The following is a 226,852-nucleotide window of genomic DNA, read 5'->3' on the forward strand; positions in this document are numbered from 1 at the left end:
CTGCGTGAAATGGCAGGCGGCGCGCTCGCGGTCATCGAGGCGATGAACGCCGCTGCGGCCTGAGCATTCCCGGCGGCCATACAGGCTCGGCGTGGGCGCAACGGCTCTCGAGCGGGTGGTGAGACTCGCGCGTATGGGAACTGGTTTGATCAGCGAAGCGGCGCCCTGCGCCGCGCGGGTCAATCCTGCCCGACCGGCAGGATCAGGCGTTCGGGAATGACGGGCGGCGAGAGGCGCATGGCGGCGTAGTAGAGGACGCCCGGCACGATCAGGCCGAGAATCCACGAGATGTCCGTGCCGCCGAGTGCGTCGACGAAGGGGCCCGTATAGAAGCCCGTCGAGATGAACGGCATTTGCACCAGCACGCCGAGCACGTAGATGCTGATGGCTTTGGCGTTCCAGCGGCCGTAGCGGCCATCGGGGTTCGAGAGCGCCGGCACGTCGTAGCGCGAGCGCGTGAAGCAGTAGAAGTCCACCAGATTGATCGCGCTCCACGGCGTGAAAAACGCGAGCAGAAACAGGATGAACGCCGTGAATTCCTTGAGAAACGCGTGGCGCCCCGCGAGCGCGACGAGCGTCGAGATGCCCACCATGCCGATGATGTAGACGAAACGATGCCGTGTGGAGATCGCGCGCTTCGCGCGAAACGCGCTCACGATCGTCGCCATCGACATGAAGCTGCCATACGCGTTGAGCGTCGTGACGGTGAGCTTGCCGAACGCGATGCTGAAGTAGAGCATCGCGGCCACCGCGCCGCTCGCGCCCAGGCTCACGATATACGCCACTTCATGATGGGCGAACGCGTGGCCCGCGAGCGCGGCTGCAAACACGCCGAACACCATTGCCGCCTGCGCGCCGATCACCGAGCCGAGCCCGACGGCGAGGAATGTGCGCACGGGCGACGTCGAGCGCGGCAGATAGCGCGAATAGTCGGCGACGTAGGGGCCGAATGCGATCTGCCACGAAGCCGAAAGCGACATGGCAAGCAGGAAGCTCGCGATCGAAAAATGGCGATTGGCCAGCAGCGCGCCGATATCGTGGTGCGCAAAGAGTTGCGCGAACATGAACACGAACGCGAGCACGCCGATCACACTGGCAATGCGGCCGACGAAGTGAATCGAGCGGTAGCCGAGCAGCGTCAGCACGACGATCAGGGCTGCGAAGAGACAGATGCCCGCGGTATCGGAAACGTCGAGCAGTTGCGCCGTGGCCTGGCCGGCGAGCACCGTGCCGCTCGCGGAAAAGCCGACGTACATGATGCAGACGAGCACGATCGGAATCGCCGCGCCGTAGACGCCGAACTGCACGCGGCTGGAGATCATCTGCGGCAGGCCGAGCTGCGGGCCTTGTGCGCCGTGCAGCGCCATGACCGCGCCGCCTATGAGCTGCCCGATCAACAGCGCGACGAGCGACCAGAAGACGTCCCCGCCAAGCACGACGGCCAGTGCGCCGGTAATGATGGCGGTGACCTGCAGATTCGCGGAAAGCCAGAGCGTGAACTGGCTGAGCAGACTGCCGTGGCGCTCCGCGTCGGGGATGTAGTCGATCGAGCGTGTTTCCAGGATCTTGCGGCCATCGGTTTCGAGGTTGGCGACGGATTCAGGCATTGCCACGCATGGCTCCGAACATTGGGGTGAGTGCAGGACGCCCGCGAGCCGCGGACGATGGGAATGTTCGCATGATGTTGTATAGACAACTTAGGGGAAATTGGGGATAACCCTGTCGATGCGAGGCTTACAAAAGCCACTCGATAGGCAGGATCGAGAAGAACCAGACACTCAGGCGCTGGTTCCATGTGGTGTTCGGCTCGGTGTCGTAGCGGATGACCGTATCGTCGGAAAGGCGTGTCCAGTAGAGCTTGCCGTTCTCGTCGAGGTGCGCCTGCCAGGCGAGCTGCGGCACGCGCGTCCAGAACGCTTTTTCGATCTGGGTGGCGAGCACGGGACTGTCGATCACGAGCCCGAGTTCGGTGTTGAGGTTGGCCGAGCGCGGGTCGAAATTGACCGAGCCGACGAATACGCGCTCTGCATCCACGGCGAAGGTCTTGGCGTGCAGGCTCGACCCCGTGCTGCCGAACGGACCGCTGCCTGCGCCTTTGCCCGCAGCTTTGTCCGTACCTTTGCCCGCGCCCGCCGCACGCCGCAGTTCGAACAGCTCCACGCCGCCTTTGAGCAGCGCCACGCGGCGCCGCGCGTAGCCGGAGTGGACGGCGGAAACATCGGTGGCTTCGAGCGAGTTCGTCAGCACGCGCACGGTCACGCCCTGGGCGGCGAGCTGGGTGAAGTATTGCGTGCCCACCTCGCCCGGCACGAAGTACGGCGAAACCAGATCGAGTTCGCGGTGCGGATCGCCGACGATCTGGTGGAGCTGACTGAGGATGAGTGTCTCCTTGGGCGCCTTGCCTAGCGCTTTCGCAGGGTCGTCGCTGACCAGTTGCGTTCTGGCCCATTCCAGCGGCAGCGTGCCGTCCAGCAGGCGGCGCACGTCGGTGGTCTTGCGCAGCGCTTCGATGTATTCCTGCGCGGCCGGATCGGTGCGCGCGGCGAGCGCCGCGTGATCGAGCGTGGCGAGTGCATCGGGCGCCACGTACGGCAGGATTTGCGAGGCGGGGAATGACGAAGCGCTGGCCCAGTAGCGGTCGAAGTCGTTTGCAACGTCGGTGGCGGCGGGGCCGATAGCGAGCACGTCGAGGTCGGCGAACACGACGCCGTCGGTCGCGCCGAAATATTCGTCGCCGATGTTGCGGCCGCCAAGAATGGTTGCCACGCCGTCGGCCGTGAGCGACTTGTTGTGCATACGCCGGTTCAGCCGCGAGAAGTCGGTGAGAAAGCCGATGGCTTTGGGTTTGCGCGTGACGAACGGATTGAAGAGCCGAACCTCGATGTTGGGATGCCCGTTGAGCGCCGCGAGCGTGGGATCCAGCGAGGAGGGGATGCCGTTGTCGTCGAGCAGCAGGCGCACGCGCACGCCGCGGTCGGCGGCTTCGCGAAGTTCTTCGAGCAACAGCGTGCCGGTGAGATCGTTGCGCCAGATGTAATACTGGACATCCAGCGTACGCTGGGCGCTGCGCACGAGCGCCACGCGCGAGGCGAAGGCGTCGAGCGGGTTCGCGAGCGGATCGATGCCGGTGAAGTCGGGATGGGTGGCGAGTTCGGCCGCTACGGCTTTGCCAAGTTGAGTCGATCGCGCTTCGGCTGACGTGAGCGCCGTCGTTTGTGTGCGCTCGCCGAGCGGGGGTAACTGCTGACACGCGGCAAGACCTGTCGCAAGCGCGATCGCGCATAGCGGCAACGCCATGGCGCACCGTTTTTGCAAGCCGTTTGCCGCCAGCGCAATGAGCGATCTTTGCATGGAGCGTTCGCTTTTCCGTGTCGATCCCGCTTCGAGGCGCGAAGCGCGCGGCTTCGCGGGTGAGCGTGCAACGACGTCAGCTTACGCGATTGGCGTGGCAGGCACGCGTTGCGTTACCGACGCAGCATGTCTGCAATCGTTTGTGTGAGCAACGTCTGCTTATGCGCCTTCCGGTGAATCATGCCCACCGTGCGGATGAATGGCCGCCCGGGGAGCGGCATGAGCCGCAGATTCGGATCGCTCTGCCATTTGCCGCCTCGCAGAACCGGCAACACACTCACGCCCACGTCGTTGCGCACCAGCGAGACGATCGTTTCGATTGAGTTCAGCTCCAGGTATTCGAGCGGTTCGATGCCTAGCTCGCGCAGTGCGTGGTCGATCACGACGCCCGTCGGCACGCGCCGGTCGAAACGCAGAAAGCCACGCTCGCGCAGGATGCGGCGCGCATCGTCGCCGGTCGTCGCCCGGCTCGTTACGAGCATGAGGGGCTCCTCGTAGAGCGGCGCCCACGCGAGCGACTCGTGAAGCGAACCATCTGCACTGCCAACCACGACGGCGAGATCCACGTCGCCGTCTTCCACCATGCGCGCGAGCTCGTTCGAGCGCGCCGAGGTGAGGCGCACTTCGAGTTCCGGATGGCCTGTTTTCAGATGCGCGACGGCCAGCGAAAGCGCGCCGATCACCGATACCACCGCGCCGATGATGATCGAGCCGCGCATCGTGTCGCCCGCGCTGGCGGGCAGCTCGTCGATCAGCGCGAGAATGTGCTCGACCTTCGCGCAGATCTCGCGGCCTTCGCGCGTGAGCGCGACCTGGCGCGCGCGGCGGTCGAAGATCTGCCGCCCGAGCGCCTCTTCGAGTCCGCGCATCTGCAGGCTCACGGCCGCCTGAGTGAGCGCGGTTTTTTCCGCCGCGGTGGCGAACGACCCGCTGCGCGCGACGGCCTGCAAGGTGCGCAGCATGCGTAGGGTTAGCATGTAAATAAAACTTAAGTGTCGAGAATAAAATATTAATATTTTTTTGCCTGATCCTTCAAGATAATCGATAGATCGGCCTGAGCCGTGCGCGCCGCAACTGAGTGCGGCGATGCGCGTGCCGCTGCTTTCGTTCATTACCGGAATCCGGACCTCCATGACGCGCTTCAACTGGCAAAACCCCTATCCGACGCCGCGCCTGCCGGTGTTCGCCCGCAACATCGTTTCGACGTCGCATCCGCTTGCCGCGCAGGCCGGACTGCGCATGCTCTGGAAAGGCGGGAATGCCGTCGACGCCGCAATTGCCGCCGCAGCCGCCATCACCCTGGTCGAGCCGGTATCGAACGGTCTGGGCAGCGACTGTTTCGCGCTCGTGTGGGACGGCGCGAAGCTGCACGGCCTGAACGCGTCAGGCAATGCGCCGGCGGCCTGGAGCGTCGATTATTTCCGCCGCAAATACGGCGAGGAAAATGGTCTCGCGAAGCAGCCCAAACGCGGCTGGGACACGGTGACCGTGCCGGGCGTGATCGCGGGCTGGGAAGCGCTGCATGCGAAGTTCGGCAAACTGCCGTTCGCGGACTTGATGGAGCCGGCCATCGAGATCGCCGAGCGCGGCCACGCAGTGGCGACTATCGTCACCCGCAAATGGCAGGCGGCGATTCCCGAATTGCACAATCAGCCGGGCTTTGCCGAGACTTTCATGCCGCACGGCCGCGCGCCCGAAGTGAGCGAGCGCGTGTGTTTCCCCGGCCATGCCGCCACGTTGCGGCGCCTCGCGGAACACGGTCCGCGCGACTACTACGAAGGCGAACTCGCCGGGCGCATCGCCGCGTTTGCGCGCGAAGGCGACGCGGCGCTCACGCTGGACGACCTGCGCAACTATCGCCCGGAATGGGTCGAGCCGATCGGCAAGAACTATCGCGGCTACACGGTCCACGAGATTCCGCCGAACGGGCAGGGCATCGCCGCGCTGATCGCGCTCGGCATTCTCGAGCAGTTCGACATGGGCTCGCTCGCGCTCGACAGCCTCGAATCGCAGCATCTGCAGATCGAGGCCATGAAGCTCGCATTCGCCGACGTGTATCGTTATGTTGCCGATCCGCGTTCGATGGAAGTCACGCCCGAGCAGATGCTCGACGACGGCTACCTGAAAGCGCGCGCGAAGCTGATCGACCCGAAGCGCGCCACGCAGTTCGACTTCGGCATGCCGCGCTCGGGCGGCACGATCTATCTCTCGGCGGTGGACGAGCGCGGCATGATGGTGAGCTTCATCCAGTCGAATTACATGGGCTTCGGTTCGGGCGTGGTCGTACCGGGCACGGGCATCGCGCTGCAGAACCGCGGCTGCGGGTTTTCGATGGACCCGGCCTCGCCGAACGTCGTGGAGGGCGGCAAGCGCCCGTTCCACACCATCATTCCGGCGTTCCTCACGCAGCAGGTGGATGGCCGCCAGGAAGCGGTGATGAGCTTCGGCGTGATGGGCGGCGACATGCAGCCGCAAGGGCATTTGCAGTCGGTCGTGCGCATGCTCGACTACGGCCAGCAGCCGCAGGCCGCGTGCGATGCGCCGCGCTGGAAGGTCAACCGCGACTTCACGCTCGACATCGAATCGACGTTCGATCCGCAGACGGCGCGCGCGCTGCAAGGGCTTGGCCACGAGATCAAGGGCATCGACGATCCGTACATGGACTTCGGCTCGGGCCAGTTCATCTGGAAGCTCGATCGCAACGATCCGGAGCGCGGTTATGTGGCCGCGAGCGACACGCGCCGCGACGGGCTCGCAGCGGGTTTCTAGGCGGCGAGCGGCGTTTGCCGCGAGCGGGAATGCCTCGCTCGCGGTATACAGCGAACCATGAGTAGACCAAATAAAAAGGAGGAGGCTGACATGGAGAGCGGTTCATCGGTTTCGGGAGCGCCGCTCAGCCGCGGCATGGTGCGCCGCATCGTTTTCTCCTCGTCGATCGGCAATGCGCTGGAATGGTTCGACTTTCTCGTGTACGGCTACTTCGCGCCGATCATCGCGAAACAGTTCTTTCCCGTGCACGACGAATGGCTCTCCACGCTGCTGGCCGTCGGTACCTTCGGCATTTCGTTTCTCATGCGTCCGCTCGGCGCGATCGTGCTGGGCATCTACGGCGACCGCAAGGGGCGCAAGGCCGCGCTCACACTCGCCATTGCGCTCATGATGGCGGGCACGTTCGCCATGGCGGTCATGCCGCCGTACGCTTCGATCGGCATCGCCGCGCCGTTCCTGATCCTGCTCGCGCGGCTCGTGCAGGGCTTCGCGGTGGGCGGCGAATTCGGCAGCGCGACGGCGTTCATGGTCGAGCACAGCCCCGCGAAGCGCGGCTACTACGCGAGTTGGCAGTTCGCGAGCCAGGGCGCGGCCGCGATTCTCGCGGCGGCGTTCGGCGGCGTGCTGGCGGGGTGGCTGCCGCCCGACCAACTGCACGCGTGGGGCTGGCGCGTGCCGTTCTTTTTCGGCCTTGTGCTCGGGCCCGTGGGCTGGTACATCCGCTCGCATCTGGATGAGACGCCCGAATTCGTCGCCACCCAGCAAGCGAATAGCGAACAGGATGCGCGCGCAACGAATGAGCCGGGACTCGGGCGCCAATGGGTGAACCTGCTGCTCGCGGTGGGCATCGTTGCGCAGTCCACCGTCGGCGTGTATATCCTCCAGCTCTACATGCCGATGTACGCAGTGAAGCAGCTCCACATGGCGGCGGCAACCTCGTTCGGCGTGGTCGTGCTCAACGGCGGTCTGCAGTTCGCACTTTCGCCTGTGATGGGCGCGCTCTCGGACCGCATCGGGCGCATTCGCATCATGCTGACCACGTCGATCCTGCTTGCTTCGCTTACCTATCCGATGTTCGCGCTGTTGCAGCGTCACCCTACGCTCGGCTGGCTGCTCGTGCTCCAGGGCGCGGCGGGTATCTTCAAGGCAGCCTATTCGGGCCCGATGCCAGCGCTGATGTCGGAGATCTTTCCCGTGCGCGTGCGCTCGGCGGGGCTTTCGATCGCGTATAGCCTTGGCGTGACGCTTTTTGGCGGCTTCGCGCCGACGATTGCCGAGGTGCTGATTCACGTGACGGGCGATACGCTCGCGCCTGCGTATTACGTCTCGCTCGCCGCCGTGATCTCGGGTGTTTCGCTCGCGATCGTCGGTTGGCGCACGCTGCGTCAGGCTGCGATGCGCGCCACGCTTGCGAGCTGACAGTCCGAAGTCCGAACTGACCCGATTGTCGTTGCGCCCGTAGAAAAGCCCTGTAAAACAGGGCGTGAATGCAGGCGCGGTGTCGTTGCACGACTTCTTCGTGACTACGCGTGGGCCGCGCTGAAGCGTCGCCGAAGTGGTGATATAGTCGCCCCCTTACCGCCGTCCGGCGGGGCGATCATTACGTTTTGTCAGGTTTCGGGAGAGTATATGGCAGTCGAATATCGTGGCTTTCGGGTCACTGTCGATGCGAAAGCAGACGCGACGGACACGCAATGGCTGTGCCGCGCGGTTCTGGAGGGTGTTGACGCACAAGTGGAAACGGCCAGGCTGCCTTCCGTGGAGCTTGCGATCCCCAAGCTGAAGATCGATGTGCTGATGGCGCTGAGCGCGATCGAGCAGTCGGCCAAGCAAGCCGTCGACGAGTATTGGCACGCCAGGCAGCCGGAAATGGCCTGATGCTTCAGGCGCTGGCAACCCCGATGCGGTTGCCGCGCTTCGCGCTCAACGCGCAGTCACCACATTGCGCGGCGTCCACCAACGCCGCTTCGTTCACGGGTCCCCCACGCGCCGTGTTGATCGGCAAGAGCCACCGTTTCATGCGCGCGCATGCCGTGGCGTCGATCCGATCCCGCGTTTGCACGGTCAGCGGACAGTGCAGCGTGATGATGTCGCTTTCTTCCAGCAGGGTTTCGAGCGGGACGTCGCCCGCTTGCGCGTCTTGCGCGCAGCGAGTGCCCGGCTCGCTTGCCCGATCCGCCAACTGCGTTGCCGACGGGGAAATTCGCAGCCTTTCCATTTGCTCAAGCCAGATTGAGCAAGCATCGATTATCAAAGGGGTCGGTCCGGTTCATCATGTCTCCCATAGTCAGTCGCAGACAGTCAGGAGACACAGCCATGCCACGACCCCTCGAAGGAATCCGCGTTCTGGAGCTCGGGCAGCTCATCGCGGGTCCGTTTGCTGGCCGCATGCTCGCCGAATTCGGCGCGAGCGTCATCAAGGTGGAGCCGCCCGGCGTGGGCGATCCGCTGCGCAAGTGGCGCCTGCTGCACGACGGCACGTCGGTCTGGTGGGCCGCCCAGTCGCGTAACAAGGAATCCATCACGCTCGATCTGCGCACGCCCGAAGGGCAGGACGTGATTCGCCGCCTCGTTTCGGAAACCGACGTGCTGATCGAAAATTTCCGCCCTGGCACGCTCGAAGGCTGGGGCCTCGGCTGGGACGAACTCAGCGCGATCCATCCCGGCCTCATCATGTTGCGCGTGTCGGGCTACGGGCAGTCGGGCCCGTATCGCGACCGGCCCGGTTTCGGCGTGGTCGCCGAAGCGATGGGCGGCCTGCGCCACCTGAGCGGCGAGCCCGAGCGCACGCCGGTGCGCGTGGGCATCTCGATCGGCGATTCGCTCTCCGCGCTGCACGGCGTGATCGGCATCCTGCTGGCGCTGCGGCACCGCGAGCAACAGGGCGGCAAAGGGCAGGTCGTGGACGTCGCGCTCTACGAGTCCGTGTTCAACATGATGGAAAGCCTGCTGCCCGAGTATTCGGTGTTCGGCGCCGTGCGTCAGCCGGCGGGCAGCAGCCTGCCCGGCATCGCGCCGAGCAACGCCTACCGGTGCAGCGACGGCAAGTACGCGCTGATCGCGGGCAACGGCGACAGCATCTATCGCCGTCTGATGGACCTGATCGGCCGTCCGGACCTGGGCAGCGATCCGGCGCTCGCGCAGAACGACGGACGCGTCGCGCAGGTCGGTCGCATCGACGCCGCCATCGGCGAATGGACCGCGCGGCACACGCTCGACCAGGTGCTCGCGGCGCTCAACGAAGCGCGCATTCCGGCGGGCCGCATCTACGACGTCGCGGACATCGCGGCCGATCCGCATTACCACGCCCGCGGAATGATCGTGGACGACACCTTGCCCGACGGCACGGCGGTGCAGGTGCCCGGCGTGGTGCCCAAACTGTGCGGCACTCCCGGCACGATCGAGCGCAGCGCGCCAAAACTGGGCGAGCATACCGACACGGTGCTGGAATCGATAGGCGTGGACGCCGCAACGCGCGAAGCATGGCGCGCGCGCGGCGTGATCTGAACGGAGAGCGGCAAGATGACGACAGGAAATCAGGACAACTTCAAGGGCAAGGTGCTGTATCTCAACGAAGTCGCGACGCGCGACGGCTTCCAGAACGAAGCCGCCTTCATCGACACCGACGACAAGATCGCGCTGATCAACCGCCTGAGCGCCTGCGGCTACGCGAAGATCGAAGTCACCTCGTTCACGTCGCCCAAGGCGATTCCCGCATTGCGCGACGCCGAGGCGGTGATGCACGGCATCGAGCGCGTGCCGGGCGTCGTCTATACGGTGCTCGTGCCGAACGTGCGCGGCGCACAGCGCGCGCTGTCATGCAACGTGGACGAAGTGAATCTCGTGATGTCGGCAAGCGAGACCCACAATCGCAGCAACCTGCGCATGACGCGCGAGCAGTCGTTCGCGCAGTTGCGCGACGTGATCGAAGCCGTGCGCGGCAAGGGCGTGGCGATCAATGTTTCGCTCTCCACAGCAATGGGCTGCCCGATGGAAGGCGACGTGCCCCCGGAGGACGTGCTCGGCTGGATGCGGCGCTTCGCCGAACTGGGCGTGCAGGGCGTCACGCTTTGCGATACGGCCGGCATGGCGCATCCCGCGCAGGTGCGCGCGTTGTGCGAAAGCGCTGCACAGGCGTTCGGCACACTCGAATTGACGCTGCACTTCCACAATACGCGCGGCATGGCGCTCGCCAATACGCTTGCGGCGCTCGATGCGGGCATCGTGCGCTTCGACGCCTCGCTCGGTGGCCTCGGCGGCTGTCCGTACGCACCGGGCGCGAGCGGCAACGTTTGCACCGAAGAGCTCGTGCACATGCTCGAACTCGACGGCTACGACACCGGCGTCAATCTCGCTGCCGTGCTCGACGCCGCCGCGCTGCTGCCCGGCCTGATCGGCCATGACGTGCCCAGCCAGATTCTCAAGGCCGGTCGCCGCCTCGACCTGCATCCGGTGCCGGAACGGGCGCAAGGCATGCCGGTATGACGCGCGTACTCGTGACAAGGAGCGAAGCATGGCGTTGATCGACCACCTCGACCATCTGGTGCTGACCTGCGTGGACCCCGAGGCCACGAAGTATTTCTATACGGAAGTGTTGCAGATGCAACTGGAGACCTTCGGCTCGGGTCGGCTCGCGTTTCGCTTCGGCAACCAGAAGATCAATCTGCATGTGCGTGGCGCGGAATTCGAGCCCAAGGCGCATGTCCCGGTGCCGGGCGCGCTCGATTTGTGCTTCATCGCCGCGGTACCGCTCGATGCGGTCATTGCGCATCTGGCCGGGAAGAACTGGCCGATCGTCGAAGGTCCGGTCGAGCGCACGGGCGCGACGCAGAAGATTCGCTCCGTCTATGTGCGCGACCCCGATCTGAATCTCATCGAAATCTCCGAGCTGATCCAGCCCGGTTGATGCCGCTTGCCTGTTTTCGCCGTTGAGCCGGGGGGGCGCCGGTCCGGCGGCGAACACACCGGCCCGCGTGGCCGGCGCGCGGACGTGCATCGCTGCACGTCCGCCTCCACCTTCCCACATCGGCACTTCCTCCCAGGCCCGCGATGCAGGACAATCGTCTTTCGCGCCGGCTTTGCCCCATTCATCATGGTCAATCCACTTCACTTCGATCTGCAGTCGCTGCGGGTCTTTCTGCTCGTCGCGGAACACGGCAGCCTCACCAAGGCCGCCGAGCACGGGCAGCTCACGCTTTCGGCCGTCAGCAAGCGCATAGCCGAACTCGAAAGCGTGACCGACTGTGCCTTGTTCATCCGCCGCGCGCGCGGCGTGGATCTCACGCCCGCGGGGCATGCGTTGCTGGAGCACGCCACGCGCGTCGTCGATCAGGTGAATCGCATGGCCACCGAAATGAGCGACTACGCCGCCGGTGTGCGCGGGCACGTGCGCATGTGGGCGAATACGTCGGCGATCGTGCAATTTCTGCCCGTCGATCTCGCCTGCTTCCTGAATGAGCACCCGGGCATCAAGGTCAGTCTCGAAGAGCGGCTGAGCCACGAAATCGTCGAGGCGCTCGGCGCGGGCAAGGCCGACCTCGGCGTGTTTGCCGACAACGTGCCGGCGCCCGGCATCGAGCGGCGCCTCTATCGCCGCGACGAACTCGTGCTGCTCGTGCCGCGCAGTCACCGCTTTGCGCAACTCGACGTGATCCGCTTCGCCGATACGCTCGACGAAGACTACGTGGGCCTGAGCGATGGCAGCTCGCTGCTCACGCGCATGACGGATGCAGCATTTGCCATTGAGCGATCGCTGAAGCTGCGCATCCAGGCCTCGAACTTCGACGGTGTGTTTCGCATGATCGAAGCGGGGCTGGGTATCGGCGTGCTGCCGCGCGACGCGGTGAGCGACGAGCGCGGCAAAGCCGGCGTCGTCAAGGTGAAGCTGGCGGACACGTGGGCCACGCGCACGCTTTGGATCGGGATGAAGGCGGATAGCGCGCCAAGCTCGGACATCGTGAGCCTGTTCGACTACATGTCGGCGCGCGCGGCGCAATGAAAACCGGGGCGGCCCTGCGTGACGCGGCGGCCGCCCCGATGATCCAGGGATGCTCGAGGCATCGGCCGGTCAGACCGGATTAATCTCATCCTGGCTGCGCCGCGTGGTGAGCGGGCCGAGCGCACGCAGGGTCACCGCGACGATGGCCAGCGCGGCGGAGATCACGCCGAACATGGCGAGCGGGCCGTGCTGCGTGAGCACCGGCAACAGGATGAACGGCAGGGCGCTGCTCATGATACGCGAGAGCGAATAGGTGCTGCCGATCGCTGTCGAGCGCACACTGGCCGGGAAAATTTCGGCCTGGTACACGTGGTAGGCGTTGCTGAACACATTCGACGCACAGGTCGTCAGCACGCCGAAGCAAACGATCAGCGCAGCCTGTCCCGAGTAGGCGAAGCCAAGGCCAAAAATCGCAATGGAGATGAGCGACGCGATCACGAGCGTTCGCCGCTCGATCCAGTTGAGCAGCGGCACGGAGAGCAGCGAGCCGATCGGGTAGCCGAGAAACGATAGGGCGACGAACAGCGTGCTGCCTGTCACATCGATGCCGCGGCTCTTCACGACGACGCCCGCAAGCGTGCCGAAGCCGTAATAGCCGAAGGCCTGGAACAGGTGAAACACGACGAGCATGACATAGCGCCTGTCATAGGGCGCGCGCCGCAGCACGGCAATGCGCTCGGAGAGGCGCAGCGGATGCTGGCGCACTTGCGGCTCGGCAAAACGCTTCGGCATCTGCGCGCCGGCGCTTTGCGCGAAGCGGCCCAAGGTGGCATAGGCCTCGTCCGAGCGGCCTTGCGCCAGCAGCCAGCGCGGGCTTTCCGGCAGGCGGTGCTGCACGGCCAGCACGAACAGGGCGCCGAGGCTGCCGATGGCGAGAATGATGCGCCATCCCGCGATGCCGCCAGGATGGATCGGATTGAGCCAGACCGCGAGGAAACCCACCAGCGGCACCGCGACATACGAGGTGGTATAGGCCCACGCAGCGAGCCGGCCGCGTTTTTCCTTCGGCAGGATTTCGGAGAGGAAGCTGTCGGCCACGGGGTAGATTGCGCCTACGCCCACGCCCGTCAGAAAGCGGCAGACCACGAGCATGGTGGCGTTCACGGAAAAGGCAGCGAGCAGCGAAAAAGCGCTGTACCACATGAGCGTGAACAGGAAGGCGCGCCGACGGCCGATGCGGTCGGCGAGACTGCCGAGGAAGAGCGAGCCGAAAAACATGCCGACGAAGGCCGAGGCAAGAAGGAGCTTGAACGCGAGGCTGTGCGCATCGAGTCCGTATTCGTTCTGCAGCGCGGAGCCGATCGAACTGACGAGGAAGATCTCGTACATGTCGAAGAAGAGGCCAATGCCGATCACCCACACCACGAAGCGGTGCAGCGCGCCCACGGGCATGTCGTCCATGAAGCGGCTGAGCGTGACGCCTTGTGGGCTTTGAAACGGGGCTTGCGCGGCGAGCGGGCGGCGTGGCGCTTCGCCCGGCGCGCTGCCGCCCAGGTCGAGGGGATGGCTGTTCATGCTGTCTCCAGTATTTTCGATGCCGCGTCATGAGCCGCGGCCGGGGCGCAACTCCGTACGAACGGTACGGAGCAGGCGTGATGGCAAGTGTGGGAGATTTTCGCGCGCGCGAAAATTGAGGAAGGGTGAAGCGTGCTTTCCCGCGGGGAAAGGGTGGGGCGGGGTGGCGTGCCCGTCATGTCCCGGCGCGCTGGTTGCCCTATTTTGATTGCCCCTCGTCCACGCGCCGTATGCGGGCGGGCGTTGGACAAACCTCAAGATGCGCAGCCAAGACGACAAAGTGGGCAATCGACCGACGACAGAGATTCTTTCGCGTTGTGATGCACATATTTTTTTGTCTTTTAGCGAACGCTAAACTCTTCTCGAAAAACTCCCCTCCACAAACTCGCGTAGTTGCGTGGTGTCCGGTCCTCGCATAGGCCGCCGTCGTCAGCACCGAGGCGTGTCCCAGCAGCGCCTGCGCCACCGGCAGGGGCACGCGATTGTCGACCACTAGCGTACGCGCGTAGCCGTGGCGCAGCCAGTGCGTGGAGGCGGCCTCGAGCGCCGCGCGCATCCCTGTCTCCTGGAACGGCAGCCGCGCCGCAGCCAATGCAAACACCGCCGGCACCTCGTCGTAGAGGCCGCTCGCACCCAGCGCGCGGCCGGGTGCGCCGTGGATGAGCGGCAGGGTGTTCGCCGGGCAGCGGGTCGCCGGGTAACCCGCGCGCGCACCGGTACCGGGCAGCGATGCGCCGCCACACAGCCTCACGCTGGCATTGTGCACACGCAAGCGGCCGATCCGGCAGGGTTTTCAAGGTGCGTTCTGGACGGCGGGGCATGGGCGGATCTTGTCAGAAGGTGATGCTGGCCGGCGGGAACCCCAAGTCAGAAGGGCGCGTTCATCCTGGCACTGACTCAATCGCGCACACCGCAACTGTCACAAAAATGCCACAATTCCGCTCTTGGCTAACGTCCGCTTCTAACGCGGGCAGCGAATGGGGGCAGAAAGATGATCGGAAATCTCGAACTTCTGTCGCGCTTGCTGATGGCGGCGCTGCTCGGCAGCGTGATCGGCTTCGAGCGTGAGCGGCTGAACTGGGCGGCAGGCCTGCGCACGCATATGCTCGTCTGCGTCGGGGCCGCGCTGATGATGCTGGTGTCGGCATTTGGGTTTGCCGACGTGCTAGGCGAGAGGAACGTGGTGCTCGATCCGTCCCGGGTCGCCGCCCAGGTAGTTTCCGGTATTGGCTTCCTCGGCGCGGGGTCGATACTGCTTCGTGGCGAAGTGGTGCGCGGGTTGACGACGGCAGCGAGCCTCTGGTCGGTCGCGGGTATCGGCCTGGCGGTGGGTGGTGGCATGTACACGGCCGCCATTGGTGCGACGGTCATTATCATGATTATCCTGGTCGGTGTGAAACCGCTGGAGCGGCGCTTCATTTCCGTGCGCCAGCAGCACACCGTACAACTGCTGGTCGAGCGCGGCAGTGTCTCGCTGGACACCGTCCATCAGGCGCTGGGCACGGGCAGTGTTCGCGTCAAGCAGTTCATTGTCCAGCAGTCGGAGGATGACGCCGATCTCGACGATGTGCAGATTGCTCTGTCGCGGGTGAACGCGGGCGAGTTCTCGACGATATGCGCGCGCCTCGAAGCCATGTCGGGCGTGCGCGAATGTCGACGCGAGAAATGAGGCGGGGCGGCATCCATGACCCGAAGCTACGCCTATGAAAGCTTCGCAACAGAGGCTGACGCGCTCATAGGCGGGTATAGCGCCGCGTGCAAACTCGTCGACGATCTGTTCCGCCCTGAGCGGCACCTCCTGTCTGGCTGCGAACGCGGCTTATTTCGATTTCGGTGGCCGTCCGGTCTTGACCGGTTCGACCGCCTTGACGGCCGCAAGAAGACGTTTCGTCGGCCCGGATGCCAGCAGGAGCAGCCCTGCACGGACGAGTTCGCTCTTCTTCACGGCCAGACCAGCATCGAGGCACCGCTGTTTGAGTGCCGCGAGCTGTTCGTAGTCCTCCCTGGGCATCGTGAAGGTGTCGCGCACGACCTTTTCCTGTTTGACATGGTCTCTACGGTGCCGGACAGCGCGCGTGGATTGCGCTTCGACTGGCATTACCTTCGCGGTCTGTGGCTTGGCCGCCACATGGCGGGATTGCGCAGTCTGGAGCGACTCCCCGCCGGTCACTGCCTTGTTGGCACCATCGTCCGGGGATACGTGCGTTCGCTTGCTGCTTCTGCTCCTGGTAGCCTTTGGCTTCATGATTTTTTCGGGTTTGACAAACCGTACAAACAGTTTATCGTCTTTCTGGCAAGAGGGAGTTTTCTATGCCGGATAAACACATTTCCAGCCAGTACGATGCCGACCTGGAACGCCTGTCGTCGAGATTTTTCGAGATGGGCGGGCTGGTTGAGTCCCAATTGGCCGATGCGATGGACGCGCTCAGCCGCTTCGACACGAATCTGGTCGAGAAGGTGTTTGATGAGGAGCACCGGCTCAATGCGATGGAGGTCGAGATCGATGCCGAGTGCAGCAACATCATTGCGCGGCGCCAGCCCATTGCATCCGATCTGCGTCGACTGTTGGCCTTCTCCAAGGGGACCAGCAATCTCGAGCGCGCAGGCGATGAAGCGCGCAAGATCGCAAAGCGCACGCGCAGAATCGCGAATGACGCTACGGGCAGGAGCATGAATATCGCGGAAATCCGGTCATCTGGCCAGATGGCGGGCACCATCTTCCACGATGCGCTCGCTGCATTCGCGCGGCTTGACACGGTCGAGGCAGCCCGGATCCTGCGTGAGGATGAGGCGATCGATGAGCAGTACCGCGCATTCGTGCGCAAACTGCCAGCATTCATGGCGGAGAATCCCCGCATCATCTCTTGCGCGCTCGACTACGTGTCCATCGCGTCGGCCATCGAACGGATCGGTGATCATGCGAAGAACCTGGCAGAACTTGTCATCTATGTGGTCAAGGGCAAGGATGTCCGTCACATTTCGCGCGACCGACTTGAGCGCGAGGCACTGGATAATTGAGAGCTATATCGGTGGCGTGGAGTCCCGCAAGCGGTCGCGCCGCCGAATCTTTCCGTGTTTCCTATCGGCGCCCCAATGAAGAAAAGGCGCCTGATTCCTGCATCGACCTTACCAGAACGTCTGCGCTTTGCGGGGGCGGCCGCGAGCTGTTGGTCAACGCATACACCCAGTTTTCGGCCAGCGGCACGATTGGCCGCATCTGCACCTTTCCTGCAGACGAACCGGCTTGCGCCGTGAAGCCGTCGACAACCGCAATACCCACGTTCGCCTCGACCAGCGCGCGCGCCAGTGCGTAAGTCTTCACCGATGCCTTGATTTCGGGTTCGACGCCATTGAGCCACCCCATTACCGTGGCACCCAGTGGCGAGGCGGTATCGAGCGCAATGAACGGCTGGCCCGCGAGATCGGCGGGTACGGCGGGGCGGTCGAGCACGCTCTTTGGCCACCAGTCCGGTGGGGCGATGACATACAGGTCGAAATTGCAGACGGGCGTTGTCACGAGATTGGGCTGAGAGATTGCCTGCATCGTGAAACCAATATCTATCTCGCCGATCAGCAGCCAGTAGATCATCTCGCGTGTAAGCGACGAGACCAGCATGCACTGCGCGTCCGGGAACGCGCGGCCCCACGCCGCCAGCGCGTGGGGCACCAGATGATGGGCAAGCGAAGACGTCGCAGCGATCCGCAACGGCGCTTCCTTGCCCGCCGACAGGTTTGCCACGACCCGGTGAACGCGCGCCAGCTGATCGTCGAGCGGCTGCAACTCTTCCTGCAAACGCAGCGCCTCAGGCGTCGGCACCAGTTTGCCTTTCGACCGGACGAACAGCGCGAACCCGAGCGTGCGCTCCGCGTGCTGGAGCATCTTGCTGACCGCCGGCTGCGAGATGTTCAGCACCTTGGCCGCTCCTACCGCGCTGCCCGTCTTCATGATGGCAGAGAATACTTCGATGTGTCGAAGGCGCATGCGGGCTCCTTTCCGTTTGCGAAAAGTATATAGCCTGTGGTTATAGCCCATCGATTTTGTCTCATTCGACGATCCGTCCATCGCGCTTCTATAGTCGTTTCCGACCCACATACAGTTGCACCAGGAGACGCACATGGAAGCACAAGCGATCAGTCCCGCATACACGCGGATGCAGAAAATGGTTTGTCTCGCCGCCTTGTTCCTCGCGTGGGCAATCGGCTATTCCGACCGGATCGTGATGAGCACCGCGATTATCCCGATCAGCCGGGAATTCGCACTCGACGCCGCTCGAGCCGGTCTGCTGCTCAGCGTGTTCTACGTCAGCTACGCCGTGATGCAACTGCTCGGCGGATGGCTGTCAGACCGCTACGGCTCGCGTGTCGTTGTCGTCATGTGTGTCGCGTTATGGTCGCTTTTCACAGGGCTGACGGGATTGGCCTGGTCGTTCGGATCGCTGCTGGTGATCCGTTTCATGTTCGGCGTCGGCGAGGGATTTTTTTCGCCGGCCAGTTCGGTGACGGTCGCTGAGACGTTTCCGAAGCCGGAGCGTGCGCGCGCCAAATCGTTTCTCATTTCGACCGTGTTCCTTGGCAATGCCGCAGGCTCCGCGGGCGTCGCATTCGCCGTCGTGTATCTCGGCTGGCGCAGTGCGTTCCATATTCTCTCGGTCGTCGGTCTGGCCGTCGCCATGATGCTGTGGCTCGCGCTCAGGAACGGCGTGGCCGGCCAACGCGGCAGGATGGCGGCGCGTCCGAAGCACCAGCTGCGTGAACTCATCCGGCGTCCCGACGCACTGAAGCTGACTTTCATCTGGTTCGGCACCAGCATCGTCTATATCGGGATGATTTCGTGGATGCCGTCCTATCTGCTGAAGGCTTATCGCATCGATCTGCTGCATGTCGGTATTGCATCGACGATTCCGTATCTGATCGCGTTTCTCGGCACGAACGTCGTGGGCTGGCTGCTCGACCGTCACGGCAAGGGGCGCGAAAAGCGCTTCATGATGGCTGGCGCGCTCGGCTCGGCGGTGTTTCTCGCGCTGATGATCTCGACGACGTCGATCACGCTGCTGGTGGTGTATTGGACGCTCTGCCTGCTGTCGTTCAACTTCGTCTATGCCACGGTGTTCTCGATCCCGCTCAAGTATTTTCCGGAGCATCTGATCGGCAGCGCAACCGGCCTGATGAATTTCGGCGGCCAGATTGCCGGCTCGCTCGCGCCCTCGGTAATGGGTGCGTTGATTGTCGAGTTCCACGGCAGCTATCTCGTCGCGCTGTCGTTCCTTGTGTCGAGCGCGCTGCTTGCTTTCCTCGTTGCCATCACGTGGCGCGCGCAACCGCATTTTCCCGCCTGAGCCAGCCATGCAGATCAATGCCGAACTTGACCTTATCGTCCACGGCGGCATGCTGATCGACGGGTCGCGTGCGCCGCGCGTGCGCACCGACATCGGTATCAGAAGCGGACGAATCGCCGTCATCGGCAACCTCGCGGATTGCGAGGCCACCGCACGACTCGATGCAAGCGGGAAGATCGTCGCGCCAGGCTTCATCGATTCGCATGCTCACGACGACCAGGCGGTGCTTGCGCAGCCGGACATGACGGCCAAGATCTCGCAAGGCGTGACGACCGTCGTCACCGGAAACTGCGGAATCAGCATCGCACCGTTTCGCGACGCTACTCCGCTGCCCGCGCCGCTCAATCTGCTCGATGCCGGCGACAGCGAGCGCTACGCGACGTTCGGCGGTTATCTCGCCGCGCTGCGCAGCGCGCCGTCTGCGGTGAACGTTGCACCGATGGTCGGCCATTCGACGTTGCGTGTGCTGACGATGGATACGCTCGATCGCCCCGCACGCGCCTTCGAAATCGCCGCGATGCGCGAATTGCTCGAGGAAGCGCTGGCGGCGGGTGCAATAGGCATATCGACCGGCACGTACTACCCGCCCGCGGCTCACGCACCAACCCAGGAAATCATTGACGTCTGCCGTCCGCTCACGGGCACCGGTGCGGTCTATGCCACGCATATGCGTGACGAAGCGGACAGGTCGATGGAATCGCTCGAAGAGAGCTTCCTGATCGGGCGCGAACTCGGCTGCCCGGTCATCATTTCGCATCACAAACTGTTGCGCGCGTCGAACCACGGCAAGTCGGCCGTGACGCTGCCGCGTATCCGCAAGGCGATGCGCTGCCAGTGCGTGGCGCTCGACTGCTATCCGTACAACGCCAGTTCCACGATGCTGCACCTCGACCCCGCGCGGCTGTGCGAACGCATTGTGATCAGTTCCAGCGAGCCGCATCCGGAACAGACCGGCCGGGAACTCGGCGAGATCGCTGCCGGCTGGTGCGTCACCAGGGAAGAAGCGGCAGCGCGGCTCCAACCCGCGAACGCGATCTATTTCGGCATGGACGAGGGCGACGTGCGCGCGATCCTCGCCTTCGATGAAACGATGATCGGCTCGGACGGCCTGCCCGTCGGTGCGCGGCCGCATCCACGTCTGTGGGGCACATTCCCGCGCGTTCTCGGGCACTACAGCCGCGATCTGCGTCTGTTCGATCTCGAGACGGCGGTATGGAAGATGACGGGTCTGACCGCGAGGAATTTTGGGCTCAGCGGGCGCGGCACGCTGGCGGTGGGCAACCATGCCGATGTCGTCGTGTTCGATCCCGAGACGATCCGCGACATCGCGAGTTACGAAAGACCGATCCAGCCGGCCGAGGGTATCGAGGCCGTGATCGTGAACGGCGTGCTGACATGGCGCGCCGGCCGGCATGCGGGCGCGCGCGCGGGGCAGGTCGTCACGCGCAGGATGTCCGCTTCATGAAAGTCCTCGTGATAGGCGCAGGCGTCATCGGGCTGTCGACCGCCTACTACCTGCACACCGATGGCCACGACGTCACCGTCGTCGACAGCAACAGCGGCGCCGGCACGATGGCGAGCTACGCCAACGGCGGGCAGCTTTCTTACAGCTACGTTGCGCCGCTCGCCGGACCCGGCGTGCTCGGCAAATTACCCGCGTGGCTGTTGCGCGCCGACTCGCCTGTGCGCTTCAGGCCGTCGCTGGACCCGGACCAATGGCGCTGGTGTCTGAACTTCTTGCGCGCATGCAGCCAACGGCAAAGCGACCTGACGACGCGCCGTCTGCTGAGCCTGGCGATGTTCAGCCGCGCACTGATGCATGAGTTCGTTGCCTGCGAACCGGACATCGCCTTCGACTACGCGAATAGCGGCAAACTGGTGCTTCATCGCGACCCTGCTTCATTCGACAAGGCATGCCGACTGCTCGACTATCAGCGAACACTGGGTTGTGAGCAGCAGGCCATGACCGCCGATGAGTGCATAAACGCAGAACCGGCCCTTGCGCATATGGGCAGGCGCCTGGCGGGCGGCATCTATACGGCAAGTGAGGACAGCGGCGACTGCTATCGCTTCTGCGTCGGTCTTGAGCGGCGCTTGCGGCGTGCAGGTGTGCGATTGCGCTTCACCACCCGCATCAGCGACCTTCGCGAGGATGGCAGGGGGCGGATCGGCGCTTTCGCCGGACGGGAGATGCTGGACGCCGAGCAAATCGTGGTGGCGGCGGGAACGGCCAGCGCTGCGCTGCTGCGGCCGCTGCGCATCCGGCTGCCGCTCTATCCGCTGAAGGGTTACAGCCTGACCGTGAACGTCAAAAGCCAGGCCGCGGCGCCATCGATCAGCGTGACCGATTTCCAGCGCAAGATCGTGTATGCCCGTCTCGGCAACCGGTTGAGAATCGCCGGTATGGCCGATCTGGATGGACAACGCGCAACGATCGATCCGTCGCGCGTGGCCGCGTTGAGAGCGGAAGCGCAGGCGGCGTTTCCCGACGCCGGTCACTACGCATCGGCTGAACCGTGGGCCGGACTGCGGCCCGCAACACCGGCGGGCACGCCAATACTCGGGCGCACGCGATATCGAAACCTGTGGCTGAACGTCGGTCATGGCGCGTTGGGCTTTACGCTGGCGCTCGGCAGCGGTAAAGGGATGGCCGACAGAATCTCTGGCCGGGAGCGCAAGCCTGATGTGGACGAGTTTTTGCTGTGAACGCATGATTTTTAGGTTTCAGGGGCGAATGAAGCACCGGGCGGAATGGTGAATACCGCGATCCAGTCGAACTGAAGCTCGGCGCGTTCAAGGCCGAGTTCAAGAGCCAGATGGAGCTCTATCTGCGCTGGTTGGCCAGCCATGAGCAGGAGCCGGACGAGCAACCGCCAATCGGAATCATCCTTTGCGCCGGAAAGAAGCAGGAGCAGATCGAATTGCTGGAGCTGGGAAAAAGCGGCATCCATGTCGCGGAGCATCTGACCGTGCTGCCGCCGCGTGAGACGCTCGAGGCCAAACTGCAGCAATCCATCGAAGCGGCGCGAGGGAGGTTACACGATGAGCGGGACAAGGAGTCAATCCAATGAGCAGCAGGGGCGCACATCAACGTACACACCAGCGTAGTGGCGAGATGTCAGCTGCTGGATGACATCGGCTGCGACGACAGGCGTGGAGACCGTCATGGCAATGGCAGCGAATAACGGCTATGCGCCGATTCTGAATCTGCTCAATCAAGCACGCCAAACTCAATCCGCTGGCTTCACGATATCTTCGTGCGTTGCACGAGGTCTGCAGCGAAAACACAGATGCCGCGACCACGAGTATGATCGAGGACTGGATCGATCAGGCCGGGCAACGTGTATGGTTCCTGCTCGAAACAATACGCTGAGCCTCGCTCGCGCTGTCGCGGCGATGCAGGCATTATCGTTGTGTCGGTGCACTGTCAAACGATGGTCAACCAGATCGGAGCTTGACACGCTGAGATGCCCTGATCCCGACTGACGCCCCTCATCGCCTTCGGCATGCACGGCCCGCGACGACCATGAGCAAACCGTGGAATCTCGATGACATCCCGCCCCAAACGGGCCGGCGTGTTGTCATCACTGGTGCAAACAGTGGCATTGGCTATCAGACAGCCGCAGTCCTGGCTCGACGCGGCGCCGAGGTTGTGCTCGCGTGCCGCGATGAGCGGCGCGGCGCTGAAGCGCTCGCTCGCCTGTGCAGAGAGGTGCCAGGAGCCCAGGCGGAGCTTGCGCGGCTCGATCTCGCCAGCCTCGCATGCGTGCGCGCGTTTGCGGACCGCGAGATCGCGTCATGTAAGCCGATAGATCTGCTCGTCAACAATGCGGGCGTGATGGCGCCGCCTCGACGGCTAGAAACCGCAGACGGCCTGGAACTGCAATTCGGCACTAACGTGCTTGGGCATTTCGTGCTGACCAGGTTGCTCCTTCCGGCGCTCGAAATGGCGGCAGGCAACTCGAGGGAGCGGCCGCGCGTGGTGACAATTGCCTCGATCGCCCACAAGCAGGGCCAGCTCGACTTCGACGACCTGCAGGCAACGCGAAGCTACCGACCTATGGCCGCCTACAGGCAGTCGAAGCTCGCCAACCTCATGTTCGCGTTAGAACTCAACCGGCGTCTTCGCGCTGGCGGATCACGCGTCATGTCGGTTGCCGCCCATCCCGGCGTTGCGAACACGAATCTGTTTCGCAGCGGCTGCCATTCCTCCGTTGGCCACGCGGCGCGCGCCGTGCTCGGCGCTTTTATCGGCGCCTTCCTGAACAGCGACGTCGCCGGTGCGTTGCCGATGCTCTATGCCGCGACGGCGCCCGACGTAGTCGACGGTGGCTACTATGGCCCGCTCGGCCTCTTCGAGGCACGGGGCGAACGGGTGGGGCCGGCAAAGATCGCTGCTCAGGCGAAAGACGAAGACGATGCACGGCGACTCTGGCAGGTGTGCGAGACGTTGGCTGCTGCCTTGATGGCCGCATAGGACCATCTCGTCAATTCTCGCGGCGCATCGAGCGAACGATTCGGGCAAACGACGGCCCCGATCTTGTATCGCCGGCGAAACCAGCTTGCACCTGATATTGGGCGCGGTATAGCCAGTGTTGAGAATTTAATTCGGTTAGCTAATCGAATACACGCGGTCGTTTCAGATTGCGCCGTTAGTCGGTGGTGCGTTCGGGCGAAAGATGACGAATTTGTAACCTGCCCGACATATTTCGGTTGGTAGCGAAGTCGCAGAATGCCTTAGGCGTTCGCGACCGATGGGTGTCGCACGGACCCCCAAAAGGGCGGCACGGCGGACATCCGAACCGTTTATTCACCGAGTAAGGATTAGCATCATGAAATCGTTCTTTAAAGTCGCTTTAATCTCGGGTGTACTGAGCATTCCGGTCTTTGCCTTTGGGCAAACGCCATCTGCGCAAGCGGACGGCGCTCCCACTGCGCGCGGAGAGGTACGTGCCGATCTCGTTCGCCTCCAGCAGGCGGGCTATCGTCCACTCCGGAATCAGTACCCTGCGGACATTCAGGCAGCGGAGGCGAAAGTCCCGGTATCGAATGACTCAGGCGGCGTCGCCACTGGCACGAGCGTGAGCGGCGCACCTGATGAAGCGAGTGTTGGTTCGACGGCGGAGCAAATGCTTTACCGCCATCATTGAGGAGAATGGCCGCGAGTCGGCGCGTCTTGCGCCGGGCACCCCGTGAAATAGGCCGCACGATTACGCAGCGACTTCGGACTTCAGCAGATCTTCGATTCGTATGGGAAGGTCGCGCACGCGAACACCCGTCGCGTGATACACGGCATTCGTGATTGCCGGCGCAACGCCGGCCATGCCGATTTCGCCGATCCCGCGCGCGCCGAGCGGATTCAGTGCATAGTCCGGGTGGTCGAGGAATGTCACGTCGATCGTCGGCGCATCGGCATGGGTCGTCATCATGTAGTCGGCGAGATTCCGGTTCAGCGGAGCACCGGAGCGCGTGTCGTACAGCGTTTCTTCGAAAAGCGTCATGCCCACGCCCATCACGACGGCGCCTTCAATCTGGTTCAAGCCGGTGCGCCCGTTGATAATCGTGCCGCCGTCGATCACGCTCAGTACCTTGCTGACGCGCAGGCGAGCGGTGTCGGGTTGCCACGTCACCTCGACGAAGTGCGCGCAATACGAGTGGATCGACACCTTCGAGGCGTCGGCGTCGTCCTGGCTCGGGCCGGAGCGGCCTTTGCCCACCACCACGTTGATCCCGGCCGGCCCGAGAATGCGCTCAAATGGTACGCCCGCACCCGGCGAGGTGCCTTTGCGATAGACCATTGTGCGAGCGAATTCGAGCGTGTCTGCCGACTGGCCCATGAACGGCGAGCCATCTGTGCCAGACGCTGTGGCGAGCACCTGTTTTACTGCCGCTTGCGCGGCCTGCAACGTAGCCGGCACGAGCGACGCGGTCGCCATCGAGCCGCCCGAAATCGGTCCAGGCGGCAGTCGCGTATCGCCGATCGCCACCGAGATTTTTTCGAGCGCGATGCCCGTTACGCTGGAGACCATCTGCGCGAGGACCGTATAGGTGCCGGTGCCGATATCCTGAGTAGCCGTTGCCACGCGCGCCGTTCCGTCGGCATGGAGTTCGACGACTACGTCCGCGGCAAGACGTCGTGCAGCCCAGGAGCCGGCGGCGACGCCCCAGCCGACCACAAGTCCACCGCGCCGCATCGAGCCGGTGGCGGGCGTGCGCGACGACCAGCCGAATTTTTCCGCGCCAGTCGTCAGGCATTCCTTCAAATGCCGCGAGGAGAACGGCACATTCAGACTTTCGTCGATGGCTGGCTCATTAATCAGACGCAATTTCACCGGATCGATGTTGAGCTTGATGGCCAGCTCGTCCACGGCTGATTCGATCGCGAAGAGGCCCGGTACGGCACCGGGTCCCCGCATCGACGTGCTCGGAGCGATATCTCGGCGCGCATAGGCCGCCGTCACGCGCAGGTTCGGCGAGCTGTAGAGATAGCCCGTGGTTTCGCCGCAATTCTCCTTTCGTGTCTCGCGACGCGCCGTTTGATAAACGTAGTCCTGCTGAATCGACGTGAAGCGTCCCTCCGGTGTCGCCGACAACCGCATGCGCTGCTGCGTGCTGGTGCGATGGCCCACATTGTGGAACATCATCTCGCGCGTCACCACCAGCTTGACCGGCCGCAGCAGATTGCGCGCTGCCGCACCGGCTAGCAGCGAGTGCGACCAGGGAAACAGCTTGCCGCCAAATCCCGATCCAAGGTACTTCGTCATGACCCGCACACGATCTTCCGGCACTCCGAGCATTTGCGCCATCGTCGCACGCTGGTTTACGATCGACTGTGACGTTTCGTAGAACGTATAGTTCGTGCCGTCGAAGACGGCAAGCGTCGCATGCAGTTCGATCGGGTTGTGTGTCTCGATCGGCGTCGTGTAGGTTTGATCAAGCTTCAGCGCTTCGGGCGCCGCGGCGAAAGCGGCGTTCGCGTCGCCGCGTTGCGTGTCCACGGAAGGTGTGACTTCTGCGAGCATCAACGTGCGTACATCTGGTTGGCTGGACGCGTATTCGCCCTTCACCGCGCGCGCGGCCGCGGTTGCCTGCTCGAAGGTGTCCGCGACGACGACGGCGATGTACTGCCCGAAATAGTAGATGGTGTTGTCTTCGAACGGCGGACGCTTTTCATCGATGCGCGCATCCGAGCCGATACCGACGCGATAGAATTTCCCGATGTTCTCGTGCGTAAAGATGGATCTGACGCCGGGCATGTTGGCGGCGGCCGCGGTATCGACGCGCGTCATGTGCCCCTTGGCCACGGCGGCGCACACCGGCACCGCGTACAGCATGCCGGGCAGGTGGAAATCCGACGTATAGGTCGCTTGCCCGGTTACTTTGAGCGGACCGTCAATTCGTGAAAAATCGCCGCCGATCGCTGGCGGGGTAGTTCGTTTGGCAAATGGCATGTTTTCTCCGCGGGGCGGCCGTGTCAGGCAGTCTGAGTGGCAAGCTTGAGCGCGTGGCGTATGCAGCGTTGCACGAGTTCGACCTTGAAGGCGTTCTGGCTTTGGGGGCGTGCTCCCTGAACGGCCGCAGCGGCCGCGGCGCGAAACGCCTCATCGCTGGCGGCGCGGCCAAGCAAGGCGGCTTCCGCTTCATGCGTGCGCCATGGCCGCACGCCGACACCGCCCAGCGCGATCCTGATGCGCTCGATCCTCCCTGATGCTACCAATGCCACTACCGCTGCCGACGCTAGCGCGAACTCGTACGAGGCACGGTCACGCAGTTTCAGATACACCCCACGATTGCCAGGCGCAGACGCCGGGAGCGTCACGTGAGTAATCAGTTCACCGGGGTTCAGGACAGTTTCGCGCTGCGGCGTCTTTCCCGGCAGCAGGTAAAAGTCGTCGATCGCGAAGCTCCGCTTCCCTTCGCTGCCTTGCGTGTGGATGGTGGCCTCGAGCGCCGTCATCGCCACGCTCATGTCGGACGGATTCGACGCGATGCAATGATCGCTCGTGCCAAGAATCGCCAGATTACGGTTATAGCCGCCGATTGCGGAGCACCCGGTGCCAGGCTCACGCTTGTTGCACGACGTCGTGGCGTCGCGGAAGTAGATGCAGCGCGTGCGCTGGAGCAGGTTTCCGCCGGTCGTCGCCATGTTGCGCAACTGCGCCGACGCACCTGAAAGCAGCGCCTCTGAAAGGACAGGGTAGTGCGTCTTGATGAGCGGATGATTCGCGAGATCGGAATTGCGCACCATTGCGCCAATCGCGACCCCGCCGCCGGCGTGGGATTCGACCTTGTCGAGCGGCAGCCTATGGATGTCGAGCACCTGCGCCGGGTGCTCCACGCCGAGCTTCATCAAGTCGATCAGTGTGGTGCCACCGGCAAGAAACCGCACGGACGTGTCGCCTTGTTGCCCAGCGGATTGTGCTTGCGAGAGTTTCAATGCCTGCTCGACGCTGTCGGCACGTTTGAGTTGAAAGCTTTCCATATCTGCGCTCAGCTCAAGCGTTGCCGCGAACGTGCTGGATCGCGGCGATGATGTTCGAATACGCGCCGCATCTGCAGATATTGCCACTCATGGCTTCTTTCACGTCATCGTCGCCGTGGCCGTAAGGCTCGTTGAGCAGCGCGACGGCCGACATGATTTGCCCTGACGTGCAATAGCCGCATTGAAATCCGTCATGCTCGACGAACGCGGCCTGAATGGGGTGCAGACGGCCTGGAGCACCTATTCCTTCGATGGTCGTGATTGCCTCGCCTTCATGGGTGGCGGCAAGGCTCAGGCACGAATTCACCCGCTTGCCTTCGACGTGCACCGTGCAGGCCCCGCACTGGCCGTGGTCACACCCCTTCTTGGTGCCGGTCAGACGCAGATGGTCGCGCACACAGTCGAGCAGTGTCGTGCGCGGATCGATGTTCAGATTGTACGCAGTACCGTTGACGTTGAGCCGCACTTGCACAGTGGCGCCTGAGGCGGCGTCGTCCGCTGCGGGTGCTTCATTCTTGTTCGGCGCGCCGGTATCCGCGAGCGCGGCGGTATGCAGTTGTCCGGTACCGATTGCGACACCCGCCGCTCCCACGCGCGCCAGAAAGGAACGGCGCGTAACGGGCGTCAGGGCCAACGCCGAATTCTCTTCACCCGCTTTCTCTTTTGGGGCTTCGTTGTTCATGAATCAAATTCTCCGCGAAACAAGGATTGAAATGGACGAACACCATCGCCCTTGTTCTTGCGGATGGTATAGAGGCGGGTTGGCGAAAACGTGGCCGATAACTGACGCGCGAATGGCGAGAGGATGGCAATTTTCTTTTTTGACGCGCATTCGGGAGCGGGCAGACGGCGTCAACCGGCGTACGCGTCGGGAAGAACTGATCGGCGGCGCTCGGTCTCGCTGCGTCGGAAGCAGAATGAGGCCATCATGGCTTCGCTATTTTTTCACGTACTTCGTGTACATTTCCGGGCGGAAAGCAGGTACCCGAACAGTGCCTTCTGGTGCATGGATGCAGAAGCTGAAATAATCGCCTGGGGGCTCGTACTGCCGTAACGACGGCCAGCGCCGATGCGAAAAGAGCGCACCGCTGGCATACTCTCAAATCTCATCGGGGCGCTGCTGCGCTTGCGCAGACACCGCGATGCACACAGCAAGGACCCAGACCATGTCTTATTCTGCTTTGACCAAGGGAGCCGTCGCCGTCGTCACGGGTGGCGCGGCGGGCATAGGCCTCGCGGCGGCAAGGCGGTTTGCTGCACTCGGACTTCGCGTTTGCATTGCGGACCGCGGCGCCGATCGAATTGCGCGTGCCGTGGAAGAAGTCGCCGGGCTGAGCGCGCACGGCGCGCAGGACGTGTTTGGACTCGAGACGGACGTGAGTCTCCTCGACGACGTGCGCCGTCTTCACGCGGCCGTTACCGAACGATTCGGTGGCACTGACGTGCTGATGAATAACGCCGGCATTCAACCGGGCAGTGGCATGTTCGGTCCCGCCGAAGTCTGGACCCGCGTGCTGGGCGTCAACCTGTGGGGCGCCATTCACGGCACGCAGGTTTTTGTGCCCGACATGATCAAGCGCGGCCGGCCTGGGCTCGTCATCAATACCGGGTCGAAGCAAGGCATCACGACGCCGCCCGGCGACCCGGCGTACAACGTCTCGAAGGCCGGGCTGAAGGCTTTCACCGAAGCGTTGCAGCACGAACTCCGCAATACCCCCGGGTGCGGGATCAGTGCGCATTTGCTCATTCCTGGCTTCGTGTTTACCGAACTGACGCGCAACGGCCGAACCGAAAAACCTGCCGCGGCGTGGACACCCGAGCAAACGGTCGACTTCCTGCTTGAGCGCCTCGAAGCCGGCGACTTCTATATTTTGTGTCCGGACAACGATGTGCCGCGCTCGCTCGACGAGCGCCGCATGCTGTGGGCCGTCGGGGATATCGTCGAAAACCGGCCAGCTTTGTCGCGCTGGCATCCGGACTATGCTGCGGCGTTCGAAGCCTTTGTCAAACAGCCGCGCTAAGGGCGCGCTCAATACCACGAGGCGAAGCGCGCTATGTGGCAACCCAGTGAAACCTATCCGGACCCCGCGGTCGAGGTGCTCGATCCGCATTTCAGAAAGTACCGAATCACGAACGCCGCGGTCGAGCGACTCGCCACTGGTACGCGTTGGGGCGAAGGGCCCGTATGGTTCGGCGACGGGCGCTACCTGTTGTGGAGCGATATTCCCAATAACCGCATCCTGCGATGGGACGATGAAACTGGCGCTGTGTCGGTATTTCGCAAGCCCTCCGGATACGCCAATGGCAATACACGTGATCGCCAGGGGCGGCTCGTCACGTGCGAACATGGTGAGCGGCGGGTAACGCGCACCGAATACGATGGGTCGATAACGGTGCTCGCCGACCGCTTCGAAGGCAAGCGGCTGAATTCGCCCAACGACTTGGTGGTCAAGAGCGATGACAGCATCTGGTTCACCGACCCGGACTTCGGCATCACGACGAACTACGAAGGCAGGAAGGCGGAGCGCGAATTGCCGACGCATGTCTATCGCCTCGATGCGGCCACCGGGCGCTGCGAGATTGTCGCCGACGACATCGTCAATCCCAACGGATTATGTTTCTCGCCTGACGAACAACGGCTCTATATCGTCGAATCGGGTTCGAAGCCGCGGCGCATCCGTGTCTACGAGGTCGTCGACGGGAAGCATTTGAGAAACGGTCGGGTCTTCGTCGATGCGGGCGAGAACGGTGCGCCAGACGGCTTTCGTTGCGATGTCGATGGCAATCTTTGGGCAGGCTGGGGCACCGGAGCCGGGCTCAATGGGGTCATGATATTTGCGCCCGACGGCGGCGCCATCGGCCGTATTGCCCTTCCCGAACGATGCGCCAATCTCTGCTTCGGCGGGGCGGCGCATAACCGTCTGTTCATGGCGGCGGGACAATCGCTCTACGCGCTATATGTCGATGCAGCGCCGGCGGTCGTGCGCTAGCTGCCGGTCCCGATGCGTGTCGATTATTCGTAAATCCGAAAAGATTCGTAGTACGAACCGGGACAGGGAGGCTGAGAGTCTCCCGCAGATCGGGCATGGCACGGTTCGCGCCGCTTGCCTGTCAATAGCCCAGGTGCCTGTCGAAGAACCGGGTGATTTCAGCGAACGCCGCTCTTGCCTCCGGCACACGGTCATCCATTTGATATTGAGCGTGTGACATTCCGTCAAAAACCTCGAGTTGCGCTTCGACCCCGGACTGCTGGAGCTTCTGGTGCACGCGGACGGTGTTGCTGAGCAGCAGGTCGCGAGTCCCGGTCGTCAGAATGGCTGGCGGAAATCCACGCATGTCGCCATATACGGGGGAGAGGAGCGGGTCCTTCAGGTCATGGCCGTGCGCGTAGACGTCCGCCGCGGCCTGGCAGAATCCGTTGCGCGACACCAGCACGTTGTCCACTTTCTCATTCGTGTAGAACGAATCGCCAACCTTCGTGAGGTCCGACATCGGCGTGCCCGGGGCTATTGCGCCAGGCACCGGGAGCCCGTCGTGTTTTAACCGCAGCATCAGTTCGAGCACCAGCGCACCACCAGCCGATGTTCCGAAAACGCCCACGTTCTTCGAGTCGTGTGTGCTCAATACCGATTTGTAGACCGTTTCGACGTCGTCGAGCGCCGCCGGAAAATACGCCTCGGGCGGCATGCGGTAGTCCACCGAAATCACGCGGTAATGTCCGAGGCCGGCCATGATCATGGCTTCGGTCGTACCGGATTCTCCAGGGTACAACTCATAACACCCGCCATGAATGTGGATGAGCACCTTGTCGCGATGTTCGGGCGGGATGTCGTCGGGCGTCACGATATATGCCCGCACGCCGCCGATCGTCGTCGGCTGCACCGTCACGCCGAGGCGCTCCTGCATGGCCGGGATGTTTTTCAGGACCGCGGCAGCCTGGATATTCGCGGCTTTTCTCCACTCATCGCCTGTCGTCCACTGGGCGTTCCAGTTGGGGTTGTCGGGCGCTGCAATGAGTTTTTGCAGCTCGGGGCTGACATCGCCCGGCACCGGCACGGTTTTCGCAGGGACTTGCCGCGGTGTGAGCGCAACGCCGTCGGCGTGCGCGACGCCCGCAGCACTCGCAAACGCGGCGCACGCCAGCAAAAGAAATTTCGTGAGCTTCATTCTGAATTGGCTTGAAGTTTGAAAACCCGATTGAACTGCGTCTCTGCGTCTCTGCGGCGAAGCGGAGATGCGGCGGGGCGCGGAGCCGGCACCTGGGCTGAGTGCCCAGGCTCCGGCGATTCTTGACCGGCTATCGCTAGCGAGGCAAGGACAGGGGCGATCGTGACGACGATGACGTCATGGGAGTGTGCCCGCCGGTGGGGCCAGGGCGGTCTGGGCAAGGGCGTCGGCCGACCATCCACCACCGACAGCATGGATCAACTGCACGTTCGCGCTCAACTGTCGGGTTTGAATATCGAGCAGGGCGCGCTGCGCGTCGAGTGCCATGGTCTGTGCCGTCACCACGTCGAGATAACCGATGGCGCCGTGCCGATATTGCGTCAGCGCCAGGTCCACCGCATGCTGCGCGGCCTGCGCCGCGTCGCGTTGCTGGCCCAACGCCGTGCCGAGATCCGACAGCAGAGACAGGTTGTCTTCGACCTGCTGGAAGGCGGACAAGACGATACCTCGATAGATCGCGCCCGATGCGTCCATTGCGGCCTTTGCGGCATCGAGTTGCCCGCGTCGCAAGCCGCCGTCGAACACGTATTGGACAAGCTGCGGACCCACCGTCCAGAAGAGATTAGGTGCACTGAAGAGGCCCGCATAGGCGGCGCTTTGCAGACCCGCCTGCGCACTCAGCGTAATCGATGGGAAGTACGCGGCGCGCGCGACGCCGATTTTCTCGTTCGCCTCAGCCACGCGGCGCTCCGCTGCGGCGATGTCCGGCCGCCTCTGCAACAGCGCGGAAGGCACGCCGACCGGGATCGAGGGCAACGAAAGCGACGCGGTTTCTTCAGGCAGTGTGAACCCGGACGCCGACGCCCCGACCAGTACCGCAATGGCGTGCTCGAGCAGCGCGCGTTGCGCCAGGTTTTGCGACAGCATCGATCGCGTAGATGACAACTGTGCCTGCGCTCGCGATACGTCGAGACCCGGGACGATCCCGCCGCCATGGAGCGTTTGGGTCAGTTGGAGCGCCTTCGCATAAGCGACCACCGTTTCTTGCAGGAGTTGGGTCTGTTGATCGAGGCCACGCAGCTTGACGTAGCTGTCGGCAAGTTCGACTTCGAGGCTCAGTTGCACAGACGCGAGATCGTCCTTCGTTGCCTGTGCCTCGTCCTTGCCCGCTTTTACCGAGTCGCGCACGCGGCCCCACAGGTCGAGGTCATAGTCGACCTCGCCGCCAAGTGTCACCGAGTTGTAGTAGTCCGGCCCGCCGACGCGTAGTGGCCGCGTGGCCGATTGCCGGTTACGTTGTGGAATCGCGACCGCTGTGACACTAGGGAAAAGACCGGAGCTGACCTGCTCGACGAACGCCTGAGCTTGCTGATAGTGCGCGAACGCAACGCGCAGATCCGTGTTGTTCGCGATGAGCCGCACCTCGAGGTCGTCAAGCTGCGTGTCGCCGTACATCTTCCACCAGCCGTCGCGGCTCAACCGGTCGGAGGGCTTCGCGTCGACCCACGGGCCCATCGTCCGGTATTGCGAAGCGACTGGCGAGGGCGGCACCTTGTAGTCCGGCGCGAGCGAGCAGCCGCCAATGAGCGCCGCACCGGCGAACAAGGCAGGCAACGCCCACGGCAAGCGCCGCGCACGCGGCTGGATTGCAGTCTTAGCCATGGACGCTTACCTTGTTACCGCCGGTCGCGACTTCGACGGGGTCGCCATTGGCGAGCCCATCGGGCGGCATATCGATCACACGGTCGTTCGGCTTGAGACCCGAACCGATCTCGACGGCGTCGCCCAGGTCGCGTGCAATCGTTACGTCCTTGAACCGCACGTGGCCGCCTCGGTCGAGCGTGGCAACGCGCAGCCCGTGGCTGTCGAACACCAGTGCACTGGCTGGCACACGCAGTGCGTTCGCTTCGACGGGCAACCTGAACTGCAGGCTCGCGAACCCGCCAGGCAGCAGCTTGCCTTCGCTGTTGTCGACGAGCAGTTGCACAAGCGTCGAGCCCGAATTCGCGTTGACCGCATCGGCCGATGCAATCACCTTCGCAGTGAATTGCTGGTCCGGGTAGGCAGGCACGGTCAGCGTGGCGGTCGTCCCCTCATGGATCAACGGCACGTAGTTCTGCGGCACCTGCACATACACACGCAACTGCTTCACATCGGACACGGCGAAAAGTTCCTGTCCCGCGCCTGCGCTGCCCGCGTTGATCAGTGCGCCGACATCGGTCTCACGCGCGGTGACGACGCCATCGAACGGCGCAACGATGCGGGCGAAGCCCTTCATCGCAACAAGGCGGTCGACGTTGGCCTGCGCCGCGGCGACGATCGCTTTCTTGGCGGCGTAGTCGCCCGTGCGCTGGTCGACGTCCTGCTGGGCGACCGCGTCCGTGCCAAGCATCGCCTGCCAGCGTTTCGCCGTCGTCTGCGCCAGTGCCGCATTGGCCTTGGCAGTGTCGAGATCGGCCCTGGCCTGCGCGAGTTGCTGGTCAAGCTCCGGCGTTTCGATCTCGGCAAGCGCTTGACCGGCCTTGACGTGCGCGCCGATATCGACATTCCACGCCTTTAGATAGCCGCTTACGCGCGCGAAGATCGGCGCGCGCGAATAAGCCTGCAGTTCGGAAGGCAACGTGAGCACGGGGCCGCTTCCCTCGCGTGCAGGCGCGATCACGCTCACGGTCGGCACGGCCTGTGCATCGGTCCAGGCCTTCAGCTTGCGCGCATCCGTGGCGCGCAGCACAAGGCCCGATGCGACCGCGACCACGACAATCGCGACGCCTGCGAGGGTCGCAACCGCGAGCCGCCGCGGGGCTCGCGTGCGTGCGATGGCGGGCTCGGAAACGGACTGGCGGGCGGATTCAATCGGTTCAGACGACATGAGCGGTACCTTCCGAGGCAAACGAGTCGGGAGTAGCCGCGCGCCCGCGGCGCGCGTGGATAATGCAGAAAACGACGGGCACGAAAAAGAGCGACGCCGTCGTTGCGAAAAGCAGGCCGCCGATCACCGCGCGGCCGAGTGGCGCATTCTGTTCGCCGCCCTCTCCGAGCGCGAGCGCCATTGGCGCCATGCCAATGATCATTGACAGCGCGGTCATGAGCACCGGCCGAAAGCGCGTAAATCCAGCCTCGAGTGCGGCCCTCAGCGGGTCGCCGTGCTCGGCGAGCCGCTCGCGGCAAAAACTCACGACGAGAATCGAGTTCGCGGTCGCGACACCCATGCACATAATTGCGCCCGTCAACGCAGGCACCGATAGCGTGGTATGCGTGAGGAACAACATCCATACGATGCCGGCGAGCGCTGCCGGCAATGCGGACACGATTACGAACGGATCGGCCCACGACTGAAAGTTCACGACGATCAGCAGATAGATCAGCGCCACCGCACCCAACAGGCCGAACAGCATGCCGGTGAAAGCACTGTTCATTGTTTGCACCTGGCCGAGCAAAGCAACGGACGAGCCTTTCGGCAGGGACTTCGCATGACTTGCGACGACCTTCTGGATATCGGAAGCAACCGCACCGAGATCGCGGTCCTGCGTAGTCGCGAAGATTTCGACCATCGGCTGGATGTTGTACTGGCTCACGATCGAGTTGCTGCTCGTGCGGTCGAACGTGGCGAGGCCGCCGAGAATCTGTGGGCCACTCAACGTAGCGGTCGAAGACGTTATCGGCAGATTCTGCAACGACGACAGCGTATCGAGACTGTACTGGGGCGTCTGCATCACGATCGGGTACGAGACACCGTTTGCGTTATTGAGCCAGAACGTCGGCGCGACCTGGCTCGAACCCGCGAGATTCACGACCATGCTGTTCGTCACGTCCCGCTCGGTGATGCCGAGCAGTTGTGCGCGCGTGCGGTCGACATCGACGTTGAACGTCGGGCTGGCCCGCGACTGCTCGATGCGCGCGTCGACAACGCCAGGTACGCGGCGAATGTCGCGCAGCAGCAGGTTCGTGTAGTCGAAGTTGCCGGCGAGATTGTTGCCGCGCACTTGCAAGTCGATGGGAGCCGGCGACCCGAAATTCAGGATCTGGCTGATGATGTCCGCCGGGGGAAACGAGAACGTCACGCCGGGAAACTCGCGGGGTAGCTGTTCCCGCATTTCGCGCACATAGTCGGCGGTTGGTCCGTGTCCTTCGTTAAGCTCGATCTGGATGTCGCCGTCCTGGGAGCCGATGATGCCCGTGTTGTTGTACGCGGTGTTGATGCCGCTAACCGGCAAGCCAACGTTATCGACCACGGTGCCAAGTTCCGCGGGCGGCACGATCCGGCGCACGGCGCCTTCGACGCCGGCAATGATCTCCGATGTTTTCTCGACGCGCTCGCCGATGGGGGCTCGAACGTGCAGCAGGATCTGGCCTGCGTCCACGGCGGGAAAGAAGTTGCGGCCAAGCAATGGCACGAGTGCAAATGAGAGCAGCACGAAGCCGAGGAAACAGCCGACGAAGGTCCTGCGATTTGCAAGCGCCAGTTCCAGCAACCCGCGATAGCCCGAGCGCACGTTTTCAAAGCGCGCCTCGAAACCCTTCTGAAAGCACGCCAGCGGACCGGTTCGCCGGACGTCATGCTCACCGTGCGCTACGACGTGGGGGCGCAGCAGGAAGTTCGCCATGGTCGGGACCAGCGTGCGCGACAGGATGAACGAAGCCACCATCGCGAAGATCACTGCCTCCGCCATGGGTACAAAGAGAAAGCGCGCCACGCCGTTCAGGAAAAACATGGGGACGAACACAATGCAGATGCAAAGCAACGAGACAAATGCAGGCGTGACGATTTGCGCGGCGCCATCGAGAATCGCGGTCTCGACAGGCTTGCCGTGTTCGAGGTGCCAGTTGATGTTCTCGATCGTCACAGTCGCGTCGTCGACAAGAATGCCGACAGCGAGCGCCAGACCGCCTAATGTCATGATGTTCAGCGTTTCGCCGAGTGCCGAGAGCGCCGCGATGGAGCCGAGAATCGAAAGAGGAATCGATGTCGCGATGATGATCGTCGAACGCCAGCTGCCAAGGAATAGCAGGATCATCAGGCTGGTCAGCACCGCAGCGATCACCGCTTCGCGTGCCACGCCGCCGATTGCCGAGCGCACAAACAGCGACTGGTCGCCAATGGCGGCGACCTGAAGGTTGTCTGGCAATGCGGCACGCGCGTCCGCGAGATGCTGCCTGATTCCTGCGATGATCCCGAGCGTCGACACGGAGCCGTTCTTCAGGACCGTCATCAGCACGGAGCGGCGACCGTTCACGTGCACGATATTGGTCTGCGGCGGGCTGCCGTCGGTCACGTTGGCAACGTCGCGAATATAGACTGTCGTACCGTTCACAGCCTTCACCGGCAGGTCGCCGAGCTCGCGTATTGCAGCGGGTGCATCGTTGAGTTGCAGCGTGTACTCGTGATCTCCCATTTTTGCAGTGCCGACAGGTGTGATCAGGTTTTGCATCGCCAGCGCGTTGGCGACGTCCTGTGCGGAAAGGCCGCGAGCCTCCAGTTTCGCCGGATCGACGTCGATCTGGACCTGGCGCGTCTTGCCGCCGAACGGGTAGGGGATGGCCGCGCCCGCAACCGTGACGAGTTGCGGACGCAACTGGTTCAGTCCGAGGTCGCCGAGGTTTTGTTCGCTAAGCCCTTTTCCCGACAGCGCGAGTTGGATGATCGGCACCGTCGAAGCGTTGTAGTTCAGGATCAGCGGCGGCGTCGTGCCCGCCGGCAATTGCCGCAACTGGGTCTGTGCGACTGCGGTCACCTGCGCATTCGCGGTGGCGATGTTCACGCCGGGCTGAAAGAAGATCTTGATAATGCCGAATCCAGCTACCGATTCGGCTTCGATATGTTCGACGTCGTTGACGGTGGTCGTAATCGTCCGCTCGAAGGGTGACGTGATTCGGCCAGCCATCTGATCAGGTGGCAGCCCTGTGTATTGCCACACGACGCTGATGACGGGGATGCGGATGTCGGGAAAGATGTCGGTTGGCGTTTTCATCGCGGACAGCGGTCCGATGACGAAAATGATGATTGCCAGCACGACAAAGGTGTATGGACGCCGCAGCGCGATACGTACCAGGCCGAGCATGTGGATTTTCCTGCAAAGCACAGTGACTGGGAAAAGCGGGCGTCGTTCGTTCGAACTAGTCGCGGCAAACGTCGCACGTGGCTTCGATAGCGTTCGTCGACGCGCTGGGAGCGGCACGCCTTCCTTGCGGACCGCTGCATGATGCATTAGCTCATGGGAGCCGTCGGCGAAGACGCATTGTGGTGCGTGTGTCCTTCGTGACTTAAGCGCGTGCAAACGTACAAAGCCGGAATGTACACAAAGGATCAACTTCTTGCTGGCGACATATTCTAAGGATGACGCACTAAACCGGTGACAGTACAAGTGGATCGTGTGCAGTCAACGTGCTCGGCCTCTGTGTTTTTTATTGATAAAACAGTGGCTTACTGAAGCGGTAAAAGAGGGTGCGGACAACGGTCGCATTGCGCCTTCAATAGAGAGAGGGTTTTGTTACGAGTTATTAATGGCCTATCAGATCATCGAATCTGGCGTTCAGGAACAGTTACTCGTGGTTTATTTAGTTTCCTCGTGGAAACCGTGATTCTGTCGAGTGGCCTATGTTCGTTTCCGTGCGCGCCGGAATTACGGCTGGATTGGCAGAAATCGGCGTATTGCATCTGTTCCCCCGATACCCGTGGCGCGGCTGGATCATACGGCATGGGGCATTGGGGTGGATGCCGATGTTGTCTTTGACGCCGCGGTAATCCATTCACGCTTGAAGGTCATCGCTGGCGCTCACGCCTGTGCTCGCGATTTGTTTCCTCCCGGTAAGTATGGGTCCATCAAGTGCGTGCTGGTGCGTCCTGCAAGAAGCTGGAACAATCCGCTTGGCGGCGGAGAAGGACGTTATCACGTCGAGAGGCACATTCAATTGGAAGAAGCTGTGCGTGCCTGATTTAATTCGCGAACCCGGCTATATGATTGCAGGCTATGGCAAAGAAGAACCATAGAATTTTGCGCAATGTGCGCTCGGCCCAGGCGCAGCATTCGAAGGCGCGCCTGTTGCCGCTTCCCCCGGCGGCATCCAGTTCCACGGCATTGCGTGCTCACATTGCGCTGGATCTTCTGCGGCGCGGCAAGGGTAGTGCATCGTGCATTCGCTTGCTTGCCGATGTCATGTGTCTTGTCGCGTACATGGTCGAACTGGGCTATTGCATCACGACCCAGGAGCAGATCGACGATGCCGATGGCTCGGTAGCGCGTTCATTCGACTGGGCCGAGCGGACCGGAGAATGGTGCCTCGACGAACGCGGAGTGGCGGCTTTCGCACCGTTCGTGACGGCTTACGACAAGTTGCTGCAGTACGTTCCGGTTGGCGCGCTGGTTACGGCTTACGATGCACTGGATCGCATACGCGCGAGGGCAGCCGTGCTCAAGAATGCCGGTGCGGTTGCGGCGCGCGCGGTGACGTAGGAGCGCGCGCCCTAGCGGCCGCGCGCAACTTGCTTCGCAGCCGCGACGCTGTTGGTCGGCGTCTGCGGCAATAAGCCTGTCGTTTGCTCCGAGCGAAAGCGCGCGCGGTAGTCCGCAGGGTTGATCTGCAGGCGTCGCGCGAACGCACGCCGCAACGCATCGGTGCTCTCGAAGCCGCAGCGTTTCGCGATCTCGCGCAAGGACAAATCCGTCCCTTCCAGGTAGCGCCGTGCTGCGTCGATGCGTGCGTTGGCGAGAAACATCATGGGCGTGACGCCGCATTCCTTGCTGAATGTTCGAGCGAGATTGCGCGCGCTCATGTGCACGCGCTCGGCGAGCGAAGCGACCGTGTGGTCGATCTGCAGGTTGTCGAGAATGTATTGCTGTAGTGACGTGGTTTGCGAATGCGGCGCCGCCTGCGATTCCAGCAGCGGGCTGAACTGGGACTGACCACCGGCTCGCCGCAGGTACACGATGAGATACTTCGCGACATCCAGCGCCATCGCGCGTCCGTAGTCTTCCTCGATTAACGCGAGCGCGAGGTCGATCCCCGCTGTCACGCCTGCCGTCGTGTAGATGCCGCCGTCCTTCACGTAGATGTGATCGGGCTCGATGCGCGATTTCGGGAAGGTCGCGGCGAGCCTGGGCACGTCCATCCAATGCGTGGTGACCACGCGGTTGTCGAGCAGGCCCGCGGAGCCCAGAGCGAAAAGGCCGTTGCAAATGGCGCAGACGCGACGAGCGCGCCGGTAATGCGCGTGCAGCCATTCGCTGAGCGCCGGGTCGTCGAAGATCTCGAAGATCCCAAGGCCACCGGGCACGATCACGGTGTCGAAGTCAGGGCAGGCGTCGAAAATCGTGCGCTCCGGCACGATCGTCATGCCGCTCGACGACTGGATCGCACCGCGCGTCGTGCCGACAGTGAGGATCTCGTACTCGCATTCTCCCTGGCTCAGGACTCGGACCTCGGCGAATGCGTCGCGTGGCCCCGCGATATCGAGCAACTGGAATCCCGGGAACACCACCATGCCGACCTTGATGCGGTTCATTGCGCTTACTCGCAGACAGTGGAAGGAAGGCCGCCGGTCGGCTGCGGACCAGGCCGTACCAGGCGGCTTCGGCTCATGCCGGCGAGGCCCCTTTCTCGTAGTCTTTCAGTTTATATAGCATCGCCGAGGCGAGCCAGCCAATCGTAAAGATTGCGACGATCCCGTAGCCGAGCAACCCGAAATTGCTGTTGAGGGCATCGACGAAACGCCAGAACGGACCGGAGAGGGCGAGCATTTGCGCGGCGAGCCCTAATGCCTCGATGCCCCCGATCAGCGCGGCGACGAGCGTCGATAGCAGCGTGATCGTCAGGTTGTAGTACAACTTGCGCAAAGGCTTGATGAAGGCCCACCCGTACGCGCCGAGCATGAGGATGCCATCGGTCGTGTCGACGGTAAGCATGCCCGCTGCGAAAAGGCACGGAAAGGCAAGGATCGTCCAGATAGAGAAGCCGGCTGAAGCCTGTGATGCCGAGGTGCCAAGCAGCGCCACCTCAGTGGCGGTTTCGAAGCCCAGGCCGAAGAGAACACCGAGCGGAAGCATCAGCCAGCTCGAACGCACAAGCCCAAAGAGCGGGCGGAACATGCGCGCGATCAGATTGCCCGCAAGGGGGACAGCGTCGTCGTTGTGCGCGTCGCCGATCTCGCCGCGGCGCGCCTTGCGAAAGGCGCGCACGAGATCGATCAGCAGCACGACGTTGAGCGCTGCGATTGCGAGAAGGAAAACCGCGGACACGAGTGTGCCGATCGTCGCGCCGGTTTCGCGTAGCGTTTCGAAATGGTGCGCAAGCGACCGGGTTGCAAGCGCGACGACGAGCGCGCCCACCACGACCGTGAGCGAATGGCCGAGCGCGAAATAGAATCCGACTGTCACGGGCCGCTTGCCGTCGTTCATCAGCTTGCGGGTCACGTTATCGATCGCGGCGATATGGTCGGCGTCCATCGCGTGGCGCAGGCCGAAGCTGTACGCGAGAAACGCAGTGCCGAGCAGCATGGGCGACGTGCGCAGGACGATGAGCGCCCAGGTCCACGCGAGGATATTGACGAGCGCCAGTGTGGTGTACATGGCGACGATGCGCGAGCGGCTCGACGCGCGGGGATGCCGCGGTTCAGTGGCGAAGCTCATGGGTGTCTCCTTCGTGAGATTACAGGTCGATCAGTGCGGATCGGCTCACAGGGCGTGGCGCGAGCGCGCGCGCCAACTCCGCTGGGTCGAGCGTGCCGCTCGCCCCGATCACCTTCAGCAGCGCTTCGAAAAAGCGCTCGTAATAGTCCCAGCGCGGCTGGTGCGCGCATTCGAGTGCTTCCCAGCGGCCGATCGCTTCGATCAGGCACTGGCGAAAGTCCTCCCACTCGAAGCAGCCGGCCTTCGCCAGCGAAAGCGCAAGGCCAAATACGTCGCGCTCCCAGCGGTTCGTGAACAGCAGCTTGCCTTCGACGCGTGGCGGCGAGTCGGCGTGACCGAGCATCGATGCCGCGGCGTATTCCTCGAATCGAGTGAACATCGCCTGCTCCTACGCCTGCGGCGCGGCAACGAGTGCCACACCCATCATCGACTCGGGCGTGACGAGCGCGGCTAGCGCTTCCTCGCTCATGCCCTCCGTGTTCGCCGGGCGCTCGGGAACGACGAACCAGCGGATCTGCGCGCTGCTGTCCCATACCTTCACGGCCTTCGTTTCCGGCACCGCCACGCCGAATTCGCTCAGCACGGCGCGTGGCTCGCGCACGCCGCGCGCGCGAAACACCGGGTCCTTGTACCAGTAGGGCGGCAGGCCGAGCACCGGCCACGGGTAGCACGAGCACAGCGTGCAGATGATGAGGTTGTGCACATCGGCGCTGTTGGCCACGGCTGCCATGTGCTCGCCTTCCGCGCCCGTCATCCCGACGGGCAGATCGAGCTCGGCGATCGCAGCGGGCGTGTCTTCGAGCAGACGCGCCTTGTAGGCAGGATCGATCCATGCGCGCGCAACGATTTTGGCGCCGTTGAAGGGGCCTGCCACGGTTTCGAAATGGCGCAGCACCGTATCGACCGAATCGCTGCCGATAATGCCCTTTTCGATCAGCAGCGCTTCGAGTGCACGCACCTTCGCGGCGCTCGACGCCTCACGGTCGTCAGGAAAAGCAAAAATATCGCTCATGGTTCTCTCCTTTGTCAGTAGTGCGCGGAATCAGGCAACCGTTGCCACGTAGGCTTCAAACAGGTCCGCGTAAATCGTCGTGTTGGCCTCGCTCTTGCCTGCGCCCCAGATGTCCGCCGCCGCGAAGGCAACGCGATAGACCGGCATGGGCTCGCCGATGCCGTCGACGCCAGTCGAAACGAAATACGCATAGCTGCCCGGATAGGCGAGTTCGACCGTGCCCGTCTTGTTGCGCAGGTAACCCGGCAGCCGCGTGTGATCGACGGCTTCGGGGTCGGCCACGCGCACGCGCTGTCCAGCCTCGAAGCGTGCTGCCTGCTGGCTGGCGTGCCGGGGTGAATCGCCTTGCTGAAGGTAGGCGTCGATCTGCGCGTCGAGCGCCGTATTGGGCCGCTGGGGCAGCGGGGACTCAGGCTGGCTGCGGTAGAACGCGGTCTTCTCGGCCAACTCCTGCGCAGTGAGGTAGCCCGCGTCGATGAAAAACCGGGAAATGCCGCCAAGCCATTTCTCGTAGTAGCGGAACTTGAAGTATTCGAACGGTTGCATGCCCTCTGCGCCAGTGCGCAGCGATGCCCACGTCCAGTCGCTTCGGAGGGTCGTTGGCAGCGTCTTGATGGGATAGCCAGGCAGCGCGGTGTCGAGGTGTGCGCTCTCGGCCATCATGGCAGTGTGGATGCCGAAGATGCGCTGTTCCCACGGGTGGGCGAACACGCGCGTGTCCAGATTGACGGGGCCCAGGTTTTCGAGTCCGCCAAGGTGATGTTGGAGTTTCATTTGGAGTCCATATCGTTAAAAATGAATCGGGCCACTACAGGGTAAGGGAGACTCAGCTCATTGGCACAGGCGCGGCGCCTTCCGCAACTGCGGCGATACAGCCCACCAGGCCGGCGCGCAACGCCTGCACATCAAGGCCGCGGCCAATGACGACGAAACGGCTTTCGCGCAACGCGTCGCGCGCCCAGGCTTTGCCAAAGTGCGTATCCATCAGCATGTGGACACTGTGGAAATGCAGACGGCGCGTTTCGCCGTCGATGTTCAATACGCCCTTCATGCGCAGCAAGGACAAGCCTTGCGACTGCACAAGCTGGTTCGTCCAACGGTTGAAACGCAGCGGGTCGAGTGCGCCGGGAATCACGAAGCCAAAAGATTCGATACTCGTGTCGTGCTCGTGTTTATGCTCGCCGTCGTCGAGAATGTCCGGCTCGATAGTGAGCAGATGGTCGACTGAGAACGTCTTCGCGGAGAGGAGCACGGGAACGTCAATACGGGCATGCGTCGTCAACTCGTGCGTCGCGGCCGGATTGAGCTGACGCAGCGTTGCTTGCAGCGACTCAATCTGTGCAGGCGTGGCCGTATCGGCCTTGTTCACAACAATACGATCGGCAAAGACGATCTGCTCGCGCGCGATGTCATCGCGAAGCTGTGCTTGCGCATGACACGCGTCGACGACGACGACCACGGATTCCAGTTCGACACGTTCGCGCACGTCTGGGGCGGCGAGAAACGTCTGCAGGACGGGCGCCGGATCTGCGAGGCCCGAGGTTTCAACGATCAGCCGTTCCAGCCCGTCGCCGAAGCGGTCGAGGAGCGCGAGCACACTCGTCACGAGGTCAGCGCGCACGGTGCAGCACACGCAGCCGTTGCTGATCTCCACAATGGCTTCTTTCTCGGCGACGATCATCTCCCCGTCGATACCCACTTCGCCAAATTCGTTCACAACGATGCCGATTGGCATTGGCTGCGTGGCGTCGAGCACATGATTGACAAGAGTAGTCTTGCCGGCGCCGAGAAAGCCGGTGATCAAAGTCGTTGGGACCTTCTTGATCCGCATGGAAATCTCCGTGTCGGGTTGCTGATATATCAGGAAAATAGCGAAATTACCGTGGCCTGAGAGGCCCGCGTCCTGTTCGGTCGCGACGATGGCACGCTTCGCAGGTTTGGCTGGCCGGATCGAGCTGAAAGGTCTGAAACGGCCATGCCTACGTCGTTTCGATCGCAAGCCGCCATTCAGTTCGCACCCATCACCCGCCTCGTGGTGAGCGCGTCCCCGGCGATTTCCGACACATAGCCGAACACGGCGCCGGTCACGAGTGCGGCGGCCGCGACGAGCCCGGGGTTCGCGAGCCCTGGCGTCGTGATCGGGCGGCCTGAAGCGACGGTGGTGCCGACGGTCGATGCGAATCCCCAGACGATGGCGGGCAGCACGTCGAGCAACTTGATCTTCGACGCCTGCACCATCGCCGCGCTGCCAACGCCGACGCACACGGCAATGGCGAGCGCCGTCTGGCTCGTGCCGTTGATGGCGAGCAAGGTGAGGGAACTGATGACGAGGCCGACGAGGTTCGATGCGATGCTCTTGATGAAACCCGCCGAACCGCCGCCCAGCACGAAGAACGACGCCCACGCGATGAACGTGACCCAGACCGGCATGGGAAGCAAGGTGCCGGTCAACCAGGTGTCGACCACGGCGAGGAAGCCGATACTCAATGTGTATGCCTCGGATTGCTTCATTGCTCTCTCCTTGAACGAGTTGACGAAGGGCTCTTGATCGCTACGCGAACAACCTGTTAGCGATGTTTGGGCCGGCCCGAAGGCTCTGTCCGGATTCATGCCGCAATGGTCCGGTAGCGCCGTGAGGCGTGTCCGTCTATGTCGAGGTGGACTGCAGCGGACAACCGCCGCCGCATGCCGAAAGTGATCAACCGTCGAGAGATGAGAGCCGGGCCGCGCAGCCTTGGTGCACACGTTCACTTCTCCGGTGCGAAATGCATTGATATCGGCAGCGGGAGCCAGCGCTCGAAAACTTTGAAGCAGGCATCGAGGTGGCTTAGCTTCCGAAGAAAATGTTGCAATAGCTGGACGGGCCCACGCACGACGAGGACGTGCCGTTGTGCGAAGGCATAGGTAAGCCAGAGTCGGACATGCCGTTCATTGACGTGCCTCCCATCGCATCGTTTGCCAGAGACTGATGGTCCTGCGCTGCGATTTTGGCCTCGGCCGCCTGAATGTCCGCAGGATAGGTCGCATCATTGCCGATCGAAGGGTTGTAGCCGGCCGGCTCGACGCGGACGAGATCTGCGCGCACTTCGGCCCTCGTGAGGCCCTGCGCAGAAGCGGCGCAGGCAAACCCCCCAAACATCAGTGCAAGAACAGGAAGTGAAATTGCAACGCGTAGATTCATTTCGAATTCCTAAATCAAAAAATTACATTTTCTGGAAAGCGAAAGAGCGGGTTCCTCCATGCTTCTCATGCGAGCAAACAGTCGAGGGGAGCAATATTCCAGCACGAATTGATTTTGGTCTGGGGCGTTAGCGGATAGCCCGACAAAATTCCCGCCGCGACCGATCGTCAAGTGACGACTTTCGTTGGATAATAGTAAGAAAAACCAGCGAGAGAAGCATGAAAGGGAACATGAAAAGCACTGTGAAAGCCCAGCCGGCGGCCGAGTCGCGCCGCCGCGTTGCGCGAGGCAAAAGTGCTTCCGTAGAGGGGATGCCGGACAAGGAAGATGTGCAGGCGGAACGCGCACCCTCGGGCGATATTCACGCGAAGCACCCGAAGCAAAAGATCGTACGGCGGCTGCCGCGCACCGAGCGCCGGGCGCTCGTTCTTGCCAAGGCCGCCGACTACTTCGCCGAGCACGGGCTGGAGGCACAGACACGCGCTATCGCGGAGGTATGTGGCATCTCCCAGCGGTTGCTTTACAGCTTGTTTCCGAGCAAGGCGGCGCTGATCGAGGAAGTTTACAACCATGAAATTGCCGGCATATTCAAGGCAATCTGGTTCGTCAATCTCAAGGATCGAGACGTGCCTGTCGAGGCGCGATTGATTGCTTTCTACCGCGAATATTATGAGACGCTGCTCACGCGCCGATGGTTGCGGCTGTTCCTCTTCTCGTCGCTGGCGGGCCTGAGCATGGCGCCGACATACTCGAACGCAGTCATTTCCCACGCGCTCGAGATTGTCGTGACAGAGGCTGCTCATGAAGCAGGACGATCACTTCCGCCAACTTCCGACGGGCTCAAGGAGGTCGGCTGGATCCTGCACGGCGCCATTTCGCACCTTGCGATCCGTCGCCGCATCTATGGTCACGACGACGCAATGCCGGTGGAAGACGTTATTGCAATGACGGTGCGCGCATTTCTGGCGAGCGTTCCGGCACTTCTTCCGCCGCTTTCGCCTGCCTGACGCCTGAAACAAGAACGGCGCCGGTGATTCAGTGTCGTTCTTCCGCACGACCGGCTGCGGCACTAAACAAACTACCCGTCTCCTTCAGGGCGTGCGAGCGCGCGCCCTTTCGCGCTCAGGTCGCGGTCTTTGCGATCCTGACACGCGCGCAGTTGCGTGCCTCTTAAGTCGTCAGTTGACGACTTGGTGAATTCGGAATATTGTTCATTCGAAGCATCGATAAGGATTTATGCGGCAAATCCGCCTTCGTAACTGCATGAAAGGCTATAGGAAAGTTATCGTCACATGACGATTTGCTTTTCGAAAGGCGTATGTCGGTTCCGGCTAGTCGCTTGTGCCGATGATGAACATGCGCCTCGCGCAACCGGCGCACGTTATTGACCTTAACGCGCGTGAGGAACTCACGGGCATCGCGCGCTCCGCTGGCAAGCTGTCGATCGGCGCGCCGACTCGCCATCACGAACTGGCGACGAGCCTGCTAGTGCGAGACGGCTGTCCACTTCCTGCGCGAGCCGCGGGCACGATCGGTCACTTCGCGATCCGCCAGAGGGGCACGCTCGGCGGGAGCATGGCGAATGCGGATCCGGCGGCCCAGCTGCCGTTGATCGCACGTACCTTGTGGGTCAACGTCGTCAAGGGGTTTGCCGACGGGTTTGCCGACGCGGCATGAAGCGCTGCGCTGCGTGTAAAAGCAGTCAATTCGATTTAAGGATCAGTGAATCAATGGAACATTTTACTTACCACAACCCGACGAGAATCATTTTTGGCGAAGGCCAGATTGCTGCGCTCGACGCGGAAATCGCGCGCGACGCAATCGTGCTGATTACGAGTGGTGGCGGCAGCATCAAACGCAACGGCGTCCTCGAGGAAGTCGAAGCCGCACTCGGTGAGCGCGAGTACTTCGTATTCGAAGGTATCGAGCCGAACCCCACGTATGAAACGCTCATGAAAGCCGTCGCGCTCGCCCGCGAAAAGAAGGTCGATTTCCTGCTCGCGGTGGGCGGCGGCTCGGTTATCGACGGCACGAAGTTCATTGCCGCGGCGCTCAAGTTCGACGGCGAACCTTGGGACATCCTTACGAAGCAGGTACAGGTACGCGATGCGGTGCCGTTCGGCACTGTCTTGACGCTGCCGGCCACAGGCTCCGAAATGAACAACGGAGGCGTGATCAGCCATCGCGCGAAAGGGGACAAGCTGCCGTTTCGCAGCGAGGCGACCTATCCGCGCTTTTCGGTACTCGACCCGACGACGACCTTTTCGCTGCCGCCCAGGCAGATTGCGAACGGCGTGGTGGATGCGTTCGTCCACGTCGTCGAGCAATACCTTACCTATCCGGCTCATGCGAAGGTGCAGGATCGCTTTGCCGAAGGGCTGCTGCTCACGCTGACGGAGGTCGGCCCCGGGGCGATGGCGAATCCTCACGACTACGACGTGCGCGCCAATGTCATGTGGGCAGCCACGCTGGCACTGAACGGTCTGATCGGAGCCGGCGTACCGCAGGACTGGGCTACGCACATGCTGGGTCACGAAATCACGGCGCTGCACGGGCTCGACCACGCGCAAACGCTGGCGATCGTGCTGCCGGCCATGCTCGAGGTGCGCAGGGAGGAGAAACGGTACAAGCTGCTCCAGTACGCGGAGCGTGTCTGGAACATCAGGGACGGGAGTGAGGACGACCGCATCACCGCGGCGATTGACGCGACACGGGAGTTCTTTGAACGCATGACCGTCAAGACGCACTTGAGCGATTACCAGATTGACAGCAGTTCGGTCGAACCCCTGCTCGCCAAGCTGATGGAGCATGGCATGACGGCGCTGGGCGAGCACGGAGATATCACACCGGACGTAAGTCGACGGGTCTACCAGCTCGCAGTGTAAAGGTTCCACTCATTGTTTAACCGATTACTGGACTTGTCATGAGAATTGGATTTATTGGCCTTGGATTGATGGGTTCCGCGCTTGCGAAGAACCTCCTCGAATCCGGGCATGACGTGCGCGTATATAACAGGAGTCCCGAACGCGCCGAGCCATTGCGTCAAGCCGGCGCCATCCTCGCGGCCTCGCCTGCGCAAGCAGCTGACTCGGCGGATGTCGTGTTTTCCATGGTGGCCGACGATGCGGCGCTCACCGCCGTCACTCGCGGCGAGACAGGCATTGTCTCGGGAATGCCGGCTGGTGCCGTGCATGTCTCGATGAGCACGATCAGCGTGGCAGCAGCGCGCGAGCTTGCCGATTTTCATCGCGAGGCAGGTTTCGGGTTCGTCTCGGCTCCTGTTTTCGGCCGGCCAGATGCGGCTGCGGCGCGAATGCTTTTCATCATGGCGGCGGGCGCCGACGAGCATCTGAAGGTCGTGGTGCCATTGCTCGATCAGCTCGGCCAGTCGGTGGGGATTGTCGGCACCGACCCGTCTCACGCGAATCTGGTGAAGCTGATCGGCAACTTCATGCTGTCAGGCGTCATCGAAATGCTTGGGGAGGCGTGTGCGGTTGCGGGCAAGGCCGGCATCGAACCGTCGCACCTCGTTGGGTTGCTGACCACGACGATCTTCAATTCGCCAGCGTTCAGGATTTACGGGTCGTTGATCGCGAAACGGCAATTTCAGCCACCGGCTTTCGCGCTGCCACTTGGTCAGAAAGACAATCGTCTGATCATGGCTGCCGCGGAGGCACTCGGTGTCCCGATGCCCCTTGCCAACCTCGTTCACGATCGCTTCATCACCTTGCGCGCGCGGGGCTATGGAGCGGAGCATGACTGGGCTACGGTTGGACTCTGCGCGCAGCTCGATGCGGGGCTCGGCCGTTGACCCAGGACGGTTGACCGTACGAAGGCCGTTGGCGCCGAAAGAGTAGCGGCGGCGCTTGCTCAGCGTTCCGAGACGAACGGCTGCGAATTTTCAGAGGAAATTTTAAGTGATTGACCTGCGTAGTGATATCGTCACTCGTCCCAGCCCGGCCATGCTGGCTGCCATGAGTGCTGCCGATACCGGCGACGACGTGTGGGGCGACGACCCGACTGTCCTGCGCCTGCAAGCCGCCGTCGCCGAACGCGCCGGCAAGGAAAGCGGCCCTGTTCTTTCCGGGCGGTACGCAGGCCAATCTCGCCGCGTTGATGGCGCATTGCGAGCGAGCGCGGCGATGAGTACATCGTCGGCCAACTTGCCCATACATACAAGTACGAAGGCGGCGGTGCGGCAGTGTTGGGCAGCATTCAGCCGCTGCCGATCGAGAATGCCGCGGACGGCACGCTGCCCATCGAGAAGATGATCGCCGCGATCAAACCGATCGACAATCATTTCGCGCGCTGAAGACCTCGCGTGCTGCCGGCGGCACAGTCCGGCAAGCACGCGTGTGTTTGCATGTTCAGGCCCGTTGCGTTAAGTGAAACCACGCTTAAGGCTGCTTGTACAGCGTGGCGTCAACAACGCGCTGCGCCCCGGCCTTTTCGAGCGCTGCGATGGTCGACGCATTACCTTCTTGGACTGCGACCTGCAGCGCAGTTCTCCCGAGCGCGTCGACATGCTCGGGATTCGCTCCTCGGGCAATGAGTGGCGGCACCAGATCGGCCCGTCCGAACAGCGCCACAAATGAAAGCGCCGTTTCGCCGGCATTGTTCGTCTCGTCGATCGGGCAGCGCGTTTTCATCAGGCGTTCAGACAGCGCAGTATCGCCCTTGAAGATCACGCCCATCAGTGCGGTATTGCCGTGCTGGTCACCGATGCACGGATTCGCTCCGGCGTGCAGCAGATAGTCGAGCGCGGCACCTTGATGCCGATAGGCCGCGAGGATGAGCGCCGTATAGCCTTCGCGGGTCGTGGCGTCGATCGGATAGCCCGCCGCGACGAGCCCCTGCAGAATGTCGACGCGGCCTACGCGTGCCGCGTCGAACCAGTCATCGTCATAACGGCGCAGATCCTGCTGCGCCCCCGCATTGACGGCCAAAGTTGCAGGCAGCACGCTCGACGCACAACCAGCTGCCGCAGCCGCCACGCCAGCCAGTGCAGTTACGCAAAGTGCGCGCCAGAGGACGGGGCGCAATCGTTTCATCGTCTCGCTCCTGCGCAAGAGTTTGGAGAACACGGCAAGCCGCCCGGCGGCCAGATGGCCGCCAACGCCTGCTTATTAGTTATCCGGAAGTTTAGAGGAAAGCGTTTTCACGCGGGACAAATCGGCGTGCGTTGCGCCTGTGAGACGCGTGCCGTAATCAGCATCGGCCTTATAGAAGTACGAGAGCATTGTGTACTTGTTCGCGTCGTTGGTCACGTGATTGAGGTCGCCGGACAGCGCGGTCACGAGGTCCTGCTTGTCCTGCTCGGACAGGCTGCGGTAATACTCGCCCGCCTGGCGGAAATCGAGCGTCTTATGGATCGCCATTTGCTGAGTCGTGCCGGACAGGGGCGTCTGGACATATTTGTAGCGCGGATCCTGTGGGATTTCGCCCATAGTAGACGGCTCATAGTTCACCTCGCCCTTGCGGTCGCCGAAATTCATCATGCCGTCCTGGTTGTTGTTCACAACCTGCACGCGCGGCCGATTGATCGGCAAGCTATTGAAGTTCGGGCCGAGTCGGTACATCTGCGTGTCGGCATAGGCGAACATGCGGCCCTGCAGCATGCGGTCTTCAGACGGTTCGATGCCCGGCACCAGGCGCGAAGGCGCGAACGCTGACTCCTCGGTGCTCTCGAAGTAGTTATCCGGAACGCGGTTGAGCGTGAGCGTACCGATCTTGCGTTCAGGCACGCTGTCCCAAACCTTCGTATCATCGAGCGCGTCGTAGTCGAACTTGTTCAGATCCTGCGGATTCAGCACCTGGATATAGAGATCCCACTTCGGATCATCGCCTGCTCTCAATGCTTTGTAGAGATCGTCGGTCATGAGATTCCAGTCCGCGCCGATCGAGCCTGGGATATCCTGGGGACGAATGCCATGCACCCCTTGCTCACTCCTGAAGTGAAACTTCACGTAATGAACCTGACCCTGCGCGTTGACGAACTTGAACGCATGTACGCCAAAACCGTCCATATGGCGGTACGAGTCGGGCATGCCTTCATCCGTGTAGAGATGTGTGAGCATGTTGGTCGCTTCGGGCGTATGCGCGAAGAAGTCGAAGGCGAGATTGGCATCCTGGACACCTGTTACCGCGCTGGGTTTGTTCGCATGGACAAAGTCGGGAAACTTGATCGCGTCGCGGATAAAGAAGATCGGCCAGTTGATGCCCACGATGTCCCAGTTGCCCTGGGTCGTGTAGAACTTGATCGCGAAGCCGCGCGGATCGCGCGCCTGCTCAGGCGAGCCGCGATAGCCCATCACCGTAGAAAAACGGACAAAAACCGGAGTTTTCGAGCCAGGCTTGAACACTTGCGCCATCGTCAGGTCACTGATATCGGCGGTGCTCACGAAGTCGCCAAAAGCGCCGGTGCCGCGCGCGTGCACGACGCGCTCGGGAATGCGTTCGCGATCGAAACGCTGCAATTTTTCGATCAGCTGGGAGTCTTGCAGTAACGTCGGACCTTCCGGGCCCGCAGTTTGTGAATTCTGGTTGTCGCCGACCGGCGAACCATTGTCGCGCGTCATATCCGCGGCGTAAGGAGTCGACATCATCGCGGCACAAGTTGCTGCTATGAGGCCCTTTGCCATTCGCTTCGCTTTTACTGACATTTCGATTTCTCTCCGGCTTGAAAGATTGACTACTCAGAACGCAGGTCGATTAGACGAAAGCTGCTAATTCGAGTCCAATTGAAAATGGAAATGACGTCGATAGTTGTGCTTGCATCGAATGTGAAATGCACTCGAAAATGACATTGAAAATGACGAATTTGTAATCCACGAGACAGATTGCAGTCGGAAAGAGAATTGCAGAATGCGTTTGTTGCTGACTGTTCCTGGTACTACGTTTGTCGCCATTTTTTTGCGACCCAGGCGGTCGCGCCTGCAAGATCTCCGAGCGTCAATTATCATCAGAAGCCGTCACGCCGGATGTCGGAAATAGGGTTCTTATCATGCGCATACTGATCGTCGAAGATGAGCCAAAGATGGCGTCCTACCTTCGCAAGGGCTTGCTGGAAGCCAGCTTTCGCGTCGACATTGCGCTCGAAGGCAAAGAAGGGCTATTTCTCGCCTTGCACGAGGACTACGATGCAATCGTGCTGGATGTCATGCTGCCCGAACTCGACGGTCTTGAAGTCCTCAAACGCTTGCGCGAGCAAAAGCGCACGCCAGTGTTATTGCTGACGGCGCGCGATGCCGTTGAAGACAAGGTTTTCGGACTTGAGTCGGGTGCCGATGACTATCTGTCAAAGCCATTCGCGTATGCGGAGTTTCTGGCCCGAATCCGGGCGTTGCTGAGAAGGCCCGCGCAGTCGGTCGGAACTGTCCTGACGATCGGCGATATGGAAGTTGATCTCGTCAAGCGGAGAGTTCGTCGCGGCAGTGCGCGCATCGAGTTGACGGCGCAGGAGTTCTCGCTCTTGAAACTCTTCGCGGAGCGCAAAGGCGAGGTGCTCACGCGCACTTTCGTCACTTCGCAAGTATGGGACATGAATTTCGACAGCGACACAAACGTTGTTGACGTCGCCATCAAACGCTTGCGCGCGAAGATCGACAATCCGTTCGGGAATAAACTGTTGCATACGGTGAGAGGCATGGGGTACGTAATGGAATGGCGATCATGAGTGCCGAAACAAGGGCATATTCGCTGCTCCGGCGGCTAAGCTTCGCCTTCACTGCCGTCGCCATCGTTGTGCTTTCACTGGCAGGAGGGCTGCTTTACCACGCGCTGTCGCGTGATCTCAGGCAACGCGACGACAACGAGATTACGGTCAAGCTTCGCGAATTGCTCATCGAGGCGCACGAGTTCGGTTCGACCTCAGAAGTGGCACATATGAGTGGTCTCTTTCGTGACGAAATGCTTTCGCACCCCGCCATCACATTCGCGATCCTGGATGGTCACGGCGGCGTACTGGCCGATTCCGGCCGCCCTTCGCAGCGCCTGACGTCGCCAGGACCCGGCGCACCCGGGCAAGGCGAGCCCTGGTCGTGCAGTCCGCCATCCATAGGTGCCGCGCGCTGCGTGTACGGCGACAGCGTGCTGCCTTCAGGCGAGACGATTCGCGTGCTGCTTGTGCACGGAGCCTCGGAAAGAAACGACTTGCTTGGACAGTATCAAGGTGACGTTTGGGGCGTGCTGCAGGCGGGTTCCGTTTTAATGGGCCTACTAGGCTATCTGATAGCCAGGCGGGGATTGAGGCCGGTGAAGACAATAGGCCGTCGCATTTCGCGCATCGAGGCCCATAACCTTGGGGAGCGGCTCGACATAGGTGGCGGTCCCGTTGAACTGCGCGACATCGCGGTGCCGGTGAACCGCATGCTCGACAGGATCGAGCGTGCGTTTGCGCGTCTCTCGCAGTTCTCATCCGATCTCGCGCACGATATGCGAACGCCGCTCGCCAATATCATCAGCGCATCGCAGGTTACCTTGTCGCGCGAAAGAACGATTGAGGAATACGAAACACTTATCGACTCCAATATCGAAGAATGCGAACGGCTCCAGCGCATGATCGAGACGATGCTGTTCCTCGCGCGAGCCGAGCATGCGAAGGAACCGCTGAGACTCTCCGATCTCGACTGCGAAACCGAATTTGCGAGGCTCACCTCGTTTTTCGAGGGTGTTGCCGACAACAAGGGCGTCCGCTTCGTGGTGGAGGGCGCGCAAAGCGTGCGTGCCGATCCTACGATGTTTTTACGTGCGCTCAGCAATCTCGTATCGAACGCGCTTAATTACGCCGAACCGGGATCCGAAGTGGCGCTACGCACTTATCGGTCCGGCGACAGCATTGCAGTGGCCGTGACGAACGTAGGACCTGGCATTGCACCGGAACATATTGGCAAGATATTCGATCGCTTTTATCGCATTAACGCCGCGCGCAAGGGCTCTGCAAAGAACATGGGTCTCGGGCTCGCAATCGTGAAGTCAATCATGGAGCAGCATCGAGGGGCGGTCGATGTCGTAAGTCGCGGCGGAATTACAACATTTACGCTTCTTTTTCCTGTGCTATTGCACCACTAAAGCTATTGGAGCAATAGGCAGCCGCATGTCGAAAATGACATGTGACAGCCATCTCACAATCAGTCGCAGCTTTGCAAAATAGCCCCCGGACGATCAGGGAAACGGGGCGTTCGGCTCCGCGAGATCGTCGACGTCCAATCGTCCATCGGGGGCTTTCTCGTGAACACCGTTTACCGCACACGTCTTCAACTATCGCTCGGAGGCATCGCCGTCGTCGCGCTTGTCGGCGGTTTCCTCGCACTGCATGCGCGACCTTCGCCGGCAACCGTACAATCCACTCTTGCGGCTTCGGCAGCCGGTCAAACGCCTGTGTCCCCCACGAGCATCGATATGTCCGCGCAGGCGCTCGCAAACGTCCAGTTGCACTATGCGAAGGCCGAACTTCGGCCTGCGATGCATACGATCGCTGCAACTGGCGTGGTGGCATTCAACGCGAAGCGGCTTGCTCAACTGGGGTCGCCTTCAAAGGGCCGGGTCATCTCGATCGACGTTACCACTGGCGATCGCGTGCGCGCAGGTCAACGCCTCGCCACGCTCGACGACTTCGATCTCGGCGACGTGCGCAACCAGGTCGCGACTGCTTCCGCTGCTATGTCCGACGCGCGAACGAGCGCCGAGGCAGCGAATGCGGCTTTACAGCGCGGCGCAGAATTGCTCGCGACGGGGGGCATCGCGCAAAGCGAACTCGACCGCCGCCGCGTGGCTGCGGCCGATGCGCAGGCGGCGCTCGATGCGCGGCGAGCCGACTTGCAAAAGTGGCTCGGCATGCGGGATCGGTTGATGCCCATTGGCCTAACGGGCCAGCACGGCCGCGATGTTGCGCCGCTCGCCCGCTTGAGTCCGCACGATACCCTCGGCGCGCTTGTCGCGCCGTTCGACGGCGTCGTCAACAGCGTTAATGCAGCCGAAGGCGACATGGTGGAGGTATCGACGCCTGTCGTGACGATCGCTGATCTGTCGACGATGTGGGTGCAGGCGAACGTCCCGGAGCGCGACGCTTCCGAGGTGCGTCCCGGACAAGCCGCGGCCGTACGCATCGACGCATATCCGGGGCGCGTGTTCACCGCCCGCGTCATCGATGTGGCCACGCAGGCCGACCCGAATACGGGCACCGTCGCGGTCCGATGTGAGGTGCCGAACAGCGACGGCGCACTGCGCGCAAACCTGTTCGCGAGTGTCGATATCGATGTGCCGCTCGGCCGCGAGGCAGTGCTCGTGCCCGACTCTGCGCTCCAGGACGTAAACGGGCAGACGGCGGTGTTTACGCCATCGGGAAACGGCCGCTTCGCCTGGCATGCTGTTCATACCGGCTATGCCTCGCAAGGTATGACCGAGATAGTGAGCGGCCTGTCCGCCGGTGCGCCCGTCGTTGCCGAAGGCAGCTACTGGCTTAAGGCCGCTGTCATGACAAGCGCCATACCCAACGAATAGGCTCAGGAGCGCCGACATGATCATCAAGCTCATAGAGACGGCTCTGCGAAACCGCGCCGTCGTGTTGATACTCGTCGTTGTGCTGATCATCACCGGGCTCTTCAGCATGCAGCGTCTGCCTTTCGACGCCGAGCCGGACATCTCGCCGAATCAGGTGCTGGTCACGACGCAGGCGCCGGGCCTCGCGCCCGTCGACGTCGAGCGGTCGATCACGGCGCCCGTCGAACTGGCGCTGCAAGGTTTGACGGGCATGCAGAATCTGCGTTCTATCTCCCGCTATGGCCTCTCGGTCATTTACGTCCGCTTTGCCGATGGCACGAATATCTATCTAGACCGCAATCTCGTTTCCGAGCGGCTGCAGACAGTGCAACTTCCCCCCGGCACGAGTGCGCCGCAGTTGGGCCCGCTTTCGGACGGTCTGAGCGAGATCTACCAGTTCCAGGTGCGCGGGCACGGGCAGTCGCAGATGGCCTTGCGCACGCTGCTGGACTGGCAGATCGCACCGAAGCTGCGTCAGGTGCCGGGCGTGGTCGACGTGAACGTGAACGGCGGATTGCTCAAGACCTATGAAGTGCAAGTGGACGACGACGCGCTCACTCACTACGGTCTCTCGGTGAGCGACATCTTCAATGCCGTTCAGATGAACAATGGCGCCACGGGTGGCGCGACGATCGAGCATAACGGCGGTGCGTCGATCATCCGTGGCGAAGGGCTGCTGCGCAATACGACCGATATCGGCGATATCGTGCTGCGCACGGGGCAGGGCGGTGCACCGCTCTTGGTGCGTGATGTTGCCCGCGTAGCCGAGGCGCCCATGCCGCGGCTCGGCGCGGTGACGCGCGACGGCAAAGGCGAAGCCGTGGTCGGCGTCGTGCTGATGGGCCTCGGGCAAAACACGCGCGTGGTCGCAAAGCGTGTGGAACAAGCGATCAGGCAGATCAATTCCACGCTGCCGTCCGGTGTGGAAATCGCGCCGTACTACAACCGTGCCGACCTGATGAACCGCGTGTTGCACACCGTGGCCCACAACATGGTGGAAGGCGCCGTGCTCGTGATCGCCGTGCTGCTGTTGCTACTCGGCAATTTTCGGGCTGGCATCATTGTCGCGGCGGCGATTCCGCTTTCGATGCTGGCGGCCGTTATTGCCATGTATGGCGCGGGGATGTCGGGCAATCTCATGAGTCTTGGAGCGATCGACTTCGGCTTGCTCGTCGATGGCGCCGTCGTGATGATCGAAAATGTCGTTCGGCGCCGCGCTGCGGCACCTGCACAGTCAATGTTGCCGCTTGTGCGCGATGCGGCAAGAGAAGTGGCCCGGCCAATCACGTTCGCTATCCTGATCATTGCCGCAGTGTATCTGCCGATACTCAGCCTGCAAGGCGTCGAAGGGAAAATGTTTCGGCCAATGGCAATGACCGTGATCTTCGCGCTGGTTGCCTCGCTTGTCCTCACGCTGACGGTGATGCCGGTCCTCTCGACGCTGCTGTTGCGCGGAACGATCGCTGGGCACGAGAGCCGCATCGTGCAGTGGATCAGGCGCCGCTATGAACCGATCCTCGCGCGCACCACGCGGCAACCCGCAACGACGATGGGGCTCGCCGTCATGCTGTTCGTCGTGGCCGCTTTCATCGGCATGCGCCTGGGAGCGGAGTTCCTGCCGCGTCTCGAAGAAGGAGCGCTGACCGTCACGACGACCAGGCTGCCCGGGATTTCCGTTGCGTCCGCGGTTCAATCGCAGACCATGGTCGAGCGCACGCTGCTGCACTTTCCAGAAGTGCAGTCGGCTGTCACCCTGGGTGGCAGTTCGGAGATTCCGACCGATCCGATGGGGGTGGAGCAGAGTGATACCTTCATCATGCTCAAGCCGCGCGCAGAGTGGAAGACCGCGGCAACGCAGGATGGACTCGTCGAGCAGTACTCGGCCGCGCTCGAGCGAGCTGTACCCGGCTTGACGCTCGACTGGGCGCAACCGGTCCAGATGCGCATGGATGACATGCTCGCCGGCGTGCAGGCCGACGTCGCTGTCGTAATCCACGGCAATGACTTGCAGACCCTGCACGACACGGCCGGGCGCGTCGCAGCGGTCATCTCGCGCGTACCTGGCGCCGCCGATGTCGAAGCGGAGCAAACGATCGGTCAACCCTACCTGCGGGTTATCGTCGATCGCGACGCGGTGTCCCGATACGGGCTCAACGCAAGCCAGGTGCTCGATCTCGTGCAGTCGCTGGGCGGGCGCACGGTGGGCACAATCGTCGACGGCGACGGGCGGTTTGATATCCGGGTGCGCATGCGTTCGGACGATCGTGACGACATTGCCCGGATCGGGGCGCTGCGCGTGAGCGACGGCGCGGGCCGCGCGGTGCCGCTCGCGCAGGTCGCCGACATCCGCATGGAACCCGGCCCCTCGACGATCGAGCGCCAGCAGGGCCGGCGCGTGATTCTCGTGCAGGCCAATGTGCGCGGGCGCGATCTGGCGAGTTTCGTCGCCGCGGCGCGGCACGCCGTGCAGACACAGGTCAAGCTGGCGCCTGGCTACACGGTTACGTGGGGCGGCAGTTTCAAGAATCTGCAGGATGCCATGGCGCGTCTTTATATCGTCGTGCCGATCACGCTCGCGGTGATCTTCACATTGCTCTATCTCATGTTCGGCAGCGCAAGTCTTGCGGCGCTCATCTTCTGTAACGTGCCGTTCGCCGCGATTGGCGGCATCTTCGCGCTCTGGATACGGGGGCTGCCGTTCAGCATTTCCGCGGCGGTCGGCTTTATTGCGCTATGCGGCATCGCTGTGCTCAATGGGGTCGTGCTCGTGAGCTATATCGTCGAGAAGCGAGCCAGCGGGCTTTGTGCCATCGAGGCAGCAAGACAGGCGGCATCCAGCCGGCTGCGGCCCGTGCTGATGACGGCGACGGTGGCGAGCCTCGGCTTTTTGCCCATGGCCTTTTCGACGAGTTCCGGCGCCGAGGTGCAACGTCCGCTCGCAACGGTCGTGATCGGCGGACTGGTTTCTGCAACGCTGTTGACCCTTTTGGTTCTGCCTTCGGTGTATCCGTGGTTCGATCGCCGCAAGCGCGCGGCGCACGGCGAGCAGCCGCGCGAGACTGAAGCGGAATTCGCAAGTTAAAAAGCCGGTGCCAATGTGATCAATTTCAAACGTTCTTCCGCATACCTGGTGCCGTTGCTGCTCGTGGGCTGCGCGGTTGGCCCCGACTTTCATCAGCCTGCTCTCCAAAGCGGCGCCGGCTACATGCAAACGGCGCTGCCGCAGAAAACGGCAAGCGCTCCCGGTGCACTTGGAAGCGCGCAGCAATTGAACGTAGGCGAGGATATTCCGGGCCAGTGGTGGACGCTCTTTCAATCTGTTCAACTCAATGAACTGATCGACCACGCGTTCAAGGAGAGCCCCGACATTGCAGCCGCGCAGGCGGCACTCGCGGTCGCCCGCGAAAACATGCTTGCGCAGAGGGGTTCGTTATTCCCGAGCATTGGCGCCGACGCATCGGGCAGCCGCAATGCCACGCCGACAGGCAGCCTCGCGCCGGTCGCCGCGAACAATCAGCGCATCTACTCGCTCTATACTGGCGAGCTAACCGTGTCTTATTCGCTCGATGCGTTCGGGTTGAATCGACGCATGATCGAATCGGCATCGGCGCAAGCAGACAATCAGCGCTTTGAGTTCGAAGCCGCCAGACTTACGTTGAGCAGCAATGTCGTGCTGTCTGCGGTCAACGTGGCCTCATTGCGCGCCCAGATCGACGCGCAGGAGGAAACGATCAGGGCAAACACCACGCTTGGAGATATTCTCGAGCGTGAACGCGAGTTGGGCGAGGCCTCCGAGGCGGACTGGCTGCAGCAGCAAGCAGCGCTGGCCGCCGCGCGGGCTGCGCTGCCCCCCCTGCAAAAGCAGTTGGCGCTGCAACACGATGCGTTGAGCGCGCTGGTGGGCGGGTTCCCGAATGAACCGCTCGCCGACGACTTCGACCTTTCCTCGTTGCATTTGCCCGAAGACCTTCCCGTGAGCTTGCCCGCAAGCCTCGTCGAGCAACGGCCCGACGTGCTGGCGGCGGCCGCTGCGTTGCACGTAGCCAGTGCGCAGGTTGGCGTGGCGATCGCCAATCGGCTCCCGCAGATCTCTTTGACCGCCGCATTGGGTACGTCGCCCAGCGCGATCGCCAACGCATTCACGCCATATAACCAGTTCTTCAATGTGGTGGGCAAGGTTGCCCAGCCGCTTTTTCAGGGCGGCGCGCTGCTGCATCGACAGCGGGCAGCCGAAGCCTCACTCCAGCAGGCATCGGCGCAATACCGTTCGACGGTCATCAACGCATTCCAGAACGTTGCCGACGTACTCCACAGCGTACAGGCAGACGCACAGACGCTGCAGGCGGCCACAGCCGCCGAGTCGGCCGCTTCGCACAGTCTCGCGATCGCCCAGGAAGAGCAGCGTGCGGGCGAGGCGGCTTACCTCTCGGTGCTCGCCGCCGAGCAAACGTGGGAGGCGGCGCGAATTGCCTCGATCCATGCCCGTGCGGCGCGCCTGGCCGACACTGTGGCGTTGTTTCAGGCGGCGGGCGGCGGCTGGTGGAATCGCGCGGATCCTATGGTTGCCGCAGACGTGTCCGGCCATCGCAAATGACTTCTTCTGCCAGTAACAACCACTGCCATGAAACGACTCTTGCTCGCCCTGATGCTTTCAACCTCACTGAGTGCGTGCGCGAGCGAAGCGCAAGCGCTGAGTGCCCGCTCACACGAACATTCGTCGACGGGAGTTCTGGTCGATTACGCGGGAAAGCCCTGCAGGAATCAGAACTTCCATGTCAAGGCGCCGGTCTGCCTTTTCCCTCACTACGAGTGAGGAAATAGATGACTGAATCGTCATCAGAAGTTCAGATATCCGACAGGACGCTCACCTATGATGGATATACCGGACCGCATTTCGAGAACAGATTTCATGAGGTTTCCCAAGCGAATCGTGTCGTTCCTCTTAACTCCGTGCATCACCCTCGGAACAATGGGTCATGCGTTTGCGGATCAGAACAATCCGGCACCGAACTCGTTATCCACCGCGATGCAGCGCAGCCCCGAAGCGTTGCAGCAGCTTGTCGCGCCCATAGCGCTCTATCCCGATACGCTGGTCGCTCAGATCCTTGCAGGCGCAACTCATCTCGCGGAGGTGGTTTCGGCGAACCGCTGGATGCAAGCGCATCCGCAACTGAAAGGCGACGCGCTGGCTGCTCAGGTGGATCAGCAGTACTGGGATGCCAGCGTCAAGGCGCTCACCGAATTTCCGGCGGTTCTGAGCAACATGGATGAGAACGTGGTCTGGACGTCGTCGCTTGGCGACGCGTACCTGAGCCAGCCTCAGCAGGTGATGGCTGCCATACAGGCGTTGCGTCAGCGGGCGCTGGCGGCGGGCAACCTTCAGGCCAACGCACAGCAAACGGTCACGTCCGAAGGCGACCTGGTCAGCATCGCGCCGGCTGCACCGGACGTCGTGTACGTACCCGAATACGACCCAACGCTTGTCTATGGTGCGCCGGTGGCGGCATGGCCGGGCTGGTATCCGGACACGAGCCTCTACCTGGGTGGCCCGGGAATCGTTTTCGGCATCGGACTCGAAATGGGTTACTTCGGCGGCTACGGATGGGGCTGGCATCACTGGAGGCCGGACTGGCATCGCCGAGCGGTGACGTACAATCACTCCCCATATGTATGGCACGATCGCAGTCTCGCGGACGTCGAGCATGAGTTACATAGCCGCGACAGTTCCAATCGCCCCATGGATTCACTGGGTCAGCAGGGATCATTCGGGGAACACGGCGCATATGCCCAGCATGGTCCTTCCGGCGAGCATGGCGCGTTCTCCCAGCGCGAATCCTTCGGGATGCCAGACACGCATGTTAGTTCGGCGCCATTGCAGGTGGGCGTCCAACCCCACGCGAACCTGGGGGCTGGCCTCGGCCGCTTTGGGGGTGTCGGTCACGCAGGCTTCGGTCACGCGGGATTCGGTGCGGCGCGTTCGGACTTCAGCGCCATGGGTCATTTTGCGGGCGGGCATGTGAGCGCGGACATGCATGGTGGCCACGGCCGCGGATAGTGCCGTCGTGAACTACGCCATGGGATCGTTGCAGTCACGCCCGCGCGGGTAGTTCAACGCGCGCGGGCGGACGGCCCCGGCATCAAGGAGGACTACGATGCGAATCGTTGCCGCGCCTGCTCGAGTTCTTCCATATGCGTTTCGACCCAGTCCCAGATTCCGCAGATCTTTTCCAGAAGGCTCCCGCCAAGCGGAGTCAGGATGTAGTCGACGTGTGGCGGTATGACCGGGTGAACGTGGCGTGAAAGGAGGCCGGTACTCTCGAGTTGGCGCAACGTCTTTGTCAGCATTTTTGGGCTGATTCCGGGAATGCCGTCTCGTAGCTCCGAAAAGCGCATCGTGCCGCGCGTTCCCAACGCATCGATCACGAGAATGGTCCACTTGTCGGCAATTTGCTCGATCAGCGCACGCGCGAGATCGTCGGTTTTCTGCCGGGAATCGCTATTCGCGAGAGGCGTGTCGTGGCAATGTGTTTCCGTGGCGTATCGCAAAGCCTTCAACCCTTCATATGCATGGGTTCACTACGGCTGAACGACATGCTGGTACGAGGAATATCTGCATCATGCTGTTGCACCGGTAGTACGCGGCGTCGCGCTCTAGTCGCGAGGCACGATCTCAATCCAGTTCGCGCCGCTTCCTCCGCGAGTGCGCGAGTGCAGTGTCAGCGCGCCAGACTTCGCATCGATGCCATAAAGCGAGACTTGCGTGGACTTCTCTCCACATACAAGAAGAAAGCGCCCGGAAGGGTCGATGGAGAAGCCGCGAGGTTGCGCCTCCGTTTCGAAGTCGCCAGTTTGCTCTAGTGCGCCATTGGGCGTGACACGCAAAGCGAAGATGCGGTTGGTCGTGCGCTCCGAAATGTAGACGAATTGTCCGTCGGGCCGTACATGAATGTCGGCGGCCCAGATCAACGAAGTGAGTGTTGCAGGATCGGGTTGTGGGCAGGTAGCTGGAGGGCGGACAAAGCCGTCGAACATGCCTGCGAGCGCATCCGGTCGCGCAGATACGCTGTGCAGCATCAGCTTTCCGCTATCGCCAATGCGCCGGAACACGGCGACGGTTGCGCGAAATTCGCTCAGAACATAGAGCCAGTTACCGTCCGGAGAAAGACGCATATGACGCGGGCCGAAGCCTTGGTCGAGCGTTACTGTCTCGATCACGCCAAGCGGTTGTGCCGCGTTCCCGTCGATCGTGCAGCACAGGATTTCGTCGTTTGCCAGCGAGGTGACATAGGCGAAGCGATTATCGTCCGTCACGACCACCGAGTGTGCATTGCGCACGCCGCGTAGTGTTTGCACCGGCTTCGGATCGCCGCGATCGAGGCGTTCGACGCTATACACAACGACTTCATGGCTGCCGTATGCGGCGCCGAACAAGAAGCGGTCAGTGCGGTCGACCGCGAGCGCAACGAGGCTCGCATCGATCGCGACCCGATAGTCCGTCGTGAGACGGCCGGCGAGCGAGTCGAGCGTGCATTTCACGAGCGATGGCGCAGCGCCGCGCGTAGCCGCGAAAACGGTTTGTCGTCCGGCGCTTATCGCGAGCGGCATGACGTGAGCGCCGACCCGATGCCGTTCGCCAGCGCGCAAGGTAGGTGCTGAAGCACCGAACCCGTAGGTCGCAATGTCGGCGTCTTCCGAGTTCGAGACTAGTGCGATGCAGTTTTCCAGCATGTTCTTGACGCTCTATGTGTGGGTGTCCGCCTGCAGCCACCCGATAGCAGCCGATAGCGCGAATCCGCTATCAGTCGATTTCTTCTACCTGTCCAGCGAATTCCACGAGACAGCCGAAGCCGCCGTGGAAGAGCGCTTCGCGCTCATCTTCCTTCGCGCCTGTCGAGAAGATCTCGCTTGCATAGCGCTCTGCGTCGTCCTGAGGCTGGTAGCCAAGCAAGCGCGCGTTCGAGTTGTCCCAACGATTGCGCGCGTTGTTGGAGACGCCGTAGGCGACAACGAAGTGATAGTCCGGGTGGTCGATTGCGCGCTGCACGAGCTGGGCCGTATCGCGGTGGCTGATCCAGGTGTAGAGGTGGCGCGGCGCGGTGGGTTTGTCGTCCGGGCGGAACGACCCAATACGCAGGCAGGCGACCGAAAGCCCGTACTTGTCCGCATAGAGTCGTCCGACCGCCTCGCCGAAAACCTTCGAGACGCCGTACCGGCTGTCGGGGCGGGCCGTGACCTGATCGTCGATCATGCGGTCGCGACGGTGAAATCCCACGGCGTGATTCGAGCTTGCGAAAATGACGCGCTTCACGCCGGCAACGCGGGCCGCTTCGAAGACGTTGTAGCAGCCTTCGATGTTCATCCGGTGGATACGCTCCCACGTGTCTTCATCGGCGATACCGGCGAGGTGAACGACACAGTCGATGCCTTCCATCGCATGCGCGAGCTGAGCAGGGTCGGTAATGTCAACCTTCACGATTTCCTCGCCGGCTTGTGCGGGTGCTTGTGCGGCGATGTCGGCAAGCCTGATGAGCGAGTAGCGGTTCTTCAGTCCCTCTCGCAACGCGCGGCCGATGTGCCCGGCCGCACCCGTAATTAACACTCGCTTCATATCAACTCTCCTGACTCAATGGCGTTGCTGTGATTGCGTCGGTCTACTGCGCAACACGTACTTGAAGATTGGCTGCCGCGAGGCTTATTGCTTCTCTTTCGCGCCGACAGTAGCGCCGTTGCGGCGGTGATAGGCCTCGAGGTAAGCGTCACGAGCGGGGACCAGATGCTCGCGGCAAAGCTCGACTAGCCTGAGCTGGTCCCGGCCTGCGAGCGCTTCGAGCATTGCATGGTGCTCGCTGCGTGCCTTTTCGAGGTAGTGCGGAAAAAGCAGCGAAGCCGAACGAATGGGGTGCGTGCGTCGCTCGTACTCGCGTATCGCCTCGGTCAGCGCCTGGTTGTCGGAAAGCGCAAACAGGGCGTGGTGAAAATCCATATTCGCGCGGAACACGGCGCGGAGGTTACCGGCTTGTGCTGCCGTATCGTGCGTCTTCTGGATTTCGACGAGTTCGGCCAGTTGCTCAGGCGCGACCGGCAGCGCGATGCGTTGCGCCGCATTCGTCTCGAGTATTTCGCGAACCGAATACAGCTCCATCACTTCGCGCGGCGAGTACGACTTCACGAGCGCGCCCACGTTCTTGCGGCGTTCGATGAGACCGCGCTGCTCGAGTTCGGCGAGCACGAGGCGCGCAACGTGCCGCTTGAGCGCGAAGCGCTCGCACAATTCGTCTTCCACGAGCCGTTCGCGCGGATGCAGCACGCCAAGCACGATTTCCTCTTCGAGCGTGTCGGCGGCGCGCGCAACGTTCATGTCGATATCGCGGTCGCGCATGGCAGGCTGCGCTTGCGCAGGGGTTTTCTGGGGAGTAGAGACGCTTTTCATGTCGGCAGATTCGGTAACGGAACCCGGGTGAACTCGCAGGAGGCGAGCAGTATATCGGCAATTTCGCCCACGGATCCTCGCGTGCGGCGCGCCAGGTATGCGCGCCGCACCGCGCAATCGATGGTGGAGTCGCATTGCGTCATCAGCCCCGTGGCTTCGGTACTTTCGCCGTCATTTCCGCCGCCGCGAGGAAGTCGAAGTCGCAGCCCTGGTCCGCTTGCGTGATCGAGGTGAGGAACAGCTTGCGGTAGCCGCGCGCCGCCGGATCCTGCGTGCGGGGCGCCAGACTTTGCGCGCGCCGCGCGAGTTCCTCCTCGCTCACGAGCACATCTATCGAGCGATTCGCGACGCTCAGGCGGATCCGGTCGCCGCTCTGGACGAGTGCAAGCGGGCCGCCGATCGCGGACTCGGGGGTCACGTGCAGCACGATTGTGCCTGCCGCCGTACCGCTCATGCGGCCGTCCGACACACGCACGATATCCTTGACGCCGAGCTTCGCGAGCTTCTTCGGGATCGGAATGTAGCCCGCTTCCGGCATGCCCGGCGCGCCGATCGGACCGATGCCCTTGAGCACGAGCACGTCGTCAGCCTCGACATCGAGTTCGGGATCGTCGATGCGCCGGGCGAGGTCCTCGGCGTTCTCGAATACCACGGCGCGCGCCTCGTGCTCCATCAATGCAGGATTGGCCGCCGACTGCTTGATGATCGCGCCGCCGGGCGCCAGATTGCCGTACAGCACGGCAACGCCGCCTTGCGGATAGATCGGTTTGTCGAACGGACGCACCACCTCCTGGGCGAAGCTTGCAGGCGCCGCATCGAGTTCTTCGCCGAGCGTTCTGCCTGTGACCGTGAGGGTGTCCAGGTGCAGGAGCGGCCTGATCTCGCGCAGCACCGTGGTGAGACCGCCGGCCTTGTGCAGGTCCTCCATGTAGTGTTTGCCCGATGGCTTCAGATCGACGAGCACCGGCGTTTCGCGCGCCATGCGGTCAACTTCGCCGAGATCGATCTTCACGCCTAGCCGTCCGGCAATGGCCGTGAGATGGATGATGCCGTTGGTCGACCCGCCGATGGCGAGCAGCACGCGCAACGCGTTTTCGAAGGCATCTGGCGTGAGGATGCGCTCGGGTGTGAGCTGCTGCCCGATCATGGCGACCGCTGTCGCGCCCGTGTGCTCCGCGATGCGGATGCGATCCGCCGTGACGGCGGGCGCGCTTGCGCCGCCGGGCAGCATGATGCCAAGCGCCTCGGCGATGCAGGCCATCGTGCTCGCCGTGCCCATGACCGAGCAGGTGCCGACCGTCGGGACGAGCTGGTTGTTGACTTCGTCGATTTCGTGCGCGTCGATTTCCTCGCCGCGGAATCGCGCCCAGAACCGGCGGCAATCGGTGCAGGCGCCAACGCGCTCGCCGCGGTGGGAGCCGGTGAGCATCGCGCCCGTGACAAGCTGGATCGCCGGCACGCCGGCCGCCGCTGCGCCCATCAGTTGAGCCGGCACTGTCTTGTCGCAGCCGCCGATGAGCACGACCGCGTCCATGGGCTGCGCGCGGATCATCTCTTCAGTGTCCATCGACATCAGATTGCGCAAATACATGCTCGTCGGATGCGAGAAGCTCTCCGCGATCGAGATCGTCGGAAACTCGATGGGCAGGCCGCCCGCGAGCATCACGCCGCGCTTGACCGCCTCGATCAGTTGCGGAGCGTTGCCGTGGCAGGGGTTATAGCCGCTGCCCGTGTTCGCGATGCCGACGATAGGCCGCGACAGCGCGTCGTCGGTGTAGCCCGCCCCCTTGATGAACGCCTTGCGCAAGAACAGCGAGAAGCCTTCGTCACCGTAGTTGGTGAGCCCTTTTTTCAGTCCGGATTGTACGGGTTTTTTGTCCATAATGTCATCGATGAGATTATCAATAATCCTTGACGCCCATCTTATCTACTTTTATATTGGGCTGCAAGTCACCTGCCGGCGCACGGTGCCGGAGCCAGTTCGAAAGGGAATGATTCATGAAGAGAAGGCGTGTTGTGCTGTATCGGCCGGTGCCGGCGGACGTGCTCGAAAGTTTGCGTGCGCGCTTCGACGTGACCGCCTTCGATGAGGTAACCGAAACGAATCGGCCGCAGTTCGTTCAGGCACTGGGCTCGGCGCACGGCATCATGGGCAACACCCTGAAGATCACTGCCGCGCTGCTGGACGCGGCGCCCGAGCTGGAAGTGGCCTCGACGATTTCCGCGGGCTACGACGCATTCGACGTCGAAGCGCTCACGCGCCGGGGCGTCGTGCTCACGAACACGCCCGACGAGGTGACGGAAACCACGGCCGATCTCGTCTTCGCGCTGTTGCTTTCGAGCGCGCGCCGCGTGGTCGAACTCGCGAACTGGGCCCGCGCAGGCGAGTGGCGGGGCGGCGTGAGCGAGCATTACTTTGGCATGGACGTGCACGGACGCACGCTCGGCATCGTGGGGCTCGGCCGCATCGGCGCGGCGGTGGCCCGGCGGGCCGCGCAGGGCTTTGGCATGCGCATTCTCTACACGAAGCGGCGGCCTGACTTGCATGCGGAGTCGACCTGGGGAGCGCAACGCTGCGAACTCGACGCGCTGCTGGCGCAATCCGACTTCGTTTGCGCGATGGTGCCGCTGTCGAGCGAAACCCATCACCTGATCGGCGCGCGCGAGCTCGGACTAATGAAGCGCGACGCGATCCTGATCAACGCATCGCGAGGGCCGGTCGTCGACGAGGCTGCGCTCATCGTTGCGCTGGAGTCGGGGCAAATACGCGGCGCCGGGCTCGACGTGTTCGAGCGCGAGCCGCTCCCGCAAGATTCGCCGCTCTATGCGCTGCCGAACGTCGTTGCGCTCCCACATATCGGCTCCGCAACCCGGGCCACACGCGAAGCCATGGCGCGCCGCGCCGCGGAGAATCTGATCGCGGCGCTGGAGGGGCGCCACGTGTCGACGACCGTCAATCCGCAGGCCATGGAATTACGGCGCGCACGAGGTGTTTGTATGTGAGCGGCACCGCGTCGTGGCCATGCTCACGACCTCAGGCTGAAGCGTTGGTGGTGCAATCGATTTGAAATTGAATATACAGGTGTTTGAAAATCAATTAGTAAACCGAATTAAATGGAGACGAAGATGCACGGCAGGTATCGATATACCGTGGCGGGACTGTTGTTCGCCGCGGGCATGATCAACTACATGGACCGGGCGGCGCTAGGCGTGGTCGCGCCGATCATCAGCAAGGACCTGAGCCTGACGCCGTCGCAGCTTGGCGTGATCTTCAGCAGTTTCTTCTTCGGCTACTCGATCTTTTCGTTCGTCGGCGGCCATCTCGCGGACAGGTTTGGACCGACACGCGTGTTTACGTGGGCGATGGGAGCGTGGTCGCTGCTATGTGGCATGACCGTGGCTGCCACGGGTTTCGTCTCTCTGTTCATCCTGCGAGCGCTCTTCGGTTTTGGCGAGGGTCCGATGAATTCGACCACGAACCGCGCGATCACGAACTGGTTTCCGCGCGACGAGACCGCAACCATGATCGGCTTTACGTTCTCTGGGCAAACCTTCGGCAATGCGGTGGCGGGTCCGCTGGTCGGGCTCGTGGCGGTCGCCTTCGGCTGGCGCGTGTCGTTCGTGATCGTCGCGCTGCTGGGATTCCTGTGGATTGCCGTCTGGCGGTTGTTCGTCACCGACACGCCTGCGCAGAACCGGCGTGTGGGCGTGCAGGAGCGCGAACTCATCGAGCGCAGCCGCAACGCGGCGCATCCCGCCGAAGAGGGCGACGACGGCTTGACGCTGCGTGCCTACCTGGTTCGGCCGAGCACGCTCGCACTGGGTGTCGGTCTCTTCGCGGTGAACTACACGCTTTTCATCTTCATTTCGTGGCTACCGAGCTACTTCACGAACGCACTGCATCTCGACCTTACGCAGATGAGCTTGATGACGGCGATTCCCTGGGCATGCGGCGCAATCGGCTATTTCGGCGGGGGGCTCGCTGCGGACGTGCTGTTCCGGCGCATGGATAACAAGTTGCTGGCGCGAAAGATCGCGGCGGTCTTGCCGCTTGCGCTCTCCGGCCTCGCCATGCTGGCGGTGAGCTTCGTCAGTTCCACGGCGCCGGCCGTCGCATTGGTCGCGGCAGCGGTGCTGTTTCTTACGGCTTCGTCACAGGCAGTGTGGGCAGTGGTCCACGAGCTTGTTCCGAGCCGGCATCTCGGCGGCGTCAGTGGCTTCGTGCATCTGATGGCGAATATCTCAGGAATCATCGGTCCGACGGTCACAGGCCTCGCGGTCGAATATTTTGGCGGTTATAGCACCGGGTTCGCACTGGGCGCGACGATCGATCTGATTGGTGTGCTCGCCATGACGTTCGTGGTGCGTAGCCGCACCGGCGCGCGCTCGGCGGCCTCGGGCGCAATGACGTAACGAATGAACGAAGCGGCGGTTGAGCCGCGCATCTGATCAACACTGAAATGGCTGTCAGGCCGGGAGTGAAGGATGGATCTGGGTTTGCGTAACAAGACCGCGCTGCTGATGGGCGCAGGCGGTGGTTTGGGACAAGCGATTGCGGTATCGCTTGCGCGTGAGGGAGCGAACATCGTTCTCGCTGACGTTGACGAGGCCGCGCTGCAGCGCTCGGCACAGCGCGTAGAAGAAGCCGGTGCGCGCGCGTTGTCACTGCAATGGGATCTCGGCGACCTGGCTTCAATCGAGAAGCACGTCGCCACGATCGAGGCCCAATTCGCAGGGGTCGATGTACTCGTCAACAATACGGGCGGCCCGCCGCCGACGCCGGCGTCGGGGCAACCCGCCGACGCCTGGCAAAAATATTTCGGCTTGATGGTGCTCTCCGTGATCGCGATCACGGACAGAGTGCTTCCGGGAATGCGCGAGCGCAAGTGGGGCCGCGTCATTACGAGCGCGTCATCGGGCGTCATTGCGCCGATCCCGAATCTCGGCATGTCCAATGCATTGCGCATGTCGCTCGTCGGCTGGTCGAAGACGCTGGCGCGTGAGGTTGCACGTGATGGCGTAACCGCGAATGTCGTCGTGCCCGGGCGCGTGGCGACCGATCGCATTCGTTTCCTCGATGAATCGAAGGCTAAACGCGAAGGCCGGACGGTCGAGGCCGTTGCGGCCGAGAGCACATCGTCGATTCCTGCCGGGCGGTATGGCGAGCCGAAGGAGTATGCGGACGTCGTTACGTTTCTTGCGAGCGAACGCGCGTCGTACATGACCGGGGGCGTCGTGCGTGTAGACGGCGGCCTGATCGCGAGTATCTGATTCGCCGGACGACCAGTCTGGCAATTATCTTTGCATGAGAGACTTCCATGTCAGTTGATCAAGAAATTATCGATACCTTGTCGGGCGTCACGACGGCGACGCTGACCACGCTGCTGCTGAAGAAGGGCCTGCGCAACGTATGGATTCGGGGTGCGCGGCCAATCAGGGAAGGCCTGCCGCGAATCGTCGGGCGCGCATTCACGCTGCGCTTCGTACCTGCCCGGGAAGATCTCGCCACGCCGGAATCCTGGTCTTCGCCGCGCTCGACTCGTGCTGCCATTGAAGCAATGCCCGAGGGGTGCGTGGCCGTGGTGGATGCGATGGGCGTGACGGACGCCGGTATCTTCGGCGACATTCTCTGCGCTCGCATGCAAAAGCGGGGCGTTGCGGCGCTCGTGACGGATGGCGTCGTGCGCGACATCGGCGGCGTGCTCGGCACTCAACTGCCCGTCTGGAGCAGAGGTGCTGCCGCACCCCCGTCAGTCGCGGGTCTGACTTTCGCCAACTGGCAGGAGCCCGTTGGCTGCGGCGGCGTAGCGGTCTTCCCCAATGACCTGATCGTCGTCGATGCGGACGGGGCGGTGGTGATTCCTGCAGCGCTCGTCGACGAGATCGTCGCCGCTGCGCCCGAACAGGAACGGCTCGAAGCGTGGATCATGGAGCAAGTCGAGCAGGGCGCATCGTTGCCGGGACTCTATCCGCCCAACGAGGAAAACAAGGCGCGTTACGAGGCGGCTAAACGACGTCAGCAATAAACGATTGCGTTTTGGCAAGAGGTCCGCCGCACTTTGCATGCGGAGGCCCTTTCATTTCTCCCACGCGACGCAATGATTCAACCTGGTATCGAATGATCCCTGCTTCGAGGTATTGTGAATAAACCATCCGACAAGGTGATTGATGGTCCCGTAATTCGCCTGCATCCCGACGACAATGTGGTGATTGCCCGCACCGACGTTGCGATCGGAGCGAAGTTGGGGGTGACGCAACTGTTCTGCCGCAGTCAGGTGCCGGCCGGATACAAGATTGCTTCCTCGCCGATTGCTGCTGGAGAGCCGATCCGCAAGTACAACGTCGTCGTCGGCTTCGCGGCAACGGACATCGCCCCAGGCGCACTCGTGCACACCCATAACACGACGTTCCGCGAGTTCGAGCGCGACTATGCCCATGCGAGCGAATATCGGGCGCTGGAGCGGGTGCCGGCGGCGCAACGTGCGAGCTTCGAAGGGTACGTGCGCGCAAACGGCCAGGTCGGCACGCGCAACTTCATCGGCATTCTTTCTACCGTCAATTGTTCGGCAACGGTCGCGCACAAGATAGCGGCCTGGTTCACCGCGGAGCGACTAGCCGCCTACCCGAACATCGATGGCGTCGTCGCATTCACACACGGCTCAGGTTGCGGCATGGAAATGAGCGGCGAGCCCATGGCCTTGCTGCGGCGAACGATGGCCGGCTACGCGCGCCACGCCAATCTGGCGGCTGCGTTGATTGTGGGCCTCGGCTGCGAGCGCAACCAGCTTGCCGGGCTCATGGCTGACGAAGCGTTACAAGCGGACGAGCGATTGCACACGTTCGTCATGCAGGAAAGTGGCGGCACGCGCAAGACGATCGAGGCAGGCATCGAAGCGGTGCTGGCGCTGTTGCCTGAGGCGAACCGCGCGAAGCGTCAGACAGTGGGCGCAGAACATCTCAAGATCGGCTTGCAATGCGGTGGTTCAGACGGTTTTTCGTCGATCACGGCGAACCCGGCACTTGGTGCCGCAATGGACCTGCTGACGCGCCATGGGGGCACCGCGATTCTCTCGGAGACGCCGGAGATCTACGGCGTCGAGCATACGCTCACACGCCGTGCGGTCAGCCGCGAAATTGGTGAAAAGCTGATCGAGCGAGTCCGCTGGTGGAAAGAGGAGTACTCGGTCGGCCGCGATGTGCAGATCAACGGCAACGTGAGTCCAGGCAATCAGATGGGCGGCCTCGCAAACATCTTCGAGAAGTCGTTGGGATCGTCGATGAAGGGGGGGACAGGTCCCTTGATGGAAGTGTATCGTTATGCAGAGCCTGTGCTCGCGAAGGGCCTGGTCTTTATGGATACACCTGGATTCGATCCCGTTTCCGCGACAGGCCAGATCGCAGGTGGCGCGAATCTGATTGCGTTCACCACCGGTCGCGGATCGATGTTCGGCGCGAAGCCGGTGCCATCGCTCAAGCTCGCAACGAATACGCCAATGTACCAGCGGCTCACGGAAGATATGGACCTGAATTGTGGCGCCATACTCGACGGCGATGCCACGATCGAGTCCATGGGGCAGCTGATTTTCGACACACTGCTGCGTGTTGCTTCGGGCGAGCGCACGCGTAGCGAATTGCTGGGGCTCGGCGATCACGAATTCGTACCGTGGCAGATCGGCATCATGAGCTGACAAGCGCGGCGGCTGCAAGAGGGCGTTAGCATCCCGCCGCATACTCGATCATTCAGGAGTGTACTGTGACCAGGCTATTGGATGAAAGTGCGAAAGGCGTATATGTGCTTGCGGTGACGCCATTTACCGACGACGGCACGCTCGATCCGGCAAGCACGGATCGCATGGTGGACTTCTACCTCGAAGTGGGCGCGACTGGGCTCACGATTCTTGGCATTCTGGGGGAGGCGACGAAGCTCACGGCGCTCGAATCGCGCACATTCGTCAAGCGCGTATTGGAGAGGGTGGCAGGGCGGGTGCCCGTCGTGGTCGGTGCGTCGGCGCCGGGGTTTGCGCCCATGCGCGAATTAGCGTCAGACGTCATGGATATGGGCGCTTCCGGGGTCATGGTCGCGCCGGCGTCGACCTTGCGCACCGACGAGCAGATCGTCGCTTATTTCGACATGGTGACTGCAACGCTTGGCGAGAGCTGTCCGTGGGTCCTCCAGGACCATCCCACGTCGACGGGCGTGCAGATGTCCACCTCGGTGGTACTGCGAATCATGAAGAATTCGCCAACCTGCGTAATGCTGAAGCATGAGGACTCGCCTGGACTGGCCAAGCTGTCCGCCATCCGCGCGGCAAGCGAAAATGGCGATGTCAGACGGGTTTCGATATTGACCGGCAACGGAGGCGGATTATTCCTGCCGGAGGAGCTTTCACGCGGCGCCGACGGTGCGATGACGGGCTTCGCCTACCCCGAGATGATGATAGGTGTGTGCACGGCTCATGCGAGCGGCGACGTCGAGCGGGCACATGACATTTTCGACGCCTATCTGCCGCTTGCCCGCTATGAGCAGCAGTCGAACATCGGTCTTGCCGTGAGGAAGTATCTCATGGCGCGACGCGGCGTGATCGCATCACCGACATTGCGTAGACCCGGCCCCCGGCTGTCTTCCGCCGATGTCGCAGACGTTGAGCGCCTGGTGACGCGTCAAACGAGGAGGCTGCGGGAGTTGAACTGAGGGATGGCCGGCGCGATTCAGTCGCGCCGGCGTTTGTGGAAAGTCACTTGTTGACCAGCCTGGCGGGAATCAGCACCAGAATCAGTATTGCGGACAGCGCCAGCGAAGCCGCGACGACGAGCAGCCCTGACGTCAAGGTATGTGTAGCGGTCTTCAGCCATCCAATAATGGCTGGGCTGATGAACCCCGCGAGATTGCCCGTGCAGTTGATCAGTGCGATACCGGCTGCCGCTCCCATGCCGCCAAGGAATGAGGTGGGCAGAGCCCAGAACATCGGCAGCGCCGTGACCACTCCGCCCGCGGCAAGCGTGAGGCCGATCATCGACAGCAGCGCATGGTCGCCGTTGAACGCGCAGATCGCGAAGCCGAGTGCGGCGACAACGGCAGGTATGGCAACGTGAAGCCGCCGCTCGCGTGTGCGATCTGCGCTCCGGCCAGTCGCGATCATCGCGACCAGCGCTGCCGCGTACGGGACCATCGTCAGCAGGCCGATCGTGAGCGGATCGTGAATACCGGTGCCGCGAATGATCGTGGGCTGCCAGAAGCCGATCGCGTAAGAACCCATCACGATGCCAAAAAGAATCAGGCACAGCAGCCAGACGCGCAACGAGGTGAACACCGTCCGCACCGAACTGTGCGTGTGCGTCGAGGCGTCCGCATTGATCTCATCCTGGATCAAGCGCTTGTCCTCGGTGCCGAGCCAGTGCGCGTCGGCGACCCGGTCGTCGAGAAAGAGAAAGATCACAACGCCAAGCGCGATTGCGGGTAAGGCTTCGATGATGAAGAGCCATTGCCATCCGCCCATGCCCAGCGTACCGTGCATGGCGTACATGATGTAGCCGGAAAGCGGACCTCCAAACAATCCAGAGACCGGATTGCCAGCCATCAGCAGCGCGACCATCTTGCCCCGCCGGTGGGAGGGAAACCAGTAGGTCAGGTAAAGAACCATGCCGGGGAAGAAGCCCGCTTCCGCAATGCCGAGCATAAAGCGCATGACGTAAAACATCGTCGGCGTACGGACAAAAGCCGTGGCGATCGACAATGCACCCCACGTTACCATGATGCGCGCAATCCAGCGCCGGGCGCCCAGCCGGTGCATCAGCATGTTGCTCGGCACCTCGAAAAAGAAGTAACCGATGAAGAAAAGCCCGGCGCCGAGTCCATACGCTGCCTCGCTGAAGTGCAGCGCATTGACCATCTGCAGCTTTGCGAAACCCACGTTCACGCGGTCGAGATAGGCAATCACGTAGCCGACGAACAGCAGCGGCATGAATCGCCACGCGACGCGCCTGAAAAGCGAGTCGGCTTCGGTGGCACCGAACGCTTGATCAATCGGGGTGCGGACGAACATGGTGTCTCCTTGCCCGCCCCGTAGTTCGAGGTAGTGTACAAGTGATCCGCAAGGGTCACGCGGTGGCGGCGAGCGCAGTATCGCGTGACGCCTCTCATCGAGGAAGCGGTTGCTCGTTGCTATAGACAACAGTTATTTTTGCGTCTCGCCAGACGAAGGACCGGTTTGCCCTTTCCTCGTCTCGGCGCCACGCAGTTGTTCAACGGCCATTTCACGAAATACATGAACGAGCCGAACGCGAGCAGACGAACGGTTCCACAACAGCCCAACGACCCGCTTGGGGAATGGATATGGCAACGGCCATTTTTTCAGCGAAAGACCCGAAAACGGTGCCATGCGCCAATCGGGAACGAGCGTCACGCCAAGCCCTCGATCGGTCAGGACGGCGAGCGCGTCCAACCCGTCGAGTTCACAGCGCTGACGCGGCAAGATGCCGTGCTGCCGCAAATAGGCGTCGGCGAGCTGGCCTCCAACGACGTTCCGGTCGTAACGCAAAAATGGCTGCGTTCGCAGCGTATGGTGGACATCGGTGACCTGCATCGAGGCGGGCGTCAACAGCACTAGCGGTTCCTCACGGAACGTGTGCCATTCACAGTTTTTTGGAAGCTCGAAAAGCGGACGCACGAGGACTGCGGCGTCGAGATGGCCATTCACGACCTTGCGGTACAACTCCGTCGAAGTGCCGGGTTCCAGGTAGATGTCTATTTGCAGGTGACGAGTCAACAGGTTGGCGAGGACGTCAGGGATCAGACTCGTCATCATCGTGGGCGTACCGCCGAGGCGCAATTGGCCAGCCAGTGTCGCCGAATCGTTCAGGTCGGACTTCAGGTCGCGTATTTCATGAAGCACGGTGCGTGCGCGGCCAAGAATACGCTCGCCGGCTTCAGTCGTTCCGACGGTGCGCCCGGAGCGGCGCACGAGTTTCATCCCCAGTTCATTTTCGAGCATCTTGACGCGCTGGGCTACGGCGGCCGGCGTCAGGTCGAGCCGCCGCGCAGCTTCTGCGATCGATCCGAGTTCAACGACGTAGACAAAGCTCTGAAGATAGCGCGAGTCCATCAATAAAAAGTTTTATCTTGTGAAGAAGGTAAAGGATACTGTTTTTTATGGTCTGGGACCAGCACACTCGATTGCGTATAGCGGTGAATTGGACAACGCGTTCGCCTTTCAAAAAGGAAGTGCCGACATGCCACGAATCGAGTCGATTTCCATCTGCGCGGCCGTCGTTCCGCTGGACCGGGTGACATCGTTCGCTACACGCACCGTGTCGAAGCGCGAGTACGGTCTGGTCAAGGTCCGCTCGAGCGATGGTGTCGAAGGCATCGGGTTCTGCTATGTCGGCAGCGCAGCAGGCGAACTTCTACGCGTGGCGGTCGAGCAATTGCTCGCTCCCGTGCTGATCGGGCAGGACTCGTATGCCGTCGAAGGCTTGTGGCAGGCAATGTATCGGGAATCGCTCCTGCAAGGCCGATCGGGCACGGTCATGCGCGCAATCAGCATTCTGGACACTGCACTCTGGGATCTCAATGCTCGCACGCACGGCTTGCCGATTCACAAATACCTGGGCGCTGTGGAACTCGATACGGTTCCCGCCTATGCAAGCGGTGGCTATTACCTCGACGCCAAGACGCCGCAGATGCTCGGCGACGAAATGGCGAGTTATGTGGAGATGGGGTTCAGGGCGGTGAAGATGAAGGCTGGTCGCTTGTCGCCAGCCGAGGACGAAGCCCGTGTGCGTGCGGCACGCGAAGCGATCGGTCCGGACGTCGAACTTATGATTGATATCAACAACGGATGGCGTGATGTCACGGAGGCGCTTCAGTTCGTGCGCCGATTCGAACAATACGATCCGTACTTTATCGAGGAGCCATTCTCGCCCGACGACGTGGATAACCATGCGCGTCTCGCGAAGCAGACACGCGTGCCGATCGCAACGGGCGAGATCGGTTATGGCCGGTGGTATCACAAGGAATTGCTGGACAAAGAGGCAGCGGCGATTCTTCAGACCGACGCGCTGGTATGCGGAGGCATCTCGGAGTGGCGGCGCATTGCTGCGACCGCGGCCAGCTACGGTGTCGTCATGTGTCCGCATTGGTTTCATGACGTGCACGCGCCACTCGTTGCAGCAACGCCGACCGCGCGCTATGTTGAGTTCTTCTGGGACGATCAGGTGTTGAATTTCCGCCGCCTTATCGATCGCCAGTTGACGCAAAAGGGCGGCCGGATTGCACTGCATCAAGAACCTGGGTTGGGGTTCTCGTTCGATGACGATGCGGTGGCGAAATGTGGTAAGTGGACCGAAGTAAGATGAGATGCCGGGCGATTCACCTGGCGCGGGAAGTCGATGAGAATGAGGGGGGCGCGCATGCGGCGTGGTGAGGGCCGCCATGCGTAGCCACATGACAAGGCGGCGAGTCGGCCATTCCGTGAATCGCTGTTGGCTATGCTCGGGATCGGTCTCGTCAACATGCTCGTTGCCCTCGATCAGACCGTCGTCAGTACCGCGCTGCCCTCCAACGTCGCGGATCTCAAGGGCGCACAGTACTACGCCTGGATCGCAAGCATCTATTTGCTTGCATCGATCGTCTCTGTAGCTATCTTACAGGCGCTTCCGCGCTCTGCGAGCTCGCGCCGAACGTAGGGGCCTCGTATTCGCAGGGGCACTGCAGGGGATCGGCGGCGGCATGATGGTAGGCACGGCATTCGCGGCGATCCCCGATCTATTCCCCGATCCACGCGTTCGAATGCGCTGGCAGGTCGTAATGGCCGGCTCGCTGTTCTTGCGAGCCAGAGGTCGGTTACTACTGGGTCGCGGCCGCCAGGCGATGGCATGAAAACTATCGGGTTCGTCGAACAACACTGCAGAAAGGTGAGGACCTCGTTGTTGCTGGCAGGCGTATCCGACATACGTCATGGTTGAAAGGAGCCAGAATCGTGCCAGTGCAAACAAGTGAGGCGACCAGGACTGTGTGGTCTCGCAGCGAGGTAGAGAAGAGATGGGAGGAGCATGCCTGCAGTGATTTCAAATTACGAACGATGCTCGCGGTTGATGCGCAGCTGTGAGCATTGGCGCGTGGCGCATGCAGTCGGTGCAAGCTCAGATCTCATATTTTGTAAACCTTACCAATCATAAAAATTATTCGCGAGACCGCAGCTTCAGCACCAACGACATCCATCGTCGTAGATACGATCTGGCCAGAGCGCAATGCGAATACGGTCGGGGCGAACGGCGTTACTCAAATACCTCGTATTTACGTTCGCTGAGGATAACCGCAAGATGGCAGGCTGATTACAAATCCGTCATGTTTCCAGTGGCATCGCGATGCGGGTCCAATACGCAAAAAAGTGGACATCATCCCGAGAAGGCGTCTGCACACGGGCGTTGCCCTTTGAACGCGGCGATTGCGGCGGCGTCATAGTCAGGGTATATCGCGACGATTCGAAGTGCCTATTTGCGAGGGAGTCTGGTGCGCTCAATAATTTCCTCTCGTTGAAAATAGGTTGGCGCAAACCATGTCAAAGTCCTTCGCATTGCAATCTCTGCAAGCACGACAATCGCGTCGCAGGCAGCGTGAGATGTTCGCAGCGACACGCAATCAACCGCATGGCCGAAAAGCTGTCGCCTTCGACACGGCTCATTTCACCACCCGGGTTGCGTATGTGCTGGTATTGGCGATTGGCGCGCTCTTTCGTGTTACTCCGGCAATTGCCGATCCTGCAGCGGCCACTCCGCGTGATGGGCTGATCGCTACCTGTGCCGCTTGTCACGGCGCGAGGGGCGAAGGTTCCATGGCGGTTGCGGCGCCCCGGCTCGCCGGGCAGGATGCAGAATACCTGGCCCACGCACTGTTCATGTTCAAGGCAGGCACGCGCGCAAGTTCGATCATGCAACCGGTTGCGCGCACGCTTTCCGACGCGGACATGCAAGCCGTGGCCGGTTACTTCGCGGCCCAACATCCTCCCGTCGTTGCCCAGGAACAGCCGCAAGGCGATGAAGCACGTGCCGGCGCACAGCTTGCGCAGTTCGGCGATGGAACGGGTGTTGCGGCCTGCTTCAGTTGCCACGCAGCGGGGGGCAGGGGGAACGGTGCACGTTTTCCCAGTATTGCGGGGCAACCGGCCAGCTTCACGGTCGCGCGTCTCCACGAATTCCAGGCACGCGCAGCGCAGGGCGGCGCGAAGCCCGGGACGATGACAGCCGTGGCTGCGCACCTGTCCGAGGCACAAATCGTGGACGCTGCCGCGTACTTGTCGACCCTGCCACGTTAGCTAAAGTGTTGCTTCGAGTGTGGTTTGGGTGACGTACACATATTCGTAGTAATCTGGATGAGTAAACACCCGGAGATTCATCCTACGTCAGTGGTTCGTAGAAGCGAGTTCATTGGAACAGGGGCCGCGATCGGTTCCGCGGCCGTCGTGCGAAGGACGTGCAGCCTTATGCGATCGTTGTCGGCGTGCCTGCGCGCGTCCTGCGCCCGCGCTTCAATGCATCGCATGGTGGGACTGGCGCCATGATCGGATCGACGCGGCGCTAGCCGACTTTCGTAGCCTCACTGCAGAAGAGTTCGTCGAGAAGTACGAGCGGTGAGCCGGTTTGCCATACGGCGCACGTATGGGCGCCGGCCGCCCCCGACGTCATGCGTCATGGCTTCGTTTAGTACGCGGCAACTCCACGAATTATTGTCCGGTCTTCGACGGCGGTGCCGCCTGCTCGGGGCCGGGAGGTGCTGAATTCCGGGACGGCAATCAATGATGGAATATCGACAGCCTGGACGTAGCGGCATCAAGGTGTCTGCGCTGACGTTAGGCACAATGATGTTCGGCGAGTCCACCGACGACGTGACCGCGGCGCGCATTGTAGACAAAGCATTTGAGCAGGGCGTCAATTCGATAGATACCGCCGACGCTGTTCGCGCGGCGAATCCGGGCGTGTGGTGGGTCGCTGCATCGCCAGCCGCCGCGACCGATGGGTGCTTGCAACAAAGTTCGTCAATCCAATCGGCGACGGTGACGTCAATGGCAGGGGCGCTTCGCGCAAGCATGTCGTGCGGTCCGTCGAAGCCAGCCTGAAGCCCTTGAATACCGACTCTATCGACCTTCTCTATTTGCATGCGGAAGACCCGAAAACGCCGGTCGACGAGACTGTGCGTGCACTCAACGATCTCGTGGCCGCAGGCAAGCTCCGGTATTACGGCCTCTCGAATCATCGCGGCTGGAGGATCGCTGAGTTTGCACATACCGCATAGGCGCTCGGTCTCGAAGCGCCAGCCGCCAGCCAGCCGCTTTATAACATCGCGAATCGGCAGGCCGAAGCCGAACAACTGACTGCGGCTCACCGATATGGCCTCGGCGTGATCGCGTACAGCCCGCTTGCCCGCGGGGTGCTGACCGGCAAGTATGGTGCGGACGCCGAACCCGCACCCGAGAGCCGTGCTGGTCGAGGCGACGTCCGCCTTCACCAGACCGAAGACGTGGGCTGCCGCCTGCCTCGTCGGGATTGCGTACGCACGTAGCCTTGCGCTTCGTGCTCGATGCGGTCGAACGGCGGCGACATCGCGGCGGCACACAGGGGCGCAGACTTCGGTCGAGAAATCGCCGTCAGCGCCCCGCCGCAGATTCGATCGGGTTCCGCTGACGATGCACGATGAGCCACAGTGCGATTAGCACGGTCAGTGTCGTCAGAATCGCGAATAGCAAAGTGGCGTGCGCAATGCCGATTCGCTGTACGGCGAAACCTAGCCCGATAACCGGCAGGGAGATTGCGATATACAGCACCACGAAGAAGCTCGAGGTCACCTCCGCGCGCCGATTCGACGGACATTTCGCAGCCAGATCGCCGAGACTCGCTCTGAAGCTCACGCCTTGGCCGATGCCTGCGATCATCGTGCCGACGACAAGCGTCGTCAGCGATCGGTCCAGGACGCAGAATGCGATCGCGGTCAGTCCCACCGCGAGACCGATGCAGCCCGCTGTGAGGCGATGCTGCGCGGCGATGCGTGCCTGAATGATCTGCCCAATGGCCGAGCAGGCGAAAAGCAGGAAAACGAGTGCGCCGATCAGCACGCTGCTGTGATATCCGAGCAGCGCACTGATCAATTGCGGAACCACGGCAGCGAAGAAGCCGACCACGACGAATCCTGCAAAGCCGGCGAGCGCAGCGGGAATAAATGCGTCGCGCACTTCCACGGGCAATGAAATGCGCTGAAACCGCAGCTTCGTGCACGCAGCAGGGCGCGCAGTTTCGGGCGCGCGCCAGACGGCGATGAGCGCGAGAGACACCAATGCAAGATGGACGGCGTAAGGCACGATGGTCGGCTGCGGGAGCAGGGCGACGAGTATGCCGCTCAGCAATGGACCGAATCCAAGTCCCAGCATGTTCGAGGCGGTTGCTGCCAGCGTCGCCTGCGGCTGCCATGGGGGGGCGCGAGCTCGATCACGGCGACGGTGGCCGTGCTGGTGAATATGCCTGCGGAAAGCCCGGACAGCAAACGCCCCACCATCAAACCGGTTGCCCCGTGGCTGGTGACGAATGCGATGGCAGAAGCAGCGGAGGCACACAGTCCCGCAAACAACATCTTCCGGCGACCGAGTTGGTCAGACCAGTTGCCGACCGTGAGCAGTGCGCCCAGAACGCCAACGGCATAGCACGCGTAGATTACGGTAATCAACGTCGGTGTGAAGCCGTATTGTTGCTGGTAAAACCGATAAATGGGCGTGGGAAGTGTCGTGCCCATCATATTGATCATGAAAGCGACCGCGATTGAAATGAAAGCGGAAGCAGAATGACGGGTACTGAATGACCGTTTCATCAAAATTACCGACAAGTCAACAAGCATTTCAGGGAGATGGCCGGCGACGACGCGAGACTACGTTGCCGCGACACCGGAGCCATCATCATACAAGCCGCGAGAACGTGCTGCAGGCATGGCACGTGAGCGTTGAATTGCCTGTTCGCTCAACAATCTGCATGACGAAATGGTGCCTGAGACGGGAGCGCGATTTCATGACGGGGTGCCAGAAGGCCTCGTGTCGAGCCTCGAGGCTGTGCGAGCCGAGCGTTCGACGAGCACCACCACGATCGCGGAGATAAACATCAATGCTGCAACGAGCAGCATGGGCGCCTGATACGATCCCGTGGCGTCGCGCAGCCAGCTCGTTGCATAGGGCCCAGGGAATCCGGCAAGCGTGCCGATCGTATTGATGAGCCCGACTCCCACGGACGCCGCTTCGCCGCTCAGTTGCGCAAGCTCAGCGAATACGCCACATACCATCGGACGCACAACAGGACCACATCCAGTGGATAATGCAGCCGCTTCAGTACCTATCCAATGCCAGCGGGCCGCGCCTTGCGCGGCGTCTTCGTCTTTGCCATCGTGCTCGTCATGCGTTGCGGTCTGACAGATTCTACTTGACCACGTTAGCGCGACAGAGCCTACGAGAAAATCGTCAGGCAGTCGGCATGCGCGCGTCGATGAGCCCGGCAACTGCTACGATAACGCGCCGATCGAATCGCTCTGGGGTTCTTTGAAGAGCGAGCTGATCTACCATCGGCGATTCACTACACGCGAGCAGGCTAGACTCGCGATCAGCGAATACATCGAAATGTTTTACAACCGGCAGCGCACGCAGGCCCGTCTGGACTACCTGTCGCCTGCCGCATTTACACAGCGATTCTATCTGGATCGTACCGCAGCTTAACGCGTTTGCCTCCACCGATTCCGACCGACCTCAGTCAAGCGAAGTACCTGGACAATATCGTGGAACACGATCATCGTGCGATCAAACGTCGGACGCGGCCAACGATGGGCTTCAAGGATTTCCGATGCGCATACTGCCCGGCGGCATTGAGTTGATGCATACGATCGCTAAAGGGTTGGGGAAGTCATAATCGTCCCGAGACACAATACACACGTTTTCTGTTCGCCTCAGTATTCGATTTAGGTAATAAAGCATAAGTCTGCTAGTAGTCGCAATAAAGCATAAGGACGTTTTAGCGGTCAACATATGCCTTATTTACCCCCCCCACACGCACCGGAATCCCGCATAAACATACTGATAACGCGGCTGAAACCAGTTGCGGAACGTTGGCCGCAACATGCATTGGGCCGTGCGCGGCGAGCCGCCTTTCATTGCGTAGTGCTGACCGTCGAAGAAGTTGGCCGAATACCCTTCATAGAACGGGAACGCCTTGAAGCCCGGCAGCGGACCGAAGAGCGTGGAGGTCCATTCCCAGCCGTTGCCGTACAGGCCTTCCACGCCCCACGTGCTGGCGCTGTCTGGCGTGGCGTCGACGGCCACCGGGTTCCAGTCGCGGAAATCGAAGTTGTCGCTGCGGCCAGGCAGCGCGCCGTGCGCCGCGCGCTGCCATTGCGCCTCGCTTGGCAGCGCCATGCCGCGCCAGCGCGCAAAGGCGCTGGCTTCGGCGTGGCTCACATACACGGGCCATGCAAGCGGCAATGCGATGTCTTCGAACATCGTGCGCAGTGTCCACCCTTCGGGGCCGCGCGACCAGAATACGGGGTGCTCCACGTGCGCGCTTTCCCTCCAGGCCCAGTCCGCGTCGTTCCAGAGTTCGCGCTTCCTGTAGCCGCCGTCCTCGATAAATTCGAGAAACGCGCCGTTCGTCACCATATAGCGGTCGATCTCGAAGGCCGGCACGTCGACCTGCTGTTCTCCGAACTCGTTGTCCCAGCCGAACAGGCCACGCTCGGCGGTCATGCCGAGTTCCGCGCGGCCCGCGGGCACCTGCACGGTTCCTGCCTTGACCGTATGGAGCGGGTCGACGCGCGCGAGCGTTGCGGCGGGCGCCTGCTTTTGCCCGAACGGCATCTGATGGAGCATGTAGGCGAGCGTTTCGACATGCATGAGCCGATGTTCGATCGCGACGTTCAGCAACTGCCCTGGCGTGTCGTGATTCGAGGCATCGGGCGGCAGGTGGAGCGTCGAGAGCTGCGCGTCGATGCGGCTGCGTGCATCGCGTCCGTAGGCGAGCACTTCGGCGAGTTCTGGCCAGTCGGCGGGCACATCGGTCGGCAGGCCGCCATCGACAGGGTCGATGCCGAACGCAAACAGCTGGTCGAGGCGCGCATCGGTGGAGGGCAGGTCGAACAGGCGCTTGTCGAAGAGGTTACGGTCAAATGCTTCAAGATGACCGATATAGAACACGATGCGGTGCCGCTCGCGAATGGGCCGCTCGTACAGAAACTCGGGCTTGACGACGTGGAAGAGCGCGTCGCTGGCGCTGCGCGCCGCTTCGAGGCGCGCGGTGAGCGTGGGGGATTGCGGGAGAGGCATCTCGGCGATTCTCCTGGTGTGGGCGTAGTACGAAACTTTAACCCTGCGCAGGAGTTGTGCCAACGGAGTTGCCGTGCCAACGCGGCGCGGCGCGGCCACCCGGGGCCGGACGCCCGGCCGGGGTTTGCCGCGAATTACAGATGCCGCAGACCTTCGATGTCGATGATGCGGATCAGCTTGCCCTGTGCGTCGATCAGGCCGCGCTTTTGAAATCTCGACAGGGTGCGGCTCACCGTTTCGAGCGTCATGCCGAGATAGCTGCCCATGTCCTCACGCGTCATGCGCAGATTGAACTCCGCGTGCGAATAGCCGCGCTGGCCGTTGCGTTCGGAAACGTCCAGCAGGAACGAGGCGACGCGTTCGTCGGCGGAGAGCGAGCCGAGCACCATCATTTGGAACGATTCGCGGATCAGTTGCTCACTCATGAGGCGATGCAGCCGGTCTTGCATGGCGCCAGTTTCGCGGCACAAATACTTGAGGGCCGAGTAGGGAATGAGGCAGACCGAGCTGTCTTCGAGCGCCACGGCGCTGCAGGTGTGGAAGCCGGTGCTGATGCCGTCGAGGCCGAGCGGGTCGCCGGCCAGGCGCAGGCTGGTGACCTGCTCGCGGCCGTCGCGGTGCGCCATGGCCGTCTTGAGCGAGCCGGAGCGCGCGACGTAGAGGTTGTCGAATGCGTCGCCGACGCGGTACAGGGCTTCGCCGCGCCGCACACTGCGCGCGGAGCAGATCAAGGCTTCGAGCTTTGGCAGGTCGTCGAGCGAGAGCCCCCGTGGCATGCACAGGTGCCGCAGGGCGCAAGCCGAACAGCGCGTGGATGTGCGCGGCGCGTTCGGGGGCGTGCGATTGCTGCGACGCACAGTGGTATGAGAAGCAGCGGTATGGTTCAGCATGGACAATGCTCCTTTGATTTCTGTCCAGGCATTGTCTACCGGGGGCCAATCTCAAATTAGTGGCAAAGCGACGCGTATTTAAGATGAATTGCTTTGAGGCTCGTCAGAAGCCGCTCACGCGGCGTCTGACGGCGCGCAAGCGACTTTCCAATAACGAGAAAACTGCCTGTACTCAGCGCGACTACTGCCCGGCACTTCCGGCGGCCGACGGGATGAGGAGGACGGGCAGCGTGGACTGCCGCACGCAGCGTTCGGCCACGCTGCCGAGGATGAGGCGCTGGAAGCCCCGGCGGCCGTGCGTGCCCATCACGATCAGGTCCGCGCCTGCGGTCCTCGCTGCGTTGAGCACTAGCGTCGGCACGTCGTCGAGCGAGGAGGCTTCGCCCGTGAGCATGGCGCCTTGCACGCCACGCTCGCCCATCGCCTTGTTCATTTCTTCCCCGAGTTCGTTGCCCTGCGCGATCATCTGGTTGCGCAGGATCGACGGGTCGTAGCCCGGCGCGTCGAAATACATGGGCGTGTTCTCAATCACGTAATACGGCTGCAGCGTCGCGCCCATTGCCTTCGCCAGGTCGAGCGCGGCTTCGAAGGCGCGGCGCGACGTGGCGCTGCCGTCGACGGCGACAAGGATGCGTTGGTACATAAGACCTCCTCATTGAGTGGGATCGAGAATCGCGCGGCCCCGGGCGATGCGGGAACGAGGCGGCGCGGCGTGTCGTGACTGGCGAGAAGCTTAATGGATCGCAAGTGAACACGCAGCCGGACTGTATGAAATGTGGAAGGTACAGGAAGGAAGATCAAGTACGTTGCGTCGGTATATCGCAGCGCCGCCCGATTTTGTTTGCTATGTCGTTATGTTGCACGCGCAGCCGCATATCGCTATCGTTGCCTCTTTTTCGCTCCGCGCAGTCTGCCCTCCCGTGAAACCTTCCTCCGCTAACCTGCCGTTTCGCGACGCGCTGCTGGCCATGCTCGGCATCGGCCTCGTCAACATGCTCGTCGCACTCGATCAGACCGTCGTCAGCACCGCTTTACCCTCGATCGTCGCCGAACTGCACGGTTTCGCGTTCTACGCGTGGATCGCGAGCGCCTACCTGCTGGCCTCGGTCGTGACAGTGCCCGTGTTCGGCCGGCTCGGCGACTATTTTGGCCGCAAGCGCTTCGTGATCGCCGCAGTGATCGTGTTTACGGTGGCCTCCGTGCTGTGCGGGCTCGCGACCGACATGCGTTTTCTGGCAGCGGCGCGCGCGCTGCAGGGCGTTGGCGGCGGGATGATGGTGGGCACGGCCTTCGCCTCGATTCCCGATCTCTTTCCCGACCCGCGTGCGCGGGTGCGCTGGCAGGTCGTCATGGCGGCCGCCTACGGCATCGGCACGGCTGCGGGGCCTTCACTGGGCGGCTGGCTCAGCGAGCACTTTGGCTGGCGCTCGACCTTTCTCGTCAATCTGCCGGTCGGCGCGCTTGCGCTTTATTTTATCTGGGCGCATCTGCCGCGCTACCAGCCGGCGCGCACCGGCGAGGTGCGTATCGACTGGCCGGGCGCCGCGCTCGTCGCGCTGGTGCTGGGCGGTTTCCAGACGCTGATCGAGGCGGTGCCGGGGAGCGGCCTGACGACCGGCAACGCCGCGCTCGCGCTGGCGGTACTCGCCGGCGCGGCGGCACTGCTGGCCTGCGAGCGCCGCGCGACGCACCCGATCATCCCGCTCGACCTGTTTCGCGACCCGCAGATCGTCACGTTATTTACGCTCTCGACGCTTTCGGGCTTCGTGATGTTCTCGCTGATCTTTTTTGCGCCGCTCCTGCTGCAGGGCGGCTTCGGGCTGTCGCCCCAGGAGGCGGGGCTGCTCGCCACGCCGATCGCCGCCTGTATCGCGCTAGGCAGCCTGATCAACACGCGCATCGTGATCCGGCTGCGCAAGCCCACGACGATACTCACGGCCGGCTTCAGCCTGCTGGTCGCGGCTTGCGCCGGTCTTGCCTTCGCGTCCCGGCATACGGCGCATCTCTGGCTCGAACTGGCGATGTCGGCGGTGGGTATCGGGCTCGGCTTCATTCTGAACAACCTGAATATCTTCGGCCAGGAAATTGCCGGGCGGGAGCGCTTCGGCATCACGACCGCCTTGCTGCAATCCACGCGCATGGTGGGCGGCATGCTCGGCACCAGTGTCGTGGCGACCATCGTCAACCATCGCTATGCGGCCGGGGTGGGGGACGCGCTGGCGGTGATCGGCGCGCCGCTGCAGCAGCGCTGGCAACCCCAGCTCGCCGATCCGCGCGTGCTGATCGACCCGTCGCTGCGCGAGGGCCTCGTCGCGCAGATGAAGGCGGCGGGGCTCGATGGCGCGGCGCTGATCGATGCAGTGCGCCACGTACTGGTGGATGCGATTCATCTGGGCATCGGCCTGACGGGCTGCGCGGCGCTCGCGGCGGCGCTGTGCGTGGGGCGGATTTCCCACATCCGCTTCAGCCGCAGTGCCTCGGCGGCGCAGAAAAGCGCGCAGGCGCGCGCCCCCGAAGTCAAGGCCGACTAGGGCCGGCCGCGTTCGGGTGTAGGCGGCCGGCGCAGGTGTTTGGGCTGTATTTGTCTGACAAAAACACCGGTGCGCCTGGCTGAGCGGGAGAGGCCGCCACATCCAGCCGGCGCGTATCTGTGCCTGCGCGGCGTCACCTCAGGCGGCGTGGGCCATCGCCCCGAACAGCGCGTGGTGCGTTTGCTGGCTCATCGCGATTTCCAGCGCGACGGCATTCTCCACCCCGATGCGCATCGGCGCGCCAAGGCGCGTCAGTTCGATGCCCGTGCGGCGCAGCAGGCGTTCCATCGGCGTCGTGGTCACCGTCACATAGCTGTTGATGCCCGTGCGGTCGGCGAACGAGACGACCGCACGCATCGCGCTCATGGTCACGTCGGCGAAGCCGAATGCCTGGTCGTTGCCCGACTCGATGGCGAAGCGGCTCAGTTCCCAGATGTTGCGGGCGGTGGGCGCAGCCTTGCCCTGCAGCAGTTGCGGGAAGGTGTCGCGCAGCATGTTGGGGCCTTCGGTGGGCATCAGGCGCCAGCAGCCGCGCACCTGCCCTGCGCCGTCCTGGATCAGCATGTAATGGGGCCCGAGCGCATCGTAGCCGTCGATTTCCATCCCCGCGATGGTGGGAATGTCCCAGCCCAGGCGGTCGCGGAACACGCGCGCGCGCAGCCGGTACATTTCATTGATGTCCTCGTTGTCGAAGTCCTGTCTCAGTCCGATCCGTATCGCAGCTTGCATGACAACTCTCCCGATTTGTGTGGAAGCGCGGCAGTACGGTTCGAAAGCTATGCGTTATGAATATAAAAAAACACCTATCTAGATAGGTAGGTGCGCAGATAGGGCCTCACAAGCAGAATCACTTCCGCGGCAGTCACTCATCAGGCATATCTGACAGCGAGAGTCATCATGGAACTTATGGGCAATCAATGGCACTCGGGTGCGAATACCACGTCGTCCCCGGGGGATCTGTCCTCGGTCGTCGACCGCGTCCTGATCATTGCGTATCGGAAGAAGAAGAAAGAGAGCCAGCGCCGCTTCTGGGCGCGTTTCGGCGTGACGCAGTCGCGCGGCAGCCGGTTCGAGTCGGGCGCGGAGATTCCGCCGCCGGTGTCGATTCTGCTCGGGCTGTATTTCAACAAGACGATTTCGGACGGCGACCTTGGCCGTGCCGAGCGCGTGCTGCGCGGCGAGGCACCGATGGTGCTTAGCCCGGGTCAATAAGACCCATCTGGGTCGCAATCACGGCTGCCGCTCGCCGTGAGTTCACGCCGAACTTCCCGCGAATGTTCTTCATGTGGAAGTTCACGACGGCTTCAGAGCAATTCAGGATGTGAGAAATTTCCCAGGTGGACTTGCCTAGCGCAGTCCACTTGAGGCATTCCTTTTCCCGTGGCGTGAGCTTGGGAATCAGCGACTGGGCATGGTCGTTCAGGTGCCGCTGGCTCGTGTCCAGCACGAGATCGCGCAGCAGGACGAGATTCGGCAGCGCGCGGTTCACGTCGTCCCAGAACTTGTCCGTGGGATTCGCGTCGTTGACGAAGCAGAGCATGCCGATTTCCTGGCGCGGGCCATGGATCGGCAGGGTGATGCCTGCGCGCAGCCCGTACGAGCGGGCCTCCTCATACATCGATTGCTGCTGCTCGGTCGCGAAAAGCTCCGGCGACCAGATGAGCGGCGCCGAGCGCGTGGTGCAATGCGACACGGTCGGGTCGAAGTAGGCCATACCGTGGTCGTTGTACCTCTGCCGCCAGGCGGCCGAGTAGTTCGTGCGGATGAACGCATCCTCGAGCCTCATGCCCGGGCGCGGCAGGATTGCCAGCATGATCTGGCTGAATCCCCACGAACTGGCGAGCTTCGCCACCGCGTCGAACCACGACGCCTCTTCGGGCGCCTCGAGCACGGGCGACATCTGCTCAATAAAATGTAGAGGCACGTTCAACACTCTCCATCGGCGCTGGGCGAGATCGCGGGGCAGGCCCTCAGACACTCGCTCCTCGCTTCTTATGATGTAAGAATTTATCACTAAATTCCTGTCTGATCCCCCCTCGTCTGCAATCCTCCCGCTTTGTAGGGTCATTTCTGTCAGATTTCGGTGACATCGGAGTGAATTCTGCGTCTCCTGAACAAGCGCGGGTCCGCACGAGAGCAGTGCATTGCGCCGCAGACGAAATAAAGCCGGACGCCACTTCGAAAGCGGCAAAAGCGCGCAACTCGACGGATAATGCCGGCGATTTATCGGCTTTCATTAATTTTCAGGCTTTTCATTTCGAGTTTTAACCGCACTCGACTGGAGACTGTCTGTATCCGCCATTGCTGCGATATCGCCTGGATAATCGCAAACGATTCGCCGCCTGGTGAGCGGCGATTCGTTGTTCAGGGCTTGCGCAGCAACTCGATCACGCGCGTCGGCCGCAGATGGTTGAGGGCGAAGTGCAGACGTCCCGGGCTGCGGCGCGCGCCCGCTTCGCGCGCGGCGTTCCGCTGCCCCTCGACGTCGTCGGGCTCTTCGGGCGCGCTCATGCCGAGGTCGACGACCTCATATCCGGACTCCAGTGCGATCGGCAGCCGGTGCACACCCTTGCGGCTGTCGAAGCCCGCCAGGCCGTCATTCGCTTCGGCCACGCTGTTGACGAGCGTCGCGTTGCTGGTCGTCACTTCGTCGGGGCCGATGTAGCCTTCGCCCGCCAGGCGCGCCGCCTCGCGGTTCTTGCCGTCGGTATCGACCGAGCTGTCGTGCGTACGGTCGTTGTGGAGTTCGGCGCTGCGCGGGCGCGACGGCGACGCGCTCACATCTCCCGCATTCGCAGTTTGCATGTCGTCGGGACGATTCATGATGCTTCCTCCTTGGAAGATCTGGGTGCCTGCATTCAGCAGGCCATTCCGCAAGCGCCGTTCCGCTGCAGCGCCGCACCCTTGAATCGGGGTGAAAGCAAGCCGGTTCGCCAGGAGAACGCCTCCAGCGATGTTGCATTTTTTTCGTTGGTTTGGGCTTTTTCCCAGGAGTATGATCCTCTTTCAACGAGTTGGCGCGCTTTCGATTAATGGGCCGGGCGAGGGCTCATGCTGTGGCTTTGCCGCACGATCCTGAATGCACGCGCCAAAAAAAATGGACGAGGCAGTCAGGGGCGGGTGACACACATGCACTTCGACGCTGCATTTACGCATCGTGGCTATTTGCTGAATTGCGCACCGGCGCGTGCCGGTGACGGCACGTATCAACCGTATGTGGTGATTTCGCGCTCGAGCGACGGCGAACTGGTTGCCAATCGATTTTTCCCTGCCGAATTGCGTTTTTCCGATGAGGCGGCCGCCATCGCCCATGCGCGCGACTGGGCCGTGCGGTGGATCGACGCCAGCACGGTCACGCTGTGAGCGCGTGCGCCACGCGGGCCTCGCCCGTCTCCGCGGGCGCTTCGGCGAACTCCCGCAAAACGCGGTAATCTCTGGGGTCGATACACTGACTCCCGCACGGCCCCTGCGTCCGCTGCCGCATTACCATGTCCAAAACTGCTTCCCCCGACTGGGGCCTCGAACAGATCGTCGCCGATCTGCGTGCGTCGCGTGAAGAGCGGCACCGCACGCGCCATCCACTCGGTATCCGCGAACTGCCGTCGCGCGATGCGGTCGTCAACATCGTCGCCGGCCTGCGCGCGGCGCTCTTTCCGACGCATTACGGGGCGCCCGACCTGACCGACGAGAGCATCGACTACTACGTGGGCCATACGCTCGACAGCACCTTGCGGCTGCTTGCCGAGCAGGTTCGCCGCGCGTTGCGCTTCCTGCCGGAAAGCTCGCAGGCGAGCGACGACGAATTGCGCGCGCGCGCCTTCGACGTGGCGCGCGAGTTCGGCCGGCAACTGCCCGAGATTCGCGCGCTGCTCGTGAGCGACATTCAGGCGGCGTTCACGGGCGACCCGGCCGCACAGCACATCACCGAGATCCTGCTGTGCTACCCGGGCGTCTGGGCCATGACGCATCACCGGCTCGCGCATGCACTGCACCGTCTCGGCGTGCCGCTGCTCGCGCGCTTCATCAACGAGATCGCGCATTCGGCAACGGGCATCGACATTCACCCGGGCGCACAGATCGGTTCGAGCTTTTTCATCGACCACGGCACGGGCGTCGTGATCGGCGAGACGGCGATCATCGGCGAGCGCGTGCGCGTGTATCAGGCCGTGACGCTCGGCGCGAAGAGTTTCGCGGCCGACCTCGACGGGACGCTCGTGAAGGGCAATGCGCGCCATCCGATCGTCGAGGACGACGTGGTGATCTACGCGGGCGCGACGATCCTCGGCCGCGTGACGATCGGGCGCGGCTCCGTCATTGGCGGGAACGTGTGGCTCACGCATAGTGTGCCGCCGGGCAGCAGCGTGCGCCAGGGCAAGATTCGCGAGATCGAGCGGGGCGATGAAAGCCCGATGAAGTAAGGAGGGGAACGGGACACGCCATCCCGTTCTTTTTCTGCAGGTTCCGTTCAGGTATTCGCGACGCTCATTGCGCCCGGATTGCCGACGATCGCGAGAAACTCGCGGCGCGTGGAAGGATCGGAGCGGAACGTGCCGAGCATGCGCGACGTCACCATCGACACGCCCGCCTTGTGCACCCCGCGGGTGGACATGCATTGATGCGCCGCTTCGAGTATCACGCCCACGCCCTTGGGCTGGAGGATTTCATTGAGCGTGTCGGCGATCTGCGCGGTCATCTTCTCCTGAATCTGCAGGCGCTTCGCGAATGCGTCGACGAGACGCGCGAGCTTCGAGATGCCCACCACGCGATGCTCGGGCAAATACGCCACGTGCGCGCGCCCGATGATCGGCACCATGTGGTGCTCGCAGTAGCTCTCGAAGCGGATGTCCTTCAACACGATCATTTCGTCGTAGCCGTCCACCTCCGAGAAGGTGCGCGACAGGATTTCGCGCGGATCGACCTGATAGCCTGCGAAGAACTCCTCGTAGGCGCGCGTGACGCGCGCAGGCGTATCGATCAGTCCTTCGCGAGCAGGGTCGTCCCCGGCCCAGCGCAACAGCACGCGCACGGCGTCCTCGGCTTCGGCGCGTGACGGACGCACGACGGTCGCGCGGGTTGCGCTCTTGCGTGGCTTTGCACTCTGGCTCGCGCCTTGCCTGGATTTCCCGGCCTTTTTTTCTTCGCTCATGCATGGGCTCCTGTCTTGTGGGAGGACGCCGCTTTGGCGTGCACCACGAACGCACATTGTTTCATGTTTTGCCGTGCCTGGCGCGAGGGGGTCATTTGGGCCATTCGTCCATGGCGTCGTTGAACAGTTCCGCCACGATGCTGCGCAGCCATTCGCCGCGCGGCGCATTGTGATACTTGCGATGCCAGTGCTGCTTGAGATCGAAACGCGGCAACTGCAGCGGCGGTTCGACTAGCGTGATCGATGCATGCTCGGACACATAGGCGAAGCCGATTGCATGCGGCACGGTCGCGATGAGGTCGGAGCGCGTGAGAATGAAGGGCAGGCTCATGAAGTGAGGCGTTTCGAGCACGGCGCGGCGGCGCATGCGTCTTTTCTCCAGATACTGTTCCAGCACTTCCTGGCTGCGCCCCTCGGCGCGCACGACGGCATGGCCCATGGCGAGAAACTGCTCGATCGTCATGGGCTTGCCCGCGAGCGGATGGCCGCTGCGCATCATGCAGATGAAGCGGTGCGTGAACAGGCGCTGCTGGAAGAAGTTGTTGCCGCCGAGGTCGGGAAAATAACCGACCGCGAGATCGATGTCGCCCGATTCGAGGCCGCGCTCGACCTGGTTTGGCGGCAGCGACACCGACCGCAGGTTCGCGTTGGGCGCTCGCCTCGCGAACACCTGCAGGAGGCGCGGAAGAAACACGATCTCGCCGACGTCGGAGAGCGCGATGGAGAACGTGTGCGTGCTCGTGGCGGGATCGAAGTCCTGCGCCTGCAGCATGCCTTTCTCGATGCGCACCAGCGCGTCGCGCGCGGCGGGAATGAGGCCGAGCGCGCGCGGCGTGGGCTCCATGCCGCGTGAGGTGCGCACGAAGAGCGGGTCGCCGAAGAACTCGCGCAACTTGCCGAGCGCCGTGCTCACGCGCGGCTGGCTCACGCCGAGCCGTTCGGCGGCGCGGCTCACGTTGCGCGTTTCCTCCATGGCCACGAGAAAGGGGATGAGATTCAGATCGAGGTCTTGCATCCAGGCGGGGCAGCGGCGCTGACTATGTCGAAATCGGATAAAGACTAGTCGATGAATCGCAATTCCGGATATTGGGGTATGTGCCCACGAACGCGCCCGGCTTGACGGGCGGGCAGCGCGTGCGATCCGGCGCGCATCGGCGCCGGCATGACGTCGATGGCCTGTGTGGGTAGACCCGCCTTGACAAGCCGTTGAATACGCTCCGATAATGCGCTGGACGTTCGCTAAACGAATCGGTGTTCGTATATAGAACTTTTCGCGATCGGGTGACGTGGACCTTCCGCGATGCGCATCGCTTTCAGGAACAGGCATGATCAACAAGATTTTCGACTCGCTTCAAGCCGCTGTGGCCGACGTGCATGACGGCGCCACGGTGATGATCGGCGGCTTCGGCACGGCCGGTATGCCCGCCGAACTGATCGACGCGCTCATCGAGCAGGGCGCGCGCGACCTCACCATCGTCAACAACAACGCAGGCAACGGCGACATCGGCTTGGCCGCCTTGCTCAAGGCGAAGCGTGTGCGCAAGATCATCTGCTCGTTCCCGCGCCAGACCGACTCGTATGTGTTCGACGCACTCTATCGCGCCGGCGAAATCGAACTCGAACTCGTGCCGCAGGGCAACCTGGCCGAGCGCATCCGCGCCGCGGGCGCCGGCATTGGCGGCTTCTTCACGCCCACGGGCTACGGCACGAAGCTGGCCGAAGGCAAGGAAACGCGCCTGATCGACGGTCGGCACTATGTGCTCGAGGCGCCGCTGCACGCCGACTTCGCGCTCATCAAGGCGTATAAGGGCGATCGCTGGGGCAACCTCGTCTATCGCAAGACGGCGCGCAACTTCGGCCCGATCATGGCGAGCGCGGCGAAGGTCGCCATTGCGCAGGTTTCGGAAGTTGTCGAACTCGGTCAGCTCGATCCGGAAAACATCGTGACGCCCGGCATCTTCGTGCAACGCGTCGTGGAAGTGCCGCAAGCGGCGCATCAAGCGCACGTCGGCCAAAGCGGCCAGGCAGCCTGAAGGAACGGAGAGAGGCAATGAAACGACTGAATCGCGATGAAATGGCCAAGCGCGTGGCCGCGGACATTCCCGAAGGCGCGTATGTGAATCTCGGCATCGGCGTTCCGACGCTGGTGGCCAACCACCTCGATCCGAGCAAGGAAATCTTCCTGCACAGCGAGAACGGCCTCCTCGGCATGGGCCCGGCGCCCGCGCCCGGCGAGGAAGACGACGAGCTCATCAACGCGGGCAAGCAGCACGTCACGCTGCTCACCGGCGGCGCCTTCTTCCACCACGCCGACTCGTTCGCGATGATGCGCGGCGGCCACCTTGACTACTGCGTGCTCGGCGCGTTCCAGGTGTCGGTGAACGGCGACCTCGCGAACTGGCACACCGGCGCGCCCGACGCGATTCCGGCCGTGGGCGGCGCAATGGACCTCGCACTCGGCGCCAAGCAGGTGTTCGTGATGATGGAACTGCTCACGAAGCAGGGCGAAAGCAAGCTCGTGAGCGAATGCTCGTACCCGGTGACGGGCGTGGGCTGCGTGGGCCGCATCTATACCGACCTCGCCGCGTTCGACGTCACGCCCGAAGGCCTCGCCGTGCGCGAGATCTATTCGGACATCGATTTCGACGCGCTGCAGAAGCTCGCCGGCGTGCCGCTGATCGACGCGACGCAAAACCGTCGCGCAGCGTAAACTGTCCATAGACGTGCGCATCGTGCGCACGTGAACGGCGCGGCAGCCGTCGGCATTCGTCGATGGTTGCCGCGCCCGCTTCGTTCCATCGGTACGCCCTGAACGCCTGCATTTTTCTACGCGCCACATTCCATGATTGAACGCCTCACGAGCCTGATCTGCGGGACCGAGCCGATGAATGCGGTCTGGTCTCCCGATGCCACGCTGCAACGCATGCTCGATGTCGAAGCGGCGCTGGCGCGCGCCTGCGCCGCGCATGGCGTGATTCCGCAGTCGGCCGTGGCCGCGATCGTCGAGGCCTGCGCGGCGGATCAGCTCGACGCGCCGGCGCTTGCGCGCGACGCCGCGCTGGGCGGCAATCTGGCGATCCCGCTCGTCAAGCAGCTCACGGCGCGTGTGAAGGCCGCCGACCCCGAAGCCGCGAAGTACGTTCACTGGGGCGCCACGAGCCAGGACATCATCGACACGGCCACCGTGCTGCAGCTGCGCGACGCGCTCGCGCTGATCGAGCGCGGCATCGACGCGCTGTGCGCGACGCTGGCGGACCTCGCGCGCACGCATCGCGCGACGCCGGCGATCGGGCGCACGTGGCTGCAGCAGGCGCTGCCGATCACGCTCGGGTTGAAGTTCGCGCAGTGGCTCGACGCGATGCTGCGCCATCGCGAACGCCTCGTCGTGCTGCGCGAGCGCTCGCTCGTGCTGCAGTTCGGCGGCGCGGCCGGCACGCTCGCGAGCTTGCGCGACGCCGCCCCGGCGGTGAGCGCCGTGCTCGCGCAGGAACTCGGTCTCGTGCTGCCTGCCTTGCCGTGGCACACGCAGCGCGACCGCATTGCCGAAGCCGCAGCGTTTTTCGGCATGCTCATCGGCACGCTCGGCAAGATCGCGCGCGACATCTCCCTGCAGATGCAGACCGAAATCGGCGAGCTGGGCGAACCGGCGGCGGCGGGCAAGGGCGGTTCCTCGACCATGCCGCACAAGCGCAATCCCGTGGGTTGCGCAGCCGTCCTGACGGCCGCCACGCGCGCGCCGGGCCTCGTCGCAACCGTGTTCGCGGGCATGGTTCAGGAACACGAACGCGCGCTCGGCGGCTGGCAGGCCGAGTGGGATGCGCTGCCCGATCTCGCGCGCCTCGCTGGCGGCGCGCTCGCGCAGACCCAACAGATCACGGCGGGACTCGAAGTGCGACCCGAACGGCTCGCGGCGAATCTCGACATCACGCACGGCCTCATTCTCGGCGAGGCCGTGATGCTCGCGCTCGGCGACCGGATCGGGCGTCTGGACGCGCATCATCTCGTTGAGCACGCATCGAAATCCGCGGTGCAAAGCGGCCGCACGCTGTACGAAGTCCTCGCGGCGGATCCCGCCGTGACGAGGCACCTGGACGAAGCGCGCCTCGAGGCGCTGCTCGATCCGGCCAATTACGTGGGACAGGCGCACGCGTTCGTCGACGCGGTGCTCGCGGCGTATGAAGCGAACGCCGGGCAGCGCACGTCCCATTGATCATCGAAGACACACGAGGAGTCACACGCATGCCATACGCAGCCGTCAACGACACGCATTTGTACTACCGCATCGACGGTACGGAGAACCGCACGGCGCCATGGGTGGTTTTTTCGAATTCGCTCGGTAGCGACGTGTCGATGTGGACGCCGCAGATCGTCGAGTTCACGAAGCATTTCCGCGTACTGCGCTACGACACGCGCGGCCACGGCCACTCGGCGGCGCCGCAAGGCCCGTACACCATCGAGCAGCTCACCGGCGACGTGATCGGCCTGATGGACCAGCTCGGCATCGAGCGCGCGCATTTTGTCGGCGTGTCGATGGGCGGCCTGACCGGCGTCGGCCTCGGCGCGCGTTACGCCAACCGCATCGATCGCCTCGTGCTGTGCAATACGGCAGCGAAGATCGGCTCGCCGGAGGTGTGGGTGCCGCGCGCGGCGAAGGCTCGCAGCGAAGGCATGCTCGCGCTCGCCGAGGCGGTGCTGCCGCGCTGGTACACGCCTGAATTCATTGCGAACCATGCGCTCGTGATGTCGCAGGTGCGCGACGTGTTCGTGCATACGGACAAGGACGGCTATGCTTCGAACTGCGAAGCGATCAATGCCGCCGACCTGCGCGGCGAGGCGCCGTCGATCAAGGCGCGCACGCTCGTGATTTCGGGCACGCACGATGTGGCCGCGACGCCCGCACAAGGGCGCGAGCTGGCCGAATCGGTGCCGGGCGCACGCTATGTCGAACTGAACGCGGCGCACATCTCGAACGTCGAGCTGGCGGACGAGTACAACAAGATCGTGACCGATTTCCTGCTGGGGGCGTGATGAACGACGAAGACCGCTACGAAGCCGGTATGAAGGTGCGCCGCGCGGTGCTGGGCGACGCGCACGTCGATCGCTCGCTTGCCAACCGCACCGAAGTGACGGAGGAATTCCAGAACTTCATCTCGCGCTACGCGTGGGGCGAAATCTGGACGCGCGATGGCTTGCCGCGCCACACGCGCAGCCTGCTGACGATCGCGATGATGGTTGCGCTCAACCGCAGCGAAGAACTCGCGCTGCATCTGCGCGCCGCGCGCAACAACGGCGTCACGCGCGACGAGATCAAGGAAGTGCTGCTGCAAACGGCGATTTACTGCGGCGTGCCCGCGGCGAACTCGGCGTTCCATCTCGCCGACCGCATCTTCCGCGAGCAGGACGCCGGGCAGGGCTGATCGTATGGCGGCAACCCGCGGAGATCAAGAATCCTATTCTTCCGGCTGCACGTCGGCTACGTAGCGGCGCAGGCAGGCGAGCAGCGCGGCTTCCTCGGCGCGGCTCGCCTCGTCGCTGGCCGAACCCGCGTCGCGCTCTTCGCCGAACATGGCCGCGGGCGCAGGGATCGTGTCGACCACGCGGCCGTCACGGATCACACGGATTTGACGGGTCGCATCCCCATACTCGGCGATCCAGTGGATGCCCTCGATATGCGTGCCGACGCGGACTGGCATCTTCATGAGATTCCCTCCTGGCCAGCGCACCCGGTCGATGCGCGCTCGCCGCAATCGCGTTTGTCATGGCGGATAGGGCAACGATACGCCGATGGGGCGTTCCGTGCTTGAACCCGGTCCTCGCGCGTACGGCGGCGCAATCCCGCTGCCCGGGCACTGCGCGGGTCCAGCAGTGCAAAAAGGAAAAGGCGGCCCGAACTCCGGGCCGCCCTTGCGGCGGATTACCAAATGAAAGCAGGCGCGAGTATGGGGTTGCTCACGCCTCGCGTGTTACTGCACCGTGGCGAGCACGTCGCGCACCGTGCCGAACAGGCGCGCGATTTCCTCTTCAGTCGCGATGAGGGGCGGCGAGAACGCCAGAATGTCGCCCGTGAAGCGGATCAGCACGCCCGCCTCGAAGCACTTCACGAAAACCTCGTAAGCGCGCGCGCCCGGCGCGCCGTCGCGCGAGTCGAGTTCGACGCCGGCAACGAGGCCGAGATTACGCACATCCTTCACGTGCTTCTCGCCGCGCAGCGCATGCGCGGCGGCCTCGAACTTCGGCGCGAGCGCTGCGGCGCGCTCGAACAGGCCCTCGCGGCGATACAGGTCCTGCGTCGCGATCGCGGCGGCGGCGGCGAGCGGGTGCGCCGAATAGGTGTAGCCGTGGAACAGCTCGATTGCGCCCTGCGCGCCGCTGTTGACGATCGTGTCGTGGACCGTGCGGCTCGCGGCCACGCCGCCCATCGGCACGGCGGCGTTGTTGATCGCCTTGGCCATGGTGAGGATGTCGGGCGTCACGCCGAAATACTCGCTGGCCGTGGCCTTGCCGAGGCGGCCGAAGCCCGTGATGACCTCGTCGAAAATCAGCAGGATGCCGTGCTTCGTGCAGATCTCGCGCAGACGTTGCAGATAGCCCTGTGGCGGAATCAGCACGCCGGTCGAGCCCGCCACGGGCTCGACGATCACGGCGGCGATGGTCGAGGCGTCGTGCAGCGCGACGATGCGCTCGAGGTCGTCAGCGAGATGAGCGCCCCAGGCCGGCTGGCCCTTCGAGAACGCGTTGTGCGCGAGATCATGCGTGTGCGGCAGATGGTCGACGGCCGGCAGCAACTGGCCCGAGAACGCCTTGCGATTCGGCGCGATGCCGCCCACCGAGATGCCGCCGAAGCCCACGCCGTGGTAGCCGCGCTCGCGGCCGATCAGCCTGGTGCGCTGGCCTTCGCCGCGTGCGCGGTGGTAGGCGAGCGCGATCTTCAGGGCGGTATCGACCGACTCCGAGCCGGAATTCGTGAAGAACACGCGGTCGAGCCCGGCCGGCATGATTTCGGCGATCTTTTTGGCCGCCTCGAACGCGAGCGGGTGGCCCATCTGGAACGTGGGGGCGAAGTCGAGCGTCGCGGCCTGCTGGGCGATGGCCGCGACGATTTCCTCGCGCGCATGGCCCGCGTTCACGCACCAGAGGCCCGCGCTGCCGTCCAGCACTTCGCGGCCATCGGTCGTGCGGTAGTACATGCCTTTCGCCGATTCGAGCAGGCGCGGCGCGGCCTTGAACTGGCGATTGGCGGTGAAGGGCATCCAGAACGACGAGAGATCGTCGATGACGGGGCGCGAAGTCATGCGTGCTTCTCCTCAGGTGGGTTTGGCTCAACTGTAGCGCCGAGGCTTGAACGACGGCATAGACAGTCTCTATACTGATCTGCAAACCGTGCTGGACAATTCTCGCCAACTGTATTGGTCGGCGCTTTCGAATCGTGCGGGTTTTCCCTCGCACTATACGCTTGCTTTTTCCATGATCGAACTCGAACTGGAGCGCGGCCGCGGCGTCTCGACGACGCTTGTCGAGCAACTCGTGCAGGGCTTCACGCGCGCGATCGAAGCGCAAACGCTGCGCGCCGGGGCGCTGCTGCCCTCGGTGCGGCAGCTCGCGCAAACGCACGAGCTATCGACCTATACAGTGACCGAGGCATACAACCGCCTCGTTTCGATGGGCTACGTCGTCGCGCGGCGCGGCTCGGGCTACCGCGTGGCGCCCCGCAACGAGTCGGCGCGGGCGAGCGCGACGCTCTGGCAGCCGCCCACGCTGACGGCGACGTGGCTGCTCTCCGACGTGTTCGCCGACCATTCCGTGCCGATCAAGGCGGGCTGCGGCTGGGTGCCGGGCGAATGGATCAACGAAAGCGGCCTGCAGCACGCCTTGCGCGCCATGAGCCGGGTGCCGGCCGTGCGGCTTGGCGACTATGGGCACCCGTACGGCTACGCGCCGCTGCGCGAGCGCATCGCGGCGCAGCTGGACCGGCAGGGGCTGCCTGTCGAGGTGTCGAACGTCCTGCTCACGCAGGGCGCGACGCAGGGGCTCGACCTCATCGTGCGGACGCTGCTGCGGCCCGGCGACACGGTGCTCGTGGAAGACCCCGGCTACTGCAATCTGCTGCAGATACTCAAGCTCGCGGGGCTCGCGGTGCACGGCGTGCCGCGCACGCCCGCCGGGCTCGACATCGAGGCGCTCGAGCGCCGGGTGGCGGCGCACCAGCCGAAGGCGATCTTCGTGAACACGACGCTGCAGAATCCCACCGGGGCGACGTATGCGATGTCCAACGCCTTCCGCTTGCTGCAGATCGCCGAGCGCCAGCGCATGTGGGTCGTCGAGGACGATGTGAGCCGCGAGCTTGCGCCGGCCGGCGCGCCGCTGCTCGCGGCGATGGAAGGCTTGCAGCGCGTGGTGTACGTCAGCGGCTTTTCGAAGACGGTCACGCCTTCGCTGCGTTGCGGCTATGTGGTCGCCGAGCGCGATGTGCTGCGCGAGCTGGCGCGCGCGAAGATGGCGGTGGGGCTCACCTCGTCGGCGACCATCGAGCGCATCGTCGACAAGGTCTTGCTCGAAGGGCGCCACGCGCGCCATGTCGAACTCGTCAACGAACGGCTAAAGGCCGCGCATGCATGCGTGGAGGAGCGGCTCGACGCGCTGGGGCTCGAGATATTCCACCGGCCGCGCGCGGGCCTCTTCGTGTGGGCGCGCCTTGCCATCGAACCCGAACGGGCCGGCGCGATCGCCACGGCGGCGCTGCGCGACGGCATCTGGCTCGCGCCCGGCTCCTATTTCCGGCCCGACGACGAACCGAGCGCGTGGTTTCGCTTCAACGCGCCGTATTCGACGGACGACGCGCTGTGGCGGTTTATCGAGCGCGCGCGCTAGGGCGTGCGTTCAAAACAGACTCTGCTGCCCCGACATCAACGTATCGAAATCCTCGCGCAGGAAAGGCAGAATCGCGTCCGCAACGGGCTGTAGCTGGCGGCTCACATAGAACGCGTAGTCGAGCGGCGAACTCAGCGTTTCTAGCGGCTCGGGTCCGGCCGTCGTCATCACGTAGCTGACCCAGCCGCCGTTCTGATACTGGAGCGGACGGCCTTGCGCGCGATTGAACTCGTCCGCGACGCGCGCCGCCCGCACGTGCGGCGGCACGTTGCGCTGGTACTCGACGAGCGGCCGCCGCAAGCGCTTGCGGTAGACGAGCTGGTCGTCCAGTTCGCCATCGAGCGTGCGCCGCACATAGTCGCGGATGTAATCCGCGTAAGGCTCGCGCTGGAAAATGCGCCGGTACAGTTCGCGCTGGAATACCTGCGCGAGCGGCGTCCAGTCGGTGCGCACGGTTTCGAGGCCCTTGAACACGACTTCTACGCCGCCGTTTTTCGCAAGCGTGAGGCCGGCGTAGCGCTTCTTGCTGCCTTCTTCCGCGCCGCGCACCGTGGGCATGAGAAAGCGCGAGTAATGGCGTTCGAACTGCAGTTCCAGAGCGCTTTGGAGACCGAAGCGTTCCTGCAGTTCGGTCTTCCACCAGGCATTGACGTGCTCGACGAGTTGCTTGCCGGTTCGCGTGGCGTCGGCTTCGCTGTGCGCGTGCCTGAGCCAGACGAAGGTCGAGTCGGTGTCGCCGTAGATCACGTCGTAGCCTTGCGCCTCGATGAGCTGACGGGTTCTGCGCATGATCTCGTGTCCGCGCATCGTGATCGAAGAGGCGAGGCGCGGGTCGAAGAAGCGGCAGCCCGTTGATCCGAGTACGCCGTAAAACGCGTTCATGATGATCTTGAGCGCCTGGGAAAGCGGGGCGTTGTGTTGCCGCTTCGCCTGTTCGCGCCCCTCCCAGACCTGACGCACGATTTCCGGCAGACAGTGCTTCTCGCGGGAGAAGCGCGCGCCGAGAAAGCCGGGCACGGACGCTTCGTCGCCGGGGTCGCCCAGACCTTCGATGAGCCCGACGGGATCGATCAGGAAGGTGCGGATGATCGAGGGGTAGAGGCTCTTGTAATCGAGCACGAGCACCGAGTCGTAGATGCCGGGGCGCGAGTCCATGACGAAGCCGCCGGGGCTGTTTTCGCCCGCCACGTCGCCGAGATTCGGCGCGACGTAGCCGAGCCGATGCATTTTCGGCAGATACAGATGCGTGAACGCGGCCACCGAGCCGCCGCTGCGATCCACGGGAAGCCCCGTGACGGACGCGCGCTCGAGCAGAAAGGCCATCAGCCCGGTTTTCTCGAAGACGCGCGTCACCAGCTCGCAGTCCTTGAGGTTGTAGGTGGCCAGCGCGGGTTTGTCTTCGTCGAAGCGGCGCTGGATCTCGTCCATGCGCTGATACGGATTGTCGATCGACTTGCCCTCGCCGAGCAGCGCCTGCGCGACGTATTCGAGGCTGAACGACGGAAAGCTCCAGGTGGCCGAGCGCAGCGCCTCGATGCCGTCGATAATGAGGCGGCCCGCGGCGCCTGCGAAGAAGTGATTCTCCCGCATGCCGTGCTCGCGCCACTCCATGACTTCGCCGCCGCGCCCAAGACGCAGGGGCACGCCGGTTTGCTGGGCGTGCGCGTGCAACACGCGCAAATCGAACTGCACGAGATTCCAGCCGATGATCGCGTCGGGATCGTGCTTCGCCATCCATGCGTTCAGGCGTTCGAGCATCTGCGCGCGGCTTTCGCAGTATTCGAAGTCGAAGTCGATCTGGCTCGCTTGCCCATTGGCGGGGCCGAGCATATAAACCTGGCGTTGCCCGCAGCCTTCGAGCGCAATGGAATAGAGCTCGCCCTGGGCGCTGGTTTCGATGTCGAGCGATACCAGTTTCAACTGCGGGCGATAACCGTTGGCGGGTTTCATTTCGCCGTCGAGCAGCACGCCGCCTTCGTGCGGGCTACCCGCATCGCCGCGAAACAGCACGGGCGCCGTGATGAAGCGCTCCATCATGTAGCGCTCCGGCGGCTGGATGTCGGCTTCGTAGACGTCGATGCCCGCCTTCGCGAGGCGCTTCGCGTGCCCGGTCAGGGCGCGGTATTGCGGCGAATAAAGCCCCAGCACCGGGCGGCGCTGGAAGTCGCACAGATTCAGCGGGCGTAGCTCGGTGCGCGCGTCGCCTTTCAGCGCGGCGCGGGCCGCCGCTTCCTGGGCGGCCGGCACGAATGCGACAGAGGGCTGGGGGCGCAGGCGCAGCTGGCGCGGCCCCGCGTCGGTCGCGAGCCAGAAGTCGACCTCGGTGTGTTCGCCCGTATCGCGCCAATGGCGGGTGAGAATAAAACCCGCTTCAAACTCAGACAAAGTGTGACTCCGCCGCCCATGTTTCCCGGTTGCGATTGTAGCGGTTGAAGCGGTATTTGAACCGGGGAAGGGCGGCGGGCCGTCTTAATGTTGCAGCAGGTGCACGAACATCGGGTAAAGCGAAACGAGCAGCGAAAGCGCCATGAAGAGATTGAAAGCGCGCAGCCGCCGCGGATTCGACAGAAAGCGCCGCATGCTCGTGCCGAACGCGGCCCAGATGCAGATGCACGGCAGGCCGATCACATAGAACAGGAAGGCCATCGCCATCGTATTGGTGCCGAAGTTCGCGGAAAGGCGGATCGTGGTGGCGGCCGTGAGCACCATCATCCACGCCTTGGGATTGACCCACTGGAACGCGATGGCTTCATGAAAGCGCATGGGCCGGTGCTCGCCGCTCTTCACCTTGATGTCGCCCGAGGTGCCGATTTTCCACGCGAGATAGAGCAGGTAGGCAATGCTCGCGATCTCCAGCACCGTATAGAGCGACGGGACATGCCGGAACACCTCGCCAAGCCCGAAGCCCACCGAGAGCATGAGCACGACTACGCCCGCGCTAATGCCGAGAATGTGCGGCACCGTGCGACGAAAACCGAAGTTGACGCCGGAAGCGAGCAGCATGGTGTTATTGGGGCCGGGCGTGATGCTCGTGACGACGACGAAGAGCATGCCGGCGGGCAGCGCGCTGAGCATTTCGGGCAGCATGATGCGAGGGGCTCCGGAAAGAGAAAACAGAATCGACGGAACCAGTTTATCGACAGTTCTCGGTACAGTACCGATACAGTTCTGAGGACGCTGAACAGTACGGATTAGGGCGCGATGGCAAGGTGCTTCCGGACGCGTTCGAATTTCGCCGCGAGAGAATCCGTTATGCTCACTTCGCGTCAGATCGTTTGACTTTTGCATCGGTCATTCGCTGTGCCACGTTAGCTAACGCATGCATGCGCACTCGGCCGGCCGATGACGAGACAACTGATTGCGAGGGCACGAATGAGCGGTCAGGATGCCTTTTCAGATTCAGTCGCAAACGCAAGACCGGGGATGCAGCGGGCCGCGCATGCTCGCCGCTTCTCGTGCGCCGTGCTTTTCGCCGCGGCGCTGGTTGCCTGCGGAAGGCACACGCCGCCCGAGCAGGCGCGCGAGCCGCGCATGGTCGAACTGGTCAGCGTCGGCACGAGCGCCGCGAGCGCATTGCGCGTGTTCTCCGGTCAGGTCGAGACGACCAATGTTTCCGCCATCGCGTTCGAAGTACCGGGACGCGTCGTGCAGATCGCAGTGCTCGACGGCGCGCGCGTACGGCAAGGCCAGCTGCTCGCCCGCGTGGACGACGAGCCCTACCGGCTCCAGGTGCAGCGCGCGGACGCCCAATACAATCAGCTGGCCGAAGACCTCAAGCGCAAGTCCACGCTGCACGACGAAAACATTCTCTCCGGTGCGGCCTACGACCAGTTGAAGGCCGCGGTCGAGATGGCGCGCGCGCAACGCGACCTCGCGCGCCGCGACCTGCGCAACACCCAGCTTCTCGCGCCGTTCGACGGCCGCATCGCGCGGCGGACTATCGAAACACAGCAGGTGGTGCAGGCAGGCGCACCCGTCTTCACGCTCGAAGCGACTTCGCGGCTGGAAGTGGGCGTGGCGCTGCCGCAGAACGTCGCCGAATCGCTTCCGTTCGGCAGCGCGCTGCGGGCGCGGGCGTGGCCGCCCGATCGGCCATCGACGATTTTTCCGCTCGTGTATCGCGAGCACTCCACCGTTTCGACGCCCGCGGGCAGTGTGTATCGCCTGCTGTTTTCGCTTGCGCGGCCCGAGCAGATCACGCTGCTGCCCGGCATGGCGTTGCGCGTGAGCATCGACGTGCCGGCCCCGGCCGCTGCGCAGTCGTCCTTGACCGTGCCGGTGAACGCGTTGACGGTTGCCGCGGACGGCAGCCGTGCGGTCTGGAAATACGACGCGCAAACGCATCGCGTGCAGCGCACCGCAGTCGAGCTGCACGAGATCCGGCAGAACGACGCCGTGGTGAGCGGCGCATTGCGCGCAGGCGATCGGGTAGTGGCCGCCGGGTCGCAGTTCGTGTCCGAAGGCGAAGAAGTTCGCCCACTGGAAGCGAACCCATGAATCTGGCGCGAGCACTCATCGAAAAACCGCTCATTGCCTGGACCATTGCGCTGGTGTCGTTGATCGGCGGCATCATTGCGTACATCGACATCGGGCGGCTCGAAGACCCGAAGTTTACGATCAAGACCGCCGTGGTGGTGACGCTGTATCCGGGCGCGAGCGCGAGGCAGGTCGAAAGCGAGGTGACCGACCGCATGGAAAGCGCCGTTCAGCAACTGGAGCAGGTGGATTTCATCCGGTCGCGTTCGATGGCGGGCTACTCGGAAGTCCGGGTGCAGATTCGCGACCAGTATGCGTCGAACGTGTTGCAGCAGGTCTGGGAGCAGTTGCGCCGCCAGGTGAACGACGTGACGCCGCGTCTGCCGCCGGGAGCGGGGCCGCCTATCGTGTTCGACCGCTTCGGCGACGTGTACGGAATGTTCTATGCCATCACGGGCAAGGGCTATTCGCCGTCGCAGTTGTTCGACTACGCTCGCGACCTGCGCAAGGAGTTGCTCACCATTCCGGACGTGGCCGATATCGTCATCGCCGGCAATCAGCAGGAGCAGGTCACGATCACGGCGGACCAGTCCCTGCTGGTCGCAAACAATCTTTCGTCGGACGACGTTGCGCAGGCGCTCGGCGTGCAGAACGAAATCCGCAGTGCGGGACGCGAGCGCGTGGGCGACCAGCTCATGCGTCTTTCCCCCACCGGCACGCTCGACACGCTCGCGGCCGTTCGCGCGTTGCCGGTCGGAACGACACCAGGCGAGCTGCTGCTCGGCGACGTGGCCCGCGTCCATTTCGGCTACGCGAGCGTGCCCACCCAGGCGATCCGTTATAACGGTCAGGATGCCTTGACAATCGGCATTAGCGCGCGCTCGGGCGTGAACGTCGTGAAGGTCGGCGAGGAAGTGAAGGCCAAAATGCAGGCGCTCGAACGCGCGAGGCCGCTCGGCATCGAGTTGCATGTGCTTTACGATCAGCCCGAAGCCGTCGATGCGGCCGTGCGCGGCTTCGTGTTCGACGTCATGCTCTCCGTCGGCATCGTGTCGGTGGCACTCGGTATCGGACTGGGATGGCGCGCCGGTGTGGTGCTCGGCATCGAGCTGTTCCTCTCGATTCTCGGCACGCTGTTCGTGATGTACGCGGCGGGTATCGAATTGCAGCGTATTTCGCTCGGCGCGCTGATCATCGTGATGGGGATGCTGACCGACAACTCCATTGTCGTGTGCGAAGGCATGCTCGTGCGCGTGCAAAAGGGCCTTTCGCATGTCGAGGCCGCGGCGCAGGTGCTCAAGCAGGGGCAGTGGCTGCTGCTGGCTTCGACGGTTGTCGGCATCCTCGCGTTTTCGGGCATCGGCATGTCGCCCGATGCGGTAGGCGAGTTCTGTGCCTCGCTCTTTGCGGTCGCGGCGATCTCGCTGCTGCTGAGCTGGGTCATCGCAATCGCGCTCACGCCCTTGCTGGGCTACTATTTCTTCCGCAAAGCGGAAGGAGAGCAGAAGGACCCGTTCGATGCGCCACTGTATCGCCGGTATGGGCGGCTGCTGGGATGGGTCGAGCGCCGGCGCGTGTGGGTCATCGCCTCGATGGTGGTGCTGTTCGCCGTTTGCGTCTGGGGCTTCCGGTTCGTCGAGCAGAGTTTCTTTCCGGCGTCCACCAATCCGATTTTCTACGTCGATATGCGTCTGCCGCGCGGCGCCGACATTCGCACGGTGATGGAGCGCACCAAAGGCCCCGAGAAACTGCTGCTTGCGCAACCCGGTGTGGTGAACGTCGGGACATACATCGGCGGCGGGGCGACGCGTTTCATTCTGGTCTACGACCCCGAGACCCAGGACCCGTCGTACGCGCAGTTCATCGTGACGGTGGACGACGCTTCGCGCATCGACGGCATGATCCCCAAGCTCGATAGCGAACTGCGCGAGCGCTTTCCCGACATGAGCTGGTCGGTCACGCGCCCGAACTTCGGGCCTTCCAGCGGGCTGCCGATCCAGGCGCGCTTTCTCGGTCCCGATCCCGCGGTATTGCGCTCGCTGGGCGCACAGGCCGAGGCCGTGCTGCACAGGGACGCAGGCCTGCAGTCGATACGCAACGACTGGGAAAACCCGGTCAACGTGGTGCGGCCGGTATTCGACGACACGCGTGCCCGCGCGCTCGGCGTGACGCGGCGGCAGCTCAACGACACGCTCGCGTACGCCACGGAAGGCCTGCGTGTGGGGATCTTCCGCGACAACGACCTGCTGCTGCCGATCGTGCTCAACGAGCCTTCCAGCGAAAGCGGCATCGAACGCATGGCGGGCCTGCAGATCTTCAGCCTCGGCCAACGGCGCTACGTTCCCATGGCCGACGTGCTGACCGGTATCACGTACGGTACCGAAGACGGCCTGATCTCGAGGCGCGACCGCATTCGCACACTGACCGTATCGGCGGGCACACTCTATGGCGAAAACAGCGTGGCGGCATTCGATCGCATTCGCGCGCCGGTCGAGGCGATCCCGTTGCCGCCCGGTTACCGGCTCGAGTGGGGTGGCGAGTACGAGTCGTCGAACAAGGCGAAGGAAAGCCTGTTCCGCCAATTGCCGATTGGCTTTGCCGGCATGCTGCTGCTCGTGTTGTTCATGTTCGGGCGGCTCAAGCCCGCGCTCATCGTGCTGCTCGTCGTGCCGATGTCGATCTGCGGCGTGACGATCGGGCTGCTGCTGTTTCGCGGCGCGTTCGGCTTCATGTCGCTGCTCGGGCTGCTCAGCCTCATCGGCATGCTGATCAAGAACGGTGTCGTGCTCGTCGACGAAATCGATCTGCAGATCGCTGCCGGCGTGCCGCGCATGCGGGCCGTGATCGACGGCTCCAAGAGCCGACTGCGCCCGGTCGCGCTCGCGGCGGGCACGACGATACTCGGCATGGTGCCGCTGCTTTGGGACCCGTTCTTCAAGGATATGGCGATCACGATGATGGCGGGCCTCGCGTTCGCGACGGTGCTGACCATGGCGGCGGTACCCGCACTCTACGTGCAGTTCTTCTCGATCCGCAGCGACGAGATAGCGCCGCGCAATTCGAACGGTGCGGACGGAGCCCATCATGAAACGCGATGAGGTTCCATATGTGGCGAATGCAACGCCGGGCGCGCGGCAGATCGTGCGACGCATCGCCCCCGTGCTGCTGGCCGTGTTCGCCGGATGCAGCGGCTCGCTGAAACTGGATCGCCCCCCCGATCTGCCCGCGCAATATCAGTCGAACGAAGCCGATACCGCGAACGCGCAGTCATTCGACGAAACCCAGCTCGCGAACTGGTGGCTTCAGTACGACGACCCGGCGCTCAACACGCTGGTTCAACGCGCGCTGGCGCACAACTACGACCTGGCGCTCGCGGCTACGCGCGTCGACGACGCGCATTCGAACATCCTCGCGGCCCGCTCGGCGTTGCTGCCCACCGTCGGCGTGGGCGTGGAGGCCGCCCGATTCCACGGCGGCGAAACGCAGCTCGAATTTGCGCAGTTTCTCGGCATCACCGATCTCGATGCGCAATTCTGGCGCGTGGGCTTGCAGACGCAGTGGGAAATCGACGTATTCGGCCGCGGGCGCGCGCGTCTTGCCGCCGCGCGCGCGATGACGCTCGCGGCGGCGGGCGATGCGCAGGCCGCGCGGCTCGCCGTGGTCGCCACCGTGGCCGACGCCTACGTGACCTACCGCGGATTGATCGAGCAGCGCCGCTTGATTGTGCAAAGCCGCGAGATCGCAGCGGACTTCGTCGTGATTGCGCAGCACAGTTTCGTGGCCGGCGTGGTGTTGAGCACCGATATCGATGCGGCGCGCGCGGCGCTGGCGCAGATTCAGGCGCGCGAACAGGAGGTCAATAGCGCAATCGTGGCGGCGCGGCTAGCCATCGAGCAGATTTGCGCGGCGAGGCCAGGCGAACTGGCGGACGTGCTCGACGAGACCACGGGCCTGCCGCACGCGCTGTCCGCCATCGCGCCGGGGCAGCCGGTCGATTTGCTCGAACGGCGTCCGGACCTGATTGCCGCGCGCGACCGCCTGTTCGCGAGCCTGCGTCAGGCCGACGTCGCGCGCCTGAACTACTGGCCGACGTTCTCGCTGAGCGCCGTGCTCGCCCGCAATGGCTGGGAAATCGCCGGGCAGTCGCTCGGGACGAGCACGTTATGGCTGTTCGGCGCGGCGGCGGTGATGCCGCTCATCGACTTCGGCGCGCGCGAGTCGCGCGTGCAGGCAACCGACGCCCAGGCGCGCGCAGCGGAAATCGCCTATGAGAAGGCGGCTAGCGGGGCCCTGTTCGACGTCGAGCAGGCGCTCACGCGGCTGTCGCGGCAAACGCAACTGCAGGCCGCGCGCAATGAAGAGGTGGTGCAGCGCCGCACGCTGCTGGGGAAGGTGCAAACGCAGCTGCGCGTGGGCGAGGTGGGGCGCATGGATGTCGATCGCGCGCAGCTCGCGCTCGCGGACAGCGAGGCGGCGCTCGTGCGCGAGCGGGTCGGCGAGCTGAGCGCGCAGATCGCGCTCTTTAGAGCGATGGGCGGCGGCTGGGAAAAAACGGGTACGCCGCTGGAACTGTCGCCCTCGCTGAGCGCGCTCTGGTGAGGCCCGTGTCATCCCGGCTGGCGCCCATCCTCCCAGCGCGGGTCCGCGGTAATCTGCACGGTGAGGCGATTTTCCAGCGGGTTCGCGCTGAGCGCTTCCCAGATGCGTTCGCGCAATCTGTCCTGCGAGGCGAGGTCGTTTAACGCGGACGCCGCGCCGACCAGCATGCTGACCTCGACAAAATTGCGCCGGCCCGCCTGAATGACATGCGTGTGATGGCGCAGAATGCCAAGCTCGTGTTCGAGCTTCGACAGGGCTTGCTCGATCTCGCCGCGCGGATTGTTCTCTTCGGGGCTCATATGCAGCAATTCGGCAAAGCTGGTGCGCACGATCTTCACGGGCGCCGAGAGAAATATCAACGAGAGCCCTGCAGTCATGGCACTGTCGACATAGCGCGCCCATAGATCCTGAAAGCTTTCGGGCAATAAGGAATAGACGAAAAAGCCGAGCAGCGTGGCCGCGCTGAACGAGAATTTCATGATCCATTTCCAGCCGTCGGTTTTGAGCAGCTTGGAATTGATCTGCGCGGCCGCACGCTTCTTGTAGACCACCATGGCGAAGCAGATCACGCTACTCGCGATGCTGATCAGGATCACGCCGTGTGCATCGACCACGTGGCCGCCGGACCGTATCCCTTCAAGCCCGTTCACGAAGCCATACACGCAGACCAGCAGCATCATGAGACCGTTGATGCCATTCACTAGCGGCTCAAGGAACCAGTACCCATATTCGAAGCGCGTCGTCGCCGGCCGGCCGACCACGGTGGCTGCGAGCAATCCAAGCGCGGAACTCACGAGATTGAGCAGATAGAAAATGGCGGTCAGCAGCAGCGTATCGGATTGCACGATGAAGCCATAACCGACGTTGGCCGCGAAACCGAGGCACACGACGTAGATGGAAATCTTCATCGCGCGCTGCTCGACCGCTGCAAGCTGCGCCTTGCGCAAAGCGTAGCTGATAGGCATGGTTCCTCGCTGTCGAACGTTGGGATGCCGCAATGGCGGCGATGAGGCGAAATACGGTCGCAAGGCCGATGGATGCGGGCGGGCGCAATGGCGCGCGGCTAACGCCATGCGGAGGAGCTCAGCCCGAAGATCGCGACGAGTCCGCCGCCCATCACCACGATAAACGCGCACCACTCGGGCCGGGAAAAAAACGCCTGCCCACGCTCGCGCCGCGCCCAGATGTACAGCAGGCTGCCGGGGCCATAGAGCAGCGCGGACATGACGAGCAGTTCCACCCCGCAAGCGTAAAGGAGGAACAGTGTATAAACCGTGGCGATACCCGCAGTGGCATAACGCTGCGTGCGCGTTCGCGCGCTCATGGCCGACTGCGGCAGTGCGCGGATGGCCTTGAGCCCGAAGGTCGCCACGAAGAAGTAGGGGATGAGCGCCATGGCGCTCGTGAGGCGCAGCATGAGCGAGAACGCGTCGGTAGACCAGTACGTGCTGATGACGAAGGCCTGCACCACGCCGCTCGTGAGCCAGATCGCGGCAGTGGGAAGCTGCCGCGCGTTGCGGCGCGCGAAGATGGCTGGCATGGCGTCCGCTTTCGCGCTGGCATACAGCACTTCCGCGCAGATCAGCGACCATGCGAGGTAAGCGCCGAGCACGGAGACGATCAGCGCGCCGCCGATGAACACCGCACCTGGCGGACCGATGACGGCGCCCAGCACCGACGCCATCGAAGGTTGCCGCATGGCGGCGAGGTCCGCGCGCATGAGATGCGCGTAGGGCAGCAGTGTCACGAGCACGAGCAGCAACAGCACGAAGGCGAAGCCGAGTACCGTGGCGGCACCCACGTCCGAGCGCTTTTTCGCATAGCGCGAATACACGCTCGCCCCTTCGATGCCGAGAAACACGAAGACTGTCACGAGCATGGTTCCTTTGACCTGCGAGGCAAGCCCGCTAGCGCTTTGAGCGAGATTGTCCGTAAATGGCTCCGCACTGGCATAGACGCTCAGGATGCCGATAAAAACGAAAATGGGCACAATCTTGACGACCGTGAGAATCGCATTGATGAGGGTGGCCTGCCGAATGCCCCGCAGCAGCATCCAGTGAAATGCCCATATGCCGACGGACGAAACCGCAATGGCAATCGGCGTATTGCCGTTTCCAAATGCCGGCACGAATGCGCCGAGCGTGGATTTGATCAGCACCCAATAAGAGACATTGCCGAAGCAACCGGCCATCCAGTACCCGAACGCAGAAAGAAAGCCGGCGTAGCCGCCAAAGCCGTCGCGTGCATAGGCAAAGATGCCGGAGTCGAGGTCGGGCCGGATTTCGGCGAGTAGCTGGAATACGCGGGCCAGCATATACATGCCGCCTCCCGCAATGCACCATGAGATGACGGCGGCCGCCGGGCCCGCTGCGAGTGCGAAGTTGCGCGGCAGCGAATAAATGCCGGCGCCGACCATGGATCCCACGACCATGGCCGTCAGCACCGGCAGCGACAATTTCTGGTCATCCGTCGATTTCATGTTCGCGCCTTTTTCTGATCTTTGAGCGGTCTAATGCGAGTGCGGGAAATCGCGAAAAAAATGCGCGCCACATTGAATTGCTGAACTATTCTCGAACGAATGTCACGTTGAATGCATCATTTGCGAATCGTATTCCATAATGTTCTTCAGGTGTCCGGAGGATGGATGGCAAACGGTAATTCACCGGATACGTATCGGTTAAATGTTCGCTAATGAATATCCGTGCAAGCGTTAGCAAACCGGCCGAATGAATTAGCGAACCAGCAACGCGCCGCATTAAGGGGGAATGTCATGCGATATCTCGCCGCAACGCTTCTTGGCTCCGTGGTTGTCTCGGTCGCGCTTTCCGGCTGTGAGGCGCCGACTTCAGGCTCTGTCTTCACGCCGGCCCAGGCTCAGCAGGTGTTCGTGATCGAACTCGGTACCGTCGAAACCGTGCGGCCCGTCACGATTCAGCCGGGTCCAACGGGCATCGGCGCGATAACCGGTGGCGCGCTAGGCGGCATTGCGGCTGGCAGCAACATCGGGCGCGGCACGGGTTCCGTTGCGGCGGGCATCGGCGGCGCCGTGCTGGGCGGCGCAGCAGGCAATGCTGTCGAGCAGCGCGTCACGCAGCGGCAAGGGCTTGAAATCGTCGTGCGTCTGGATTCGGGGCAACTCATGTCGGTGGTCCAGGATGCGGATCAGCAGTTCGTTCCGGGCGACCGCGTACGCGTGCTGCTCGGCAACAACTCGGTGCGCGTGACGCGGTGACCCTGCCGGTCCCTGAAGTCTGAGCGGCGGCGCGCCGGCCGCCCGATAAAGCGAATTTCCGGACAACAAGTGAGGAAACCGATGGCCGATACCGAGCAGAAGATGAGTCGCGTGCAGTTGACCGCGATGGTAGTTGGGGGCATGGTGGGCGCCGGCATCTTTTCTCTGCCGCGAACCTTCGCCAGCGCAACGGGGCCGGTCGGCGCGGCGATAGCGTGGCTCGTGGCGGGCGTGGGCATGTATACGCTCGCACGCGTGTTTCAGGCGCTCGCGGAGCGCAAGCCGAACCTCGACGCCGGTGTGTTCGTCTATGCCAAAGAGGGTTTTGGCGATTACCCCGGCTTCCTTTCCGCGTTCGGTTACTGGATCGGCAGTTGCATTGGCAACGTTTCGTACTGGGTACTGATCAAGTCCACGCTGGGCGCGTTTTTCCCGATTTTCGGCGACGGCAATACGGTCACGGCCATCGTCGTCGCTTCGATCGGCATCTGGCTCTTTCACTTTCTCATTCTGCGCGGCGTGAAGCAGGCCGCGGTCATCAACACCATCGTGACGTTCGCCAAGGTCATTCCGATCGTGGTGTTCATCGTGATCCTGCTGTTCGTGTTCAGGTACGGCACTTTCCACCTGAATATCGAGTCCGCGGCGCAGGAGGGCGGCATCATTGGTCAGGTGCGCGCGACCATGCTCGTCACCGTATTCGTCTTTATCGGCATCGAAGGGGCGAGCGTGTATTCGCGCTATGCGAAAGAGCGGGCGGACGTCGGGCGCGCAACGATCTTCGGCTTTGCCGGCGTGACCACGCTCATGGTGCTCGTTTCCATGCTGCCTTTCGCCGTGCTGCCGCGCGGCGATGTGGCGGGCATGCGCCAGCCCTCCATGGCGGCCGTGCTCGAAAGCGTGGTCGGACCGTGGGGCGGGATTTTCGTGAGCGTCGGGCTGATCATCTCGGTGCTCGGCGCGTATCTGGCCTGGTCGCTCATCTGCGCCGAGGTGATGTTCGCGGCGGCGCGCAATCAGGACATGCCGGCCGTGTTCGCGCGTGAAAACGCCAACAACGTGCCAGCCAATGCGCTCTGGATCACGAACATCGTCGTGCAAATCCTGGTGGCAAGTACCTATTTTTCGTACGACGCGTTCGCCCTGATGCTCAATCTCACGAGCGCGATGTCGCTGATTCCCTACCTGTTCGTCGCCGCCTACGGGTGGATTGTCTCGAAACGAGGCGAGAGCTACGAAGTACGGCCCGAAGAACGCACGCGAGATCTCGCCCTGGCGTCGGTCGCGGTGATCTACACGTTGTTCATGATTATTGCCGGCGGCCTCAAGTTCATTTTGCTATCGGCGATTCTCTACGCACCGGGCACCGTGCTGTATTTGATTGCACGGCGCGAGCGCAAGCTGAAGGTTTTCCAGCGGACGAGCGACTGGGTCATTTTCATCGTGGCGGCCGTCGCGGCCATCGCAGGCGTCGTTGCGCTGGCCACGGGCACCATGGCGGTCTAACGGGAACGAGCGGAGATCGATATGTCCAAGGCGAAGGGCGGTGGCAAGAATGAAAAGGGCGAGAAGGTGGAGAAGCCGGAAAAGGCGGACAAGGCCGCGAAGGGCGGCAAGGTAAAGGCGAAGGAAGAGAGCGCGTTGGGTGTGTACTCGGAGGTCGGGCAACTGCGCAAGGTGATGGTGTGCGCGCCTGGCATGGCGCACTCGCGCCTCACGCCGAGCAATTGCGACGAGTTGCTGTTCGACGACGTGCTGTGGGTCGACAACGCGAAACGCGACCATTTCGATTTCGTCACGAAGATGCGCGACCGCGGCGTCGAAGTCGTGGAAATGCACAACCTGCTCGCCGAAACCGTTGCGGTGCCGGAAGGCAAGAAATGGATACTCGACAACCAGATCGTGCCGAACCAGGTCGGGCTGGGGTTCATCGACGAACTGCGCAGCTATCTGGACGGGCTCGGCGATCGCAAGCTGGCCGAGACCTTGCTGGGCGGCCTGTCGATCCACGATTTCCCGGAAGCGCACGGCGGCGCGGCGCTCAAGGTCGTACGCGAAGCGGCTGGCTCCACGGAGTATCTGCTGCCGCCGCTGCCGAACACGATCTACACGCGCGATACCACCTGCTGGATTTACGGCGGCGTGACGCTCAATCCGCTGTACTGGCCCGCGCGGCACGAGGAAACGATTCTTGCCGCGGCGATTTACCAGTTCCATCCCGACTTCGCGGGCAAGGTCAAGGTGTGGTGGGGCGACCCCACGCAGGACCACGGCATGGCGACGCTCGAAGGCGGCGATGTCATGCCCATCGGCAACAAGACGGTGCTGATCGGCATGAGCGAGCGCACCTCGCGCCAGGCGATCAGCCAGCTCGCCGCTACGCTGTTCGAGAAGGGCGCCGCCGAGCAGGTGATCGTGGCGGCGATGCCGAAAATACGCGCGGCCATGCACCTCGACACGGTCTTCACGTTCGCCGATCGCGACTGCGTGCTGATCGCGCCGGATTTCCTCGCGCGTACCCGGACATTCACGTACCGGCCCAGCGATCATCCGGCGGGTGTGGAACTGCATCAGGAGAAAAAGTCCTTTGTCGAGGTGGTGAGCGCGGCGCTCGGCATCAAGAAAATGCGCGTGGTGGAAGCGGGCGGCAACGATTACCAGCGCGAACGCACGCAATGGGACAGCGGCGCGAACCTCGTGTGCACCTCGCCCGGCGTGGTGTTCGCTTACGACCGCAACACCTATACGAACACGCTGCTGCGCAAGGCCGGCATCGAGGTCGTGAGCATCGTGGGCGCGGAACTGGGGCGCGGGCGCGGCGGCGGTCATTGCATGACGTGCCCGATCATTCGCGACGCGGTGGACTTCTAGCGTCGAGGGACGAGATCGTTGCGGGCGCACCGGTGCCGGATCGATGGGGTTTGCGAATTCCATGCTTTCAAAGCTTACGGGCATGCGGGCTGCTGCCTGGTCCTGTGGGGTGCGCAATACGCGCACCTCGCCTCCATCGCAACCGCTTGATCCCCGATCATGGACGATTTCCTCAACCGCTTGTTCCATCTGCAACCCTCGCTGCTCGCCACGATGACGCACGACGTCATGAATGTGATCGTCGCCGTGCTGATCCTGGTGGTCGGCTGGTGGATTTCCCATCGCGTGGCGCACGTGTTCGCGAGCATGCTGGCGCGCTCGCACGCCGATCCGACGCTCGCGCCGATGCTCGCGGGCATGGCCGCGTGGGCGGTGCGCGTGATTGCGCTCGTCGCCGCGCTCAGCGAAGTGGGCATCGCCACGGCTAGCGTGCTCGCCGCGCTGGGCGCCGCCGGCCTCGCCATCGGCCTCGCACTGCAGGGCACGCTGCAGAATATTGCCGCCGGCATCATGCTGCTGATGCTGCGCCCGTTTCGCGCCGGCGACGTGATCGAAGGCAGCGGCGCGGCGGCGGGCATCGTGTGCGAAGTGGGGCTGTTCACCACGCGCATCGAGCGCGGCGACGGCAATGTCGTCTTCGTGCCGAACAGCCAGATATGGAGCAATCCCGTCGTCAACTACAGCAGCGGCGGCACGCAGCGTATCGACGTCACAGTCGATCTCGCGCGGCGCGACCAGGTGGATGCGGCCATCGGCAAGCTCAAGGAGATGGTTAGCGCCGAACCGCGTGTGCAGGGCGGCACGACGCTCGCGCCGACGGTCGCCGTGGACAGTTACCCGTCCGGCGGCGGCGCGCGCCTGCTGGTGCGCGCATGGGTGCGCAACGCCGATGTGCAATACGCCGTCGACGATATACGCGGACATGCACGCGAAGCGCTTGCCACCGCGGGGCTCGCCGTGGCGGGCAACGCGCGCGCGACGGGCGATCATGCAGCGCTCACGCGCTCGTGAGCCGTGGTTCAAACGTCACGCCAGAGCATGCCGAGCGCGTTAGGGCACGTCGAGCGCGTTAGAGCACGTTGAGCATGGCGAGGGCGCTTTCCTGCAGATGCGGCAGGACACGCTGGAGAGCGGCCTCGGGGCTTTCTTCGCCCATCGGCATGTTGGTGCTGAGCGCAGCGACCACCTCGCCGTTGCGATTCCTGAGCGGCACGGCAATGCCGCGCACGCCCACCTGCAACTGCTGCTCGATGAGCGCATAGCCATCCACGCGCGCATTCACGATCTTCTCGCGCAGACGCGCGCCGCTCGTGATGGTATGCGGCGTGAAGGGCGACAGCTCGACCGTGTCGAGCCAAGCCGAAACCGCTTGCTGGTCGGCCTCGTGCGCGAGCAGCACCACGCCCGGCGAGATGAGCGGCGCGGGCACGCGCGCGCCGAGCACGAAGCCCGTCGTCATCACGCGCGAGACGCCATTGCGCGCAATCACGACGAGGTCCCAGTCGTCGAGCACGCTCACATAGGCCGATTCGTTGAGCGTCGCGCTCAACTGCTGCAGATAAGGCTGCACGGTGCGCGGCAGACGCGCCGAATCGAAGTAGGACCAGCCTACGCGCAGCACGCGCGGCGTGAGGCCGTACAGCCGTCCGTCCGTGTACACATAGCCCAGCGACTCGAGCGTGAGCAGATAACGGCGCGCGGCGGTGCGCGAGAGGCCCGTGCGTTCCGCCGCCTGGGTGGGGGTCATGCGCGCGTGTTCGCTGTCGAAGGCTTCGAGAATCGCGAGGCCCTTTTCGAGCCCCGCGATCCAGTCGCGCCGGTCCAGTGGCGGTTTCTTCATCGGCGTGCAAGACCCGGTACAGGATGGCCTGAACAAGGGAAAAAGCCGCAGGCGCCAAACGTCTGCGGCTTGCGAGCGAACGATCCGTTCCTGCTCACGCCGGCTTCATGCGCGCCGCTACGATCAGCGAGATCAGGCAGCCTGTCGCCAGGTACGCGGCGACGAGGTGCCACGTACCGCCGCCAAAGCCCACCAGCGCGACGGCGATGAACGGTGTGAAGCCGCCGCCCACCACGCTCGCGAACTGGTAGCCCACGCCCGCTCCGCTGTAGCGGTACTCCGCGCCGAACAGCTCGGTGAAGAGCGGTTGCTGCACACTCACGACCATGTCGTGGGCGATGTTCGCGAGCATCACGGAGAAGATCACGATCCAGACCGTGGCCCGCGCTTCGAGCGCGAGGAAGAACGGCACGGCGCTCAACAAGCCGATGAACGCGCCGATCAGATAGATGCGGCGCAGTCCGAGGCGATCGGCGAGCCACGCGAAGCAGGGGATCGTCACGCACGAGAGCGCGCCGACGAACAGGCCGATGCCGAGGAAGAGATCGCGCGACATGCCGAGGTTGCTGGTCGAATAGCTCAGCGCGAAGGCGGTCACGATATACATCGTGAAGAGTTCGGCAAGGCGAAGCGCGACGATGTAGAGAAACGCCTTGGGGTGACGCGTGAGCGCTTCGAGCACCGGCATCTTGAGCTTGCGGTGACCGTGCTCGACCTTCTCGACGAACTCGCGCGACTCGTCCATGCTCGAGCGCACCCACAGGCCCACGAGCACGAGGACGACGCTGAAGAGGAACGGCAGACGCCAGCCCCAGGAACGGAACGCCGCGTCGCCGAGCAGGTGGCTCAGGAGCGCAACGAGGCCGGTAGCGAGCACGAGGCCCACGCCGTAGCCGACCTGCACGCCGCTGCTATAGAACGCCTTCTTGCCGCGCGGCGCGCTTTCCACGGCCATGAGCGCCGCGCCGCCCCATTCGCCGCCCACGGCGAAGCCTTGCAGCGCGCGCATCGTGACGAGCAGCACGGGCGCCCACCAGCCGATGGTCGCAAAGGTCGGCAAGAGACCGATGGCAACGGTGGAAAGGCCCATCATCATGACGGTCAGGACGAGCATGCGCTTGCGGCCGAGCCGGTCGCCGAAGTGGCCGAACACGACGCCGCCGAGCGGCCGAAAGAGAAAGCCCACGCCGAAGGTCGCGAATGCGGCGAGCGTGCCCATGGACCGGCCGACCTGCGGGAAGAACGCCACGTTGAACACCAGCGCGGCGACAATGCCGTAGAGCAGGAAGTCGTACCAGTCGACGACCGCGCCGACGAAACTGCCGAGCGCCGCCTTGCGGGCCTGGCTGCGTGACGGGGCGAGAGGGGCGGCTTCGGGCGAGCCGGTGGTGCCGAGGCTTGGGGTCATGAGTTGTCTCCAGACTTTTGCGCATGTGCCATGCTGCGAGATGCGCGAAACGTGAGACGCAGCATAGGGCGGGGCGCACAGTCCGGCAATGCGCGGCGGCGCCGTTTTGCGCGATTATCGCCCAGATGCGTGCGATTATCGAACGCTTTGCGGGTTTGCACCGAGATGGCGCGTGGACTGCCCGCGCACGGCGGTCTTCGTCAAAATGAACGAACTGGTTAAAATCGGCCTGCTTCGTTTGCCAGCTCATTGGCCAGAATCGCGCGCCCCGAAGCTGGCGGCGTGGCGGTGAAGTATCCGTTTCAGCGCTTGCGTCAGGAGCCTACTGCATGTCCAGCCCCGCTAATCCTCCGCCGCAGGCGGACAATCCGCTCGGCATGGCCGGCCTCGAGTTCGTCGAGTTCGCCGCGCCCGAGCCTGCCGACCTTGGCCGCCGTTTCGAACAGTTCGGGTTCAAGGCGATCGCTCGTCACGTGAGCAAGGCGGTCACGCTCTACCGCCAGGGCGAGATGAACTTCCTGCTGAATGCCGAGCCCGACTCGTTCGCCGCGCGTTACGCGCAGGAGTACGGCATGGGCATCTGCGCGATCGGCGTGCGCGTCGACAATGCGAGGCGCGCGTTCGAGCACGCCATTTCGCTCGGCGCGTGGGCGTTCGAAGGCGAGCGCCTCGGGCCCGCGGAGCTGCAGATTCCCGCGATCCAGGGCATTGGCGATTCGCACCTCTATTTCATCGACCGCTGGCGCGGCCGCGGCGGCCAGCGCGGCGGCGTGGGCGATATTTCGATCTTCGACATCGACTTCCGGCCCATCGACGTCGCCACCGCGCATACCGATCTCGACCATGGCGGCACCGGCCTCACGCGCGTCGATCACCTTACGCAAACGGTGGGGGCGGGGCGCATTGCGGAATGGCTCGACTTCTATCGCGACCTGCTGCATTTCCGCGAGATCCACGAGATCAACGCGAACTGGCACGTGTCCGAGGAGTCTCGCGTGATGGTGTCGCCCGACGGCGAGCTGCGCATTCCTGTTTATGAGGAAGGCACGCGGCGCACGCAGCTATTGCACGACTATCTGCCCGAGCATCCCGGCGAAGGCGTGCAGCACATCGCGCTGGCAAGCAGCGACATCCTCGCGAGCGTCGACGCGCTCATGGCCAATGGCGTGGAATTCGTCGAACCGCCGCCCGCTTACTATGACTCCGTGGATGCGCGCTTGCCCGGTCACGGCGTGGACCTGGCGGCGCTGCGCAAGCGTCATGTGCTGATCGACGGCGAGATGGGCGAAGACGGCGTGCCGCGGCTCTTTTTTCAGACGTTTGCCAAACGCCATCCCGGCGAGATCTTTTTCGAAGTCGTGCAGCGCAGCGGCCACCACGGTTTCGGCGAAGGCAATCTCGACGTGCTCGCGCGCTCGCGCGAGGCGGGCGCGCCGCGCGGCTAAATAGCGAAATTTGCCACGTTAGCTTTTCGAGTGTATTCGGACGGTTACTTCGTGGCCGCGCCCGCCGTCCGGCGCGTGCGTGGCGCGCCGGGCGTCGTGGACGCGGCAGACGCGGCGGCGCGCGGCGAGACCATCGTGCGGCAGCGATGGCGAATCTCCTTGCTGAACTCGGTGCACGCCTGGGTCATCAGGTCCGTGGACCGGTAGACCATGAACACGTGGAAGTCGGGCAGCTCGTCGCGAATGGGGAGCCTGCGCAACGCGTCGCGCCGGAGGACGAGCGGCCCGTTCATGCCGTAGAACACGAAATCCGACCACATGCTGATCACATCCGTGCAGGTCGCGAGCTGCAGGCCGAGCAGGTTCGACACGCTGTGCACGACGCGCCTGGGCATGTCGAGGCGATTGACGCGCATGAGGCTCGCGAGCGGGCTGCCGGGATCGTCCAGCGGGTCGAGCGTGAGCCAGTCGGCCTCGAGCAGATCGCGCAGGCGCGTGGCGCGCGCAAGCGGATGGCCGGGGCGCGTGGCGAGCACCATGCCCACGGAGAAAAGCGGCTCCCACTGAAACGCGCTTGTGCCGGGGCCGCTGTTCGTCGAGATAAGCGCGAGGTCGAGGCGGCCTTCGCGCAACCCTTCGAGTATCTGCTGCGGCCGCATTTCATAGGCATGCACCGCCACGCCCGGAAAGCGCGCGCGAAACGCCGCGATGGATTCGGGCAGCGGCCCGCTCGATGCCACGGCGGAAAAACCGATGTTCAATTGCGCCTCGGCATGGCCGCGCATGCCTTCGATATCTTCCAGCGCGTGGCGCAACTCCTGTTCGACCACGCTCGCGCGCCTCGCGAGCGCGCGCCCGTAATTCGTGAGGCTCACGCCGCGCACCGAACGCGACATGAGCGTCACGCCCAGTTCGCGCTCCAGTTCCGCAATCGCCTTGGAAAGCGCCGGCTGCGAGATGTGCAGGCTGCGCGATGCCTCGTGCATGCTGCCGTGCTGCGCGAGCGCGAGCAGGACGCGCAACTGGTGCAGTTTCATCGGTGGTGCTCCCCGCGCGTGGCGCTTCTGTGTACTCCGGTCGGAAGAGATTCTAAACGTTGCGCAACGCCATGAAGACGGGAGCGGATACGCGGCGTTACGTCGATACCTTGCCGACCAGATGAAAACGCGAAGACGGATGCCAAAGCTCGACAGCCGTCGCCACCGCGCTGCCGACCCACGTACGCCGCCACATCAGCAGGCAGGGCTCGCCAATATTCATCGAAAGATGGCGCCGTATGTCCGCGTCCGGCTTTTGCGCGTAGATCCGGAACTCCGCCCGTTGAACCGGCGCGAGCCTCATCATGTAGTGGTTCGGCGTTTCCAGCGTGAAGTCCTGCTCCAGATACGCCGGAAACACATGCGGGTTGACGTAGCGGTCCTCGTACAGGATCGGTTCGTCTTCCTCGTAGTGGACGATACGCGAATGGAACGCGGAGCCGCCGGCAAGCTCGAGCGCGGCCATCGCCTGATCGTTCGCGCTCGCTTCCAGTGTCAGCACCCGTGCGCTGTGCCGGTGGCCCCGCGCGGCGATTTCGTCGGCGATATTGCGAACCTCGAGCACGGTCGATTCGACGTCGCGCGACGCGACGAACGTTCCCGCGCCCTGGACGCGTCTGAGCACATGCTCGGCCGACAGTTCGCGAAGCGCGCGCGATACGGTCATGCGCGCGACGCCGAATTCCTTGACAAGCTCCGTTTCCGACGGAATGGCTTCACCCGGCTTCCAGGTGCCGTCCGCGATTCGGTCGACCACGTAGCGCTTGATCTGCTCATACGCCGGAGCGACCTTGTGCGCTGTCGCGGAACGCGTCGAATTGTCGATGAGCGAAGATGGCGCGTTCATGTCTGACCTCGCTTCAGACGCCGATCGCGCCGGGAAGCGCGTCGTTGCTTGCCGGGGTTGCCGTGCTGCGCGCGTTTGGCAGCGTGTCGCGTTCCGTTGCCTGCGGGGCGGGCCTCGCGCCGTCTCGTGCGGGGCCGGGAAGCGGCGGCGGGGCGCCGTCGGCGACGAGGCGAAACGCGAACGTCATGTCGTCGGAGAGCGGGCGGTCGTCGCGATAGGTCGGCAGCGTGGCGCGCACGCGGGCATAGAGCGCGTCCGTGTATGGGGCGCGCGCCGCGTCGAGCGGCTGCAGGTCGTAGGCTTGCGCCGCGGCGAGCAGTTCGATGCCGAGGATCCGGTTGCTGTTCTCGATGATCGTGAGCGCCTTGAGCGCGGCGGGCGTCGCATGGCACAGGTGGTCCTCCTGCAGCCCCGAGGTCACGCCGCCGTCGAGACTCGCGGGCGCCGCTTCACGGCGGTTCTGCGCGACGAGCGATGCTGCCGTGTACTGCGCGATCATGAACCCCGAGCGCGTGCCGCCCGCGTGAGCGAGGAAGGCGGGCAGGCCGCTCACAAGCGGGTTCACGAGGCGGTCGAGGCGCCGTTCTGCCATTGCCGCGACCTGCGCAATCGCGGTTGCGAGACTGTCCATCGCCAGTGCGATCGAGGCGCCGACCGCATGCGCCTGCGAGTAGACCTGCGGCGCTTCCGGTGTGCCCGCAACGATCGGATTGTCGGTCACCGAGGCAAGCTCGCGGTTCACGACTTCGGCCGTCGCGGCGAGCGTGTCTCGCGCCGCGCCGTGCACGTGCGGAATCGTGCGCACGCTGAGCGGGTCCTGCGTGTGCCGCCCGAGCGACTTTTCGAGCAGCGAGCTGCCGGCGAGCGCCGCGCGCAGGCGCTCGCCAACGCGGGCGAGGCCCGGCGAGATGCGAAACGCGAGCGAACGCGTGTCGAACGCCGCGATCTGCCCGCCAAGATTCTCGAAACTCATTGCGGCGACGACGTCCGCCCAGTCGAGCAGCCGCTGAGCGCGCTGAAGCGCGAGCGCGGCGAGCCCGGTCACGCACGGCGTGCCATTTACGAGGCTCAATCCCTCCTTCGCCTCGAGCGACAGGGGCTGCAGGCCGAGCCGCTGCAGGGCTTGCGCGCCGCTCAGGCGCTCGCCGTTCCAGCGCACCTGTCCCGCGCCCACGCACACGAGCGCGATGTGCGCCATGTGGCTCAGATAGCCGACGGAACCGAACGCGGGCACCTCGGGCAGGCAGTTCGCCTCCAGCAGCGTGGCGAGCCGCTCGACGACTTCGAGTCGCACACCCGAATGCCCATGTGCGAAGTTGTTGATGGCCGCAGCCATGATTGCGCGCGTTTCCTCTGCGCCGAGCGCCTCGCCTACGCCCACCGCATGGCTCATCAGGATGTTGTGCGAGAGGTCGTGCTGTTCGTCTTGCGAGACGACTACGTCGCACAGCGCGCCGACGCCCGTGTTCACGCCATACGCGCGGATGCTGCGCGCGACGATCTGTTCGACGAGCGCCCGTGCGCCGCGAATGCTTGACTGTGCGTGCGCGCTGAGCATCAGCGGTTCACCCGCTGCAATGGCTGCGATGTCGCGCCAGTCGAGCGGATCCTGGGTACGTACGATTGTCATGAGAGTGCTTGTGCGTTGCGCGGGTTCAGTGAGCGTTGCGGTCCTGGTGACTCGAAACGAACTGCCTGAAACGGTCCGACTTCAGTTCGCCGAACACCTCGTCTGGCGTGCCGTCCGAATCCACCTGGCCCTGATGCAGGAACATCACGCGATTCGAGACGTGGCGCGCGAAGCCCATCTCGTGCGTGACGACGAGCATCGTGCGGCCTTCGGCGGCGAGCGTGCGCATCACGCGCAGCACTTCGCCGACCAGCTCGGGATCGAGCGCCGACGTCGGCTCGTCGAACAGCATCACCTTGGGATGCATGGCGAGCGCGCGCGCAATCGCGACGCGCTGCTGCTGACCGCCCGACAGATGGGCCGGATAGTGGCCGCGCTTGTCCGCGAGACCGACCTTGGCGAGCAGCGCTTCGGCTTCTTCGACCGACTCGGCGCGGCTGCGCTTGAGCACGCGCATGGGCCCTTCGATCAGGTTCTCCAGCACGGTCATGTGCGACCACAGGTTGAAATTCTGAAACACCATGCCGAGCTGCGAGCGCACGCGGTCGACCTGGCGGCGGTCGCCCGGCTGCAGCCTGCCGTCGCGGCAGCGCTTCATCTTGAGCGCCTCGCCTGCGAGCGCGACCGAGCCGTCGTCCGGCGTCTCGAGCAGGTTCAGGCAGCGCAGGAACGTGCTCTTGCCCGAGCCGCTCGCGCCGAGAATCGAAATGACGTCGCCCTCGTGAGCGTCGAGCGAAATGCCCTTCAGGACGTGATGGTCGCCGAACGATTTATGGATGTTGCGCACCGACAGCGCAACGGGTGCAGATGGGTTCATCAAACTCTCCAGATGGGGCAGCGGGTCACGATGCGGCGCGGCGCGCTTCGAGCGGCGCGGCGGGCTTGCGTACGGCGGGCGGCGCCGCACGCAGGTGGCGCGACAGCCGGTGCTCGATGAAGCCGATTACGCGCACGACGACGAAGTTCAGGAACAGGTAGATCAGCGCGGCGCACGTGAACACTTCGGTGGTGCGATAGGTCTGCTGGATGATCTGCTGCGCGACGCCCGTCACTTCCCAAACGGTGACGAGGCTCGCCAGCGCCGTCGACTTGACGAGCAGCACGGCTTCCGTCGAATACGCGGGCAGGCACTGGCGCAGCGCGATCGGCCCGATCACGCGGCGCAGCAGGGCGAAACCGGAAAGGCCGATCGAGTATCCGGCTTCGATTTGCCCGACGGGGACCGCCATCAGGCCGCCGCGGATGATTTCGGCCGTATATCCCGCCGTGCACAGCGCGAGCGACAGGACCGCGCAGACATAGGGTTCGCGCAGCACCGGCCACAGAAAGCTTTCGCGAATCACGCCGAACTGACCGAGGCCGTAATAGACGAGGAACATCTGGATGAGCAGCGGGGAGCCGCGAAATACGAGGATGTACGCGCGCGCGAACCGGTTCGGCAGCCAGTGCGGCGAGACGCGCATCGTGACGATCACGAGCGAGAGCAGACCGCCCAGCACGAGCGAGGCGAAGAAAAGACCGAGCGTAGTCGGCACCGCGCCGATGAGCTGGCGCAACGTGTCGAGCAGGAACGCGAAATCGATAGTCATGATGGAGCGCTCTCCGATCAGTTGCGCGCGAAGTTGCGCTTGAATGAGCGGCCGACGACCGCTTCGGCGCGGGCGAAGACACGGTTCGAAACGCCCGTCATGGCGAGATAGAGCAGGCCGCCAACGACGAAGAAGAGGAAGTACTGATGCGTCGAGCCGGCCGCGATCTGGCTCGCGCGCAGCAGTTCAGCGAGACCCGTGACCGATATCAGCGCGGAATCCTTGAGGCTCAGTTGCCAGACATTGCCGATGCCGGGCAGCGCGTAGCGCAGCACCTGCGGGATCAGGATGCGGCGGAACATCGTCAGCGTCGGCATGCCAATGGCGCGAGCGGCTTCGAGTTCGCCGCGCGCGACCGCGAGCACGGCTGCGCGATAGACCTCGGCCTGATAGGCGCCCGAAATCATGCCGACCGCGAACGCCCCGACCGCGAAGGGCGGCACGCCGACGAAACCTTCGGCGCCGAACCACTGGCCGACGGTGGTGACCAGCGAGGAGCCGCCGAAATAGAACAGATAGATGACGAGCAGTTCGGGCACGCCGCGAAAGACGGTCGTGTAGAAGTCGCCGAATACGCGCAGCACGCGCCAGCGCGAGAGTTTCGCGGCGGCAATGAGCGCACCGAACACCGCGCCGATAGCCAATGCGGCAAGCGTGAGCACGACGGTCATCAACGCGCCGAGAAGCAGCACGCTACCCCAGCCGTCCGGCCCGAGGCCGAGTGTGTTGAATAGCGATAACAGAGACATGGCTTGGATCCACGCGGGTCGGGAAGCAAAGGCGCGCGCCGCTTGCGGCGCGCGTATGGCCAGGATGCAGCGCTTATGGCGTCACGTCGGTCTTGAACCACTTCAGGGCGAGCTTCTTCACGGTGCCGTCGGCAAGCGCCGCCGTGATCGCGGTGTCGAACTTCGCCTTCAGGTCGGCGTCCTGCTTGCGGAACGCGAGGCCTTCGCCGGGTCCCCAGATCGGGCCCGAGATCATCGTGCCGGCAATCACCACGGGCGACTTGTCGGCGTTGGCGGTGTAGTAGGTCACGTCGTCGAAGGTGGCGTCGATGCGGCCGTTCGTGAGATCGAGGTCGCGCTCGGGTGCGGTCTTGTACACGCGCACTGACGCCACGTCCTTGAAGTTGGCGTTGATGAAGCCCGTATAGACGGTGCCCGACTGGATGCCGATCGTCTTGCCCTTCAGTGCCTTGCGCATCGCCTCGATGGCGGGCGCGTTGCTGCGCGCGTCGGCGTCGAGCTTCAGGGGCGGCGTGTTCGGGCCACCCTTCGGCAGGATCTTCGTATCGGCCACGGCGAACGTGGCTGGCGTGGCCGCATAGGGCTTCGAGAACGCAATGATCTTCTCGCGCTCGGGTGTGATCGAGATGGCATCCATCAGCACGTCGAACTTGCCGGCCTGCAGACCCGGAATCATGCCGTCCCAGTCCTGGGCAACGAGTTTGCACTGGATCTGTGCACGCGCACAGAGGTTTTCGACCAGTTCCGGTTCGAAGCCGCCGAGCTTGCCGCCAGGCAGTGTCAGGTTCCAGGGGGCATAGCTCCCGTCGAGCGCGATCGTCACGCTTTTCCATTCCTTCGCGCCTGCACTGCCGCTTCCAAGCAGCGTGACGCCGAGTGCAGCGCCGATCAGCGCTTTTGCCAGCCGGGGGTACTTCGCCTGCATGACCATGCTCCTTTGTCGGTGGGTACCGTGGACTCGTGGGTACGTTCTTTCGTTTGTGTGACTTGCATAGACAAGCATGACGAGAAAAGAATTTGCGTGCAAGAGAATTTCAGAAATCCGGGCTCATGGAAAACCCTGTTAAGCCGCCTGTAATGGCGCTAGATCCGTGCGCTCGCCGTGAGGCATGATGGTGCCGCGCCGGCGGCGATCTTGCTCAAGGGTGCGGCTCCTTGATTTGTCTAGTCATGTTGGAAGCGGGGCGCAGTATGGCCGCGCGATGGCCGTTGCGTTTCGCAGCGATTCCATCCGGTTATCAAGATGAAAATTTGTGACTTCTTTCAAAAGTGAGACCTGCCTGAATATCGATCGGCCGCTTCCGGTCCCCACCGCCCCACGTCTCGCGGAGATCCGCCATGAATGACGCAACGCTCAGCGCCACCGCCCCGATTGCGCCGCACGCGGCCACTCGCCAGAGCCAGTTCCGCCTGATCGCCGCCTGTTCGATCGGCAATGCGCTCGAAATGTACGACTTCACGGTCTACAGCTTTTTCGCGCTGCTGATCGGCCGGCTCTTTTTCCCCTCGGACAGCCCTTACGGCTCGCTGCTGCTGGCCGTGGCGACGTTCGGCATCGGTTTCGTCATGCGGCCGCTGGGAGGGCTCGTGATCGGCAGCTATGCCGACCGGCGCGGGCGCAAGGCCGCCATGACGCTGACCATTGCGCTGATGGTGGCGGGCACGCTGTGCATCTCGCTCGCGCCCACCTATGCGCAGGCCGGCGTGCTGGGTTCGCTCGTGATCCTTGCGGGGCGCCTCTTGCAGGGTTTTTCGCTCGGCGGCGAAATCGGCGCGTCCACGGCCATGCTGATGGAGTCCGGCGAAGTGGGGCAGCGCGGCTTTCGCGTGAGCTGGCAACTGGGCAGCCAGGGCATCTCGGCGCTCGTCGGAGCGCTCACGGGCGCCGTGCTCTACGCCACGCTCTCGCCGCAGGCGCTGGAGAGCTGGGGCTGGCGTCTGCCGTTCATGGGCGGTCTGCTGATCGCGCCGGTGGGCCTTTATATCCGCTCCAGGCTTGACGAAACGCACGAGGCCGAGCCCGATGCGCCCAGCCCGCTCGGCACGCTCATGCGCGAGCATGGGGCGAAAGTGGGCCTCGGCATGCTCTCGATCACGGCGGGCACCGTGGGCATGTATCTCGTGGTGTTCTTCATGCCGACCTACATGATCCGCGTGCTCAAGATGCCGCCGTCGCTCTCGCTGCTGTCGGGCTGCGCCACCGGCTTCACGATGCTCGTCGCCTCGCTCGTCTCGGGGCGTCTCGCCGACCGCCTCGCGCGCCGCAAGCGGCTCGTGCTCGGTGCGCTGCTCTTCAACATCGTCGCCATCGTGCCTGCGTTCTGGCTGATGACGCGCATGCCGAGCGTGCCGCTCGTGCTGGCGCTCTCGGTCATGATCACGGCCGCAGCGAATCTCGGCTCCACGCCCATGCTGCTGATGCTCATGGAAATGCTTCCCGCCGGCGTGCGCGCGAGCGGTCTTTCGGTTATCTATAGCGTGGGCGTGACGGTGTTCGGCGGAAGCTCGCAGTTCGTCGTCACATGGCTGCTCGCGAAGACCGGTAATCCGCTTTCGCCTGCGGTCTATCTTGTCGTTTGCGGGCTCATCTCGCTATGCGCCATCGGCGCGATTCGCGAGCGTCGCGTCGGCTGACGACGCGTTGCGCAGCGCTTCTCGCCCTTCGATCCTTCACACGAACAACGGAGTCCTCATGAAACGTGAACCGTCGCTCACGCCGTTCCAGTTGCTGCCTACCTTGCTGCCCGAGATCGAGATCGATGCGCAGACGTTCATCGGCATACGCCGGCAGATTCATTCGCAGCCCGAACTAGGGTTCGAAGTGGGCGCCACTGCGAAGCTCGTCGCCATGCTGCTGGAGAAGTGGGGCTACGAAGTCCATACGGGCATTGGCAAGAGCGGCGTGGTGGGGCAGCTCAAGGCGGGCAGCGGCAAGCGGCGCCTGGGCATTCGCGCCGACATGGACGCGCTGCCGATCGTCGAGAACACGGGTCTGCCATACGCGAGCCAGACGCCCGGCAAGATGCACGCGTGCGGCCACGACGGCCACACGGCGATCCTGCTCGCCGCCGCGAAAACGCTGGCGGAGCGGCGCGATTTCGACGGCACGCTCAACCTGATCTTCCAACCCGACGAAGAGAACCTGTGCGGCGCGAAGGCGATGATCGAAGACGGTCTGTTCGAGCGCTTTCCTTGCGACGCGGTGTACGCGCTGCACAACATGCCGGGCGTGCCGGCCGGGACGTTTCGCGTGCTGCCGGGGGCGGTGAGTCTTTCGTCGGATGTGGCCGACGTGACGCTCAAGGGCGTGGGTGGCCACGGCGCGATGCCGCACCGCGTGAAGGACCCCATCGTGGCCGCGGCGGCGCTCGTGACGGCGCTGCAAACCATCGTGGCGCGCAACGTGGCGCCCGACGAGTCCGCGGTGGTATCCGTCGGCTACATTCGGGGCGGCGCGACCCACAACGTCATCCCGGAGACGGTCGCGCTCGGGCTGAACATCCGGGCGGCGCGCGCCGAAACGCGTGCGCTCGTGCAAGCACGCGTGCGCGAGATCGTGGCGCTCACCGCCCAGGCTCATGGCGTGGAGGCGCTGATCGACTATCGGCAGCTGACGCCGCCGATGGTCAATACGCCGGAAGAAACCACGCTCGCGCAGCAGGTCTGCGCGGAGCTGGTCGGCGAGGACAACGTGGTCATGCAGGCACCCAAGGGCTTGAACGGCAGCGAAGACTTCGCCTGGATGCTCGATGCGGTGCCCGGTTGCTACCTGCTGCTCGGCAACGGCGAAGGGGAGTTCGGTGGCTGCATGGTGCACAACCCCGGCTATGACTTCAACGACCAGGTGCTGCCGCTCGGCGCGGCGTGCTGGGTGCGTCTGGCCCAGCGGTTTCTCGTGGCGTGACGAGGCGCAATTAGTTAGTCATTCGAATCATCGGTGCGGGTGGCTAGCAGTTCGGGCGTCAGGCCCAGCCGCTCGCGCAGATCGACCCAGCCGCTCGGCGTGATCTGCACCGCACGCGAGGCACGTGTACGCCGCATCCAGCCGCGTTCGCACAGCAGCGCGAGCAAGGCCACGCCGAGCGGCCCGGCCAGATGATGCTGGCGCTCGGTCCAGTCGAGGCATTGACGCGCAATGCCGTGACGTCCCGGCTTGAGCGCGGCGACGTCGAGTCCGAGTTCGCCGAACCACGTCTCGCCGGCGGGCGTCACGGCGAAGCGTTTGTCCGCTTGCGCCGTGATGAGCCCCGCATCCGTGAGGCGCTCCGTAATCGCCACGCCCACCTGGCCCGCGAGATGGTCATAGCAGCAGCGCGCGAAGCGCAGGTTCCGCGCCTCGCGGCCGAGCGGCTTGCGGCGCATCGGCGTGCGCGCGCCAACCGTCGCGAGGTTTTCGAGCAAGGTTGCGACCTGGGCGTCCGCGAGCCGGTAGTAGCGGTGGCGGCCTTCCTTTTCCACGGCGAGCAGGCCGCCGTCCAGCAGCTTCGCCAGATGGCTGCTCGCGGTCTGCGCGGTCACGCCGGCCGCGTAAGCCAGTTCACCGGCGGGCAGCGCGCGGCCATCGGCGAGCGCCATCAGCATTGCGGCCCGCGCGGGGTCGGCGATCAGGAAGGCCGTGGCGGACACTCCCGGTTGCATGTTCATGTGTTTCTCCACGATATACGCGTAGCGTAGCGCGAGAGCAGGGTCGCATGTTTCGATACGCATCGAAGCATCGCCGCTGCCATGCATCCGATACTGGGCTCGTGGCCGGCGCCCCGACGTGCGCCGGCATAGCGGGAGAGCCTATGCAGACGCAAGAGACGCAAGAGACGCACAGCCGCGAACAGCAGCGCCGGGTGCTCTGGGCCACGAGCATCAGCTATGTCGTGGTGATCCTCGACACCTCGATCGTCAACGTCGCGCTCGAGCGCATCGGCGCGAGTCTTGCGGGCGGCGTGGCCGGCCTGCAATGGGTCGTGAACGCCTATACGCTCACGTTCGCGAGTCTGCTGCTTTCGGGCGGCACGCTCGGCGACCGGCTCGGTGCGCGCCAGGTTTATATGGCCGGGCTCGCGGTCTTCACCGCGGCTTCGGCGTTGTGCGGCGCCGCGCCGAGCCTCGCGTTGCTCACGCTCGGACGCGTGCTGCAAGGCATGGGCGCGGCACTGCTCGTGCCCGCATCAATGGCGCTCATCAATGGCGCGTGCACTAACGCGCGTGAGCGCGCCGCCGCTTTTGGCGTGTGGGCCGGGCTCGGCGGCGTCGCGATGGCGGCGGGCCCGTTGCTGGGCGGCGTGCTGATCGGGCTCGTCGGCTGGCGCAGCATCTTTCTGCTCAACGTGCCGGTGTGCCTGGCGGGCATCGTCATGGCGGCGCGCGTGGCGCCGCAGCCGCTCCCACGCGTGCCGCGCCGGCTCGACCTCGCGGGTCAGACAGCGGCCATCGCGGCGCTGGCGCTGCTCAATGCGGCCATCATCGAAGCGCCAGCGCACGGCTTGCGCGCACCGCTCGTAGCGGGCGGTCTCGTGCTGGCTGTGGTGGCGGCATTCGCCTTTGTCGCGCTCGAAGCGCGCCGCGCACAGCCGATGCTGCCGCTCGGCTTTTTTCGCGAGCCCGTGTTCAGTGCAGCCGTGCTGGTCTCGATGATTTCGGCGTTCACGTTCTACGGTCTGCTATTCGGACTCAGCCTGTTTTTGCAGCTGGAGCGCGGCTATGCGCCGTTGCGCGCGGGCCTCGCCTTCCTGCCGCTCACCGTGGTGGTGCCGCCCGGCAGTCTGCTTTCGCGGCGCGCGGTAGCGTGGCTCGGATCGCATGCGCTCGTCGCGCTCGCTTGCCTGCTCGCGGCAGCGGGCTACCTCGGCGCGGCGGCGTGCGCAACGACCGCGCGCTACGACTTGCTGGCCCTGCCGCTGCCGGCCATCGGTTTCGCCGTGAGTCTCATCACGCCCGCGGCCACGGCGGCACTCATGGCGACAGTCGATCAGGGCCGCGCAGGCATCGCCGCCGGCGTGCTCAACGCCGCCCGGCAAACGGGTGCGGCGCTCGGCGTGGCCGTGGCGGGCGCCACGATCGCGGGGCGCGCATCGATCGGTGCGGGCATGCGCGTAAATCTGCTGATCGCCGCCGTGCTCTCGGCAGGCGCGGCGTGGGCGTGGTGGCGCGCGTGGTCTCGCCATGCTTCGCACGCCGCCGGGTCGCGTGGCGCGAAGAAGCCGCGTGCCGGGAAGCCGTGCGCCTGACTTCTCCCCGCGCGCGCGCCGGATCATCCGCCGCGCATTCTGGGATAAAGTGCCGTTGCATGCATCGCGCATTCGCGCGGGCCGTGTGCCATAGGAGGAGTTTGTCATGGCCGAATACGGGCAACATCCCTCATCCGTGCTGACGCTCAAGAGTGCCCACGACTTCGACACGACGATCGCGCGCCTGAAGGCGGCGCTCGCCAAGGCGGGCGCGGATATCTTCGCCGACGTCGACCAGCGCGAAGCCGCCGAGACCGCCGGGCTCAGCCTGCGCCGCACGCGCCTCATCCTGTTCGGCAATCCGAAGGCCGGTACGCCCGTCATGGCAGCCAATCCGCACGCGGCGGTGGAGTTGCCGCTGCGCATGGTGATCTGGGAAGACAACGAAGGGCATACGCGGCTCGACTATCGCGACGTCTCGCAAACGCTCGGCCCGCTCTATGGCATCGACGCCGAAGTGCTCGTGCCGCTGCAGCGCGTGGTGGGGCTGCTGCAGGCTGTCGTGCAATAAGCGCAGATGCGCTGCGCACGCATCTGCGGCGGACGCTTAAAATCGACTACCGGGCGCGGGTCAGTGACCAAACCACAATAACCCCATCTCACTGACCAAAAAACACGTCGCAATCGGAACGCGGCCAGCACATCTTGCCCGTGCGATGACCCGAAGCGCTGCGTGCATCGGGCGTGCCACCATATGACATGTCGGTGCTGGCCTGGGCCGAAGCATCGGCGTCATCGGTCATTGTCTGATGTGCGCGCTGTTGCGAGACGGGGTCGTCCGCCGCGCGCGCCGTGCCGGGCGCAACGGCTGCCACGGCCGCCACGCATGTGGCGATCAATGCCAGGCGTAATGTCATGTCAACCTCCTTTCTCGAGTTCGTGAGTGCGCCTTCGCGGCAATGACGAAGTCACTGCGGATAACGGCGGATTGACTCCGCGGCGAAGGTGCGCGCGAGCGAGAGGCAACGCCTGAAGCCGCACACTCATCTGGAAAGTCGGGATGCCTGCGCGCAGCGCACGGCTGCCGAACGTCTTAGCTCACTGCTCACGAAAGAAGCGCGCCCACGCATTCGGGGGCGGCACAGCGCGGCGCGGCGCAAGAAGAGGGGGCGAGCGGGCGCGCAGAGAACATCCGCACTGTGCTTTCAGTTATAGCTCGCGCCGCACGGAGTGCAATGAGCGGAACCCCGGCCCCGCGCGCGGCCCGAATCCAGGGCCGAATCCAGACCTCCGCACACACAGTCCTTGGCGCGATTCTTTCGAATCTGAAATTAGACGAAAGCATTCGGAAATTAAACGTTCGCCGTGTAGTCATCTTGCGATGTTGTAATGCGCTCGCTCCGATGTAAGACACATTCGACTGCAAGTTCGGCGACAAGCCCGCGATGACGCAAAGCGACAGGACATCATCGCATTCTTCAAGACGCTCAACGACGACCCCGTGCCGTCGAAGCAGCGAGCGGGGCGGCGCAACCGTCTTCGGAAAGAAAAATGGGCGTGTCCGGTTTAAGCCAGGACACGCCCATTTTTTGTAACGGATGCAGCGCCAGCCCTTACTTCTCCCCATGCGCAAGATGAATCGTGACGATCACGGAAGCATCGTCGAGCGCTTCCAGCGCGTGCGTTTCGCCGCCGCCGAGCAGCAGCATGTCGCCTGCGTGCATGGTGCGCGGATCGCCGTTCACGAAGAAACGGATTACGCCTTCCACGCACTGCACCGTGATCTCGCCGGGCACGCTGTGCTCGGGCAGGCGCTTGCCCGCCGGCAGCACGATGCGCATGACTTCGAGTTGCTGCGCGCGGATCAGGGTGGTCGATTTCGCGTTCTTGAGCGCGCCGCCTAGCGGACGCACGTCGAAGACCTCACCCGGCGCGGCATGGGGGATGGCCATGACAGCCTCTCACACGAGCTTCGCGTTGAGCGTGATCTTCGCGTTGTTGGCGAAGAGCTTCGACACCGGGCAGTTCTCCTTGGCGCCCTTCGAAAGCTCGTCGAACTTCGCTTGATCGATGCCGGGAATCTTCGCGGTCATGTCGAGCTGGCAGCTCGTGATGGCGAAGCCTTCGCCCACCTTGTCGAGCGTGACGGTCGATTTCGTTTCGATGCTTTCGGCCGTGAAGCCTGCCTGGGTGAGAAAGAGCGAGAACGCCATCGTGAAGCAGCCCGCGTGCGCCGCGCCGATCAGCTCCTCGGGGTTGGTGCCGGGACCGCCTTCGAAGCGCGAGGCGAAGCCATAAGGCGCTTCTTTGAGCACGCCGGTTTGCGTCGAGATCGTGCCCTGTCCGTCCTTGATGCCGCCGTGCCATTTTGCCGATGCCGTTTTTTGCATGATGTCGCTCCGCGAGATTGGGTAACGAGGTTGGGTGAAGGACACGCAGGGCGCGCAATTTGCGTACCGCCGCAAACCCCGCGTGAATGAATTCGGGGTTGGGTTCAGGGTTGCTTCGGCGGCGTTTCGCCCGCGTACCAGGCTGCGGCCGCGTCGATTTCCTCGGGCGTCATGTTGCGCGCGATGTTGCGCATCTGCCCGGAAATGTCGTTATGGCGCGTACCGTTCGCGAACGCGAGCAACTGCGCCTTGGTATACGCGGCTGGCAGGCCGTCGAGCCAAGGGCTGCCGATCTTGCTGTCCACGCCGCCATGGCAGGACGCGCACGCGGGAATATTGCGCAGCGGCGCGCCGTGCGCCACGATGGCGGGCGCGCCGCCACGCAGGTGCGCGATTGGCTGCAGCGATGCGTAGTAGGCCGCGAGGTCGCGCATGTCCTCGTCGGACAGATCGCGCGCCATGGGCGACATCACCGCGTTCTGGCGGGCGCCCGTCTGGAAGTCGTGCAGTTCCTTGAAGACCACGATGGCGAACTGGCCCGCCAGATTCGGCGAATTGGCCATGCTGATGCCGCGCGGGCCATGGCACATCGTGCAGCGCAAGGCGAGCGTCGCGCCGCGCCCGACGGAGAGCGCCGTCGCGCCATCGAGCATGTGCGGCGTGAGTTCGACCTGGCTCAGCTTGTAGCCGGGCGGCACCACCGAGCCGACCGGGTGCCACTCGCGCGGCACGCCGGCCGCGCTGCAGATCGCCGTCCAGATGCCCTGAAAATACGGGTCGCTTTTGGCGGAAGGCAGCCAGATGAAGCCGATCAGCACGGAGACGACGAACACGACGATCGCCGTGCCGACCCCCGCGCGGAACCACACGTTGCGAAACGAGAACAGGCGTTCGTCGCTCATCGCTGCGCTCCAATCGGGATCGCGGGCACGGCCGTTTCGGGCGTCGCCAGCAGTTGCGCGATCGGGTAGCCATAGTTGGTGACCGTGAGGGCGATCATCAGCACGACCCACAGCCCGAAGCTGTTGAGCGCCGCCGGCAGCGTGGCCGACTCGTGCACCGGCTTGCTGAAGCGATACTCCTCGGGCGCGGCCGCCTCGCTGCGATGCCCCTGCAGCAAGACGATGAAGAACAGCACCGCCGAGATCACGAGGATCAGCCCGCCAAAGGCCGAGAGCGCCACGAGCGCGCCCTGGCCCGCGAGCGCCGGGTCGCTGTAGTCGTAATAGGCCATGCGGCGCGGCATGCCCATGAGGCCGACCAGGTGCCACGGAAAGGTCGTCACGATCATGCCGATGAACCACAGCCACAACTGCCAGCGCATGAGGCGCCAGTTGTGGAGCGCGCGGCCGGTGATCTGCGGCCACAGGTCGTAGGCGATGGCGAAGTACATGATGACGATCGCGCCGCCATAGATCAGGTGAAAGTGGCCCGTGATCCACTGCGTGTTGTGCACGGACTGGTCGAGCTGGTAGCTCATGTTGATGAGACCGCCCGCGCCGCCGAAGCCGAGCATGACGAACGAGAACGCCACGGCCAGCATTTGCGGGTTCTGCCACGGCAGCTTCGCGATCCAGCCAAACGGGCCCTTGCCGCCGCGCAGCCGCCCGGCGATTTCGACCGACGCGCAGATCGTGAACACGGTGAGCAGCGTGGGCACCGAGACGAGCGCCGTGAACACCGACTGCACGAACTTGAAGCCCGAGCCGACCTGCGGATCGGTGAAGAGGTGGTGCAGGCCGATCGGCATGGCCACCACGAGAAACAGGATGAACGAGATGCGCGCCATCACGTCGCTGTAGAGCCGGCCGCCGATCGCGCGCGGGATGATTGTGTAGTAGGCGATATAGGCGGGCACGAGCCAGAAGTAGACGATGGCGTGCAGGGTCCAGGAGAAGAACACGCGCGCGAGCCCCGCGTCGATCGTATTGCGCCAGCCGAAGGCCACGGGCAGGATCTGGAACAGCACTTCGATGGCGGCGCCCACCGCGGTCCAGCCCCAGAGATACGCGCCCGCCGTGGTCGCGAACATGGCGAGCGGCAGCGGTTTGCCGCGATTCTCGCGCTTCCATTTCGCGGTGTTCACGCCCATCAGCGCGACCCACACCCACGAGCCCACCACGACGAGCACGACGCCCAGGTAATAGAACACGTTGCCGATCATCGGCGGGTAGAACGTGTAGAGCACGGAGGCGAGGCCGAGCGCCACGGGCACCGAGGCCGTGACGGCGCCAAGTGCGAGCAGGATGAAGCCGAGCCAGGCCCACTTCACGCCCACGAGCGGGCGCTTGAGCGCCAGTTCGCTGACCGCGTAGCCGAAGCCCATGGCAATGAGCGTGGGAAACACATAACCCATCACGGTGCCGTGCTCGGTGACCGAGCGGTAGTACAGCTCGGGGTCGTTTAGCCACGGATGCAGCGGGCTGCGCACGAACATCTGCCACGCGCCGAGCAGCAGCGCCACGCCGAAGACGATGAACGCGAGCCAGAAGTGGGCGAGTACGAGTCGCTTGTTATTTAACACAGCTGAGTCTCCGCGCTGAATTGCCTGCCTGGTTCGCCATCTGCATGAAGGCATCCTTGTCGATGACCTTCACGTGGGCCCACATCCCCTGGTGGCCCGTGCCGCAGTATTCGTGGCACGGCATGAGGTGGTCGGCGGGTTTGTCGAAGGTCGTGCGGAACGTCGAGATGTAGCCCGGCTCGACCATCGAGTTCAGGTTGGTGTCCGTGACGAGAAAGCCGTGCACGACATCGGCGCTCGTCGCGCGGAACGTAATGGGCGTATTCGCCGGGACGAGGATGCATTGCGGCGTGAACGAGTATTGCTGCGCGAGAATGCGCACCGTCACGGAGCCGTCGGTCTCGACGGCGCTGCCGAGGTTCGACTCGACGAATTCGCCGGATACGTGCAGCGTTTGCGGATTGACGAGTTCCACGCGCGAGGGCGGCATCATGGCCCAGTGCAGGCCCGTGAACACCACCACGGCCACGAGCAGGGAGACGAACGCCACCATGAGCGCCGCCCAGCGGCGCTCGACGCGCGCGGCGACTTCGGCACTGGCATGGTTATCGAGCGGATTCGACATGAGGCCGGCCTTTTCTTGTCTGTCTGGTCTATTGGATGACGCCGCGCGGCAGGAACACGACGAAGTAGAAGACGAACCAGATCGCGGCCACGATCGCCGTGGCGATGCCCGCTAGCGCGAGCGCGCCGCCCGGGCCGTCGGCCACGATCTCGTCGACCTGTTCGTGTTGCGGGCGCTCGCCCGGCTGTTCGGGTACGGGAGTTTCGATCATCGCAGCCTCAGAAAAGCGGCGCGGAACGCAGTGCGTTCACTTCGTGTTCGGAAACCGGCGTGCCGTGATTGCCCCACGCCGTGCGGATATACGTGACCACGGCCGCCACTTCTTCATCGGAGAGCGACTGCGCGAAAGGCGGCATGCCATAGGGCATCGGGTTCTTGCGGGTGCCCGGCGCATAGCCGCCGTTGAGCACCATGCGGATCGGATTCACGGCCGAGTTCATCTGGATCGACTGGTTGTCGGCGAGCGGCGGAAAGTGTGGCGGCTTGCCCTGGCCTTCGGCTGCGTGGCACACCGCGCACTGCGACTCGTAGATCTTCTTGCCGAGCGGCACGAGGCGGGCGGCTTCCTCCGTCACGAAGGTGCTCTTGGGCGACTTGTCGACTTCGTTGTTGTGGCCAGGCAGCGACTTCAGATACACGGCCACGGCGCGCACGTCGTCTTCGGTGAGGTACTGGAAGCTGTCGTAGACCACTTCGGCCATCGGCCCGTACACGGCGCCGCGTTTCGAAACACCTGCGTGCAGCAGATCGACGATGTCCTCGATGCTCCAGTCGCCGAGGCCCGCTTCCCTGTTCGAGGTGAGCGAAGGCGCATACCAGTTCTGCACCGGAATCAGCCCGCCCTGGAACTCCTTCGAAGCCGAGTTGCCGCCGAGCGCGTTGATCGCCGTGTGGCACATCGTGCAGTGGCCGAGTCCTTCCACGAGATACGCGCCGCGATTCCATTCGGCGGACTGCTTCGGGTCGGGCTTGAACTCGCCCTGGCGGAAGAACAACGTGCGCCAGCCGAGCAGCAGCGCGCGCTTGTTATACGGAAAGCGCAGGTCGTGCGGACGGTTCTCCTTGCGCACGGGCTGCGTGGAGAGCAGGTACGCGAAAATCGCGTCCGAGTCCGCGCGCGTGACCTTGGTGTACGACGCGAACGGCATGGCCGGATAGAGCAGCGTGCCCTCGCGCGACTTGCCCTCGTGCAGCATGCGGTAGAACTCGTCGGCTGTCCACGCGCCGATGCCGAACGTCTTGTCCGACGAGATGTTCGGCGTGTAGAGCGTGCCGAACGGCGTTTCCATCGGACGGCCGCCGCCGAACATCTGCTCGGAAGGCACCGTGTGGCAGGCAATGCAGTCGCCGGCGCGCGCGAGATATTCGCCGCGCGCGATCAGTGCGGCGTTGCTCGCCACCGGCTTCGCGTTGGCCGCGGCCGCCGCCGCGGCGGCGCTCGCCGCGTCCGCTGCGTTCGCGCTGGGCGCGGCCGTTTGCGCGAGCGCGACTGCGGCGCCCATGCAGAGCGCGACGGCCGCGAACGAGAGGCGCGCCGCGAGCGGCCTTGACGATGACGGGAGAAGGGATCGAAGTCTGCGCACGTCGAGGCCCCGGCTAGTGATGGACGCTGCCGCATGCGAGCGGCAGCGGCGAGGCCGCCGCCGGCGTCGTATCGGCGGGCGCGGGTTGCGACGAGAGCCAGGCCGCGATCGCGGTGATGTCGCGGTCGGCGAGACGGGTGGCGATGTCGTGCATGCAGTCGGGCGCAGCGGCTCGGCGCGTACCGTAACGGAACGCGCCGAGCTGTGCGCTGAGGTAGTTCGCATGCAGGCCCACGAGGCCTGGAATGGCCGGCTGCATGCCCGTGAGCGCGGCGCCGTGGCAGAGCGCGCAGGCGGGCACGTTGCGCTTGCTGTCGCCGTTCATGACGAGCGTCTTGCCGAGCGCGAGCGTGGCCGCGTCGACCGTGGGCCTGGCGGGCGGCGGATAGGGCGGGTGCTGCTGCGAGAAGAATTCGGCGATCTGCTTGAGGTAGGCGTCGGGCAGATACGCCAGCAGATAGTTCATGGGCGGGTAGCTGCGGCCGCCGTCGCGGAAGGCGACGAGCTGGTTGAACAGATACCCCGCCGGCTTGCCCGCGAGACGCGGGAAGTAGTCGTTGTCGGTGCCTTCGCCGTGTGCGCCGTGACAGGCCGCGCAACCCATCACGCGGGCCTGCATCGTGTCAGGCGCGGGCTCGGCGGGCGGCGCCGCGAAAAGCGGCGCCCATGGCAGCGCGAGCGCAAGGATGAGCAGGACGATGCGGGTTCTCAATGATTCCCTCGTTGCGGATGGCAGCTACACAAACGCGTTGCGATTCGATATCAGTTGAGGCGTCGTCCGTGGGGGGATTCTCATTATCTAAAACGGCCGGGCGCGCACCTTTTCGAGGAGATTATCGGAGAACGCCGACTTGTGCAGCCAGGTTGTACAAATAATTTTGCCCGGATCGCGATTGCGCGATATGTTTGCTAACACAACGACATGCACTTCTCGCCGCCGTTCGAAGCAGCGCGAGTTGCATCGGAATGCGAAATAAATTACGGATCGTTCACGGCGCGATTCCGTGTGGTCCCGGAGCCTGAGCCGGTGGCGTCCACCATGCGGTCGTCGGATCTCCTCAATCTCATGCGTGCGCGCTTTTCCGGAGGTTGTCCGACAACGTATAATGGAACGATAAGACTGACGCACGCATATCGAGCCGAGGAGATCCACATGGCGGAGTCGCTTGCCACGCCCATCGCCGCGCGTAGCCGCAATCTCGCCGGGCAGGTCGTCAACTTCATCAGCGGCCAGATCGCCACGCGCGCACTCAAGCCCGGCGACAAGCTGCCCACCGAAAGCAGTCTCATGACGCAACTGGGCGTGAGCCGCACGGTGGTGCGCGAGGCCATCTCGCGTCTGCAAGCCATGTCGGTCATCGAAACGCGTCACGGCATTGGCAGCTTCGTGCTGGAGCCGCGCCGCGAGCCGCTCGATCTCGACGTCGTCCCGGCCGGCACGCTGGACGATGTGCTGGCCGTGCTCGAGCTGTGCATCAGTCTCGAAACGGAGGCTGCGGGCCTTGCCGCCCAGCGTGCGGGCGAGCGCGACCTGGCGGGCATGCGCGCCGCGCTCGACACACTCGACGTCGTCATTCGCACGGGCGGCGACAGCTCGGGCGCCGACCTCGACTTCCACATCTCGGTGGCGCGCGCCACGGGCAACCGCTATTTCGTCGACATCCTCACGCAGATGGGCGCGGCGTTGATCCCGCGCCGTCGCGTCGACTCGGCTGGCATCGCGCATCGCGATCCGCAGGCTTACGCCGAGCTGGTGAACCGCGAGCACGAGAGCATTTTCGACGCCATCGCCCGTCACGATCCCGAAGGCGCACGCGCTGCAATGCGCATGCATCTGTCGAGCAGCCGCGAGCGGCTGCGCCGCGCGGCGGCGGAGTCGGGGGAAAAGGCGTAAGGCGTCCCGGCGCGTAGCGTGGATGGGAAAACAGCGGCTGCAGGTTGAACGGCAGCCGCTGTTTTCATTGGCGATGCGTGAAATGCGCAGATGCCGCCACTCAGCCGCGCATCAGCTCGCCGTTCCTGCGCCGCCAGAGGCCGAGCGGATTGGCGTCCGCCAGCGCCTGCGGCAGCAGCTCGGCCGGGAAGTCCTGATAACACACCGGCCGCAGGAAACGCTCCATCGCGCTCGTGCCCACCGAGGTCGCGCGGCTATCGGACGTGGCCGGGAACGGGCCGCCGTGCACCATGGCGTGCGTGACTTCCACGCCGGTCGGAAAGCCGTTCACGAGCAGGCGGCCGGCCTTGCGTTCGAGTATCGGCACGAGGCGCATCGCGGCGGGCAGGTCGGTGCGCTCCATCTGGATCGTCGCGGTGAGCTGGCCTGCGAAGTGCTCGGCCACGGCGAGCAGTTCGGCTTCGTCCTTGCAGCGCACGAGCGTCGAGGCCGGGCCGAACACTTCGTCTTCGAGGGCGGGCTGCGCGAGGAAGGTTTGCGCGTCGGTCACGAAGAGGGCGGCGAACGCCTGGTTCGGGCCGCTCGCGGGCTGGCCCTGCGCGAGCGCGCTGACGCCCCGGGTTTCGGCCAGACGCCGCGCGCCTTCTTCATAGGCCGCATGGATACCCGTCGTGAGCATGGTCTGCGCGGGCTTGACGCCCAGCGCCTGCGCCGCGGCCTGCGCGAACTGGTCGAGCGCCGGACCCTCGATGCCGATCGCCAGACCCGGGTTCGTGCAGAACTGACCCGCGCCGAGCACGAGCGAATCGACGAAGCCCTGCGCGATGGCCGCGCCGCGCGCCGCGAGCGCCTCGGGCAGCAGGAACACGGGATTGATGCTGCTCATTTCCGCGTAGACGGGAATGGGCTCGGGCCGGCTCGCGGCAATGCGCACGAGCGCCATGCCGCCCGCGCGCGAGCCGGTAAAGCCCACGGCCTTGATGGCCGGATGCGCCACGAGCGCTTCGCCCACGGTGCGCCCCGCGCCGACGATGAGCGAGAACACGCCCTCGGGCAGCCCCATCTCCTGCACGGCCTGCTGGATCACGCGGCCCACCATCTCCGAGGTGCCGAGGTGCGCGCCGTGCGCCTTGACGATGACCGGGCAGCCCGCCGCCAGCGCCGCGGCCGTGTCGCCGCCCGCCACCGAGAACGCGAGCGGGAAGTTGCTCGCGCCGAACACGGCCACCGGACCGAGCGCGATTTTCTGCAGACGCAGATCGGCGCGCGGCAGCGGCTTGCGCTCGGGCAGGGCGGCGTCGAGCGTGGGCGTGAGCCACAGTCCCTGACGCACTTCTTGCGCGAACAGCTTGAGCTGACCGACGGTGCGGCCGCGCTCGCCTTCGAGGCGCGCCTTGGGCAGGCCGGTTTCCGCGTGGGCGCGTTCGGTGAGCGCGTCGCCGAGCGCGGCGATGCCGTCGGCGATGCGTTCGAGGAACGCCGCACGCACGGCGAGCGGCAGTGTGCGGTATGCGTCGAACGCCGCGGCGGCGAGCCGGCAGGCGGCGTCGACGTCGGCGGCCGTGCCGCTGCCGAAGGCCGGTGCGGGGATGGCTTCGCCCGTGGCGGGGTTGAAAGCCGCGAGCGGCTTTTCCGGGCCGCGTACCGCGCGGCCTCCAATGAGCATGTCGCCAGTGATTTGCATAGTGTCTCCGAGCATCGTTGCAGTGAGTTAAGTCATCGTACAACTATAGTACGCCAGTTCGTCGCCGCGGCACATCCGTGGCAGGCGTTCAGAGCGGTCTGTGAGCGCAGAATCTGGCTAAATGGCCGCGATTTCCGTTCCGGAGCAGGGTAAACGCGACGTTGGCTCCCTCGGCGGCCAAGCCTAGAATGTCATCAGACAACGTACCACGACATATGCAGTCCGCGCACCGCCGGCGCCCAAAGGAGACAACCTCGATGTCCGCCCCCGTCAGCCATTATGAGGACCTGCTGGAGTCCGCCAGCGCCAAGGTCCTGCGGCACGTGCTGCCGCTCTTCCTCATCATGTTCATCGCGAACTATATCGACCGTGTGAACGTCGGCTTCGCCGGTGCACACATGAAAGCCGATATCGGTCTTTCGGCGGCGGCGTACGGGTTCGGCGCGGGGCTGTTCTTCGTGGGCTATGCGATCTTCGAGGTGCCGTCCAACATCCTCATGCAGAAGTATGGCGCACGCGCGTGGCTCACGCGCATCATGGGCACGTGGGGCGTCGTGGCCGCGGCCATGGCGTTCGTGCACAACGATACCTCGTTCTACATGCTGCGTTTTCTGCTAGGCGTGGCCGAAGCAGGCTTCTTTCCCGGCGTCATCTATTACTTCGCGCAGTGGCTGCCGCAGAAAGAACGCGGCAAGGCGGCGGCCGTGTTTCTCGCGGGCTCAGCGTTCGCCTCGGTGCTCTCGGGTCCGGTCACGGGCGCGCTGCTGTCCGTGCGCGGCCTCGGTCTCGCGGGCTGGCAGTGGATGTTCCTGATAGAAGGCGGCTTCTCGATCGTGCTGTGCGGCGTGAGCTGGGTGTTCCTGAAGTCGCGCATCCGCGACGCGCACTGGCTCACGAGCGACGAACAGGGCGCGCTCGAAACGTACCTGGCGCGCGAGCAGGCCGGGCGCGAAGCCGCCACGGGCGCGCACGTGCCGGTGCTGCGTCTCTTGAAGGAACCGCAGATCGCGCTGTTCTGCTTCCTGTACTTCGCCATCCAGCTCACGATCTATGCGGCCACGTTCTGGCTGCCCACGATCATCCGCAAGATGGGCGGCCTGACCGACTTCCAGGTGGGCCTCTACAACGCCATTCCGTGGCTGATCGCCATCGTCGCGATGTACGGCTTCGCGCTGCTTTCGGCGAAGTACCGCTTCCAGCAGGCGTGGCTCGCCATCGCGCTCGTGATCGCGGCCTGCGGCCTGTTTGCTTCCACGTCGTCGGACCCGGTGTTCTCGTTCGTGGCGATCTGCTTTTCGGCCATCGGCTTCAAGGCGGCTTCGTCGCTGTTCTGGCCGATACCGCAAGGCTATCTCGACACCCGCGTGGCCGCCGGCGTGATCGCGCTCGTCAATTCGCTCGGCAATCTGGGCGGATTCTTCGCGCCTGCCACCTTCGGCTATCTTCAACAGCATACGGGCTCGATTGCGGGCGGTCTCTACGGACTTGGCGTGACCTCGCTGATTGCCGCCGCCGCCGCGTTTCTCGCCCGCAGCAAGCCGTCGCGCCGCGCCTTCGCCGACGATCCGGTCCGCAGCGGTGCGCACTGAGCCCGAGCGCAGCCCTCAATCGAGAAGGAGACCCGCACCATGAGCCAGCCGAACCCCGAACGCTTCTTCGTCTACGTCGCGAATTCAAAAGACGGCGACATTGGCGTGTTTCATCTCGATGCGCGCAGTGGCGCGCTCACGCCGCAAGCACGCGTGGCTGCGCAGGACAACGTGATGCCGATGGCGCTCTCGCCCGATCGCCGCCGCCTTTACGCCGCCACGCGCGGCGCGGACAAGCGCATCAACGACTACGCCATCGACGCGCCAGGCGGCCGTCTCGCGCCGCGCGTGCAGACGCCGATCGAATCGAGCCTCGCGTATCTGTGTGCCGAGCCGCAGGGGCGTTTCCTGCTGGGCGCCTCGTACGGCGAGCATCGCGTGAGCCTGTATGGCGCGAAGGATCTCGAGGACGGGCGTGGCGCGCCACTGCAGGTGATCGGCGGCATCGAGCACGCGCACGCGGTGATCGTTTCCGCCGACGGGCGCTTCGCCTATGCGTCGTCGCTCGACAGCGACCGCGTGTTCGCTTTCGCGCTGGAAGACGCGGGGCGCCTCGTCGAGATCGGCACGGTCGATCTCGGCGCGGGCTTCGGTCCCCGGCATCTGCGCTTTTCGCCCAACGGCGACGTGCTGTACGTGCTGAGCGAATTCCGCGCGACGGTGGCGGCTTGCGCGCGCGACGCCGCCACGGGCATGCTCGCGGCGCGGCACGTCTCGCCGCGCGCTCCGGTGCTCGCGCATCTGAACGACGGCTTTGCGCGCCCGAGCCCCACGGACCCCGTGCAGCCCGACCCGGCGGTGCTCGCGAAGCTCGTCTGGGCCGCCGATCTCCACGTGTCGCCCGATGGGCGCTTCGTCTACGTGTCCGAGCGCACGACGAGCCAGATTCTCACGCTGCGTGTCTCTCAGGATGGCGCGCTCGAATACGTGGGCGCGAGCGCGACGGAAACACAGCCGCGCGGTTTTCGCATCGACCCGACGGGCCGTTTTCTCGTGGCGTGCGGGGAAAAATCGCAGCACGTCTCGGTCTACGCGATCGACGCGGCGAGCGGCGCGCTCACACCCCTCTCGCGCGGCGAGGGCGGCAACGGCGCGAACTGGGTGGAGATCGTCGCCGCCGACGCCTGACCGGTTCGACCCAACATTTCGATTGTCAGGGCGCAGCGCGCCGCACTTTTACAGGTACTCTGTTCATGTCTACACAAACCGTTCAACCGAACGCCACGCCCGTCGTGATCGAGTTGCGCGTCGTGCCCGTGGCGGGCCGCGACAGCATGCTGCTGAACCTCTCCGGCGCGCACGGTCCGTTCTTCACGCGCAACGTCGTGCTGCTGCGCGACAGCGCGGGCCACACCGGCATCGGCGAAGTGCCGGGCGGCGAGGCGATCCGCAAGACGCTCGAAGACGCGCGTGCGTTCGTGGTCGGCCAGTCCATCGGCAACATGCAGTCGGTGCTCAACGCCGTGCGCAGGCAGTTTGCCGATCGCGACTCGGGCGGCCGCGGCCTGCAGACCTTCGACCTGCGCACCACGATTCACGCGGTCACGGCGCTCGAAGCCGCGCTGCTCGACCTGCTCGGCCAGCATTTGAACGTGCCTGTTGCCGCGCTGCTCGGCGAAGGCCAGCAGCGCAGCGAAGTGGCGATGCTCGGCTACCTGTTCTTCATCGGCGATCGCAACAAGACCGATCTCGCCTACGCGAGCGGCGCCGCTGGCCGCGACGACTGGGAGCGCCTGCGCACCGAAGAGGCGATGACGCCGGAAGCGGTCGTGCGCCTCGCCGAAGCCGCGCAGGCGCGCTACGGCTTCAACGACTTCAAGCTCAAGGGCGGCGTGCTGGCGGGCGACGCGGAAATGGAAGCGGTCACGGCGCTGGCCGAGCGCTTTCCCGAAGCCCGCGTGACGCTCGACCCGAACGGCGCGTGGTCGCTCGAGCAAGCCGTCCGCCTGTGCCGCGACAAGCACGATGTGCTCGCTTACGCGGAAGACCCGTGCGGCGCGGAGAACGGCTATTCGGGCCGCGAAGTGATGGCGGAATTCCGCCGCGCCACCGGCCTGCCGACGGCCACGAACATGATCGCGACCGACTGGCGCCAGATGGGCCACGCCATTCAGCTGCAATCGGTGGACATTCCGCTCGCCGACCCGCACTTCTGGACCATGCAGGGCTCGGTGCGCGTGGCGCAGATGTGTCACGACTGGGGCCTCACGTGGGGCTCGCACTCGAACAACCACTTCGACATTTCGCTCGCCATGTTCACGCATGCGGCCGCCGCAGCGCCCGGCAAGATCACGGCGATCGACACGCACTGGATCTGGCAGGACGGCCAGCGCCTCACGCGGGAACCGCTGCAGATCGTGGGCGGCAAGGTGCGGGTGCCCCAAAAGCCGGGCCTCGGCATCGAGATCGACATGGACGAGCTGGAAAAGGCCCATGCGCTCTACAAGGAGCACGGCCTCGGCGCGCGCGACGACGCAATCGCCATGCAATACCTCATTCCCGGCTGGAAATTCGACAACAAGCGTCCGTGCCTCGTGCGCTGAACGCCGTCTTCGACTGAACGCTTTTACTGACTTCGCAACAGGATCGACACCATGACCACGCCGCAAGAACTCAAGCAAATCGTCTCCGAAGGCCTGCTTTCGTTCCCCGTGACCGACTTCGACGCGCAAGGCAACTTCCGCGCGAGCACCTACGCCGGGCGCCTCGAATGGCTGGCCCCGTACGGCGCGAGCGCGCTGTTCGCAGCGGGCGGCACGGGCGAATTCTTCTCGCTCACGAAGAGCGAATACTCGCAGGTCGTCAAGACGGCCACCGAAACCTGCAAGGGCAAGGTGCCGATTCTCGCGGGCGCGGGCGGCGCGACGCGCGTGGCCATCGAGTACGCGCAGGAAGCGCAGCGCAACGGCGCGCAAGGCATTCTGCTGATGCCGCACTACCTCACGGAGGCGTCGCAGGAAGGCATTGCCGCGCACGTGGAGCAGGTCTGCAAGGCCGTGCCGAAGATGGGCGTGATCGTCTACAACCGCGCCAATTCGAAGCTCAACGCCGACATGCTCGAGCCACTCGCGAACCGCTGCGAGAACCTCATCGGCTTCAAGGACGGCGTGGGCGATATCGAGGCGATGGTGACGATCCGCCGCCGTCTGGGCGAGCGCTTCGCGTACCTGGGCGGCCTGCCCACGGCCGAAGTCTACGCGGCGGCATACAAGGCGTTGGGCGTGCCCGTGTATTCGTCGGCGGTGTTCAACTTCATTCCGAAAACCGCCATGCAGTTCTACCGTGCGATCGCCTCGGACGACCACGCGACGGTGGGCAGGCTGATCGACGAATTCTTCCTGCCATACCTCGCCATTCGCAACCGTCGCGCCGGCTACGCGGTCAGCATCGTGAAGGCGGGCGCGAAGCTCGTGGGCCGCGACGCTGGCCCGGTGCGCGCGCCGCTTACCGACCTCACGCAAGAGGAAGTGGCGCAGCTCGACGCGCTCATCAAGAAGCTCGGCGCGCAGTGACGCTTGCGGAGTTTGCGCCATGCTCGTGCCAGCCGGCGCGGCATGGCTTGCGAGAGGGCCGTCGCGGCCCGGTTTGCCTGTGAAGGGCGCGGGCGGTCGATCAGTTGTTGTCGCCGAACAGGTCCAGATTGGCGCGCTCGCGCTTTTTCCCTTCGTTGCCTTCGGCCTTGCGGGCGCGGCGCGCGGTCTTTTCGCGGCGCGGCTTGCCGAACACCTCGTCGGGCGTGAAGCCGAATTCGGCGATCGCCGCGCGCACGTTGGCCAGTGCCTCGTGCGCCGCTTCGGCGCGCGCCGCTTCGATGCGCTCGTCGAGTTCGCGCTTCTGGGCGAGCAATTCGCGGTAGGTAGCCATCGATGATTCTTGTCGAGTGAAAAAGAGCCGCTGATTTTACGCGTTGTGCGGGCTTCGCGTGGGCTTTACCCCGCACAAGCGGCATCAAAGATACGCGGCGAGCAGCGCCACCACGACGCACGACAGCCCCATCAGCAGGGCCGCGAGCCACAGCGACCCGCGCGCGGGCGCGCGCACCGAAGCGGGCAGTCGCTTTTTTCCGCTCACCATCGGGCCGACCAGATTGTGGCCTTTCACGAGCGCATAGACGGCAATCGCACACATGTGCAGCACGACCGCCGCCGCGAGCAGATCCCAGCCCCACGCGTGCAGGCCGGCTATCGCGTTGGCGATCTTTGCGGGCACGATTTCGCTGAGCGGGCCTTCGTCGGCGATGTCGTTGTTGTCGTAGAGACCGGTGAGCGTTTCGACCAGCAGCAGCGCGAGCAGCAGCAGAACCATCCAGCCGCCGGCCGCGTTGTGGCCCACCTGGACGTCGGGCTCGCGCCGCAGCAGATGGCGCAGATGCGCGATCGTCTTGCGCGGCGAAGCGACGAAGCGTGAAAAGCGCGCGGTCTCGCTGCCGAAGCATCCCCACAGGATGCGAAACAGCACGAGCGCGAGCAGCGTCTCGCCGAGGCGCACGTGCATCTGCATCCAGTTCATGCGCTGCGTGACGTAAGCGGCCGCCACGAGCACGACGGTCAGCCAGTGAAAGAGACGCGTGGGCAGGTCCCAGACGGGCACGCGGCGCTCGGGGCGCTCAGGATGCCCGGGGCGGCGGCGGGTTGCGGAGGTCGTGGAGTTCATGATTCGAGGCGGGCGGCCGGGCGGGGCGATCAAGGCCATCATAGGTCAGGAACGCACGCCATGTGTGGCGCAATCTGCGCAACGGCGATGCCCTGGCGCATACGTGGCGTCGCGCGGCGACTTCGGCCATACTTGCCGCTTGCCTTACATCCCTTGCAGGCCGATTGCGCAGATGGAAAAAAACCGACTCGAAGCATTCAGCGATGGCGTGCTCGCCATCATCATCACCATCATGGTGCTGGAACTCAAGGTGCCGCATGGCGACGATCTCGCTGCGCTCGCGCCGCTCTGGCCGGTTTATCTGAGCTACGTGTTGAGCTTCATCTACGTGGGTATCTACTGGAACAACCACCACCACATGCTGCAGGTGGCGCGCCGCGTGAACGGCTCGGTGCTCTGGGCCAACCTGCATCTGCTGTTCTGGCTTTCGCTGCTGCCGTTTACCACGGGCTGGATGGGCGAGAACGAATTCGGGCGCTGGCCGACCGCGCTCTACGGCGTCAACCTGTTGCTCTGCGCGCTGGCCTATGTCGTGCTGCAATTTACGCTCGTGCGCTATCACGGCACGCAAAGCCCGCTTGCCATCGCGCTGGGCAACGACGTGAAGGGCAAGATCTCACCGGTGCTTTATCTGGCGGGATTCGCGCTTGCGGCGCTCGGCTATCCGCGCATCGGTGCGATGTTCTACTTCATCGTCGCGCTGCTTTGGCTCGTGCCCGATCGGCGGATGGAGCGGCTCGCCCTCGCTGCCGGAGAAAAGAAGGAAGAGTAGACAGCGAAGGGGCCGGCGCGCATGCGGCCGGCCCCTTCGCGCATCACATCGTCATCAACCTGCCAGGTGCTTGCGCTTCGCGAGTTCCTGAGCCTTGGCGTAGTCGGCCTGGATCACAGGCAGGCCTTCCGTGGCGGCCTTCTTGAGGCCCGCGTCGCGGCCCGAGGCGATCTCCGCCTGGAAGGCCGAGAGCGTTTTCTGCTGGCCGGCCAGCGCGACCTGCTCGATGTACGTCTTGTCGAACTCCGCGCCGCGCAGCGTGTTGATGCTGCTGATGACCGCCGCATCCGGGTCGTTGCGCGGCACGTCCACGCCGCGCGGGCTCGCCGCGCGCATCGAGTCGGACAGCTTCGAATAGTCGGCCACCAGTTTTTCCGCGAAGGCCTTCACTTCACGGTCGGTCGAGCGCGAGTCGGCAATGCGCGCGGCATCGCGCTGCGTGGCGACGGTTTGCGTACCGTCCGCGATGAAGGCCTTGTCGGCTTCGTGAAGCTTGCCGGGTGCGGCCGGGGTCGAGGCAGAAGCCGCCGCAGTGGCTGCAGGCGCGGGGGTCTGCGCATGGGCGCTCAGCGTAACGGCGCAAAGGCTGGCGGCGGAAGCCGCGATGAGCGAGGCAAGCGAGAGGCGAGTCATGTGAACTCCTTTCTGCGTAGTTGGTATCGATTGCGCGCGCTGGGCCGCACGTGATGCGGTTTTCCGTGCGGCCCTACGCGCGACCGTCATGGCGTGGCGCCTTGCTGCTCAACGGTCTGACGCATTCTATGGAGTCGCTCGCCGTTCAGGTGAAACGATTGCCTCGCTTATGTAACGGTTGGTAAGAGGGTATGCGAATGAAATAACGATCCGCGTATTCACATCGACGTCATGCGTGCCTCGGCGCCTTGTTGCACCTGGCTACGCAGCGTCTTCGCGGCAGCCACCATGTTGGTCAGTGCGGGAATCACCTCGGCCCACTGGCGCGTCTTCAGACCGCAATCCGGGTTGACCCACAGGCGTTCGGCAGGAATGCACCCAGCGGCCTTCTGCATCAGGTGCACGATGTGCGCTTCGGTCGGGATGTTCGGCGAGTGAATGTCGTACACGCCAGGCCCGATTTCGTTCGGATACCTGAAATTGTCGAATGCGTCCAGCAGTGCCATGTCGGAGCGCGAGGTCTCGATCGTGATGACGTCCGCGTCCATATCGGCGATCGAAGCCATGATGTCGTTGAACTCCGAATAGCACATGTGCGTGTGGATCTGCGTGTCGTCTGCCACGCCGTTCGCCGTGATGCGGAACGATTCCACGGCCCAGCGCAGATACTCGCCCCACTGCGCGCGGCGCAGCGGCAGACCCTCGCGCAGCGCGGCCTCGTCGATCTGGATCACGCCCACGCCGGCCTTCTCCAGGTCGAGCACTTCTTCGCGAATGGCGAGCGCGAGCTGGTAGCACGAGACCGAACGCGGCTGGTCGTCACGCGCGAAGGACCAGTTGAGGATCGTCACCGGGCCCGTGAGCATGCCCTTCATGGGCTTGTCCGTGAGCGACTGCGCGTAGGTGATCCACTCCACCGTCATCGCCTTCGGGCGGCTGATGTCGCCGAACAGAATGGGCGGCTTCACGCAACGCGAGCCGTACGACTGCACCCAGCCGAACTGGCTGAACGCGTAGCCGTCGAGCTGCTCGCCGAAGTATTCGACCATGTCGTTGCGCTCGGCTTCCCCGTGTACGAGCACGTCGAGCCCCAGTTGTTCCTGTTCGCGCACGCTGCGTTCGATTTCGGCGCGCATGGCGGCCCGGTAGCCCGCGTCGTCGAGCGCGCCGCGCCTGAACTGGCTTCGTGCCTGACGAATTTGCGCCGTCTGCGGGAACGAGCCGATCGTGGTGGTCGGGAAGGCGGGCAGCTTCAGGCGCGCGGCCTGCTTCGCGGCGCGTTCGGCGTAGGCGTGCTGACGATTGCCGAGCTGCGCGTCGATGCGGGCGATCGCGGCCTTCACGGCGGGGTTGTTCACGCGCGGCGACTGGCGGCGCGCCTGGACGGCGGCGGCGTTCGCCGCGAGAACGGCCGCGACCTGGCCGCGGCCGGTATTCAGCGCCGTGGCGAGCACCTTCATCTCGTCGAGCTTCTGCAGCGCAAACGCGAGCCACGAACGGATTTCAACGTCGAGGTTCACTTCGCTCTCGAGATCCACCGGTACGTGCAGCAGCGAGCACGACGGCGCGATCCACAGGCGCTCGCCCAGTTGCTTCGCGAGCGGCTCGAGCCAGTCGAGCGTGGCGTTCAGATCCGTCTTCCAGATGTTGCGGCCGTTGATCGCGCCCACCGAAAGCACGCACTTCTCCGGCAGCTTTTGTGCGGCCAGCGCGACTTCTGCGCGGGCGTTGATCGCGTCGATATGCAGACCGTCGACGGGCAGCGAGCACGCGAGGTCGAGATTGTCCTGCAACTGGCCGAAGTAGGTGGCCAGCAGCAGCTTGACGCTGCGCAGCTCGAACCCTTCATACGCCGTCGCAAACGCGGCACGCCAGGCCGGATCGAGTTCGGTTACGAGAATCGGCTCGTCGATCTGCACCCATTCGACGTCCATCACGCGGAAGTAGTCGAGCAGCGCACGATACACGGGCATGATGCGCGGCAGCAGCGCGAGCTTGTCCGAGCCGTCCCTGGCCTTGCCGAGCCACAGGTACGTGAGCGGCCCGATGATCACCGGCTTGGCGTTCACGCCCAGTTCGCGGGCTTCGCGCAGCTGCCCGCAAAGACGCGAGGTGTCGAGGTTGAACTGCGTATCGGCCGTGAATTCCGGGACGATGTAGTGATAGTTCGTGTCGAACCACTTCGTCATTTCGCCGGCCGCGACTGCGCCGCAGCAAGCGGCATGATCCCCGGCGCCCACGGCCGAGCGGCCACGCGCCACGCGAAAGGCGTTGTCGAGCTTGTCGCCGTGGAAGTCCTGCACGCGCTCGGGCAGGTTGCCGAGCGTGAAGCTCATGTCGAGCACCTGGTCGTAGAACGCGAAGTCGCCAGCGGGCACGAGGTCGAGACCCTTCTGGTTCTCCCAATGGCGCGCGCGCAATTGCGCGCCAAGCGCCTTCAGCTCGTCGCGCGAGGATTCGCCCTTCCAGTAGCGCTCCAGACCGAATTTGAGTTCGCGTTTCGCGCCGATGCGCGGAAAGCCGAGATTGTGCGTCGTGACCATGTGCGGTGCCGTCCGAAATGAAAGTGCTGAAAACGATCCAGAGTGGCAGCGATGATAGACGTATCGGTCGATGAAGAATAATGGCATTATTTCATTCATCCATTAGTTTCTTTCATCTGAAACCCGATGCTCGAACGCGTTCATCTCGTCATCGTCCGCGAAGTCGCCCGGCAGGGCTCGTTGACCGCAGCGGCGGAGTCCCTCTTTCTCACGCAATCGGCGTTGAGCCATACGGTCAAGAAAATCGAGCAGCAGCTCGGTACGCAAATCTGGGATCGCGAGGGCCGCAGCCTGCGCCTCACGCAGGCGGGGCAATATCTGCTCTCGCTGGCCGAGCGGCTCTTGCCCCAGTTCGAACTCGCGGAAGAACGCATGAAGCAGTACGCCGCGGGCGAGCGCGGCACCTTGCGCATCGGCATGGAATGCGCTCCGTGCTATCAGTGGCTGCTCAAGGTGGTCTCGCCGTATCTGGCGCGCTGGCCCGACGTCGACGTGGACGTGAAGCAGCGTTTCCAGTTTGGCGGCATCGGCGCGTTGATCGGCTATGACATCGACGTGCTGGTCACGCCCGATCCCCTCAACCGGCCCGGACTGCGCTTCGATCCGGTGTTCGACTACGAACAGGTGCTGGTGGTCGCGGAAAACCATCCGCTGGCGAACGTGCGCTACGTGAAGCCCGAGCACCTCATCGACGAAACGCTCATCACGTATCCCGTGGATACCGACCGGCTCGATATCTACAATCAGTTTCTGCGGCCCGCGAGCATCACGCCGCGCCGTCAAAAGACGATCGAAACGACCGACATCATGCTGCAGATGGTCGCGAGCCACCGAGGCGTGGCTGCGCTGCCGCGATGGCTCGCGGAGGAATACGCAGACCGCATGCCGCTTGCGATCGTGAAGCTCGGCAAGCAGGGCATCGCGAAGCAGATCTTTCTCGGCACGCGGGAAGGCGACGCCGTGGTCGACTACCTGAAATCCTTCGTCGAATTCGCGCGCGACCCGGTCTGGCGCGACCCGGTCTTGCGCGACCCGGTCTGACGCGACCCGGTCTGGCCACAGCCCCGCGTGCGCGGCTGATGCCGCGCAGTGCACGCGCGCTCGCGGCAACGGATGACTTTCCAAAATGAAAGGAACGCGACGCAAGTTCGTATATTGATCGTTCAATTAACTTAAAGCCGCTATTCATCGGCGCTCGCTGGAATCGTTTGTCGCTTCTGCGCAATTGCTCGTCGCAATTGCTACGTTGGTCGGCTTTTTGCCGGACAACCATGTGTCATGAGGCTTCATGACCCTGCGACGCAGTTCGATTCCTGAGGAGATGACGATGTGCCGATTCCCCCTGCTTAAGACAGGCGCGCTCGCGTGCGCCGCGATGCTCTGCACCGGCGCCTACGCGGCGGATCCCGCCGCGTGCAAGGACGTGCGCTTCGCCGACGTCGGCTGGACCGATATCGCGGCGACCACGGGCGTGGCGTCGACGATCCTGGGCGCGCTCGGCTATACGCCGACCAAGACGATCGCCTCGGTGCCGATCACGTTTGCAGGGCTCAAGAGCAAGCAGATCGATGTGTTCCTCGGCTACTGGTCGCCGACCATGGACCCGATCATCGAGCCGTTCACGAAGTCGGGCTCGATCAAGGTGCTCGCGACGCCGAATCTCACGGGCGCGAAATATACGCTTGCTGTCCCCGATTACGTATATCAGGGCGGCCTCAAATCGTTTCAGGACATCGCGAAATACGCGGACAAGCTGCAAGGGCGCATCTACGGCATCGAACCCGGCAACGACGGCAACGCGCTGATCCAGAAGATGATCGGCGCGAATCAGTACGGGCTCGGCAAATTCAAGCTCGTCGAATCGAGCGAGGCGGGCATGCTCGTGCAGGTGAACCGTGCCGTGCGCGAGAAGCAGTGGATCGTGTTCCTCGGCTGGGAGCCGCATCCCATGAACGTGCAGATGAAGATCGACTATCTCTCCGGCGGCGATGCGGTGTTCGGGCCTGACTATGGCGCGGCGCGTGTGCTGACCGCGGAACCGCCCGACTACGCCGCGCGCTGCCCGAACGTGGCGAAATTCGTTTCCAACCTGCAGTTCACGACCGCCATCGAGAACCATTTGATGGTGCCGATCGCCAACAAGGAGGACCCGAACAAGGCCGCCGCCGACTGGCTGCGCAGCAACCCGCAGGTGCTCGACAACTGGCTCGCCGGCGTGACCACGCTGGATGGCAAGCCGGGCCTGCCTGCCGTGCGCGCCTCGCTGGGTGTGCACTGACGCGCCCTGGTCCGCGGCGAAGGCCGCGGACATCCCTGCGGTACATCCCTATTTGCGCAGCAATATTGGTTGATTAGCGTTCAAAAGAGGAGGAGGCAGATGGAGCAAGCGGGAATCGGTACGCATGGCGCACAGGAGAGCGCCGCACGAGGCGGTCATGGCCATGCGCTGCAGCGCGGCCTCACATGGAGAGATGCATTCTGGGTGACGAGCGGCGTGCCCGCGGGCGTGCTGTTCACGATCGGCGGCGTTTGCGCGACCATCGGCCAGCCGGCCTGGGCCATCTGGATCGCGTCGATTACGATGGGCCTCGTGCAAAGCGCCACCTACGCCGAGATCTCCGGGCTCTTTCCGCACAAGTCGGGCGGCGCTTCGGTGTACGGAGCAATCGGCTGGGTCCGTTACAGTAAGTTGATCGCGCCGGTTTCCGTATGGTGCAACTGGCTCGCGTGGTCGCCCATGCTGGCGCTGGGCTGCGGACTCGCCGCGAACTATGCGCTTGCCACACTGTTTGCGCCCGAAGCGGCGATCCTGCAGTGGCACTGGACGCTTGCCAACCTGGACTTCATCAAGCCAGGTCTCACGCTGCGCATCAACGCGACGTTCCTGATCGCCGCGGCATTCCTGCTCATCACCTTCCGGCTTCAGCACAGCGGCGCGTCGAAGGCCGCGAAAACGCAGAAGATTCTGGGCATTGCGTCGCTCACGCCGCTGTTGATCGTCGGGCTCGTGCCCTTCGTCACGGGCGATGTGCCCGCAAAGCATCTTTTTCCGCTGCTGCCGCTCGGGCATGACGCGCACGGCAATCTCACCGCTGCGGTGTTCGGCGCCTGGAACGGGCAGGGCGCGGTCATGGCGCTGGGCGCGATGTTCATGGCGGGATGGGCATCGTACGGCTTCGAAACGGCGGTGTGCTATACGCGCGAGTTTCGCGACCCACGGCGCGATACGGCGAGGGCGATATTCTGGTCGGGCGCGCTTTGCCTCGTCGTCATGACGCTCGTTCCGCTCGCGTTTCAGGGCTCGCTGGGTACGGCGATGATGCTCGATCCGCGTATTGGCGACGGCACGGGTGTGGGCACCGCGATGGCCGCGATGGTGGGCGGCGGCGCCTGGGTGGGCAACGCCGTGGTGGTGATGCTGATGCTCTCCATCTTGCTGATCGTGATGACGTCGATGATGGGCTCGTCGCGCACGCTCTACCAGGCTTCGGTGGACGGCTGGCTGCCGCGCTACCTTTCGCGCGTGAACGAGCATGGCGCGCCGACGGCGGCGATGTGGACCGATCTGGGTTTCAATCTCATCCTGCTCGCGATGTCGGACTATATGACGGTCCTGTCGATCTCGAACGTCTGCTACATGTTGTTCGTTTTCCTGAATTTGCAGTCGGGCTGGATTCATCGTATGGATCGCGGCGCGTGGGCACGGCCGTTTCGTTGTCCGACGTGGCTGCTCGCGCTGGGTGCGCTGTGCGGGTATGCGAATCTCGTGTTCGTGGGCGCAGGCGCCAATCTGCAAGGCGAGGGGACGCTGCGCAATGGCCTCATTGCCATGCTGCTGATCGTGCCGGTGTTTGCTTTCCGGCACTACTGGCAGGATCGCGGGCGGTTTCCGGCAGGCAGCGCGCTCGATATGGAAGTGAGCGTGCCGGTGCGCAACCGGTGGCTGAATCTTGCGCCTTATGGCGCGCTCATTGCTGCGGCGCTGACGGTTGCGGTTTCGCATTGGCTGGCCGCTTTGGTCTGAGTTGGCTTCAGTGTTGGTGTTGGCGGCATCGTGCGGGCGGGTTGCCCGTGCGGTGCCGCGTTTTTTTGTGTGCCTGACGAGGTGCTTTTTGTCGGACTGATCGCGCGCTGAATGCTCGACGAAACCGAAAAAAAGCCGGAGTCGGCCCGCGGATCCTTGCGTGCCGTCTCCGGCCCATCAGCGTTGCTTAAAGCGTCACGCTGTGCGCGCGGATTTTCTCCCTATGCGCCGCGCCATCCGGTGCAGGAAAATCCGCCCCACGCGCCGGTGCCCCGTGCGCCACGAAATACGGCGCATTCGAACGCGCCAGCGCCTCACGCCCGCGTATGCGGTCCGCGATCTTCTCCGCGATCATGATGGTCGGCGCATTGAGGTTGCCGGTGATGATGCGCGGCATGATCGACGCGTCCACCACGCGCAGGCCGTCGAGTCCGTGCACGCGGCCTTCGCCATCCACCACGGCCATGTCGTCGTAGCCCATCGCACAGGAACACGACGGGTGATAGGCGGTTTCCGCGCGGTTGCGCACGAAGGCATCGATCTCGGCGTCGGTCTCGAGCGCCGCGCCGGGGCTCAACTCGCGTCCGCGAAACCGGTCGAGCGCGGGCTGCGCGATGATCTCGCGGGTCATGCGAATCGCGTCGCGGAACTCGCGCCAGTCGAGCGCCTCGGCCATGTAGTTGAAGAGAATCGACGGATGCTGGCGCGGGTCGCGCGAGCGCAGCTTCACACGCCCGCGGCTCGGCGAGCGCATCGAGCCCACGTGCGCCTGGAAGCCATGCATCTTGATCGCATTGCTGCCGTTGTAATTGATCGCAACGGGCAAGAAGTGATATTGAAGGTTTGGCCACGGATCGTCGTCGCGCGTGCGAATGAAGCCGCCCGCCTCGAAATGATTGCTCGCGCCAATGCCGGTTCCGCGCAGCATCCATTCAAGGCCGATAGCCGGCTGATTGCGCATCAGGAGCGCGGGGTAGAGCGACACGGGCTCCTTGCACGCGTACTGCATGTACATCTCCAGGTGATCCTGAAGATTCTGCCCGACGCCCGGCAGATCGAGCACAACGGGAATGTCGAGCTCGCGCAGCCACGCGCCGGGGCCGACGCCCGAGCGCTGCAGGATCTGCGGCGAGGCGATCGCGCCCCCGCACAGCAGCACTTCGCGGCGCGCGTAGCGCGTCACGCGCGCGGGCCCGTCGAGAAAGACGACGCCGCACGCCCGCTTGCCGCTGAACAGAATGCGGTCCGTTACCGCGTGCGTGACGATGTCGATGTTGGGCCGATGCCTGGCCTGATCCAGATAGCCGCGTGCGGTGCTCGCGCGCCGGCCCCTGGCCGTCACGGTGCGATCCATCGGCCCGAAGCCTTCCTGGCGGTAGCCATTGAGGTCGTCGGTGCGCGGATAACCCGCCTGCACGCCCGCCTCGATCATCGCCTCGAAGAGCGGGTTCACGCCCGGCTTGCTTGTGCTCACGTGAACCGGACCTTCGCCGCCGTGATAGTCGTTCGCACCGATGTCGCGCGTTTCGGCCTTGCGGAAATAGGGCAGGCAGTCCAGATAGCTCCAGTTTTCGAGCCCCTTGCGTTCGGCCCAGCCGTCGTAGTCGAGCGCGTTGCCGCGGATATAGCACATGCCGTTAATGAGCGACGACCCGCCCAGGCCCTTGCCGCGCCCGCATTCCATGCGCCGGTTGTTCATGTGCGGCTCGGGATCGGTTTCGTAGGCCCAGTTGTAGCGGCGGCCCTGCAACGGGTAGGCGAGCGCCGCGGGCATCTGCGTGCGGAAATCGAAACGGTAGTCGGGACCGCCTGCTTCGAGCAGCAGCACCGTCGCGTCGCGATCCTCGGTGAGGCGCGTGGCAAGCACATTGCCCGCCGATCCCGCGCCGATGATGATGTAGTCGTACTCTTGCGCTGCCATGCAGGACTCCCTCAGAAAACGGGCTGATACGGTCCCAGTTCCACCTGGACGGATTTGAGGCGCGTGTAGTGCTCGAGCGTGGTGATGCCGTTTTCGCGGCCCACGCCCGACTGCTTGTAGCCGCCCACGGGCATTTCGGCGGGCGACTCGCCCCACGTGTTGATCCAGCAAATGCCGGCTTCGAGCCGATGAATGACGCGGTGCGCGCGAGCGAGGCTTTCGGTCACGACGCCGGCGGCCAGACCGTACAGCGATTCGTTGGCGCGTGCGATCACTTCGGCTTCGTTAGCGAAGGCGAGAATGCTCATCACCGGGCCGAAGATCTCCTCCTGCACGATGCGCATGTCGTCGCGGCAACCGGAAAATACGGTGGGCTGCACGTACTGCCCGTGCGCGAAACCGCCCTGCGTGAGGCGCGCGCCGCCCGCGATCAGCCGCGCGCCTTCGCGCTTGCCGCTTTCGATATAGCCGAGCACCTTGTCGAGCTGCGCGGCGCTCGCGAGCGGTCCGAAGTTGGTGGCGGGATCGGTGGGGTTGCCTACGCGGATGCGCTTCACGCGTTCGAGCACCCGCGCCTCGAATGCGGCAATCACCGATTGATGGACGAACACGCGCGTGCCGTTGGTGCACACCTGGCCGGCGCTGAAGAAGTTGGCGGTCACGGCGATATCGGCGGCGCGCTCGAGGTCGGCGTCTTCGAAGACGATGAGCGGCGACTTGCCGCCCAGTTCCATTGTGACTTCCTTGAGCGTGGAACCGCCCGCGGCCGCCATGACCTTCTTGCCCGTTTCGACGCCGCCCGTAAACGAAATCTTCTCGATACCGGGATGCACGCTCAGCATGGCGCCCACGCGGCCGTCGCCATGGACCACGTTGAACACGCCGGGCGGCACGCCTGCCTCGATATAGATCTCCGCGAGTTTCGTGGCCGAAAGCGGGGTGATCTCGCTCGGCTTGAAGATCATCGCGTTGCCGGCGGCAAGCGCGGGCGCCGATTTCCAGCAGGCGATCTGCAACGGATAGTTCCATGCGCCGATGCCCGCCGTGACGCCCAGCGGCTCGCGCCGCGTGTAGACGAACGAGCTCTCGCGCAGCGGGATCTGCTGGCCCTCGAGCGCGGGTGCGAGGCCCGCGTAGTACTCGATCACGTCGGCGCCCGTGGCGATGTCCACACTGCGCGTTTCGGCGATGGGCTTGCCCGTGTCGCGGGTTTCGAGCGCCGCGAGTTCGTCGTTGCGCTCGCGCAGCAGCTCGACCGCGCGCCGCAGCACGCGCGAGCGCTGCATGGCCGTCATGGCGGCCCACACGCGCTGGCCGGCTCGCGCCGATTGAACGGCGCGGTCGATGTCGGCGGCGCTCGCTTGCTGCACCGTGGCGAGCCTGGCGCAGGTGGCGGGATCGTAGGTGTCGAACGTCTCGCCGCTGGTGGCGTCGCGATAGGCGCCGCCGATGAAGAGGCGTTGCAGGGGAAAGAGGGACATCGCTTGGCTCCGGGCCGGGTTATTTGGCCGACTTGCCTGAGCGCGGCTTGGCGCGCGCCTCGAGCAGCAGGTCGATGTAGTCGTTGGCCACGCGCAGCGCGGCCTTCGTGTCGAACGGTTCGCCCGTGAGCGCGCCGCGCAGCCAGAGGCCGTCGATCAGGGCGGCGAGTCCGCTTGCGGCGCGCCGCGCCGCAGCGCCTGGCAACACCTTCTCGAACTCCGCGCAGAGGTTCGAATGGAGCCGCCGCGTGTTGACGCGCTGCAGCCGCCGCAGCGCGGGCTGATGCATGCTCTCGGTCCAGAACGCGAGCCACGTCTTCATGACGGGCGCGTTCACCTGCGAGACGTCGAAATTGGCCGCGACGATGGCGCGCAAGCGCGCGCGCGGTTCGTCTTTCGCGGCGAGGCGACGCCGCACCGTGGCCTCCCAGAGGTCGTGCAGCACGTGACGCATGGTGGCTTCGAGCAGACCGTCCTTGCCGCCGAAATAGTGACTGACGATGCCCGTGGAAATCTTCGCGTGTTGCGCGACCGTGGCGAGCGTCGTGCCGGAGAGACCCGACTCGTCGATCGATTGCAGGGTGGCGTCGATGAGTTGCGCGCGGCGCACGTCGCGCATTCCGATCTTGGGCATGGTCATTCCGGACGATTCGGGGAGGTTTCCACTCTAGGTATTTTTTATTGAATGTTCAATCAATAAAAACGTAGAAATGGCGGGATCGACGGATTTTACAAAGTCCGCGTCGGATTATCGATGATGGCGTCTCCGGAACCCCCACGAAGCCCGGCCAGATAACGGGTTGCGCCTGTTTTACAGGGGTTTTTCTGCCGCTGGCGTGTCGCGTTAGCGCCAGCGCGTGTCGTGTCTGCGCAAGTCGGGCGAGATTTGGACTTGTACGTTTTGATCCACCGCGCAAGGCGCCATGCGTTCCCGGCGCGGCCCGACAACCTGTATCGCCAGACCAGAGAGACCCGACACCATGAGAAAACTGAATGCGGTGGCACTGAGCGGCATTGCGGCGGCATTGAGCGCTGTTTCGACCGCAAGCCACGCCCAAAGCAGCGTCACCCTGTACGGGATCGTCGACGCGGGCGTGACCTACGTGAGCAATGCGGGCGGCTCGCATCAAGTGAAGTTCGACGATGGCATTGCGCAGGCGAACCGCTGGGGTCTCAAGGGCACCGAGGACCTCGGCGGCGGCCTGAAAGCCGTGTTCCAGCTGGAAAGCGGCTTTCACCTCGGCAACGGACAGCTCGCCAACGGCGGCTCGCTTTTCGGCCGTCTGGCTTATGTCGGACTCCAGAACGATTGGGGCACGCTCACGTTCGGCAATCAGGCCGACATGACGCAGGAGTTCGTCTACCTCTACAACGTCACGGCGTGGGCGAGCGGCTACGCGATCAACCAGGGCGACTTCGACCGCATGAACGGCGACCATCTGCCGAACGCCGTGAAATTCATGTCGAACACGTTCGGCGGATTCCAGTTCGGCGGCATGTACTCGTTCAGCAACACGCCCGGCGACTTCCACACCGGCAGCGCCTGGAGCGTGGGCGCGCAGTACCAGAACGGCCCGTTCGCGATGGGCACCGCCTACACACAGCTGAACAACCCGTCGGGCATTTACGCGTTCGACCCGTACAACATGATCGGCGTGCGCACGTTCTTCGGCAGGCCGACCGTCAGCGTCGACCCTGCTACGGGCGCGGTGAGCTCGCTCTATTCGGAGACACCGTTCCCCGTGGACAAGCAGGCCACCTTCGGCGCGGGCGCGAGCTACGCCATCGGCGACGTCACGCTCATGGGCGCTTTCACGTACACGCAGATCAAGGCGTTCGGCCAGAGCGAGCACATGCAGGTGGGCGAGGGCGGCGCGAACTGGCAGGTGACGCCCGCGTTCAGCGTGGCGGGCGGCTACCAGTACACCCACTTCGACGGCCATCACTGGAACCAGATTTCGGCGGGGCTGCATTACCTGCTTTCGAAAACCACGGACGTCTATCTCTCGGGCGACTGGCTCAAGGCCTCGCAGGGTGTGGATGCAGTGATCGGCTACAGCTTCACGCCGTCTTCCACCACGACGCAGGCCGACGTGCGTATTGGCTTGCGCCACTCGTTCTGAGCGGGCGGAGAGCGTTTCTTCGCCGCAAACACCTCGGGAAAACCCGCGGTAAAGGCCATGCGTTGCGCCCGCCAGGGTCGGCGCAAGCCCCCGCTGGCGCGGCCGTCCAACGGCGATGGCGTTTTTGTTCTATCGGCTGCCATGGCCTCTTTGGTCTACTTGTACCCAAGCTCATCCATGCGCTCAGCGCGAAGGGAAGTCAGATGAACGTCAGCGTTTTCGACCTGTTCAAGATCGGAATCGGTCCGTCCAGTTCGCATACGGTCGGCCCGATGGTCGCCGCGTGCCGTTTCGCGTCCCACGTCGAGGACGCCAATCTGCTCGCCTTTGTACGCCGCGTCAAAGTCGAGCTGTACGGCTCGCTCGGCGCGACGGGCAAGGGTCACGGCACCGACAAGGCCGTGCTGCTCGGCCTCGAAGGCAACTTGCCCGACTCGGTCGATCCCGACCAGATCGAGCCGCGCCTCGCCGCCATTCGCCGCGAGAAGACGCTCGTGCTGCTCGGCAAGCAGACCATCCACTTCGACGAAAAGGAGTGCGTCGGCTTCTTTCGCAAGACGATGGGCGGCGCCAGTACGCTGCACCCGAACGGCATGCGCTTTCAGGCCTTCGACGAAAACGGGCAGCTGCTCGTCGAAAAAGAGTACTACTCGGTGGGCGGCGGTTTTGTCGTGAACCGCGACGGCGATCGCGTGAACGGCGTGCGCAGCGGTCGCGACGTGCCGTATCCGTTCCGTACCGGCGACGACCTGCTGCGCGTGTGCAACGAGAGCGGCCGCTCGATCGCAGAAGTCACCTTTGCGAACGAGTGCGCGGCACGCTCGCCGGAAAACGTGCGCGAAGGGCTGCTCGTGATCTGGCGCGCGATGGCCGCCTGCGTGGAGCGCGGCTGCAAGATGCACGGCGAGCTGCCCGGCCCGATGCAGGTGAAGCGCCGCGCAGCCGATCTTTCGGTGCATCTGCGTTCACGCTCCGAGGAGTCGCTGCGCGATCCGCTCTCCATGCTCGACTGGGTCAATCTCTACGCCATGGCCGTGAACGAAGAGAACGCGGCGGGCGGCCGCGTCGTCACGGCGCCCACGAACGGCGCGGCGGGCGTGATTCCCGCGGTGCTGCACTACTACGTGAAGTTCGTCGCGGGCGCAAACGAAGACGGCATTGCCGACTTCCTGCTCACCGCCGCGGCCATCGGCATCATCTACAAGGAAACCGCGTCGATCTCGGGCGCGGAAGTGGGCTGCCAGGGCGAGGTGGGCGTGGCCTGCTCGATGGCCGCTGCCGCGCTCGCCGCCGTCATGGGCGGTACGCCGCGCCAGGTGGAAAACGCCGCCGAAATCGGCATGGAGCACAACCTCGGCATGACCTGCGACCCCGTGGGCGGCCTCGTGCAGATTCCGTGCATCGAGCGCAACGCAATGGGCGCAATCAAGGCGATCAATGCCGCGCGCATGGCGCTCAAGGGCAACGGCGAGCATTACGTCACGCTCGACAACGTCATCAAGACGATGCGTGAAACGGGTGCCGACATGAAGACGAAATACAAGGAGACGTCGCGCGGTGGTCTCGCCGTGAACGTCATCGAGTGCTAACGGAAGCTAATGGTAACGCGCAACAAGGGGTCCGCGAGATGAGCCGCTATTCGATATTCAGTCTGTTCCGCAACGGGTTGTCGTATCACGAGAACTGGGAGCGACAGTGGAGAAGCCCGGAGCCGAAGAAGGAGTACGACGTGGTGATCGTCGGCGGCGGCGGGCATGGTCTCGCAACGGCCTACTATCTCGCGAAAGAGCACGGCGTGAAGAACGTCGCGATTCTGGAGAAAGGCTGGATCGGCGGCGGCAACACGGCGCGCAACACGACCATCGTGCGCTCGAACTATCTGTGGGACGAGTCGGCGGCGCTCTATGAGAAAGCGATGAAGCTCTGGGAAGGGCTCTCGCAGGACCTCAACTACAACGTGATGTTCAGCCAGCGCGGCGTGATGAATCTCGCGCACACGCTGCAGGACGTGCGCGATACCGAGCGCCGCGTGAACGCGAACCGCCTGAACGGCGTGGACGCGGAATTCCTCACGCCCGAGCAGATCAAGGAAATCGAGCCGACCATCAACCTGAACAGCCGATACCCCGTGCTGGGCGCGTCGATCCAGCGCCGCGCGGGTGTGGCGCGCCACGACGCGGTGGCGTGGGGCTTCGCGCGCGGCGCGGACCAGCACGGCGTGGACATCATCCAGAACTGCCAGGTGACGGGGATTCGCCGCGACGGCGCGCGCGTGACCGGGGTGGATACGTCGAAGGGGTTCATCAAGGCGAAGAAGGTCGCCGTGGTGGCGGCGGGCAACACCACGACGCTCGCGGACATGGCCGGCGTGCGCCTGCCGCTGGAAAGTCATCCGCTGCAGGCGCTGGTGTCGGAGCCGATCAAGCCGGTTGTGAACACCGTGATCATGTCGAACGCGGTGCACGCCTATATCAGCCAGTCCGACAAGGGCGACCTCGTGATCGGCGCGGGCGTGGACCAGTACACCGGTTTTGGCCAGCGCGGCAGCTTCCACATCATCGAGGGCACGTTGCAGGCCATCGTCGAAATGTTCCCGGTGTTCTCGCGCGTGCGCATGAACCGGCAGTGGGGCGGCATCGTCGACGTTTCGCCGGACGCCTGCCCGATCATCAGCAAGACCGACGTGAAAGGTCTCTATTTCAACTGCGGCTGGGGTACCGGCGGCTTCAAGGCGACGCCGGGCTCGGGCTGGGTGTTCGCTCACACCATTGCGAAGGACGAACCGCATCCGCTCAACGCGCCGTTCTCGCTGGACCGCTTCTATACCGGCCATCTGATCGACGAGCACGGCGCAGCCGCTGTCGCACACTAGGCAACTTCGTTGCATGGGACCAGAGTAAGGCGCCGAAGCGCCAGCTCTGGTCGAGAGAGGAGATCCAGACATGTTAATCATTGAATGCCCGTGGTGCGGTCCCCGCGCCGAAATCGAGTTCACCTGCGGCGGCGAAGCCGACATTGCGCGCCCGCTCGAGACCGACAAGCTCACCGACGAGGAATGGGGCGACTACCTCTTCATGCGTCACAACCCGCGCGGCGTGCACAAGGAGCAGTGGCTGCACGCGCAGGGTTGCCGCCGCTGGTTCAAGGCGACGCGCGACACCGTCACCTACGAGATTCAGTGTTACGAGACCTTCGGCGCGGCAAACGAAGCGCAGGGCAACAAGCAAGGGAGCACGCAGCGATGAGCCAGAAGAACCGCCTCGGCGCCGGTGGGCGCGTGAACCGCGCGATTCCGCTTAACTTTACGTTCAACGGCCGCACGTACCAGGGCTTCCAGGGCGACACGCTCGCCTCGGCGCTGCTCGCCAACGACGTGCATTTCGTGGCGCGCAGCTTCAAGTACCACCGCCCGCGCGGCATCATGACTGCGGACGTGGCCGAGCCGAACGCTATCGTGCAACTGGAGCGCGGCGCCTATACGGTGCCCAATGCACGCGCGACCGAGGTCGAGTTGTACCAGGGCCTCATTGCTACGAGCGTGAACGCCGAGCCCAGCCTGGAAAACGACCGCATGGCGATCAACCAGAAGTTCTCGCGCTTTCTGCCTGCGGGCTTCTATTACAAGACCTTCATGTGGCCGCGCAAATGGTGGCCGAAATACGAGGAAAAGATTCGCGACGCCGCAGGTCTCGGCAAGGCGCCCGAAGTGCGCGACGCCGACCGCTACGACAAATGCTTCGCGCATTGCGACGTGCTCGTGATCGGCGGCGGGCCCGCCGGTCTCGCGGCCGCGCATACGGCCGGCGCAACCGGCGCGCGCGTGATCCTGGTGGACGACCAGCGCGAACTGGGCGGCAGCCTGCTGTCGTGCAAGGCCGATATCGATGGCCGCCCCGCGCTCCACTGGGTCGAGAAGATCGAGGCCGAACTCAAGCAGATGCCCGATGTGAAGATCCTGTCGCGCAGCACGGCGTTCGGCTATCAGGATCACAATCTCGTGACGGTGACGCAGCGTTTGACCGAGCATCTGCCGGTTTCCACGCGCCAGGGTACGCGCGAGCTGTTGTGGAAAATCCGCGCCAAACGCGTGATTCTCGCGACGGGTGCGCACGAGCGTCCCATCGTGTTCGGCAACAACGATCTGCCGGGCATCATGCTGGCATCGGCAGTATCGACGTATATCCATCGCTACGGCGTGCTGCCGGGCCGTAATGCGGTCGTGTTCACGAACAACGATGCGGGCTACCGTTGTGCGCTCGACCTGAAGGCGTGCGGTGCGAGCGTCACGGTCGTCGATGCGCGCACCCAGGGCAACGGCGCATTGCAGGCCGCCGCCCGCCGCCAGGGCGTGAAGGTGATGTACAACGCGGCCATCAACTGTGCGCACGGCAAGCAGCGTGTGAGTTCGGTCGATGTAGTCGGCTACACGAACGGGCAAGCCGGCGCGCAGCAGGCTACGCTCGCTTGCGATCTCGTTGCCGTGTCGGGCGGCTTCAGCCCTGTTCTGCACCTCTTTGCGCAGTCGGGCGGCAAGGCGCACTGGAGCGACGCGAAGGCGTGCTTCATGCCGGGCAAGCGCATGCAGGAGGAAGTGAGCGTTGGCGCGGCGGTGGGCGAATTCGGCCTGGCCCGCGCGCTCACACAGGGCGTGGACGGCGGCATCGACGCGGTGAAGTCGCTCGGCTTCCCGCTCAAGCGGCCCGTCGTGCCGAGGGCCGCCGAGGTCGAGGAAACGCCGCTTCAGGCGCTGTGGCTCGTGGGCAACCGCAAGGATGCGGTGCGCGGTCCGAAGCAATTCGTCGACTTCCAGAACGACGTTTCGGCCGCGGACATTCTGCTCGCGGCACGCGAAGGCTTCGAGTCGGTCGAGCACGTGAAGCGCTATACGGCCATGGGCTTCGGCACCGACCAGGGCAAGCTCGGCAATATCAACGGCATGGCGATTCTCGCCGGCGCGCTCGGCAAGACGATTCCCGAAACAGGCACGACGACGTTCCGCCCGAACTACACGCCCGTCACGTTCGGCACGTTCGCGGGGCGCGAACTGGGTGACATGCTCGACCCCATCCGCAAGACCTGCATTCACGAGTGGCACGTGCAGCATGGCGCAGAGTTCGAGGACGTGGGCAACTGGAAGCGCCCGTGGTACTACCCGAAGAGCGGGGAGAATCTGCATGCGGCCGTGAAGCGCGAGTGTCTTGCCGTGCGCAACAGCGTCGGCATTCTCGATGCATCCACGCTGGGCAAGATCGACATTCAAGGCCCCGACGCGGCAAAGCTGCTCAACTGGGTCTATACGAACCCGTGGCTCAAGCTCGAAGTGGGCAAGTGCCGTTACGGCCTGATGCTCGACGAAAACGGCATGGTGTTCGACGACGGCGTGACGGTGCGCCTCGGTGAGCAGCACTACATGATGACCACCACCACGGGCGGCGCGGCGCGCGTGCTCACGTGGCTCGAACGCTGGCTGCAGACCGAGTGGCCCGACATGAAGGTGCGTCTTGCCTCCGTCACCGACCACTGGGCGACTTTCGCCGTGGTCGGCCCGAAGAGCCGCAAGGTACTGCAGAAGGTATGCAAGGACATCGACTTCGACAATGCCGCGTTCCCGTTCATGTCGTATCGCAACGGCACGGTCGCGGGCGTGAAGTCGCGCGTCATGCGTATCAGCTTCTCGGGCGAGCTGGCCTATGAAGTGAACGTGCCGGCCAATGCGGGCCGCGCCGTATGGGAAGCGCTGATGGAAGCCGGCGCCGGGTTCGACATCACGCCGTACGGCACGGAAACAATGCACGTGCTGCGCGCGGAGAAGGGCTACATCATCGTGGGCCAGGACACGGACGGCTCGGTCACGCCTTTCGATCTTGGCATGGGCGGTCTCGTCTCGCAGACGAAGGACTTCCTCGGCCGCCGCTCGCTCAAGCGCTCGGACACCGCGAAGGAAAACCGCAAGCAGTTCGTCGGACTGCTAACCGACGACGCGCAGTACGTGCTGCCTGAAGGCGGCCAGATCGTCGCGCCCGATGCGCAAGCGCGCGCCGACGGCACGACGCCGATGATCGGCCACGTGACGTCGAGCTACTACAGTCCGATTCTCAAGCGCTCCATCGCGCTCGCGGTGGTGAAGGGCGGTTTGAACAAGATGGGTGAGCACGTGGTGATTCCCATGGCCGATGGCCGGCGGGTGAGGGCGCAGATCGCCAGCCCGATTTTCTACGACACGGAAGGAGTGCGTCAGCATGTTGAATGAAATGAAAGACCCCCTGCCGGTCGCAGAGCGCGTCGTCGGCGTGCGCCTGGAATCGCCGCTCGTCGGCGCAACGGATCTGATCAAGGCGCAGGAAGGGCGCGCCTCGAAGGCGTTCGCCATGCGCGAGCTGCCGTTCCGCGACCTCGTGAACGTGCGCGGCGAATTGAGCGACCCGGCGTTCGTCGCGGCGTTCGCAAGCGTCGTGGGCTGCGAGCCGCCGCCCGCGCCCAACACCGTCGCGCGCAGCGACCACTACGACGTGCTCTGGCTCGGACCCGACGAATGGCTCGTGCGCTCGCTCGCTGCGGTGCAAACCGGCATGCTCGAAGCGAAGCTCACCGCCGTGCTCGGCGGCGCATATGCGGCGGCCGTGGATGTGGGCAGCGGCAACACGGTGATCGAGATCGACGGCACGCGAGCGCGCGACGTGCTCTCGCGCGGCTGCCCGCTCGATCTGCATCCACGCCTCTTCAAGCCGGGTCAATGCGCGCAGAGCGTGTATTTCAAGGCTTCGATCGTGCTCATTCCCACGGGCGACGACCGCTTCGAAATGGTCGTGCGCCGCAGCTTCGCCGATTATTTCTGCCGCATCATGGTCGACGCCGCGGCGTCGGTCGCGCCATGAAGATCGTCGATGCGGCGTTCGAGCCGGCGCTCGGCGCGCTGGGCGCGATCGGTGCGCTCGGTGCTCACGACGAGCCGCGCGGACGCGGCTGGAGCGTATTCGTCGAAGCGTTGAGTGTGCCGGCGCGCATCGGCATCTACCCGCACGAGCACGGTTCCCCGCAGCCGCTCGTGATCGACGCAGAGCTGGGTTATCGATGCATGCCGCGCGAAAAGCGTGCGGCGGGCGAAGCCGGCGACTGGATCGACTACGACGGCTACTGCACGCGCCTTGCCGACTTTCTCGGGCGCAAGCCGCACACGCGGCTGCTCGAAACGCTGGTGGCGGACATGGCTGCGTTTTCGTTTCGCGAATGGCCGGCGCTGGAAACGCTCAGGCTCGCGGTGCACAAGCCGAAGATCCGGCCGGGTACTCGGCGCGTGGGCGTGGCGCTCGACTGGACACGCGCCGACTATCGGCAATGGATGCGGGCAGAAGGAGGCGGGCAGGCGTAGCAGACAAGACGCGTAGCCGAATGTCGGCGTAAAGCAAGGGCGCGTCGCTTTTTGCACATCGTCGTATGCGGCGGGCAGGCTACGCTCGAAGCATCGTTGTCTTGCGCGGCGTTTGCGCGAGGCAACGCCACTAGCAAGCAGCGTTGCGAGCTGCATCGAACAGGAGACAGCGAGATGAGCGGTAATCGAGGCGTCGTGTATCAAGGGCCGGGCAAGGTCGAGGTGCAGAAGATCGCGTATCCGAAGATGGTCGATCCGGGCGGGCGCTCGATCGGCCATGGTGTCATTTTGAAGGTGGTCAGCACGAATATCTGCGGCTCCGACCAGCATATGGTGCGCGGGCGCACGACGGCGCCCGTCGGTCTCGTGCTGGGGCACGAAATCACCGGCGAAGTGGTGGAGGTGGGCAACGACGTCGAAACGTTGAAGATCGGCGACCTGGTTTCGGTGCCGTTCAACGTGGCGTGCGGGCGCTGTGCGATGTGCCGCGAGCAGCATACCGGCGTTTGCCTGAACGTGAATCCGTCGCGCGCGGGCGGCGCTTACGGCTATGTGGACATGGGCGGCTGGATTGGCGGCCAGGCCGAATACGTACTCGTGCCGTATGCCGATTTCAACCTGCTGAAGTTCCCGGACCGCGACCAGGCCATGTCGAAGATCCGCGATCTCACGTGTCTCTCCGATATTCTACCCACGGGCTATCACGGCGCCGTCACGGCGGGCGTAAAGCCGGGATCGACCGTCTATATCGCGGGCGCGGGCCCGGTGGGGATGGCGGCGGCGGCATCGGCGCGCCTGCTCGGCGCGGCCTGCACGATTGTCGGCGACATCAATGCCGAGCGTCTTGCGCATGCGAAGGCGATGGGCTTCGAAGTGGTCGATCTTTCGAAAGATGCGACGCTCGGAGAGCAGATCGAGCAGATTCTCGGCAAACCGGAAATCGATTGCGCCGTGGATTGCGTGGGCTTCGAAGCGCACGGACATGGCGCTTCGGGCCACTCGGAGGAAGCGCCGGCCACGGTGCTCAATTCGCTGATGGAAATTACGCGGCCCGCGGGCATGATCGGCATTCCGGGGCTGTACGTGACCGACGATCCGGGCGCACGCGACGTGGCCGCGCAGCACGGCAGCCTGAGCATCCGCTTCGGCCTTGGCTGGGCCAAGTCGCATACGTTCCATACCGGGCAAACGCCAGTGCTCAAGTACAACCGCAACCTCATGCAGGCGATTTTGTTCGACCGGCTGCCGATTGCCAAGATCGTTAATGTGTCGGTTATTTCGCTTGATGAGGCGCCTGAAGGGTATAAGAAGTTCGATGGCGGGGCGCCGCGGAAGTTTGTGATTGATCCGCATGGGTTGCTGGCGGCTTGATTTTTTTGCGGTTCCTCCGCGGGTTGGTTTGTATCTTGAATTCGCGTCGGGACGCAGGCGTTGCCGACGCGAAAACAAGTTTCAGACGTGAACAGTCGCAGGCGCAAGAACCGCGGCAGGAGGCGCATCCAAACCAGAAAGCGGCGCAATCCGCTTCCGCCGTTCCCCGGTAGGCGCACTCCCAAACGCATCCCGATAGCTCTTGCTAAAGTGACAAGCGGACTGAAACCCGCAAGCCATCGTAATCTGCATAATCGACATATCGGTCTGCAGCAGCAACTCCCGCGCACGCCGCAAGCGCAGCGTCAAATAATAATGAGTCGGCGTCATGCCGAGATGCTCATGAAAGAGCCGCTGCAGCTGCCGTTGCGACATATTCGCAAGCCGCGCTAACTCCTCACGCGAAAGCGGCTCCTCGATATTGTTCTCCATGAGCGAGATCACTTCGAAGAGCGACTTGTTCGCGGACCCGAGCCGCGCGACGAGCGGCATGCGCTGCTGAGCGGACGTATCGCGCACATGCTCGACCACGAACTGCTCGGCGATCTGCGTTACGCGCGCCGTCCCCACGCGCGCCGTGATGAGGTGCAGCATCATGTCGAGCGGGGCGACGCCGCCGGTGCAGGTCACGCGGTCGCGGTCGATGACGAAGAGCTCCTTGAGAAAACGCGTGGACGGAAACTCCTCTTTCAGCGCCGACATGTTCTCCCAGTGAATCGCACAAGCATACCCGGCTAGCAGCCCGGACTTCGCAAGCGCATAGGTTCCCGTGCAAAGACTCCCAAGCGCAACCCCCATGCGCGCGAAGCGGCGCAGCGCAGCGAGATGGGCGGGCGTGGTGGCGCGCTGCACGTCGATACCGCCGCAGACGAACACGATATCGGGCTGCCCCACGCATTCGGCCGGACCGGTGTCGATGGAAAGCCCATTGCTCGACGCGACCGGGCCGCCCTCCGGGCTAATGATCGACCACCTGTAAAGCGGCTGCCCGCTCAGGTAGTTAGCCATACGAAGAACTTCGATGGCGTTCGTGAACGCGATCATCGTGAAGTCGGGCAGCGGCATGAAAGCGAAATGCGCTAACGACGCTGTGCGATCCGGCAGCATGGGGGACATTTCCTTGAATTCGGTTGCCTGCTGTCCAGTGCAGGCCCGGTGAGGCCGGAAAGCCGGCTACGCTACCGTAATTTTCGAATTTGGCGGGTCCAGTGTGCCATGCGGCAAAACCCTGAGTCATCTGGACAAAAAAGCCGGACGCGGGAAAAAACGAAGGGCGCGGGATTGGTGCACTGCGATGCACGATAAATAATCCGGATCGGGAAACATGGGGCACGGCGCACCGTGAGCGGGCGCGAGGCGCAGCCACTTGTGAAAATTGGACGCGGATGGCGGAAAAGGAAAAGAACGCGTCTGAATTTCGACGTTGAGCGCCAATTCGAACGACAAGAATAGAACCGTCGGTCCCCAGCCGGTCAAGCGGGTTCAAAGCCGCTCTCGAGCCAGTCGCGACGGGGCCTCCAGCATTGCAGGAAGTCCTTCATTCATCGTCACGGAAGCCCTATGTCGAACACTCAACCTTTCTTTTCGCAAACGCTCGCGCAGCGCGATTCGGCGGTTCGCAGCAGCATCCTGAAAGAACTCGAACGGCAACAGTCGCAGGTCGAAATGATCGCGTCGGAAAACATCGTGTCGCGCGCCGTTCTCGAGGCTCAGGGCTCGGTGCTGACCAACAAGTACGCCGAAGGGTATCCGGGCAAGCGCTATTACGGCGGCTGCGAGTTCGCCGACGAGGTGGAAGCGCTTGCCATCAGCCGTATCAAGCAACTGTTCAATGCCGGCTTCGCCAACGTGCAGCCGCATTCGGGCGCCCAGGCCAACGGCTCGGTCATGCTCGCGCTCGCCAAGCCGGGCGACACGGTGCTCGGCATGTCGCTCGACGCCGGCGGCCACCTCACGCACGGCGCGAAGCCAGCGCTTTCCGGCAAGTGGTTCAACGCCGTGCAGTACGGCGTGAACCGCGAAACCATGCTGATTGACTACGACCAGGTCGAGGAGCTCGCACAGCAGCACAAGCCGAGCCTCATCATCGCGGGCTTTTCTGCGTATCCGCGTGCGCTCGACTTCGCCCGCTTTCGCGCCATCGCCGATTCGGTCGGCGCGAAGCTGATGGTCGATATGGCGCATATCGCAGGCATCATCGCGGCAGGGCGTCATCAGAACCCCGTCGAGCACGCGCACGTCGTCACCTCCACCACGCACAAGACGCTGCGCGGCCCGCGCGGCGGCTTCGTGCTGACCAACGACGAGGAAATCGCCAAAAAGATCAACTCGGCCGTGTTCCCCGGCCTGCAGGGCGGCCCGCTCATGCACGTCATCGCGGGCAAGGCGGTGGCGTTCGGCGAAGCGCTCGAGCCGGGCTTCAAGACCTATATCGACAGCGTGCTCGCCAACGCGAAGGCGCTGGGCGAGGTGCTGAAGGCGGGCGGCGTCGACCTCGTGACGGGCGGCACCGACAACCATCTGCTGCTCGTCGATCTGCGGCCCAAGGGGCTCAAGGGCAATCAGGTCGAGCAGGCGCTGGAGCGCGCCGGCATCACCTGCAACAAGAACGGCATTCCGTTCGACGCCGAAAAGCCCACGGTCACTTCGGGCATTCGCCTCGGCACGCCCGCGGGCACGACGCGCGGCTTCGGCGTGGACGAATTCCGCGAGATCGGCCGCCTGATTCTGGAAGTGTTCGACGCGCTGCGCGCGCATCCCGAAGGCGACGCCGCCACCGAGCAGCGCGTGCGCCGCGAGATCTTCGCGCTGTGCGAGCGCTTCCCGATCTACACGCAAGCCTGATTCTTCACACTACCGCCTTTCAATTTCATTCGCGAGTTTCGGAGCGGCTAATGAGCACTCTGCATGACAACAGCATCATCATCGACGGCCTGAACATTTCGAAGTTCGAGCGCTCGGTGTTCGAAGACATGCGCAAGGGCGGCGTCACGGCCGTCAACTGCACGGTTTCCGTCTGGGAAGACTTTCAGAAGACTGTCGACAACATTGCGCAGATGAAGCAGCAGATTCGCGAATACAGCGAGATCCTCACGCTCGTACGCACGACCGACGACATTCTGCGCGCGAAGAAAGAGAACAAGACGGGCATTATCTTCGGCTTCCAGAACTCGTATGCGTTCGAGGACAACCTCGGTTATATCGAGGTGTTCAAGGAACTTGGCGTGAATGTCGTGCAGCTTTGCTACAACACGCAGAACCTTGTCGGCACGGGCTGCTATGAGCCGGACGGCGGGCTCTCCGGCTATGGGCGCGAAGTGATCCAGGAAATGAACCGCGTGGGGATCCTCGTCGATCTTTCGCATGTGGGCGGAAAGACTTCGTCGGACGCGATTGCATGCTCGAAGAAGCCGGTGACCTATTCGCATTGCTGCCCGGCGGGTCTCAAGGAGCATCCGCGCAACAAGACCGACGAGCAGCTGAAGGAGATTGCCGACGCGAACGGCTTCGTCGGCGTGACGATGTTCGCGCCGTTCCTCAAGAAAGGCCCTGATTCGACCGTCGAGGACTATCTCGAAGCGATCGAGTACGTGGTCGATCTGATCGGCGAGGACCGCGTGGGCATCGGCACGGATTTCACGCAAGGCTACAGCACCGAGTTCTTCGACTGGATCACACACGACAAGGGTCGCTATCGCCGCCTCACGAATTTCGGCAAGGTCGTGAACCCGGAAGGCATCCGCACGATCGGCGAATTTCCGAATCTGACCGCCGCCATGCAAAAAGCCGGCTGGAGCGAGACACGCATCAAGAAGGTCATGGGCGAGAACTGGATGCGCGTGTTCGGCGAAGTCTGGGGCGGTTGACCGCCAGGCCCGACCGTGCAACACGGAAAGGCCACCTTGAATACCTGGAAACCCTAACTAAAAACGCTCACCGAGTCATTGGAGCCCCACGAAATGCAACCGCAATTGCCGATCGATGTCGATCCCGCCACCGGCGTCTGGACCACGGACGCGCTGCCGATGCTGTACGTGCCGCGTCACTTTTTCACCAACAATCACACTGCCGTGGAAGAGGCGCTTGGCCGCGATGCGTACGCCGAGATTCTCTACAAGGCCGGCTACAAGTCGGCGTACCACTGGTGCGCAAAGGAAGCCGAAAAGCACGGCATTGCCGGCATGGCCGTGTTCGAACATTACCTGAAGCGTCTTTCGCAGCGCGGCTGGGGGCTCTTCACGATACGCGAGGCCGATCCGGCAAGCGCGCGCGCGAAGATCGAATTGCGTCATTCGTCGTTCGTGCTCGCGCAGCCCGGCAAGGAAGGCAAGCTTTGCTACATGTTCGCGGGCTGGTTCGCGGGCGCGATGGACTGGGTGAACGACGCCACGGAAGGCGGAAAGCACGCGCCGCGTTCGCAATCGAAAGAAGTGCAGTGCGCTGCCGAAGGCCACGCGCACTGCGTATTCGAAGTCTCGCCGATCGCCGCCTGAACGACCGCGCGCCTCCGTAACACAGGACATACCGAAAGACACGAACGCCAGAGGTCGTCAGCGATGCGCTACCCCAATCTGTTCAAACCCTTGACGCTCAATCAGCTCACGCTGCGCAACCGCATCGTCAGCACGGCCCACGCCGAGGTCTACGCGGAACCGGGCGGCTTGCCGGGCGACCGCTACATCCGCTATTACGAAGAAAAGGCCAAGGGCGGCGTGGGCCTCGCCGTATGCGGCGGCTCGAGCCCGGTGTCGATCGACAGCCCGCAGGGCTGGTGGAAGTCGGTGAACCTCGCCACCGACAAGATCATCGATCCGCTCGCGCGTCTGGCCGAGGCGATGCACCGCCATGGCGCGAAGATCATGATTCAGGCCACGCACATGGGCCGCCGCTCCGCCTTTCATGGCGAGCACTGGCCGCATTTGATGTCGCCTTCGGGCGTGCGCGAGCCCGTGCACCGCGGCAACGCGAAGATCATCGAGGTGGAGGAGATCCGCCGCATCATCGGCGACTTTGCGGCGGCGGCAAAGCGCGTGAAGGACGCCGGCATGGACGGCATCGAAATCTCCGCCGCGCACCAGCATCTGATCGACCAGTTCTGGAGCCCGCGCACGAACTTTCGCACCGACGAATGGGGCGGCTCGCTCGAAAATCGTCTGCGCTTCGGCGTGGAAGTGCTCAAGGCCGTGCGCGAAGCGGTGGGCAAGGACTTTTGCGTCGGCTTGCGCATGTGCGGCGACGAATTCCACGAAGACGGCCTCGATCACGAGCAGCTCAAGGAAATCGCGCAGGCGATGTCGGAAACGGGGCTCATCGATTATCTCGGCGTGATCGGCTCCGGCGCGGATACGCACAACACGCTCGCGAACTGCATGCCGCCCATGGCGCTGCCGCCGGAGCCGTTCGTGCATCTCGCGGCGGGCATCAAGTCGGTGGTCAAGCTGCCGGTCATGCACGCGCAGAGCATTCGCGACGCGGGCCAGGCCGAGCGTCTGCTGGCGAGCGGCATGGTCGATCTCGTGGGCATGACGCGCGCGCAGATCGCCGACCCCCACATGGTCATCAAGATTCGCGATGGCCGCGAGGATGAGATCAAGCAGTGCGTGGGCGCGAACTATTGCATCGACCGCCAGTACAACGGGCTCGACGTGCTGTGCGTGCAGAACGCGGCAACCTCGCGCGAAGCGACCATGCCGCACGTCATCGAAAAATCGCGCGGGCCGAAGCGCAAGGTCGTGGTGGTCGGCGCGGGCCCGGCGGGCCTGGAGGCTGCACGCGTGGCGCGGCTGCGCGGCCACGATGTCGTGCTGTTCGAAAAGAGCGACGCCGTGGGCGGCCAGATTCTGCTGGCTGCGAAAGCGCCGCAGCGCGAGCAGATGGCGGGCATCGTGCGCTGGTTCGACATGGAGACGAAACGCCTTGGCGTGGATCGCCGCCTTGGCGTGACGGCCGACGAGAAAACCATTCTTGCGGAGAAGCCCGACGTCGTCGTGCTCGCCACGGGCGGGTCGAGCTTCACGCAGCAGGTTCCGGCCTGGGGCGTGGAAGCGGGGCTCGCCGTGAGCGCATGGGACATCCTGAGCGGAAAGGTCGAGCCGAAGCAGAACGTGCTTGTCTACGACGGCGTGAGCACGCATGCGGGCGCCGGCGTTGCCGATTTCATTTCGAGCCGTGGCTCGAAGGTCGAGATCGTGACACCCGACGTGAAGGTTGCCGACGACGTGGGCGGCACCACGTTCCCGATCTTCTATCGCCGGCTCTATGCGCAGGGCGTGATTCACACGCCGAATTACTGGCTCGACCGTGTGTATGAAGAAGACGGCAAGAAGATCGCCGTGCTGCGCAACGAGTACACGGAGGAACAGGAAGAGCGCGCCGTCGATCAGGTGGTGATCGAAAATGGCAGCACGCCCAACGACGCCCTGTACTGGACGCTCAAGCCCGAATCGGTCAACCGCGGGCAGGTGGACGTGCACAAGCTCTTCGCGGCCGAGGCGCAGCCGTGCCTTGCCGAAGAACTCGGCAACGGCCGCTTCCTGCTCTTCCGCGTGGGCGACTGTATTTCCTTGCATAACATTCACGGCGCGATTTACGACGCGCTGCGGCTCGCCAAGGACTTCTGAACCATGAACCCGACCTGGCTCATTACCGCGCTGCTGTGGGTGTCGATGGCGGGGCTCGCGTTCGCACTCGCGAAGCGTGCCGCTTTCTGGCGGGTGGGGCGCGCGGCTGCGCCCGGCTCCGTCGGCGTCGGCAAGCTGTTCAGTATCCCGAAGCGTTATTTCGTCGATCTGCACCACGTGGTGGCGCGCGACCCGTACATCGCCAAAACGCACGTCGCCACCGCGGGTGGCGCCATCGCGGCGCTCGCACTCGTGTTCATCAACTACGGGTTCGCGATCTACTCGCCGTGGCTCGACAAGCTGATCTTTCTCGCGGCGCTCGCCATGCTGACCGGCGTGGTGTTCGTGTGGCGGCGCCGCCACGCGAAAGCGGTGCCGGCGCGTCTCTCGCGCGGGCCCTGGAATACGTTGCCCTGGCTGCTCGGTTCGTTCGCGCTGGGCGTGGCGCTCTTCACGGTCGTGCCGGCAGGCGCCATGTCGGGCGGCTTCGCGGTACTTTGCGCGGGGCTGATCGCAGTGGGCGCGTTCGCGATGACGTTCGGCGCAGCGCGCGGCGGCCCGATGAAGCATGCCGTGGCGGGCCTGTTGCACCTCGCGTTCCATCCGCGCCAGGAGCGCTTTGCGGCCACGCGCGAGAGTTGGACCGGCAACGGCACGGCTACGCCGCCCACGGCGCTGAAGCTCCCCGACATCGAAGAGAAGCAGGAATACGGCGTGGCGAAACCCGTCGAGTTTCGCTGGAACCAGCTGCTGAGCTTCGACGCCTGCGTGCAGTGCGGCAAATGCGAGGCCGCGTGCCCGGCGTTCGCCTCCGGCCAGCCGCTCAACCCCAAGAAGCTGATTCAGGATCTCGTGGTCGGCATGGCGGGCGGCACCGATGCGGCCTATGCGGGCAGCCCCACGCCCGGCATCAAGGTCGGTCAACATGGCGGCGCGCCGCATGGGCCGATCGTTTCGGGCCTGATCGAAGCGCAAACGCTGTGGTCCTGCACCACCTGCCGCGCCTGCGTGCAGGAGTGCCCGATGCTGATCGAGCACGTGGATGCCATCGTCGATATGCGCCGCAACCAGACGCTGGTGCACGGCGAAGTGCCGGGCAAAGGCCCCGAGGTGCTTGCGAATCTGCGCGAGACGGGTACCGCGGGCGGCTACGACAAGGCGGCGCGCTACGACTGGTCGGTCGATCTCAACGCGCCTGTGGCGCAGCCGGGCAAGCGCGTGGACATACTCGTGGTGGCGGGCGAGGGTGCGTTCGACATGCGCTATCAGCGCACGCTGCGCGCGCTCGTGAAGGTGCTCAACAAGGCGGGCGTGAACTACGCGGTGCTGGGCGCGCGGGAAACCGACACGGGCGACGTGGCGCGCCGCCTCGGCGACGAAGCCACTTTCCAGCAGATGGCCAGGGAGATGATGGCGACGCTCGCCACGCTGGACTTCGCGCGTATCGTGACTGCCGATCCGCACGTCATGCACAGCCTGCGCAACGAGTACCGCGCGCTTGGCGGGCGTTACGAAGTGCTGCATCACACCACTTACCTCGCGGAACTCGCCGCGACCGGGCGCATCGCACCCAAGGCCGTGCAGGCGCTCACGGAAAAGCGCACGACGTATCACGATCCCTGCTACCTGGGCCGCTATAACGGCGAGACCGAAGCGCCGCGCAAGCTGCTCAAGACCATTGGCATCAAGGTCGTGGAGATGGACCGCAACGGCATGCGCGCACGCTGCTGCGGCGGTGGCGGCGGTGCGCCGCTCACCGATATCCCGGGCAAGCAGCGCATTCCCGACATCCGCATCGCCGACGCGCGCGCAGTCAATGCGGAGGTGGTCGCCGTGGCCTGCCCGCAGTGCACGGCGATGCTCGAAGGCGTGGTCGGCCCGCGGCCCGAAGTGCTCGACGTGGCCGAACTCGTGGCCGCCTCGCTGGAGTGAATCGATGAATACCCTTAAACGAATCGATCCGCGCCGCCCCTTCGTCGTCACGGCGGCGGGCCTCAAGCGCATCACGCTGGGGGCGGAGGGCAGCGCGGACGCGAGCGCCGCGCAATGGCTCGCGCAGCACGCGCACGCAAGCGCAGCGAAGCCACGCCGCGTGATGAGCCATCCAGATCATGTTCTGCTCGTGGTCGCGCACGCCGAACGCGGCGCGCTCGACGATCACGCGTGCCAGGCCGTTGCCGCCGCCGCACTGCTCGCCGATGCGCAAACCGAAGTGGCGTTGCTGGTGTTCGGTGAGCTGAAGGACGATGCCGGGGCGCTCGGCGTGGACAAGCTGATCGAACTGCCCGGGTTCGAGCGCCGCACGTTCGCGCCTGAAAGCGCGTTGCGCGCGCTGCAGGCCTGCGCGGCGGCGCTTGCGCCGAAGCACGTATTCCTGCCCGACAACGCCAGCGGCGACGGCGACCTCGGACGCCGCTATGCGGCCGCCGCCGGTGCGAGCGTGGCGACCCATGTGGTCGAGATCGATCCGAAGCATGTGGGCGTGTATGAACAGGCGAAGCGCGCATGGGCCGTGCGCTCGCTGCCCGATGTGATCCTCCTTGCGCCGAACGCGGTCGAGGCGAAGCTACCCTTCGTCGGCGCGGGCGAACGCCTCGCGGGCGATTTCATCCGGCCGGCTACCGACCTCGCATCGCCATACCAGGACCTGGGCCTCGAATCCATCGATGCTGCACAGGTTGCGCTCGAAGAAGCCGATTTCATCGTCTCCGCAGGCAACGGCGTAACCGACATTGCGGCGTTCGGGCGGCTCGCGGGCGCATTCGGCGCTGCCATCGGCGCGAGCCGCGTGGCGGTGGACAACGGCCACTTCACGCGCGACAAGCAGGTGGGCGCAACAGGCAAGACGGTCGAGGCGAGTGTGTATATCGCGTTCGGCATTTCGGGCGCCGTGCAGCACTTGCAGGGCATCAAGGACTGCCGCCATGTGATCGCCGTGAATCTCGACGGCAGTGCGCCGATTGCGAAGCGCGCGAACCTGACCGTGGTCGGCGACGCGCAAGGCACGATCGCCGCGCTGATCGAGCAGGTGCAAGCCGCACGCGCAAAGCCTGGCGGGGCGAGCGCCGTACGTGACGAAACGCATTCCGCAGGAGTCGCCGCATGAACGCACGCCATGATCCTCAACGCGGCATCGAGCGCATTGCCGTGCTCGTTTCGGCGGGGCGTCACCCCGTGAGCGGCACGCCGCGCTACAGCCGCAACGATGCGCTCGCGCTCGAGCTCGCGCGAACGCTGGCCGAACGGCATCACGCGCGTCTCGACGTGCTGCACGCAGGCGACGCCGCCGACCCCGCGCTCGCCGAATACCTCGCGCTAGGCGCGCACGAAGTGGAGGTGCTGGCCTGCGCGCTGTCCGGCGACGCGGCGCGCATGCTCGCCGAGCGCGTGCGCGGCTACGACCTCGTGCTGACCGGCACGCGCGCCGAGGGCGCGCACGACAGCGGCATGCTGCCGTACCGTGTGGCGGCCGCGCTGGGCGCGCCGATCGTGGGCGGCGCAGTCGACATCGACGTGGACGTCGCGACGCGCGCCGCCGTGGTGCGGCAGTTCCTGCCCAAAGGCCTGCGCCGTCGCGTGCAGACCACGCTGCCCGCAGTGATCGCCGTTCATCCGCTCGCGAACGCCCAGCCCCGTTACGCCTGTGCACGGCTGCGCGCGGGCGCGGTGCGGCCCGCAAGCGCAACACGCGCGAGCGGCGCCGAATCGACCGAAGCCTGCGCATGGACGGTCGGCCCGATCGAGCGTAAACCCGTGCGGCTGGCCGCGGCGGAGAAGCGCTCGGGCCACGCGCGCATGCTTTCGGCGACCACGACCGAAAGCCGGGGCGGCAACGTCGTAATTGAAGGGAGTTCGGTCGAAAAAGCACAAGTGATCCTCGCGTATTTGCGCGAGCATCAACTCATCGATTACTGATTTTGCTGGCCTGTCGGCAACGAACTGGGATGAAAAATCCGGAGCACACATGAAAGTAACGGCAGAGATTCGCGCGCTGATCGAGCGCCGCCAAGCGGGTTACAGCCTGGAGGCGCCTTTCTACCTGAGCGAGGAGATTTTCGCGCTCGATATGGAGACGATTTTCCGGCAACACTGGATCGAGGTCGCCACGGAAGCGGAAATTCCCGAACCGGGCGACTACGTGACCGTCGATCTGGCGGGCGACTCGATCCTGATCGTGCGCGACGACGACATGCAGGTGCGCGCGTTCCACAACGTCTGCCGGCACCGCGGCGCGCGCCTGTGCAACGAAGAGAAGGGGTCGGTGGGCAATATCGTTTGCCCGTATCACAGCTGGACCTACAACCTCACCGGCGCGCTGATGTTCGCCGAGCACATGGGCGAGCAGTTCGACCGCTGCAAGCACAGTCTCAAGCGCGTGCACGTGGAAAATCTCGCGGGCCTGATCTTCGTGTGTCTCGCCGAAGAACCGCCCGCCGACTTCGCGCTCATGCGCGCCGAGATGGAGCCGTACTTGCTGCCGCACGATCTGGCGGGCTGCAAGGTCGCCGCGCAGGTCGACATCGTCGAGAAAGGCAACTGGAAGCTCGTGATGGAAAACAATCGCGAGTGCTATCACTGCGTGGCGAATCATCCCGAGCTGACGATTTCGCTCTACGAGTACGGCTTCGGCTACGCGCGCACGGAAGCCAACGCCGAAGGCATGGACGCGTTCGAGCGCACCTGCAACGAGCGCGCGAAGCAGTGGGAAGCGATGGACCTGCCATCGGTCGAGATCGAAAAGCTTCTGGACGTCACGGGTTTTCGCACGCAGCGCCTGCCGCTCGACCGTTGTGGCGAGTCGCAAACGCTGGACGCGAAGGTCGCCTCGAAGAAGCTGCTCGGCGAGTTTCGCACCGCCGATCTCGGCGGCCTCTCGTTCTGGACGCAGCCGAACTCGTGGCATCACTTCATGAGCGATCACATCGTGTCGTTTTCCGTAATTCCGCTTTCCGCCGGTGAAACGCTCGTGCGCACGCGCTGGCTCGTTCACAAGGACGCGCGCGAAGGCATCGATTACGACGTGGAGAACCTCACCGCCGTGTGGAACGCGACCAACAACCAGGACCGCACGCTCGTGGAGTATTCGCAACGCGGCGCGGCGAGCAGCGCGTATGAACCGGGTCCGTATTCGCCGTACACGGAAGGGCTCGTCGAAAAGTTCTCGGCCTGGTATATCGGCCGCCTCGCCAGGCAGATTGGCGCATAACGCACACGCAAAGCGAAAAAAATGCGGCAAAGAGAGCGGAGTTTGACATGATGCGAGACGCGGCCCAATTCAATCCACTCGATCCCGGTGACAGCCGGGTGACGCGCCCGGCGTTCTGGGGCGCGCTGCCCGAGCGGTGGACGAGCGAGGTCGAGGAGACCCTCGTGTGCTGCCACGTATGGCAGGAAACGCACGACGTGAAGAGCTTTTTCCTGCGCTCGCCGCAGGGCCGCACATTCTCGTTCGAGCCGGGGCAGTTCCTTACGCTCGAACTCGAGATCGACGGCGAGGCCATCAACCGGTGCTATACGATTTCGTCGTCGCCCGCACGGCCTCATACCATTTCCATTACGGTCAAGCGCGTGCCGGGCGGCAAGGTGTCGAACTGGCTGCACGACAACCTGCGCCCGGGCGTTTCACTGCGTGTGCTCGGGCCGGCCGGCGAATTCACGTGTGCACGTCACGCCGCACCGAAGTATCTGTTTCTTTCCGCGGGGTCCGGCGTCACGCCGCTGATGTCGATGAGCCGCGCGCATCACGATCTCGCGGAGGACCGCGATATCGTTTTCGTGCACAGCGCCCGCACCCCCGACGACATCATCTTCGCGCGCGAACTGGAACTGATCGCTTCGAGCCGCGCGAATTTCCGCACGTCGTTCGTCTGTGAAAGAGTGGGCGCGCGCACCGACTGGTCGGGCGTGACGGGCTTTCTCTCCCTGCCGCTGCTGAAGCTGATTGCCCCGGACTTCATGGAGCGCGAGATCTTCACCTGTGGGCCCGCGCCCTACATGAAAGCCGTGCGCGATCTGCTCGACGAAGCCGGCTTCGCGCGCGAACGCTACCACGAAGAGAGTTTTTCGTTCGAAACGCTTACGACGCAAGCCGAGGCGCCGGTGGAGCAGCCGCCGGCGGAATCGTCCGCCGAAACGGCCAGCTTCAAGATCACCTTCGCGAAGAGCCGCCGCGAGATTCAATGCGGCACACACCAGACCGTGCTCGATGCCGCGCGCCAGGCTGGCGTGCGCCTGGCTTCCTCGTGCAGCCAGGGCATGTGCGGAACCTGCAAGGTCAAGCTCGTTTCGGGGCAGGTGGATATGAAGCATAGCGGCGGCATACGCCAGCGCGAAATCGATCAGGGCATGGCGCTGCTGTGCTGCTCGAAACCGCTGTCCGACCTCGTCGTCGACAAATAGCGCGCGCGTCGCGCAACGACAAGAACACGTCGTAAATCGACGTTAGCGGCAGATTGTGGCGGGCGAATCTGCATAGGCACGGGGCGCTTGCCCATATCACAGGAGATCGACCATGAAGCTGACTGCAAAACTTGTTTGGACCGGTGTGTTATCGGCGATGATGTGCTTGAGCGCCCCGGCGTTTGCCGACGGCAAGCCGACCTTGAAGATCGGTTATGTCGAAGGCTGGGACGACAGCGTCGCGACCTCCAACGTGGCCGCGCGCATCATCGAGAAGCGCTATGGCTATCCGGTGCAGCTCGTGCCCGTGGCCGCGGGCATCATGTGGCAGGGCGTGGCGCGCGGCGACCTCGACGCGACGCTTTCCGCCTGGCTGCCCGTCACACAGGGCGCGTACTGGGCGCAATTCAAGGACAAGGTGGTCGACCTCGGCACGAACTTCCCGGGCGCGAAGATCGGCCTCGTGGTGCCCGACTACGTGAGCGCGAAGAGTATCGCCGATCTCAACGCGGACAAGTCGGCGTTCGGCGGCCGCATCGTCGGCATCGACGCCGGCGCGGGCGTGATGCGCAAGACCGACGAGGCCGTCAAGCAATACGACCTCAGCTACAGCGTGATGCCGAGTTCGGGCAGCGCGATGACGGCTGAGCTGGCGCGTTCGGTGGGGTCGAAGAAACCGGTGATCGTCACGGGCTGGACGCCGCACTGGATGTTCGCCAAGTACAAGCTGCGCTTCCTCGACGATCCGAAGAACGTCTACGGCGCCGCGGAGCACGTGGACAACGTGGCCAACCCCGAACTCGAAAAGAAGGCCCCGCAGGTGGTCGCGTTCCTGAAGAGCTTCCAGTGGAAGCCGGGTGAGATCGACAGCGTGATGCTCGCGATCCAGAACGGCGAGAAGCCCGATGCCGCGGCCGACACGTGGATCGCCGCGCATGGCGATCGCGTGAATGCCTGGGCAGGCACGCAGTAATCGCAGGCAAACAACGGCAGGGGGCCCGAAGCGGCCCCGCCAGACCCGTGCCCGCTACGGGCCGCGCGCTGCGATTGTGCTTATGCAGCATGTCATTTTTCTGATGCGGCGCCGTGTCGCTTTTGCGCAAGCGTCTGTCGCAATTCGCCATCCCGGCAGGGTTTTTTCTGGCAACCATGTAGACGTACCGTGCGGGCCGGCGCCTGCCGTTCGAGGAGACGGAGTCGATGAAATCCCCCAAGATCGTGGTCGATGGATTATGCAAGGTGTTCGGACCCAACCCGAAGCTTGCACGTGAGCTGCTCGCAAAGGGCGCGACGAAAGACGAGCTGTTCGCGAGGACCGGCTATGTGCTCGGTGTGAACAATGCCTCGTTCGAGGTGCACGAGGGCGAAATTTTCGTGCTGATGGGGCTGTCCGGCTCGGGCAAGTCCACGCTGATCCGGCTCATCAACCGGCTCGTGGAGCCGACGGCCGGCAAGGTCATCATCGACGGGCGCGATATCGCGGCCGTGCGGCGTTCGGAACTGGTCTCGCTGCGCCGCACCGACATGAGCATGGTGTTCCAGTCGTTCGCGCTCATGCCGCAGCGCAGCGTGCTCGCGAATGCCGCGTTCGGACTCGAAGTGGCGGGCGTGGGCCGCAAGGAGCGCGAGCGGCGCGCGCTGGCCGTGCTGGAACAGGTGGGCCTCGCGGCGTTTGCGCAGAAGCTGCCCGCCGAGCTTTCGGGCGGCATGCAGCAGCGCGTGGGCCTCGCTCGCGCGCTCGCAGTGAATCCTTCGCTCATGATCATGGACGAAGCGTTCTCCGCGCTCGATCCCCTCAAGCGCAAGGAAATGCAGAACGTGCTGCTGCAACTGCAAAAGGAGCAGCGCCGCACGATCATGTTCGTTTCGCACGACCTCGAAGAGGCGCTGCGCATTGGCAGCCGCATCGCGATCATGGAAGGCGGGCGCATCGTACAGATCGGCACGCCGCAGGAAATCATCAGCAATCCTGCCGATGACTATGTGCGGGCGTTCTTCGATGGCGTGGATACGAGCCGCTATCTCACCGCCGGCGACCTCATGCAGCGGGAAGCCGTGCCGCTCATCCGCTCGCTCGACGCAAAGAGCGTGGCCTCTTCGCTCAACGGCAGCGCCGACTACGCGTTCGTGCTGGACGCGCAGCGCCGCATCAGCGGTTTCGTCACGCGCGATGCGATAGGCGCTGCGCAGCCATCGCTGAAGCAGGTCGAATGCATTGCGCTTGGCACGCCGCTGGAGCAAGTGGTCTCGCGCGTGTGCGCGAACACGACGGCGCTGCCCGTGGTCGACGACGAAGGCCGCTATTGCGGCTCCATCGATCAGGCCGCCGTCCTGAAGGTCATTACGCGTAATCGAGGTGCTGCTCATGTCTGAGATCATTCCCATCGGCCAGTGGGTCGATCAGTCGGTTCATTATCTGCTCGACCACGATGCCAACAGCTTCGACGCCGTCGGCAAGGCAATCGAGGGTTTTGCCGCGCTCGTCGAGCACGGCTTGCAGGCCATTCCCATGTGGGCGCTCATGGCGTTCTTCATCGCAATCGGCCTGTGGCGTGTGGGCTGGCGCTTCGCGATCTTCGTCACGTGCTCGCTATTGCTGATCTACGCAACAGGCTTCTGGGACCAGACCGTCGTGACGCTCGGCCTCACGCTCTCGTCAACGGTGATCAGCCTCTTGATCGGCATTCCGCTTGGCATCTGGACGGCGAAGAGCAAGCTCGTGCAAACCATCGTGCGTCCCATTCTCGACCTGATGCAGACCATGCCGGCCTTCGTCTATCTGATTCCTGCCGCGATGCTGTTTGGTCTCGGCCGCGTGCCCGGCATTCTGTCCACCGTGATCTTCGCCATGCCGCCTGCCGTTCGCCTCACGAGCCTCGGCATCAAGCACGTGAACCGCGAGATCGTCGAAGCGGGGCAGGCGTTCGGCTGCACGCCATGGCAACTGCTGTACAAGGTGCAGTTTCCCAATGCGCTGCCGTCCATCATGCAAGGCGTGAACCAGACCATCATGATGGCGCTTTCCATGGTCATCATCGCTTCGATGGTGGGCGCGGGCGGACTTGGCAACGACGTGCTCGCGAGCATTCAGCGGCTGGATATTGGCCTCGGCTTCGAAAGCGGACTTTCCGTTGTGCTGCTCGCCATCATCCTCGACCGGATTACTGAGAGCTTTGGCCGGGCGCCGGGCGTGGTGAAAGCGCCGCTGTTCTCGGGGCTCAGGCAACTGATGCGCGTGCGTCCCGCGGTCGTAGAGGCGTAAGCGTCGTCATTGCACCATCAACCGCCGTTCCCGAGGAGCGCAATGTGACGACCGACATCGTCGTGCCCGAGCCCGAAGTGCGCACGGCATCGTCTCTCCGGCATTTCGGCTTCCTGACGTTGCAGAACTTTTCGATGATCGCGTTTTCCAGCGCGGTCGAGGTTCTGCGCATGGCGAACTACGTGGGGCGTGCGGACCATTACCGCTGGTCGATCTACTCGCTCGACGGTACACCGGCCCGCGCGAGCAACGGCATCACAGTGCGTCCCGCGCAGGCGCTGGACCCGGCATGTCTGCCCGACGTGCTGATTGTGTGCGGCGGCATTCGCATTCGCGAGATCATGAACGAAGGCGTGCGCGCCGCGCTCGCCATGGTGGCGCAGCAGGGCGTGCCGCTTGGCGGCATCTGCACCGGAGCTTATGCGCTGATGGCCAGCGGGTTGCTGGACGGCTATCGCTGCGCCGTGCATTGGGAAGATCTCACGGTCCTGCACGAAGAGTTTCCGCGCGTGCGGTTCGCCGACGAACTATTCGTCGTCGATCGCGACCGGCTCACCTGCACGGGCGGCACGGCGCCGCTCGACCTGATGCTCGAACTCGTTGGCGCGCGCCTTGGGCAAAGTCTTGCCGCCAAGGTATCGGAACAGTTCATTCTCGAGCGGATTCGCGGCTCGACCGATCTGCAGCCTATTCCCGTGGATGCGCGCGTGGGTTTTTCGCGCGCGGAGCTGGTGGAAGTCGTGCGGTTGATGGAGGCGAATATCAAGGAGCCGCTGTCGCTGGAAGAACTCGCGCGGCTCGTTCGGCTTTCGCAACGGCATTTGCAGCGGATGTTCAAGGCGTATCTGAACGTTTCGCCTACGCATTATTACTTGACGTTGCGGCTGAAGCGCGCTCGGGAATTGTTGCGTACGACCGATACTTCGATTTCGCGTGTGACCGCTATTTGCGGGTTTAATTCGCCTTGCCATTTTAGTAAGGCGTATCGGGTGCAGTTTGGGCATGCGCCGAGTCATGAGCGGCGTGGCTCGGAGTGAGTTTTTTGCTTTTTGTTTTTTTGCCTTTTCTTGAATTTGCGTCGGGACGCGGGCGTTGCCCCTGTGCGGGGCGGCACCTACTTTCTTTGCGGCGGCCAGCGGCAAAGAAAAGTAGGCAAAAGAAAGCCGCTCACATCGCCAGCGCCTGCCACAGTTCACCTCTGGCCGTTATCGCCAGTGGCTCCGGAGCGTCTGTCACCTCGCACCATTCTCGTTAGTGACAAAGGGATCATCCGTTCCCGCTGCTCGCTACGCGCGCAGCGGCCGGGCCTGCAAGGCTAAAATTGCCCAACGCCCATAAACTGAAAATCCCCTCTCAAACCTTTGCCAGACAAGGCTTTGACGGTGCGTGTGGCGAGTCTCGACGTGCTGGGAGCGTGGTCAATCCGGGTGGCATTTACGCCGACTGGCGTCGCGTAAAGATCTGCTCGATCTGACGTGTACGCTCATCCGCACTGCACTGGAACGGCATGGCGAGATCGCCGCGATGACGGCTGAGGGCAAACGCGACGATCTGCCAACGCATCCGGCCGATCACGCCACGCGCCGACTGCCCGCCCTCAAGCGGCTGCGCACAATAGCGCTGAACGGCCTTGCGCGAGTCGACGCCTGCGTACCACGCGCGCAATGCGGATAGGCTCGCAGGGGCAGGAAATGACAGGGAAACCGGATCGATCAGCATCCTGCCATTGCAGGCAACGAAATGATCGCGGTGAACCGGCTGGGTGTGACGCGATTTGCGAAAGGTGAGTTTTATCGGGAAACAAGTGCATATTGCTAATAACACTTAGCGACACACCCGCCGTGTTGAGGCACATCAACCTGCTTACCCCGCATGCGCGATAAGCTTGCCAGCGCTTCGCATTCGTTCAATCCTCGCTGACCAAGGATCAATAGAATGCCTATTCCGGCTTATATGTGGCTTAAAGACGATGGCGGTTCCGATATCAAAGGTCCGTCACTGTTCAGGGACGTGTGGGAAGTATCGAAGTGGTTGGTTTTAGCCATGGCCTGAATCTGCCCGTCGATAGTAGCACCGGGAAAATTACCGGAGCCCGTTCTCATTCATCAATGCGCATTGAGAAAGAATTCGATGCCGCAAGCCCTTATCTATACAAGGCCGTAGCGAAAGGGCAGACCCTGAAGTCGGCTGAACTGAAGTGGTACAGGATTAACCACGCGAGTCAGGAAGAAGTGTACTTCATCATGCTGATCGAAGGGGGTGAAGATTACCGGCGTTAACCCCGGCATGGCGAACGCAAAATCCAGTGACTCACAAACCAATCATATTGAACTGGTGTCACTGATGTACGATCGCATCACATGGCATTATACCGATGGCAATATCCAATTCACCGATGACTGGAATGAGCGATAGTTAATATGTCGAATCCATACGCGGCGGAACGGGGCATCCCGAGCGCTCCGCTTTGTGCCAGGTCGAGCATTTCGTTACGGTTTAACGGGCGGTTCCTGACCATGATTGGTCCGGGAGGGCGAGCCTATGCTGCCGTTTCAGGTCGCCCCACTGACGGGGGTGCGTTTGATTATTCTCTTGCCAGACAACACGAGAGCCGCACAGGACCAATTCCCGAGGGACAGTATTGGGTTAAGCCGTCGCAGATGTGGACGAACCACTGGTACAACCTCGCGCCGCTTGCGGCATGGGGAGATCACCGGCTCACGATTCACGTTTTACCAGGCACGCAAACCTATGGTCGTGGCGGATTTTTTATCCATGGCGGCACTCATGCAGGACGCGCAGGCTGCATCAACCTGCACGCCCGAATGGAAGACTTTGTTCGCGTTTTGAAAGACGTAACCGCTGGGTCGCCAGATTGCTATATTCCCCTGACTGTTCAGTACTGATATGGCAAAAAATCGATCTGTTCATGTGCTTTGCGGAGCGGCCTTACTTATTTTTCTGGGATTGGTCATCACATTCAACGTGATCAATTTTGGCGAAGCCTATGGCAGTGGCCCCCCGTATTATTCACGAACAACGAACATGGATAAATGGTCCAGCCCGTTACCACTATTGACGGTGGTCGATGCTGTCTCGGTATTGGCAATTGTTTTGTGTTTCTACATGCTGAGACGAAAAGATTGAAGGCGTGAATAACGAAACCCACCCTTGGGCAAGACATCACCCGCCGCTCAATAGCCATCAGCACTCTTGTTTGACGCGTGAGCTTCCGGTGCAATGGGTTTTCGTAAGCAGAACTCATGACCTCGCAATCCGTCCGCACACATTTCCCCGGACTGCCGGATGCAGGCAGAAGCAGATACTCACACGCCGGACCGTTCACACCGCCTGTCGATCTTCACCCGGCAGGAGATCGACGATCTCTACGGTTTGCCGCGTTTCAGCGACGAAGATCGTCTGACGTACTTCGAGCTGGACAAGCCGGAATCGCGCGCGATCCGGGCGCGCACGGTACCCATTGCCGTTCACGTGGCGTTGCAACTCGGGTACTTCAGGGCGAAGCGTCAGTTCTTCGATTACGAACTGGAAGCCGTGCAGGACGATCTGCAGTATATCGTGTTGCGAGGCATAGTCTCTCCTTGAGAGCATCATATGCCTTGAACACGAAATTACTGACACCCCCGCGAAAACAAGAAAAGCCCAACCCGCGGGGACCCGCAAAAACAAAGAAACCCGCACCACCCCATCAATGCAGCGAAGTACTGACAGTCCCCCCTTCCGCCTCCTGGCCGCCGAGAAGCGGCTCATTACGCAATAGCGCATCAAGATCCGCCAACTGCACAGAATCCTGCCCACTCCGCTGCGCGCGAAACATAACAGGCGGCATCCCGAACTGCTTACGAAACTCACGCCCAAGATGCGAAGCATCCGAAAACCCGCAACTCGAAGCAATATCGGCAACGGTGCGGTCCGAACTCGTGAGCAGCCAGGCGGCTGTGCGCAGGCGCAAGGCGTTGGCGAACGCGCGCGGACTCTTGCCCGTTTCCGCCTTGAAAAGGCGTTCGAGCTGCCGTGGCGAGAGGTTCAGCTTGCAGGCCAGTTCCTCCAGCGGCACGTTACGCCCGACTTGCTGCTCGATCAACAGGACGGCGCGCTTGACCTTCGGATGCGTGGCGGGCTCGAGGCCGGGCGGGTGAGGTTGGGGCGCATTGCCCTTCTGCATTTCGCCGACCAGTAAAATGCGCAGCGCCTTTTGTACCGTCGCGTGGTCGAAATGGCGCAGCAAAATGGCGGCGGCGACGTCGATGGACGCGCGCCCGCCCGAACAGGTAATGCGGCGGCGGTCGATCGCGAACAGACGGTCCGCCACGATGGCGTCGGCATTGACGTTGGGGAAGCGCTCGATGAAGTCCCAATAGTGGAACCAGCTCACGCAAATACGATGACCGTCGAGCACGCCGGCGCGCATCAGCGCGAAAACACCCGTGCAGATTCCGACGACTGTCGTCTCGCCGCTGGCCGCGCGGCGGACGTACTGCAGCGTAGCTTCGCTTGCGTGCGGGCCGGAATGGAGCAGTCCGCCCACGACCACGAGATAGTCGACCGGTTCCGCATCGGCAAAGGTTTCCCACGGTGCGATCTGGATGCCGCAGCTGGCACGCACGGGCGCGAGCGTTTCGCCGATCACGCGCCACGAGCAGCGCACGGGCTTGCTGTAGTCGCCTTCGTCGGCGGACAGGCGCAGCATGTCGACGAAACCGGAAAACGCGGTCAGCGTGAAGTTCGGCAGCAGCACGATGCCGAAGCGGATGCGCTCCTTGGGGGCGGCGTCGACGGAAACGGCGGTGGCGAGTGTGTCGGACATGGAGGCACAGGATAGCGGCGATGCGGTTTCAGTCAAGCTTCCCCGATATGACACCGAGGCGCTTGTCGTTTTCCGCCATCGATCTTCGCAAAAGCGAAATCTCGAAGGAATACACGCCGCATGGCGGCGCGGTTCCGCCGCCCTGGCGGGTTCGTTCTAGCAGCGCCGCCGCCGCTTTGGTCAACTCGTCAGTGGGCACATGGCCCACGCCGCCCCCCATCCACGAGACCTGCCGTCATGCCGCGCACCGCAACTGTCGAACTCAACAAACGCGCCGGTCACGGCGATGCCGAAGCCGCGCTCGCCTTGCTGGAGCAGAGCATGGCGCGCGGGCACGGGCGTATCGGGTTGCTGCGCTATCTGCAGGCGCGTTGCGTGGGCGCGCCGCTCGCGCGGCGGCATCACGACTATGCCGAGCGGGTGGCGAGCAGGATGAGCGAGGGCGCGTTCGCGGCGCTGGTCGCGCAGGCGCAGCGCCGCCACAGCATGGCGGCGTGAATGCCTACGCGCTCGCTCACAGCACGACGGTGCGGCCGTCGTTGATGAAGACCCGGCGCTCGAGAAATACCCGCACGGCGCGCGCGAGCGTCACGCATTCGACATCGCGCCCGACGGCCAGCAGACGCTCGGGGTTCAGCGAGTGGTCGACCCGCTGCACCTCCTGCTCGATGATCGGGCCTTCGTCGAGATCGTCGGTGACGAAGTGCGCCGTTGCGCCGATCAGCTTGACCCCGCGCACGTGCGCCTGGTGATACGGGCGCGCGCCCTTGAAGCCGGGCAGGAACGAATGATGGATGTTGATGGCGCGGCCGGCCAGCTTCTGGCTAGTTTCATCGGAGAGAATCTGCATGTAGCGCGCGAGAATCAGCAGCTCCGAACCGGTCGAGGCGAACAGGTCGAGGATGGCGTTTTCCTGTTCGCGCCGCGTTTCAGGCGTAACGGGAAGGTAGTGAAACGGCAGGTCGTGCTGCTTTGCGAGCGGTTCGAAGTCGCGGTGATTCGAGGCAATGCCCACGATGTCCATCTGCAGCTCGCCCATGCGCCAGCGAAACAGCAGGTCGGCCAGGCAGTGTTCGAGCCTGGACACCATGATGAGCACTTTGGGCCGCACCCGCAGGTCGTGAATGGCCCAGGTCATTTCATGCTTGCGCGCGACGCTCGCGAACTCGTCCCTCAGGCCCGCGAGATCGAAGCGCTCGCCCGCGCCGGCCTGCACGACCTCGTGAAAGACGCAGCGCAGGAAGAAGCGTGTGCTGATGTCGTCGTCGAACACCGTGAGTTCGTCGATATAGCCGCGGTGCGCGTCGAGAAAGCCGGCGACCGCGGCAACCTGCCCGGCGGCGGCAGGGCAGGACAGCGTGAGCACGTAGCGGTGCTGCGGGTTGTCTGTGGGCATGCGCGTTCTCCTCGTGTCGTAGTGCGTCCGCTGCGACTTGCGCTTCGTGCCGCGGCGCTGGCTTGATGGCGCAAGTAAGCCATCAATCGGCGCGCGGCACATAGAACCCACGCGCTGTATCGCGAGAATGAATTCGCCAACCGGGCGACACGCCTGCGCGGACGCATCGCCAACATGAAGCAGGTCGCTTTCTCCCCGTTGGCTGTCGTATTCCTGCTATCCGCCGCTTTTTTCTTCGGCAAGCATGGGGCTGTGGATAATCTGGAGCGGAGATGGAGAGTTACCTGGGGCTGCAGGCGAGCGCGTTGAACGGGCAGCGTGCCGCGCTTTTTCGCGTGCGCACAGCGGTCGCCGACGTGTATATGTCGGTGAGCCGCTCGAACTACGGCAACGAGGAACGGGCCGTGGTCGAAGTGGATTGCACACGCCTCTTGAAGCTCTGGCGGGACGGGCCGCGCGGCGAGCACGCCGGGCTCGCAAACGGAACGCCGCAGACCTGGCGCGCCGACCCGCGCTTCGAACTGGCGGCCGAGAGTTTCAGCTTCGGCGAGCAAGATCCCGTGCCGCTTGCGGAAGTCAGATGCCCGGCGAGCGCCGCCGTACCGTACGTTGCATTTACGGATGGTGTGATGCGGACCCTCTGGCTAGCCGCTTACGCGGCAAAGTCCTTTCCGGTGGAATGCGGCGTGAACGACGCCGAGGCGCTGCGGCACCTGGCTGGCACCGCTGGCGGCCGCTGGTTCAGCGTTGCCGAACTCGTTCCGCCGCAAATCGCTTGAGCCCGGGAATGGGGCGGTACCATCAGTGCGCGAGCGTCCATATGAGCGACACGGAAAAGGCGCCCACCACGACGGACGCGCAGCGCTGGAAGTGCGCAGGGCGAATGAACGGCGCACGGCCGTTGCGCGGCGCCGCGCCAATGGCGATCCACGTCAGGCCAATGGGAATCAGCAAGACCGCGAAGATCGCCATGGCCTGGAGCCACGTGATGACGCTCGCGAACGCCACGGGCGGAAAAATCGAACCGGCGAACAAAATGGCCTTGGGATTGAGCACCGTGGCGCTGAACAGCGTGCGCGTGCCGACCACGCCCCTGGCGGACGTTTCGAGCGAGTTCGCCGTGAACCAAAGGCGCAAGGCGAGCCACGCCAGATAGAGGCTGCTGGCCACGCGCAGCACCTTTGGCAGCCAGCCCAGCGATTGCGACGCATGGGTGAAGCAAAGCCCCCAGAGGGTAATCGACACCAGGTAGCCGGCCAGTTCGGCTGCGGTCAGATGCGCGGAGCGCCGCAGGCCCTGCCGCAAACCGGCGGCGGCCAGCAGGGTGTTGGTCGGTCCCGGCATCAGCAGCACGATCGCGCAGCCCGAGACCATCAGCCAGATAGTGGAATGGGAAAGCATGGGGGCGGAGGGAGATAGAGGGCCGGATTATTGGAAGCTGACTGTAGGGCGATATGGCAGTCAGTGACTAAAACTGCCCCGCGGTGCCCGCATTCTACGGCTTGCGCCGATGTATATCCTTATTTCGACCGCGTCCGGCGCCCTAAACTATCGACCGATATTCGTCGGGCCGAGAGCGGCATTTGCCGTGGCAAATGTGTGCTTATGTCACGCGCCTAAATGATTGATTTCAATGCATCACTTGATGCATATCAAATTATTCAGAATTATTTCGTGCTTCACCCTAAATAGTTTGCGACATCTGCCGTTAAAGTACGCACGAGAACTTTGCCCAGAATATTTGCGGGCCGAGGAAAAATAAACATACGCCGTTCGGGGTCGAGAGCCCGCCCTCTGCGGCCGCCGTTATCGTCAACCCCTATGCCCGATTTGTCGTGGACCATGCCCGTGGCGCGCTGGTCCTTCTGGTTTTCCGCATCGGATAGTTTGCCTGAGGTTGCGTTCGTCGATCCGATGATGCGCCGCCGCCTGAGCGCGCTTTCGCGGATGGCGCTGAAGGTGGCGGGCGACTGCGTCGATGCGCAAACCAGGGCACGCGTGATTTTCGCATCGCGCCACGGCGAGTTGCGCCGCACGACGGACATTCTGCGCGACATCGAGGCATACAAGCCCGTTTCGCCGAACGCGTTCAGCCTTTCCGTGCTCAATGCGATGACGGGGCTATTCGGCATCGTGCGGGGCGACCGTTCGCCGGCTACTGCCCTCTCGGCCGGCGCGCAGACACTGGGCTACGCACTGCTCGAAGGCCATGCGCTGCATAGCGAAGACCCCGGCAGTCCGGTATTGGTCGTCTACGCCGACGAACCCGCCGATGCGCGCTATGGCGCGGTCGAGCAGGAAGTGCAGCGCGGCGCGTTCGCGCTGCTGATCGATGCGGGCGAGGCTCCGCAAGGCCGGCTCGCGTGCTCTGTCACAGAAAGCAAACAGGGTTCGGCAGCACAGGCACGCGCATTCGCTACGCAAAGCGAAGCGCTGCATCACTGCCTGAGCGGCGGCGAAAGCGCTGCGTGGCAGGGCAGCGGCGGAACATGGCAATGGAGCTGGCATGTCGGCCCGGCTTGATTACGGCTGGCGGCTCTTCGCCACTGGCTTCAGCTTCGCGTTGTTCGGCGCGTGCGGGTTGCTTTTCTCGGTGATCGTCTTTCCGCTGGCTTCGGTCTGGCCGCGTCGCGCTTCGCGGCAACGCACCGTCACCACCCTCATTCACTGGTTTTTCCGCTCGCTCGTGGCCGCGTTGCAGCGCGCAGGCGTCATGAAGCTCGACGTGGCCGGCGCGAACGCACTGCGCTCGGGCGCACCGGCCATCGTCGTCGCGAACCATCCCACCTACCTCGACGTGATGGTGCTGCTCGCGCTCACGCCATCGGCCTGTTGCGTCGTGAAGAACGCGCATTGGCGCAACCCGTGCCTCTGGGGCATCGTGCGGGCGGCCGAGTACGTGAGCAACGCCGATCCCTCGGGCTTCGTGCAGGACTGCGCGCGCCAGCTCGCAAACGGCTACAGCATGATCATTTTTCCCGAAGGCTCGCGCAGCCCCGCGCCGAATCGCCTGCACGCGTTCTCGCGCGGCTTCGCGCATACGGCGCTAGAGGCCGGCGCGCCGGTTCTGCCCGTGCTCATGCACTGCGATCCGCCAGTCTTCACCAAGCAGATGCGCTGGTATCACGTTCCGCAGCGCCCCTTCCGCATGACCGTGAACGTGCTGGCGCCCATCGGCGTCCAGCCGCTCGCGCCGCGCGACATGCCCTCCGCGCTCGCCGCGCGCAACGTCACGCGCACCATCGAGGCGCAAATCACACAGCACCTGTTTGACTATGGATACTTTAAAACTGGAAATTAAGCGTCTCCTGATCGAGGCGCTCGATCTCGAGCATCTCACGCCCGCCGATATCGACGACGACGCGCCGCTGTTCGACACCGACGGTGTGGGGCTCGACTCGATCGACGCGCTGGAGATCGGCATCGTGCTGCGCCAGCACTATCGACTGGGCATCAACGCCGACGACGAAAACGTGCGCGGCTACTTTCGCTCGATTAACACGCTCGCGGCGCTCGTCGCGGGCCACGCAAACGAAAACAAGGCGCTGGAAGCCACTGCAGGGAAGGGGGATTGAACCATGAGCGAAGCTGAAATTCTCGACCGTATCCGCGAAATCTTTCACGAGAACTTCGATATCGATCCGGCGCGCGTCACGCCGGAGGCGCACCTGTTCGAGGAACTGGATCTGGACAGCATTGACGCCGTCGATCTGGCCATCAAACTCCAGGAAATGACGGGCCGCCGCATCAAGCCGGAAGAGTTCAAGCAGGTGCGCACTGTGGGCGACGTGATCACCGCGGTCGAGGCGCTGCTCGTGACGCCGGCTTGAGGCGATTCGTGACGGTGCTTCGCGGGCACGGCCCGGCTGAGCCTGCCGCGGCAGGCGAAAGCAACATGGCAGGCGGCCGCGCACGCAGCAAGTGGAGACTGCTTGCCGGTGTCGCCTACCCGGTCGTGATCCTCTGTGCCTGGCGCTGGGATTCGCCGCGCTGCGTGGGCTTGTTGCTGCTCGTGCTGCTCTGGATGCAGCGCGTGGCCGGCACGGGCGCGCTCGCAGCAACGCTGCGCAAGCTCACGCCGGTGGACTGGGCCGTGGCCGTCACGCTCAATGTCGCCTCGGTGGCCATCGTCATCACCAATAGCGAACGGCTCGTGCGCCTGTATCCCTCGCTCGTGAACCTCGGGCTGCTCGCCGCCTTCGGCGCGACCCTCGCGAAGGGTCCGTCGATGGTCGAAAAATTCGCACGCCTGACCTATCCCGATCCGCCCGCGCACATCGTGCGTTATACGCGCCGCATTACGCAGCTCTGGTGTGTGTTTTTCGCTTTGAACAGCGTGTTTTCTGCCTGGACGGCGCTTGCCTGGCCCGCTCGCACCTGGTCGCTCTACAACGGCATGCTCGCCTATGTGATCATCGGCGCGTTGCTCGCCGGCGAGTTCGTCTGGCGCACATGGATCATGCTGCCGCGTGCTGCGCGACGGGAGGCGGCGTGATCGCATTGCACGAGCTGCTTGTGACGCGTTGCCGTGAGCCGCGCAGCGTGGTGTGCGTCGATGGCGCCAACGCAACGGATTTCGCTACGTTCCGTGCGCATGCGCTTGGCATTGCGGCGCGCATGCGCACGCGGCCGGGCCAGCGATTCGCGCTATGGAGCGACAACTTGTATACGTTCGCCTGCGCTTTGTTCGGACTGCTCGTGGCCGGCAAGGTGCCGGTGATTCCGGCGAACGCGACGCCTGGCTATCTCGCCGAACTAGGCGACGCGTACGACACGGTCCTCGACGAGCACACGCTTGCCGCGTGGTGTGCCGATACCCCTGTGATTCAGCCCGTCGAGCCCGGCATGACGGTCGACGCGAACGCATTGCTCACGCTCTTCACGTCCGGCAGCAGCGGCACGCCGAAGCCTGTGCACAAGACGCTCGCACAGTTCGACGCCGAAGTGCATACGCTGGAAGCCGCGTGGGGCGCGCTGCTGGGCAACGCGGTCGTGCTCGCGAGCGTGCCGCATCACCACATTTACGGGCTGCTGTTCCGCGTTTTCTGGCCACTGGCCGCGGGCAGGCCGTTCGCTCGCACGACCTGTGCCGACCCGGCGCAATTGCAGGCGCGTATTGCCGAATGTGCGGCGCACCGTGACTCGACGGTCGTCGTCTCGACACCTGCGCAGCTCTCGCGCTGGCCCGATCTGCCAGGGTTCGCGGCGCTCGGTCCGGCGCCGCGCGCATTCTTCTCGTCGGGCGGCCCGCTGCCGCTCGACACGGCGAAGCAATACGCTGCCACGTTCGGCGCTGCGCCGCTGGAGATCTACGGCAGCACGGAGACGGGTGGCATCGCCTGGCGCAACCAGAACGACGTTCAGGCGTGGACGCCCATGCCGGGCGTCGCCGTGCGCGCGGGCGCAACGGAAGAAGGCGGCGCGCTCGAAGTGCGTTCGCCGCACCTCGGCCACGACGGCTGGCATCGCACCGACGACAAGGCGGCGTTCGACGGGCACGGCCGCTTCGTGCTGCAAGGGCGTCTCGACCGCGTTGTCAAGGTCCACGGCAAGCGGGTGTCGCTCAGCGAGATGGAGAGCAAACTGCTGCTCCATTCCGGCGTTGCCGAAGTGAGAACCGTGCTGCTCGAAGGCGCGTCGCGCGAGCGCATCGGCGCGCTCGTGGTGCTCTCCGCGCAGGGCCGCCAAACGCTGCGCCGCGATGGCCGCGCTCTGCTCCTGAAAGCGCTGCGCCGCCACCTCGCCGCCTGGTTCGACGCGGTCGTTCTGCCGCGTCACTGGCGCATTCACGGCGCGCTGCCAGTCGACTCGCGCGGCAAGATTCAGGCGCAAGCGGTCGCCCGCGCGTTCGCGGCAAGCGTTGAAGGGTTCGAGTTGCTCGCGCAATTCGACGACGCGCAAGGGCGGACGGTCGAATTGCGTGTGCCGCACACGCTCGTTCATTTCGCGGGCCACTTTCCGGGGCTGCCGATTCTGCCGGGCGTGGTGCAGGTGGACTGGGCGATGCGTTTTGCGCGCGACTGGGTGCCCGGCGTGCGCTCGCTCGCCTCGGTCGATCAACTGAAATTCACGATGCCCGTACCGCCGGGCGCGCTGCTCAAGCTCGATCTCGAGCATGACGCTGCGCGCCGGCGCGTAGCGTTCGCGTGGCGCGTTGGCGAGCGCGACTGCGCGTCCGGCGTCTTCGTATACAGGGAGCACGCATGAGCCTCGCGGCCTGTATCGTCATTCCGATTTACAACCACAAGGACGCGATTGGCGGCACCGTGGCGAACCTGATCGTCCATGGCCTGCCGCTCATCGTCGTGGACGACGGCAGCGACGAAGCCACCCAGCAGGTGCTGGCGGACCTCGCGCGCCGCCACGCCGGCAAACTCACGCTGCGGCGCCTGCCCGTCAACGGCGGCAAGGGCGCGGCGGTGATGGCGGGGCTGCGCGCCGCGCGCGACGCCGGCTATACGCACGCGCTGCAGATCGACGCCGACGGCCAGCACGACGCTGCGGACGTCCCGCGCTTTCTCGCCGCCGCGCAGGCGAATCCGCGCGCGGTCGTGATCGGCCAGCCCGTGTACGACGAGAGCGTGCCGAAAGCGCGCCTCTACGGGCGCTATCTGACCCATGTGTGGGTGTGGATCGAGACGCTCTCGTTCACGATTCGCGATTCGATGTGCGGCTTCCGTCTCTATCCGCTCGACCTCGCGTGTGCGCTGATCGACAGCGTGAAGCTGCCCGGGCGCATGGACTTCGACATCGAGATTCTCGTGCGTCTGCACTGGCGGCGCGTGGTGTTCGTGTCGATTCCGACCGCCGTCACCTACGCGGCCGACGGCGTCTCGCATTTCGACGTGCTGTGGGACAACGTGCGCATCAGCCGCAGTCATACGCGGCTCGTCGCGGGCATGTTCGCGCGTCTGCCGCTCCTGCTCGCGCACAAGGTCATGCCGCGGGTTCCGGCACGGAAGGCGGCTGCGGGCGAGGGCAACGACCCGTGGTGGCGCACGGCCGAACGCGGCAGCCGGCTCGGCATGGCGCTGCTCGCCTGGAGCTGCGGCCTGTTCGGGCGGCGCTTTACCGCGCTCTGGCTGCACCCGATCGTCGCCTACTTCCTGCTAACGGGCCGTCCCGCACGCGAAGCCTCGCGGCGCTATTTCGACCGGCTGCGGCAGTGTTCGCCGCAACGCGAGACGCCGCGCCCCGGCTGGCTCACGGCCTACCGCCATATGCTCTCGTTCGCCCAATCGGGCTTCGACAAGCTGGCCGCCTGGACGGGCCGTGTGGATCAGACCGACGTGGAGGTCGACGACCCACGCGCGTTCGACGCGTTGATCGCGAGCGGCCGCGGCGCGCTCGTCATCGGCTCGCACCACGGCAACCTCGAAATGGCGCGGGCGCTGGCCGTGCGCGGTGCGCAAACGAAGGTGACGGCCATCGTCTACACGGAGCACGCGAAACGCTTCAACAGCGTGCTGGCTTGCGCCCATCACGACTTCGCGCAGCATCTCGTGCCGGTGACCGACTTCGGCCCGCAAACGGCGTTGATGATGCAGGAGCGCATCGAGCGCGGCGAGCTGCTCGTCATCGTCGGCGACCGCACGCCCGCACGCGAAACCGGACGCACCACCGAGGCGCAATTCCTTGGCGAGACGGCCGCGTTTGCCCAGGGTCCCTATGTATTGGCGCATGCGCTCGCGTGCCCCGTTTATCTGTTGTTCTGCCTGAAAGAGCGCGCGGGTTACCGGCTCTACTTCGAGCCGTTTGCCGAGCGCATCGATCTGCCGCGGCGTGGCCGCGCCGAGCATATTGCGGCATGGGCGCAGCGCTTCGCGGCGCGCCTCGAACACTATTGCCGCAAAGCGCCTTACCAATGGTTCAACTTCTACGATTTCTGGGCGCGCCCCAGTGGGGGAGCGGATGGCCGAAACTGACCTGAAGGATGCCGAAGTGAAAGTGGATGCCGTGGTATTCGGCGGCCGCCATTTGACGATTGAGGACGTCGTGGCGGTGGCGCGAGGCGGTGCTGCCGTGCGGCTCAACGACGACCCGGCCTGGCGCGAACGCATCGCGCGCGGCGCGGAGTTTTTGCGTCGGCATCTCGCAGCCGGCGCGACCGTGTACGGCGTCAATACGGGCTACGGGGACGCGTGCGTCGTCGACGTGCCGATGGCGCTCGTCGAGGCCCTGCCGCTGCAGCTCACGCGCTATCACGGCTGCGGCATGGGCGAATATCTCGACGATGCCTCGGCGCTCGCGGTGATCGCGGCGCGGCTGAATTCGCTCGCGTTCGGACTTTCGGGCGTGCGCCCGGTGCTGCTCGAACGCCTCGCCGATCTCGTCAATCATCGCGTCTTGCCGCGTATTCCCGCCGAAGGCTCGGTGGGCGCAAGCGGCGACCTCACGCCGCTTTCCTACGTCGCGGCGGCGCTGGTCGGCGAGCGCGCCGTGCAGTTTCGCGGCGCGCCGTGCGAGGCGCGCGACGCGTGGCTCGCGCTAGGTCGCGAGCCGCTCACGCTCGCGCCCAAGGAAGGCCTCGCGCTGATGAACGGGACGGCGGTCATGACGGGCCTCGCATGCCTCGCGTTCGCGCGCGCGACGCAGCTCGCGCGCCTCGCCGCACGACTCACCGCGCTCGCAACGGTGGCACTCGACGGGCGCGCCGCGCATTTCGACGCGTTTATCTTCGAAGCCAAGCCGCATGCCGGGCAGGCCGAGGCGGCGGCCTGGATCCGCGCTGACCTGGCCGGCCGTCCGGACACGCCGGGTCACCGGCTGCAGGACCGCTATTCGATCCGCTGTGCGCCGCACGTGATCGGTGTCGCGAACGACGCGCTCGCGTGGATGCGCCGCGACATCGAGAACGAACTGAACAGCGCCAACGACAATCCGCTGATTGATCCCGACAGCGAGCGCGTGCTGCACGGCGGCAACTTCTACGGCGGCCATATCGCGTTCGCCATGGACGGACTCAAGACGGCCGTGGCGAATCTTGCCGATCTGATGGACCGTCAGCTCGCCTTGCTCGTCGACGACAAATTCAACAACGGCCTGCCGCGCAACCTCACGGGCGCGACGAGTGCTCGCGCTCCGATCAATCACGGTTTCAAGGCCGTGCAGATTTCGGCGTCGGCGTGGACGGCGGAAGCGCTCAAGCACACGATGCCCGCGAGCGTGTTCTCCCGCTCGACCGAGGCGCACAATCAGGACAAGGTGAGCATGGGCACGATCGCCGTGCGCGACTGCCTGCGCGTGCTGCAGCTCACCGAGCAGGTCGCGGCCGCCCACGCGCTCGCCGCGGTGCAGGCCGCGCGCCTGCGGCTGCGCGGTAACGCGGCGACGGTAATTCCCGGGCCGCTTGCCGCGTTCATGGAGGACGTGGCCGCGACGTCGCCATTCGTGGACGAGGACCGCGCGCTCGAACACGAACTGCGCGCCATGACGGAGCGCATCGCAACCGGCGACTTCGTCGGGCGTAGCGCGGAGGGCCGGCCATGAGCGAATCACACAAGGCGGCGCCGGTATTGAGCGCGAGCGCGAACGTGGAAGTGCCGTTCCATGACGTGGATGCGATGAATGTCTGCTGGCACGGCCACTATCTGAAGTATTTCGAATTCGGCCGCGCGGCGCTGCTGCGCACGTTCGACTACGACTATCGCGAGATGCAGGCGTCGGGCTACGTGTGGCCCGTGGTCGAAGCGCATCTCAAGTATGTGCGGCCCGCCGTTTATGGGCAGCAGCTCGCGGTGTGCGCGCACCTCATCGAGTACGAAAATCGCCTGAAGATCGGCTACGAAATCTACGATCGCGAATCGCGCGCACGGCTCACGAAGGGCTACACGATCCAGGTCGCCGTGAACGCCGCCACGCAGGAACTGCAGTTCGTCTCGCCGCCTGTCGTGCTCGAAAAGCTGGAGCGTGCATGGGCGCGTTAAACCGATGCGCGGCGGTGGCCGCACTGATTGCGCTTCAGTCGCTGTGGCTTCCGGCGCGCGCCGCGGCGGCGCCTGGGAGCGTGAGCACGAGCGCGAACGCCGGCGACGCGGCACTCGTCTCGCAAATCGCGTCGCGTCTCGCGCGCGCAAATGGCGTGCGTGCGCATTTCACGCAAACGCAGACGCTTGCCGCGATGAAAGCGCCGCTCGTCAGCACAGGCTCGCTATTGTTCTTTCGCGAGCGCGGCGTGATCTGGCAGGTCGAAACGCCGTACAGGAAAACGTGGATCATGCGCGACAGCGGCTTCACCGTGATCGATGCCGATGGTCAACCCGATCAGCGCGCCCGGAACGGCGGTGCGCGGGGCACGCGCGGCGCGGCCGAGATCGCGAAGATGATGCGCTCGATGCTTGGCGGTGACCTGAGCGGCCTGTACTCGCAATTCGACGTAGCGGCGCGCGGCACGCCTGCGCAATGGCAGATGCGCCTCGTGCCGCGCCAGCCGCAGCTCGCACAGGCGCTGCGCGGCATCGAGATGGAAGGCGGTGAGTTCCTGCACGGCTTGCGCATCACCTTCGCCAACGGCGACGTCACGCAGTACGACTTCAGCGGCAGCGCGCAGGTGTCCGAACTTGCGCCTGCCGACCAGAAGCTCTTCGGAACGCCCCAGTGAGTTCCTCCGAGCTTCGTACCGCAACCCGGCCGTGGCGGCAGTGGACGCTGCGCGCCGCGTGGCTGCTGCTGGCGCTCGCGGCGGCGCTCTATTGCGCCTGGCGCTTTGCGGGGCCGACGCCCTTGCAGACGAACCTGCTCGCACTGCTGCCGCCAACCGAGGCCGACCCGGTGGCCGAAGAGGCCGTGGACCAGCTTGCGGGCGCGCTCGGCAACCGCGCCGTGCTGCTCGTGTCGAGCAGCGACGCCGCGCACGCGAAAGCGGCGGCGGCGCGACTGGGCGCGGTGCTGAGCGCGAGTCACGCGTTTGCCTCGGTGACGGCGCAAGTCCCGCCGTTCGACCTCGGGCGCATTACGCGCTTCTACCTGCCGTACCGCTTTGGCTTGCTGACGGCACAAGACCGTGCGGTTGCTTCCGGTAGCACCGAAACGCTGCGCGGCGCGCTCGCCGAGCGCCTCTACGGGCTGCCGGACGCGGGTCTCGCAACGTCTCTGACCGACGACCCCTTTGGCTGGCTTCAGCACTGGCTCGCGGGGCTGCCGCTCGCGGCGTCGAATCTCACCGTCGAAGACGGTTTCCTCACTGCGCACCGCGGTCACACCACGAGCGTGCTCGTGATCGGCACGCTGCCTGGATCGGCGTACGAATCCGATATTCAGCGGGGCGTGCTGCTTGCCGTCGCACACGGTGAGGCTGCGCTCAAAGCTTCTTGGCCCGATGTGACCGTCGCGCGCACGGGCGCCGTGTTCTATGCCGAGTCCGCACGGCGCGCCTCCGAGCGCGACGTGCATGTGATCGGCATCGTTTCGGCGGTGGGCATCGCGCTGCTCATGCTCTGGATCTTCCGTTCGCCCCGGCTGATCCTGCTCGGCTTCGTTTCCACCGCGCTCGGCATCGTATGTGCGCTCGCGGCCACGATGCTCGTATTCGGCAAGCTGCATCTGCTTACGCTCGTGTTCGGCGCGAGCCTGATCGGCGAAGCCGTCGATTACTCCATCCAGTACTTCGTCGTCTACCTGGGCGCACGGCACGGCTGGGATTCGCGGCGCGGCGCGCGGGAAGTGTTGCCCGCGCTCACGGTCGCGCTCGGCACGAGCCTGCTTGGCTACGCCATTCTGACGTTTGCGCCGTTTCCGGCGCTCAGGCAGATCGCGTGCTTCGCTATCGTCGGCATCTTCACTGCTTTCGCTTCCGTCGTCTGGCTGCTGCCGAGCCTCATGACGCAGCCCGCGCGACGCAGCCCCCATACGCTCTTCGTGGTGGCCGCGGCCTCGCTTGCGAAATGGCAGGCGCTGATCGGCGGTCGTCGTGCATGGGGCGTCGCGCTGGCGCTCGTGGTCGCCGCCGTGCCGGGTTGGCTGCAACTGCGCAGCGACGACGACATTCATCTGCTGATCCAGCGGGATCCGGCGCTCGTCGTGCAGGAGCGTGCGGTGTCGAGCGCGGTGGGGGCCGACAACAGCGCGCAGTTCTTCGTCGTGCGCGGTGCGTCGCCGGAGGTCGTGCTCGAGCGCACCGAGGCGCTGTGCGCGCGGCTCGGCACGCTCACGGGCGCATCCGTGCTGAGCGGCTGGCAGTCGGTGACGTCGTTCGTGCCGTCCGAAGCGCGGCAGCGGGCCGATCGCGCGTTGCTCGGCGAGCAAGTGTTCGCCGATCCCGCCACCTTGCGTTCGCTGCTGGGCGCGGCGGGATTTCGTGACGAGGTGGCGCAAACGTGGCTCGATGCCTGGGCGCATTCGGGCGCTTCCGTGCTGCACGTGGACGACTGGCTTGCCGAACCCTGGTCGCAGCCGTTGCGCCATCTGTGGCTCGGACGTTCCGTGAGCACACCCGGTGCATTCGCGGCGATCGTGATTCCACAGGGCGTATCCGCTGCGAACGAGCCCACGCTATTCGACCTCGCGCACGCGTTGCCCGGCGTGAGCTTCGTCGACAAGGCGGCGAGCGTGTCGCGGCTCTTCGGCGTGTATCGGCAGGACGGCGCGATCTGGCTCGCGGGCGCGCTCACGCTCGTGCTCGCACTGCTGATGTTCCGCTATGGCTGGCGCGGGGCCATCGCGGTCGCGCTGCCGGTGTGGCTCGCCATCGGCGTCACGCTCGCCGCTTTCGGCTATGCGCACGTGCGCATCAACCTCTTTAACCTGCTGGCGCTGATGCTCGTGCTCGGCGTGGGTGCGAACTATGCCGTCTTTCTGCGCGAAGGCGCGATGCGCGCTTCCACCGATCGCGGTGCGGTATGGACGGGGGTGCTGCTATCCGCCGCGACCACGCTGCTCTCGTTCGGCATGCTCGGCATGAGTTCGATGCCCGCGCTCAAGAGCTTCGGCGCCACCCTTTCGCTCGGCATCATGGTGTCCGTCATGCTCGCGCCTATCGGGATTCCCTCGGGGACTCCCTCGGGCACGCCTACGAATCAACGGAGAAAGGCCTGATGGCGCTCCCTGTCTATTTGCACGCGCTCGGCATGGTCAATGCGCTTGGCGACGACGTGCCGTCGATCGTCGGAGCGCTCGCGCGCGGCGAGGCGCCCGGCATGGGGCCGGTCGCGACACGCACCGGGACGGCGTTCGCGGGCAGCGTGAAGGCGCCGCTCGACCTTGCGCCCCCTGCCTCGCTCGCCCACTACGATTGCCGCAATAACCGGCTTCTGCTCGCCGCGCTGGCGCACATCCGCGCCGCCATCGAAGCCGCGCGCGAACGCTTTGGCGCGGGCCGGATCGGCGTCGTGCTGGGCACGAGCACGTCGGGCATCGGCGCCGCGGAAATGACGTTCACGCAGCCTGTGCAGCACGACGCCGCTTCGACGTTCGACTACCGCCAGATGGAGATCGGCACGGCCGCGCCGTTCGCCGCTGCGGCGCTCGATCTGCGCGGCCCGGCGTACACCATTTCCACGGCATGCACGTCCAGCGCCAAGGCCATCGTCGCCGCGCGCCGTCTGCTGCGCGCGAACCTGTGCGATGCCGTCGTTGCAGGCGGCGTCGACTCGCTTTGCGAACTCACGCTGCAAGGATTCGCCTCGCTTGAATCGACGAGCCCCGTACGAACCAACCCGATGAGCGCGCAGCGTCGCGGCATCAACATCGGCGAAGCCGCGGCGGTGTTCCTGATGAGCCGCGAGGAAGGGCCAGTGATGCTCGCGGGGGCGGGCGAGTCGAGCGACGCCCACCATATTTCCGCACCCGACCCGGCGGGCGCGGGCGGCGAACTCGCATTGCGCGCGGCGCTTGGCGATGCGGGCATAGGTGCGTCGGCGATCGGCTACGTCAACCTGCACGCGACGGCCACCATCAAGAACGACCTGATGGAAGCGCATCTCATGGCGCGCGTGTTTCCCGACGGCGTGGCCGCGAGCGGCACGAAACCGCTCACGGGTCATGCGCTCGGCGCCGCGGGCGCGAGCGAACTGGGGCTGGCCTGGCTCACGCTCGCTCGCGACGATGTCGCGTTGCCGCGCCATCTGTGGGATGGAGAAGCGGACCCGGCCCTGCCATCGCTCGACCTGGTTCAAGACGTGCGGTATTTGCCGCGCAGCGGCGTGCGCCAATACGTGATGAGCAACTCATTCGCGTTTGGCGGCAGCAACGTTTCACTCATACTCGGACGATGATCGAGGCCATGCATTCCGTTCCTTCATCATCGGCGGACGCGTTCCCGCCGATCGAGGCGATCATTCCGCATCGTGGCACGATGCTGCTGCTCGATTCGGTTGCCGCATGCAGCGACGAATCGCTCACGGCGCTTGCCGGTGTGAACGCCGATGCATGGTATGCCGACGAGCAGGGCGCGATGCCCGCGTGGATCGGCATCGAGCTGATGGCGCAGGCGATCGCGGCCCACGTAGGCCTGTTGTCGATGCGCGAAGGCAAACCCGCGCGCCCGGGCGTACTGCTCGGCACGCGCCGTTATCAGGCGGCGCAAGGCGCATTCGCAAGCGGCGCGCCGCTCAGCGTGACGGTCAACGAACTGCTGCGCAGCGAAGAAGGCCACGGCGCGTACGGCTGCACAATCAGTCAGGATGACAAACTATTGGCCGAGGCCACCGTGAAGGTATATCAACCGCGCGATTTTCAGACTTTCATCGAGGAGAATTCCAGATCATGAGCCGGCGTGTTCTCGTCACCGGCGCGAGCCGCGGCATTGGTCGCGCGATCGCCTATCATCTCGCCGCGGACGGCTTTGCCGTAACCGTGCATTGCCGCACGGGCCGCAACGACGCGGATGCCGTCAAGGCAGGCATCGTCGCACAGGGCGGCACGGCCAGCGTGCTGCAGTTCGACGTGCGCGAGCGCAGCGCATGCCGCACGGCGCTCGAAGAAGACGTGGCGGCGCACGGCGCCTACTACGGCATCGTCTGCTGCGCGGGCGTGACGCGCGACGCCGCGTTCCCGGCACTGACCGACGAAGACTGGGACATCGTGCTCGAAACGGGCCTAGACGCGTTCTACAACGTCGTCCATCCGCTCGTCATGCCGATGGTGCGCGCGCGCAAGGGCGGCCGGATCGTGACGGTAGCCTCGGTGTCGGGCGTGACGGGCAATCGCGGGCAGGTCAATTACAGCGCCGCCAAGGCCGGGTTGATTGGCGCGACGAAAGCGCTCGCGGTGGAGTTGGCCACGCGCAGCATCACCGTCAACAGCGTCGCGCCCGGGCTCGTCGATACGGGCATGCTCGACGACGTGCCGCTCGAGCACGCGCTCAAGGCCGTGCCGATGAATCGCGTGGGGCAGCCCGCCGAAGTCGCGGCTGTGGTCGGCTTTCTGATGTCCGACGCGGCGTCCTATGTCACGCGTCAGGTCATTGGCGTCAACGGCGGGATGGTCTGATGAAACGCGTCGTCATTACCGGCATGGGCGGCGTGACCGCGCTCGGCGATCAGTGGGAGCAGGTCGAAGCCGCGCTCAAGGGCGGTGTCAACGCCGTCAAGCGTGTGCACGATTGGGACTATATCGAGTCGCTGCATACGCGGCTTGCGTGCCCGCTGCCGGCGTTCAATACACCTGACTATTACCCGCGCAAGAAAACGCGTTCGATGGGGCCGGTCTCGCTCTACGCGGTGCGCGCGAGCGAGCACGCGCTGGCGGATGCGGGCCTGCTCGATGCGCCGTCGATCAGGGACGGCCGCATGGGCGTGGCGTACGGGTCATCGTCGGGTTCGGTCGAGCCGGTGCGCGCGTTCGGCAAGATGCTCGAAACGGGTTCGATGAGCGACGTGACGTCGAACAGTTACGTCCAGATGATGCCGCACACCACGGCCGTGAACGTGAGCCTCTTCTGGGATCTCAAGGGACGCATCGTGCCGACCTCGTGCGCGTGTGCTTCGGGCAGCCAGGCCATTGGCTACGCCTACGAGATGATCGCGAACGGCAAGCAGACGCTGATGCTCGCCGGCGGCGCCGAGGAACTCTCGGGGCCCGGCGTGGCCGTGTTCGACATGCTCTACGCCACGAGCACGCGAAACGATACGCCCCAGCTCACGCCGCGTCCGTTCGATGCCGCGCGTGACGGGCTCGTGGTGGGCGAGGGCGCGGCTACGCTCGTACTCGAGGAATACGGGCATGCCGTGGCGCGCGGCGCGCGCATTCATGCGGAAGTGGTGGGCTTCGGCTGCAATTCGGACGGCGCCCATATCACGCAGCCCACGGCGGCGACGATGGCGATCGCCATGCGTCAGGCACTCGCCGACGCGCAGTTGGCCCCCGAAGCGATCGCCTATGTGAATGCGCACGGCACGTCCACGGACCGCGGCGACGTGGCCGAGAGTCAGGCCACGGCGGAGACCTTCGGCGCGCGCATGCCGATTAGTTCTCTCAAGAGCTATATCGGCCATACGCTCGGCGCCTGTGGCGCGATCGAGGCCTGGTGGACGATCGAGATGATGAAGCGCAACTGGTACGCGCCCACGCTCAACCTGACCCAGGTCGATCCGGCCTGCGCGCCGCTCGACTACATCCAGGGCGAGCCGCGCACGATAGACGCCGAATACGTGATGAGCAACAACTTCGCGTTTGGCGGCGTGAACACGTCGCTGATCTTCCGGCGCGTGCGTTGAGCATGCGGACATCGACATCAGCGGGCGGCTTGCAGCGCGTCGTCGTGACGGGCATGGGCATCGTCTCGTGCCTTGGCAATACGCTCGAGCGCGTCGCCGAGCGGCTGCGCGACGGGCGCGGCGGCATCACACGCGTTCAGGCGTGGCGCGAACGCGGTTTTGCGAGCCAGGTGGCGGCAGTGGCTTCAGTGGAAGGCGAAGCGCCGTTCGAGCGCAGGGCCGAACGTTTCATGGGCGACACGGCACGCTTCGCCTGTCACGCCGCGCGCAGCGCCATTGCCGATGCGAATCTCGACGCGCATACGCTGCGCACACCTCGTGCCGGCGCGGTGGTGGGCTCCGGCGTCGGCACGATGTCCGCCTACGACACGGCCATGGAAAGCGCGAACACGCGCGGTATCGACCGCGTGCCGCCCTATACGGTGCCGCAGGCGATGAGCAGCACGACCTCGGCCAATCTCGCGCACGTGTTCGGAATGGAGGGCGTGACGTATTCGCCCTCGTCGGCCTGCACGACTTCCGCGCTCGCGATCGGCCAGGCCATGCAACTGATCCAGACGGGCCGTCAGGACCTCGTCCTCGCGGGCGGCGCCGAGGGCCTGCACGACAACATGACACTGATGTTCGACGCGATGGGCGCGCTTTCACGGGGCTTCAACGACACGCCGGAGCGGGCGTCGAGGCCCTACGACGCGCAGCGTGACGGCTTCGTGATCGGCTCGGGCGCAGGCATCCTCGTGCTCGAATCGCTCGCGCATGCGCAAGCGCGCAACGCGCGCATCTACGCGGAGCTGACCGGCTACGGCCAGGGCACCGACGGCGCCCATATGGTCGCGCCGCAGGCGCTCGGCATTGCGCTTGCGATGCGCGCGGCGCTCGGCGAGGCCGGCTGCCGCCCGGACTACATCAACACCCATGCGCCTTCGACGTCCTCGGGCGATATCGAGGAACTGCTGGCGTTGCGCGCCGTGTTTGGCGGCGACGTGCCCGCGTTCTCCTCGACGAAGGCGCTCAGCGGTCATCCGCTCGGTGCATGCGGTGCGCACGAGGCCATCTACACCTTGCTGATGATGCGCGATCGCCGGATTGCAGGCGCCGTTGGCATCGAAGCGCTCGATGCGGCTGCGGCCGGCATGCCGCTCGTGCGTGAAACGCGCGATGCACGCATCGAAACGGCGATGTCGGTTTCATTCGGGTTCGGCGGCAGTTGCGCCAGCCTGGTGTTTCGCGCCTGGAATGCAGTCTGAAGTTTTTGGCAACTTTAAAGATAATGAGGATTCCAATGAAAAAGACTTACCTCACGCTGAGCACGGCCGCGATCGTCACCCTGACGTTGGCCGGTTGCGGATCGCAGCGCCTCACGCTGCCGATCCAGCCCGCAGCCTCCCTCTCGACGGCAAAAGCCGGGTCCGGCGCGGACCCCACCGCGAAAATCGCCGTGTATTTCGGCTCGCAGCCGCATCCGGAAGTGGCGCGCCACGTGGGTGACGCATCGCATTCCCTGCGTGTCGCCCGCGCGACCGACGGCGCCGAGGCCACCTGCAACAGGGCGCTCGCCACCGCGCTCGACAAGCTGCGCGCGGACGCCCGCAACAAGGGCGCCAACGCGGTCATCAACGTAACCACGCGCTTTCACGGCACCGAGACCGGCTCGGCCACCGAGTACACCTGCGGCGTGAGCCCGAGCGCGGCGGCCATTGCCGTCACGGGCGACCTCGTGGTGCTGCAGGCCAATTGAACCAACGGAGAAGATCGATGAAGAAACTGTGGTTGTTCGCCGCGCTGTGCGCGGCCTTTGCGGCGTCGCACGCCTATGCGCGCAATACGGTCGACACCTACCCCGTGGATGCAGCGCTCAAGAGCGAGCCCGGCAAGGTGAGCGACGACATTGCGCTGTACTTCGCAGGCCAGCCGCATCCTGCGGTGAAAAAAGAGCTGGGCCAGTTCTCGACGAACAAGAAGACCAACGCGTTTGGCAAGAGCGACGAAGCGGCCTGCCAGCACGTGTTCCTTTCGGCCGTGGCCGAGTTGCAGGAGCGCGCGCGCAAGGAAGGCGGCAACGCGGTCATCAACATCAAGAGCAACTACAAGAACGAACTGCGCGAGAGCGCCACGGAATTTACGTGTGGCGCGGGCGCGATGATCGCCGGCGTGGCGCTCGTCGGCGACGTGGTGACGCTCAAGGGCGGCAAGTAGCCCGCAGCAGGCGGCGGGCGACCCGGCTCACGCCGCCGTCATGCCGCCTTCACGGCGGCAACGTTGACCAGGGTTTCGCGCCGCTTCCCGGGCTTGGGACGATGCAGGCCGAGGCGCTCGAAGAGGCCGAAGTCTGCCGCACGGCTCCACCACAGATAGGGCAGTGAAACATTGTGCTCCGAAAAGCGGAAACCCGCCGCGCGAATCATCTCGAGGTAGCCGTTGGCGCTCTTCTGCACGTGCATGGGATGGCGGAACAGCAGGCGGATGACCCACGAGCGGATATAAGCCTCGGTGGATTCGGCGAACAGCAGCACGCCGCCCGGTTTGAGCACGCGGTGGAACTCCGCGAGCGCGCGTTCCTGCTCGACGAGATGATGGAAAGTCTGGTGGCAGAAGACGATGTCCGCGCTGGCCGTGGGCAGCGTCAGGCTCGCGCAGTCGCCGTGCAGTAGCTCGAACGCCGTTTGCGTCTGCATTTTTTCCTGGCATGTGCGCGCGGCACGCGCCGCCAATTCGAGCGATGCCTCGTGATAGTCGACTCCGACGATGCGGCGCGGGTGGAAAGCCTCGGCCAGCAGGCGGAACGATTTGCCCTGTCCGCAGCCGACATCGACGATTTCGGGAGCGTCGGGCAAAGGCACGTCCACGAGGCGCCTGAGGTCGTTGATCGCCACACGCAGCACGTGGTGCTCCCACGTATGCGTGCGGAGAAACCAGATGCCGAAGGCCGTTTCCGGCACGAACGGGACGTCATTTGATTCGGAAACCGACATATTTTTTTATCCGTTACGAATGCGATCTGGGACAAGAATGAGCATTGTAAATGCACGGGCGCAGCGAGGGGTGTCAAAATCACGGTTTCGCGCAGCGCGGTGCGCTTGCATTGGGCATACAAGTCGTAACAGGACGTGACAGGACGTAACAGGGCGCGTCAGGACGCAGAGAAGGAAATGACGATGGAAAAGAGGATTAAGGAAGCAGTTACGACCCCATCCATTCGACGCGAAGCCGTCGACGTGGCGATCATCGGCGCGGGCCCCTCGGGCGCGGTGGCCGCGGCCCTGTTGCGCAAGGCCGGACACTCGGTGCTGGTGCTGGAGCGCCAGCATTTCCCGCGCTTTTCGATCGGCGAGAGCCTCTTGCCGCAAAGCATGGCGTACCTCGAAGAGGCCGGCATGCTGCAGGCAGTGGTGGAGGCCGGCTTTCAGTACAAAAATGGCGCGCATTTCGTGTGGCGCGACGAGACATCGTCGTACGACTTCCGCGACAAGCATTCGGCGGGCTGGGGCACGACGTACCAGGTGGAGCGCGCGAAGTTCGACGAGCTGTTGATCGGCTGCGCCGCGCAGCAGGGCGCCGAAGTGCGCTTCGGCCACACGGTGACGGGCATGCGCACGGGCGACGCGCCGGTGCTGGAGGTGATCGACGAAAGCGAGGCGCGCTATGAAGTGCACGCGCGCTTCGTGCTCGACGCGAGCGGATTTGGCCGCGTGCTGCCGCGCCTCCTGAATCTGGAGGCGCCCACCGGTCTGCCGACGCGTGCCGCAATCTTCAGTCATGTGCGCGACGGGCTGCCGCTGGACGCCTTCGATCGCAACAAGATTTACATCGCGACGCACCCCGGGCACCGCGACGTGTGGTTCTGGATGATCCCGCTCGCGGGCGGCCGCTCGTCGGTGGGCTGTGTTGCCGAAGCCGCCTTCCTCGACGTGCCGCAGGCGCAGCGCGAGGCGCGGCTGCGCGCGCTCATTCGCGAGGAGCCGACCCTGAACCGCCTGATCGGCGACGCGCCTTTTCTCATGCCCGTGAACCAGATCGGCGGCTATTCGGCCAACGTCGAACGATTGCATGGGCCCGGCTTCGCGCTGCTCGGCAACGCGGGCGAGTTTCTCGATCCGGTGTTTTCTTCGGGCGTCACCATTGCGCTGCGTTCGGCGCATCTGGCCGTGAAGGTGCTCGAGCGCGCACTCGGCGGTGCGGTCGTGGACTGGCAAGCCGAATACGACGTGCCGTTGCGCAAGGGTATCGACACGTTCCGCGCCTTCGTCGAGCGCTGGTACACCGGCGAGTTGCAGGACATCATTTACTACCCGCGCCAGACGCCCTTGATCCGCCGGATGATCAGCTCGGTGCTGGCAGGCTACGCGTGGGACGAGAGCAACCCGTACGTGGCGGAGCCGGTGCGCAGGCTCACTTCGCTGCATGAGGCGTGCAAGCTGTCGTTGTAGGGAGCGCTGAGGGCTGCATGTCGGGTTGGTCCTGCGACGGGTCGCAGAACCAACCCGGTTCTCGCGGTTTCACTGGCCCGGTGGACGAACCGCGCCTAGCTGGATCATCAGCCCAAGCGTATCCATGATGAGGCGGGTTTCCTTGATCCTGGCATCCTGAAAGCGGTCGATGACCATGCCCCATACCTTGACGGAGCGCCCCGTTGCGTCCACGCCCAGGAACGTTCCCCTGTGCGTGCCCGTCCACTCGAAGCGGGTCAGCACGCGGTCGCCTTCCGTGAGTTGTTCCTCGACGTGCCAATGCATGTCAGGGAACGCGGCTCGCATCCCTCGCACGACATCCTTAAGGCCCTCGACACCCGGACCCTGGCCGGGGAACGGCACCTGCTCGACCATGTCCTCCCAGAAAAACTGGCCTGCGGCGTCGATCTGCCCTTGATTCAGGACTTTCTCGATAAACGCGCGAACAATATCGCTTGACTCATGCATGGAATGAACGCCTCCTGGCAGGCGAGAGTGCGAAGTGAAAGCCGGTTGCTGCAGAGTAGACGAGCGAGCGCAACGACGTACGCAAGTGTCGCGCGAGAACGTGCGGCGGCGCACATTCGGGGCTTCGACGTCAAGCTACGGAATGCCGTCGCTGGCGGGAAGCCTGCGATCCGCGCGTGCCGCCGAAAAAAGTCACCGCGTCGCGGGACTTTTCGCGGTAATTCGATACTCGCTCACCAATCAGAACAGGCCGCGCAGGACGCGACTGCCTTTCAGCGCCAACGCTCAGCTGACATCCATTGGAACGTAGTAATTCATATAGCTGCCGTTCGCCGTGCAATATTGATGGTCGTAAGTATGCCCGGGCGGAGGAACGTTATTTGTCCAGTTTGATTGTTCAATCGCATTTCTTTGACCCCGCACCGCACCGATGAATGCCTGATATTTTGCCGAATTGAAGGCCTGGCCTTTGCAATCCTTTTCGGCAAGGTGGTTGAGGGTCGACCCACTCATGAAGTGATCTTCAAACAGCACGGCCTGGGCTTGAATGGGCCATGGGTCCACCGCCACACATTGACCGATGTTCCACCCGGACTTTCCCACAATCGCAAAGCTGTGGCCGGGCCCGGTCACCCACGCCACGCGGAACTGAGCCGGCAGTCGTTCTCTGCACATGACATACGCTATCGCTCCGAAGTGGTCGCAGTTTCCAGCGCCCGCCGTTGCTGCGGCGAGAGCGGTGTGCCTCGGTTTTGCCTGGTTATAGAAGCTGTAGGCGAGCCCCGTGAGGACCCGATTTTCCCCAAGCGGGAACATCTGGTCGGCGGCCTGCTGATTTCCACTCCCAAAAGGCAGAAGCTGCTTTGCGGTTGCGATGATGTCATCGCCGGTATTGAGCAGCGTCATCTGGTCATCGGTTACGGCCTTGCCTGGCATGATTAGCCTCCATTCGAGCTGGTCGGAAACATCGAGATTTTTTAAAAAGCGCTCCAGATATCAAACAACAGTCAGGGCGCAAACACGTGACATCACGAGCCCCGACGGGTAGTCAGCGGGTTGCTATTTCTCCGGTCGGCAGGTTTAGTAGCGCCTCTCATTTCGCGTCGTGCAACGCACTCCCCGCGCGGCACGTTGAAGAACGATGCCTACGGAACAAGCGTAGACACCTGCCCCGGCTGCACCACCTTGATCACGCCGCCCCAAATGCAAACGAGGGTAGCCTGAGCATCCAGCGCCGGCATCGCTCCCAGCGTCACGGTTGGCGCACCGCCCGGAATCCACGGCGACGGTGTGGCCGGAACGCAGGGCATGGGCGTGAATACGCCCAGCGCCGCGGCAGTCGCGGCGATCACCGTTGGGTTCGACGGACTTTGGCATAGCGCGAACGGCGTGATATTGGCGACCGGAATCGAATCGGCAATCGTCGCGGCGGGCACACCGCTCACGAGCACGCGATTGACGGGGAGAACGTTGAGCGTGCCCGGCGCGCCGCCAAAGGAACATTGCAGTGTGGCACCGGCACAGACTTGCGGACTGGTCATGATGTCTCTCCTTATGCGCTGCCCACGGCAGGATCAGGCCGAAGACGGATTAGCGAGCGATTGCCACCATTGCTTCCAGCGCGGCAGCGGCTTGCCGTCCGCCGCTATCGGGCGGCGGTCGTCGGTATAGCGTTGCGCCGCTTCGAGCGGCTTTCCCGCGCTGAACGGTTGCCGTAGCGCCAGGCAGCCGTTCGGATGGAAGCGCTGCAAGACGCCATGCAGTTTGCCGTTGCGGTAGTGCGCTTCTTCGAGCAGCGTGCCGTCGGCCAGCCAGGTGCGCGAAACGCCGTGCAGCACGCCGTGCGCGTAATGCGCCTCGCGCTGGATTTTTCCATCGGGGAAGTAGAAGCGCGCCTTGTCGTCGAGCTTTCCGTTCGCATACTGCACCTGCGCCGAGGGGTTGCCCTCCGCATGGAAATAGGTCGCCGGGCCGTTGAGCGTGCCATTCGCGTAACGCATCGTCGCAACGGGGCGTCCTTCCGACTCGATGCGCACGGGGCCGTGCAGCGCGCCGCCCAGCGTCGCGCCCTCTATACGCGTGTCGTCGCGTTCTATCGTGACCGGCTGAATCGTCTCCATGCTCGCCTCAGTTGATCTTCACAATGCCGCCCTTGACCACCAGCATGCCGCCGCCGTCCACCGTTTGCTGTACGGCGCCCTTGTTCGTCACGCTTTGCGCTTCGTTCGAGAGCGTGCCGTCCGACTTGTTGGTGAGCGACGTCCCGGCCTGATTCGTGAGCGACATACCGGCCTGATTCGTGAGCGATGCATCGCTCTTCGCCATGAGATTGCCCGTGCTTTGCAGCGTCAGCGTGCCGCTCACCTTGATGGTGAGGTTGCCGTCCACGGTGAGCGTCATGTTGCCCGTCACCGTCTGTTCGAGGTTGCCGCCTACCGTGCGCGTCTCGTTGCCGCCGGCTTTCACGGTGCGTGCGCCTTTGATGTCGACGGTTTCGTCGCCCGTCTTGACCGTCGTGGTGCGATTGCCCTGTTCGACCGTGAGCGTATCGTTGCCTTCCTTGATCGTATGCGCGCGGTCGTTCTTGATCGTGCTCGTTTCGTTGTGGTCTATGGTCCACGTGGCGTCGTTGATCACCTTGGCGTTCAGGTCCTTTTGCGCCTGCAGGAAGATTTCCTCGCTGTCCTGCTTGTCTTCGAAGCGCAGTTCGTTGAAGCCGTTGCCGCCTTTGGAGGTATTCGTCTTGATGCCGGACTGCGTCTGGTTGTCGGGCAGCGTATAGGGCGGCAGGTTCGCGCCGTTATACACGCTGCCCGTGATGAGCGGCCGGTCGGGGTCGCCGTCGATGAAGGTCACCACGACTTCGTCGCCCACGCGCGGCATGAACTGCATGCCAAAGCGTTTGCTCGCCCAGGGCTGCGCCACGCGAATCCAGCACGAACTCTGTTCGTCGTTCTGGCCGTCGCGGTCCCAGTGAAACTGGACCTTCACGCGGCCATACTGATCGGTCCACAATTCCTCGCCGCTCTTGCCCACCACCGTCGCGGTCTGCGTGGGCATGAAGGGGCGCGGCGTCGTGCGCGCGGGGCGCCAGGTCGTCGCGAACGGGAACGCTTCGAAGCGGTTGCGATAGCGGTTGTGATCGGCTTCGTGAATCACGCTGCGCACGACCCATTCGACGTTGGCGTCGCCGGATTCGTGATCGGCCAGCGTAAAGCGGCAGCCTGGCGCGAGCGCGCGGCAATCGCTTTCGCCAATGAGGGTCCGGGTGGGCGCACGCAGCGCGTCCACCCGGTGCCTGGAGAGCGTGGAGCCATCGCTGCTGCTGGCGTAGCGCCCCGGATACTCGTACACGCTGTGTCCGTTCGATGCCGCCTGTGCCTGCGAATAGAGTTGTGCGGCCGGCGTCTCCCACGCGTAGTCGGTATGCGAGAAGAGGCCGCTGGCCGTCTCTTCGACGACCTCGCAATGGACAATCTGCGTCGACTCGCGCGTGCCGGTCGTGCCGCCTGTGTAATGCAGTGTCGCGTCGCCGGGCAAGGGCGTGAAGGCGTCGTTGCTGTCGGCAATGACGAGCGTATGGCTACCCGTATCGTGGCGGAAGAAATAGAACCAGCCTTCCTCTTCACAAAGGCGGCTCACGAACGCGAAGTCGGACTCCGCGTACTGCACGCACCATTCGCGCGTCGCGGCCGTGCCCGTGACGGAGAAGGCATAGTCTGTCAAACCGTGCCCCCCGAATACGGCCTGTATGATCTCCTGCGCGTTTTTGCCCTGAAATATACGGTTGTTTCGCGAGAGCGTGAGCAGCCACAACCATGAACGCAGTTCCAGGGTGAAGTGGCTGGCGTCTATCGTCGAGGGCAGCTGCGCGGCACGCGTGCAAACGGCGTCGATGAGGCGCGGCGACTCGCCCCACGCAAGCGAGAGCGTTGCATGGTTGCCCGTCATGCCCGAGGGCGCCGGCGGCGGCAATCCGCCATGAGCGTGGAGCGTCAACGTGGCGGGCGCGTCCAGCGCCTCGCGCGCATCGAAGCGGGCGGGAAAGAGCGTGCTGAACGCGCTGCCGGTGAGGCTGATGCGCGCATCGGTGTCGGCGGAGATGGGGCGGTTCATCGCGGGAACAGGGTTGAGTTATACGGAGTGGCGAGGCCCTTGCATCGTCATTCGAGCGCCCACTGCGCGAGCGTGCCGACCAGTTCGTTCATGAGCACGTTGTCGATCTCGCGCGCACCGCCCGCGGCGCGGCAGCGTGCGAGCACGGCGTCGATGATCCTGCTGTCGAAGGCGAACTGCTTGCCCGTGGCGTCGCGGTAGCGCATGCGCAGTTGTTCGAGCTTCTTTTCGATGATGGCGCGCAGCACCGCATCGTCGAGCGCGGCATAAGGCACGGCGGTCATGCGCGCGAGAAACGCCGGGCGAAACGCGTGCAGCAGCTCTTCGTGGAGCCGCCGCGCGAAGGCGTCGGTGGCGATCGTTGCGGCGGGCGTATTGAGCAGCAGCTCGGCGCCGACGTTGCTGGTGGCGAGGATCACCGTGTTGCGAAAATCCACCACGAGGCCGGTGCCGTCTTCCATCACGCCCTTGTCGAAGACGTTGTAGAACGCTTCGAGCACGTCGACATGCGCTTTTTCGATTTCGTCGAGCAGCACGACGCTATAAGGACGCCTGCGCACGGCTTCGGTGAGCTGGCCGCCGCTCGCATAGCCCACATAGCCCGGCGGCGCGCCGCGCAGCTGCGAGACGGCGTGCGCTTCCTGATACGCGGCGAGGTCGATCACGATGAGATTGCGCTCGCCGCCGTACAGCGCATCCGCAAGCGCGTAGGCCGTCTCGGTCTTGCCCACGCCCGTCGGCCCCACGAGCAGGAACACGCCTACCGGGCGCAACGGGTCGGCCAGTCCCGCGCGCCAGGCCTGGATGCGCATGGCGATGCGCTCGAGCGCCGCGTCTTGCCCCACAATGCGCTGCGCGAGACGGCCCTTGAGCGTACGCACGGCGTGGGCTTCGTCGGCGAGCATCTTGCCTACCGGAATGCCGGTCCAGCTCGCGATCACGGCAGCGATGGCTTTCGAATCCACGCAAACCGGGACCATGGGGTCGTCGTCGCGTATCGCCTCGAGGCCGCTTTCGAGGCGCGCCAGTTCGGCGGCGAGGTCTTCGCGCGGGTCGACCGCCTCGTTGGTCTCGTTCGCTTCCGCGCTGTCCGGCGGTTCTTGCTCGCCGTTGCCATCGCGAGGCGCTGCGTCGAGGGCGGCCAGGCGCGCGCGTACCGCGAGAATCTCGCGCACGGCAGCGGCCTCGTCGCGCCAGCGTGCCTCCAGCGTCTCGACGAGCGCGGCGTTGTGCGCATGTTCGGCGTCGAGCGTAGCGAGGCGCTGCGTGTGGTTCGCACCGAGCACCGCTTCCGTGCGCAGGCGCAGCAGTTCGTCGTCGAGCGCGCGCAGCCGGTGCCTGGCGGCTTCCAGTTGCGGTGGCGTGTCGTGCTGCGCGAGCGCCACGCGTGCGCACGCGGTGTCGAGCACGGCGATTGCCTTGTCGGGCAACTGGCGCGCGGAGATGTAACGGTGCGAGAGTTTCACCGCATCGACGATAGCGGCGTCGAGGATCGTCACGTTGTGATGCGTCTCGAACTTTTGCGCCAGCGCGCGCAGCATGGCGATAGCCATGGGCTCGTCGGGCGCTTCGATCTGCACGAGCTGGAAGCGCCGCGCGAGCGCCGGGTCGCGCTCGAAGTACTTTTTGTATTCGAGCCATGTCGTGGCGGCGATCGTGCGCAGCTCGCCGCGCGCAAGGGCGGGCTTGAGCAGGTTCGCGGCGTCGCTGCCGCCTTCCGTGCCGCCCGCGCCGATCATCGTATGGGCCTCGTCGATGAAGAGCACCACGGGCCGTGGCGAGTGCCGCGCCTCGTCGATCACCGCGCGCAGGCGCCGCTCGAACTCGCCTTTCAGGCCCGCGCCCGCCTGCAGCAGCGCGAGGTCGAGCATGCGCAGCGAGACCTCGGCAAGCGGCGGCGGCACGTCGCCGGTTGCGATGCGCAGCGCTAGACCTTCGACCACGGCCGTTTTGCCCACGCCCGGCGCGCCCACGAGCAAGGGGTTGTTCTGCCGCCGCCGCAACAGGATGTCGAGCGTCTGGCGGATCTCCGCATTGCGTCCGATGATCGGGTCGATGCGTCCGGCCCGCGCTTCAGCGGTGAGGTCGAGCGTGTATTGGTCGAGCAGGGCGGCCGATGGGGTGGCGGGCTCCATGGCGCCGGTCAGTGGAGGCACGCTCGCGCCGTTGTCCATGACGGTTTCCAGCGTGGCGATCGGCGGTGTCGATGCGAGCGGCGCCGCTGCGTCGACCGGCGCGAGCCAGACGGCGAAGTTGGCGCGCAGCGCGGCGCTCGCCACGCGCAGCAGCGTGGGTACCGCATGAACGGCGCGTGCGCGCAGCGCCTCGTTTTCGAGCAGCGCGATGAGCAGCGTCGCCGCGCGCACGCGCGGCTGCTGGAGCACGACGGTGGATTGCACGAGCGCGTCCTGGAGCCACACGAGCAGGTCGGGCGAGAACGACGGCATGCCCGTGTTGCCGCGCTTGAAGCGCGCGATAGCCATGCGGATTTCGGCGCTGAGCGCGGCGCGGTCCACGCCGAAGTGCGGCAGCACGCACGCGAAATCGCCGCCCTCGGGTTCGGCGAGCGCGAGCAGCCAGTGCTCGATTTCGACCACGAAATGCGTTTCGCGCAGGCATTGCTGCGCGGCGCGTTCGAGGGCTTCGCGCGGTTCGCGCTCGAGGCGCGCAACAAGCGTCTTGAGATCGAGCGTCACGGCCCGTTACGCCCCTGATCCTCGTCGGGCGCGAGGCACGTGAGACGCGCGGGCGCCGATTCCGCCGCGCCGGCCCAGGCGGTCCAGCCGAGCCTCAACGGCGCGTGCCGCGAGAGGCGTGCGCGCGGCAATTCGCCCGCGGCGAGTTGCAGTTCGAGATGCACCTTGAGTTCGGCGCCGAACCAGTCGGCGGCGAGCGTTTGCAGCGCTTCGTGGGCGGGCGCGCCCGGCAGGAACGCTTCGTACTGCTCACGCCTGAGTGGCCCGAGGCGCACGCGGATGCCCTGGTGTTCGTCCCAGATCCTCGTGCCCGCGACGGCATCCTGGCCGAGCCGCCGGTTGCGGCCGCCGGAGCCGATCGCCGTGCGGCTCGCCGGGGGCAGCGTGCGCCAGCCGCCCGCAAACGGCGTGGAGCGCACGTGGACGCGGAAATGATGGAGCACCATGACGTCGAAACCCGCGAGCGAACGCCGGCGGTTCGCGAAGAGGCCCGCGCGCGCCAGCACGGCGCGCATATCGAGCGGCTCCTGCGGTGCCGCGGCTTCCTGCGCCCCCCGCTTATGCCAGGCGAGCGAACCCAGTGAGGCATTGCCCGTGAGCGCGCGCAGCACGACATCGGCCGAGCGCTGCGCAGTGGCGGGCAACGGCTCGGCGCTGCGGTACTTGCGCTGCGCGCGATAGAGCAGCGACAGCAGCCGATGCTGGAAGATGTCGAGAAACGCTGCCGCCGAGCGGTCCTTGCGGCGCAGACGGTCCTGCAGCCATTCCTGCCATGCGCCAGGCAACGGGCCGTTCGGGCCGCCCAGCGCGAATGCGTTGACCTGGAGCTGCGGGGGGCCCGCATGGGCGGATTGTGCGGATGGTTCTTCGCCCGCCTCAGGCGCAAACGCGAGCGAGCGCGGCAAGCCGCGCCGCAATGGCCCGAGCGCGCTCGCCGGAAACGCGGGAGAAAGGTTGCCGCTCAACGCAAGCGCTTCCTGGCTTGGGTCGAGCGCGGTGCCGAGCGGCTGTGCATGCGGCTGCAACAACTCGAGCAGGCGCACGGCCTGGGTGAATTCGAACGCGTGCGGTTCGTCGAACAGCCGCTGCGTCAGAGAACGAGGGGGCTGCCCATCGTCGGCCGCCATGTGCGGATCTCCCGACCGTCGCGCACGAGCGAGGTCTGTACGAAACGGTTGACGCTCGCATAGAGCGAAAAGAATTGCGCGAGCACGCCGGAAAAGAGCACGGTGCTCGCGCCCACGAAACTCGCTTCGTCGAGTTCGATCCGCACGCCGAGTCCATTGCGCCAGCCGCGCCAGCGGTCCGCTCCGACGTGCGCGACGATCGGTTCGCTCGACACCGCTGCGAGTCCCGCGATCTGGCGCTGCGAGGGGGCATGTGCGCCGAGATTGTGGAGCATGAGCATTTCGCGCAGCGACTGCAGCGCTTGCGGGCCTTCCACGATCGACGTGTGATTGAGCACGAGTTGCGAGACGAGGCGCCAGCGCGAAGTGCCGTCGAGCGCGGCCACGATCTGCGGCGTGGGCCGGTGCGCAATGCGCACGCTTGCCACCGGGCCCGGCACTTCGAACGATAGCGCGGCGCCCGGTGCGAGCCGGTGGGCCAGATGGCGGTTGGTGCACAACAGGTCCGCAGTGAGCGTGCGCGCCGCGGGTGCGGCGGGATTGAAGCGTGTATCGACGAACGTGAGCATGATGTCGCTGCCGGGACGCGACGCGTGCAGCCCGCTTACGCGCCGCGCGTACCAGTAAACAGCCGAATCCGCGCCGTGCATGGAGCCGTACCAGGGCGGCACGTCCGTCACCGTGCGGCCCGCCACGGCGCGCACGTTGCGCACGGCGTAGATCTCGGTGCCCGATTCACGATGCGCGTCGGGACTCACGCGCATTTCGCGCGCCGTGCCGTCGGGCCGCAACGGTTCGGAGGTGCGCGCGAACAAATTGAGTGCGGGGGCGCAGCCAAGCTGGATATCGTCCCTATGGAACGTGAAGCGCCCGCGCGGGGCCGCCGTGAAGCCGATCACGAGATCGAGGCTGTCGAGCGCATCGGAGGGCGGTTTGAACGGCAGATCGAAGAACGCGAACTTCTCGGGAAATGCGAAGTACTCGACCAGCAGACGGCAGGCCGGATGCGCGCCGTCTTCGAGCGGCAGCAACGCGTCTGGCTCGTCGAAGCCCACCGGGGAGGGCAGTCCGCGTTGCGCGTGCAGCGCCCCCTCGGGCATCTGCAGCCAGGTGGCGGCGCTGTGCGCGCCGAGCAGATCGTAGAGCGCGGCGGAAGTGACGGGCGACCCCGCGAGGCGCACCCGCAAGCGCTCGATCGGCAGCGCGCCCAGCTTGTGCGGCCCGCTGCCCTGCAGCGTGAGCCGCAGCGCGGATTGCAGCGACGCATTGCCGGTGAGCGCCTGGGCTTCCTCGGCGTCGAGCAACTGGGCTGCGGCGAGGGTGACCGGCCAGAGCGTGACCTCGCTGCTCGTGCGCCAGTGGATAGTCGCGCCGCTCGCGTCCACGTGCATGAGGGGCGTGTCGCGCGGCACGCGATACCCCGCCGCGATGCTGCCTTGCGTGGGGTCCGGCTCGAACTGCACGATCGTCATGGAGGGCACGGGCCGCGACGCGTAGGGATAAAACTGTTCGAGCAGGCCGTCCGTGAGCGTGGTGTATTCGTCGTCGAGCGTGCGCTGGATGCGAGCGGTGAGCACCGCGAAGCTTTCGATCAGGCGTTCGACGTTCGGATCGGCGCTCTCGCCGGGGCCGAGTTCGAGCCGACGCGCGATCTTCGGATAA

The 226,852-nt window shown here is 64.1% G+C and carries 199 protein-coding genes and 9 pseudogenes (1 of these 208 cut by a window edge); 117 read left to right on the forward strand and 91 right to left on the reverse strand.

Annotated features, from left to right (window positions below; all coding sequences use genetic code 11):
• Positions 1 to 179 precede the first annotated feature (179 nt).
• The 3 genes from BHE01S_RS01955 to BHE01S_RS01965 form a co-directional block, all read right to left on the reverse strand.
• Positions 180 to 1,607 (reverse strand): purine-cytosine permease family protein, encoded by a 1,428-nt coding sequence (locus BHE01S_RS01955; protein WP_042260022.1) that lies wholly within the window; start codon positions 1,605 to 1,607, stop codon positions 180 to 182.
• A gap of 127 nt (positions 1,608 to 1,734) precedes the next feature.
• On the reverse strand, positions 1,735 to 3,351 hold the full coding sequence (locus tag BHE01S_RS01960) for a phospholipase D family protein (protein ID WP_084068481.1): 1,617 nt from the start codon (positions 3,349 to 3,351) through the stop codon (positions 1,735 to 1,737).
• A gap of 113 nt (positions 3,352 to 3,464) precedes the next feature.
• Positions 3,465 to 4,328: a LysR family transcriptional regulator gene (locus BHE01S_RS01965; protein WP_042260023.1), complete on the reverse strand. Its 864-nt coding sequence runs from the start codon at positions 4,326 to 4,328 to the stop codon at positions 3,465 to 3,467.
• Positions 4,329 to 4,482: 154 nt separating this feature from the next.
• Between BHE01S_RS01965 and BHE01S_RS01970 the strand changes: the two genes are divergently transcribed.
• The 3 genes from BHE01S_RS01970 (at position 4,483) to BHE01S_RS01980 (ending at position 7,998) form a co-directional block, all read left to right on the forward strand.
• Positions 4,483 to 6,120, forward strand: coding sequence for a gamma-glutamyltransferase family protein (locus BHE01S_RS01970; RefSeq protein ID WP_042260025.1), 1,638 nt, complete (start codon positions 4,483 to 4,485; stop codon positions 6,118 to 6,120).
• A gap of 90 nt (positions 6,121 to 6,210) precedes the next feature.
• Entirely contained in the window at positions 6,211 to 7,539 is a 1,329-nt protein-coding gene (locus BHE01S_RS01975) for an MFS transporter (protein WP_042260029.1), read from the forward strand.
• A 210-nt stretch (positions 7,540 to 7,749) separates the two neighbouring features.
• Complete coding sequence (locus BHE01S_RS01980) at positions 7,750 to 7,998, forward strand: hypothetical protein (RefSeq protein ID WP_042260030.1); 249 nt, start codon at positions 7,750 to 7,752, stop codon at positions 7,996 to 7,998.
• Between the two features lie 49 nt (positions 7,999 to 8,047).
• On the opposite strand, the pseudogene BHE01S_RS38885 reads toward BHE01S_RS01980, so the two are convergent.
• Positions 8,048 to 8,260: pseudogene (locus tag BHE01S_RS38885) on the reverse strand (NAD(P)-dependent oxidoreductase); the annotation flags it as partial.
• A 176-nt stretch (positions 8,261 to 8,436) separates the two neighbouring features.
• On the opposite strand from BHE01S_RS38885, the gene BHE01S_RS01990 reads away from it, so the two are divergent.
• The 4 genes from BHE01S_RS01990 to BHE01S_RS02005 all read left to right on the forward strand — a co-directional run bounded on the left by BHE01S_RS01990 (position 8,437) and on the right by BHE01S_RS02005 (position 12,118).
• Positions 8,437 to 9,627 carry a CaiB/BaiF CoA transferase family protein gene (locus BHE01S_RS01990; protein WP_042260034.1) on the forward strand — a complete coding sequence of 397 codons (1,191 nt, stop codon included), beginning with the start codon at positions 8,437 to 8,439 and terminating at the stop codon, positions 9,625 to 9,627.
• Between the two features lie 15 nt (positions 9,628 to 9,642).
• A complete protein-coding gene (locus BHE01S_RS01995) occupies positions 9,643 to 10,605 on the forward strand; it encodes a hydroxymethylglutaryl-CoA lyase (protein ID WP_042260038.1) in 963 nt (320 codons plus the stop codon).
• 28 nt (positions 10,606 to 10,633) lie between these two features.
• Complete coding sequence (locus BHE01S_RS02000) at positions 10,634 to 11,026, forward strand: VOC family protein (RefSeq protein ID WP_042260041.1); 393 nt, start codon at positions 10,634 to 10,636, stop codon at positions 11,024 to 11,026.
• Between the two features lie 186 nt (positions 11,027 to 11,212).
• Entirely contained in the window at positions 11,213 to 12,118 is a 906-nt protein-coding gene (locus tag BHE01S_RS02005; protein ID WP_042260044.1) for a LysR family transcriptional regulator, read from the forward strand.
• 69 nt (positions 12,119 to 12,187) lie between these two features.
• Here BHE01S_RS02005 and BHE01S_RS02010 read toward each other — a convergent pair whose 3' ends face one another.
• Both BHE01S_RS02010 and BHE01S_RS39635 read right to left on the reverse strand, forming a co-directional pair.
• Positions 12,188 to 13,633 (reverse strand): MFS transporter, encoded by a 1,446-nt coding sequence (locus BHE01S_RS02010; protein ID WP_042260046.1) that lies wholly within the window; start codon positions 13,631 to 13,633, stop codon positions 12,188 to 12,190.
• Between the two features lie 199 nt (positions 13,634 to 13,832).
• Positions 13,833 to 14,399 (reverse strand): tyrosine-type recombinase/integrase, encoded by a 567-nt coding sequence (locus BHE01S_RS39635; RefSeq protein ID WP_322787271.1) that lies wholly within the window; start codon positions 14,397 to 14,399, stop codon positions 13,833 to 13,835.
• Between the two features lie 225 nt (positions 14,400 to 14,624).
• Between BHE01S_RS39635 and BHE01S_RS02020 the strand changes: the two genes are divergently transcribed.
• Entirely contained in the window at positions 14,625 to 15,302 is a 678-nt protein-coding gene (locus BHE01S_RS02020; RefSeq protein WP_042260051.1) for an MgtC/SapB family protein, read from the forward strand.
• Between the two features lie 150 nt (positions 15,303 to 15,452).
• Here the strand turns inward: BHE01S_RS02020 and BHE01S_RS02025 are convergent, their stop codons facing one another.
• Positions 15,453 to 15,662 carry a hypothetical protein gene (locus BHE01S_RS02025; RefSeq protein ID WP_322787265.1) on the reverse strand — a complete coding sequence of 70 codons (210 nt, stop codon included), beginning with the start codon at positions 15,660 to 15,662 and terminating at the stop codon, positions 15,453 to 15,455.
• Positions 15,663 to 15,943: 281 nt separating this feature from the next.
• On the opposite strand from BHE01S_RS02025, the gene phoU reads away from it, so the two are divergent.
• On the forward strand, positions 15,944 to 16,651 hold the full coding sequence (gene phoU / locus BHE01S_RS02030; protein WP_042260054.1) for a phosphate signaling complex protein PhoU: 708 nt from the start codon (positions 15,944 to 15,946) through the stop codon (positions 16,649 to 16,651).
• A gap of 61 nt (positions 16,652 to 16,712) precedes the next feature.
• On the opposite strand, the gene BHE01S_RS02035 is transcribed toward phoU, so the two are convergent.
• A complete protein-coding gene (locus BHE01S_RS02035; RefSeq protein WP_245639616.1) occupies positions 16,713 to 17,666 on the reverse strand; it encodes a LysR family transcriptional regulator in 954 nt (317 codons plus the stop codon).
• 82 nt (positions 17,667 to 17,748) lie between these two features.
• On the opposite strand from BHE01S_RS02035, the gene BHE01S_RS02040 reads away from it, so the two are divergent.
• The 6 genes and pseudogenes from BHE01S_RS02040 to BHE01S_RS36390 all read left to right on the forward strand — a co-directional run bounded on the left by BHE01S_RS02040 (position 17,749) and on the right by BHE01S_RS36390 (position 24,119).
• Entirely contained in the window at positions 17,749 to 18,969 is a 1,221-nt protein-coding gene (locus BHE01S_RS02040) for an MFS transporter (RefSeq protein WP_245639617.1), read from the forward strand.
• Between the two features lie 7 nt (positions 18,970 to 18,976).
• A complete protein-coding gene (locus tag BHE01S_RS02045; RefSeq protein ID WP_042260060.1) occupies positions 18,977 to 20,434 on the forward strand; it encodes an N-acyl-D-amino-acid deacylase family protein in 1,458 nt (485 codons plus the stop codon).
• On the forward strand, positions 20,431 to 21,675 hold the full coding sequence (locus BHE01S_RS02050) for a D-amino acid dehydrogenase (RefSeq protein ID WP_042260671.1): 1,245 nt from the start codon (positions 20,431 to 20,433) through the stop codon (positions 21,673 to 21,675). Before BHE01S_RS02045 ends, BHE01S_RS02050 begins: the two co-directional genes overlap by 4 nt.
• 65 nt (positions 21,676 to 21,740) lie before the next feature.
• Positions 21,741 to 22,040: pseudogene (locus tag BHE01S_RS02055) on the forward strand (PDDEXK nuclease domain-containing protein); the annotation flags it as partial.
• Positions 22,041 to 22,495: 455 nt separating this feature from the next.
• Positions 22,496 to 23,446 carry an oxidoreductase gene (locus BHE01S_RS02060; RefSeq protein ID WP_042260063.1) on the forward strand — a complete coding sequence of 317 codons (951 nt, stop codon included), beginning with the start codon at positions 22,496 to 22,498 and terminating at the stop codon, positions 23,444 to 23,446.
• Between the two features lie 355 nt (positions 23,447 to 23,801).
• Entirely contained in the window at positions 23,802 to 24,119 is a 318-nt protein-coding gene (locus BHE01S_RS36390; RefSeq protein WP_084068482.1) for a DUF4148 domain-containing protein, read from the forward strand.
• Between the two features lie 60 nt (positions 24,120 to 24,179).
• Here the strand turns inward: BHE01S_RS36390 and BHE01S_RS02065 are convergent, their stop codons facing one another.
• Genes BHE01S_RS02065 through BHE01S_RS02075 form a run of 3 tightly spaced genes read right to left on the reverse strand, consistent with a single transcriptional unit; the run spans position 24,180 to position 28,133 of the window.
• Positions 24,180 to 26,420 (reverse strand): xanthine dehydrogenase family protein molybdopterin-binding subunit, encoded by a 2,241-nt coding sequence (locus tag BHE01S_RS02065; protein ID WP_042260065.1) that lies wholly within the window; start codon positions 26,418 to 26,420, stop codon positions 24,180 to 24,182.
• 23 nt (positions 26,421 to 26,443) lie between these two features.
• Positions 26,444 to 27,451, reverse strand: a complete 1,008-nt coding sequence (locus BHE01S_RS02070) for an FAD binding domain-containing protein (protein WP_042260067.1) — start codon at positions 27,449 to 27,451, stop codon at positions 26,444 to 26,446.
• Between the two features lie 13 nt (positions 27,452 to 27,464).
• Positions 27,465 to 28,133, reverse strand: coding sequence for a (2Fe-2S)-binding protein (locus BHE01S_RS02075; protein ID WP_042260069.1), 669 nt, complete (start codon positions 28,131 to 28,133; stop codon positions 27,465 to 27,467).
• A 484-nt stretch (positions 28,134 to 28,617) separates the two neighbouring features.
• Here BHE01S_RS02075 and BHE01S_RS02080 point away from each other — a divergent pair, with 484 nt between their 5' ends.
• Both BHE01S_RS02080 and BHE01S_RS02085 read left to right on the forward strand, forming a co-directional pair.
• On the forward strand, positions 28,618 to 29,472 hold the full coding sequence (locus tag BHE01S_RS02080) for an SDR family NAD(P)-dependent oxidoreductase (protein WP_042260071.1): 855 nt from the start codon (positions 28,618 to 28,620) through the stop codon (positions 29,470 to 29,472).
• A gap of 33 nt (positions 29,473 to 29,505) precedes the next feature.
• A complete protein-coding gene (locus BHE01S_RS02085; RefSeq protein ID WP_042260073.1) occupies positions 29,506 to 30,441 on the forward strand; it encodes an SMP-30/gluconolactonase/LRE family protein in 936 nt (311 codons plus the stop codon).
• A gap of 121 nt (positions 30,442 to 30,562) precedes the next feature.
• On the opposite strand, the gene BHE01S_RS02090 is transcribed toward BHE01S_RS02085, so the two are convergent.
• From BHE01S_RS02090 to BHE01S_RS02105, 4 genes are all read right to left on the reverse strand, one after another.
• Positions 30,563 to 31,618, reverse strand: coding sequence for an alpha/beta hydrolase (locus tag BHE01S_RS02090; protein WP_042260075.1), 1,056 nt, complete (start codon positions 31,616 to 31,618; stop codon positions 30,563 to 30,565).
• Positions 31,619 to 31,795: 177 nt separating this feature from the next.
• Entirely contained in the window at positions 31,796 to 33,280 is a 1,485-nt protein-coding gene (locus tag BHE01S_RS02095) for an efflux transporter outer membrane subunit (RefSeq protein ID WP_042260077.1), read from the reverse strand.
• Positions 33,273 to 34,487, reverse strand: coding sequence for an efflux RND transporter periplasmic adaptor subunit (locus BHE01S_RS02100; RefSeq protein WP_042260080.1), 1,215 nt, complete (start codon positions 34,485 to 34,487; stop codon positions 33,273 to 33,275). Before BHE01S_RS02100 ends, BHE01S_RS02095 begins: the two co-directional genes overlap by 8 nt.
• On the reverse strand, positions 34,477 to 37,677 hold the full coding sequence (locus tag BHE01S_RS02105; protein ID WP_042260084.1) for an efflux RND transporter permease subunit: 3,201 nt from the start codon (positions 37,675 to 37,677) through the stop codon (positions 34,477 to 34,479). Before BHE01S_RS02105 ends, BHE01S_RS02100 begins: the two co-directional genes overlap by 11 nt.
• Before the next feature lie 909 nt (positions 37,678 to 38,586).
• On the opposite strand from BHE01S_RS02105, the gene BHE01S_RS02110 reads away from it, so the two are divergent.
• Complete coding sequence (locus tag BHE01S_RS02110; protein WP_042260086.1) at positions 38,587 to 39,069, forward strand: hypothetical protein; 483 nt, start codon at positions 38,587 to 38,589, stop codon at positions 39,067 to 39,069.
• A gap of 11 nt (positions 39,070 to 39,080) precedes the next feature.
• Here the strand turns inward: BHE01S_RS02110 and BHE01S_RS02115 are convergent, their stop codons facing one another.
• From BHE01S_RS02115 to BHE01S_RS02150, 8 genes are all read right to left on the reverse strand, one after another.
• Positions 39,081 to 40,118 (reverse strand): GlxA family transcriptional regulator, encoded by a 1,038-nt coding sequence (locus tag BHE01S_RS02115; protein ID WP_157025083.1) that lies wholly within the window; start codon positions 40,116 to 40,118, stop codon positions 39,081 to 39,083.
• A gap of 73 nt (positions 40,119 to 40,191) precedes the next feature.
• Positions 40,192 to 41,241, reverse strand: a complete 1,050-nt coding sequence (locus BHE01S_RS02120; protein WP_042260090.1) for a HoxN/HupN/NixA family nickel/cobalt transporter — start codon at positions 41,239 to 41,241, stop codon at positions 40,192 to 40,194.
• 19 nt (positions 41,242 to 41,260) lie between these two features.
• Entirely contained in the window at positions 41,261 to 41,620 is a 360-nt protein-coding gene (locus BHE01S_RS02125; protein WP_042260093.1) for a nitrile hydratase accessory protein, read from the reverse strand.
• A 9-nt stretch (positions 41,621 to 41,629) separates the two neighbouring features.
• On the reverse strand, positions 41,630 to 42,253 hold the full coding sequence (nthA, locus tag BHE01S_RS02130) for a nitrile hydratase subunit alpha (protein ID WP_042260096.1): 624 nt from the start codon (positions 42,251 to 42,253) through the stop codon (positions 41,630 to 41,632).
• A 30-nt stretch (positions 42,254 to 42,283) separates the two neighbouring features.
• Positions 42,284 to 43,027, reverse strand: coding sequence for a nitrile hydratase subunit beta (gene nthB, locus BHE01S_RS02135; RefSeq protein ID WP_042260098.1), 744 nt, complete (start codon positions 43,025 to 43,027; stop codon positions 42,284 to 42,286).
• A 52-nt stretch (positions 43,028 to 43,079) separates the two neighbouring features.
• The gene (locus tag BHE01S_RS02140) at positions 43,080 to 44,084 is read right to left on the reverse strand and encodes a CobW family GTP-binding protein (protein ID WP_052405644.1); all 1,005 of its coding nucleotides are present in this window, start codon (positions 44,082 to 44,084) and stop codon (positions 43,080 to 43,082) included.
• A gap of 176 nt (positions 44,085 to 44,260) precedes the next feature.
• Positions 44,261 to 44,764 carry a DUF1097 domain-containing protein gene (locus BHE01S_RS02145; RefSeq protein ID WP_042260102.1) on the reverse strand — a complete coding sequence of 168 codons (504 nt, stop codon included), beginning with the start codon at positions 44,762 to 44,764 and terminating at the stop codon, positions 44,261 to 44,263.
• Positions 44,765 to 45,080: 316 nt separating this feature from the next.
• The gene (locus BHE01S_RS02150) at positions 45,081 to 45,434 is read right to left on the reverse strand and encodes a DUF4148 domain-containing protein (RefSeq protein ID WP_052405645.1); all 354 of its coding nucleotides are present in this window, start codon (positions 45,432 to 45,434) and stop codon (positions 45,081 to 45,083) included.
• A 218-nt stretch (positions 45,435 to 45,652) separates the two neighbouring features.
• Here BHE01S_RS02150 and BHE01S_RS02155 point away from each other — a divergent pair, with 218 nt between their 5' ends.
• From BHE01S_RS02155 to BHE01S_RS02175, 5 genes and pseudogenes are all read left to right on the forward strand, one after another.
• Entirely contained in the window at positions 45,653 to 46,441 is a 789-nt protein-coding gene (locus BHE01S_RS02155) for a TetR/AcrR family transcriptional regulator (protein ID WP_084068484.1), read from the forward strand.
• 340 nt (positions 46,442 to 46,781) lie between these two features.
• Entirely contained in the window at positions 46,782 to 47,111 is a 330-nt protein-coding gene (locus BHE01S_RS02160; RefSeq protein ID WP_084068535.1) for an FAD binding domain-containing protein, read from the forward strand.
• A 53-nt stretch (positions 47,112 to 47,164) separates the two neighbouring features.
• Positions 47,165 to 48,319 (forward strand): iron-containing alcohol dehydrogenase, encoded by a 1,155-nt coding sequence (locus BHE01S_RS02165; RefSeq protein ID WP_042260108.1) that lies wholly within the window; start codon positions 47,165 to 47,167, stop codon positions 48,317 to 48,319.
• A 38-nt stretch (positions 48,320 to 48,357) separates the two neighbouring features.
• Positions 48,358 to 49,245 carry an NAD(P)-dependent oxidoreductase gene (locus tag BHE01S_RS02170; protein WP_042260111.1) on the forward strand — a complete coding sequence of 296 codons (888 nt, stop codon included), beginning with the start codon at positions 48,358 to 48,360 and terminating at the stop codon, positions 49,243 to 49,245.
• Positions 49,246 to 49,351: 106 nt separating this feature from the next.
• Positions 49,352 to 49,743 (forward strand): annotated as a pseudogene (locus BHE01S_RS02175) (beta-eliminating lyase-related protein); the annotation flags it as partial.
• 88 nt (positions 49,744 to 49,831) lie between these two features.
• On the opposite strand, the gene BHE01S_RS02180 reads toward BHE01S_RS02175, so the two are convergent.
• On the reverse strand, positions 49,832 to 50,485 hold the full coding sequence (locus BHE01S_RS02180; RefSeq protein WP_042260113.1) for an ankyrin repeat domain-containing protein: 654 nt from the start codon (positions 50,483 to 50,485) through the stop codon (positions 49,832 to 49,834).
• A 75-nt stretch (positions 50,486 to 50,560) separates the two neighbouring features.
• Entirely contained in the window at positions 50,561 to 52,075 is a 1,515-nt protein-coding gene (locus tag BHE01S_RS02185) for a catalase (protein WP_407669449.1), read from the reverse strand.
• 362 nt (positions 52,076 to 52,437) lie between these two features.
• Here BHE01S_RS02185 and BHE01S_RS02190 point away from each other — a divergent pair, with 362 nt between their 5' ends.
• The 6 genes from BHE01S_RS02190 (at position 52,438) to BHE01S_RS35920 (ending at position 62,028) form a co-directional block, all read left to right on the forward strand.
• Positions 52,438 to 53,109: a heavy metal response regulator transcription factor gene (locus tag BHE01S_RS02190; RefSeq protein WP_042260117.1), complete on the forward strand. Its 672-nt coding sequence runs from the start codon at positions 52,438 to 52,440 to the stop codon at positions 53,107 to 53,109.
• Positions 53,106 to 54,503 carry a heavy metal sensor histidine kinase gene (locus BHE01S_RS02195; protein ID WP_042260675.1) on the forward strand — a complete coding sequence of 466 codons (1,398 nt, stop codon included), beginning with the start codon at positions 53,106 to 53,108 and terminating at the stop codon, positions 54,501 to 54,503. The genes BHE01S_RS02190 and BHE01S_RS02195 overlap by 4 nt, the downstream gene beginning before the upstream one ends.
• Positions 54,504 to 54,833: 330 nt before the next feature.
• The gene (locus BHE01S_RS02200) at positions 54,834 to 55,934 is read left to right on the forward strand and encodes an efflux RND transporter periplasmic adaptor subunit (RefSeq protein ID WP_042260118.1); all 1,101 of its coding nucleotides are present in this window, start codon (positions 54,834 to 54,836) and stop codon (positions 55,932 to 55,934) included.
• Between the two features lie 16 nt (positions 55,935 to 55,950).
• On the forward strand, positions 55,951 to 59,055 hold the full coding sequence (locus tag BHE01S_RS02205) for an efflux RND transporter permease subunit (protein WP_042260121.1): 3,105 nt from the start codon (positions 55,951 to 55,953) through the stop codon (positions 59,053 to 59,055).
• Positions 59,056 to 59,070: 15 nt separating this feature from the next.
• Entirely contained in the window at positions 59,071 to 60,567 is a 1,497-nt protein-coding gene (locus BHE01S_RS02210; RefSeq protein ID WP_042260125.1) for an efflux transporter outer membrane subunit, read from the forward strand.
• Positions 60,568 to 60,843: 276 nt separating this feature from the next.
• Complete coding sequence (locus BHE01S_RS35920; RefSeq protein WP_084068485.1) at positions 60,844 to 62,028, forward strand: DUF3300 domain-containing protein; 1,185 nt, start codon at positions 60,844 to 60,846, stop codon at positions 62,026 to 62,028.
• 92 nt (positions 62,029 to 62,120) lie between these two features.
• On the opposite strand, the gene BHE01S_RS02220 is transcribed toward BHE01S_RS35920, so the two are convergent.
• From BHE01S_RS02220 to BHE01S_RS02240, 5 genes are all read right to left on the reverse strand, one after another.
• Complete coding sequence (locus tag BHE01S_RS02220) at positions 62,121 to 62,528, reverse strand: winged helix-turn-helix transcriptional regulator (protein WP_245639619.1); 408 nt, start codon at positions 62,526 to 62,528, stop codon at positions 62,121 to 62,123.
• Between the two features lie 96 nt (positions 62,529 to 62,624).
• Positions 62,625 to 63,701, reverse strand: coding sequence for a lactonase family protein (locus BHE01S_RS02225; protein ID WP_042260128.1), 1,077 nt, complete (start codon positions 63,699 to 63,701; stop codon positions 62,625 to 62,627).
• Positions 63,702 to 63,771: 70 nt separating this feature from the next.
• Positions 63,772 to 64,581 (reverse strand): NAD-dependent epimerase/dehydratase family protein, encoded by an 810-nt coding sequence (locus BHE01S_RS02230; protein ID WP_042260131.1) that lies wholly within the window; start codon positions 64,579 to 64,581, stop codon positions 63,772 to 63,774.
• A gap of 84 nt (positions 64,582 to 64,665) precedes the next feature.
• On the reverse strand, positions 64,666 to 65,352 hold the full coding sequence (locus BHE01S_RS02235) for a GntR family transcriptional regulator (RefSeq protein WP_042260133.1): 687 nt from the start codon (positions 65,350 to 65,352) through the stop codon (positions 64,666 to 64,668).
• Between the two features lie 193 nt (positions 65,353 to 65,545).
• Positions 65,546 to 67,285 (reverse strand): IlvD/Edd family dehydratase, encoded by a 1,740-nt coding sequence (locus tag BHE01S_RS02240; protein WP_042260136.1) that lies wholly within the window; start codon positions 67,283 to 67,285, stop codon positions 65,546 to 65,548.
• Positions 67,286 to 67,401: 116 nt separating this feature from the next.
• On the opposite strand from BHE01S_RS02240, the gene BHE01S_RS02245 reads away from it, so the two are divergent.
• The 6 genes from BHE01S_RS02245 (at position 67,402) to BHE01S_RS02270 (ending at position 74,095) form a co-directional block, all read left to right on the forward strand.
• Positions 67,402 to 68,406 carry a 2-hydroxyacid dehydrogenase gene (locus BHE01S_RS02245; RefSeq protein ID WP_042260139.1) on the forward strand — a complete coding sequence of 335 codons (1,005 nt, stop codon included), beginning with the start codon at positions 67,402 to 67,404 and terminating at the stop codon, positions 68,404 to 68,406.
• Positions 68,407 to 68,529: 123 nt separating this feature from the next.
• Positions 68,530 to 69,816, forward strand: a complete 1,287-nt coding sequence (locus tag BHE01S_RS02250; protein WP_042260683.1) for an MFS transporter — start codon at positions 68,530 to 68,532, stop codon at positions 69,814 to 69,816.
• Positions 69,817 to 69,888: 72 nt separating this feature from the next.
• A complete protein-coding gene (locus BHE01S_RS02255; protein WP_042260141.1) occupies positions 69,889 to 70,674 on the forward strand; it encodes an SDR family oxidoreductase in 786 nt (261 codons plus the stop codon).
• Positions 70,675 to 70,721: 47 nt separating this feature from the next.
• Positions 70,722 to 71,429: a ribonuclease activity regulator RraA gene (locus tag BHE01S_RS02260; RefSeq protein WP_042260144.1), complete on the forward strand. Its 708-nt coding sequence runs from the start codon at positions 70,722 to 70,724 to the stop codon at positions 71,427 to 71,429.
• A gap of 114 nt (positions 71,430 to 71,543) precedes the next feature.
• A complete protein-coding gene (locus BHE01S_RS02265; protein ID WP_042260146.1) occupies positions 71,544 to 73,091 on the forward strand; it encodes a UxaA family hydrolase in 1,548 nt (515 codons plus the stop codon).
• A 65-nt stretch (positions 73,092 to 73,156) separates the two neighbouring features.
• The gene (locus tag BHE01S_RS02270; protein WP_084068488.1) at positions 73,157 to 74,095 is read left to right on the forward strand and encodes a dihydrodipicolinate synthase family protein; all 939 of its coding nucleotides are present in this window, start codon (positions 73,157 to 73,159) and stop codon (positions 74,093 to 74,095) included.
• Positions 74,096 to 74,138: 43 nt separating this feature from the next.
• Here BHE01S_RS02270 and BHE01S_RS02275 read toward each other — a convergent pair whose 3' ends face one another.
• A complete protein-coding gene (locus tag BHE01S_RS02275) occupies positions 74,139 to 75,446 on the reverse strand; it encodes an MFS transporter (protein ID WP_042260150.1) in 1,308 nt (435 codons plus the stop codon).
• A 132-nt stretch (positions 75,447 to 75,578) separates the two neighbouring features.
• A complete protein-coding gene (locus tag BHE01S_RS02280; RefSeq protein ID WP_042260153.1) occupies positions 75,579 to 76,505 on the reverse strand; it encodes a LysR family transcriptional regulator in 927 nt (308 codons plus the stop codon).
• A gap of 127 nt (positions 76,506 to 76,632) precedes the next feature.
• On the opposite strand from BHE01S_RS02280, the gene BHE01S_RS02285 reads away from it, so the two are divergent.
• From BHE01S_RS02285 to BHE01S_RS02300, 4 genes and pseudogenes are all read left to right on the forward strand, one after another.
• Positions 76,633 to 77,757 carry a mandelate racemase/muconate lactonizing enzyme family protein gene (locus BHE01S_RS02285; protein ID WP_042260156.1) on the forward strand — a complete coding sequence of 375 codons (1,125 nt, stop codon included), beginning with the start codon at positions 76,633 to 76,635 and terminating at the stop codon, positions 77,755 to 77,757.
• A gap of 132 nt (positions 77,758 to 77,889) precedes the next feature.
• Positions 77,890 to 78,220 (forward strand): annotated as a pseudogene (locus BHE01S_RS38890) (MFS transporter); the annotation flags it as partial.
• Positions 78,221 to 78,959: 739 nt separating this feature from the next.
• A complete protein-coding gene (locus BHE01S_RS02295; RefSeq protein WP_245639620.1) occupies positions 78,960 to 79,715 on the forward strand; it encodes a c-type cytochrome in 756 nt (251 codons plus the stop codon).
• Positions 79,716 to 80,198: 483 nt separating this feature from the next.
• A pseudogene (locus BHE01S_RS02300) lies at positions 80,199 to 80,914 on the forward strand (aldo/keto reductase); the annotation flags it as partial.
• A 130-nt stretch (positions 80,915 to 81,044) separates the two neighbouring features.
• Here BHE01S_RS02300 and BHE01S_RS02305 read toward each other — a convergent pair.
• The 4 genes and pseudogenes from BHE01S_RS02305 to BHE01S_RS38900 form a co-directional block, all read right to left on the reverse strand.
• On the reverse strand, positions 81,045 to 81,821 hold the full coding sequence (locus BHE01S_RS02305) for an MFS transporter (protein WP_281177734.1): 777 nt from the start codon (positions 81,819 to 81,821) through the stop codon (positions 81,045 to 81,047).
• Positions 81,791 to 82,192: an MFS transporter gene (locus BHE01S_RS39480; RefSeq protein WP_281177735.1), complete on the reverse strand. Its 402-nt coding sequence runs from the start codon at positions 82,190 to 82,192 to the stop codon at positions 81,791 to 81,793. The genes BHE01S_RS02305 and BHE01S_RS39480 overlap by 31 nt, the downstream gene beginning before the upstream one ends.
• A 255-nt stretch (positions 82,193 to 82,447) precedes the next feature.
• Positions 82,448 to 82,726 (reverse strand): hypothetical protein, encoded by a 279-nt coding sequence (locus BHE01S_RS38895; RefSeq protein WP_245639635.1) that lies wholly within the window; start codon positions 82,724 to 82,726, stop codon positions 82,448 to 82,450.
• Positions 82,684 to 82,818: pseudogene (locus BHE01S_RS38900) on the reverse strand (IS6 family transposase); the annotation flags it as partial. The pseudogene BHE01S_RS38900 and the gene BHE01S_RS38895, both read right to left, overlap by 43 nt.
• A 104-nt stretch (positions 82,819 to 82,922) precedes the next feature.
• Here BHE01S_RS38900 and BHE01S_RS36410 point away from each other — a divergent pair.
• Positions 82,923 to 83,144, forward strand: a pseudogene (locus BHE01S_RS36410) (IS3 family transposase); the annotation flags it as partial.
• Positions 83,145 to 83,179: 35 nt separating this feature from the next.
• Positions 83,180 to 83,334: pseudogene (locus BHE01S_RS38640) on the forward strand (IS6 family transposase); the annotation flags it as partial.
• Between the two features lie 125 nt (positions 83,335 to 83,459).
• Here BHE01S_RS38640 and BHE01S_RS02320 read toward each other — a convergent pair.
• The 3 genes from BHE01S_RS02320 to BHE01S_RS02330 form a co-directional block, all read right to left on the reverse strand.
• A complete protein-coding gene (locus tag BHE01S_RS02320) occupies positions 83,460 to 84,740 on the reverse strand; it encodes an SUMF1/EgtB/PvdO family nonheme iron enzyme (RefSeq protein WP_042260166.1) in 1,281 nt (426 codons plus the stop codon).
• Positions 84,741 to 84,874: 134 nt separating this feature from the next.
• Positions 84,875 to 85,630, reverse strand: a complete 756-nt coding sequence (locus tag BHE01S_RS02325) for a helix-turn-helix domain-containing protein (RefSeq protein ID WP_084068491.1) — start codon at positions 85,628 to 85,630, stop codon at positions 84,875 to 84,877.
• Positions 85,631 to 85,811: 181 nt separating this feature from the next.
• Positions 85,812 to 86,273, reverse strand: a complete 462-nt coding sequence (locus BHE01S_RS02330; protein WP_042260168.1) for a universal stress protein — start codon at positions 86,271 to 86,273, stop codon at positions 85,812 to 85,814.
• A gap of 325 nt (positions 86,274 to 86,598) precedes the next feature.
• On the opposite strand from BHE01S_RS02330, the gene BHE01S_RS02335 reads away from it, so the two are divergent.
• Positions 86,599 to 88,161: an MFS transporter gene (locus BHE01S_RS02335; protein WP_042260688.1), complete on the forward strand. Its 1,563-nt coding sequence runs from the start codon at positions 86,599 to 86,601 to the stop codon at positions 88,159 to 88,161.
• Positions 88,162 to 88,299: 138 nt separating this feature from the next.
• On the opposite strand, the gene BHE01S_RS02340 is transcribed toward BHE01S_RS02335, so the two are convergent.
• Complete coding sequence (locus BHE01S_RS02340) at positions 88,300 to 88,890, reverse strand: acyl-homoserine-lactone synthase (protein ID WP_042260171.1); 591 nt, start codon at positions 88,888 to 88,890, stop codon at positions 88,300 to 88,302.
• Positions 88,891 to 89,058: 168 nt separating this feature from the next.
• Here BHE01S_RS02340 and BHE01S_RS02345 point away from each other — a divergent pair, with 168 nt between their 5' ends.
• Complete coding sequence (locus BHE01S_RS02345; RefSeq protein WP_042260174.1) at positions 89,059 to 89,373, forward strand: helix-turn-helix domain-containing protein; 315 nt, start codon at positions 89,059 to 89,061, stop codon at positions 89,371 to 89,373.
• Here BHE01S_RS02345 and BHE01S_RS02350 read toward each other — a convergent pair.
• Entirely contained in the window at positions 89,357 to 90,061 is a 705-nt protein-coding gene (locus tag BHE01S_RS02350; protein WP_042260176.1) for a helix-turn-helix transcriptional regulator, read from the reverse strand. The genes BHE01S_RS02345 and BHE01S_RS02350 overlap by 17 nt on opposite strands.
• Before the next feature lie 464 nt (positions 90,062 to 90,525).
• A complete protein-coding gene (locus BHE01S_RS02355) occupies positions 90,526 to 90,984 on the reverse strand; it encodes a DUF3005 domain-containing protein (protein WP_042260690.1) in 459 nt (152 codons plus the stop codon).
• Between the two features lie 306 nt (positions 90,985 to 91,290).
• Here BHE01S_RS02355 and BHE01S_RS02360 point away from each other — a divergent pair, with 306 nt between their 5' ends.
• Both BHE01S_RS02360 and epsC read left to right on the forward strand, forming a co-directional pair.
• A complete protein-coding gene (locus tag BHE01S_RS02360) occupies positions 91,291 to 91,524 on the forward strand; it encodes a hypothetical protein (protein WP_028206369.1) in 234 nt (77 codons plus the stop codon).
• Positions 91,525 to 91,649: 125 nt separating this feature from the next.
• On the forward strand, positions 91,650 to 92,579 hold the full coding sequence (gene epsC, locus BHE01S_RS02365; protein ID WP_042260177.1) for a serine O-acetyltransferase EpsC: 930 nt from the start codon (positions 91,650 to 91,652) through the stop codon (positions 92,577 to 92,579).
• Between the two features lie 47 nt (positions 92,580 to 92,626).
• Here the strand turns inward: epsC and folE are convergent, their stop codons facing one another.
• Together folE and BHE01S_RS02375 are read right to left on the reverse strand one after the other, a co-directional pair.
• The gene (folE, locus tag BHE01S_RS02370; protein WP_042260179.1) at positions 92,627 to 93,307 is read right to left on the reverse strand and encodes a GTP cyclohydrolase I FolE; all 681 of its coding nucleotides are present in this window, start codon (positions 93,305 to 93,307) and stop codon (positions 92,627 to 92,629) included.
• Between the two features lie 91 nt (positions 93,308 to 93,398).
• A complete protein-coding gene (locus tag BHE01S_RS02375) occupies positions 93,399 to 94,322 on the reverse strand; it encodes a LysR family transcriptional regulator (protein WP_042260182.1) in 924 nt (307 codons plus the stop codon).
• A gap of 310 nt (positions 94,323 to 94,632) precedes the next feature.
• Here BHE01S_RS02375 and BHE01S_RS02380 point away from each other — a divergent pair, with 310 nt between their 5' ends.
• The 5 genes from BHE01S_RS02380 (at position 94,633) to pcaC (ending at position 98,724) form a co-directional block, all read left to right on the forward strand.
• Positions 94,633 to 95,340, forward strand: coding sequence for a 3-oxoacid CoA-transferase subunit A (locus BHE01S_RS02380; protein ID WP_042260185.1), 708 nt, complete (start codon positions 94,633 to 94,635; stop codon positions 95,338 to 95,340).
• Between the two features lie 17 nt (positions 95,341 to 95,357).
• Positions 95,358 to 96,017, forward strand: coding sequence for a 3-oxoacid CoA-transferase subunit B (locus tag BHE01S_RS02385; protein WP_042260188.1), 660 nt, complete (start codon positions 95,358 to 95,360; stop codon positions 96,015 to 96,017).
• A gap of 132 nt (positions 96,018 to 96,149) precedes the next feature.
• Complete coding sequence (locus BHE01S_RS02390; RefSeq protein ID WP_042260189.1) at positions 96,150 to 97,517, forward strand: 3-carboxy-cis,cis-muconate cycloisomerase; 1,368 nt, start codon at positions 96,150 to 96,152, stop codon at positions 97,515 to 97,517.
• A gap of 29 nt (positions 97,518 to 97,546) precedes the next feature.
• Positions 97,547 to 98,335, forward strand: coding sequence for a 3-oxoadipate enol-lactonase (gene pcaD, locus BHE01S_RS02395; RefSeq protein ID WP_042260191.1), 789 nt, complete (start codon positions 97,547 to 97,549; stop codon positions 98,333 to 98,335).
• On the forward strand, positions 98,335 to 98,724 hold the full coding sequence (pcaC, locus tag BHE01S_RS02400; protein ID WP_042260195.1) for a 4-carboxymuconolactone decarboxylase: 390 nt from the start codon (positions 98,335 to 98,337) through the stop codon (positions 98,722 to 98,724). The genes pcaD and pcaC overlap by 1 nt, the downstream gene beginning before the upstream one ends.
• 33 nt (positions 98,725 to 98,757) lie before the next feature.
• On the opposite strand, the gene BHE01S_RS02405 is transcribed toward pcaC, so the two are convergent.
• The gene (locus BHE01S_RS02405) at positions 98,758 to 99,006 is read right to left on the reverse strand and encodes a hypothetical protein (protein WP_042260199.1); all 249 of its coding nucleotides are present in this window, start codon (positions 99,004 to 99,006) and stop codon (positions 98,758 to 98,760) included.
• Between the two features lie 264 nt (positions 99,007 to 99,270).
• A complete protein-coding gene (locus BHE01S_RS02410) occupies positions 99,271 to 100,599 on the reverse strand; it encodes an aspartate aminotransferase family protein (RefSeq protein ID WP_042260203.1) in 1,329 nt (442 codons plus the stop codon).
• 172 nt (positions 100,600 to 100,771) lie between these two features.
• Here BHE01S_RS02410 and BHE01S_RS02415 point away from each other — a divergent pair, with 172 nt between their 5' ends.
• Positions 100,772 to 102,175: an aminotransferase-like domain-containing protein gene (locus BHE01S_RS02415; RefSeq protein WP_042260692.1), complete on the forward strand. Its 1,404-nt coding sequence runs from the start codon at positions 100,772 to 100,774 to the stop codon at positions 102,173 to 102,175.
• A 9-nt stretch (positions 102,176 to 102,184) separates the two neighbouring features.
• Here BHE01S_RS02415 and BHE01S_RS02420 read toward each other — a convergent pair whose 3' ends face one another.
• Complete coding sequence (locus BHE01S_RS02420) at positions 102,185 to 104,560, reverse strand: DNA polymerase II (protein ID WP_042260207.1); 2,376 nt, start codon at positions 104,558 to 104,560, stop codon at positions 102,185 to 102,187.
• Between the two features lie 84 nt (positions 104,561 to 104,644).
• The gene (locus tag BHE01S_RS02425) at positions 104,645 to 105,262 is read right to left on the reverse strand and encodes a LysE family translocator (protein WP_042260211.1); all 618 of its coding nucleotides are present in this window, start codon (positions 105,260 to 105,262) and stop codon (positions 104,645 to 104,647) included.
• Positions 105,263 to 105,598: 336 nt separating this feature from the next.
• On the opposite strand from BHE01S_RS02425, the gene BHE01S_RS02430 reads away from it, so the two are divergent.
• From BHE01S_RS02430 to BHE01S_RS02440, 3 genes are read left to right on the forward strand one after another with little or no spacing between them, the layout of a single operon-like run.
• The gene (locus tag BHE01S_RS02430) at positions 105,599 to 106,672 is read left to right on the forward strand and encodes an efflux RND transporter periplasmic adaptor subunit (protein ID WP_245639622.1); all 1,074 of its coding nucleotides are present in this window, start codon (positions 105,599 to 105,601) and stop codon (positions 106,670 to 106,672) included.
• Positions 106,669 to 109,749: an efflux RND transporter permease subunit gene (locus BHE01S_RS02435; RefSeq protein WP_042260213.1), complete on the forward strand. Its 3,081-nt coding sequence runs from the start codon at positions 106,669 to 106,671 to the stop codon at positions 109,747 to 109,749. Before BHE01S_RS02430 ends, BHE01S_RS02435 begins: the two co-directional genes overlap by 4 nt.
• Complete coding sequence (locus BHE01S_RS02440; protein ID WP_052405658.1) at positions 109,736 to 111,250, forward strand: efflux transporter outer membrane subunit; 1,515 nt, start codon at positions 109,736 to 109,738, stop codon at positions 111,248 to 111,250. Before BHE01S_RS02435 ends, BHE01S_RS02440 begins: the two co-directional genes overlap by 14 nt.
• 8 nt (positions 111,251 to 111,258) lie before the next feature.
• Here the strand turns inward: BHE01S_RS02440 and BHE01S_RS02445 are convergent, their stop codons facing one another.
• Positions 111,259 to 112,389, reverse strand: a complete 1,131-nt coding sequence (locus BHE01S_RS02445; RefSeq protein WP_157025085.1) for a cation diffusion facilitator family transporter — start codon at positions 112,387 to 112,389, stop codon at positions 111,259 to 111,261.
• Entirely contained in the window at positions 112,314 to 113,729 is a 1,416-nt protein-coding gene (locus BHE01S_RS02450; protein ID WP_042260218.1) for a basic amino acid/polyamine antiporter, read from the reverse strand. Before BHE01S_RS02450 ends, BHE01S_RS02445 begins: the two co-directional genes overlap by 76 nt.
• Positions 113,730 to 114,020: 291 nt before the next feature.
• Here BHE01S_RS02450 and BHE01S_RS02455 point away from each other — a divergent pair, with 291 nt between their 5' ends.
• The 4 genes from BHE01S_RS02455 to BHE01S_RS02470 all read left to right on the forward strand — a co-directional run bounded on the left by BHE01S_RS02455 (position 114,021) and on the right by BHE01S_RS02470 (position 118,364).
• Positions 114,021 to 114,482, forward strand: coding sequence for an outer membrane lipoprotein (locus BHE01S_RS02455; RefSeq protein WP_042260221.1), 462 nt, complete (start codon positions 114,021 to 114,023; stop codon positions 114,480 to 114,482).
• Between the two features lie 81 nt (positions 114,483 to 114,563).
• On the forward strand, positions 114,564 to 115,988 hold the full coding sequence (locus BHE01S_RS02460; protein WP_042260223.1) for a basic amino acid/polyamine antiporter: 1,425 nt from the start codon (positions 114,564 to 114,566) through the stop codon (positions 115,986 to 115,988).
• 174 nt (positions 115,989 to 116,162) lie between these two features.
• The gene (locus BHE01S_RS02465) at positions 116,163 to 117,353 is read left to right on the forward strand and encodes an arginine deiminase (RefSeq protein WP_245639630.1); all 1,191 of its coding nucleotides are present in this window, start codon (positions 116,163 to 116,165) and stop codon (positions 117,351 to 117,353) included.
• A 159-nt stretch (positions 117,354 to 117,512) separates the two neighbouring features.
• Positions 117,513 to 118,364, forward strand: a complete 852-nt coding sequence (locus BHE01S_RS02470; RefSeq protein ID WP_042260227.1) for a mechanosensitive ion channel family protein — start codon at positions 117,513 to 117,515, stop codon at positions 118,362 to 118,364.
• 58 nt (positions 118,365 to 118,422) lie between these two features.
• Here BHE01S_RS02470 and BHE01S_RS02475 read toward each other — a convergent pair whose 3' ends face one another.
• Positions 118,423 to 119,193, reverse strand: a complete 771-nt coding sequence (locus tag BHE01S_RS02475; RefSeq protein ID WP_042260231.1) for an IclR family transcriptional regulator domain-containing protein — start codon at positions 119,191 to 119,193, stop codon at positions 118,423 to 118,425.
• Positions 119,194 to 119,287: 94 nt separating this feature from the next.
• Complete coding sequence (gene shiA / locus BHE01S_RS02480) at positions 119,288 to 120,601, reverse strand: shikimate transporter (protein WP_042260234.1); 1,314 nt, start codon at positions 120,599 to 120,601, stop codon at positions 119,288 to 119,290.
• A gap of 329 nt (positions 120,602 to 120,930) precedes the next feature.
• Here shiA and BHE01S_RS02485 point away from each other — a divergent pair, with 329 nt between their 5' ends.
• A complete protein-coding gene (locus tag BHE01S_RS02485; RefSeq protein ID WP_042260236.1) occupies positions 120,931 to 122,046 on the forward strand; it encodes a 4-hydroxyphenylpyruvate dioxygenase family protein in 1,116 nt (371 codons plus the stop codon).
• Positions 122,047 to 122,090: 44 nt separating this feature from the next.
• Here BHE01S_RS02485 and BHE01S_RS02490 read toward each other — a convergent pair whose 3' ends face one another.
• The 7 genes from BHE01S_RS02490 to BHE01S_RS02520 all read right to left on the reverse strand — a co-directional run bounded on the left by BHE01S_RS02490 (position 122,091) and on the right by BHE01S_RS02520 (position 128,823).
• Entirely contained in the window at positions 122,091 to 123,083 is a 993-nt protein-coding gene (locus tag BHE01S_RS02490) for a LysR family transcriptional regulator (protein WP_084068496.1), read from the reverse strand.
• A 97-nt stretch (positions 123,084 to 123,180) separates the two neighbouring features.
• The gene (gene hutC / locus BHE01S_RS02495) at positions 123,181 to 123,930 is read right to left on the reverse strand and encodes a histidine utilization repressor (protein WP_062859873.1); all 750 of its coding nucleotides are present in this window, start codon (positions 123,928 to 123,930) and stop codon (positions 123,181 to 123,183) included.
• A gap of 13 nt (positions 123,931 to 123,943) precedes the next feature.
• The gene (locus tag BHE01S_RS02500; protein WP_042260238.1) at positions 123,944 to 125,560 is read right to left on the reverse strand and encodes an HAL/PAL/TAL family ammonia-lyase; all 1,617 of its coding nucleotides are present in this window, start codon (positions 125,558 to 125,560) and stop codon (positions 123,944 to 123,946) included.
• Between the two features lie 25 nt (positions 125,561 to 125,585).
• Positions 125,586 to 126,377 (reverse strand): ABC transporter ATP-binding protein, encoded by a 792-nt coding sequence (locus BHE01S_RS02505; protein ID WP_042260704.1) that lies wholly within the window; start codon positions 126,375 to 126,377, stop codon positions 125,586 to 125,588.
• 25 nt (positions 126,378 to 126,402) lie between these two features.
• Entirely contained in the window at positions 126,403 to 127,149 is a 747-nt protein-coding gene (locus BHE01S_RS02510; RefSeq protein WP_042260241.1) for an ABC transporter permease, read from the reverse strand.
• Positions 127,150 to 127,166: 17 nt separating this feature from the next.
• Positions 127,167 to 127,898 carry an ABC transporter permease gene (locus tag BHE01S_RS02515; protein WP_042260243.1) on the reverse strand — a complete coding sequence of 244 codons (732 nt, stop codon included), beginning with the start codon at positions 127,896 to 127,898 and terminating at the stop codon, positions 127,167 to 127,169.
• A gap of 73 nt (positions 127,899 to 127,971) precedes the next feature.
• On the reverse strand, positions 127,972 to 128,823 hold the full coding sequence (locus BHE01S_RS02520; RefSeq protein ID WP_042260706.1) for a transporter substrate-binding domain-containing protein: 852 nt from the start codon (positions 128,821 to 128,823) through the stop codon (positions 127,972 to 127,974).
• A 413-nt stretch (positions 128,824 to 129,236) separates the two neighbouring features.
• Between BHE01S_RS02520 and BHE01S_RS02525 the strand changes: the two genes are divergently transcribed.
• On the forward strand, positions 129,237 to 130,532 hold the full coding sequence (locus BHE01S_RS02525; RefSeq protein WP_042260246.1) for an MFS transporter: 1,296 nt from the start codon (positions 129,237 to 129,239) through the stop codon (positions 130,530 to 130,532).
• A 58-nt stretch (positions 130,533 to 130,590) separates the two neighbouring features.
• Positions 130,591 to 131,802, forward strand: coding sequence for a M20 aminoacylase family protein (locus BHE01S_RS02530; protein WP_042260247.1), 1,212 nt, complete (start codon positions 130,591 to 130,593; stop codon positions 131,800 to 131,802).
• A gap of 14 nt (positions 131,803 to 131,816) precedes the next feature.
• Here BHE01S_RS02530 and BHE01S_RS02535 read toward each other — a convergent pair whose 3' ends face one another.
• Positions 131,817 to 132,542 carry an ArsR/SmtB family transcription factor gene (locus tag BHE01S_RS02535; protein WP_042260708.1) on the reverse strand — a complete coding sequence of 242 codons (726 nt, stop codon included), beginning with the start codon at positions 132,540 to 132,542 and terminating at the stop codon, positions 131,817 to 131,819.
• Between the two features lie 143 nt (positions 132,543 to 132,685).
• Between BHE01S_RS02535 and BHE01S_RS02540 the strand changes: the two genes are divergently transcribed.
• Positions 132,686 to 134,119 carry an MFS transporter gene (locus tag BHE01S_RS02540; RefSeq protein WP_042260249.1) on the forward strand — a complete coding sequence of 478 codons (1,434 nt, stop codon included), beginning with the start codon at positions 132,686 to 132,688 and terminating at the stop codon, positions 134,117 to 134,119.
• A gap of 106 nt (positions 134,120 to 134,225) precedes the next feature.
• A complete protein-coding gene (locus tag BHE01S_RS02545) occupies positions 134,226 to 134,630 on the forward strand; it encodes a DUF302 domain-containing protein (RefSeq protein WP_042260252.1) in 405 nt (134 codons plus the stop codon).
• A gap of 88 nt (positions 134,631 to 134,718) precedes the next feature.
• On the opposite strand, the gene BHE01S_RS02550 is transcribed toward BHE01S_RS02545, so the two are convergent.
• The 9 genes from BHE01S_RS02550 to BHE01S_RS02590 form a co-directional block, all read right to left on the reverse strand.
• A complete protein-coding gene (locus tag BHE01S_RS02550; protein WP_063769069.1) occupies positions 134,719 to 134,976 on the reverse strand; it encodes a hypothetical protein in 258 nt (85 codons plus the stop codon).
• Between the two features lie 696 nt (positions 134,977 to 135,672).
• The gene (locus tag BHE01S_RS02555; RefSeq protein WP_042260256.1) at positions 135,673 to 136,011 is read right to left on the reverse strand and encodes a cupin domain-containing protein; all 339 of its coding nucleotides are present in this window, start codon (positions 136,009 to 136,011) and stop codon (positions 135,673 to 135,675) included.
• Between the two features lie 9 nt (positions 136,012 to 136,020).
• Positions 136,021 to 136,449 (reverse strand): OsmC family protein, encoded by a 429-nt coding sequence (locus BHE01S_RS02560; RefSeq protein WP_042260258.1) that lies wholly within the window; start codon positions 136,447 to 136,449, stop codon positions 136,021 to 136,023.
• Positions 136,450 to 136,553: 104 nt separating this feature from the next.
• Complete coding sequence (locus BHE01S_RS02565; protein WP_042260259.1) at positions 136,554 to 137,351, reverse strand: c-type cytochrome; 798 nt, start codon at positions 137,349 to 137,351, stop codon at positions 136,554 to 136,556.
• Complete coding sequence (locus BHE01S_RS02570; RefSeq protein ID WP_042260261.1) at positions 137,348 to 138,973, reverse strand: cbb3-type cytochrome c oxidase subunit I; 1,626 nt, start codon at positions 138,971 to 138,973, stop codon at positions 137,348 to 137,350. Before BHE01S_RS02570 ends, BHE01S_RS02565 begins: the two co-directional genes overlap by 4 nt.
• Positions 138,963 to 139,538, reverse strand: coding sequence for a cupredoxin domain-containing protein (locus BHE01S_RS02575; RefSeq protein WP_042260262.1), 576 nt, complete (start codon positions 139,536 to 139,538; stop codon positions 138,963 to 138,965). Before BHE01S_RS02575 ends, BHE01S_RS02570 begins: the two co-directional genes overlap by 11 nt.
• Positions 139,539 to 139,566: 28 nt before the next feature.
• Positions 139,567 to 139,749, reverse strand: coding sequence for a hypothetical protein (locus tag BHE01S_RS02580; protein ID WP_042260263.1), 183 nt, complete (start codon positions 139,747 to 139,749; stop codon positions 139,567 to 139,569).
• A gap of 7 nt (positions 139,750 to 139,756) precedes the next feature.
• Positions 139,757 to 141,040: a c-type cytochrome gene (locus tag BHE01S_RS02585; RefSeq protein WP_042260264.1), complete on the reverse strand. Its 1,284-nt coding sequence runs from the start codon at positions 141,038 to 141,040 to the stop codon at positions 139,757 to 139,759.
• Between the two features lie 94 nt (positions 141,041 to 141,134).
• Positions 141,135 to 141,833, reverse strand: coding sequence for a c-type cytochrome (locus BHE01S_RS02590; protein ID WP_407669450.1), 699 nt, complete (start codon positions 141,831 to 141,833; stop codon positions 141,135 to 141,137).
• Between the two features lie 441 nt (positions 141,834 to 142,274).
• Between BHE01S_RS02590 and BHE01S_RS02595 the strand changes: the two genes are divergently transcribed.
• A complete protein-coding gene (locus tag BHE01S_RS02595) occupies positions 142,275 to 143,015 on the forward strand; it encodes a FadR/GntR family transcriptional regulator (protein ID WP_042260267.1) in 741 nt (246 codons plus the stop codon).
• A gap of 100 nt (positions 143,016 to 143,115) precedes the next feature.
• On the opposite strand, the gene BHE01S_RS02600 is transcribed toward BHE01S_RS02595, so the two are convergent.
• Positions 143,116 to 144,699, reverse strand: coding sequence for an aldehyde dehydrogenase (NADP(+)) (locus BHE01S_RS02600; protein ID WP_042260268.1), 1,584 nt, complete (start codon positions 144,697 to 144,699; stop codon positions 143,116 to 143,118).
• Positions 144,700 to 144,956: 257 nt separating this feature from the next.
• On the opposite strand from BHE01S_RS02600, the gene BHE01S_RS02605 reads away from it, so the two are divergent.
• The 4 genes from BHE01S_RS02605 to kdgD all read left to right on the forward strand — a co-directional run bounded on the left by BHE01S_RS02605 (position 144,957) and on the right by kdgD (position 149,800).
• Positions 144,957 to 146,288 carry an MFS transporter gene (locus BHE01S_RS02605; protein WP_042260713.1) on the forward strand — a complete coding sequence of 444 codons (1,332 nt, stop codon included), beginning with the start codon at positions 144,957 to 144,959 and terminating at the stop codon, positions 146,286 to 146,288.
• A gap of 39 nt (positions 146,289 to 146,327) precedes the next feature.
• Positions 146,328 to 147,416, forward strand: coding sequence for a lactonase family protein (locus tag BHE01S_RS02610; protein ID WP_042260270.1), 1,089 nt, complete (start codon positions 146,328 to 146,330; stop codon positions 147,414 to 147,416).
• 65 nt (positions 147,417 to 147,481) lie between these two features.
• The gene (gene gudD / locus BHE01S_RS02615; protein ID WP_042260271.1) at positions 147,482 to 148,831 is read left to right on the forward strand and encodes a glucarate dehydratase; all 1,350 of its coding nucleotides are present in this window, start codon (positions 147,482 to 147,484) and stop codon (positions 148,829 to 148,831) included.
• Positions 148,832 to 148,882: 51 nt separating this feature from the next.
• Complete coding sequence (kdgD, locus tag BHE01S_RS02620) at positions 148,883 to 149,800, forward strand: 5-dehydro-4-deoxyglucarate dehydratase (RefSeq protein WP_042260274.1); 918 nt, start codon at positions 148,883 to 148,885, stop codon at positions 149,798 to 149,800.
• Between the two features lie 100 nt (positions 149,801 to 149,900).
• On the opposite strand, the gene BHE01S_RS35925 is transcribed toward kdgD, so the two are convergent.
• Together BHE01S_RS35925 and BHE01S_RS02630 are read right to left on the reverse strand one after the other, a co-directional pair.
• The gene (locus BHE01S_RS35925; RefSeq protein WP_052405660.1) at positions 149,901 to 150,152 is read right to left on the reverse strand and encodes an H-NS family nucleoid-associated regulatory protein; all 252 of its coding nucleotides are present in this window, start codon (positions 150,150 to 150,152) and stop codon (positions 149,901 to 149,903) included.
• A gap of 84 nt (positions 150,153 to 150,236) precedes the next feature.
• Entirely contained in the window at positions 150,237 to 150,941 is a 705-nt protein-coding gene (locus BHE01S_RS02630; RefSeq protein WP_042260276.1) for a cytochrome b/b6 domain-containing protein, read from the reverse strand.
• A gap of 172 nt (positions 150,942 to 151,113) precedes the next feature.
• Between BHE01S_RS02630 and BHE01S_RS02635 the strand changes: the two genes are divergently transcribed.
• On the forward strand, positions 151,114 to 151,713 hold the full coding sequence (locus tag BHE01S_RS02635) for a TMEM175 family protein (protein WP_042260279.1): 600 nt from the start codon (positions 151,114 to 151,116) through the stop codon (positions 151,711 to 151,713).
• Between the two features lie 54 nt (positions 151,714 to 151,767).
• Here the strand turns inward: BHE01S_RS02635 and BHE01S_RS02640 are convergent, their stop codons facing one another.
• Together BHE01S_RS02640 and metE are read right to left on the reverse strand one after the other, a co-directional pair.
• On the reverse strand, positions 151,768 to 152,346 hold the full coding sequence (locus BHE01S_RS02640; RefSeq protein ID WP_042260281.1) for a DUF4142 domain-containing protein: 579 nt from the start codon (positions 152,344 to 152,346) through the stop codon (positions 151,768 to 151,770).
• A 218-nt stretch (positions 152,347 to 152,564) separates the two neighbouring features.
• Positions 152,565 to 154,889 carry a 5-methyltetrahydropteroyltriglutamate--homocysteine S-methyltransferase gene (gene metE / locus BHE01S_RS02645; protein WP_042260283.1) on the reverse strand — a complete coding sequence of 775 codons (2,325 nt, stop codon included), beginning with the start codon at positions 154,887 to 154,889 and terminating at the stop codon, positions 152,565 to 152,567.
• 126 nt (positions 154,890 to 155,015) lie between these two features.
• On the opposite strand from metE, the gene BHE01S_RS02650 reads away from it, so the two are divergent.
• From BHE01S_RS02650 to BHE01S_RS02660, 3 genes are all read left to right on the forward strand, one after another.
• Positions 155,016 to 155,930 (forward strand): LysR family transcriptional regulator, encoded by a 915-nt coding sequence (locus tag BHE01S_RS02650; protein WP_042260285.1) that lies wholly within the window; start codon positions 155,016 to 155,018, stop codon positions 155,928 to 155,930.
• Between the two features lie 334 nt (positions 155,931 to 156,264).
• Entirely contained in the window at positions 156,265 to 157,167 is a 903-nt protein-coding gene (locus tag BHE01S_RS02655; protein WP_245639631.1) for a choline ABC transporter substrate-binding protein, read from the forward strand.
• A 99-nt stretch (positions 157,168 to 157,266) separates the two neighbouring features.
• Entirely contained in the window at positions 157,267 to 158,913 is a 1,647-nt protein-coding gene (locus BHE01S_RS02660) for an APC family permease (RefSeq protein WP_042260289.1), read from the forward strand.
• A 187-nt stretch (positions 158,914 to 159,100) separates the two neighbouring features.
• On the opposite strand, the gene betA is transcribed toward BHE01S_RS02660, so the two are convergent.
• Genes betA through betI form a run of 3 tightly spaced genes read right to left on the reverse strand, consistent with a single transcriptional unit; the run spans position 159,101 to position 162,949 of the window.
• The gene (gene betA, locus BHE01S_RS02665) at positions 159,101 to 160,834 is read right to left on the reverse strand and encodes a choline dehydrogenase (RefSeq protein ID WP_042260291.1); all 1,734 of its coding nucleotides are present in this window, start codon (positions 160,832 to 160,834) and stop codon (positions 159,101 to 159,103) included.
• Positions 160,835 to 160,845: 11 nt separating this feature from the next.
• Positions 160,846 to 162,315, reverse strand: a complete 1,470-nt coding sequence (gene betB / locus BHE01S_RS02670; protein ID WP_042260293.1) for a betaine-aldehyde dehydrogenase — start codon at positions 162,313 to 162,315, stop codon at positions 160,846 to 160,848.
• A 19-nt stretch (positions 162,316 to 162,334) separates the two neighbouring features.
• The gene (betI, locus tag BHE01S_RS02675; RefSeq protein ID WP_042260719.1) at positions 162,335 to 162,949 is read right to left on the reverse strand and encodes a transcriptional regulator BetI; all 615 of its coding nucleotides are present in this window, start codon (positions 162,947 to 162,949) and stop codon (positions 162,335 to 162,337) included.
• Between the two features lie 346 nt (positions 162,950 to 163,295).
• On the opposite strand from betI, the gene BHE01S_RS02680 reads away from it, so the two are divergent.
• From BHE01S_RS02680 to fdhA, 8 genes are all read left to right on the forward strand, one after another.
• Positions 163,296 to 164,438: a porin gene (locus tag BHE01S_RS02680; RefSeq protein ID WP_042260295.1), complete on the forward strand. Its 1,143-nt coding sequence runs from the start codon at positions 163,296 to 163,298 to the stop codon at positions 164,436 to 164,438.
• A 203-nt stretch (positions 164,439 to 164,641) separates the two neighbouring features.
• Entirely contained in the window at positions 164,642 to 166,027 is a 1,386-nt protein-coding gene (locus tag BHE01S_RS02685; protein ID WP_042260297.1) for an L-serine ammonia-lyase, read from the forward strand.
• Between the two features lie 38 nt (positions 166,028 to 166,065).
• Positions 166,066 to 167,310 (forward strand): sarcosine oxidase subunit beta family protein, encoded by a 1,245-nt coding sequence (locus BHE01S_RS02690; RefSeq protein ID WP_042260300.1) that lies wholly within the window; start codon positions 166,066 to 166,068, stop codon positions 167,308 to 167,310.
• 70 nt (positions 167,311 to 167,380) lie between these two features.
• Positions 167,381 to 167,683 carry a sarcosine oxidase subunit delta gene (locus BHE01S_RS02695; protein WP_042260302.1) on the forward strand — a complete coding sequence of 101 codons (303 nt, stop codon included), beginning with the start codon at positions 167,381 to 167,383 and terminating at the stop codon, positions 167,681 to 167,683.
• Positions 167,680 to 170,688 (forward strand): sarcosine oxidase subunit alpha family protein, encoded by a 3,009-nt coding sequence (locus BHE01S_RS02700; protein WP_042260305.1) that lies wholly within the window; start codon positions 167,680 to 167,682, stop codon positions 170,686 to 170,688. Before BHE01S_RS02695 ends, BHE01S_RS02700 begins: the two co-directional genes overlap by 4 nt.
• Positions 170,678 to 171,313: a sarcosine oxidase subunit gamma gene (locus tag BHE01S_RS02705; protein ID WP_042260307.1), complete on the forward strand. Its 636-nt coding sequence runs from the start codon at positions 170,678 to 170,680 to the stop codon at positions 171,311 to 171,313. Before BHE01S_RS02700 ends, BHE01S_RS02705 begins: the two co-directional genes overlap by 11 nt.
• Positions 171,310 to 171,807, forward strand: coding sequence for a dihydroneopterin aldolase (locus BHE01S_RS02710; RefSeq protein ID WP_084068498.1), 498 nt, complete (start codon positions 171,310 to 171,312; stop codon positions 171,805 to 171,807). The genes BHE01S_RS02705 and BHE01S_RS02710 overlap by 4 nt, the downstream gene beginning before the upstream one ends.
• Positions 171,808 to 171,981: 174 nt before the next feature.
• On the forward strand, positions 171,982 to 173,178 hold the full coding sequence (gene fdhA / locus BHE01S_RS02715; protein ID WP_042260309.1) for a formaldehyde dehydrogenase, glutathione-independent: 1,197 nt from the start codon (positions 171,982 to 171,984) through the stop codon (positions 173,176 to 173,178).
• 81 nt (positions 173,179 to 173,259) lie between these two features.
• On the opposite strand, the gene BHE01S_RS02720 is transcribed toward fdhA, so the two are convergent.
• Positions 173,260 to 174,285 (reverse strand): GlxA family transcriptional regulator, encoded by a 1,026-nt coding sequence (locus tag BHE01S_RS02720; RefSeq protein ID WP_042260312.1) that lies wholly within the window; start codon positions 174,283 to 174,285, stop codon positions 173,260 to 173,262.
• A 453-nt stretch (positions 174,286 to 174,738) separates the two neighbouring features.
• Between BHE01S_RS02720 and BHE01S_RS02725 the strand changes: the two genes are divergently transcribed.
• The 13 genes and pseudogenes from BHE01S_RS02725 (at position 174,739) to BHE01S_RS02785 (ending at position 190,496) form a co-directional block, all read left to right on the forward strand.
• The gene (locus BHE01S_RS02725; protein ID WP_042260315.1) at positions 174,739 to 176,022 is read left to right on the forward strand and encodes a serine hydroxymethyltransferase; all 1,284 of its coding nucleotides are present in this window, start codon (positions 174,739 to 174,741) and stop codon (positions 176,020 to 176,022) included.
• A gap of 50 nt (positions 176,023 to 176,072) precedes the next feature.
• The gene (locus BHE01S_RS02730; RefSeq protein ID WP_042260317.1) at positions 176,073 to 177,044 is read left to right on the forward strand and encodes a dipeptidase; all 972 of its coding nucleotides are present in this window, start codon (positions 176,073 to 176,075) and stop codon (positions 177,042 to 177,044) included.
• 93 nt (positions 177,045 to 177,137) lie between these two features.
• Positions 177,138 to 177,671, forward strand: coding sequence for a DUF5943 domain-containing protein (locus BHE01S_RS02735; RefSeq protein ID WP_042260319.1), 534 nt, complete (start codon positions 177,138 to 177,140; stop codon positions 177,669 to 177,671).
• A 63-nt stretch (positions 177,672 to 177,734) separates the two neighbouring features.
• The gene (locus BHE01S_RS02740) at positions 177,735 to 179,798 is read left to right on the forward strand and encodes an NADH:flavin oxidoreductase (protein WP_042260321.1); all 2,064 of its coding nucleotides are present in this window, start codon (positions 177,735 to 177,737) and stop codon (positions 179,796 to 179,798) included.
• A gap of 3 nt (positions 179,799 to 179,801) precedes the next feature.
• The gene (locus BHE01S_RS02745) at positions 179,802 to 181,730 is read left to right on the forward strand and encodes a (Fe-S)-binding protein (protein ID WP_042260323.1); all 1,929 of its coding nucleotides are present in this window, start codon (positions 179,802 to 179,804) and stop codon (positions 181,728 to 181,730) included.
• A gap of 4 nt (positions 181,731 to 181,734) precedes the next feature.
• Positions 181,735 to 182,904, forward strand: a complete 1,170-nt coding sequence (locus tag BHE01S_RS02750) for an electron transfer flavoprotein subunit alpha/FixB family protein (RefSeq protein WP_042260325.1) — start codon at positions 181,735 to 181,737, stop codon at positions 182,902 to 182,904.
• A complete protein-coding gene (locus BHE01S_RS02755; RefSeq protein ID WP_042260327.1) occupies positions 182,901 to 183,713 on the forward strand; it encodes a drug:proton antiporter in 813 nt (270 codons plus the stop codon). Before BHE01S_RS02750 ends, BHE01S_RS02755 begins: the two co-directional genes overlap by 4 nt.
• Positions 183,714 to 183,762: 49 nt before the next feature.
• On the forward strand, positions 183,763 to 185,004 hold the full coding sequence (locus BHE01S_RS02760; RefSeq protein WP_042260329.1) for an aromatic ring-hydroxylating oxygenase subunit alpha: 1,242 nt from the start codon (positions 183,763 to 183,765) through the stop codon (positions 185,002 to 185,004).
• Positions 185,005 to 185,051: 47 nt separating this feature from the next.
• The gene (locus BHE01S_RS02765) at positions 185,052 to 186,197 is read left to right on the forward strand and encodes a hybrid-cluster NAD(P)-dependent oxidoreductase (RefSeq protein WP_042260333.1); all 1,146 of its coding nucleotides are present in this window, start codon (positions 185,052 to 185,054) and stop codon (positions 186,195 to 186,197) included.
• Between the two features lie 112 nt (positions 186,198 to 186,309).
• Positions 186,310 to 187,170: a glycine betaine ABC transporter substrate-binding protein gene (locus tag BHE01S_RS02770; RefSeq protein WP_042260335.1), complete on the forward strand. Its 861-nt coding sequence runs from the start codon at positions 186,310 to 186,312 to the stop codon at positions 187,168 to 187,170.
• 114 nt (positions 187,171 to 187,284) lie between these two features.
• Positions 187,285 to 188,570 (forward strand): annotated as a pseudogene (locus tag BHE01S_RS02775) (quaternary amine ABC transporter ATP-binding protein); the annotation flags it as partial.
• The gene (choW, locus tag BHE01S_RS02780; protein ID WP_042260339.1) at positions 188,563 to 189,459 is read left to right on the forward strand and encodes a choline ABC transporter permease subunit; all 897 of its coding nucleotides are present in this window, start codon (positions 188,563 to 188,565) and stop codon (positions 189,457 to 189,459) included. The pseudogene BHE01S_RS02775 and the gene choW, both read left to right, overlap by 8 nt.
• A gap of 44 nt (positions 189,460 to 189,503) precedes the next feature.
• A complete protein-coding gene (locus tag BHE01S_RS02785) occupies positions 189,504 to 190,496 on the forward strand; it encodes a GlxA family transcriptional regulator (protein WP_042260342.1) in 993 nt (330 codons plus the stop codon).
• Between the two features lie 397 nt (positions 190,497 to 190,893).
• Here BHE01S_RS02785 and BHE01S_RS02790 read toward each other — a convergent pair whose 3' ends face one another.
• Positions 190,894 to 191,178, reverse strand: coding sequence for a hypothetical protein (locus BHE01S_RS02790; protein ID WP_052405662.1), 285 nt, complete (start codon positions 191,176 to 191,178; stop codon positions 190,894 to 190,896).
• 293 nt (positions 191,179 to 191,471) lie between these two features.
• Between BHE01S_RS02790 and BHE01S_RS39735 the strand changes: the two genes are divergently transcribed.
• The 3 genes from BHE01S_RS39735 to BHE01S_RS02800 all read left to right on the forward strand — a co-directional run bounded on the left by BHE01S_RS39735 (position 191,472) and on the right by BHE01S_RS02800 (position 193,065).
• Positions 191,472 to 191,738, forward strand: a complete 267-nt coding sequence (locus BHE01S_RS39735) for an Hcp family type VI secretion system effector (RefSeq protein ID WP_407669451.1) — start codon at positions 191,472 to 191,474, stop codon at positions 191,736 to 191,738.
• 381 nt (positions 191,739 to 192,119) lie between these two features.
• On the forward strand, positions 192,120 to 192,365 hold the full coding sequence (locus tag BHE01S_RS38905; RefSeq protein WP_245639623.1) for a DUF2778 domain-containing protein: 246 nt from the start codon (positions 192,120 to 192,122) through the stop codon (positions 192,363 to 192,365).
• Between the two features lie 400 nt (positions 192,366 to 192,765).
• Positions 192,766 to 193,065, forward strand: a complete 300-nt coding sequence (locus BHE01S_RS02800; protein ID WP_042260346.1) for a DUF4158 domain-containing protein — start codon at positions 192,766 to 192,768, stop codon at positions 193,063 to 193,065.
• A 103-nt stretch (positions 193,066 to 193,168) separates the two neighbouring features.
• Here BHE01S_RS02800 and BHE01S_RS02805 read toward each other — a convergent pair whose 3' ends face one another.
• Positions 193,169 to 194,287 (reverse strand): GlxA family transcriptional regulator, encoded by a 1,119-nt coding sequence (locus BHE01S_RS02805; RefSeq protein WP_042260348.1) that lies wholly within the window; start codon positions 194,285 to 194,287, stop codon positions 193,169 to 193,171.
• Positions 194,288 to 194,524: 237 nt separating this feature from the next.
• Here BHE01S_RS02805 and BHE01S_RS02810 point away from each other — a divergent pair, with 237 nt between their 5' ends.
• Positions 194,525 to 194,785 (forward strand): hypothetical protein, encoded by a 261-nt coding sequence (locus BHE01S_RS02810; protein WP_042260349.1) that lies wholly within the window; start codon positions 194,525 to 194,527, stop codon positions 194,783 to 194,785.
• Between the two features lie 16 nt (positions 194,786 to 194,801).
• Here BHE01S_RS02810 and purU read toward each other — a convergent pair whose 3' ends face one another.
• Positions 194,802 to 195,683 (reverse strand): formyltetrahydrofolate deformylase, encoded by an 882-nt coding sequence (gene purU, locus BHE01S_RS02815; protein WP_042260724.1) that lies wholly within the window; start codon positions 195,681 to 195,683, stop codon positions 194,802 to 194,804.
• 272 nt (positions 195,684 to 195,955) lie between these two features.
• On the opposite strand from purU, the gene BHE01S_RS35930 reads away from it, so the two are divergent.
• Positions 195,956 to 196,462 (forward strand): plasmid fertility inhibition factor family protein, encoded by a 507-nt coding sequence (locus BHE01S_RS35930; protein ID WP_052405664.1) that lies wholly within the window; start codon positions 195,956 to 195,958, stop codon positions 196,460 to 196,462.
• Positions 196,463 to 196,484: 22 nt separating this feature from the next.
• Here BHE01S_RS35930 and BHE01S_RS02825 read toward each other — a convergent pair whose 3' ends face one another.
• Positions 196,485 to 197,084, reverse strand: a complete 600-nt coding sequence (locus BHE01S_RS02825; protein ID WP_042260353.1) for a LysE family translocator — start codon at positions 197,082 to 197,084, stop codon at positions 196,485 to 196,487.
• Positions 197,085 to 197,504: 420 nt separating this feature from the next.
• On the opposite strand from BHE01S_RS02825, the gene BHE01S_RS02830 reads away from it, so the two are divergent.
• From BHE01S_RS02830 to BHE01S_RS02915, 18 genes are read left to right on the forward strand one after another with little or no spacing between them, the layout of a single operon-like run.
• Positions 197,505 to 198,206, forward strand: a complete 702-nt coding sequence (locus tag BHE01S_RS02830; RefSeq protein WP_042260355.1) for a beta-ketoacyl synthase chain length factor — start codon at positions 197,505 to 197,507, stop codon at positions 198,204 to 198,206.
• Positions 198,190 to 198,984, forward strand: a complete 795-nt coding sequence (locus BHE01S_RS02835; protein WP_042260357.1) for a lysophospholipid acyltransferase family protein — start codon at positions 198,190 to 198,192, stop codon at positions 198,982 to 198,984. The genes BHE01S_RS02830 and BHE01S_RS02835 overlap by 17 nt, the downstream gene beginning before the upstream one ends.
• A complete protein-coding gene (locus BHE01S_RS02840; RefSeq protein WP_042260360.1) occupies positions 198,959 to 199,258 on the forward strand; it encodes a phosphopantetheine-binding protein in 300 nt (99 codons plus the stop codon). The genes BHE01S_RS02835 and BHE01S_RS02840 overlap by 26 nt, the downstream gene beginning before the upstream one ends.
• Positions 199,259 to 199,261: 3 nt before the next feature.
• A complete protein-coding gene (locus BHE01S_RS02845; protein ID WP_042260362.1) occupies positions 199,262 to 199,513 on the forward strand; it encodes an acyl carrier protein in 252 nt (83 codons plus the stop codon).
• A gap of 8 nt (positions 199,514 to 199,521) precedes the next feature.
• The gene (locus tag BHE01S_RS02850; protein ID WP_407669452.1) at positions 199,522 to 200,178 is read left to right on the forward strand and encodes a COG4648 family protein; all 657 of its coding nucleotides are present in this window, start codon (positions 199,522 to 199,524) and stop codon (positions 200,176 to 200,178) included.
• A complete protein-coding gene (locus BHE01S_RS02855; protein ID WP_042260728.1) occupies positions 200,175 to 201,890 on the forward strand; it encodes an AMP-binding protein in 1,716 nt (571 codons plus the stop codon). The genes BHE01S_RS02850 and BHE01S_RS02855 overlap by 4 nt, the downstream gene beginning before the upstream one ends.
• Entirely contained in the window at positions 201,887 to 203,608 is a 1,722-nt protein-coding gene (locus BHE01S_RS02860) for a glycosyltransferase family 2 protein (protein ID WP_042260365.1), read from the forward strand. The genes BHE01S_RS02855 and BHE01S_RS02860 overlap by 4 nt, the downstream gene beginning before the upstream one ends.
• On the forward strand, positions 203,595 to 205,172 hold the full coding sequence (locus BHE01S_RS02865; protein ID WP_042260367.1) for an HAL/PAL/TAL family ammonia-lyase: 1,578 nt from the start codon (positions 203,595 to 203,597) through the stop codon (positions 205,170 to 205,172). The genes BHE01S_RS02860 and BHE01S_RS02865 overlap by 14 nt, the downstream gene beginning before the upstream one ends.
• Positions 205,169 to 205,609 (forward strand): acyl-CoA thioesterase, encoded by a 441-nt coding sequence (locus BHE01S_RS02870; RefSeq protein WP_042260369.1) that lies wholly within the window; start codon positions 205,169 to 205,171, stop codon positions 205,607 to 205,609. The genes BHE01S_RS02865 and BHE01S_RS02870 overlap by 4 nt, the downstream gene beginning before the upstream one ends.
• Positions 205,597 to 206,283, forward strand: coding sequence for an outer membrane lipoprotein carrier protein LolA (locus BHE01S_RS02875; RefSeq protein WP_042260370.1), 687 nt, complete (start codon positions 205,597 to 205,599; stop codon positions 206,281 to 206,283). The genes BHE01S_RS02870 and BHE01S_RS02875 overlap by 13 nt, the downstream gene beginning before the upstream one ends.
• The gene (locus BHE01S_RS02880) at positions 206,280 to 208,715 is read left to right on the forward strand and encodes an MMPL family transporter (protein WP_042260371.1); all 2,436 of its coding nucleotides are present in this window, start codon (positions 206,280 to 206,282) and stop codon (positions 208,713 to 208,715) included. Before BHE01S_RS02875 ends, BHE01S_RS02880 begins: the two co-directional genes overlap by 4 nt.
• Positions 208,712 to 209,893, forward strand: coding sequence for a beta-ketoacyl-[acyl-carrier-protein] synthase family protein (locus BHE01S_RS02885; protein ID WP_042260730.1), 1,182 nt, complete (start codon positions 208,712 to 208,714; stop codon positions 209,891 to 209,893). Before BHE01S_RS02880 ends, BHE01S_RS02885 begins: the two co-directional genes overlap by 4 nt.
• An 8-nt stretch (positions 209,894 to 209,901) precedes the next feature.
• Entirely contained in the window at positions 209,902 to 210,387 is a 486-nt protein-coding gene (locus BHE01S_RS02890) for a hotdog family protein (protein WP_042260732.1), read from the forward strand.
• The gene (locus BHE01S_RS02895; protein WP_042260372.1) at positions 210,384 to 211,109 is read left to right on the forward strand and encodes a 3-ketoacyl-ACP reductase FabG2; all 726 of its coding nucleotides are present in this window, start codon (positions 210,384 to 210,386) and stop codon (positions 211,107 to 211,109) included. Before BHE01S_RS02890 ends, BHE01S_RS02895 begins: the two co-directional genes overlap by 4 nt.
• Positions 211,109 to 212,335 carry a beta-ketoacyl-ACP synthase gene (locus tag BHE01S_RS02900; protein WP_042260373.1) on the forward strand — a complete coding sequence of 409 codons (1,227 nt, stop codon included), beginning with the start codon at positions 211,109 to 211,111 and terminating at the stop codon, positions 212,333 to 212,335. Before BHE01S_RS02895 ends, BHE01S_RS02900 begins: the two co-directional genes overlap by 1 nt.
• Before the next feature lie 2 nt (positions 212,336 to 212,337).
• The gene (locus BHE01S_RS02905; RefSeq protein WP_042260374.1) at positions 212,338 to 213,582 is read left to right on the forward strand and encodes a beta-ketoacyl synthase N-terminal-like domain-containing protein; all 1,245 of its coding nucleotides are present in this window, start codon (positions 212,338 to 212,340) and stop codon (positions 213,580 to 213,582) included.
• 35 nt (positions 213,583 to 213,617) lie between these two features.
• A complete protein-coding gene (locus BHE01S_RS02910; RefSeq protein WP_042260376.1) occupies positions 213,618 to 214,073 on the forward strand; it encodes a YbjQ family protein in 456 nt (151 codons plus the stop codon).
• A 17-nt stretch (positions 214,074 to 214,090) separates the two neighbouring features.
• Positions 214,091 to 214,531, forward strand: a complete 441-nt coding sequence (locus BHE01S_RS02915; RefSeq protein WP_042260378.1) for a YbjQ family protein — start codon at positions 214,091 to 214,093, stop codon at positions 214,529 to 214,531.
• A 38-nt stretch (positions 214,532 to 214,569) separates the two neighbouring features.
• Here the strand turns inward: BHE01S_RS02915 and BHE01S_RS02920 are convergent, their stop codons facing one another.
• The gene (locus BHE01S_RS02920; protein ID WP_042260380.1) at positions 214,570 to 215,307 is read right to left on the reverse strand and encodes a class I SAM-dependent methyltransferase; all 738 of its coding nucleotides are present in this window, start codon (positions 215,305 to 215,307) and stop codon (positions 214,570 to 214,572) included.
• A gap of 183 nt (positions 215,308 to 215,490) precedes the next feature.
• On the opposite strand from BHE01S_RS02920, the gene BHE01S_RS02925 reads away from it, so the two are divergent.
• Complete coding sequence (locus tag BHE01S_RS02925; protein WP_084068540.1) at positions 215,491 to 216,762, forward strand: NAD(P)/FAD-dependent oxidoreductase; 1,272 nt, start codon at positions 215,491 to 215,493, stop codon at positions 216,760 to 216,762.
• A gap of 69 nt (positions 216,763 to 216,831) precedes the next feature.
• On the opposite strand, the gene BHE01S_RS02930 is transcribed toward BHE01S_RS02925, so the two are convergent.
• The 8 genes from BHE01S_RS02930 to tssF all read right to left on the reverse strand — a co-directional run.
• Positions 216,832 to 217,251 carry an ester cyclase gene (locus tag BHE01S_RS02930; protein WP_042260382.1) on the reverse strand — a complete coding sequence of 140 codons (420 nt, stop codon included), beginning with the start codon at positions 217,249 to 217,251 and terminating at the stop codon, positions 216,832 to 216,834.
• A gap of 285 nt (positions 217,252 to 217,536) precedes the next feature.
• A complete protein-coding gene (locus BHE01S_RS02935) occupies positions 217,537 to 218,187 on the reverse strand; it encodes a hypothetical protein (RefSeq protein ID WP_042260384.1) in 651 nt (216 codons plus the stop codon).
• A gap of 209 nt (positions 218,188 to 218,396) precedes the next feature.
• Positions 218,397 to 218,792 carry a DUF4280 domain-containing protein gene (locus BHE01S_RS02940; RefSeq protein WP_042260386.1) on the reverse strand — a complete coding sequence of 132 codons (396 nt, stop codon included), beginning with the start codon at positions 218,790 to 218,792 and terminating at the stop codon, positions 218,397 to 218,399.
• A 33-nt stretch (positions 218,793 to 218,825) separates the two neighbouring features.
• A complete protein-coding gene (locus BHE01S_RS02945; RefSeq protein WP_042260388.1) occupies positions 218,826 to 219,371 on the reverse strand; it encodes a toxin-antitoxin system YwqK family antitoxin in 546 nt (181 codons plus the stop codon).
• A gap of 7 nt (positions 219,372 to 219,378) precedes the next feature.
• Entirely contained in the window at positions 219,379 to 221,367 is a 1,989-nt protein-coding gene (locus BHE01S_RS02950; protein WP_042260391.1) for a type VI secretion system Vgr family protein, read from the reverse strand.
• A gap of 47 nt (positions 221,368 to 221,414) precedes the next feature.
• Positions 221,415 to 224,063 (reverse strand): type VI secretion system ATPase TssH, encoded by a 2,649-nt coding sequence (gene tssH / locus BHE01S_RS02955; RefSeq protein WP_042260393.1) that lies wholly within the window; start codon positions 224,061 to 224,063, stop codon positions 221,415 to 221,417.
• Entirely contained in the window at positions 224,060 to 225,190 is a 1,131-nt protein-coding gene (gene tssG / locus BHE01S_RS02960; RefSeq protein ID WP_052405666.1) for a type VI secretion system baseplate subunit TssG, read from the reverse strand. Before tssG ends, tssH begins: the two co-directional genes overlap by 4 nt.
• A protein-coding gene (gene tssF, locus BHE01S_RS02965; RefSeq protein WP_042260396.1) for a type VI secretion system baseplate subunit TssF crosses the window boundary here: on the reverse strand, positions 225,154 to 226,852 show its 3' portion. It continues 89 nt past the right edge of the window; only the last 1,699 of its 1,788 coding nucleotides appear in the window; its start codon lies off the right edge, out of view; it ends in the stop codon at positions 225,154 to 225,156. The genes tssG and tssF overlap by 37 nt, the downstream gene beginning before the upstream one ends.

Source organism: Paraburkholderia heleia NBRC 101817, from assembly GCF_000739775.1.
Classification (GTDB): Bacteria; Pseudomonadota; Gammaproteobacteria; order Burkholderiales; family Burkholderiaceae; genus Paraburkholderia; species Paraburkholderia heleia.

Excerpts from the sequence above, each read along its gene's own strand:
- BHE01S_RS01955 (WP_042260022.1), bottom strand. The coding sequence starts at position 1,607 with ATGCCTGAATCCGTCGCCAACCTCGAAACCGATGGCCGCAAGATCCTG.
- BHE01S_RS01960 (WP_084068481.1), bottom strand. The coding sequence starts at position 3,351 with ATGCAAAGATCGCTCATTGCGCTGGCGGCAAACGGCTTGCAAAAACGG.
- BHE01S_RS01965 (WP_042260023.1), bottom strand. The coding sequence starts at position 4,328 with ATGCTAACCCTACGCATGCTGCGCACCTTGCAGGCCGTCGCGCGCAGC.
- BHE01S_RS01970 (WP_042260025.1), top strand. The coding sequence starts at position 4,483 with ATGACGCGCTTCAACTGGCAAAACCCCTATCCGACGCCGCGCCTGCCG.
- BHE01S_RS01975 (WP_042260029.1), top strand. The coding sequence starts at position 6,211 with ATGGAGAGCGGTTCATCGGTTTCGGGAGCGCCGCTCAGCCGCGGCATG.
- BHE01S_RS01980 (WP_042260030.1), top strand. The coding sequence starts at position 7,750 with ATGGCAGTCGAATATCGTGGCTTTCGGGTCACTGTCGATGCGAAAGCA.
- BHE01S_RS01990 (WP_042260034.1), top strand. The coding sequence starts at position 8,437 with ATGCCACGACCCCTCGAAGGAATCCGCGTTCTGGAGCTCGGGCAGCTC.
- BHE01S_RS01995 (WP_042260038.1), top strand. The coding sequence starts at position 9,643 with ATGACGACAGGAAATCAGGACAACTTCAAGGGCAAGGTGCTGTATCTC.
- BHE01S_RS02000 (WP_042260041.1), top strand. The coding sequence starts at position 10,634 with ATGGCGTTGATCGACCACCTCGACCATCTGGTGCTGACCTGCGTGGAC.
- BHE01S_RS02005 (WP_042260044.1), top strand. The coding sequence starts at position 11,213 with ATGGTCAATCCACTTCACTTCGATCTGCAGTCGCTGCGGGTCTTTCTG.
- BHE01S_RS02010 (WP_042260046.1), bottom strand. The coding sequence starts at position 13,633 with ATGAACAGCCATCCCCTCGACCTGGGCGGCAGCGCGCCGGGCGAAGCG.
- BHE01S_RS02020 (WP_042260051.1), top strand. The coding sequence starts at position 14,625 with ATGATCGGAAATCTCGAACTTCTGTCGCGCTTGCTGATGGCGGCGCTG.
- phoU (WP_042260054.1), top strand. The coding sequence starts at position 15,944 with ATGCCGGATAAACACATTTCCAGCCAGTACGATGCCGACCTGGAACGC.
- BHE01S_RS02035 (WP_245639616.1), bottom strand. The coding sequence starts at position 17,666 with ATGGGCTATAACCACAGGCTATATACTTTTCGCAAACGGAAAGGAGCC.
- BHE01S_RS02040 (WP_245639617.1), top strand. The coding sequence starts at position 17,749 with ATGGAAGCACAAGCGATCAGTCCCGCATACACGCGGATGCAGAAAATG.
- BHE01S_RS02045 (WP_042260060.1), top strand. The coding sequence starts at position 18,977 with ATGCAGATCAATGCCGAACTTGACCTTATCGTCCACGGCGGCATGCTG.
- BHE01S_RS02050 (WP_042260671.1), top strand. The coding sequence starts at position 20,431 with ATGAAAGTCCTCGTGATAGGCGCAGGCGTCATCGGGCTGTCGACCGCC.
- BHE01S_RS02060 (WP_042260063.1), top strand. The coding sequence starts at position 22,496 with ATGAGCAAACCGTGGAATCTCGATGACATCCCGCCCCAAACGGGCCGG.
- BHE01S_RS36390 (WP_084068482.1), top strand. The coding sequence starts at position 23,802 with ATGAAATCGTTCTTTAAAGTCGCTTTAATCTCGGGTGTACTGAGCATT.
- BHE01S_RS02065 (WP_042260065.1), bottom strand. The coding sequence starts at position 26,420 with ATGCCATTTGCCAAACGAACTACCCCGCCAGCGATCGGCGGCGATTTT.
- BHE01S_RS02070 (WP_042260067.1), bottom strand. The coding sequence starts at position 27,451 with ATGGAAAGCTTTCAACTCAAACGTGCCGACAGCGTCGAGCAGGCATTG.
- BHE01S_RS02075 (WP_042260069.1), bottom strand. The coding sequence starts at position 28,133 with ATGAACAACGAAGCCCCAAAAGAGAAAGCGGGTGAAGAGAATTCGGCG.
- BHE01S_RS02080 (WP_042260071.1), top strand. The coding sequence starts at position 28,618 with ATGTCTTATTCTGCTTTGACCAAGGGAGCCGTCGCCGTCGTCACGGGT.
- BHE01S_RS02085 (WP_042260073.1), top strand. The coding sequence starts at position 29,506 with ATGTGGCAACCCAGTGAAACCTATCCGGACCCCGCGGTCGAGGTGCTC.
- BHE01S_RS02090 (WP_042260075.1), bottom strand. The coding sequence starts at position 31,618 with ATGAAGCTCACGAAATTTCTTTTGCTGGCGTGCGCCGCGTTTGCGAGT.
- BHE01S_RS02095 (WP_042260077.1), bottom strand. The coding sequence starts at position 33,280 with ATGGCTAAGACTGCAATCCAGCCGCGTGCGCGGCGCTTGCCGTGGGCG.
- BHE01S_RS02100 (WP_042260080.1), bottom strand. The coding sequence starts at position 34,487 with ATGTCGTCTGAACCGATTGAATCCGCCCGCCAGTCCGTTTCCGAGCCC.
- BHE01S_RS02105 (WP_042260084.1), bottom strand. The coding sequence starts at position 37,677 with ATGCTCGGCCTGGTACGTATCGCGCTGCGGCGTCCATACACCTTTGTC.
- BHE01S_RS02110 (WP_042260086.1), top strand. The coding sequence starts at position 38,587 with ATGGCAAAGAAGAACCATAGAATTTTGCGCAATGTGCGCTCGGCCCAG.
- BHE01S_RS02115 (WP_157025083.1), bottom strand. The coding sequence starts at position 40,118 with ATGAACCGCATCAAGGTCGGCATGGTGGTGTTCCCGGGATTCCAGTTG.
- BHE01S_RS02120 (WP_042260090.1), bottom strand. The coding sequence starts at position 41,241 with ATGAGCTTCGCCACTGAACCGCGGCATCCCCGCGCGTCGAGCCGCTCG.
- BHE01S_RS02125 (WP_042260093.1), bottom strand. The coding sequence starts at position 41,620 with ATGTTCACTCGATTCGAGGAATACGCCGCGGCATCGATGCTCGGTCAC.
- nthA (WP_042260096.1), bottom strand. The coding sequence starts at position 42,253 with ATGAGCGATATTTTTGCTTTTCCTGACGACCGTGAGGCGTCGAGCGCC.
- nthB (WP_042260098.1), bottom strand. The coding sequence starts at position 43,027 with ATGAAACTCCAACATCACCTTGGCGGACTCGAAAACCTGGGCCCCGTC.
- BHE01S_RS02140 (WP_052405644.1), bottom strand. The coding sequence starts at position 44,084 with ATGCGGATCAAGAAGGTCCCAACGACTTTGATCACCGGCTTTCTCGGC.
- BHE01S_RS02145 (WP_042260102.1), bottom strand. The coding sequence starts at position 44,764 with ATGAAGCAATCCGAGGCATACACATTGAGTATCGGCTTCCTCGCCGTG.
- BHE01S_RS02150 (WP_052405645.1), bottom strand. The coding sequence starts at position 45,434 with ATGAATCTACGCGTTGCAATTTCACTTCCTGTTCTTGCACTGATGTTT.
- BHE01S_RS02155 (WP_084068484.1), top strand. The coding sequence starts at position 45,653 with ATGAAAGGGAACATGAAAAGCACTGTGAAAGCCCAGCCGGCGGCCGAG.
- BHE01S_RS02160 (WP_084068535.1), top strand. The coding sequence starts at position 46,782 with ATGATGAACATGCGCCTCGCGCAACCGGCGCACGTTATTGACCTTAAC.
- BHE01S_RS02165 (WP_042260108.1), top strand. The coding sequence starts at position 47,165 with ATGGAACATTTTACTTACCACAACCCGACGAGAATCATTTTTGGCGAA.
- BHE01S_RS02170 (WP_042260111.1), top strand. The coding sequence starts at position 48,358 with ATGAGAATTGGATTTATTGGCCTTGGATTGATGGGTTCCGCGCTTGCG.
- BHE01S_RS02180 (WP_042260113.1), bottom strand. The coding sequence starts at position 50,485 with ATGAAACGATTGCGCCCCGTCCTCTGGCGCGCACTTTGCGTAACTGCA.
- BHE01S_RS02185 (WP_407669449.1), bottom strand. The coding sequence starts at position 52,075 with ATGGCAAAGGGCCTCATAGCAGCAACTTGTGCCGCGATGATGTCGACT.
- BHE01S_RS02190 (WP_042260117.1), top strand. The coding sequence starts at position 52,438 with ATGCGCATACTGATCGTCGAAGATGAGCCAAAGATGGCGTCCTACCTT.
- BHE01S_RS02195 (WP_042260675.1), top strand. The coding sequence starts at position 53,106 with ATGAGTGCCGAAACAAGGGCATATTCGCTGCTCCGGCGGCTAAGCTTC.
- BHE01S_RS02200 (WP_042260118.1), top strand. The coding sequence starts at position 54,834 with ATGTCCGCGCAGGCGCTCGCAAACGTCCAGTTGCACTATGCGAAGGCC.
- BHE01S_RS02205 (WP_042260121.1), top strand. The coding sequence starts at position 55,951 with ATGATCATCAAGCTCATAGAGACGGCTCTGCGAAACCGCGCCGTCGTG.
- BHE01S_RS35920 (WP_084068485.1), top strand. The coding sequence starts at position 60,844 with ATGATGGATATACCGGACCGCATTTCGAGAACAGATTTCATGAGGTTT.
- BHE01S_RS02225 (WP_042260128.1), bottom strand. The coding sequence starts at position 63,701 with ATGCTGGAAAACTGCATCGCACTAGTCTCGAACTCGGAAGACGCCGAC.
- BHE01S_RS02230 (WP_042260131.1), bottom strand. The coding sequence starts at position 64,581 with ATGAAGCGAGTGTTAATTACGGGTGCGGCCGGGCACATCGGCCGCGCG.
- BHE01S_RS02235 (WP_042260133.1), bottom strand. The coding sequence starts at position 65,352 with ATGCGCGACCGCGATATCGACATGAACGTTGCGCGCGCCGCCGACACG.
- BHE01S_RS02240 (WP_042260136.1), bottom strand. The coding sequence starts at position 67,285 with ATGGACAAAAAACCCGTACAATCCGGACTGAAAAAAGGGCTCACCAAC.
- BHE01S_RS02245 (WP_042260139.1), top strand. The coding sequence starts at position 67,402 with ATGAAGAGAAGGCGTGTTGTGCTGTATCGGCCGGTGCCGGCGGACGTG.
- BHE01S_RS02250 (WP_042260683.1), top strand. The coding sequence starts at position 68,530 with ATGCACGGCAGGTATCGATATACCGTGGCGGGACTGTTGTTCGCCGCG.
- BHE01S_RS02255 (WP_042260141.1), top strand. The coding sequence starts at position 69,889 with ATGGATCTGGGTTTGCGTAACAAGACCGCGCTGCTGATGGGCGCAGGC.
- BHE01S_RS02260 (WP_042260144.1), top strand. The coding sequence starts at position 70,722 with ATGTCAGTTGATCAAGAAATTATCGATACCTTGTCGGGCGTCACGACG.
- BHE01S_RS02275 (WP_042260150.1), bottom strand. The coding sequence starts at position 75,446 with ATGTTCGTCCGCACCCCGATTGATCAAGCGTTCGGTGCCACCGAAGCC.
- BHE01S_RS02280 (WP_042260153.1), bottom strand. The coding sequence starts at position 76,505 with ATGGACTCGCGCTATCTTCAGAGCTTTGTCTACGTCGTTGAACTCGGA.
- BHE01S_RS02285 (WP_042260156.1), top strand. The coding sequence starts at position 76,633 with ATGCCACGAATCGAGTCGATTTCCATCTGCGCGGCCGTCGTTCCGCTG.
- BHE01S_RS02295 (WP_245639620.1), top strand. The coding sequence starts at position 78,960 with ATGTCAAAGTCCTTCGCATTGCAATCTCTGCAAGCACGACAATCGCGT.
- BHE01S_RS02305 (WP_281177734.1), bottom strand. The coding sequence starts at position 81,821 with ATGCTGGGACTTGGATTCGGTCCATTGCTGAGCGGCATACTCGTCGCC.
- BHE01S_RS39480 (WP_281177735.1), bottom strand. The coding sequence starts at position 82,192 with ATGATCAATATGATGGGCACGACACTTCCCACGCCCATTTATCGGTTT.
- BHE01S_RS02320 (WP_042260166.1), bottom strand. The coding sequence starts at position 84,740 with ATGCCTCTCCCGCAATCCCCCACGCTCACCGCGCGCCTCGAAGCGGCG.
- BHE01S_RS02325 (WP_084068491.1), bottom strand. The coding sequence starts at position 85,630 with ATGCTGAACCATACCGCTGCTTCTCATACCACTGTGCGTCGCAGCAAT.
- BHE01S_RS02330 (WP_042260168.1), bottom strand. The coding sequence starts at position 86,273 with ATGTACCAACGCATCCTTGTCGCCGTCGACGGCAGCGCCACGTCGCGC.
- BHE01S_RS02335 (WP_042260688.1), top strand. The coding sequence starts at position 86,599 with ATGCTCGGCATCGGCCTCGTCAACATGCTCGTCGCACTCGATCAGACC.
- BHE01S_RS02340 (WP_042260171.1), bottom strand. The coding sequence starts at position 88,890 with ATGCAAGCTGCGATACGGATCGGACTGAGACAGGACTTCGACAACGAG.
- BHE01S_RS02345 (WP_042260174.1), top strand. The coding sequence starts at position 89,059 with ATGGAACTTATGGGCAATCAATGGCACTCGGGTGCGAATACCACGTCG.
- BHE01S_RS02350 (WP_042260176.1), bottom strand. The coding sequence starts at position 90,061 with ATGTCGCCCGTGCTCGAGGCGCCCGAAGAGGCGTCGTGGTTCGACGCG.
- BHE01S_RS02355 (WP_042260690.1), bottom strand. The coding sequence starts at position 90,984 with ATGAATCGTCCCGACGACATGCAAACTGCGAATGCGGGAGATGTGAGC.
- BHE01S_RS02360 (WP_028206369.1), top strand. The coding sequence starts at position 91,291 with ATGCACTTCGACGCTGCATTTACGCATCGTGGCTATTTGCTGAATTGC.
- epsC (WP_042260177.1), top strand. The coding sequence starts at position 91,650 with ATGTCCAAAACTGCTTCCCCCGACTGGGGCCTCGAACAGATCGTCGCC.
- folE (WP_042260179.1), bottom strand. The coding sequence starts at position 93,307 with ATGAGCGAAGAAAAAAAGGCCGGGAAATCCAGGCAAGGCGCGAGCCAG.
- BHE01S_RS02375 (WP_042260182.1), bottom strand. The coding sequence starts at position 94,322 with ATGCAAGACCTCGATCTGAATCTCATCCCCTTTCTCGTGGCCATGGAG.
- BHE01S_RS02380 (WP_042260185.1), top strand. The coding sequence starts at position 94,633 with ATGATCAACAAGATTTTCGACTCGCTTCAAGCCGCTGTGGCCGACGTG.
- BHE01S_RS02385 (WP_042260188.1), top strand. The coding sequence starts at position 95,358 with ATGAAACGACTGAATCGCGATGAAATGGCCAAGCGCGTGGCCGCGGAC.
- BHE01S_RS02390 (WP_042260189.1), top strand. The coding sequence starts at position 96,150 with ATGATTGAACGCCTCACGAGCCTGATCTGCGGGACCGAGCCGATGAAT.
- pcaD (WP_042260191.1), top strand. The coding sequence starts at position 97,547 with ATGCCATACGCAGCCGTCAACGACACGCATTTGTACTACCGCATCGAC.
- pcaC (WP_042260195.1), top strand. The coding sequence starts at position 98,335 with ATGAACGACGAAGACCGCTACGAAGCCGGTATGAAGGTGCGCCGCGCG.
- BHE01S_RS02405 (WP_042260199.1), bottom strand. The coding sequence starts at position 99,006 with ATGAAGATGCCAGTCCGCGTCGGCACGCATATCGAGGGCATCCACTGG.
- BHE01S_RS02410 (WP_042260203.1), bottom strand. The coding sequence starts at position 100,599 with ATGACTTCGCGCCCCGTCATCGACGATCTCTCGTCGTTCTGGATGCCC.
- BHE01S_RS02415 (WP_042260692.1), top strand. The coding sequence starts at position 100,772 with ATGATCGAACTCGAACTGGAGCGCGGCCGCGGCGTCTCGACGACGCTT.
- BHE01S_RS02425 (WP_042260211.1), bottom strand. The coding sequence starts at position 105,262 with ATGCTGCCCGAAATGCTCAGCGCGCTGCCCGCCGGCATGCTCTTCGTC.
- BHE01S_RS02430 (WP_245639622.1), top strand. The coding sequence starts at position 105,599 with ATGCAGCGGGCCGCGCATGCTCGCCGCTTCTCGTGCGCCGTGCTTTTC.
- BHE01S_RS02435 (WP_042260213.1), top strand. The coding sequence starts at position 106,669 with ATGAATCTGGCGCGAGCACTCATCGAAAAACCGCTCATTGCCTGGACC.
- BHE01S_RS02440 (WP_052405658.1), top strand. The coding sequence starts at position 109,736 with ATGAAACGCGATGAGGTTCCATATGTGGCGAATGCAACGCCGGGCGCG.
- BHE01S_RS02450 (WP_042260218.1), bottom strand. The coding sequence starts at position 113,729 with ATGAAATCGACGGATGACCAGAAATTGTCGCTGCCGGTGCTGACGGCC.
- BHE01S_RS02455 (WP_042260221.1), top strand. The coding sequence starts at position 114,021 with ATGCGATATCTCGCCGCAACGCTTCTTGGCTCCGTGGTTGTCTCGGTC.
- BHE01S_RS02460 (WP_042260223.1), top strand. The coding sequence starts at position 114,564 with ATGGCCGATACCGAGCAGAAGATGAGTCGCGTGCAGTTGACCGCGATG.
- BHE01S_RS02465 (WP_245639630.1), top strand. The coding sequence starts at position 116,163 with ATGGTGTGCGCGCCTGGCATGGCGCACTCGCGCCTCACGCCGAGCAAT.
- BHE01S_RS02470 (WP_042260227.1), top strand. The coding sequence starts at position 117,513 with ATGGACGATTTCCTCAACCGCTTGTTCCATCTGCAACCCTCGCTGCTC.
- BHE01S_RS02475 (WP_042260231.1), bottom strand. The coding sequence starts at position 119,193 with ATGAAGAAACCGCCACTGGACCGGCGCGACTGGATCGCGGGGCTCGAA.
- shiA (WP_042260234.1), bottom strand. The coding sequence starts at position 120,601 with ATGACCCCAAGCCTCGGCACCACCGGCTCGCCCGAAGCCGCCCCTCTC.
- BHE01S_RS02485 (WP_042260236.1), top strand. The coding sequence starts at position 120,931 with ATGTCCAGCCCCGCTAATCCTCCGCCGCAGGCGGACAATCCGCTCGGC.
- BHE01S_RS02490 (WP_084068496.1), bottom strand. The coding sequence starts at position 123,083 with ATGAAACTGCACCAGTTGCGCGTCCTGCTCGCGCTCGCGCAGCACGGC.
- hutC (WP_062859873.1), bottom strand. The coding sequence starts at position 123,930 with ATGAACGCGCCATCTTCGCTCATCGACAATTCGACGCGTTCCGCGACA.
- BHE01S_RS02500 (WP_042260238.1), bottom strand. The coding sequence starts at position 125,560 with ATGACAATCGTACGTACCCAGGATCCGCTCGACTGGCGCGACATCGCA.
- BHE01S_RS02505 (WP_042260704.1), bottom strand. The coding sequence starts at position 126,377 with ATGAACCCATCTGCACCCGTTGCGCTGTCGGTGCGCAACATCCATAAA.
- BHE01S_RS02510 (WP_042260241.1), bottom strand. The coding sequence starts at position 127,149 with ATGACTATCGATTTCGCGTTCCTGCTCGACACGTTGCGCCAGCTCATC.
- BHE01S_RS02515 (WP_042260243.1), bottom strand. The coding sequence starts at position 127,898 with ATGTCTCTGTTATCGCTATTCAACACACTCGGCCTCGGGCCGGACGGC.
- BHE01S_RS02520 (WP_042260706.1), bottom strand. The coding sequence starts at position 128,823 with ATGCAGGCGAAGTACCCCCGGCTGGCAAAAGCGCTGATCGGCGCTGCA.
- BHE01S_RS02525 (WP_042260246.1), top strand. The coding sequence starts at position 129,237 with ATGAATGACGCAACGCTCAGCGCCACCGCCCCGATTGCGCCGCACGCG.
- BHE01S_RS02530 (WP_042260247.1), top strand. The coding sequence starts at position 130,591 with ATGAAACGTGAACCGTCGCTCACGCCGTTCCAGTTGCTGCCTACCTTG.
- BHE01S_RS02535 (WP_042260708.1), bottom strand. The coding sequence starts at position 132,542 with ATGAACATGCAACCGGGAGTGTCCGCCACGGCCTTCCTGATCGCCGAC.
- BHE01S_RS02540 (WP_042260249.1), top strand. The coding sequence starts at position 132,686 with ATGCAGACGCAAGAGACGCAAGAGACGCACAGCCGCGAACAGCAGCGC.
- BHE01S_RS02545 (WP_042260252.1), top strand. The coding sequence starts at position 134,226 with ATGGCCGAATACGGGCAACATCCCTCATCCGTGCTGACGCTCAAGAGT.
- BHE01S_RS02550 (WP_063769069.1), bottom strand. The coding sequence starts at position 134,976 with ATGACATTACGCCTGGCATTGATCGCCACATGCGTGGCGGCCGTGGCA.
- BHE01S_RS02555 (WP_042260256.1), bottom strand. The coding sequence starts at position 136,011 with ATGGCCATCCCCCATGCCGCGCCGGGTGAGGTCTTCGACGTGCGTCCG.
- BHE01S_RS02560 (WP_042260258.1), bottom strand. The coding sequence starts at position 136,449 with ATGCAAAAAACGGCATCGGCAAAATGGCACGGCGGCATCAAGGACGGA.
- BHE01S_RS02565 (WP_042260259.1), bottom strand. The coding sequence starts at position 137,351 with ATGAGCGACGAACGCCTGTTCTCGTTTCGCAACGTGTGGTTCCGCGCG.
- BHE01S_RS02575 (WP_042260262.1), bottom strand. The coding sequence starts at position 139,538 with ATGTCGAATCCGCTCGATAACCATGCCAGTGCCGAAGTCGCCGCGCGC.
- BHE01S_RS02580 (WP_042260263.1), bottom strand. The coding sequence starts at position 139,749 with ATGATCGAAACTCCCGTACCCGAACAGCCGGGCGAGCGCCCGCAACAC.
- BHE01S_RS02585 (WP_042260264.1), bottom strand. The coding sequence starts at position 141,040 with ATGGGCGCCGCAGTCGCGCTCGCGCAAACGGCCGCGCCCAGCGCGAAC.
- BHE01S_RS02595 (WP_042260267.1), top strand. The coding sequence starts at position 142,275 with ATGGCGGAGTCGCTTGCCACGCCCATCGCCGCGCGTAGCCGCAATCTC.
- BHE01S_RS02600 (WP_042260268.1), bottom strand. The coding sequence starts at position 144,699 with ATGCAAATCACTGGCGACATGCTCATTGGAGGCCGCGCGGTACGCGGC.
- BHE01S_RS02605 (WP_042260713.1), top strand. The coding sequence starts at position 144,957 with ATGTCCGCCCCCGTCAGCCATTATGAGGACCTGCTGGAGTCCGCCAGC.
- BHE01S_RS02610 (WP_042260270.1), top strand. The coding sequence starts at position 146,328 with ATGAGCCAGCCGAACCCCGAACGCTTCTTCGTCTACGTCGCGAATTCA.
- gudD (WP_042260271.1), top strand. The coding sequence starts at position 147,482 with ATGTCTACACAAACCGTTCAACCGAACGCCACGCCCGTCGTGATCGAG.
- kdgD (WP_042260274.1), top strand. The coding sequence starts at position 148,883 with ATGACCACGCCGCAAGAACTCAAGCAAATCGTCTCCGAAGGCCTGCTT.
- BHE01S_RS35925 (WP_052405660.1), bottom strand. The coding sequence starts at position 150,152 with ATGGCTACCTACCGCGAATTGCTCGCCCAGAAGCGCGAACTCGACGAG.
- BHE01S_RS02630 (WP_042260276.1), bottom strand. The coding sequence starts at position 150,941 with ATGAACTCCACGACCTCCGCAACCCGCCGCCGCCCCGGGCATCCTGAG.
- BHE01S_RS02635 (WP_042260279.1), top strand. The coding sequence starts at position 151,114 with ATGGAAAAAAACCGACTCGAAGCATTCAGCGATGGCGTGCTCGCCATC.
- BHE01S_RS02640 (WP_042260281.1), bottom strand. The coding sequence starts at position 152,346 with ATGACTCGCCTCTCGCTTGCCTCGCTCATCGCGGCTTCCGCCGCCAGC.
- metE (WP_042260283.1), bottom strand. The coding sequence starts at position 154,889 with ATGGTCACGACGCACAATCTCGGCTTTCCGCGCATCGGCGCGAAACGC.
- BHE01S_RS02650 (WP_042260285.1), top strand. The coding sequence starts at position 155,016 with ATGCTCGAACGCGTTCATCTCGTCATCGTCCGCGAAGTCGCCCGGCAG.
- BHE01S_RS02655 (WP_245639631.1), top strand. The coding sequence starts at position 156,265 with ATGCTCTGCACCGGCGCCTACGCGGCGGATCCCGCCGCGTGCAAGGAC.
- BHE01S_RS02660 (WP_042260289.1), top strand. The coding sequence starts at position 157,267 with ATGGAGCAAGCGGGAATCGGTACGCATGGCGCACAGGAGAGCGCCGCA.
- betA (WP_042260291.1), bottom strand. The coding sequence starts at position 160,834 with ATGGCAGCGCAAGAGTACGACTACATCATCATCGGCGCGGGATCGGCG.
- betB (WP_042260293.1), bottom strand. The coding sequence starts at position 162,315 with ATGTCCCTCTTTCCCCTGCAACGCCTCTTCATCGGCGGCGCCTATCGC.
- betI (WP_042260719.1), bottom strand. The coding sequence starts at position 162,949 with ATGCCCAAGATCGGAATGCGCGACGTGCGCCGCGCGCAACTCATCGAC.
- BHE01S_RS02680 (WP_042260295.1), top strand. The coding sequence starts at position 163,296 with ATGAGAAAACTGAATGCGGTGGCACTGAGCGGCATTGCGGCGGCATTG.
- BHE01S_RS02685 (WP_042260297.1), top strand. The coding sequence starts at position 164,642 with ATGAACGTCAGCGTTTTCGACCTGTTCAAGATCGGAATCGGTCCGTCC.
- BHE01S_RS02690 (WP_042260300.1), top strand. The coding sequence starts at position 166,066 with ATGAGCCGCTATTCGATATTCAGTCTGTTCCGCAACGGGTTGTCGTAT.
- BHE01S_RS02695 (WP_042260302.1), top strand. The coding sequence starts at position 167,381 with ATGTTAATCATTGAATGCCCGTGGTGCGGTCCCCGCGCCGAAATCGAG.
- BHE01S_RS02700 (WP_042260305.1), top strand. The coding sequence starts at position 167,680 with ATGAGCCAGAAGAACCGCCTCGGCGCCGGTGGGCGCGTGAACCGCGCG.
- BHE01S_RS02705 (WP_042260307.1), top strand. The coding sequence starts at position 170,678 with ATGTTGAATGAAATGAAAGACCCCCTGCCGGTCGCAGAGCGCGTCGTC.
- BHE01S_RS02710 (WP_084068498.1), top strand. The coding sequence starts at position 171,310 with ATGAAGATCGTCGATGCGGCGTTCGAGCCGGCGCTCGGCGCGCTGGGC.
- fdhA (WP_042260309.1), top strand. The coding sequence starts at position 171,982 with ATGAGCGGTAATCGAGGCGTCGTGTATCAAGGGCCGGGCAAGGTCGAG.
- BHE01S_RS02720 (WP_042260312.1), bottom strand. The coding sequence starts at position 174,285 with ATGCTGCCGGATCGCACAGCGTCGTTAGCGCATTTCGCTTTCATGCCG.
- BHE01S_RS02725 (WP_042260315.1), top strand. The coding sequence starts at position 174,739 with ATGTCGAACACTCAACCTTTCTTTTCGCAAACGCTCGCGCAGCGCGAT.
- BHE01S_RS02730 (WP_042260317.1), top strand. The coding sequence starts at position 176,073 with ATGAGCACTCTGCATGACAACAGCATCATCATCGACGGCCTGAACATT.
- BHE01S_RS02735 (WP_042260319.1), top strand. The coding sequence starts at position 177,138 with ATGCAACCGCAATTGCCGATCGATGTCGATCCCGCCACCGGCGTCTGG.
- BHE01S_RS02740 (WP_042260321.1), top strand. The coding sequence starts at position 177,735 with ATGCGCTACCCCAATCTGTTCAAACCCTTGACGCTCAATCAGCTCACG.
- BHE01S_RS02745 (WP_042260323.1), top strand. The coding sequence starts at position 179,802 with ATGAACCCGACCTGGCTCATTACCGCGCTGCTGTGGGTGTCGATGGCG.
- BHE01S_RS02750 (WP_042260325.1), top strand. The coding sequence starts at position 181,735 with ATGAATACCCTTAAACGAATCGATCCGCGCCGCCCCTTCGTCGTCACG.
- BHE01S_RS02755 (WP_042260327.1), top strand. The coding sequence starts at position 182,901 with ATGAACGCACGCCATGATCCTCAACGCGGCATCGAGCGCATTGCCGTG.
- BHE01S_RS02760 (WP_042260329.1), top strand. The coding sequence starts at position 183,763 with ATGAAAGTAACGGCAGAGATTCGCGCGCTGATCGAGCGCCGCCAAGCG.
- BHE01S_RS02765 (WP_042260333.1), top strand. The coding sequence starts at position 185,052 with ATGATGCGAGACGCGGCCCAATTCAATCCACTCGATCCCGGTGACAGC.
- BHE01S_RS02770 (WP_042260335.1), top strand. The coding sequence starts at position 186,310 with ATGAAGCTGACTGCAAAACTTGTTTGGACCGGTGTGTTATCGGCGATG.
- choW (WP_042260339.1), top strand. The coding sequence starts at position 188,563 with ATGTCTGAGATCATTCCCATCGGCCAGTGGGTCGATCAGTCGGTTCAT.
- BHE01S_RS02790 (WP_052405662.1), bottom strand. The coding sequence starts at position 191,178 with ATGCTGATCGATCCGGTTTCCCTGTCATTTCCTGCCCCTGCGAGCCTA.
- BHE01S_RS38905 (WP_245639623.1), top strand. The coding sequence starts at position 192,120 with ATGTGGACGAACCACTGGTACAACCTCGCGCCGCTTGCGGCATGGGGA.
- BHE01S_RS02800 (WP_042260346.1), top strand. The coding sequence starts at position 192,766 with ATGCAGGCAGAAGCAGATACTCACACGCCGGACCGTTCACACCGCCTG.
- BHE01S_RS02805 (WP_042260348.1), bottom strand. The coding sequence starts at position 194,287 with ATGTCCGACACACTCGCCACCGCCGTTTCCGTCGACGCCGCCCCCAAG.
- BHE01S_RS02810 (WP_042260349.1), top strand. The coding sequence starts at position 194,525 with ATGCCGCGCACCGCAACTGTCGAACTCAACAAACGCGCCGGTCACGGC.
- purU (WP_042260724.1), bottom strand. The coding sequence starts at position 195,683 with ATGCCCACAGACAACCCGCAGCACCGCTACGTGCTCACGCTGTCCTGC.
- BHE01S_RS35930 (WP_052405664.1), top strand. The coding sequence starts at position 195,956 with ATGGAGAGTTACCTGGGGCTGCAGGCGAGCGCGTTGAACGGGCAGCGT.
- BHE01S_RS02825 (WP_042260353.1), bottom strand. The coding sequence starts at position 197,084 with ATGCTTTCCCATTCCACTATCTGGCTGATGGTCTCGGGCTGCGCGATC.
- BHE01S_RS02830 (WP_042260355.1), top strand. The coding sequence starts at position 197,505 with ATGCCCGATTTGTCGTGGACCATGCCCGTGGCGCGCTGGTCCTTCTGG.
- BHE01S_RS02835 (WP_042260357.1), top strand. The coding sequence starts at position 198,190 with ATGTCGGCCCGGCTTGATTACGGCTGGCGGCTCTTCGCCACTGGCTTC.
- BHE01S_RS02840 (WP_042260360.1), top strand. The coding sequence starts at position 198,959 with ATGGATACTTTAAAACTGGAAATTAAGCGTCTCCTGATCGAGGCGCTC.
- BHE01S_RS02845 (WP_042260362.1), top strand. The coding sequence starts at position 199,262 with ATGAGCGAAGCTGAAATTCTCGACCGTATCCGCGAAATCTTTCACGAG.
- BHE01S_RS02860 (WP_042260365.1), top strand. The coding sequence starts at position 201,887 with ATGAGCCTCGCGGCCTGTATCGTCATTCCGATTTACAACCACAAGGAC.
- BHE01S_RS02865 (WP_042260367.1), top strand. The coding sequence starts at position 203,595 with ATGGCCGAAACTGACCTGAAGGATGCCGAAGTGAAAGTGGATGCCGTG.
- BHE01S_RS02870 (WP_042260369.1), top strand. The coding sequence starts at position 205,169 with ATGAGCGAATCACACAAGGCGGCGCCGGTATTGAGCGCGAGCGCGAAC.
- BHE01S_RS02875 (WP_042260370.1), top strand. The coding sequence starts at position 205,597 with ATGGGCGCGTTAAACCGATGCGCGGCGGTGGCCGCACTGATTGCGCTT.
- BHE01S_RS02890 (WP_042260732.1), top strand. The coding sequence starts at position 209,902 with ATGCATTCCGTTCCTTCATCATCGGCGGACGCGTTCCCGCCGATCGAG.
- BHE01S_RS02895 (WP_042260372.1), top strand. The coding sequence starts at position 210,384 with ATGAGCCGGCGTGTTCTCGTCACCGGCGCGAGCCGCGGCATTGGTCGC.
- BHE01S_RS02900 (WP_042260373.1), top strand. The coding sequence starts at position 211,109 with ATGAAACGCGTCGTCATTACCGGCATGGGCGGCGTGACCGCGCTCGGC.
- BHE01S_RS02905 (WP_042260374.1), top strand. The coding sequence starts at position 212,338 with ATGCGGACATCGACATCAGCGGGCGGCTTGCAGCGCGTCGTCGTGACG.
- BHE01S_RS02910 (WP_042260376.1), top strand. The coding sequence starts at position 213,618 with ATGAAAAAGACTTACCTCACGCTGAGCACGGCCGCGATCGTCACCCTG.
- BHE01S_RS02915 (WP_042260378.1), top strand. The coding sequence starts at position 214,091 with ATGAAGAAACTGTGGTTGTTCGCCGCGCTGTGCGCGGCCTTTGCGGCG.
- BHE01S_RS02920 (WP_042260380.1), bottom strand. The coding sequence starts at position 215,307 with ATGTCGGTTTCCGAATCAAATGACGTCCCGTTCGTGCCGGAAACGGCC.
- BHE01S_RS02925 (WP_084068540.1), top strand. The coding sequence starts at position 215,491 with ATGGAAAAGAGGATTAAGGAAGCAGTTACGACCCCATCCATTCGACGC.
- BHE01S_RS02930 (WP_042260382.1), bottom strand. The coding sequence starts at position 217,251 with ATGCATGAGTCAAGCGATATTGTTCGCGCGTTTATCGAGAAAGTCCTG.
- BHE01S_RS02935 (WP_042260384.1), bottom strand. The coding sequence starts at position 218,187 with ATGCCAGGCAAGGCCGTAACCGATGACCAGATGACGCTGCTCAATACC.
- BHE01S_RS02940 (WP_042260386.1), bottom strand. The coding sequence starts at position 218,792 with ATGACCAGTCCGCAAGTCTGTGCCGGTGCCACACTGCAATGTTCCTTT.
- BHE01S_RS02945 (WP_042260388.1), bottom strand. The coding sequence starts at position 219,371 with ATGGAGACGATTCAGCCGGTCACGATAGAACGCGACGACACGCGTATA.
- BHE01S_RS02950 (WP_042260391.1), bottom strand. The coding sequence starts at position 221,367 with ATGAACCGCCCCATCTCCGCCGACACCGATGCGCGCATCAGCCTCACC.
- tssG (WP_052405666.1), bottom strand. The coding sequence starts at position 225,190 with ATGGCGGCCGACGATGGGCAGCCCCCTCGTTCTCTGACGCAGCGGCTG.